The following is a 171041-nucleotide window of genomic DNA, read 5'->3' as shown; positions in this document are numbered from 1 at the left end:
ATCAGAAAATAGAAACAGTCGACCTCAACCTCTGCAGACGATAAGTGACAAAACTGTTCGCGATGTCCTCGCACACCTGTTCGCGATGTCTCCGGTCCAAACACCCCCTTGCGGGGGAGATGCCCGGCAGGGCAGAGGGGGGTGCTGTCCCGCCGACCTCGCTTGTTCACCACCACCAACCTACCTACCGTGGCCCAGCGCTCGCGGCTTTATCGTCCGCTCCGTATCGGCTAAGGGCAGGGACAAATAAATTGCCACCCGGACCGCCGCCAAAAAGATGACAGCCAAGACCAAGCCAAAGCCGCTGTTCCTCGGGATCGACACCGGCGGCACCTATACCGACGCCGTGTTGTGGTCTGAGACGGAAGGCCCGCAAGAGGGGCCGAACAAAGGCAAGGTGCTGGCCAAGGCCAAGGCGCTGACCACCAGGCATGATCTTGCCGTGGGTATTTCCGCCGCCGTCGACGCGGTGCTGCAGAAAGCGGGAACCGATCCGGCTGATATCAAGCTGGTGTCGATGTCGACGACGCTTGCCACCAACGCGCTTGTCGAGGGCCAGGGCGGCCGCGTCGCGCTGGTGATGATCGGCTTTTCCGAGGGCGACCTCGCCCGCGACGGGTTGAAGGCCGCGCTCGGCACCGATCCGGTGGTTTTTTGTCCGGGCGGCCACGACGTGCATGGCAATGCCGCCAAGCTCGATCTGTCCGGGCTGGAGGCGGCGCTGCCGGAACTCGGCGCCTCTGTGTCCGGCTTTGCCGTCTGCGCCTATTTCGCCACCCGCAATCCGGCGCACGAGATCGCCGCCCGCGAGCTGATCCGCGAAAAGACAGGCCTGCCGGTCACATCGAGCCATGAGCTGTCGGCCAAGCTCGGCGGCCCGCGCCGGGCGCTGACCACTTTGCTCAACGCCAGGCTGATCTCGATGATCGACCGGCTGGTGGCGGCAACCGAAGGTTTTCTCGAGGCGCGCAACATCGCAGCACCGCTGATGGTGGTGCGCGGCGACGGTGCGCTGGTTTCGGCCGCCTTTGCCCGCCAGCGGCCGATCGAGACCATCCTGTCCGGCCCGGCCGCCAGCCTGGTCGGCGCCCGCCACATGACCGGGCTCGACAACGCCATGGTGTCCGACATCGGCGGCACCACCACCGACGTCGCCGTGCTCGACGGCGGCCGTCCCAGGCTCGATCCGGAAGGCGCCACCGTCGGCGGCTTCCGCACCATGGTCGAGGCCGTCGCCATGCGCACCTTCGGCCTCGGCGGCGATTCTGAAGTGGCGCTGGAAGATGGCGCGCTCAACCCGAAGATCCTGCTCGGGCCGCGCCGCCTGGTGCCGCTGGCGCTGGCCGGCATGGCGCATGGCGCGGCGGTGACCTCAGAGCTGGAGCGCCAGCTGCGGGCACCCAATCCCGGCCGCATGGACGGCCGTTTCGCGGTGCGCACCGGCGTGCCCGACCGGCTCGCCGCCGGCCTGACCGGCGCCGAAGCCAGGCTTTACGAGGCCATCGGTGCCGTGCCGCTCGCCGTCGACAGGCTTTTGACCTCGAACGCGCAGAACGCGACGCTGAACCGGCTGGTGTCGCGCGGGCTGGTGCATGTCGCCGGCTTCACCCCATCGGACGCCGCCCATGTGCTCGGCAAGCAGGCGAACTGGGATCCCATCGCCGCGCGCCTCGGCGCAGAACTGTTCGCTCGCAAGCGTGACGGCCGTGGCCAGTTCATCGCCGCTTCACCGGAAGCGATTTCGGAACGGGTGCTGGTGACGCTGACGCGCTGGTCGGCCGAATATATCCTCGAGACCGCCTTTGCCGAGGATGGGCTCGATGGCGCATCGACGGTGGCGCACGCCCTGGTGCAGCGCGCGGTCGATGCGCATCCCGGCATCGCCCGGCTGAGCGTGGCGCTCGATCGCCCGGTCATCGGCCTCGGCGCCTCGGCGCCGCTGCACTATGCCGGCTTGGCCGACCTGATCGGCAATGACTGCGTGGTGCCCAGGGATACCGATGTCGCCAACGCGCTCGGCGCCGTCGTCGGCCAGGTCAGGGTATCGGCCGAGGCGCGGGTCAGCCAGCCCATGGAAGGGCTGTTTCGTCTCGCCTCGGGCGAGACCGTGCGCGATTTCCTCGACGAGGCGACGGCGATCGCGGCAGCCGAGGCCGATGTCCGGGCCATCGTCGCGGAGCGTGCCAGGGATGCCGGCACCGACAGCGCCGAGATCGACGTCGCCACCGAATTCCGGGTCTCGACCGTCGAAGCCCAGCGCATGTTCATCGAGGCGCATGTCGTGGCCGTGGCCTCGGGAAGGCCGCGCATTGCGGTTTGAGCGGGGCGGCGAAATACGCCACCTTCACCCTAAGCTGAATTGACCCGGCAAACCTGACATGCCAAAGGCCCGCAAAGCCTTTCATCTGGAGTAGCCTGATGACCGACCGCATCGAGATCGCCGGATTGCGGATTGCCCGCGAGCTGCATGAGTTCGTGGCCAGGGAAGCGCTGCCGGGCACGGAGATCGAAGCGGACGCCTTCTGGAACGGTTTTTCGGCCATCATCCATGATTTGGCGCCGAAGAACCGGGCGCTGCTGGCAGCGCGTGACGCCATCCAGGAACAGGTAGATGGCTGGTATCGCGATCACGGCGCGCCGGTCGACGTGGAGGCCTACAAGGGCTTCCTGAAAGAGATCGGCTATATCGTTCTGGAGGGCCCGCCCTTCAGCGTGTCGACCGACAATGTCGACCCCGAAATCGCTGATGTTGCCGGACCGCAGCTGGTCGTGCCGGTGATGAATGCGCGCTATGCGCTCAACGCCGCCAATGCGCGCTGGGGTTCGCTCTACGATGCGCTCTACGGCACCGATGCCATCCCCGAAACGGATGGCGCCGAAAAGGGCAAAGCCTTCAATCCGGCGCGCGGCGCCAAGGTCGTTGCCTGGACGAAGACCTTCCTCGACGAGGCTGCCCCGCTCACCTCGGGCAAATGGGCCGGGGTCAACGGTCTGTCATTGGCGCAAGGCGCCCTGCGGCTAAGCGCCGGCGCCGGCTCGACGACGCTGGCCGACCCCAGGCAATTCGTCGGCTATCGTGGCGATGCCGCCAATCCCGATACCGTGCTGCTTGTGCGCAACGGCCTGCACATCGAGATCGTGATCGACCGCAACAACCAGATCGGCCGCACCGATCCGGCTGGCATCGCCGATGTCATCCTGGAATCGGCGCTGACCACCATCCAGGACTGCGAGGATTCGGTCGCGGCGGTGGATGCGCCAGACAAGGTCGTCGTCTACCGCAACTGGCTCGGCCTGATGAAGGGCGATCTGACGGAAGAGATCACCAAGGGCGGCAAGAGTTTTGTCCGCAAACTCAACCCTGACCGCTCCTACACCGCGCCCGCCGGCGGCACGCTGACCGTGCCCGGCCGCTCGCTGATGCTGGTCAGGAATGTCGGCCACCTCATGACCAATCCGGCGATACTGGATCGCGACGGCAACGAGGTTCCGGAAGGCATCATGGATGCGGCGATGACGGCGCTGATCGCGCTGCACGATGTAGGGCCGAACGGCCGCCGCGCCAATTCCCGCGCCGGCTCGATGTATGTCGTGAAACCCAAGATGCATGGGCCGGAGGAGGTCGCTTTCGCCGTCGAGATATTCGACCGCGTCGAGGCCCTGCTCGGCATGACTGAGAATACCATCAAGATGGGCATCATGGACGAGGAGCGGCGCACCACCGTCAACCTCAAGGAGGCGATCCGCGCCGCAAAAGAGCGTGTCGTGTTCATCAACACCGGCTTCCTCGACCGCACCGGCGACGAGATCCATACCTCGATGGAAGCCGGCCCGATGATCCGCAAGGGCGACATGAAGCAGGCCGCCTGGATTTCCGCCTACGAGGCGTGGAATGTCGACACCGGGCTGGAATGCGGCTTGGCCGGCCACGCCCAGATCGGCAAGGGCATGTGGGCGATGCCGGATTTGATGGCGGCAATGCTGGAACAGAAGATCGCCCACCCCAAGGCGGGCGCCAACACCGCCTGGGTGCCGTCGCCGACGGCGGCGACGCTGCATGCCACGCACTACCACAAGGTCGATGTCCATGCCGTGCAGGCCGCACTCAAGAACCGGCCCAAGGCAAAGCTCGACGACATCCTGTCGGTGCCGGTCGCGGTGCGGCCGAACTGGTCGCCTGAAGACATCCAGAAGGAACTCGACAACAACGCGCAGGGCATTCTTGGCTATGTCGTGCGCTGGATCGACCAAGGCGTCGGCTGCTCGAAAGTGCCTGACATCAACGATGTCGGCCTGATGGAAGACCGCGCCACGCTGCGTATTTCCTCACAGCATATCGCCAATTGGCTGCACCACGGCGTGTGCAGCGAGGACCAGGTGATGGCGACGATGAAGCGCATGGCTGACATCGTCGACCGCCAGAACGAGGGCGACCCGCTTTACCAGCCGATGGCGGCCGACTTTGACAAGTCGATAGCCTTCCTCGCCGCCTGCGACCTGGTCTTCAAGGGCCGCGTCCAGCCCAACGGCTACACCGAGCCGGTGCTGCACGCGCGGCGGCTGGAACTGAAGGCGCAGCAGGGCTGAGCAGGCACAAACGGCGGATCGGTGGCGTGATTGCCGCCAACGGTCTTGATCGCCGCGTTTCTCTCAACCGGCGGTTCTGTCGTGTATGGGCGGCGAGTTTTCGGCCTGGCTCCCTCCGGAGGTGAGGCGTCAGGAAGCTGTATGGTCCAGGAGCCGGATGGTGGGATCTCGGCGGTGTTCGGAGTTGACCCGATCGACCCCTTCCACCGTAATCGCGATCGTCCCGTTTTCCACTCTTGCTATCCAGCCCTTCGCTTTCAGATACCAGAGATGAAACTCGAGATGCTCTCGCGGACAGCCTGACAAGCGTTCGAGCTCCACATCTCCGATCCCGGGATTGCTGACGTCGTGCCGGCGCTTCGCATAAAGCAGCGACAGCAGCCTGGCCTGGATCACGACATCCCGCTCGACGCCCTTGGTGCTGCTGGCTTCCTCGGTCAGCTCGCGGCGAAGGCCGGCATGGTCCTTGTACGCGATGTCGTATTGAGCGCGTTTGACCGGATCCTTGAGCGTGTTGTGGGCTTCCACGATTTCACTGAAGCGGGCTTCATCGCCGGTTTCGCGATTGTCGGGATGATAGCGCATCGCAAAATAGCGAAAAATGCGCTCCAGCGTTTCCGAGTTGGCGTTCGGGCTAACTTCCAAAACTTCGTAGTAGTCAATGAACATAGCGGGCTCCCCGACCGCAACCATATTCGCATTGTCTAAATAAGGAATGTCCAATGCAGAGACCAAGACTTTGGTCCGATGCAGGTGACGTCCACGCCTCCGGAAGAGGGAGAAATGGCCGGCGCCCGCTCGGTTGGGGGCCGTTGGGTGGTGAGGACGCCGGCCAAGCGGACAATCAGGACCGCCGCACCGTGGAGATGATCGATTCGCGGAGGCGGTGTTATGGCGTGATCGCGGAAGGCAATGTGGCGAGGCCGGCTTGTCGGCGGACCTACGCCGCCTGCGCCATCCGCTCCGAGCTCATGCGGTAGGAGATCGCCTCGGCCAGATGGATTCGGCCGACGGTTTCGCTGGCGTCGAGATCGGCCAGTGTGCGCGCCACTTTCAGCACCCGGTGGTAGGCGCGGGCGGAAAAGGCGAGCTTCTCGCTGGCGTCCTTGAGCAGCGACAGGCCGGTGGCGTCAGGCATGGCGATTTCCTCGATGATCGACGGTGAGCAATGCGCGTTGGTGGTGGCGCGGGTGGCGCCGAGCCGCTCGAAGCGTTCGCGCTGGATGGTGCGGGCGCGTGCCACGCGCATCGCCACATCGGCACTCTTCTCCGCCCGGTCGGGCCGGATCAAGTCGCTGGCCGAGACCGCCGGCACTTCGATCCTGAGATCGATGCGGTCGAGCAGCGGGCCCGAAATGCGCGCCTGATAGTCGGTGCGGCAACGCTCGCCGCGCAGGCAGCGATAGCCTGGCTCGCCGGCCATGCCGCAGCGGCATGGGTTCATCGCCGCCACCAATTGGATACGCGCCGGATAGGTGACGCGATGGTTGGCCCGCGCGATCATGCAGTCGCCGGTCTCCAGCGGCTGGCGCAGCGCATCGAGCGTCTGCGGCGTGAACTCGGGAAACTCGTCGAGGAACAGCACGCCGTGATGGGCCAGCGACACCTCGCCCGGCCGCGCGCGGATGCCGCCGCCGACCATCGCCGCCATCGAGGCCGAGTGGTGCGGCGCGCGGAACGGCCGCCGGTCGGTCAGCTTGCCTTCGCCGAGTTCCCCCGCCACCGAGGCGATCATCGAGACTTCGAGCAATTCCTTCGGCGCCAGCGGCGGCAGGATCGACGGCAGCCGCTGCGCCAGCATCGATTTGCCCGATCCTGGCGGTCCGATCATAAGCAGATTATGACCACCGGCCGCCGCCACCTCCAGCGCCCGCTTGGCGGTCTCCTGGCCCTTGATGTCGGCGAGGTCGGGCAGATCCAGCGCCGCGGCGTGGATGCCGGCCTCGGGGCGCGACAGCACCTGCGTGCCACGAAAATGATTGGCGACGGCAATCAGGCTGCGCGGCGCCAGAATGTCGAAATCCTTTCCAGCCCAGGCCGCTTCCGGTCCGCAGGCGAACGGGCAGATCAGGCCCTTGCCCTCGGCATTGGCCGCGATCGCCGCCGGCAAGGCGCCGGCGACCGCGGCAATCGTGCCATCGAGCGACAATTCTCCAAGCACGACATAGCCGGCTAGCATGTCGCCCGGGATGGCGCCAAGGGCAGCCATCAGGCCAAGCGCGATCGGCAGGTCGTAGTGACTGCCTTCCTTCGGCAGGTCGGCCGGCGCCAGATTGACAGTCACCTTCTTCGACGGCATCGACAGGCCGGAAGCATGCAGTGCGGCCTGCACCCGCTCGCGGCTTTCGGCCACCGCCTTGTCGCCCAGGCCGACGATGTGCATGTTGACCTTGCCGGGCGCGATCATCACCTGCACGTCGACCGGCACGGCCTCGATGCCCTGGAAAGCGACCGTGCGAACCCGCGCCACCATTTTTTGTACCCCCGGACAGTAGTTCGCCCATGCCCTGGCGATCAGGGTGTGAGCGAAGTCAAAGAAGACAACCACAGATTTCGGAGTTAAGCAAGAACATTACGAGAACATATAGCTTCACCACGGTGAGGAATTCTGCCGGCAAGGAGCGCCGTCCATAAGCTAGGCTTTGATCGGAAGCTTGAGCGCCCGCTCCGTCAAAGGCTCGCTGGCATCAAAGATGACATACCCGAGCATAGATGGCTAGAATTTGTCGAACAGGCGCTCCACCTTGCGGGCGAACATTTCCCTCTGGTCATCAGAGATGTTTTCGACGGAATATCTCGTCAGGTAGAGGTGCCTCACGTTGCGGCCGCACATAGTCTTGAGACCGCGCAGCAGCACCTTCCTTCCCGGGTTTTGCATGTACAGTTCAGTATACCACCACGGCGACCCGCATGTGGTAACAACGCCCATCCGCCGGATGTTCAATAGCGCCGGCTTGATCACGCCACCGTCTGCCGGCAACTCGTAAGCCACCCCCGGTCGCCAAACTCGATCAAAATAACCCTTCAAGATTGCGGGCATGCCTGACCACCATGTCGGAAAGCAGAAAACGCATGCCTCCGCCCATCTCAACGCGTCGATGTAAACCTGCAAGTCGCTGGGTGCCTGGGCAGGGTCAAAGTGGCCATGTCTTTCTTCGGCATGCATCACAGGATCGAACTTCATCTGATGGAGATCGAAATCAACGACCTCGTCACCCCTGGCTTTGAGGGTCTGAACGACCCGTTTGTGGAGCGCCGCCTGGTAACTGTCGGCTAGTGGATGCGCGTAGACGACATTGATTTTCATGGCGCGGGCCTTCAGGCTTCGAATTACACGCACATATTAGCCGTCGCGCAACCAAGTGGAAACAGCAAGGTCAGTGGCGGGGAGGGAAGCCCATCGCCGGTGTCGATCCGCAGCGGGCTTATACAATCGCCTGATCAAATGAGGAACATTACAAGAATATGCAGCCGCGCCGGTCGCGGCTGGGTTGTGGCCGGTTGCAGAAACCGGAACATGGTTAAGACAAAATGAAAACGGCTTACCCGCGCTTGCCCTCGACCGCGTCCCAGAACAGGCTGGCGATGTCGGCGCCGCCGAAGCGCTTGACCTCGCGCACGCCGGTCGGCGAGGTCACGTTGATCTCGGTCATGTAGTCGCCGATGACGTCGATGCCGACCAGGATGAAGCCTCGCTCCTTCAGTGATGGACCGATGCGGGCGCAGATCTCGCGTTCGCGCGCCGTCAGTTCGGTCTTTTCGGCGCGGCCGCCGACATGCATGTTGGAGCGGGAATCGTGTTCGGCCGGCACCCGGTTGATGGCGCCGACCGGCTCGCCGTCGATCAGGATGATGCGCTTGTCGCCCTTGCGCACGTCCTTGAGATAGCGCTGCACGATATAGGGTTCGCGGAACATCTGGCCGAACATTTCCAGCAGCGAGGCAAGGTTGCGGTCGGCCTCCAGCATGTGGAAGATACCGGCGCCGCCATTGCCGTACAGCGGCTTGATGATGATGTCGCCGAACTCCTTGCGGAAGGCGGCAACTTCGAGTGGATCCTTGGTGATCAGCGTGTCCGGCATCAGGTCGGCAAATTCGGTGACGAAGATCTTTTCGGGGCTGTTGCGCACCCAGGCCGGGTCGTTGACCACGAGCGTTTTCGGATGGATGCGCTCCAGGATGTGCGTGGTGGTGATGTAGTTCATGTCGAAGGGTGGATCCTGGCGCAGCAGCACGACATCCATCTCCGACAGATCGGTGCGCACCTTCTCGCCCAGCGAATAGTGGCTGCCCTTCTCGTCGCGCACCTGCATTTCCTCGATGCGGGCAAACACCTTGCCGTCGCGCAACGACAGCCGATCCGGCGTGTAGTGGAACAGCTCATGGCCACGCCGCTGCGCTTCCAGCGACAGCGCGAATGAGGTGTCGCCGGCGATCGACACGGTGGAGATGTGGTCCATCTGGACGGCGATTTTCAGCTTCATGGCGGGTCTCCGGCGGCTCGGATGGACGACTGTCTTGCCTGTACAGGCTCACTGCCCGTCTGCCAATCGCGACATTCCTAGGATTGGCATCCGACACCCGAATGCGCTGCTTTCATCGATCCTTCGAAACAGTCGCGGTTGCCCGTGGAAAATCGATCTCGCGATACGTTTCCTAAAGGGTTTGCTGCCAGTCTGAAAATAAATTCCGACGTCACAAAACAGGGACACCGATGCAAACTTCGTTTGGCACCGGTCAGGCAAACAGGGAGAGCACGGATCTGGCATTCACCGATCCGTTGACCGGGCTTGGCAACCATCGCCGCTTCTTCGACAAGGTCGATCGCCTGATCGCCGACCGTGCCGAGGATCCCGCGCCCTTTACCGTCGGCATTCTCGACCTCGACGGCTTCAAGCCGATCAACGATCTGTTCGGCCACAAGGCCGGCGACGACATCCTGATCCAGGTCGCGATGCGGCTGCGCGCCTCGATGGACGGCCATTCCACGGTCTGCCGCATCGGCGCCGACGAATTCGCCTTTCTCTATCCCCTGGTGTTCAGCGAGGATGCAGCGGCCGAAAAGTCCCGCATGCTGATCGAGATCCTGTCGGCGCCCTACGATGTCGGCGAACGCACCGCCAGGCTTTCGGCCTCGGTCGGCTGCTCGCTGTTCTATTCCGGCGACGAGACCACGGAAATCCTCATCAACAAGGCCGAGACGGCGCTCTATCACGCCAAGCGTTCCGGCCGTGGCCGCGTCGTCGTCTACACCCGTGAGATGGAAGAGGCGGCCAAGCGCGTCACCCGCATCGAACAGGCGCTGCGCCGGGCTGTCTCGGCCGGCGAGGTCGAGCCGCATTTCCAGCCCATCGTCGACCTCAACACGCGCCGCACCATCGGCTTCGAGACGCTGGCGCGCTGGACAGATCGCGACCTCGGCTCGGTGCCGCCGACCGTCTTCATTCCCATCGCCGAGGAGCGCGGCATCATCGGCCCGTTGTCGCAACTGGTGCTGCGCAAGGCGACCGAGGCCGCCAGGAGCTGGCCGAAGGACCTGTTCCTGTCGTTCAACCTGTCGCCATCGCAGCTCGTCGACCAGAACACCGGCCTGCACATACTGGCGATCCTCGACCGCACCGGCTTCGATCCGCGCCGGCTGGAGATCGAGATCACCGAGACCGGCCTGATGAACGACCCGGCCTCTGCGGCGCAGATCGTCGAGGATCTGCGGCGCGTCGGCATCCGCGTCTCGCTCGACGATTTCGGCACCGGCCAGTCCTCGCTCGGCCGTCTGCGCGAATTCCATTTCGACAAGCTCAAGATCGATCGCGCCTTCGTCTCCTCCATTCTCGACGACCGTCCCTCGGAGCACATCATCCGCGCCATTCTCGCAATGTGCGAGGGGCTTGGCATGGACGTCGTCGCCGAAGGCATCGAGCAGGAAGCGCAGGCCGACCGCCTCGTCCAGTTCGGCTGTGCCGGCGGGCAAGGCTATCTGTTCGGCAAGCCCGTCGATGCCGACGCCACGCTCGGCTATCTCCGTGATTCCTTCCGCGGGGCCCTGCGCGCCAAGGCGATCTGACCGGCGATCTCGAAGCGGTTTGCGATCCTGGTGACTTCACCTCGGGTGTCCAGCGCGGCGTATTGTCGTTTTGTCTGACATAAGCCCTGAAATCCGGCGGTTCGCCCTTGCCCGCGCGCCTTGCGTGGCTAGGATGCGCGCCGATCACGCTGGGAGACAGGAACGATGATGCCATCGGCGCATTTTGCCGACCTCGAAGGAGCCTCGGTGCTGATCACCGGCGGCGGCTCCGGAATTGGCGCGGCACTGACCGAGGGGTTTGTGCGCCAGGGCGCCAATGTCGCCTTCATCGACATCGCCGATGGCCCAAGCACGGCTCTTGCCGACCGCATCGAGAAAGAATTCGGCCGCCGGCCGCTCTATCTCAAGACCGATTTGCGCGACGTCGAGGCTCTGCGTGCGTCCGCCGCGAAGGCGGCCGAGGCGCATGGCGATGTCACCGTGCTGGTCAACAATGCGGCCTGGGATGAACGCCACGCCGTCGAGGATGTGACGGTCGAGTTCTGGGACAACAACCAGGCGATCAATCTGCGGCCGCATTTCTTCACTGCGCAGGCGGTGGCGCCGGGCATGAAGCGGGCCGGCGGCGGCTCGATCATTAACTTCACCTCGACATCCTATCTGATCAACCACCCCGACATGCCGTCCTACACGGCCGCCAAGGCCGGCATCCTCGGTCTGACCAAGGGGCTGGCCGGCAAGCTCGGTGTGGACGGCATCCGCGTCAACGCCATTGCGCCCGGCTGGGTGATCACCGAGCGGCAGAAGGAGCTCTGGGTGACCGAACAGGGGCTTGCCGCCCATGTTGCCAAGCAGTGCATCAAGCAGGTGATGCAGCCCGACGACATCGTCGGCACGGTGCTGTTCCTCGCCTCGGACGCCTCGCGCATGCTGACCGCGCAGATGCTGGTCGTCGATGGAGGTTTCCTGTGAACCCAGCCGGCAACGCACCGGCGGTCGCCGCCGTCGACTGGGGCACGACCCGCATGCGGGTCTGGCTGATCGATGGGCAAGGCAAGGTGCTTGCCGAACGCCGTGGCGATGATGGCCTGATCACCGCCCAGCAAAAGGGCTTTTCGACCATCCTCGAAGGGCACCTGGCGGCGATGGGAGCACCAGCGGCGCTGCCCGTCATCATCTGCGGCATGGCCGGATCCCGCCAGGGCTGGCTCGAAGCACCCTATGTCACGGTGCCGACGCCGATCGGTGCCATCCTTGCAGGTGCTGCCAGCGTGCCCGGCCAGAGCCGCGACATCCGCATCGTTCCGGGTCTTGCCCAGCGGCTGACCGATGCGCCCGACGTCATGCGCGGCGAGGAAACCCAGCTTGCCGGCGCCGGCCTGCCGGCCAAGGGGCGCCAGCTGGTCTGCATGCCCGGCACCCATTCGAAATGGGTGCTGGTCGAGGATGGCGCGGTTGCCGGCTTCGGCACCTGGCCGACCGGTGAGCTGTTTTCCGTGCTTGCCGCGCATTCGATCCTGCGCCATTCGCTCGGCGAACATCCGAAGCCCGTCACATCCGACAATCCGTTCTTCCGCCGCTGGTGCGAAACCGCATTGGGTGAGGGCGGCGATGTCACCTCGCGGCTGTTTTCCATCCGCGCCGCCGGCCTGCTGCAGGATTTGAAAGCCGACGATGCCGCCGCCTGCCTGTCCGGCCTACTGATCGGCGGCGAGATCGCCTCCGCCAGCCGCCGGCATGGCGCTGGGACGGAACCCGTGGTGCTGATTGCGTCCGGCGCGCTCGCCGCGCTCTACCAGGCCGCACTTGGTTTTGCCGGGCTTAAGGTCCGGACCGTCGATGCTGATGAGGCGGTGCGTGCCGGTCTCGTCGAGGCGGCGCGCGAGAACGGCATGATCGCCAGAATTGGAGCAGCCCGATGAGCCAGACCGCACCTTTCCCCAAGCTCAAGCGCGGCCTGGTTGCCATCCTTCGCGGGCTCAAGCCCACCGAGGCGATGGCCATGGGCCAGGCGCTGTTCGATGCCGGCATCGAGGCGATCGAAGTGCCGCTGAACTCACCGCAACCGTTCTCGTCGATCGCCCGCATCGTCCAAGTGCTGCCGAAAACGGCGCTGGTCGGCGCCGGCACAGTGCTGACGCCAGCCGATGTCGATGGTCTGCACAAGGCGGGCGGGCGGCTGCTGGTCAGCCCCAACATCGATGCCGAGGTGATGGCGCGCGCCATGCATTACGGCATGGTGACGATGCCCGGCGTGTTCACGCCGACCGAAGCCTTGCTGGCGATCAAGCTCGGCGCCTCGGCCCTGAAATTCTTCCCGGCGAGCGTGCTGGGTGCCGGCGGCATTTCCGCGATGCGCGCCGTGTTGCCGGCGCAAACGCTGGTCGGTGCCGTCGGCGGCGTCTCCGAAAAAGATTTTGCCGGCTACAAGGCGGCCGGCGTTACCGCCTTTGGACTGGGATCCAGCCTGTTCAAGCCGGGCATGAGCGTCGACGAGGTGGCCGCGCGTGCGCATGCTGCCGTGGCGGCCTGGGATGCGGTGTTCGGAGAAGCAGGATGAGCGAAGCGATCGTTACGGTTTTTTCCGATCACGTCTGCCAGCTCGGCGAGGGGCCGAGCTACGATCCCGCCACCGATACGCTCTACTGGTTCGACATCGTCAACGGTCAGCTCCTGGAAAAGCGGCTTTCCGGCGGCGCGACCACCGTCCATGAGCTTGGCCAGATGGCGAGCGCTATCGCCGTCATCGACGACAAGCGCCAGCTTATCGCCGCCGAGACCGGCCTTTATGTCCGCGAGGTCGCGACCGGCAGACTGACGCTGCACACGTCTGTCGAGGCCGACAATCCAGTCACGCGCTCCAACGATTCCCGGGTCCATCCCTGCGGCGCCTTGTGGATGGGCACCATGGGCAAGGGCGAGGAAAAGGGTGCGGGTTCGATCTACTGGTTTTTCAGAGGCGAACTGCGCCGGCTGTTTTCGGACATCACCGTCTCCAATTCGATCTGTTTTACCGAGGATGGCGCAATCGCCTACTACACCGATACCTCGACCGGGCTGCTGATGCGTGTCGCCTGCGACCCGGCGACCGGCCTGCCTGCCGGTGAGCCGAAGCTGTTCGTCGATCACCGCTCGGCCAAGGGTTATATCGACGGGTCCGTGCTCGACCGCGACGGCATCCTGTGGAACGCCGTCTGGGGCGGCAGCGTCATCGAAGCCTACGGACCCGACGGCAAGCTCGTCCGCACGGTCGCCATGCCGGTGACGCAACCGTCCTGCCCGGCCTTTGTCGGCGCCAATGCCGACCGGCTGGCGGTTACCTCCGCCTGGTCGGGCAAGGATGAAAAGCAGCGTCTGCTGGATCTGCAGGGCGGCATGACCTTTGTGCTCGATATTCCCGTCAATGGCCGCTTCGAGCCGCGCGTGCTGATCGCCTGAGCGAACTGGATTCTGCGGTTGGACGGTGCGTTGTCACGCAACCGCCCGCGCCGTGTCGGTTTCACGAGAGCCTGACGGCTTGACCATGCGATGGTAGGCGATCCTACTGCCGGGGATCGTCATCTCATGCCCAGCCGCAAGCCGAAACTGATCCTCGTCCATGAGCCGGAAAAGGCCTGCCTGGACCGTCTGGTCGCCGACGGTCATGCGCCGCAGCGTGCCGGCGAAATCGCGTCCTATCTGGCGCAGTCGACCGACCTCGCCCCCGAATTCGACGTGCTTGGCCGTGCCTGCCAGGCACGCGGCCTGTCGTTCACGCCGGTGGCGCTGGACGAGGCCACCGGCGTGCTCGCCGGCGAGCATCCCAGCACAACGCTGGTCTGGACGCTGACCGACGGCATCGCCTATTTTCGCGGCGGCGCGGCGCCCGCTCTGGCGCGATTGGGCGGTTTCAAGACGATCGGCGCAGATGATGCGCTGTTCGCACTCTGCCAGGACAAGTTCCGCTCCGGCGCCGTGCTCGGCGCACTCGGCCTGCCGGTGCCGCAGGCCGGGCTTGCGCGCGACGGCCAATGGCTGGTCGAGCCGCCGGCCTCGCCCGCCGGCTGGTTCGTCAAGCCCAACCGGCTCGGCGCCAAGATCGGCATCTGGCCGGATTCGCGCTGTTGCGATCTCGCCCACGCTTTGGAACTCAGCCGGCGCGTCTTTTCGGCCTATCGCGACGATGTCGTCGTCCAGCCCTATGTCGCCGGCCGCAACGTGCGCGCCAGTTTCCTCGGCCTGGTGCCAGGCGCCGGGGTCGAAGCGCTTGGCGTGGCTTTTGTCGATTCAGGCGCCGATTTCCAGACCATGGCGGACAGCCTGGCGCTCTACGGCGACACCGGCGAGGCAGCGAAGGCGGAGGGACATTACGCCGAACCGGAGCTCGTTGCGGTTGCCGACAGCCAGCCGGCCGCCGACGCCACGATACGTGCGATCGCCGGGCGGCTGATGAGCGGGCTCGGCCTGCGCGATGTGTTTTCCATCGATCTCAGGGTCGAGGCCGACGACACCGTCCACCTCATCGAGTTCGAGGTTTGCCCCGGCCTGCCCTGCTTCGATTTTCGCGCCTATTGCCGCCAGCAATGGGGCCTCGATCTGGCCGACGCCATGGCCGAAACTGCGGCCAGCCGGCTGACCGGTGTCGACCGATAGCTGTGCGCCTTGTGTCGGCGGGCTAACCAGCAGACGCTACCCGCCAGGCATTCGCTCGGCCGCCTGCAAGGACGGATCCATCTTGTCCCAGGCATGGCCGTGGCTCGTGTAGGTCACCATCTGCGGGCTGAACTGTTCCGGATCGTCGAGGCTGGCCGCGTGGACCGCTATGAATTCCGGCATGGCGACGGATATCAAAAAGACCGGCGTTCCGCAGGTTGGACAGAAGGTGTGGATTTTTTCATTGCCGCTGGCGCCCGCCACGCGCCAGGTGCTCACCTCCCCGGTAATTGCCATATCGGTGCGCTGGCCGAAGGTCAGGTAGGATCCGTGGCCGGTGCCTGAGCGCTTCTGGCAATCGCTGCACTGGCAGTGGTTCTGGAAGATCGGCTCGTCATTGGTTTCGTAACGGATCGCGCCGCATGCGCAGCCGCCGGTATAGCGTTTGGTCATCGTTATTCTCCCGCGGCGATCAGGGCTGATTTCGGCTTGGCGAAAATGTCGATGCCGCTGCCGGTTTCGAGGAAGGATTTCATGCTCGACAGCACCGCCGGCCAGCCCTGGCTGACGCCTTTCGCCATGCCGCTACCGGCTTCGAGTTCGTCATGGCTGACGGTCAGCCGCACCATGGTGTCGTATTCCTCGATGGCGAACGTCACCCGGCTCGTTTTTGACGGATCGTCGGCCTGCGAAGCGTTCGCCCAGGTGATGACGAGGCGGGTCGGCGGCGAAACCTCGACGACATTGCCGACGAGTTCGACGGTCCGTTCGTCATTGGCGCGGATATGCTCCCATTTCGAGCCCGGCGTCCATTCGGAGACGTTCTCGTGACCCCAGTAGCGCTTTGCGACATCGGGCTTGATTATGGCCTCGAACACCTTCTGCGGCGTCGAGCGGATATAGGTCACGTAGACAAAGCTGGTCGTTTCCCTGGTCATTGGTCTTCTCCTTCGAGTTCTTGCTTCAGGTCGTGCAGCAGGCTGAGCCGCTGCCGTTCGAATTTCCGTACCCAGCGCTCGTAGACTTCGTGCAAGGGCACGGGATTGATGAAATGCAGCTTTTCGCGGCCGCGCTTGACCGTGCTCACCAGATTGGCCGCCTCCAGCAGATCGAGGTGCTGGGTGGCGGATTGCCTGGCCATGTCCAGGTTTTCGCAAAGCTGACCGAGCGTCTGCCCGTTCTGCTCGCACAGAAGGTCAAGCAGCCTTCTGCGTGTCGGGTCGCCCAGCGCTTTGAAAACCTTGTCGGCGTCCATCTGCCTCACTCTGTTGTAAGGCATAATATGCAGGTAAATACCTGCATGTCAACCTACAGTTCGCCCCGCATCGCAAGACTGGATGCGGCTATTCGGACTCGGACGTTGATTGCGCGATGGGCCGCCCCGGCCATGTACCTGATGTCGGAGCCCTGCTTAGCGGCGCCAAACTGCGGACGTAAACCTGCAGGATTTCGTCTGAAGTCCTGCTACTAGCGCTGCAGCAGGGATTTGACAGGTGCCTATCGACGGCCGAGATTTCATCGTTCGTTGGTGGACCATCCTAAGCGTTCGAGATTGGCCGAAGCCTCCCAACTTCGTCATCCTAGGGCGAAGCAGGAGCGAAGCTCCGTCGCGGAGACTCTGGGATCCATGCCGCGACCTTGGCCGAAGAATGCAGCGGAGCAGAATTCTACACCGCTGCAACGCTTTGAAGTCGCGGCATGGATCCTCGGGTCTGCGCTGCGTCGCTACGCTCCTTGCTTCGCCCGTGGATGACGAAGGCGCTGGGCGTTTGCGGCAATCGCCAAGGTATGCCGTCCGTCACACCCGCGATTCGTCAAAACTGCTCGAGGCGGATTTTAGGCGCCCTCGACCAGAACGATCTCGCCGTCGGCGACCTTCTGACGGATGGCGACGGCGCGCTGGTATTCCGGCGAATGGTAGCAATCATGCGCGGCGGCGAGCGATTCGAACTCTATGATGACATTGCGTGCCCGGCCGGGGCCTTCGGCCTTTTCATGCTCTCCGCCGCGCGCCAGGAACTTCGCGCCGAAGCGCTCGAAGGCAGGCTTGGCGGCGGCGACGTAGTCCTTGTAGCCTTCCGCGTCGCGCACATCGACACGGGCGATCCAGTATCCCTTGGGCATTTTCTTGGTCTCCGAACTTGTTCTTGGAAATCTCAGGCCGAGCGCATCTCGTCGAGGATGGCTTCGGCCGCTTCCCGTTTGTTGGCCGCAGCAATGATAGGCCTGCCGACGACGAGATGGCTGGCGCCGTTGCGGATCGCCTGGCCCGGCGTCACCACGCGCTTCTGGTCGCCATGATCGCTGCCCGCCGGCCGGATGCCGGGCGTCACCACCGCCATGTCGGGGCCGACGATGCGGCGCACCGCTTCGGCTTCCGCGGCCGAGCAGACGATGCCCCCCATGCCGGCATGCAGCGCCTGTTCCGAGCGCCGCAGCACCAGCGTATGCGGGTCGTACTCATAGCCGACGTCGATCATGTCCTGCTCGTCCATCGAGGTCAGCACGCTGACGGCAAGCAGGCAAAGATTGCTGCCGCGCGCTGCTTCCACCGCCGCCGCCATCGCTTTGGGATAGGCGTGGATGGTCAGCATGGTCATGCCCATCTTGACGATGTTCTCGACGCCCTTGGCCACCGTGTGGTCGATGTCGAGCAGCTTCATGTCGAGGAAAACCTTGGTGCCGCCGCTGGCCAGTTCCCTGGCGAAATCGAGCCCGCCGGCGAAGGCAAGCTGGTAGCCGATCTTGTAGAAGGAGACGACGCCGTCGAGTTCGCGCACCGCCTGCTCGGCCTCCCTCACGGTCGGGACATCGAGGCCGACTATCAGTCTTTCCTGCATGGATCGTGCCTGTATGGATTGTGCCTGCATCGTCGTTGCGATCACGCCTCGATCCGGGTGGACAGCATGCGCGAGGTTTCGATCAGGGTGCGGCATAGGTGCTCCATCGATTTGTGCAGTCTTTCGTCACGGAAGTTTCCATCCTCGTCGAAGGCGCCGCCGCCGTCGGGCACCGAGCATTCCGGCGTCACCACCTCCATCTGGCAGCGCACCAGCACCGCGCGCAGATGGTTGATGCAGCGGATGCCGGCAAAGTGCCCGCTGGAGGACGAACAGAGGCCGGCGACCTTGCCGGCCAGCGGCCTCACCGGCCGGCCGCCATCCCTGCGCACCCGGCTCACCCAGTCGATCGTGTTCTTGAGCAGCGGCGGAATGGAGCCGTTATATTCGGGCGTGGCGATCAGCAGCCCGTCATGGGCGATCACCAGACGGCCAAGTTTCTGGGCGTTTTCAGGAACGCCTTTTTCCTTTTCCAAATCCTCGTCCATGATCGGCAGGGGGTAGTCGGCAAGCGAGATGCGGGTCACCTCGGCGCCCTGCATGGCGAGTTCCTTCTGCGCCACGTCGGCGGTCCTGCCGCTATAGGCGCCGCTGCGAACCGAGCCGGCGAAGACGAGGATTTTCGGGATCACTGCCATTGGCCACCCTTGTTCCCGGACAGGTACAGCCAAGGATCGAGCAAATCAACGCCAACTTCGTCATCCTTGGGCGAAGCAGGAGCGAAGCTCCGTCGTGGAGACCCTGGAATCCATTCCGTGACAGCTATCCAGGAGTGCAGCGGAACAGAATTCTGCGCCGTAGCGGCGCTCGGAAGTCGCGGCATGGATCCTCGGGTCTGCGCTGCGTCGCTGCGCTCCTTGCTCCGCCCGTGGATGACGAAGCGAGGGACGTTCCCGCCATCGCCAAGGTATGCGGTGAGCACTGGCGATCCGCGAACAACCCTGCGCCGAGAAATTAATGCGCTTCGCGGCGGTAGATCCACAGCTGGGTCGGCGGGATGTTGCGGAGGATGAAATCGAAATGCTTGACCGTATAATTGCCACGGCCGGCCGGGATCGGCGACATCGGGCCGTAGGTCAGCTGCACGATCGGCCGTCCGGCCGGGATGCGGTCGAGCAGGCTTTCGATATAGGCAATGCGCTGGGCGACCGGGAAGTTGAGCAGCGGCACGCCGGAAACGACGGAATCGAAGATCATCCCGCTCTTGTCGCCAAGCGTGGCGTTGAGGTTGAAGGCGTCACCCTCGATGACGTTGACGCCGGGATAGAGTCGCCGCAGGTGACGGACGAAATCCGTGGAATACTCGACTGCGTAGAGGTTCTCGGGCCGCACGCCCTGGGCCAGGATGGCGCGGGTGATGACGCCGGTACCGGGACCGACCTCGAGCACCGGCAGGCCGGATTTAGGATTGACGATCGAGGCCATCTTGCGCGCGGTGACCGAACTGGTCGGCACGATCGAACCAACCGCCTTCGGCTTGTCGATCCAGCCCTTGAAGAATTTGAGTTCGTCGTCGAACTTTTCGACAAGCGCCTTCCGCAGTCCAGGGCCACGTGTCATGCAAGCTCTCCTCAGCGCTCCCCGCAAGTTACTTAGCACCTGAGCGGTGCTAGGCAAGGCGCGGCCGGACGCATGTCGTGGATAAGATAATTTTCGTCGCGTCTCAAGGGGTGACGAGATTCAAGGATTTACGCGTTGCAAATCGGCTTAGGCGGGCCAAAGTGCATCAACGTTCGCCGAACGACTCGAAGAAATCCTTCATGCGGGCGAAAAAGCCGCTCGATTGTGGCGAATTGTCCTGCGAGGAGAGCTGTTCGAACTCCTCCAGCAGTTCGCGCTGGCGGCGGGTGAGGTTCTGCGGCGTCTCGACCGCGGTCTGGATGTAGAGGTCGCCGATATTGGGCTGGCGCAGCACAGGCATGCCCTTGCCCTTGAGGCGGAACTGGCGCCCGTTCTGCGTGCCTTCGGTCACCTTGACCTTGGTCTGCGTCCCGTCCAGCGTCGTCACCTCGAAGGAGCCGCCAAGGGCGGCTGTGGTCATCGAGATCGGCACCTTGCAATACAGGTCGGCGCCGTCGCGTTGGAAGAACTCGTGCGGTTTGACCGCCAGGAAAATATAGAGATCGCCCGATGGCCCGCCGCGCAGGCCGGCTTCGCCCTCATTGGCAAGACGGATGCGGGTGCCGTCCTCGATGCCGGCCGGGATGTTGACCGACAGCGAACGCTCCTCGGTGACGCGGCCCTGGCCGGCGCATTTCGGGCACGGATCCTTGATCGTCTGGCCGCGCCCCTGGCATTGCGGGCAGGTCCGCTCGATCGAAAAGAACCCTTGCGTGGCGCGCACCTTGCCGTGGCCGTTGCACATCGAGCAGGTGACAGGCTGGGTGCCGGGCTTGGCGCCGCTGCCCGAACATTCGGAGCAGGAGATCGACGCCGGCACCCGGATCTGCGCGGTCTTGCCGGCAAAAGCCTCTTCCAGGGTGATTTCCATGTTATAACGCAGGTCGGCGCCGCGCTCGCGGCCGCCCGACGAGCGGCGCTGGCGCCCGCCCATCATGTCGCCGAAAATGTCCTCGAAGATATCGGCGAAACCGCCGGCGCCGAAACCTTGCGCGCCGCCATTCATTCCGCCCTGTTCGAAGGCGGCGTGGCCGAAGCGGTCATAGGCCGCGCGCTTCTGCGGGTCCTTCAGCGTCTCGTAGGCTTCGTTGATTTCCTTGAACTTGTGCTCGCAGGAATGATCGCCGGGGTTGCGGTCGGGATGGAACTGCATGGCGAGCTTGCGGAAAGCGCTCTTGAGCTCCTTCTCGTCGGCGCCTTTTTGGACGCCCAGCGTCTCGTAGAAATCAGCTTTCATTTTTTCCCGCTGTCCGGATGCTCAACGTCTTGAAGCATTGTTGCGTCTCTTGCCGGCACTGACGCTTCGATTTAGGTGCGATGGAAGGGCGATGCCAGTGTCGACGCGGCCTTGCCTGCATTTTTTCAGCAAGGCCAGCTGTTTTTCTGCAAGGGGTTGCAAAAAAGCCCGGCCTTCGCCGGGCTTTTCGCTTTATCTTGCCGTCAAACGGTTCAGGCCGACTTCTTCTTGTCGTCGTCCTCGTCGATTTCCTCGAAATCGGCGTCCACAACGTCACTGTCCTTGGCGGCGTCCGCCTTGGCGTCGGCTTCCGCCGCTTCCTTCTGCGAAGCCTCGTACATGGCCTGGCCAAGCTTCATCGAAGCCTCGGCAAGCGCCTGGCTCTTGGCTTCGATGTCGGCCGGGTCGTCGCCTTCGGTCGCGGTCTTAAGCGCCGCGATCGCGTCGGAGATCGCCGTGCGCTCGCCTTCCGAAACCTTGTCGCCATATTCCTTCAGCGACTTCTCCGAGGAATGCAGCAGCGCTTCGGCCTGGTTGCGGGCCTCGACCAGCGCACGCCGCTTCTTGTCGGTCTCGGCATTGGCCTCGGCGTCCTTGACCATCTTCTCGATGTCGGCGTCCGAAAGACCGCCCGATGCCTGGATGCGGATCTGGTGCTCCTTGCCGGTGCCCTTGTCCTTGGCCGAAACGTTGACGATGCCGTTGGCGTCGATATCGAAGGTGACCTCGATCTGCGGCACGCCGCGCGGCGCCGGCGGAATGCCGACCAGGTCGAACTGGCCGAGCGCCTTGTTGTCGGCGGCCATTTCACGCTCACCCTGGAAGACCCGGATGGTCACGGCCGACTGTGAGTCCTCGGCCGTCGAGAACACCTGGCTCTTCTTGGTCGGGATCGTCGTGTTGCGCTCGATCAGGCGGGTGAACACGCCACCCAGCGTCTCGATGCCGAGCGACAGCGGCGTCACGTCGAGCAACAGCACGTCCTTGACGTCGCCCTGCAGCACGCCGGCCTGGATGGCGGCGCCGAGAGCAACGACTTCATCCGGATTGACGCCCTTGTGCGGCTCCTTGCCGAAGAACTGCTTCACGATCTCCTGGATCTTGGGCATGCGGGTCATGCCGCCGACCAGGACGACTTCGTCGATCTCGCCGGCCTTCAGGCCGGCATCCTTGAGCGCCGCCTTGCAAGGGGCAATCGTGCGCTGGACCAGGTCGTCGACCAGCTGCTCGAACTTGGCGCGCGTCAGCTTCAGCGTCAGGTGCTTCGGCCCGGTCGCGTCGGCGGTGATGAAGGGCAGGTTGATCTCGGTCTGGGTGGTCGACGACAGCTCAATCTTGGCCTTTTCAGCCGCCTCCTTGAGGCGCTGCAGGGCAAGCTTGTCGTTCTTCAGGTCGATACCCTGTTCCTTCTTGAACTCGGCCGCCAGGTATTCGACCAGGCGCATGTCGAAATCCTCGCCGCCGAGGAAGGTGTCGCCATTGGTCGACTTGACCTCGAACACGCCGTCGCCGATTTCGAGCACCGAAATATCGAACGTGCCGCCGCCAAGGTCATAGACGGCAATGGTCTTGCCTTCCTTCTTGTCGAGGCCATAGGCAAGCGCTGCCGCGGTCGGCTCGTTGATGATGCGCAGCACTTCGAGGCCGGCGATCTTGCCGGCGTCCTTGGTCGCCTGGCGCTGGGCGTCGTTGAAATAGGCTGGAACGGTGATGACCGCCTTCTCGACCTTTTCGCCGAGATAGGCTTCCGCCGTCTCCTTCATCTTCTGCAGGATCATGGCCGAAATCTGCGAGGGCGACTGCTTCCTGCCGCCGGCCTCGACCCAGGCATCGCCATTGTCGCCCTTGACGATCTTGTAGGGGACAAGCTTCTTGTCCTTCTCCGTCACCGGATCGTCATAGCGGCGGCCGATCAGGCGCTTGACCGCGAAGATGGTGTTTTCAGGATTGGTGACCGCCTGGCGCTTGGCCGGCTGGCCGACCAGACGTTCGTCGTCGCCCGAGATGGCGACGATGGAAGGCGTCGTGCGCGCGCCTTCCGCATTCTCGATTACCTTCGGCTCCTTGCCATCCATGATGGCGATGCAGGAGTTGGTGGTGCCGAGATCGATACCGATTACTTTTGCCATTTTTCTAGTCTCTCCGCTAAGCAGGCTCTCAGGACCCGTACAGGCGTTCCGACGAAAGCCCCTGTTCACAAGAAATCCCGTTCCGGCAACCGGCATTCCGGCGCCGAACGGCTTGGCGCGTATATAAGAACAGGCGGCATCGCGCGCAAGCATTCTGCGCAAGGCTTCCATGAACCTTTCCACCTCCGCCCGCGACTGATCTCCAGGTGCCGCATGGTGCGGCCCGGAAAGGAAGCCCCCATGACCAATAACCCAGAGGCTCTGCGGTCTCCGGGAACAACAGGAGCTCGGCGCGACCAACGCCTTCGGGACGAGGTCGATGCGCTGGGCTTCCCGCTGATTCCGTTGACCCTGCGTAAGAGCAGGCGTATCGTGATTTTGAGGAAAGCAGACAATTCGATCAGGGAAGAACGAGCCGGACCGCCGCGCCTTGCCCTGATTTGCGCGGCCAGACCCGACGTTCTCCCGTCGACTACGGGGGGTAGTGTCATGTCTCGCATCCGCGGCTCGTTCGTGTCGTCTCTTGATGGCGGCTTGCGCCGCGCTGTGCATCCAGGCGGGTTGCTGGCGCTGGCACTCGGCCTGTGGCTGGGCGCCGCCCAGGCGCAGGAAACCCGGATCATCTATCCCGGTTCGATGGCGGTGACCGGGTTTTCCGGCACCGTCATTCCCAATTTCGACCCCCCTGATTCCGAAAAAGGGGGCCTGCCGCCCGGCGTCGATCCGGTCGACGAAACCTTCATCGACACCACGCGCGCCACCTTGCGCGTGTTCGACGTCTCGCATCTGGGCGGCCCGGCCTCCGGGCAACTGGTCAACACCCCGCCGCCCCTCGAGGTGACGGCGGAGCAGATCGGCCAGGTGTTCGGCGTCACCTATGATGACGGCGTGCGCGACGGCGTTCCATCGGGCATTCCCAATCTCTATGCCGGCGCCACCTCGCTGCACGGCATCCGTATCGTCACCCTTGACGCCGATGATGACGGCCGCCCCGAGCGGCAACGCCGCGGCGCGGCCGGCGCCACCTTCATGGACGGCCAGTTCGGCACCGAAAACGGTGGCGGGCCGGGCACCATCTGGAAAATCGACGGCATCACCGGCCAGGTCTCCAAGTTTGCCGACATCGACACCAACAGCGGTCCCGGTATCGGCAATCTCACCTTCGACGCCGCTCATCGCCAGTTCTTCGCTTCCGATCTCGACACCGGCCTGATCCATCGCATCGATGCCACCGGTACGCTGATCGACAGCTTCGACCACGGCGTTGCCGGGCGCCCGGCGCATGGGCTAGCTCCGATCGCCGACGATGGTTCGGTGATGGACATACAGGGTGCGGCTTTCGACAGCGAAGACCCCGACAGCTGGGGCTACACGCAGGACGAGCGCCGCATCTGGGCCGTCTCCTATCATGGCGGCCGGCTTTATTATTCGGTCGGTGAAAAGTCTGAAATCTGGTCGGTGGGCATTGCCCGCAACGGCAGTTTTGCCGGCGACCCGCGTTGGGAACTGACGGTCAAGGCCGACAAGGACTACGCCGTCACCGACATCGCCTTCGACAACAGCGGCTTCATGTACCTGGCCCAGCGCGGCCCGGTCGAGAACCGCTACGATTACAGCCAGTTCGCCGATTCCGGCAAGGGCGAGGTCATCCGCTACTTCAGAGAGAACCCGGACGATCCGGAAACGGAATCGGTCTGGGTCGAAGTGCCGCAGGAATATGCGGTCGGCTTCCCGCAGGGCAACCGGCAGTCGGCCGGCGGTCTCGACCTGCAGTATGGCTATGATTCCGACGGCACTCTCGACACATCGGTCTGCACGCAGACGCTGGTCAACACCGGCGACAAATTGCGCGACAATCCGGCTCTCGCCGAACAGCTCGCCGCCGGCGGGCCGCTCGCCGTGCACGGCGTGCAGATCACGCCGAAAGAGCTGGTCAAGCCGGCCAATGTGCCGCCCTTCGGCTCCTGGTTCGTCGACTTCGACGGCTATTTCGAAGACCCGGCGGTCGAGGGTCATGTCGGCGACGTTGCCGTCTGGCATCCTTGCGAGGGCCGCGCCGGCTATTATGAAGAAATCCCGGGCGGCTACCTGCCCCCCTTCTACCCGCCGGACTTCCCACCGCCCGGCAATCTGCCTCCGTGCATCGATGTCGAGGATATCAGGTATTACTGTACGCCTCGCGGCCTCCAGGCCGATCTCTATCTCCATGACCGTGCCGGCTTCGGCGGCGATTCGATAAAGGCCCAACCTTCGAATGAGACAAAGTCCAGGACGCCAGGCGTCGGGGTGACATCATCCCAGTCGCATGCGCCCGGCCAGCCTTACACGATCGACATTACTGGCCACTATCCGGGCGACAGAGTGGATGTTGGACTTTGCTTCTACAGGAAGTCCGACAAGGACAAGGGTGGCTACTACCCTTGCTGCAAGATGATCTTGCCGCTCCGAACCCCAGCCGTCAGCTGCGAACGTTGAGGAGGGGAAGATGAAAAATCTCGCACTCTCCCCATTCGCAACCAACACTCAAGAAACCATCGTGGAGACGATCATGAAACCCCTGTCATACGCCAGGCGCGGCGCGCGCTGGCTGATGGCGGCCGGTATCGCGGTCGCCATGCTAACCCCGGTGCAAGGCTTTGCGGAAGGCGCTGCCCCGATCACCCCGGAGCTGAAGCTCGATCTCGACAGTTCGCGCGTCATCACTCCGAGGCCCGACCGGGTCGTGCCCTTCTTCACCAAGAAAGGCACTCAACGAGGCTGCGACTACGTCGTCTATTCGCTGAGCTTCGGCCTGCGCGGCGATCCGCAGGGCCTTGCCGACCCGAGCCTTGAGGCCAGGCTGAAGAAGGTCCGGGTCGACTTCAAGGACCAGCTTCCGCACGGCCTTGAGATCGTCAACGTCAATGTGTCCGGCGACGGCACGGATTCATCCGGCGGACCACTGCCGGGCGCGACGATCAGCACCTCGGCGGGTCCCAACGATACCGCTGTTGTTTCAGACTTCCGCATCTCCACTTCCGATCTCGACGGCGCCGGCGCTCCCAACGAGCGCGTCATCAACTTCAAGATCACGGCCAAGATCGATCATGCGGCATTTCCCGCGCCGACGATCGTCGACAACCAGGGGATGATCAAGGTGACCGCCGGACCGGGCACCGGGACCATCATCCCGTCGCAGGATCCGAGCAAGCCCGACGACGGCGATTTCAAGACCGGCGTGAAGACCTCGATCAAGATCGACGTCACCAAGTGCAACCCACCGCCGCCACCTCCCGGCAAGGAATGCTTCAAGGTGGAACGCGGCACGGTCGATTGCGTGCCCGGCGGCGGTGCCTTCATCTACCACATGCCGGTCGGCCCGGAGATGGGCGGCAAATGGGTGCAGGTTTCGACGACCACATCAGGCATCACCATCATCCCCGACACGCAACTGGTGCCGGCGGGCGGCGGTGTGCTCAACTGGAAGATCGTCGGCGCATCGCCCGGCGACGTCATCCACCTCATCGTCACCGGCATCGAAACCTATGCCGGTCCGAAGGAAGGCTGGGGCCTGTGCTGCACGCAGACCATCGACATCGTCATCCCGCGTGACCAGAGGTGCCCGCCCAAGGACAAGGAGCCCGACCTCAAGGTTGAGAAACGCGCCGACGTGACGCGTTGCACGATGGGCGGCGGCTGCGACTTCACCATCAGGGTCACCAATGTCGGCACCAGTGCCTACCACGGCAAGATCGTGCTCGACGAGGTGACGCTGCCGGCCGGCTCGACACTCGATTCAGGGCCCAATCCGCCCTGGGTCTGCGTACCCGGCACCACCCCTATGATTTGCACCCATCCGGTGACCACGCTCAATCCGGGGGCCTCCGTCGACCTCAAGCTCGGCTTCAAGCCGGCCGGAGGCTGGCAAGGCAGCGTCTTGCGCAACTGCGCCACCTATAATTACGGCGCCAGCGACAAGCCACTGTTCGGCAGCCAGTCGAACGACCGCGGCTGTGCCTCGATCCCGGTCTGCCGACGTGGCGACCGTGACCGCGACTGCCGGCCGCCGGTCGAAAAGAAGGTCGACCTGATCCTGAAGAAGCGTGCCCGTATCCCGGTCTGCACGGCCGACGGCATCTGCTACTTCGTGATCGACATCATCAACAACGGCAGCGCCACCTACAATGGACCGCTGACGGTCATCGACAATTATCCCGGCGGCGCGCCAGCCTCCTCGACCTTCGGCCCGAGCCCGCCATGGACCTGCGCACCAACCGGCCCCGGGCTGTTCCGCTGCGACAATGCGGGCATCTCGCTGCCTCCGGGCGGCTCGACGCCGATCGTCGTCAAGGCGGTCATGCCGGCCGGCTACCAGTCGGACACTGTCGAGAATTGCGCGACGGTGAAGCCCATCCCCGGTGAAAACGATCTCACCAACAACAAGGCCTGCGCAAAGGAACGCTTCCGTCATCCCAATGGCGGCAAGCCGACCTTGCGCATCACCAAGGTGTGCAACGGCTCGCTCGCCGGCGCTGCGGTCATCTCTTGCCGCATCACCGTCATCAGCCTTGGCACCGCTGCCCCCACCGGCCCGGTGCGGGTCAACGATGCCGCCACGCTGGTTGCCGGCGGCGCGCCTGTCCAGATCCAAACCGTCACCCCTGACGGTGCGGAATGGGCGTGTGGACCGGTTCCGGCCAACGCGCTGTCGTGCCAGATTCCCGGTGCCGTCATGGTACCTGGAACCAGCCGCCACTTCGACGTGACGGTCTCGGCCAATGGCGCGTTCGAAAACTGCGCGCGCGGCTCCTATGGGCCGGCACCGGGCGACGACGTCGTCTATCCCTTTGGCCAGGCCTGCGCCAAGGGCGGCGGTTCTTCGACCATCCGTGTCGAAAAGACCGGCGACCGTGAATGCAGGCTCGGCCAACCCTGTTCGTTCGAGATCACCATCACCAATGACGGAACGACCCCCTTCTCCGGGCCGGTCCGCATTGGCGATGCGATCGGCGTGGAGGGTCTCGGCAGGCTGGAAGGCGTTGAGATCACGTCGATCGATCCGCCCTTTGGCTGTTCGCCGGAACCGGCAATCTTGCCACTGTCCTGCATTGCCAATTTGTCGCTCGGCGCCGGCGAAAGCCGGGTGCACCATGTCACCGTGGTCATTCCCGACGACGGTCGCCTGGCCAATCTGCAGGGCAATGTCAGCGGCCAGAACTGCGTCGGCGTGCTCTCTCCCGACACACGGGTGCAAGGCGGTGGCGACGTGCTTTCCGACGACCAGGCCAACATCGAGGGCGATCGCGGCAAGGCCTATGCCTGCCATCCCTTCACCATTGGCCAGGAGACGAAGAAGGAATGCTCGCAAGGCTTCGTCATGAACGATGCCGGCCGCTGCGTTTGCCCGGAAGGCACCACCTACCGCAACGGCCAGTGCTCGCCGGGCGGTGGTATCGTGCCGAAGCCGGAACAGCCGAAGCGCTGTGTGCTGCTCGAAGGCCAGATCCGCACCGAGGACGGCCGTTGCGTCTGCCCACGCGGAACCGGGCTCGAGAACGGCAGATGTGTCAGGACCGACAAGCCCGAGCAGTGCACCATCCGTGGCCAGGTCCACAATGCGGATGGCGATTGTGTCTGCCCCAGGGGAACCGAGATCAGGGGCAATGCCTGCCGCCCGATCCAGCCAAAGCCTGAGCAGTGCACGATCCGTGGTCAGGTTCACGACGCCGATGGAGACTGCGTCTGCCCGAGAGGGACCGAGGTGCGCAATGGTGCCTGCCGCCCGATCCGGCCAAAGCCTGAGCAGTGCATCATCCGTGGTCAGATCCACGACGCGGATGGCGATTGTGTCTGCCCAAGGGGTACCGAGGTCAGAAACGGCGCCTGCCGTCCGATCCGGCCAAAGCCTGAGCAGTGCACGATCCGTGGTCAGGTCCACGACGCCAACGGCATTTGTGTCTGCCCGAGGGGTACCGAGGTGCGGGGCAATGCCTGCCGGCGCAAGCAGCCGACGCAGGAGCAATGCGACATACGCGGCCAGGTCCACAACAAGCGCGGCGAGTGTGTCTGCCCGCGTGGGACGCAGGTGATCAACGGCGCATGCCGCAAGCCCAGACAGGAGGTGGAATGCGCACCGGGCTCGCAGATGATCAACGGCCAATGCCAGCCGATCATCAGGCGGCGCTGCCCGGAAGGCACGATCGGGCGCTATCCGAACTGCCGGCCCGTCCGCGGACAACCGTCGCTGGAGCTCAACCCCGGCCTGCTGCTGCAGCAGGTACTGCCACGGAGCAGGCCGCAGGTCGAACAGCGGCAGGATCCGGCTCAAGACAGAATCCTGAAGCTCCAGCAGCAATAACCACTGCTCGACACGAGACCAGAAACCCGCCGGAGCAATTCGGCGGGTTTTTCTTCGTAGCTGTGGGGGCAAGCGGGAATTGGCCGCACGTGATCGGGGATGCTGGCACGTCAGCCTGCGCGGTGCCCGCGCCTGCACCCTCGACAAGTCGGCTGTGGCACATTAGGCAGTCGATAGGGTGGCCGAACGAGAAGGACACTCGGAAAGGCCGCACCCATGAGCAGAAAGACCCTGATTGCACCATCGGTGCTGGCGTCGGATTTTTCCAAACTCGGCGATGAGGTCGAAGCGGTGGCGGCGGCCGGCGCCGACTGGATCCATCTTGATGTTATGGACGGGCATTTCGTGCCCAACATCACCTTTGGCCCGCCGGTGATCAAGGCGATCCGCAACCGCACCAAGGCCTTCTTCGACTGCCATCTGATGATTGCCCCGGCCGACCCCTATCTGGCCGCTTTCGCCGAGGCCGGCTGCGACGGTTTGACCGTCCATGCCGAGGCCGGCCCGCATCTTGACCGCTCGCTGCAGACCATCAGGAACCTTGGCAAGAAGGCCGGTGTGTCGCTCAATCCGGCGACGCCGGAAAGCGTGGTCGAATATGTGCTCGACCGGCTCGACCTGATCCTGATCATGACCGTCAATCCGGGCTTCGGCGGCCAGGCCTTCATCCCGGCGGTTGTCGACAAGGTGAAGCGGGTCAAGGCCCTGATCGGCGGCCGGCCGATCCGCATCGAGATCGACGGCGGTGTTTCAGCCGAAACCGCGCCGCTGGTCACCGCTGCCGGCGCCGACGTGCTGGTGGCGGGCGCCTACATCTTCAAGGGCGGCAGCGTCGAGGCTTATCGCCAGAACATCCAGGCGATCAGGACGGCAGCCGACAACGCAGCCGGCTGACCGGCGGTGTTCCCGCGGTCGGCCCGACATGCCGGCTAAGGTTCTGGTCCCGGGCGGGGCTTGTGAATATCTGATGCGTAACGGCATCGGGCTGAGCGGTTGCCTGATTCGGTCTCAAGGTCCGCCGGCCTATGCCCAAAGCAGACAGTTGATCTCGCGCGCATACAAAAGAACAGAAAGACAGATTCTCCTGCGTGCATACAAAACATGTTAAGTTTCCACAGGTTGTGAAAATGCGCGGAATTACAGCATTGCACTCCGGAATGCCGCATATTCCTTTGTGCTAAAGTACAATAACGTGATCTTCTGCTTGAGCAGGCGAATGCTCGCGCTGTATGGTACAAGTACGAGACGGCGGATGCTTTCAGACTCGAATCGCCCAGGCCAAGTCTTGGGGACAAGGAGTCGCTATGACATACGGAGCTGCCAATCTGAACGACGACGCTGCGGGACCGAAGAGCACGCTTGCCAGTACGGTCTATCAGCAATTGCGGGACGATCTTCTCGGCGGTGTCCTTGAAACCGAGAGCAAACTGCGGGTCGAATGGGTTGTCTCCAAATATGGGGCCGGCGCCTCACCTGTCCGCGAGGCTCTCAATCGCCTCGCCTCGGAAGGACTTCTCGGCCGGCACGACCAGCGCGGCTTCTTCATCATGCCGGTCAGTGCGCCGGAACTCGAAGAGCTGACGCGCACCCGCTGCTGGCTCGAGGAGCGGGCGCTTCGCGAATCCATCGTCCACCGCACCGCCGAATGGGAAGAACAACTCGTGCTGGCGCTGCATCGCCTGGGCCGTGCGTCACGTTTTTCGCCGCAGAACCTCGTCTCGCTCAATCCCGATTGGGAGAGGCTGCATCGCATCTTTCACAGGGTGCTGATTTCGGCCTGCCGGTCGCAATGGCTGGTGGGGTTTTGCGACCAGCTCTCCGATCACGCCTATCGCTACCGGCAAATGGCCAATGATGGCGAAGGCGTCCAGCGCGACGATTTCGGCGAGCATCGCCTGATCGCCGAATGTGCCCTGGACGGCAATGCCGACGGCGCCGTCGAGGCACTGCTCAACCACTACCGGTTGACTGCCGCCATGTGCATGAAACGCTTCGAGCAGGACGACGAAACGAAGGAACTCGCCGGCAAACGCGCTCGGCGATAGCAGTCGTTTCCTGGCGGGTCTCTTGCGCTCGTTTCTTGCGCTCAGCCTGCGTGGAGAGCGGCTGGCGTGAACCGCTGCCGGCGGACTTGACGGCGCGGCCAAGAACCGCGAACTCTCGCCGCCGAGGCATGCCGCGACAGGCGCATGCCCAGCGCCGCCGCACCCAGGGAAGTCTTCATGAGCAATCATCTGTTCGATGCGTTCCGGTCCCGGATGCCGGCGCCAGCGCGCTTGCTGATGGAAACCGATGATGGCCGCTTGCTCACCTATGGCGATATGCTGGCCCGCTCGGCGCAGCTTGCGCATGCGCTACTGCAACTGGATGTCGAACCCGGTGACCGCATTGCCGTGCAGGTCGAGAAGAGCCCGGAAGCGATCATGCTCTATCTCGCCTGCCTGCGAGCCGGCGCCGTCTTCCTGCCGCTCAATACCGCCTACACATTGGCCGAGCTGGAGTATTTCTTCGGCGACGCGGAACCACGCCTGGTCGTCTGCGACCCGGCAAGAGCGGCCGACATCGGCGCGCTGGCGGAAAAGACGGGCGCCGTCACCGTCACGCTCGGCCGCGACGGCCGGGGATCGCTGACCGATCAGGCCTCGCGGCTGCCGACGGATTTTCGTGACGTGGCGCGCGGGCGGGATGACCTTGCGGCAATCCTCTACACGTCGGGAACCACCGGCCGTTCGAAAGGCGCCATGCTCAGCCACGAGAATCTTGCTTCGAACGCGCGCGTGCTGGTCGAGCACTGGCATTTCACTGGAGACGACGTGCTGATCCACGCATTGCCGATCTTCCACACGCACGGCCTGTTCGTCGCCACCAATGTCGTCCTGATGGCCGGCGCCTCGATGCTGTTCGAGCAGAAGTTCGATCCGGCCCGCATCGTCTCGCTGATGCCGCGTGCCACGGCCCTGATGGGCGTGCCGACCTTCTACGTTCGCCTGTTGCAGCAGGATGGGCTGGACCATGAGGCGGCAAAAAACATCCGTGTGTTCATTTCCGGTTCGGCGCCGCTGCTGGCAGAGACGCACAAGGCCTGGCGCGAGCGCACCGGCCACGCGATCCTCGAACGCTACGGCATGACCGAGACCAACATGAACACCTCGAACCCCTATGAGGGCGAGCGGCGCGCCGGTACGGTCGGGTTCCCCTTGCCCGGCGTCACGCTTCGCATCGCCGATCCCGACAGCGGCGCAGCACTTGCGCAGGGTGAGGTCGGCATGATCGAGGTCAAAGGCCCCAACGTCTTCGGCGGCTATTGGCGCATGCCGGAGAAGACCAAGGCGGAATTCCGCGCCGACGGTTTTTTCATCACTGGCGATCTCGGTATGGTCGACGCCGACGGCTACGTCCACATTGTCGGCCGCGGCAAGGACCTGATCATATCGGGCGGCTACAACATCTATCCGAAGGAACTCGAAAGCGAGATCGACGCCCTCGACGGGGTTAGCGAAAGCGCCGTCATCGGCGTTGCCCATCCGGATTTCGGCGAAGGCGTCACCGCCGTCGTCGTGCGGGCGCCGTCATCGCCGATCAACGGTGCCGAAATTCTCGGCGCCATCGCCGGGCGGGTGGCGAAATACAAGCACCCGAAGCGGGTGATCTTCGTCGATGAACTGCCGCGCAACACCATGGGCAAGGTACAGAAGAACCTGCTGCGCGACACCTACAAGGACATATACGCATCATAGTTGCGCTGGGGCAGGGGCGCCTTACTCCTTGCGCGGCCTTTCGGCCCGGCTGCCGGAACCCCACAAGGCGCGCTTCAGCAGGTTGCGCTTGCGTGGGGCGAGATTGATGTCGCTGACAAGCTTGGCGCCGCCCTCGCGCCGTTCGAGGGTGATCTTGCGGCTGTGGAAGGCTTCCAGCTCGGCCCGGTGCGCCACGCTGATGATGGTGACATCAGGCAATTCGCGGATCACCGTCGCCATCATGGTGTCCTGGCTCTTCTCGTCGAGCGCCGAGGTTGCTTCATCCAGCACGACGATATCGGGGCGGTGCAGCAGCAGGCGCGCGAAGGCGAGGCGCTGCTTTTCGCCGCCCGACAGCGTCTGGTCCCATGGCGCTTCTTCCTTGATCCTTTCGGCAAGATAGGCAAGGCCGACCTTGTCGAGGGCGGCCTTGATCTGTTTGATCGTCCACTTGTCCGCCGCCGCGGGATAGGCGACCGCGCGGCGAAGCGTGCCCGAGGGGATGTAGGGGCGTTGCGGCAGCATGAACAGTCGCCTGTCGGCGTGGAAATTGACGCTGCCGCCGCCCCATGGCCACAGGCCAGCAACGGCCCGCACCAGCGTCGACTTGCCCGAGCCGGATTCGCCAGCCACCAGCACGCGCTCACCCGGTTCGATCGCAACCTCGGTTTCCTTGACCACGGAGGTGCCGTCGTCGAGCGTGACGGAGAGTTCGTCGAGGCTGAGCATCGCACCGTCTTCGGTTTTGCCGTGCTGGATGCGTCCGAGCGCGTCGCTCTGCTCCGCACGCTCGAGCCCGTCGAGCGACATCATCAGCGAGGCGATGCGCCGCGCCGAGGCGTTCCAGTCGGCAAGACGCGGGTAGTTGTCGACCAGCCATCCGAACGCGCCTTGCACGATGCCAAAGGCAGACGCTGCCTGCATCACCTCGCCAAGGGTCATCGAGCCTTCGAGGAATTTTGGCGCGCACAGCAGGATCGGCACGACCGGCGCAAACAGGCTCGATCCCTGCGACACCGCCGCCGTGCGCATGTGCTGGCCCGTCAGCAGCGCCCATTGCCTGAGCACATGGCCGAAATTCCTGTCGATGCCGCTGCGCTCCTCCTCCTCGCCGCCCAGCAAGGCGATGCTCTCGCCGTTTTCGCGCACGCGCGTCAGCGTGTAGCGCAATTCGGCTTCCGCCTGGTTCTTCTGCTCGGAGAGCCGGACGAAATGGCGGCCGATGACCACCATCGAGGTCGAGGTGATGGCGGCATAGATCATCGCGGTGATGACTAGGAAGCCGGGAATGGTAATGCTCTCGCTGCCGATCGGCAGGGTGAGCGCGCCGCCGATGGTCCACAGCACGACGATGAAGGTCGAGGCCGACAGGAACGCGTTGAGGACGCCGGCGATGAAATCGACCGGCGACTCGGTGGCGATGCGCAAATCCTCGGTCATGCGGGCCTCGGGGTTCTGGTGGTCGCCGCCGACGAGGTTCAATTGGTAGTAGCGACCGCTTGCCAGCCAGCGCGCAATGACCGCGGTGGTCAGCCAGGAACGCCAGCGGCGCTGGATCGTCATGCGCAGGTAAACCTGCGCGACGACAAGGCTGCCGCTGCAGATCACCAGCGGCACGAATACCGCGCTGAGGAAGTAGACGCTGCGGGCGTTGCGCTGCTCGAGCGCATCGAACATCGAGCGGTTCCAGACATTGATGCCATACTGGAAGCCGATATTGATGCAGATTAGAAGCAAAACCCCGATCGTGAACGGCCAGGCGAGCCGGTCGCCGCGCCGGCTCCAGTAACCGCGCGCGCTGATCCAGAAACGCCGCAGCAGATATTTCTTGCGCGCCTGCTCGGCCTCTTCGAGCGTCAGTTGCGGATCGGGCTCGACAGCCTCCGGTGGCGGTCCCGGCTGGCCGTCGACCTCGGGGGCAGCTTCGGCGGCCGACGGCTTTTTTTCGCGCAACTCCTCGTGGCGTGGCCTCTGGTCACGCGGCGCTTGCTGTCGCGGCTTCAAGGCACCGCGCGGTTTGATGCCGTCGGCCTGTTTCAATTTGGGTTTCGCCTCGGACATACGCTCCGACAACGACCTCAAAATCAAAAGGTTTCATGACGTCAGCCGACTTGAACCTGAAATCAACGCAGTGGCGGAACCGGCCGCAAAAACCTTTTCGCCGCCGATCCAGACGCCCTTCGTGTCGAGATCGTCCGACAGCGCGACCATGTCCGCGGCCGTGCCGTTGGCGAATCGGCCCAGCCGGTGCGACTGGCCGATTGCTTGCGCCGGATAGAGCGAGGCCATGCGCAAGGCCTCGGAAAGCTCGACCCCGACGACGCGGTGGATGAAACGAACGGCCGAGATCATATCGAGATCGGCGCCCGCCAGCGTTCCGTCGGCGAGCCTCAGGCTGCCATCCCTTCGATAGATGGTGCGGCCGTTGAGCGTGAACGACGTCATGTCGGTGCCGATTGTCGCCATGGCGTCGGTGACCAGCACGATTTTGCCGGGACCTTGCTTGGCGCGCAGCGCGATCTTGATCGTGGCCGGATCGACATGGATGCCGTCGGCGATGAGACCGGCCGACAAGCTGCCGATGTCGATGGCCGCGCCGACCAGTCCGGGCTCGCGATTGCCGATCTGGCTCATCGCGTTGAACAGATGGGTGACCATCGAGGCGCCGCCCGCGGCAAAAGCGCTGGCGGTGGCATAGCCGGTATCGGAATGGCCAAGGCTGACGATGATGCCGGCCTTGGCGAGTGCCGCGACGCACGCCGGCTCGACGGATTCCGGGGCAATGGTGGTGAGCAGCACCGGTAGTTTCTGCCGCGCGGCGATCAGCATCGCCTGATCTGCATCCGTCATCGGCCGGATCAGCGCCGGATCATGCGCGCCCTTGCGGGCGACCGACAGATGCGGGCCTTCGAGATGCAGCCCGAGAAACCCAGGCACCTTCTGGCGCGCCGCTGCCTCGCCGGCGGCGACAGCGGCGGCAGTGATGCCGGGCGTGTCGGTGATCAGCGTCGGCAGCAGCGCCGTCGTGCCGAAAGGCGCGTGCGCGCGGCAGATGGTCTCGATCGAAGCGACATCGGGGTGGTCATTGAGCATGACGCCGCCACCGCCATTGACCTGCAGGTCGACGAAGCCCGGCGCCAGCACGCCGCCGCCGGTGTCGACGACGCGGATATCCGAGGCGATGGCGCCGGCGGGCAAAATGGCCTCGACGAGACCGTCGCGCACGACAAGTGCGTGGCCTTCATGCCAGTCGTCCCCATCGAAAATCCGGGCGCCAGTCAGGGCAAAGCGATCGCTCATACTGTCTCCGTCACCTTGCGAAGATTGCGCGGCGTGTCCGGGTCGAGACCGCGATGGCGGGCAAAGGCCTCGACGAACATGTAGAAGGAGACGATCAGCGTCAGCGGATCGGTCAGCGGATGGCCGGTAGCGACATGCGGCAGGCGCACGGCGCGCTGGGCTAGTGCGGAGGTGACGAACACCGGCGCGCCCTTGGCCGCCAGGCTGTCGGCGGCCTCGGCAATGGACGGTTCGGACGCATCGCGCGCGGCCAGCGCCAGCACCGGAAAGTCGGGGCCGATCAGCGCCAGCGGGCCATGCATGACTTCGGCCGCACTATAGGCCTCGGCATGCATGCCGCAGGTTTCCTTGAATTTCAGCGCCGCCTCATTGGCCATCGCCGCCGACGGTCCGCGGCCGAGGATGAACAGCGATTTCTGCTTCTCGATCGTCTCAGACAGCACGCTCATCCAGTCGCAGGCGATCGCCTTGCCGAAATGCTCCGGCAGGCGGGCAAGTGCGGCCAACAGCGCATCGTCACCGGTGGCGTGCGCCATCAGAGCGAGGCCGGCGACGGCCGAATTGATGAAGGTCTTGGTGGCCGCCACGCTGCGCTCGGGGCCGGCCAGGATATCGATCGCATAGTCCGAAGCACGCGCCAGCGGCGAATCGGCGGTGTTGGTGATGGCGACGGTCAGCGCCCCGCCATCCCGCGCGGTTTCGGCCATGGCGACGATGTCGGGGCTCTTGCCCGACTGCGAGATCGCCAGGCAGGCCGAGCCGGCCAGCCTGAGCTTGCGGCCATAGATCGAGGCGATGGACGGTCCGACCGATGCCACGGCCAGTCCAGCGGTCAGCTCGACGGCATATTTCATGAAGGTGGCGGCATGATCGGACGAGCCGCGCGCCACGGTGACGACAAACTGCGGGTCGCGTTCGCGGATGCCACGCCCGGCCTCGGCCAGCACGGTGCCGGAGCCATCGAGCAGGCGGGCGACGGCTTGCGGGATCTCCTCGATCTCGCGCCGCATATGGGTCATTTCTGTCGTCATGGTCGGCCCTCTTCGCTCGGCCCTGTCAGCCGCAGTTCGGCGACGAAATCATAGGCGTCGCCTCGGTAGATGGAGCGGGTGAATTCGATCACCTTGCCGCTCGCCAGATAGGAAATACGTTCGATGTGCAGGCCGGCGATGCCTGGCGGCACTTCGAGCAGGCGCGCGTCGCTGTCGCCGAGATTGGCGGCGGAGATGCGCTGCACCGCCCGCACCGGCCTGTTGCCGGTCAATTCCAGCGCTGCATAGAGCGAGGAGCCTATATCGGCCGGATCGGGCAACACGCTGGCCGACAGCGAGGCGCGTTCGATCGCCAGCGGCGTGTCGTTGGCAATGCGCAGGCGCGCCACGCGCGCCACAAGTTCGCTCGACGAGAGGCCGAGCACCATCATCTCGTCGGGCGAGGGGGCATAGAGGCCGCGGTCGAGCCATGCCGAACGCACCGCCATGCCGCGCCGCGCCATGTCTTCGGTAAACGAGGTCAGCCGCGACAGCGACTGTTCGACACGCTCCATGCGCGGCGCCACGAACGTGCCGGAACCGTGGCGCTGGACCAGGATGCCGCCCTTGACCAGGTCTTGCACCGCCTTGCGCACGGTAACCCGCGAAATGTCGGCCTTGGTGGCGATGTCGCGCTCGGAAGGCAGCGCGTCGCCGGGTCCGATCAGGCCGCGATTGACGGCGTCCTCGATGCTCTTGCGAAGCTGCAGATAGAGCGGCGCGCCGCTTTGCGCCTGATGTTTCAGTGTGGCGAAGATCTGGTCGGCGGCCTCGCTCATCGAGCCACCTCCGCGTGTCCGGCGAAAAGGCGGACCGCCATCTGCACGGCGCCGCCCAGCGCGTCGTCGAGCGGCGGCTTCAGCAGAGCCCGGTAGCGGGCCGACAGGCGCGGCGCGTAGAGCGGCGCCAGCCCGCCGAGCAGGCACAGCGGCGCGTCGTCCGCGAGATCGAGCGCGCCGAGCGAGGCCTCGACGTCGGCGACCACCCTGTCGAGGATCCAGTTGGCGACGCTGTCGCCCTTCTCGGCATGCTCGAACACCTTGGGCGCGAAGCCACCGAAATCGCCGGGCTTGGCATTGGTGGTGAATTCGACCACGTCCTCCGGATTGTTGCGGAAAACCGCCAGCATGCTCTGCGTCAGCGGCGAACCTTCGCGGACGCCGTCATAGGCAAGCAGCGTCTGTTCGAGCAGGTCTCGGCCGATGCGGGCGCCGCTGCCCTGGTCGCCGACCTGGAAGCCCCAGCCGCCGATGGCGCGCGATTTGCCGTTCTTGCGCGCCATATAGGCGGTGCCGGTGCCGAGGATCGCCATGGCGCCGTCACCGGAGCCGACAGCGCCTTCCAGCGCGATCTCGGCGTCGGTCTCGACACGGCTGATGCTGAACGGCAGGATCGCTTCGAGCTGCTGCCGGTAGGTGCCGACATTGGCGCCGGCAAGGCCGAGAATGGCCGGCGTTTGGGGGATCCGCTCGGGATCCTGCCCGGCGGCGATGAACGCCTGCCGTGCGGCCTCGACGATGTTCGAGCGGGCGCCGGTCAGATCGGTGCGGATGTTGGCGGCGCCGCTCTTGGCGCGGCCTATGACGGCACCATCCGCTGTTGCCAGGGCGGCCCTGCAGCTGGTGCCGCCGCCATCGATTCCGAGCACGAAATTCACGTGAATTCTCCTCCGGGCGGATAATACCAATAAAATACCAATAGCCAAGGGTTAATTTCCGTTTCAAAAAGATTAAGGTGTATTTTATTGAAAAACCAAGGCATTTCGTCGGCTCAGCGATTTCCGGCCGGCGAATTCGTTAATGCGTGTGGACAAGTGGTATTTTTTTGGTATTGTTCTGGTATTGGAGGAACCGGGATGGCCGAAACGTGCACCGAAGCGCTTCACCAGAATGCCGAGGGGCTGGATATCCAGGCCCCGGACGCCATCCTTTCCTATCTGGCCGATGCGCAGATCGAAGCCGCCAAGGTGGTGCGCCACGCCATTCCGTCCATCGCCGGGGCGGCCGAAATCATCGCGAGCAGGCTGAAGAGCGGCGGCAAGCTTGCCTACGCGGCGGCCGGCAGCTCCGGCCTGATGGCGCTGGCCGATGCACTGGAGCTTCCGGGCACCTTCGGCATCCATCGTGACCGCATCGCCATCCTGATCGCCGGCGGCGACGACGCTTTCCGCACATTGGCCGGCGGGCCGGAAGACGATACCGAGGAGGCCGCGGCAGCGGTCGCCAAGGCCGGCCTCGGCAAGGGCGACTGCCTGATCGCCATTTCCGCCAGCGGCACGACGCCCTATGCCGTCAAGGCGATCGAGGAAGCCGCCCGTCGGGGCGCCGCCACCATCGGCATCGCCAACAACAGGGACTCTGCGCTGCTGCGCCAGGCACAAACCGCCATCCTGCTCGAAACACCGCCGGAACTGATCGCCGGCTCGACGCGCATGGGCGCCGGCACTGCCCAGAAGATCGCGCTCAACATGCTGTCGACGCTGACCGCCATCCATCTCGGCCATGTGCATGACGGCTACATGGTCAATCTCATCGCCGACAACATCAAGCTGCGCGACCGCGCGGCGCGCATCGTCGCCGCGATCAGCGGGCGCGGCACGGACGAAGCGGCCCGTCTGCTCGAGAAGAGCGGCGGCGCGGTCAAGACCGCCATTCTGCTCGCAGCAGGCGCCGACAGCACTGACGCGGCGCAGAAGATACTGGAAGAGGCCGGCCAGAAGCTGCGGCCGGCCCTTTCCGCTATAGAGGGGAGCAAGGGGCGCACTGCCTCCGTTCTCATCAAAACCGAACCTGAAAAAGGTCAACAGGGAGACTGAGCATGACAACGAAACTACTGACGGCACTGCTTCTGGGCACCAGCATTCTCGGCTCGGCCGGGGTTGCCTATGCCGACGACGTAACGCTCAACATCGAAAGCTGGCGCGGCGACGACCTTGCCATCTGGAAGGACAAGCTGATCCCGGCTTTCGAAGCCAAGAATCCGGGCATCAAGGTGGTGTTCGCGCCGTCGGCTCCGACCGAATATGACGCAGCGCTCGGCGCCAAGCTCGCCGCCGGCTCGGCGGGCGACCTGATCACCTGCCGCCCATTCGACAAGTCGCTCGAGCTGTTCAAGAAGGGCAACCTTGCCGATCTCTCGGCGCTGCCCGGCATGGAGAACTTCTCGCCCGTGGCAAAGTCCGCCTGGCAGACCGACGACGGCAAGGCGAGCTTCTGCGTGCCGATGGCCTCGGTCATCCACGGCTTCATCTACAACAAGGACGCCTTCGAAAAGCTCGGCATCAAGGTGCCGGAGACCCGCGACGAGTTCTTCGCCGCGCTCGAGAAGATCAAGGCCGACGGCACCTACATCCCGATGGCGATGGGCACCAAGGATCTCTGGGAAGCCGCGACCATGGGCTACCAGAACATCGGCCCGAACTACTGGAAGGGCGAGGACGGCCGCGCAGCGCTGATCAAGGGCGATCAGAAGCTGACCGACAAGGACTGGGTCGCGCCGTATGAGGAACTGGCCAAGTGGAAGCCTTATCTGGGTGACGGTTTCGAGGCGCAGACCTATCCGGACAGCCAGAACCTGTTCACGCTCGGCCGCGCCGCCATCTACCCGGCCGGCTCGTGGGAAATCGGCCTGTTCAACACCCAGGCCCAGTTCAAGATGGGCGCCTTCCCGCCGCCGGTCGAAAAGGCCGGCGACACCTGCTACATCTCCGACCATACCGATATCGGCATGGGCCTGAATGCGGCTTCGAAGAACGCCGATGCGGCCAAGACCTTCCTGTCCTGGGTCGCTTCGCCGGATTTCGCCACCATCTATGCCAACGCGCTGCCGGGCTTCTTCAGCCTGAACTCCGCGCCGGTGAAGATGGAAGACCCGCTGGCGCAGGAATTCGTCTCCTGGCGCGGCAAGTGCAAGTCGACGATCCGCTCGACCTACCAGATCCTGTCGCGCGGCACGCCGAACCTCGAGAACGAGACCTGGGTTGAATCGGCCAACGTCATCAACGGCACCGACACCCCGGACGCTGCAGCCAAGAAGCTGCAGACCGGTCTCGACAGCTGGTACAAGCCGGCCAAGTAAGCGCTCAGGCAACGAGATCGGCCGGGCGTATGCCTGGCCGGTCTCGGACTATCCTGGTTTTTCAGATTGCGATTGTCGGCACCGCCTCTCGGCCTTACCCTCGCTGTTGTGGGGAAAGGCTAGCTGACCAGTCGCAGGCCTTTGTTCTTGCCGCATCGGGCAAGAACGGTCGGGCCGTGCATCGAGGCATTATCTAGATCGATACCCTTTGGAACCGAGAGACGGCGGGGACCGAACTCATGGCCGCAGAAACACGACCGAAAAGACCGTTCCGCTGGCACATCGGCATCTTCCTGGCGCCGGCGGTGCTCGTCTACACGGCGATCATGATCCTGCCGCTCGCCGGCACGCTGCAGCTGTCGCTGTTCCGCAACATCGAGCAGCACCAGGTCTTCGTCGGGCTGCAAAACTTCCGCACCCTGTTCGGCGACCCCAACTGGTCGGTGGGTTTCTGGAACGCGCTCAGGAACAACACCTGGTTCTTCATCATCCACATGCTGGTGCAGAACCCGATCGGCGTCATGCTGGCCGCGCTGCTGTCCAGCCCGAGACTGAGATTCGCGGCCTTCTACCGCACGGCGATCTTCGTTCCGACGATCCTGTCCTTCGTCATCGTCGGCTTCGCCTGGAAGCTGATCCTGTCGCCGCTGTGGGGCGTGGCGCCGCATCTGATGGATCTTGTCGGCCTGAAAAGCTTGTTCACGCCGTGGCTGGGCAAGGAGCAATATGCTCTGACGGCGCTTAGCCTGATCTCGGTGTGGCAGTTCGTCGGCATCCCGATGATGCTGATCTACGCAGCCCTGCTGTCGATTCCCGAAGAGGTGATCGAGGCGGCCGAATGCGACGGCATTACCGGCCTGTCGCAGTTCTGGAAGATCAAGCTGCCGCTGATCCTGCCATCGATCGGCATCATCTCGATCCTCACCTTCGTCGGCAATTTCAACGCCTTCGACCTGATCTACACCGCGCAAGGGGCGCTCGCCGGGCCAAACTATTCGACCGACATTCTCGGCACCTTCCTCTATCGCGCCTTCTTCGGTTTCCAGCTGCAGGTCGGCGACCCCAATATGGGCGCGGCGATCGCCACGATGATGTTCCTGATCATCCTCGGCGGCGTCTGCGTCTACCTCTTCCTCGTCCAGACGCGCCTGCGTCGCTACCAGTTCTGAGGGGCGAGATGTCGAGCTTGAACACCCCCCTCTGGCCTGCCGGCCATCTCCCCCGCAAGGGGGGAGATTGGCAGCGTTGGCCTTGCCGGCCATCTTGCTGCGTTGGTGATTGGCGAAAGCAGTCGCGACATCCGATCTCCCCCCTTGCGGGGGAGATGTCCGGCAGGACAGAGGGGGGTGCCTTGGCGCCATTCCTTGGAAGTGTGCGTCAGGAGACCTCCCAATGAGCACCGCCACCCGTTCCGTGCCCCGCACCATCGGCGCCCACGCGATCCTGTTGACCTACACGGCGATCGCGCTGTTTCCGGTGATCCTCGTCATCATGAACTCGTTCAAGTCGCGCGCGGGCATCTTCGGCGCGCCGCTGACGCCGCCGACGCCCAAAACCTTCGACCTGATCGGCTACACGACGGTGATCGGCCAGGGCGACTTCATCCACTATTTCCAGAACAGCCTCGTCGTCACCGTCGCCTCGCTGTTCTTCGTGCTGTTGTTCGGCGCCATGGCGGCGTTCGCGCTGTCGGAATACCGCTTCCGCGGCAACTCGCTGATGGGGCTTTATCTGGCGCTCGGCATTATGATCCCGATCCGGCTGGGCACCGTCGCCATCCTGCAATTGATGGTGGTGAGCGGGCTGGTCAACACGCTGACGGCGCTGGTCCTGGTCTACACCGCGCAGGGCCTGCCGCTTGCCGTCTTCATCCTGTCGGAATTCATGAAGCAGGTCTCGGACGATCTGAAGAATGCCGGCCGCATCGACGGCCTGTCCGAATGCACCATCTTCTTCCGCCTGGTGCTGCCGCTGGTCAGGCCATCGATGGCAACCGTCGCCGTCTTCACCATGATCCCGATCTGGAACGACCTGTGGTTCCCGCTGATCTTGGCGCCATCGGAGGAAACCAAGACGGTGACGCTTGGCGCACAGCTCTTCCTCGGCCAGTTCGTCACCAACTGGAATGCCATCCTGGCCGCACTGTCGCTGGCGATCATGCCGGTGCTGATCCTCTACGTCATCTTCTCGCGGCAGCTGATCCGCGGCATCACGTCGGGAGCCGTCAAGTGAACTCTGAAACACCTCTTCGCGTCGTCGTTGCCGGCCTCGGCAATATGGGCCGCAGCCACGCGCTGGCCTACCATGCCAATCCAGGTTTTCAGATCGCAGCGCTGATCAACCGCTCCGACGTGCCGCTGCCGGACAGGCTGTCGGGTTACGGCATAAGGCGCTCCTTCGATGAAGCCCTGCGTGACGAAAAGCCCGATGTCGCCTGCATCGCCACCTATTCCGACAGCCATGCCGACTATGCGGTGAGGGCGTTCGAGGCCGGTTGCCATGTCTTCGTCGAAAAGCCGCTGGCAACGACGGTGGCCGACGCCAAGCGCGTCGTCGCGGCGGCGAAGGCCAATGGCAGAAAACTGGTGATCGGCTATATCCTGCGCCATCACCCGTCCTGGATCAGGCTGATCGCCGAAGCGCGCAAGCTAAGCGGCCCCTACGTTTTCCGCATGAACCTCAATCAGCAATCCTCGGGCCACACCTGGGAGACGCACAAGCAGTTGATGCAGACGACGTCGCCGATCGTCGACTGCGGCGTGCACTATCTCGACGTCATGCTGCAGATCACCGATGCCAAACCGATCGAGGTGCGTGGCATGGGCGTGCGGCTGACCGAGGAGGTGGCACCCTCGATGTACAATTACGGCCATCTGCAGGTGCTGTTCGATGACGGGTCGGTCGGCTGGTATGAGGCCGGCTGGGGGCCGATGATTTCGGAAACGGCGTTCTTTGTGAAGGACGTCATCTCGCCCAATGGCTGCGTGTCGATCGTCATGAAGGAAGGTGTGAAGTCCGACGACATCGACACCCACACCAAGACCTCCACCATCCGCCTGCACAATGCGGCGACCGGCGCGGACGGCAAGTTTCTCAAAGCCGACGAGATGCTGTCAATGGAGGGCGAACCCGGCCATCAGGACCTCTGCGACCTCGAACAGGCCTTCGTGCTGAAGGCGATCCGCGAGGATCTGGATCTCACCAAACATATGGACGACGCGGTCAAATCGCTCGCCGTCTGCCTTGCCGCAGACGAGAGCGTGCGCAGTGGAAAGGCGGTGCGATTGTGACCGCAGAATTGTCGTCACGGGTTGCATTCGCGCCCACATTCCAATTTGGAGGACTGCCGTGGGCTCGCTGAACATTGAGAACGTGAAGAAGGCCTTCGGGCCGGTCGAGGTGCTGAAGGGCATCAACCTCGAAGTGAACGACGGCGAGTTCGTCGTCTTCGTCGGCCCGTCTGGCTGCGGCAAGTCGACCTTGCTCAGAGTCATTGCCGGACTGGAGGATTCGACCTCGGGCCGCGTCGTCATCGACGGCGCGGACGTCTCGGCCACGCCGCCGGCCAAGCGTGGCATCGCCATGGTGTTCCAGACCTATGCGCTCTACCCGCATCTGACGGTGAAGAACAATATGGGCCTTGGCCTCAAGCAGGCAGGAACGCCGGCGGCCGAAATCGAGCGCCGCACCGGCATCGCGTCATCGATGCTGTCGCTGGAGCCCTATCTCGAAAGACGGCCGGCCGAACTCTCCGGCGGCCAGCGCCAGCGCGTCGCCATCGGCCGCGCCGTGGTGCGCGAGCCAAAGCTTTTTCTCTTCGACGAGCCGCTTTCGAACCTCGATGCGGCACTGCGCGTCAACACGCGGCTGGAGATCGCGCAGCTGCATCGCCGGCTGAAGGCAACGATGATCTACGTCACCCACGACCAGGTCGAGGCGATGACGCTGGCCGACAAGATCGTCGTGCTCAATGCCGGCAGGATTGAGCAGATCGGCGGCCCGATGGAGCTCTACAATTCGCCGGCAAATGAGTTCGTCGCCGGCTTCATCGGCTCACCGAAGATGAATTTCGTCGACGGCGCCCGCCTCGGCGAAACCGCCAAGACCATCGGCGTGCGGCCGGAACATTTGACCGTCGATCCGAAATCCGGCGCCTGGAAGGGAACGGTGGTGCACGCCGAGCACCTCGGCGCCGACACCAATCTGTATCTCGATTGCGAGAAGGCGGGGCTGATTACCGTGCGCATTTTCGGCGTCTATGATGCAGAGCCGGGTGCGACGCTCTATGCGACGCCGGATCCGGCGAAGACATATAGGTTTGGGGCTGATGGGAAGGTGCTGAAGTAGGCGGGCGCAGCCCCCTCACCCAGCCTCCGCTTCGCTCGGCTGACCTCTCCCCGAGGGGAGAGGAGATTGTCAGCGCCGACGCTCACTTCTTCTCCCCAGCGGGGAGAAGGTGGCCGCGAAGCGGCCGGATGAGGGGCAGCGCAACCTCTATACGTCCGCCTTGAACGTCTGCTTCTGCTGGCCCAGCCCTTCGATGCCCAGCTCCACGACATCGCCGGCCTTCAAGAACACCGGCGGCTTCATGCCGAGCCCGACGCCGGGCGGCGTGCCTGTCGAAATAATGTCGCCGGGGTGCAGCGACATGAACTGGCTGAGGTAGGAAACCAGGTATTTGACGCCATAGACCATGGTCTTGGTCGAGCCGTTCTGCATCGTCTTGCCGTTGACGGTCAGCCACATTTTGAGGTTCTGCGGGTCGGCTACCTCGTCCTTGGTCACCAGCCATGGGCCGGTCGGGCCGAACGTGTCGCAGGACTTGCCTTTGGTCCACTGGCCTTGCCGCTCGGCCTGGAAGGCGCGTTCGGAGACGTCGTGGGCAACGCTATAGCCGGCAACATAGTCGAGCGCATCGGCCTCGCTGACATATTTGGCGGTTTTGCCGATGACCACGGCCAGTTCGACTTCCCAGTCGGTTTTCTCCGAGCCGCGCGGGATCAGCACGTCGTCATCCGGCCCGACAATGGCCGAGCTTGCCTTCATGAAAATGATCGGCTCCGGCGGCACGGTGGCGCCGGTCTCGGCGGCGTGGTCGGAATAGTTGAGGCCGATGCAGATGAACTTGCCGGTTCCGGCAACGCAGGCGCCGAGGCGCGGGCTGCCGGAAACCGCCGGTAGCGACTTGGGATCCAGCTTGGCCAGTGCAGCCAGCGATGCCGGGTCGAGCGTCTTGCCGCCGATATCGGTGACGTGAGCGGAGAGATCACGGATCGTTCCATCCGCATCGAGCAGGCCGGGACGTTCGCTTCCCACCTCGCCATAGCGCAGCAGTTTCATCTAAATCCTTCTCCTGATTGCGGCCTCGTGGCCCTTTGCAAACTTTCCGCCAAGGCGATGCTCCTTTAAGGAACCGGCGGACCGTACCCATCGACCTGACTACGGACAAGCGCGATCGCCATACAAGATAGCCGGCGCGCGGGATTTTCAGACTCTTCGATCCCCTGTTAAACGCCGGGAAAGGGCCAGATCGTCCTGCTCGCGTATGATTTCCGCAGTCAGATCGACCAGCCGCCGTCGATATTGTAGGCCTGCCCGGACGTGTAGGTGGCGCCGGCCAGATAGACGGCGAGATCGGCGATTTCCTCCGGCGTGCCGAGCCGGCCCATTGGCTGGCGGGCGATGAAGGCGGCGCGGGCGGCATCGTAGTCGCCTTGCGCGTGCATGCGGTCCTGCAGCGACGGGCTCTCGACCGTGCCGGGGCAAATGGCGTTGCAGCGTATGCCCTTGCCGACATAGTCGGCGGCGATCGCCTTGGTCAGGCCGATGACGGCGGCCTTGGTCAGGCCATAGACGAACCGGTTGGGCACGCCCTTGGTCGAACTGGCCAGCGAGGCCATGTTGATGATCGATCCGTCGCCGCGTTCCAGCATGCCGGGCAGCACGGCCCGGCTGGTGCGGATCATGGCGCGAACATTGAGGTTCAGCGCGAAATCGAGGTCGCCGTCCTTCATCTCAAGGATCGAGCCCGAATGGACAAAACCGGCGCAGTTGAACAGCACGTCGACGACGCCGATCTCGGCGAAGGCGGCGTTGACGGCTTCGTCGTTGAGCACGTCCAGCTTGCGGGTCTTGATCCCCGGCGTCTTGGCGAGCTCCGCCAGCAGTGCCTCGTTGATGTCGGTGGCGTAGACGGTGGCGCCAGCTTTTGCGAAAGCCAGCGCGCTCGCCTTGCCGATGCCTTGCGCCGCTGCCGTGACGACAACGACCTTGCCTGCCAGATCAGCCATACTGTTCTCCTCGTCCGCTAGGGATAGTCCGGGTCTACCCGCGGCTGGCCAAGGCGTCATGTGCCAGTCGCGCATGATCGTGCAGCCTGCCCCGTTGGTCGTTCACTGATAAAGATGTTTTTTCTCCTTAAAGAACATCTGTCCATGCGTCAACCCCGAACACGGTCTCTACAGCGCCGGGGGGAGATCAAAGCGCGCGACGCGCTTTGGCTCTTTGCCTTTATATATGTTGCCCCCAAAACCGCTGCGCACTTTTGGGCGACATACATTAATCGCCGTAAGGCACCCAGACATTCTTGACCTCGACGGCGCGGCGCAGGAAGGCGTCGCCGGCGGCTTCGTCGGATGCCCAGTCGAGGCCGCGGCCATTGCCGCTCCAGACGCGCTTGAGGTTGCCGACGGACTCGGCTTCGGCCTGGGCGCAGGTCTCGGCATCGGCGAACACCCAGAGCCCGTCGACATCGTCATGCTTGGCCAGCACGCCGGCAAGTTCGGCGCTGCGACCGGTGACGATGTTGATGGCGCCTGAGGGAATGTCGGAATATTCGATGACCTGGTAGAGATCGGTCGCCAGCAGCGGGTAGCGCTCGGACGGCACGGCGACCACGGTGTTGCCCATGGCCAGAGCCGGTGCGGCCAGCGATATCAGGCCGAGCAGCGGCGAGCTGTCGGGGGCGACGATGCCGACGACGCCGACCGGTTCATGAAGCGCCAGCGTCACGGCACGCGCCGGTGGCTGGTGCACGCGGCCCTCGAACTTGTCGGCAAGGCCGGCATAGAGGAAGAGGCGCTCTATGGACTGTTCTACTTCTTCCCGCGCGGCCTTGGCGCTGGCGCCGGTCAGCTCGGTGAGGCGGGCGGCAAACTCGGCGGCGCGGCCGGAGAGATTTTCGGCCAGATAGTAAAGCACCTGACTGCGGTTATAGGCGGTCGCCTCGGGCCAGCCCCTACAGGCGCGGGCTGCGGAGACAGCGTCGCGGATATCCTTGCGGCTGCCGAGACCAACCTCACCGGCCAGCTTGCCCTTGGCGGTGGCGACAGCCAGCGAATAATTGCCGTCCGGCCGTACCTGCTTGCCGCCGATGAATAGCTTTGCCGTGCGGTCGATTGCCGAGCCGTCGGCCTGCTCGACTGGCTGTGCGGAGGTCGTCGCCGGCTTGATGATCTGGCCGAGCGGCAGTTTCGCCGCGAGATATTCGAACATGCCCTCGCGCCCGCCTTCGCGACCGAAACCGCTCTCGCGGTAGCCGCCGAAGCCGCAGGCGGCGTCGAACATGTTTGTGCCGTTGACCCAGACCACGCCGGCCTTCAATTGCGGCGCGACGTGCAGGGCAAGGTTGACATTCTCGCTCCACACCGAGGCGGCGAGGCCATAGCGCGTGTTGTTGGCGAGCTCGATCGCTTCCTCGGTATTGCGGAAGGTCATGGTCGCCAGAACAGGGCCGAACACCTCTTCTTGCGCCAATATGTTAGCCGGCGAAACACCTGTGGCGAGCGTCGGCAGATGGTAGTAGCCGGAAGACGGCAGCGCCGCATCCGGCTGCCAGCAGACGGCGCCCTGCCTGGCACCTTCGGCGACCAGGCCCTTGACGCGCTCGAGCTGTGTGGCGTCGACCAGCGGGCCGATATCGGTGTTCTTGTCGAGCGGGCTGCCGACGCGCAGCCGGCTCATCCGCGTCTTGACCTTGGCGATCAGGGCGTCGGCGATGCCTTCCTGGACCAGCAGTCGCGAACCGGCGCAGCATACCTGGCCCTGGTTGAACCAGATACCGTCGACCAGGCCTTCGACGGCGCTGTCGAGATCGGCATCCTCGAAGACGATGAAGGCCGACTTGCCGCCAAGTTCCAGCGACAGTTTCTTGCCCGAGCCGGCGGTGGCTTTCCGGATGATCTTGCCGACTTCGGAAGAACCGGTAAAGGCGATCTTCTGGATGCCGGGATGGTTGACGATGGCCCCGCCGGCCTCAGGACCGCCCTGCACGATGTTGACGACACCTTTCGGCACGCCGGCGCGCTCGCAGATCTCAGCAAACAGGATTGATGTCAGCGGCGTGAACTCGGCCGGCTTCAGCACCACGGTGCAGCCGGCGGCGAGGGCCGGCGCGATCTTCCAGGCCAGCATCAGCAGCGGAAAGTTCCACGGGATGATCTGGCCGACCACGCCGACACCCTTGTGGCCGGGGAAATCCTTGTCCAGCGCCTGCGCCCAACCGGCATGGTGTATGAAATGGCGGATCGCCAGCGGCACGTCGATGTCGCGGCTTTCGCGGATCGGCTTGCCGTTGTCGATGGTCTCAAGCACTGCGAACAGGCGCTGGTGGCGCTGCATGGCGCGGCCGATGGCATAAAGCACCTTGGCGCGCTGATAGCCCGAGGCTGCCGACCACTTCGGCAGCGCCTTGGTGGCCGCCGCAACCGCCGCGTCGATGTCGACGGCATTGGCGTCGGATATCTTGGCCAGCAGCTTGCCGGAAGACGGCTCGCTGGTTTCGAAAGTCTTGCCGCCGGACGCGGCTTTCCAGTCGCCGCCGATGAACAGCGCCTTGCCGAAATCGCGCGCGGCAAGCCATGCATCGGCCTCGTTGCGGGCTTCCGGCGCCGGGCCGTACTCCATGGCATGATAGCGATCGAGGATGTTCATCAGGTGCCTCCTTCACCCTCCCGCCTGGGAGGGTCGATCGGCAAAGCCGATCGGGTGTGGTGCGCTCAAGCCATCGCGTGGCGATGATTGGCCGAATAGTGCCCGGTCAGATGGTGCTCGAGCTGGCGCTCGATATCGGTCAAGAGGCTCGACGCGCCGAAGCGGAACAAGTCTGGCTCCAGCCATGGCCGGCCGAGCTCTTCCTTCATCAGCACCAGCCAGTCGAGCGAGGCCTTGGCCGTGGAAATGCCGCCGGCCGGCTTGAAGCCGATGAGGTAACCGGTTTCCTCGAAATAGGCCCTGATGGCGCGCACCATGGCGAGGCCGACGGGCAGCGTCGCATTGACGCTTTCCTTGCCGGTCGAGGTCTTGATGAAGTCGGCACCTGCCATCATCGCCACCATCGAGGCCAGCATGACATTGCGCAGCGTCGCGAGGTCGCCGGTGCCGAGAATGACCTTCAGATGCGCGTCACCGCAAGCGGCGCGCATCGAGACGATCTCATTGTAAAGCTCCCGCCAGTTGGCGCCGAACACCAGCCCGCGTGGAATGACCACGTCGATCTCGTCGGCGCCGTCGCGGACCGAGGCTTCGATTTCCTGCAGCCGGGTCGACAGGGGTGCCAGACCATGCGGGAAGGCGGTGGAGACGGCGGCGACGTGGATGCCGGTGCCGCGCACGGCGTCGACGGCGGTGGCGACGAAGGGATGGTAGACGCAGACGGCGGCCGGGCGGATGGTTTCACCTGATATGCCGAGGCCCTCGACAATGTCGCGGCGGAACGGGTTGATCGCCTTGGCGCAGAGCCGGCGCACGCGCTCCTCGGTGTCGTTGGAATTCAGCGTCGTCAGATCCATGCAGGAGACGGCCTTTAGCAGCCAGGCGGCCTGGTTGTCGGCCTTGATCGAGCGCCGCTTGGTCAGGCTGGCGACGCGCCGTTCCAGCGCCGAGCGGTTGACGCTGCGCACCGATTCCATGAAGCCGAGATCGAGCTTCATGCCGGGATTGCGCGCAATGCGATGGTCCGGTGGAACGGCTGTGTTGGCGGCGGCACGCGCCGGCAGCGGCGTCACCTTGGACGAGCCGATATCGGCTTCTCGGATTGTGCTGCTCATCTCCTGCCCTTTCATTCAGCGACGTGTGCCGAAGATAGCCCGCGAAGTCGTACTTCACGAGTCCTGCAGACGGTGATAGCCGAAAAAGGCGGCGAAAGCAGCAGTTTTTGACCGCGCGGTCAAAAACGCAGACTTCGAGATGTTAGGTGCGGCTCAGCCGACGAAAGCGCGCTCGACCACGAAGGTCGCCGGGTGGCTCAGCGAACCTTCCTCGAAGCCGAGGCTTTCGGCCAGTTCCTTGACGTCCTTCAGCATATGCATCGAGCCGCAGATCATGATGCGGTCGGTTTCCGGGCTGAGCTTGTCGATGCCGAGATCGCTGTAGAACTTGCCGGAGCCGATCAGCGCGGTGATGCGGCCCATGCGTGCCGACTCTTCGCGGGTCGTCGAATTGTAGAGCGTGACGCGCCCAGTGGTCAGTTCACCGATCAGCGGGTCGCTTTCCAACGCCGCGACCAGCTCCTGGCCGTAGGTGAGTTCCGCATTGTCGCGGCAGGTATGGGTCAGGACCAGCTGATCGAATTTGTCGTAGGTGTCAGGGTCGCGCAGCAGGCTGGCGAAAGGCGCGATGCCGGTGCCGGTCGAGATCATGAACAGCCGCTTGGCCGGGGTCAGCGCGTCGACCACCAGCGTGCCGGTCGACTTCTGGCGCATGATGACGGTGTCGCCGACCTGGATCTTCTGCAGCTCCGAGGTCAGCGGGCCGTCCGGCACCTTGATCGAGAAGAATTCCAGCTCTTCGTCCCAGGCCGGACTTGCCACCGAATAGGCGCGGTACACCGGCTTCTCGGCATTGGGCAGGCCGATCATGACGAACTCGCCGGAGCGGAAGCGCAGCGACTGCGGACGGGTGATGCGGAACGAGAACAGCCGATCGGTATAGTGCTTCACCGAGACGACGGTTTCGGCATAGACGTTGGCCGGAATCGGGAACTGCAGCGGTCGGGCGCCGACGGTGTTGAGAGCGGATGTGGTGTTCATCAAATCCAACCTTCTGGCCCAACCGTGGAGGCGGGCGCCAAACTTTCACCTGCACGCCCGGACCATTCAGATCCCGGCGGGCTGTTCGCACACTGCAAAGCGGCAAGCTCTTGTGTCCGGAATTTATTAGTATACAAACGATATTTGCGTCAAGATGCTCCCTTAAAACAGCTTTCCAAACTGGCGCATATCCGTAGTCCGCGCATTTCGGGTTTCGACGATGGAAGAGAATATTTCGGCGCAAGCGAGCAATTCCCGGGGAAATGTCGTCGCCGGTATCGATGTCGGCGGCACCTTCACCGACCTGCTCCTGATCGACGGAAGCGACGGCGGCCGGGTGTATCTGGCCAAGACGCCGACCACGGTGGACAACCAGGCTTTCGGTGTCGTTTCGGCACTCGGCGCCACCGGATTTGCCATCGATAGCATCGACCTCATCGTGCATGGCACGACCACCACCACCAATGCGGTGCTGGAACGCCGGTTGGCGAAAACCGGCATGATCACCACGCGCGGCTTTCGCGACGTGATCGAGCTGGGCCGGCGCACGCGGCCGCAGGCCTATGGCATGACCGGCAGCTTCGTACCGATCATTCCGCGCAATCTCAGGCTCGAAGTCTCGGAGCGTGTCGAAGCGTCGGGCGCGGTGCGCACGCCGCTCGACGAGGCCGAGATGCGCGACGCCGTGCAGACGCTGATCGCGGCCGGTTGCGAATCCCTCGTCATCCATTTCCTGCATTCCTACGCCAATCCGGCACATGAGCGGCGCGCCGTCGAAATCGCCGCCGAACTCTGGCCGAACGGCTACATCACGGCAGGCCACGCGCTGCTGTCGGAAGCGCGCGAATTCGAACGCGGCGTGACCGCTTCGGTCAACGCCTCCGTGCAGCCGATCCTCGAGCGCTACGTCGAGCGGCTGCGCAAGGAATTGGGCGCGAAAGGCTATGCCCGCGACTTCCTGATCATGAATGGCAATGGCGGCATGATCTCGGCCCGCTTCGTCACACGTGAATCGGCCAAGACGGTTATGTCCGGCCCGGCCTCCGGCGTCATCGCCGCCGCCTATACCGGAAAACGCGCCGGCTTCGAAAACCTCGTCACCTATGACATGGGCGGCACCTCGACCGACGTGGCGCTGATCCGCAATGCCGAGCCGGCAGTCTCGAACGAGATCGAGATCGAATATGCGATGCCGATCCATGTGCCGATGGTGGCGGTGCACACGGTCGGCGCCGGCGGCGGCTCGATCGCCCGCGTCGATGCGGCCGGCCTGATCCAGATCGGTCCGGAAAGTGCCGGCGCCAATCCCGGCCCGATCTGCTACGGACGCGGCGGCCTCGAGCCAACCATTACCGACGCCAATCTGGTGCTCGGCCGGCTGGCGCCGAAGAAGTTGCTGGCGGTCGAAAATCCGGTCACATCAGAACGGGTCACCGGCATTTTCGAAGACAAAATAGGCAAGGCGACCGGCCTGTCCGGCGTCGAGGCGGCGGGCGCGGTGCTGCGGCTCGGCAACATGAAGATGGCCGGCGCGATCCGCATGGTCTCGGTGTCGCGTGGCCACGACCCGCGCGATTTCGCGCTGTTCGCCTTTGGCGGCGCCGGCCCGCTGCACGCAACGGCCCTGGCGCGCGAACTCGGCCTGCCAAAGGTGCTGGTGCCGGCGCGTCCGGGCATCACCAACGCACTCGGCTGCGTCGTCGCCGACCTGCGCCATGATTTCGTCAACACCATCAACCAGCCGGTGGCGGTGCTCGACGAAAAACAGCTTCATACTGTATTGGAACGCCACCGAAACGAAGGTGAAGAGCTGATCGGCAAGGAAGCGGTGAAGCCGGAGACGATCCGCGTTACCCACTCCGCCGACATGCAGTTCGTCGGCCAGACCCACATCATCAACGTGCCGCTGCCGTCCTCATCGGTGACGCGGGCAACACTGCAGCAGCTTTTCGAAAAGGCCTATTTCGCCCGCTTCAAGGTCGAACTGCCGGAAATCCGCGCCAACCTCGTCAATCTCAACACGTCGGTGACCGGCGTGCGTCCGGCGATCGATCTGTCGCGGCTGATCGATCCGGCGGGGCGCGCAACAACGCTGGATGAGGCAAGGCGCGAAATCCGGCCGGTCTGGTATGGCGGGCGTTGGCACGATACGCCGGTATATGCACGCGAAAAACTGCCGCTTGACGCTGAAATCGAAGGGCCGGCGATCCTCGAACAGATGGACGCCACCACCGTGCTCGAGCCCGGCGACCGCGCACGCTGCGACGCCGACGGCAACATCATCATCGACATCGGCGAGGCCTGAGATGCCTGACATTGATATGGCAAAACTCGACGCCATCACCCTTTCGGTCCTCCAGGCGGCCCTGCAACAGGTCTGCGACGAGATGGACCTTACGTTCTCTCGCGCCGCTTTCTCGCCTGTCATCGCCGAAGCCAACGACCGCTCCGACGGCATCTATTCGGCTGTCGATGGTTCGCTGATCGCGCAGGGAAGCCAAGGCCTGCCGGTGTTCGTCGGCGTCATGCAATATTCGACCAGGACGGTGATCGAGATGATCGCCGACGGCCGCTGCCTGGCCCCGGAGCCGGGTGACATCTACATCGTCAACGACCCCTATCTCGGCGGCACCCATCTGATGGATGTACGCTTCGCCATGCCGGTCTACCGGGCCGGAAAAATCTTCTGCTGGCTGTCCAACACCGGCCACTGGCCAGACATTGGCGGCTCGGTGCCGGGTGGTTTTTCGGCCTCCGCGACCGCGGTCGAGCAGGAAGGCCTGCGACTGCCGCCCGTAAAACTGTTCAAGAAGGGCGTGCTCGATCCGGAAATCTACGCCATCATCTGCTCCAACATCCGCGTTGCCGACCAGCGCATCGGCGACATCAGGGCCCAGGCCGCCGCACTGCTGATCGGCCAGGACCGGCTTAACGGAATCCTGGATCGTTACGGTGACGAAACCGTTGTCGAGGCGATCGCCGAACTGCGCCGCCGCGCGGCCGAGCAGATGCGCGCCAACATCTCAGCCATTCCCGACGGCACTTACCATTCCAAGGCGTTTGTCGATTCCGACGGGGTGGTCAACGAGCCGCTGACCATTGCGCTCGCCGTCGAGAAAAAAGGCAATACGCTGACCTTCGATTTCACCGGCTCGTCCAAGCCGTGCGCCGGGCCGATGAACAGCGTGCTGGCGACGACTTTGTCCTCGGTCTATCTCGCCATGCGCCACATTTTCCCCGATGTGCCGATCAGCGCCGGCGCGTTCGAACCGCTTGAAGTCAAGCGGCCGGAAGGCACTTTCCTCGACGCGAAATATCCGCGACCGGTCTCGGGTTGCGCGGCCGAGGTGTCGCAGCGCATCGCCGAGGCGGTGTTCGCGGCGATGGTGCAGGCGCTGCCCGACAAGGTGACGGCGGCGCCCGCCGGTTCCAGTGGCAATTTCGCGCTCGGCGGCAACGACCCGGCGCGCGGCCGCGATTACGTCATGTACCAGATCTCCGGCGGCGGTTACGGCGGAAATTCAGGCCATGACGGGCTGACCAATGGCTGCTCGACCATCGGCATTTCCAAATCGCCGCCGGTCGAGATCATGGAACAGGCATTCCCGGTGCTTTACCGCCACTACGCCTTGCGTGAAGGCTCCGGCGGCGCAGGCAAGCATCGCGGCGGTTTCGGCCTCGCCTATGAGGTTGAAATCCTGCGCGGTGACGCCCGTGCTTCTTTCGTCATGGATCACGGCCGTTTCGGCCCGCAAGGCGCACTCGGCGGCAAGGACGGCGCGGTCAACATGGTGACCGTCTTCCGCAATGGCGAGGAACATGTGCCGCTGCACCTTTCGAAGGAGCAGGACATTGCGCTCAAGGCCGGCGACCGCGTGCGCGTCGGCACGCCGGGCGGCGGCGGCTACGGCGATCCGCTGCAGCGCGATCCGGATCTGGTGCTGCGCGACGTGGCGCTGGGGTACTACACATCAGAGGAAGCCACCGAAAAGTTTGGCGTTGTCCTCTCGGCCGGGGAGTTGGCCATCGACCGGGCGGCGACCAACAAGCAGCGCGCCGGGTAACGCACCACCGATCGCCTGGCCTGGATCGCCCGCCGCGCCGCGATCGCCGCAGCGCATGTCGTTTCCGTCTCCGCCACACGCCCGGAAGACCGTAGACTTCCCGCTTTCAACGGGGAACTCGAACATGCGTCTTTCCGGTCGTTTCGTGCTTGCCGCTTCCGTCGCCCTCACCCTTGCCACGGGCGCCGCCTCCGCCCAGGACAAAAAACTCAGGATCGGTACCGAGGGCGCCTATCCGCCCTTCAATTACGCCAGTGCCGACGGCACGCTGGGTGGCTTCGACATCGACTTGGGGAAGGCGCTGTGCGCCGAGATGAAGGCCGAGTGTGAGTTCAGCGTGCAGGATTTCGATGGTTCCATACCGGCGCTGCAGGCCGGCAAGTTCGACGCCATCATCAACATCACCATCACGCCCGAGCGGGCCGAGAAGGTCGAGTTCACCCACAAATACTACCAGACGCCGCCGGCCATCGCCGTACCGAAGGATTCGACCATATCAGGCACCTCGCCGGACGACCTGAAAGGCAAGGCGCTCGGCGTGCAGACCGCGACCATCCACCAGAAATTCGCCGACCAGAAATATGCTGACTCGACGGTCAAGGCCTATCCGACCGGCGACGACGCCCGCACCGACATGGCCAATGGCCGCCTCGACGCGATGATGGACGGCTCGATCATCTTGACCGAGTGGCTGAAGAAGCCCGACGGCGCCTGCTGCAAGCTGCTCGGCACTCTGACGGCCGATCCGGCCATTCACGGCCCCGGCGTCGGCATCGCGCTGCAGAAGGGCAACAAGGAACTGGCCGACAAGCTCAATGCGGCCATCGACGCGCTGCGCGCCAACGGAAAATACAAGGAAATCAACGACAAATATTTCTCGTTCGACGTCTACGGCGGCTGATCCTGACGCAATCACCTTCGGCAGCGCCGCCTGGCGCTGCCGTTTTTCTTGGATGATGGAGACTTCCTTGGCTGAGCGGCGTTCCCCTTTCTACAGCAGCATCGTCGGGCTGGGCGCGACCATGGGTCGTGTCGGCGGCGATTTCATCTCGGCCAAAACTTATTCCGGCATTGCCGACGAGCACCTGAACACCCGCAAAAACGTCGGCGTGCAGGATCTCAGCACGATGGGCAAGATGGACGTCAAGGGGCCGGACGCCGAGGCGCTGGTCAACCATGTCATCGTCAATAATGCCGCCGCCATGAAGCCGGGCCAGGTCCGCTATTCCACGGTCTGCCGCGACGATGGCGGCATCATGGACGACCTCACCGTGTTTCGGTTGGGCCCGGAGCACTTCATGCTGGTGACCGGCTCGGTCAACCGCCTGAAGATGCTGCCCTGGCTGCATCATCACGCCCAGGGCCGCAAGGCCTATGTCACCGACATCACGGCGGCCATCGCCTTCCCGACCATCCAGGGTCCGCGCTCGCGCGAACTGCTGAAAGCGTTGATTGCGGATGCCGATCTGGATGGACTGAAGCGCTGGTCGTTCACGTCGGGCCATATCAACGGCACGCGGGTGCTGATCTCGCGCACCGGCGTGACCGGCGAACTCGGCTTCGAATTGTTCGTGCCGGCCGACGAGGCGGCCTCGCTCTGGGACGCGCTGATGCGCACCGGCCGTGACTTTGGCCTGAAACCCTATGGCGTGCTGGCGATGTTCACGCTGGGCCTGGAAAAGGCCTACCCGGCGCACGGCATTGACATGGACGAGAGCCGCACCCCGTTCCATGTCGGCCTCGACCGCTGGATCAAGTTCGACAAGGGCGATTTCGTCGGCCGCGAGGCGCTTCTCAAGGTCCGCGACACCGGCCTCGACGAGCAATGGGTCGGACTGATCCTCGACGGCGACAAGCCGGCCGCGACCGATGCCAAGGTTCTGGCCGATGGCGAGGACGCCGGCATCGTCACCTACAGCGACCACGGCTATTCCCTCGGCAAGGTGCTGGCCACCGCGCATCTGCGGCTGCCCTTCACGGCTGTCGGCACCGAATTGAACATTGATATCGGTGGTCAGCCGACGCGTGCGGTCGTGGCGCCGATACCGTTCTTCGATCCGGAAGGGGTGAGGTTGCGAGGTTAACTGACCCCCATCGGGTGTTTCGGCCTTTCCAAGGTATGCGGGCCGTCAACCCGAGCGACCGTCGAAACTTCTGCGGTAGCCGGAACGATCAGCTTTCGCCATCGATCAGCGTCTCCAGCAAATCGAGCAACTGCTCGAGCTTTTCGTGGCCGAAGCGCTGTTCGATGTCGTCATAAATGACGCGGCGCTCGGGCGACAGGGCGTCGATCAAGGCGGAACCGGCGGGCGCAATGGTTAGAACGACGCGGCGGCCGTCGCCTTCGGCCTTGTTGCGGGTGATGAATTTGCGTCCCTTGAGCGCCTTGATGATGCGCGTCAGGCTGGGCGGCAAAACCGAGGCGCGGTCGGCGAGTTCCGTCGCCTCGACCGGGCCGGCTTCGCTCAGCACGCGCAGCACGCGCCATTGCTGTTCGGTCACGTCATGCGCGGCAAGCATCGGGCGAAACCGCGCCATCACCGCTTCGCGGGCATGAAGCAGCGCCATCGGCAGAGAACGACGGGTATTTTCAGGCAGCAAGAAAAGAGCCTCCCACGCTTGCGATCGAAACAGGCCTCCCTCGGCCGAATCCGCCTGCCAGGGCCCGTTCCCGCCATCCCGTATCGTTGCGCCAACCCCGATGCAAGGCTTGACTTCGCGCATGCTGCATGTAATTAACGCGTTAACTACAACAAGGCAATAACCCAGGGAACGAAACGCCGTGCCTCACTTCTCCATCGAGTATTCGGCCAATCTCGATGCCAAGGTCGATATGGGCGAATTGTGCGCTCTGGTGTTGCGCACAGTGCTGGACACCGGGCTGTTCGAAACCGGCGCCGTGCGGGTGCGGGCGTTTCGCGCCGAGGCCTACGCGATGGCCGACAGGCTGCCGGAAAACGCCTTTCTCGACATGTCGTTTCGCATCGGCACCGGCCGCAGCGCCGACGACAAGAAGCGGACTGGCGAGGCTGTCTTCGCGGCGGTGAGCGAATACCTTGGCACGCTGTTCGAGACCCCGCATTTCGCCCTGTCGCTCGAAATCCGGGAAATCGACCCGGTGCTCAGCTGGAAGAGAAACGCAATCCACCCGCGACTGCGCGGCAAGTGACGGAACCCGACATGTCCGACCTGCAAGGCAATCTGAACAAGGCCGAGGCCTATCTGGCCCGCTTCAAGCGCGATGGCGTGTTGAACCAGATCGGCGGCGAGGCGGTGCCGGCGCTCGACGGCACGACGTTCGAAACGCTGTCGCCGGTCAACCTGAAGCCGCTGGCAAGCGTCGCGCGCGGCGGGGCTGCCGACATCGACCGCGCCGCCAGGGCGGCGAAGGCGGCTTTCCCGGCCTGGGCCGCCATGCCTGGCGAGGCACGCAAGAAGCTGCTGCACAGAATCGCCGACGCGATCGAGGCGCGTGCCGAGGAGATCGCCTTCGTCGAATGCATGGATACCGGCCAGGCGCTGAAATTTATGGCCAAGGCGGCGTTGCGGGGTGCCGAGAATTTCCGCTTCTTCGCCGACCGTGCGCCCGAAGCGCGCGACGGCGAGACGCTGCGGACCACGGGCCAGGTCAACCTCACCACGCGGGTGCCAATCGGCCCGGTAGGCATCATCACGCCGTGGAACACGCCGTTCATGCTGTCGACCTGGAAGATCGCGCCAGCGCTGGCGGCTGGCTGCACGGTGGTTCATAAACCGGCTGAATTTTCGCCGCTGACCGCCCGCCTGCTCGTCGAGATCGCCGAGGAGGCCGGCCTGCCGAAGGGTGTCTGGAACCTGGTCAACGGCCTGGGTGAAGATGCCGGCAAGGCGTTGACCGAGCATCCCGACATCAAGGCGATCGGCTTTGTCGGCGAGAGCCGCACCGGCTCGATGATCATGAAACAAGGCGCCGACACGCTGAAGCGCGTGCATTTCGAGCTTGGCGGCAAGAACCCGGTGATCGTCTTTGCCGACGCCGATCTCGAACGCGCCGCCGACGCCGCCGTATTCATGATCTATTCGCTGAATGGCGAACGCTGCACCTCGTCGTCGCGACTGCTGGTCGAAGCCTCGATCTATGAAAGCTTCACCGCCAAAGTCGCGGAGAGGGCGAAGCGCATCGTCGTCGGCCACCCGCTCGATCCGAAAACGGTGGTTGGGCCGCTGATCCATCCGGTGCATGAAAAGAAAGTTTTGTCCTATATCGACATCGGCAAATCGGAGGGTGCGACGCTCGCGGCCGGCGGCGGCAAGGTCGATGGGCCGGGCGGTGGCTGCTATGTCGGCCCGACCCTGTTCACCAACGTCACCAACCGCATGCGCATCGCGCAGGAGGAGATCTTTGGGCCGGTGCTGAGCGCCATTCCGTTCGCCGACGAGACGGAAGCGCTGGCTCTGGCCAACGACACGCAATACGGCCTGACCGGCTATCTCTGGACCTCGGACGTCACCCGAGCGTTTCGCTTCACCGATGCGCTCGATGCCGGCATGATCTGGGTCAATTCCGAGAATGTGCGCCATTTGCCGACACCGTTCGGCGGCGTCAAGAATTCCGGCATCGGCCGCGACGGCGGGGACCATTCCTTCGACTTCTACATGGAGACGAAGAACGTAGCCTTCGCGACGACCGCGCACGCGATCCAGAAACTCGGCGGCTGACCGGAGGAAATCAGATGCCCTTGCCCAAGCCCAATCTCTATCCCGCCTTCAACATCGTGCGCCTCAGCCATGTCGAGCTAGCCGTCACCGACCTCGCCAAATCCCGTGCGTTCTATGTCGATACGCTCGGCCTCCAGGTCACCGACGAGACTTCGGACACCATCTATCTCAGGGCGCTGGAGGAGCGCGGGCACCATTGTATCGTGCTGAAGAAGGGGGCCACGGCCGAAGCCCGCGACCTCGGCTTCAAGGTCTTCTCGGACGAGGATCTCGACAAAGCGGTGCATTTCTTCAAGGGAAAAGGCCTGCCGGTGGAATGGGTCGAGCGACCCTACCAGTCGCGAACCTTCCGCACCCGCGATCCGCACGGCATTCCGCTCGAATTCTACGCTGAGATGGAGCGGCTGCCGCCGATACACCAGAAATACGCGCTGTACAAGGGCGTCAAGCCGCTGCGCATCGACCACTTCAACTGCTTCTCGCCCAATGTCGACGAGTCCGTCGCCTTCTACAACGAGCTCGGCTTCCGGGTGACCGAGTATACCGAGGACGCCAGCAGCGGAAGACTGTGGGCGGCGTGGACGCACCGCAAGGGCGGCGTGCACGACATCGCCTTCACCAACGGCATCGGCCCGCGCCTGCACCACGTCGCCTTCTGGGTGCCGACGCCGCTCAACATCATCGACCTGCTCGATCTGATGGCAACGACGGGCTATTTGCCGAACATCGAACGCGGCCCCGGCCGGCACGGCATTTCCAATGCCTTCTTCCTCTATGTCAGAGACCCGGACAACCACCGCATCGAGATCTACTGTTCGGACTACCAGACGGTCGATCCGGACCTGGAACCGATCAAATGGGACCTCAAGGACCCGCAGCGCCAGACGCTGTGGGGCGCGCCGGCGCCGAAAAGCTGGTTTGAGGAGGGTAGTGTGTTTGCCGGGGCGAAGGCACGCCAGCCGGATCTGACGGCGTCGCCGATCATTGCGCCGTGACGATGGACGAGGAGACCCGGATGACTGGACATGGGCGGCTCGCCACCTTCACCGTCGGCGGCAAGGCGCGCTATGGCGCGATCACGAGCAAGGGCGTCATCGACCTGTCGGCGCGCCACAGACAGTGGCCGACGCTGCGCGAAGTGATCGAGGCCGGCGCCTTGCGGCGGCTGGCGGAAGAGGCCGAGGCCTTCGCCCCGGACTTCCCGCTCGACGCCATCGCCTATGAAATCCCGATCCTATCGCCGGAAAAGATCATCTGCGTTGGCGTCAACTATCCCGACCGCAACGAGGAGTACAAGGACGGCCAGGCGGCGCCCGCGAATCCGTCGCTGTTCATCCGCTTTCACCGCTCCTTCGTCGGCCATGGCGCGCCGCTGGTGCGGCCGCCGGAATCACCGCAACTCGACTATGAGGGCGAAATCGTCATCGTCATCGGCAAGGGCGGGCGCCGCATCGCGGAGGCCGATGCGCTCGGCCACATCGCGGCGCTGTCGCTGTGCAACGAGGGCACCATCCGCGACTGGGTGCGGCACGCCAAGTTCAACGTCACGCAAGGCAAGAATTTCGACCGCAGCGGCTCGATCGGCCCGTGGCTGGTACCGTTCACCGACGAGGCGCAGATCGCCGACATTGCGCTGACCACCCGCGTCAATGGCGAGCTGCGCCAGCAGGACCGCACCAGCCGGATGATCTTCTCGTTTCGCAAGATTATCGCCTATGTCTCGACCTTCACCACACTGGTGCCGGGCGATATCATCGTCACCGGCACGCCGACGGGTGCCGGCGCCCGCTTCGATCCGCCGATCTGGCTGAAGCCCGGCGATGTGATCGAGGTGGAGGCCGATGGCATCGGCGTGCTCAGAAACGGTGTCGTCGACGAGGCAGCGCAATGACCCCGGAGCAAGTGGAAGACGCCGCGGCACGGCTGTTCGAGGCCGAGCGGTCGCGCCGCCAGATCCGTCTGCTCAGCCTCGATTTTCCCGATGCGACGATGGAGGACGCCTACCGCGTGCAAGCGGCGCTGGTGACGCGCAAGATCGATGCCGGGCTGAAGCCGAAGGGCTGGAAGATCGGGCTGACATCGAAGGCAATGCAGTACGCGCTTGCCATCGACACGCCGGATTCGGGCGTGCTGTTCGACGACATGTTCTTCCATGACGGCGCGACGGTGCCGGCCGGCCGCTTCATCCAGCCGCGCGTCGAGGCCGAGATCGCCTTCGTCATGAAGGCGCCGCTGAAAGGCCCCGGCGTGACCATCGCCGACGTGCTCCACGCCACCGACTACATCACCCCGGCGCTGGAAATCCTCGACACGCGCATCGAGCGCGTCAATGCCGAGACGAAGAAGGCACGCACCTTCTTCGACACGATTTCCGACAATGCCGCCAATGCCGGCATTGTCATCGGCGGCCGGCCGCAACGTCCTGATGAGGCCGACATGCGCTGGATCGGCGCCATCGTCTCGCGCAACGCCGAGGTCGAGGAAACCGGGCTCGGCGCCGGCGTGCTCAACCATCCGGCGATGGGCATCGCCTGGCTGGCGGACAGGCTCGCCCGCTACGGCATGTCGATCGCGGCAGGTGAGGTGGTGCTGTCAGGATCGTTCGTGCGCCCGGTCGAGGCGCGTCCCGGCGACACCATCGTCGCCGATTTCGGCAGTTCGGGCACGGTCAGCATCCATTTCGCGAAGGGCTGATGACCCGCCAGTTCTTGTCGATCGGCCTATTCCCCACGCAGATAGGCAATCACCACATCGGCCGCGATGGCCGACATGCGCATGCCGACATCCCTGGTGATGTCGCCTTCGACGCGGCTCTGCACCCAGCCAAGAAAGGCGAAGGCGCGCAAGGCCGAAAACAGCGGCAGCGCGGCGATGTCGCGCGCCGTCAGCTCCCGCTCCTGCCGATAGCCGTCGAGCAGAGCGGCCTCGATCAGCGGATAGATCGCCTCCTCGCGGTTCTGGTACAGCGCGACGGCAAGGTCGTACATGTGCCAGCCATGGCCGCAATCGTCGAAGTCGATGATGCGGGTCGCGCCGTCATGGACGAGCACGTTCTCGCGCACCAGGTCGGCGTGGATGATGCCGAAATTGCGGGCGCTGCGTTCATGCTCCGACAGCGCCTTCACGGCCTTTTCCCGCGCCTGGAAAACCAGCTCGCGGCGAGGGCCGTCGAGGAAGGGGGAGGTCTCGAAGCGACCCCAGTTCGGGTTCGCACCGAAAAAGCCGTCGAAATCCCAGGCATGGCGGGCAAAGCCGGCGGGCGGCGTCCAGGCAGACGTGACATTGTGCATGTGGGCGATGGTTCGGCCGATCGCGGTAAAGACCTGTCTTGCCTGCTCGGGCGTAAAATCCAGCGGCACGCCTCGCGCGCCGACGGCGCGGCCTTCCAGCCAGCTCAAGCAATCGACTTGCCGGGGCTGCGTAGAAGCGGCTGTGCTGACGAGCACGAACAGATCGCCGGCCGGCGTGGCGACCGGCGAGGGTGTGGCGATGCCGGCCGATTGCAGAAAGCCCATCCATTGCAGTTCCGAGCGCAGGGCGGCATCCGTGTGATAGCCAAGCCGATGAATGCGCATGGCGGCCGGCTGGCCTGTTGGCAAGATGACGCGAAACACCGCGTTCTCGCGGAATTTCAGCAGCTCCGGCTCACACTCACGGATACCCCAATGGGCGAGCGCGCGCCTGGCAAGCGCCGTGACATCGGCTGCCGTCTCGGGCTCGGACTGCGCGGAAACAGCGCTCACGCCTTCACTCCGCCGACTTCACCAAGCACTTCGTCAAGCAGCCCGATCAGGACGTCGGCATTGTCGCGTGAAAACGGCATTGGCGGGCGGATCTTCAGCACATTGCCGTGGATACCAGTCTTGCCCATCAGCACGCCGCGATGGCGCATGCGGTTGGCGGCCTGCTCGGCAAGGTCGGGCGCGGGTTCGCGCGTCTCGCGGTCGTGAACCAGCTCGGCGCCGAAGAACAGGCCGGCGCCCCTGACCTCACCGATGCATTCATGGCGATCGGCCAGCGGGCGCAGCAGGCCGAGCGCATAGGCGCCGACGTCGCGCGCATTGGCGATGAGGTTCTCCTGTTCCAGGACATCGAGAACGGCATTCGCCACCGCGCAGGAAACCGGATTGCCGCCAAAGGTGTTGAAGTAGCGGAAAGCGTTGCGAAAGGTCGCCAGGATCTCCTTGGTGGTGACCACGGCGGCGACCGGGTGGCCGTTGCCCATCGGCTTGCCCATGGTGACGATGTCGGGAACGAAGCCGGCGCGCTGGTGGCCCCAGAAATGGCTGCCGGTTCGGCCGAAACCGGGCTGCACCTCGTCGGCGATGACCAGTCCTCCGGCGTCGCGCACCGCGCGCATGGCACCGTCGAAGAAGCCGCTGGGTAGCGTCGGAAAGCCTTCATTGGCGAGCAGCGGGCAGAGGATGATGCCGGACAGGCCGATGCCGTTCTCTTCCAGCGACGCGATGGCTTCGCGCACCGCGTCGCCAAAGGCTTTGCCGTTGGCCATCGCATCCGGATGGCGATAGCTGTCGGGCGCCGGCACCAGCCTGACGTTGCGGGCGCGGCCGCCGACCGGCGGCATGCGGGTGCTGAGCTGCGAAACCGCCGTGGTGTTGCCATGGTAGGTGGCGTCGGTGGCGATGATGCCCATGCGGCCGGTCGCGGCCTGCGCCATGCGCAGCGCGATGTCGTTGGCCTCGCTGCCGGTGCAGGTCAGGATGGCGGTCGACAGGCTGGCATCGAAGGTCGCGGTCAGCCGCTCGACATAGTCGAGGATGGCGGTGTGCAGGTAGCGCGTGTGGGTGTTGAGCAGGCTTGCCTGCCGGCACAAGGCCTCGATCACATGCGGGTGGCAGTGGCCGACATGCGCGACATTGTTGTAGGCGTCCAGATATTTGCGGCCGTCGGCATCGTAGAGCCAGACGCCTTCACCGCGCACCAGGTGCACGGGCTCATCATAGAACAATTGCGATTTCCCCCCGAGCAGGCGGGAACGCCGGCTAACCAGAGCTTCCTGCGATTGAGCCATTTGCATCTCGAAACTCCGTTCCATCCACTAAACCGTCAGACCTTCGACAGGCCTGCATCCAATGCTTCGCCGATTTTCGTCACGTCGGCGGCGGTGATGATGAGCGGCGGCGACAGGATGATGGCGTTGCCGGAGACGCGCAGCATGACACCGGCCTCATAGGCCGCCTCCGAAACCAGGGCCATGGTCTTCTTGTCGGCAGGCTTCTTGGTGGCACGGTCCGAGACCAGTTCCAGCGCCGCCATCAGGCCCTTGTATCTGACATCGCCGACGATCGAGTGTTTCGCCTTCAGCCCCTCCAGCGCGGCCGCGAGTTCGACGCCCCGTGCCGCCGCGTTCTCGTTCAGGCGCAGCCGTTTGGTCTCGGCAAGCGCCGCCAGACCCGCCGCGCAGCCGACCGGGTGGCCGGAATAGGTATAGCCGTGGCCGATGGCGCCGAAGCTGGTTTTGTCGGCCTCGAAGACATCGGCTACCTTGCCGCCGATCAGCGTGGCGCCGAGTGGGAAATAGCCCGAGGTGATCGCCTTGGCGATGGTCATGAAATCCGGCTTCACACCCGACAGCCGCGAGCCCGACCAGGCGCCGGTACGGCCGAAGCCCGTCACCACCTCGTCGGCGATCAGCAGGATTTCATGGCGGTCGCAGATCTCGCGCACCAGCGGCATGAAGCTCTCATGCGGAACGATGACGCCGCCGGCGCCGAGAACCGGCTCCATGATGAAAGCGGCGATGGTGTCGCCGCCCTGGAAGGCGATTTCGTCCTCCAGCGCCTTGGCGCACAGTTTTGCCAGCCGCGCGGGATCGGTCTCGTCGAACGGGTTACGGAAGGTCCAGGGCGCGGGAATGTGGAAGACGCCGGGCAGCAGCGGCTCGTAGTTGCGGCGGAAATTGGCGTTGCCGTTGACCGAGGCGCCGCCGAAATGCGTGCCGTGATAGCCCTTCTTCAAGGCGAGGAATTTTGTCCGGTCGGCCTGGCCGCGGATCTTCCAGTATTGCCGGGCCAACCGCAGCGCTGTTTCGACCGAGTCCGAACCGCCCGAGGTGAAGAAGGTCCGCACCATGCCTTCTAGCTCGAACCATTCGCAGAGTTCGTAGGCGAGTTCGATCGACGGTCCGGTCGAAGTGCCGCGAAAGCCGGAATAATAGGGCAGCGCGCCAAGCTGGTCGGCGATCGCCTTCTTGATCGGGTCGCAGCTGTAGCCGAGATTGACGTTCCACAGGCCGCCGACGGCATCGAGCACGGTGTTGCCGGCGATGTCGGTGACCATCACGCCCTCGCCCTTCATGATCACCTTTGGCGGGTTGGCCCGCATCTCGGCCGGATGCGCCATTGGGTGCCAGATCGGCTTGGCGTTGGTTTCGGTGAGAAAATTGATGTCGCGCATGAAAGGGCTCCGCAAAATCTCAGGCTGCTGAAACGAGGTCGAAATGGCCGAGTGCTTCGGCATAGGATTGGGCCGGGTGAGCAACGTCGAAATGAACCGTGCGCATGCCGGCGGCACAGCCGCCATCGACATTGCGCCGCTGGTCGTCGACGAAGACGCAGGCGCCGGCCGGCAGGCCGAGCGCCTCGGTGACCAAGGCATAGGCGCGCGGATCGGGCTTGAGGATGCCGGTGTAAGTGGCGTCGGTGATCACATCGAAGAAGCCGAGCAACGGCAGCCGCTGGCGGAAGTCGGCGCCGTAGAACAGGTCGAGTTCATTGGACAGGATGGCCAGTCGAAAGCCGGCCGCATGCACCGTGCGAATGGCGCTGTCGGCTTCGGGCCGCACCACCTTTTCCGGCTCCGCGCCACGCGCGCGCCGGACGAAGGTTTCCATCGCCTGCCAGTCCTCGCCGACCAGACGGCCGACCTGATGAGTGCGGGTGCGCCAATAGTCGCGCTCGCTGATCTCGTCGGCCTGCATCGCGCGCCACAGCGGATCGCTGTCAGGATCGAACGGCCCGCGCCATTGCAGCGTTCCAGGCGCAAGGCCGAGCGCCTGTTCGGTCAAAGCATGCGTTTCGAACAGGGTCCGGGTGACGACGCCGCCGAAATCGAGGACAAGCGCCTGGGCGGGAACAGCACTCACGCTGCCACTCCCTTGGCCGGCTTGCCGCGCGGGACGATGCCTTCCTCGACCCAGCGGTCGAAGATCTCGAGCGCCTTGCCGACGAAGTCGTCGCTGTTGATGTGAGCGTCGATCTCGTGGAACTCGACCCCGGCGGGAATAGCCCTGCGCATTTCGTCAGTGAAGGCCGCGAGAGCCTCGGGGTCATAGAGCGGCTCGCCCTGCACGTCCCATTCCTGGATGCCTCCGGTTGGCAGGATGAAGGCGGAGCGGCCTTTCGCGGCACCGAGCTTGGCGGCGATGGTCTTGGCGACCTGGCGGCGATCGTCGGCATCGACGGTGACCGAAGCGATCAGCCTGTTGTGGGCATGAAACGGCCGCGTCGAGAATTTAGCCGGCAAATCCTGCCAGGTCGGCAGATCGACCATGTCGACCGCCCCGGGTGCGGCGATCTGCGGAATGCCGCGAGCGCCGGCATTCTCCAGCCGGTCGGCGCCGGAACTGACGACGGATCCCGCGAGATGATTGGTGATTTCCTGCAGGCTGAAGTCGAAGACCGCGCAGAAATGATCTTGGCCGGCGATCGATTCGAAGGCGCGGCCGCCCATTCCGGTGGTGTGGAAGACCGCAACGTCATAGCCGCGCCGTTCCAGGGCCGGCTTCAGCGTCTTCATGTAGCGCAGGCAGCTGCTGCCGAGCGAGGTCATGCCGATGGTCGGCCCCGGTGCCTGCGCCGACGCGCGAGACGCCAGTACGATTTTAGCCGCGCCGACGACCGCACCGCAGGCCTGCGACAGGACCAGCCTGCAGATGTTGTTGAGGCCGTACAGTCCGCCCGCCCAGAGGATCATCATCAGGTCGGGGGCGACGCGCTCGGGCGGGATGAGATGCGAATAGGCGATGGTCGAGACGACGAATTTCGGCACGCCGAGCGGCAGGCAAAGCGCCACGTCGAGCGCCAGATCGGTTCCCATGGAGCCGCCTATGGCAATGAACGCGTCGATCTCGCCACTTTGATGGAGCTTGCGCACCAGCTGCACGGCGCCGCCGGCCATCAGCGTCATGGCGGTGTTCTCATCACCGCTCGAAACGATCTCGGCGATCGTCACATCTACAGCCCGGGCCACGGCGTGCTTGTCGTGGTCCGGGCTGTAGGGCGGGTCGCCCAGCACGCTGACATCCATCATCACGGCGCTGCCGCCCGACGCCTCGATGCACTGTTTCATGAACAGCAGCTCTTCGGCCTTTGTGTCGCCGGTGCCGATGACCAGGATGCGGGGCGCTGTCTCCGAGGGCATCAGGCCTGCCTCCTCAAGATTTGCAGGTTTTCGCCGTTGAGGCGCATGGAAATCTCCCGTGCCGCCTCCCTCACGGCAAGTCCCCGTTCGGCGATCGCGGCTGCCGTCGTTCTGGCCTTTGGCGCCGCCACCGCGATGGTGCCGAGCGCAAAGCCATCCGCCCCGCGGATTGCCGCCGCGACGCTGATCACACCTTCCTCATAGCCCTGGTCGCAGATCGAATAGCCGCGCTCGCGCGCCTCGCCCGTGGATCTTGAGATTGCGGCCGGCTCGATCAGCGTATGGGCCGTGAAAGCGTCGAGCGAACCCGTCAGGCATGCCTTGACGGTCTCGTCGCGGGCGAAGGCCAGATAGGCGATGCCCGACGCGGTCGAATGCAGGGGCAGCAACTGACCGATGTCGATGTTGACCCGGTTCGCCCATGCCGGATGCTCGACATGGACGGTGACCAGGCTGTCGACGCCGAATTCCGACAAATGCACGGTCTCGGCCGTCGATGCCGCCAAGTCCCGCACCAGCGGAACAGCCGTCTGCAGGAAGGGAAAGCGCGCTTCGCGGATGCGCGCCAGCCGCGACAGGCCGGCGCCGAGGCGATAGTGCCGCGTGCCGATATCCTGCTCGACAAAACCATGGCCGGCCAGCGCAACCAGCAGCCGCCTTGTCGTCGCCTTGTCGAAGCCCGAGCGGCGCGCCAGATCGGACAGGCCGAGCTCGGGCTCGTCGACGCTGAACAGCTCCAGAAGCGAGATCGCTTTTCCGACCGTACTCAAATTTGCCTCCCGGTTCGGGACAATCATTTAACGTGTGAATTAACTTGACAGGCATCGGCATTGTTTGCAAGTCTATATTCAAAATAACAGTTCAAATAATGAACCGACCACCAGAGTGCATGGGACAGGCCATTCGGCCGGCGAGCCTGAGGGTTTGCAAACAGGAGGGATCAATGACAGCAGTTGCAGAACAGGCGCCGGCCAACAGGCTGCGCAAGAACAGTCTTGGCGTCGGCGCCATCACCTTCATGGTGATTTCGGCGGCCGCCCCGCTCACGGCCGTCGCCGGCGGCACGCCGCTCGGCATGCTGATGGGCAATGGCGCCGGCTTTGCCGGCACCTATCTGATCGTGACGCTGCTGCTGCTTTTGTTCGCGGTCGGCTATGTCGCCATGTCACGCCATGTCGGCAATGCCGGCGCCTTCTATGCCTATGCCGCGCGCGGCCTCGGCAGCATGGCCGGCGGCGCCACGGCGCTGATCGCCATCCTGTCCTACAATGCCATGCAGATCGGGGTCATGGGCCTGCTCGGTGCCGCGACATCAGGCCTGTTCGCCGGCTGGGGCATCAATTTGCCCTGGTGGGTGTGGAGCTTCATCGCCATCGCGCTGGTCGCCGTGCTCGGCTATCGGCAGGTCGACCTCTCCGCCAAGATCCTGACGGTGCTGGTGCTGTGCGAATATCTTGTGGTGCTGGTCCTCGACATCGCCATCCTCAAGACCGGCGGCGACAGCGGCCTGTCGGCGGCGCCATTCAGCTGGAGCCAGATCGTCAGCGGCTCGCCGGCCATCGCCATCCTGTTCTGCTTTGCCGCCTTCATCGGTTTCGAGGCGACGACCATCTATGCCGAGGAAGCCCGCGATCCAAAGGTCACCATTCCGCGCGCCACCTATTTTTCGGTCGTGCTGATCGGTGTCTTCTACATGCTCACGGCATGGCTGATGGCGGTCGGCGCCGGTGTCGACAAGCTGCTGCCGACGCTGCAAGGGCTGCAGGATCCGACGACCTTCCTGTTCGGCCTGTCGGATCGTTACGCCGGCACGATGCTGTCGCAGGCGATGAGCATCCTGTTCGTGTCGAGCCTGTTTGCCGGCGTGCTGGCGTTCCACAATGCGGTTGCGCGCTATATCTATGTCTCGGGCCGCGAAAAACTGTTGCCGCAGACGGTCGGCGTGACGCATGCGGTGCACCAGAGCCCGCATGTCGCTTCCATCATCCAGAGCGTGCTCGCCGCGGTCGTCGTCGGCCTCTTCGCCGTGCTCGGCCTCGATCCGGTGCTGGCGCTGTTTTCGTGGCTGACCAATGTCGCGACGCTCGGCGTCATCGTCATGATGGCGGTGGCCTCGCTTGCCGTGGTGATGTTCTTCCGCGCCAATCCATCGACGCAGGAGAACGCGATGAAGACCACCATCCTGCCCGGGCTGACCTTCATCGCCTTCGTCATCATCATCTACTTGATCGTCATCAATTTCGGCAGCCTGTCCGGGGCCGGCGGTTTTCTCGGTGTGTTCCTGCCGGGGCTGGTGCTGATCGCCGCGATCGTCGGCCTGCTGCTGGCCAGCGCGCTGAAGAGCCGCGATCCCATAGCCTTCGAAAACCTCGGCCAGCCGTTGAAAGATTGAGAAAAGCAAAGGGGCGGCGTGCCACGCCGCCCCTTACACCAAGGGGAGTGGCGGATTTGAGCTTTGCCGAAAATATCACCGTCGAGGCATTGGAAGCCGATCCCTACCCGATCTATGCAGAGCTCAGGCGCAGCGCGCCTGTCGCTTTCGTGCCGGCGGTCAATCTGTGGTTCGTCACCCGCTGGAAGGATGTCGAGAGCGTCGCCAAGTCGCCCGACATCTTCTCCGCCGTCGTCGGCTCGTCGCCGGTCGAGCGCTCCTTCGGCAAGCCCACCATCCTGACCACCGATGGCGAGACGCACAAACAGCTGCGACAGGGCGTCGACCCGAAATACCGGCCGCGCACCGTCGCCGCCTATGCCGGCGACCTCGTACGATCGATCGCCGAGCCCTACCTCGACCGGATCGCCGAACAGGGTGCGGCCGAACTAATGGCCGACTATTTCGAGCCGGTGTCGACGCTCAGCCTGGCGCGCTCGCTCGGCCTTGCCGACATCGAGATGCCGACGCTGCGCCGCTGGTTCTACGGCCTTGCCCAGGGCGCCATCAATTTCGAGAACGACCCGAAGCGGCAGGAGATCGCCGACGCGATCAGCGCCGAGGTCGGCGACGCCATCTTGCCGACGCTGGAAAGGCTTGTCCACGCACCGGATGATTCCGCGCTGTCGCATATGCTGCATGACGGCATGCCGGAGGGCACGACGCGGCCAATCGACTTCCTGATGCCGAGCATCAAGGTCATCCTGCTCGGTGGTATGCAGGAGCCCGGACATGGCGCCGGCTCGATCCTCGCCGGCCTGCTGGCCCATCCCGAGCAATTGCGACAGGTGCTCGCCGATCCCGAGACCTTCGTGCCCAAAGCGGTCGACGAGGGCCTGCGCTGGGTGGCGCCGATCGGCACGCAGACGCGGCAGACGACACGGGCGGTCGAGCTTGGCGGCGTGACGATTCCAGCCGGTGCCGCCGTCGCCGCACTCGTCTCCTCAGCAAGCCGCGACGAGAGCCGCTTTGCCGATCCCGACCGCTTCGACATCAACCGCGACGAAGGCAATCATGCCGCCTTCGGCTTCGGCCATCATTTCTGCTCGGGCCGGTTCTTCGCGCGTGAGCAGATGTGCCTTGCGGTAAGACTGCTGCTCCAGCGGTTCCCCGATCTCAGCCTTGTGCAGGGCAAGGAACCGGTGTTTCGCGGCTGGGAATTCCGCGCGCCAACCACATTGCATGTTTCCCTTGGAGTCCGTCACCCATGATCAGTCAGAGTGCCATCGACACGCTGCGCAGGACGGAGATCGGCGCGCGGGGCCTGTTCATCGATGGCGTGCAGATCGAGGCAACAAGCGGCGCAAGCCTGCCGGTGACGTCGCCGATCGACGGCCGACCTTTCGCCAGCATCGCCGACGGCAACGCCGCCGATATCGACCGCGCCGTGAAGTCGGCGCGCAAGGCGTTCGAGAAGGGCTCGTGGTCGCGATCAGCGCCGGCCTTTCGCAAGAAGGTGCTGACGAAATTCGCCGAGCTGGTCGAAAAGCATGCCGACGAGCTCGCCGTGCTCGGCGTGCGCGACAATGGCACCGAGATCGGCATGGCCTACAAGGCCGAACCGCTCTCGGCGGCAGGCACCATCCGCTACTACGCCGAGGCCATCGACAAGGTCTATGGCGAGATCGCGCCGACGGCCGACAATGTTCTGGGACTGATCCACAAGGAGCCGCTCGGCGTCGTCGGCGTCATCGTGCCGTGGAATTTTCCGCTGATGATCGGCGCCTGGAAGATTGCGCCGGCGCTTGCCGCCGGCAATTGCGTGGTGGTCAAGCCGCCGGAAATCGCTTCGCTGACGCTGCTGCGGCTGGCCGAACTGGCAAGCGAGGCCGGACTTCCCGCCGGTGTGCTTAATGTCGTCACCGGCCGTGGTTCGGTTACCGGCGAGGCGCTCGGCCTGCATATGGATGTCGACGCCATCGCCTTCACCGGTTCCGGCCCGGTCGGCCGACGGCTGCTCGAATATTCCGCTCGCTCCAACCTGAAACGCGCCTTCCTCGAACTCGGCGGCAAGTCGCCCAACATCGTCTTTGCCGATGCTCCCGACCTGAAACAGGCGGCGGTCGTCTCGGCCAACGGCATTTTTCGCAATTCCGGCCAGGTCTGCGTCGCCGGCTCGCGCCTGCTCGTCCAGGCGTCGGTCTATGACCGTTTCATGGACGAACTTGTCGCGGCAACGACGCAGCTGAAAGTCGGCGATCCGCTCGATCTCGCCAGCGACATCGGTGCGGTATCGAGCGCCGAACAGCTGGACAAGAACCTCGGTTTCGTCACCAGGGCGACGGAAGAAGGTGCCCGTCTCGTCACCGGCGGCAAGCGGATCCTGACCGAGACCGGCGGCAGCTACATGGCGCCGACGATCTTCGAGAACGTCACGCAAGACATGCAGCTTGCGCGTGAGGAGGTGTTCGGGCCCGTACTCGGCGTCATGCGCTTCGAAACCGAGGAGGAGGCGGTTCGGCTTGCCAATTCGACCGTCTACGGGCTTGCCTCCGCGGTGTGGACCGCCAACCTCTCCACCGCGCATCGCATGGTGCGCGCCATCAATGCCGGCGTCGTCCACGTCAACACCTATGGCGGCGCCGACATCACCGTGCCGCTCGGCGGCGTCAAACAGTCGGGCTTCGGCCGCGACAAGTCGCTGCACGCGCTGGAGAAATATCTGGAACTCAAGACCGCGTGGATCGCGCTTTGAGACCAACCGTGGCGCTGGCCTGCCTCGAATCTGACCTTCCCACGGAGATGCCCAGGATCGCCTTAGATCCGGCGGCGGTCGGCCGAGCGCCGTCTTGTTCTCTCTTCGTTGGAATTTTTGAGAGAATATTCCTGGCTTTGGCGAGAACGGCGAAACGCTTTCTTTGATTAAATCAATAGAATTCCTGACGATGTGATCAAGGCTAGGCAGTCCGCTTGGCCGCATGACTTCACAACCGCAGAGATCAATCATGTCCGACTTCAAAAACACTTTGCCATCTTCCTCAGGGTCAACCATCAACCGGCGCAGCGGCCTGGCTCTGCTGTTCGCATCGGCCGTCGCGGTCGGCAGCCTGATGGCACCGCATGCATCGTTCGCCGAGGACAAGAAGGCGATCAAGGTCGGCATCATCAGCGGCGAGGACGAGGATGTCTGGCGCGTCGTCGTTGCCCAGGCGGCCGAAAAGGGCCTCGCCATCGAGACCGTGGTGTTCAACGACTACACCCAGCCCAACGAGGCGCTGGAGCGCGGCGAAATCGACGCCAACGCCTTCCAGCACCAGCCCTATCTCGACAACCAGATCAAGACTCAAGGCTATCACATCGTGCGTGTCGGCTATACCGGCGTCTGGCCGATCGGCCTCTATTCGAAGAAGTACAAAGCAGTCGCCGACCTGCCCGAGGGCGCGGTCGTCGGCGTGCCGAACGACCCATCCAACGAAGGCCGGGCGCTGCGCGTGCTGCAGAACGAGGGCGTGATCAAGCTGAAAGACGGCACCGGCATTCTGGCCACCACCGCCGACATCGCCGAGAATGCGAAGAAGGTGGTGATCAAGGAACTCGACGCCGGCATCGTCGGCCGCTCGGTCGAGGATCTCGACGCGGCCGTGGTCAACACCGACTGGGCGCTGAAAAGCGGCCTGACGCCGGAAAACCGCATCGCGCAGGAGCCCATCGCCGACAATCCCTACCGCAATTTCATCGCGGTGAAGGCCGGCAACGAGAACGAGGCCTGGGTGAAGACGCTGGTCGCCTCCTATCAGAACGAGGCGGTGAAGGCCGAGTTCGATAAGGTCTACAAGGGCACCGGCCTCAGCGCCTATTGACCCGATCGTCGACCGGAAACCCGGTTCGAGAGCAATAGCGGTCCGCGCTCAGGCGCGGGCCGCGATTGCGTTTTCGGAGAACAGGAACATTCATGAACCAGCATATCACGGCATCCGGAGAAACCGCCGATCCGACGCATGCCCGGCCCGACGCGTCTCAGGACGTCGTGCGCCTCGTCGACCTGAAGCGCCGCTTCGGTGTGACAGCGGCGCTCGACGGCATCTCGCTGACCGTGCGCAAGGGCGAGATCCTCGGCATCATCGGTCGCAGCGGCGCCGGCAAATCGACGTTGATCCGCTGCCTGAACGGGTTGGAACGGCCTGACTCCGGCGAGGTGTTCATCGAAGGCCGCGAGATCAGCCGGCTAGGCGAGCGCGACCTGCAGCCGTTGCGGCGACGCATCGGCATGATCTTCCAGCATTTCAACCTGCTGTCGGCCAAGACCGTCGAGGACAATGTGGCGCTGCCGCTCAAGATCGAGGGGCGCCCGAAAGCCGAGAGGCTGAAGCGCGCCGCCGAACTGCTCGATCTCGTCGGCCTGTCGGAGAAAGCAAAAGCCTATCCGGCGTCGCTGTCGGGTGGCCAGAAGCAGCGCGTCGGCATCGCCAGGGCGCTGGCAGCACGGCCGGCGCTGCTTTTGTCGGATGAAGCCACTTCGGCGCTCGATCCGGAGACGACGCGCTCGATCCTTGCGCTGCTCAGGGATATCAACCGGCAGCTCGGCCTGACCATCCTGCTGATCACCCATGAGATGGAGGTGATCCGCTCGATCGCCGACCGCGTGGCGGTGATCGATGCCGGGCGCATCGTCGAGGAAGGCCCGGTCTGGTCGGTGTTCGCCGACCCGCGCTCGGACATCACCAGAAGCCTGCTCGGCGCCATCCGGCCGCAGCTGCCAGCCGAACTGGCGGCCCGGCTGCTGCCGGGGGCCGGCGCGGAGACGATCCTGCGCGTGGATGTGGCCGGCGAAGCGGCAAGCGGGCCATTGCTGTCCGACCTTGCCACGGCTGTTCCAGGCACCTTCCGCCTCGTCCATGGCGGCATCGACCATATCCAGCAGCAGCCGGTCGGCACGCTGTTCCTTTCGGTTCCCGGCAGCGATGCAAATGATCTCGCTGACATCATCACATTCCTGAAGGCCCGCCAGGCGCGGGTGGAGGTGCTTGGCCATGTCGCCGATCCTGTTTGAACTTCTGCTGCGTTCGATCTGGGAGACGGTGCTGATGACGGCCGCCTCCGGCCTCATCTCGCTGGTCTTCGGCCTGCCGCTCGGCCTGGCCTTGATCGCCACCGAACGCGGCGGGATTGCCGAAAGCCTGTGGGTGAACCGGGCGCTCGGCGCCGTCATCAACGGCTTCCGTTCGATGCCCTTCATCATCCTTCTGGTCGCGCTCATCCCGGTGACGCGGCTGATCGTCGGCACCTCGATCGGCACATGGGCGGCCATCGTGCCGCTGTCGATCGCCGCCACGCCCTACTATGCGCGCATCGCCGAAGTGTCGCTGCGCGAAGTCGATCGCGGGCTGATCGAGGCGGCGCGCGCCATGGGCGGCAACCGCTGGACGATCATCCGAGAGGTGCTGGTGCCCGAAGCCCTGCCCGGCATCGTCGCCGGCTTCACGGTAACGCTGGTGACGTTGATCGGGGCGTCAGCCATGGCCGGCGCCATCGGTGCCGGCGGCCTCGGCGACCTCGCCATCCGCTACGGCTATCAACGATTTGAGACGTCCATCATGATCGCGGTGGTCATCGTGCTGATCATCCTGGTCTGCGGCATCCAGTGGGCGGGGGACCGGCTGGTGGCGAGGCTGGATCGGCGGGGGTGAAAGACTGGCTGATGGCGCGACCGGGGACGGGATAGGCGGAGGCCTTCCCGCCACCAAACCGTCTGACGCCCGGCTTACCCGCCAAAGCTGCCAAGCCGCGTCGGCTGCGTATAGCTGCGGTCGACATAGAGCAGGGCCGAGCCGCCGCTGCCGTGCCGGACATCGATGACGCGGCCGATCATGACATTGTGCGTGCCGACGACATGCACAGTCTCGATCTCGCAGTCGAAGTTGACGATCGCATCCGACAGCGCCGGCGTACCGGAGGTCAGTGTCTGCCAGCGTGCGGCGGAGTAGCGCGCTTCCATGTCCCTGGTCGCGCCGGCGAACTTTCCCGCCAGATGCATGTGGTCATGCGTCAGCACGTTGACGCAGAAGCGCTGGTTGGACAGGAACATGGCGGCCTGCGTCGAGCGCCCGTTCATGCACACCAGCAGCGTCGGCGGCTCGTCGGAGACGCTGCACATGGCGGTGGCGGTGAAGCCGCCGCGCCCTGCCGGGCCATCGGTGGTGACGATGTTGACCGGCGCGCAGACCCTCGCCATGGCGTCGCGGAAATCGGTTTTCGAAATCTGCGTGGCCATCTGGTTTCACTCGGCCGTTGAGACAAGCGGATTGAACCAGGTATCGCCCGTCCAGCCATTCTCGTCATAGTCGGCCATGCAGGTGTCGACGAGCTCTTCCATCGCCTTCAGCCGCCCGCCGCGTTCAGCTCCTTTCAGCACCTGCAGCCGCACCTCTTCCGGCGCGCCGGCATAGTTGAGCTCGTAGAGCGCGTGACGGCCGCCGAACTCGGTGCCGGTCGCGTCCCACAAAAGCTTCATGATCTTGATGCGCTCGATGTGGCCCATGTCGTTGGAGCCCCGCACATATTGCGCCAGATACTTGTCGATCTCGGGGTTGCTGAAGTCGCGCACCGACGACGGCAGGTAGATCAGCCCGGACGCGATCACCCGGCGCACGGTGTCGATGACGCGCGGATAGGCTTCCGACATGAAGGTGCGGTAGGCGAGTGCTGCTTCCAGATTGGGCAGCACCGCGCCATTCGCCCACGGGATCGGGTTGTAGGCCATGGCGTTGGAAAAGCTCCAGAACATGTGCCGCAGCGCGATGACCTCGCCCAGTGCCGCCTGGTTGCCGCGGAAAGCATCGCCGCCCGTGGCGCGCAGCGCCTTAGCCAGTAGGCCGGCGAGGAAATCGAGCTTGACGGCGAAACGCGTGCAGCCCTGGAAGCAGTAGCCATGCATGAAGCCGGACGCCGGGTGGAAGGACAGGATCTTCTGCGCATCGCGCAGCACCAGCACGTCCTCCCAGGGGATGAAGACATTGTCGAGCACCAGGATCGCGTCGTTCTCGTCGAAGCGTGACGACAGCGGATAGTCGAAGGGCGCCGCCACCGTGTTGGCCGTCTGCTCGTAGGAGACGCGGCAGAACATCTTTATCCCCGGCGCATTCATCGGCACGATGAACATCACCGACAGCGACGGATCCTCGGTGACCGTCGCCGATCCCTGCGCCAGGAAGTTATAGTGCGTCAGCGCCGAGGACGTCGCCACCACCTTGGCGCCGGAGACGTAGATGCCGGCATCCGTCTCCTTGGTGATGTGGACGAAGACGTCCTTCACCTGTTCGGCCGGCTTGTGGCGGTCGATCGGCGGGTTGACGATGGCATGGTTCATGAACAGCACGGCTTCCTGGGCACGCCTGTGCCAGGACAGGGCATTGTCCCTGAACGGCCCGTACCAGTCTGCGTTGGCGCCGAGCGTGTTCATCAGCGCCGCCTTGTAGTCGGGCGTGCGGCCCATCCAGCCATAGGACATGCGTGACCACTCGGCGATCGCCGTCTGCTGGGCGGCGAGTTCGCCAGAGGATTTGGCGACGCGGAAATATTTGTGGGTGTAGCCGCCCGAGCCGGTGTCGGTCGGTGAGGTCAGCGTGTCCCGTCGCAGAGGATCATGCAGCGCATCGTAGAGGCGCGCCAGCGACCGCGCCGAATTGCGCATCGACGGGTGCGTGGTGACATCGGCAATGCGTTCGCCATTGATATAAACCTCGCGGCCGTCGCGCAGGCTCTCCAGATACTCGGCCCCGGTGAACGGCCGTGCCTTGTCGGCGCGGAAGTCTTCTGATCGCATGATGGTCCTCCTCTTGAGTCGCAACACTAGCGCCTTGGGCATGCATCGGTTATGGACGGAACGGCAAAACCGATTGGACTTTTTCAGGCGCCATGAGCCAGAATTCCATCCCCGACTTCTTCGTCTATGGCGAGCCGGTGCGGCCGCTCGATGTCGGTTTCCTGCATGTCGAGACGGTGCTTGCGCGCAGCAATATCCATCTTGGTCAGGTTGCGGCGCACAAGCATCCGCAGATGGGCCAGATCACCTACTGGACCAGCGGCTCCGGCACCTACCGTATCGAAGACCGATCCTGGGACTTTTCGGCGCCTGCCGTCAGCTTCGTGCCGAGCGCTGTCGTGCATGGCTTCTCGATCGGACCCGGCACCGATGCCATCGTCGTCTCGGTCGCCGACGGCGCGCTCGCGGCCATCGCCGCTCACAGCCTGCTGCCGCTGGACAGGCCGGTCTTTGCCGACGGTCTGCCACGACACGCAGCGTGGGCGAGACTGGCGGCGGTGCTGGAGATGATCGCCGCCGAATATGCCGAGGCGCAAGCCGGCAATGACAGGGTCCTGCCGGCGCTGATCGCCGTCGCACTCTCCCACCTTGCGCGCCTCAGCCCCGGCGTGACCGCCTCCGCCGCCTCTTCCGATGCTTCGCTGGCGCGGGGCCTGCGTCGGCTCGCCGACGCGCATTTCCGCGACAACTGGCCGGTCGATCGCTACGTCGAGGCGCTGGCCACCACGCCGCATCTTCTCGACAAGGCTGCCCATGCGGTTCTGGGCGCCGGCGTCAAGCGGGTCGTCAGCGAAAGGCGGCTGCTGGAGGCCAAGCGCCTGCTGCTGTTCACCGTACGCACGGTGGAGGACATCGCCTACGAGATCGGCTTCGACGACCCGGCGTATTTTTCACGGTTCTTTCGCGCGCGGGTCGGCGAAGCGCCCGCCGCCTGGCGCCGGAAGCACTTGCAGGGCCATTGATCCTGCGTGAAATGCAGACCCCGTGACGCGCAATCCTCGATGTTGCAGCCACAGCCACTTTTTCGTGAAGCTGAACGGGTTGATCCCTTCGCCTGTCTGCCTAGGTAGAAAGGAGCGGCGGGTGCCACGCAAATCTGACATCGGACCAATCTGACGGTCGGCATGACATTTTCCAGTATTCGAAAGCTAGCCCTTCCTGTCCTGTCCGTCGCCATCCTGTCTTCCTGCGTCGTTCCCGACGATACGTCGCGCGTGGCCAAGGTTGACCCCACCGCGGCGGCGGCTCGCAAGGAGATGGTCGGCCTCAGCGAAGCCGACGTCCGCATGTGCGCGGGGTTTCCGACCGCCACCGCCGACGCTGGCCGATCGAGCCAGATCTGGACCTACAAGCGCGTCGTTCAGCGCGGCAATCTCAGCATCGTCGTCCCAACCATGGCATTGGGCGCGATCCCGGCGGTCGGTGGCTCCGTCAATGTCGCTCCCGGCGGTTATTGCGATACGCAAATTCGCATGGTCGACGGTCGCGTCGCCGAAGTTGCCTACGCCGGCGACAACAATATGCCGAACAGGCGCGACGCGCTTTGTGTCAGCACGGTAGACGCCTGCGTGACCTATGCGCGTCAACACGGTCAGAGGCCAGTGGCAGCGAAACGGCGATGACGGTCACGCAAATATCGTTGAGGGCTTGACTGACCCGCCGGACAGAATACGCTAGCGCAAAATACCGGCTCTGATCGCCGGGCGGCAAGAATGCCTCGTATGCCTCGCCCTCCCGGCGCTGGCTGCGAGGCATTGTCATTTTGGGGATCTGTTTGAAACGGCGTATCGAGATCGGCATCTTATATTCCCGCTCGGGGAGCTATCAGCTCGTCTCCGATGCGTGCCGCATCGGCGCCATGCGCGCCATCGCCGACATCAACGCCGATCGCAGCTCAGGTATCGAACTGGTGCCGGTCGAGCGCGATCCGCAAAGCAATGCCGACCGCTACGCAACGCTGTGCGAGGATATTTTCAGGACCAGCAGCGCGCGCCATGTCGTCGGGTGCGTCACCTCGTGGAGCCGCAAGGAAACCATTCCGGTGCTCGAGAAGGCGGGCGGCATGCTGTGGTACGCCTGCCCCTATGAGGGCTTCGAGGCCAACGAGCACGTCGTCTACATGCACGCCTGCCCCAACCAGCATCTGGTGCCGTTGATGGCGCATGTCGTGCCGCGTTTCGGCGCCAACGGTTTCCTGCTTGGCTCGAACTATATCTGGGGCTGGGAGATGAACCGCGTCGCCCGCGACCTGATCGCCGATGCCGGCGGCAAGGTTCTGGGCGAACGCTATCTGCGCATCGGCGAGACCGACGTGTCGCGTCTGATCGCGGAAATCCGCGCCACGCGGCCGAACTTCATCCTCAACAACCTGATCGGCACCTCGTCCTACGCCTTCCTCGCGGCCTATCGCGACCTAGGTCACGAGGATGCCGCCTTCAGTCCCGAGACTTGTCCCGTCATCTCCTGCAACCTCACCGAAGGTGAGCTGCCGGCGATCGGTGAATCCGGCAAGGGACATCTATCGGTCGGGCCGTACTTCGCGCCGCGGCCGGCCGCCTTCGCCTCGTCTTTCGAGGCCTCCGCCTATGCCTCCGTGCAGGTGATGGCCGACGTGCTCTCCAGCAATCCCGAAGCCGGTCCGGCGGAATTTTCCAGAGCCTTCGCAGAACGCCGCTTCTCCACCCGGCTCGGGCCGATCGCCATCGACGCGCACTCGCAGCACGCCACATTGCCGGTGATCATCGGGCGGATCGCGGACGGCTTCTTCGAGGTCGTCAGCCGCGAAGACGAAGTCGCGCCGGATCCCTATCTGTCGCGCTACGACCCGGCAAAAACATTCGGCCGCCCACGCCTGAGGGTGGTGTCGTGACGAGAGCCCCACGCATCCCCAATCTCGGCGGCGCCAAGGCGTTCATCTTGCATCGCCCGCATCCGACGGTGCAGGCGATCACCAGGCAATTGTCGGCCATCGGCCTGATCACGCTGGACTGCTGGCCGGAACTGCCGCCCGAGGCGCTGGCGGCCGATTTCGTGTTCTTCGACGCCGATCTCGGTTTCGACGAGCAGTTCCCCTGGAAGCCGGGCGAGGCGCCGATGCCGCTGGTGGCGCTGATCGGCTCCGAGGCGCCGGGCCGCATCGAATGGGCGCTGTCGCACAAGGCCGATGCCCAGCTCCTGAAGCCGGTCGGCAATGCCGGCGTCTACAGCGCGCTGCTGATCGCGCGCCAGAGTTTCGAGGCGCGAAAACACCTGGCCAGTGAGATTGCCTCGCTTCGCCAGCGCGTCGCCGAGCGCCAGACCATCGTGCGCGCGGTCACCGCACTGGCGAAAGGCACCGATGACGGCCGCGCCTATGCGCAGCTTCGCTCGCTGGCTATGAGCTGGCAGATCAGCGTCGAGGATGCCGCGCGGCGGATCGTGGCAATGACAAGTGAAGAAGCAACAGGGGAAGAAGGCGGCGATGACCAGTCCCATCGCGCCTGATCTCACCGCGCCAGGGCGCATGCCGGTCAAACCACGCGCCGGCGTCTGGCGCCGGCTGGTCAGGCGCCGTCTCGCACTGCTTGGGCTGATGATCGTCGCCATTGTCGTTGCCGGCGCCGTGCTGGCGCCATGGCTGACTGGCTATGATCCCAACGAGCAGATGTTCGACGGCCTGACCATCGAGGGCTCGCCCTTGCCGCCGGATGCAAAATTCTGGCTGGGCACCGACCTGCTCGGCCGTGACCTGTTGACCCGCATCCTCTACGGCGCCCGCACCTCGCTGATCATCGGCATCGTCGCCAATGGCGTGGCGCTGTTCATCGGCACGCTGGTCGGTGTTGTCGCCGGCTATTTCCGTGGCTGGATCGGCAGCGCGCTGATGCGCTTCACCGATTTGATGATGGCGTTTCCGGCACTGCTGCTCGCCATTTGCCTGGCGGCAGTGTTCGAGCCCAGCCTGTGGATCGTCGCCATGGTCATCGCGCTGGTCAACTGGGTGCAGACCGCGCGCGTCATCTACACCGAGACCTCATCGCTGGCGGAGCGTGAGTTCATCGATGCCGAACGCACCATTGGGGCGAGCGCGCCGCGCATCCTGTTTCGCCACATCCTGCCGCATCTGCTGCCGACCATCATCGTCTGGGGCACGCTCGGTATCTCGACCACGGTGCTGCTCGAGGCGACACTCTCCTTCCTCGGCATCGGCGTGCAGCCGCCGACGGCGTCCTGGGGCAACATCATCTTCGAGAACCAGACCTATTTCCAGGCCGCGCCCTGGCTGGTGTTCTTCCCTGGGGCGGCGATCCTGGCGCTGGCGCTCGCCTTCAACCTGATCGGCGATGCGCTTCGCGACATTCTCGATCCGACGCAGAGGGGCCGGGCATGATCGCCTATCTCGGCCGCCGCCTGGTCCAGTCGCTGCTGATCCTGCTCGGCGTCTCGCTGATCACCTTCGCGCTGCTCTATCTCCTGCCCGCCGATCCGGTGCGCCAGATCGCCGGTCGCAGCGCCACGCCGCAGACGGTCGAGAACATCCGCCAGCAGCTCGGCCTCGACCAGCCCTTCATCGTCCAGTACTGGCGCTATCTCACGAAGCTCATCAGCGGCGATCTCGGCCGCTCCTACATCCAGCGCTCCGAAGTCACCGAGCTGATCGTCTCACGGCTGCCGGCCACTTTGTTGCTGATGGTCGGCGCCATCCTGTGCGAGCTGCTGCTCGGCCTGAGCATGGGGCTGATCGCTGCCGTCAAGCGCGGTACCGCCACCGACCAGACGCTGATGGTCGCCTCCTTCGTCGGCGTCTCGGCACCGCAATTCGTCGTAGGCCTCTTGCTGCTCTACGTCTTTGCCGTGCGGCTGAGCTGGTTCCCGATCGGCGGCTACGGCACCTGGCGGCATCTGGTGCTGCCGTCGCTGACCATGGGCATCCTCGGCGCCGGCTGGTACGCGCGCATGATGCGCTCGTCGATGATCGATGTTCTGCGCCAGGATTATGTCCGCACCGCCCGCGCCAAGGGCCTGGCGCGGCGAGCCATCCTGTTCCGCCATGCACTGCCCAACGCCATCCTGCCGGTCATCGCCATGATCGGCATCGACATCGGCATCTTCATGGGTGGCATTGTCGTCGTCGAAAGCGTGTTCGGCTGGCCTGGCATTGGCCAGCTGGCGTGGCAGGCCATCCAGCGCGTGGACATCCCGATCATCATGGGCGTCACCCTGATCTCGGCCTTCGCCATCGTGCTCGGTAATCTGCTGGCCGACGTCATCGCGCCCTTCATCGACCCCCGCATCAAGCTCAGATGAAAATGAAAACCAGACAGAGAAAGGGAACATAAAAATGAAAAAGTTTCTCGCATCCACGGTAGCGGTATCGGCGCTGGCGCTGATGCTCGGCATGACAAGTGTTCGCGCCGAAGACGCCGTCGACCCGAACGCCAAGCAGGGCGGCGCCATCACCATCACCTACAAGGACGATGTCGCCACGCTCGATCCGGCGATCGGTTATGACTGGCAGAACTGGTCGATGATCAAGAGCCTGTTCGACGGGCTGATGGACTACGAGCCGGGCACCACCAATTTGAAACCCGATCTCGCCGAAAGCTACGAGATCTCGCCCGACGGCAAGACCTTCACCTTCAAGCTGCGCCATGGCGTGAAATTTCACAATGGCCGCGAAATGACCGCCGACGACGTGAAATATTCGCTCGACCGCGTCACCAATCCAAAGACCCAGAGCCCCGGCGCCGGCTTTTTCGGCTCGATCAAGGGCTATGACGATGTCGCCGCCGGCAAGGCCGAGAGCCTCTCCGGCGTCACCGTCGTCGACCCCTACACGGTCAAGTTCGAACTGACCCGCCCCGACGCAACCTTCCTGCATGTCATGGCCATCAACTTCTCGCATGTCGTGCCGAAGGAAGAGGTCGAGAAATACGGCGCCGATTTCGGCAAGCATCCGGTCGGCACCGGCGCCTTCAAGCTCGCCGAGTGGACACTCGGCCAGCGCATCGTCTTCGAGCGCAATGCGGACTATTGGCACAAGGGCCTGCCGCATCTGGACAAGATCACCTTCGAGATCGGCCAGGAGCCGATCGTGGCGCTGTTGCGCCTGCAGAAGGGCTAGATCGACGTGCCCGGCGACGGCATTCCGCCGGCAAAATTCCAGGAGGTGATGGCCGATCCCGAGCAGAAGGCGCGTGTCGTCGAAGGCGGCCAGCTGCACACCGGCTATGTCACCATGAACACCACCATGGCGCCGTTCGACAATGTGAAGGTGCGCCAGGCGGTCAACATGGCGATCAACAAGGCGCGGGTCATCCAGATCATCAACGGCCGCGCCGTGCCGGCCAACCAGCCGCTGCCGCCGTCGATGCCCGGCTACGACAAGGAATACAAGGGCTATCCCTATGACGTCGCCAAGGCCAAGGCGCTGCTTGCCGAAGCCGGCCATCCCGATGGTTTCGAGACGCAATTGTTCGCCATGAACACCGATCCCAACCCGCGCATCGCCCAGGCGATCCAGCAGGACCTGGCGGCCATTGGCATTAAGGCCAGCATCCAGTCGCTGGCGCAGGCCAATGTCATTGCCGCCGGCGGCGACAAGGCCGGCGCACCGATGATCTGGTCCGGCGGCATGGCCTGGATCGCCGATTTCCCGGATCCATCGAACTTCTACGGCCCGATCCTCGGCTGCGCCGGTGCGGTGCCGGGCGGCTGGAACTGGTCGTGGTATTGCAACAAGGATCTCGATGCCAAGGCGACCGAGGCCGACTCGGTGGTCGATCCAGCCAAGGCCGGCGAGCGCGACAAGATGTGGAGCGCCATCTACGACAAGGTGATGGAAGACGCGCCCTGGGCGCCGGTCTTCAACGAGCAGCGCTTCAGCATGAAATCGGCGCGCATGGGCGGCGCCGACAACCTCTATGTCGACCCGGTCCATATCCCGATCAACTACGACAATGTGTACGTAAAAGATGTGCAATAACTGCGACTACACCATCCACGGGCGCCAACATCATTTCGGCTGGGACAATTCGTTTGCCCCGGCCGAGCGGGTGGCGCCTGGCTCGACCATCGAGTTCCAGTGCCTGGATTCCTCCGGCGGCCAGTTGAAGGCCGACAGCACGGTCGCCGACGTCGCCAGGCTCGACTTCGCCACCGTCAATCCGGTGACCGGGCCGATCTTCGTCGAGGGCGCCGAGCCGGGTGACGCGCTGAAGGTGACGATCGAGATGTTCAAACCGTCCGGCTTCGGCTGGACGGCCAACATTCCCGGTTTCGGGCTGCTCGCCGACGACTTCAAGGAGCCGGCGCTGAACATCTGGAAATACGACGCTGCCTCGCTCGAGCCGGCGCTGTTCGGCAAAAATGCGAGGGTGCCGCTGAAACCCTTCGCCGGCACCATCGGCAACGCCCTGGCGGAAAAGGGTCACCACTCGGTGGTCCCGCCAAGACGCGTCGGCGGCAATCTCGACATCCGCGATCTCGCCGCCGGCACCACGCTGTACCTGCCGGTGGAAGTGGCGGGCGCGCTGTTTTCGGTCGGCGACACCCATGCCGCGCAAGGCGACGGCGAGGTCTGCGGCACGGCGATCGAAAGTCCGATGGACGTCGTGCTCAAGCTCGACCTGGTCAAGGATGCCAGGCTGAAGACGCCGCGCTTCACCACGCCAGGCCCGGTGACGCGCCATCTCGACGCCAAGGGCTATGAGGTGACGACGGGAGTTGGGCCGGACCTGATGACGGGTGCAAAGGAGGCGGTTGCCCAGATGGTCGACCTGCTTTCCACCCGCTACAGAATAGACCCCGTCGAGGCCTACATGCTGGCCTCGGTCTGCGGCGATCTCCGCATCAGCGAGATCGTCGACATGCCGAACTGGGTGGTGTCGTTCTACTTCCCGCGCTGCGTGTTTGAATGAGGTTGGGCCGGCGCTGCACCCCCCTCTGTCCTGCCGGACATCTCCCCCGCAAGGGGGGAGATCGGATGTCACGACGGGCTTCGCCACTTTTCCACGGTGACGAATGGACGCCGCGGCAAAGCCGCCAATCTCCCCCCTTGCGGGGGAGATGTCCGGCAGGACAGAGGGGGGTGTGCCGGAGTAAATCCCCCTCCGGGTCACACGCGCAATGATCGCCGCCAGCAAACCCATCCTCCACATCGCCAACCTCTGCGTCAGCGTGCGCGGCGAAGATGGCGAGCGCGAGGTCGTCTCCGACCTGTCGCTGACTTTGGCGCGTGGCGAGACGCTCTGCATTGCCGGTGAATCCGGCTCCGGCAAATCGATGACCGCACTGGCCATCATGCAATTGCTGCCGCAGCCCTCGGCACGCATATCGTCTGGGAAAATCCATCTCGGCGATACAGATCTGACAACTCTGGACGAGCGCCGGATGCGGCGCATCCGCGGCGACCGCATCGCCATGATCTTCCAGGAGCCGATGACCTCGCTCAACCCCGTGCTGTCGATCGGCCGGCAGCTCACCGAATCCATTGAGGCACACACCAGCCTGTCGCAGGGCGAAGTCCGCCGGCGCGCCATCGAGGCTCTGAAAGCTGTGCGCATTTCGGAAGCCGAAAGCCGGCTAAAGCAGTTTCCGCACGAGCTCTCCGGCGGCATGCGCCAGAGGGTGATGATCGCCATGGCGCTGGCGCTCGAGCCGGACGTGCTGATCGCCGACGAGCCGACGACGGCGCTCGACGTCACCGTGCAAGGCGAGGTGCTGGAGCTGCTGCGAGACCTGCAGCGCCAGCACGGCACCAGTGTCATCCTGATCACCCACGACATGGGCGTGGTCGCCGAAATGGCCGACCGCGTCATCATTATGCGGCATGGCCGCATGGTCGAAGAGGGAAAAACCGCTGACATTTTTGCCAGGCCGCAAGCCGACTACACGCGCGAGCTGCTCGCCGCCGTGCCGCGTATCGGTAAGCGCAAGGATCTGGAGCCGGCGCCGGCCCCCTCACCCAGCCTCCGCTCCGCTCGGCTGACCTCTCCCCAAGGGGAGAGGAGTTCTCCGGAGTTCGCGCTGGCCTCTTCTCCCTCACGGGGAGAAGGTGGCCCGGAGGGCCGGATGAGGGGGCGCGACGCTGGAGACTCAAACGCCGTCGCCATGGTCCACGACCTGCATGTCCGCTTCGACCTGCATGGCGGCTTCTTCGGCCGAGTCACCCGCCGCGTTCACGCCGTCGAAGGCGTCAGCTTTTCGATCGCGCCCAACGAGACGCTGGCGCTGGTCGGCGAATCCGGTTGCGGCAAGTCGACCACCGCCAAGGCACTGGCCGGACTGGTGCCGTACAGCGGCGACATCGTCATTGGCGGGCGCAATCTGTCCGGCCTCGGCCGCGACGAGCGCAAGGCGGTACGCCGCGACGTGCAGATGATTTTCCAGGACCCCTACGCCTCGCTCGACCCGCGCATGCGCGTCGGCGACCTCGTCGCCGAGCCGCTGCTGATCCATGGCATCGCCTCGAAGCAAGAGCGCAGCGAGCGTGTGGCCGCGCTGTTCGAGCGCGTCGGCCTGTCGGCTGACCAGATGGAGCTCTATCCGCATGAATTCTCCGGCGGCCAGCGCCAGCGCGTCTGTATTGCACGCGCTCTTGCGCTGCGGCCTAAGCTGATCATCGCCGACGAAAGCGTCTCGGCGCTCGACGTCTCGGTGCAGGCGCGCGTGCTCGATCTGTTGAAGGAATTGCAGCGCGAATTCGGCGTCGCCTATCTCTTCATCTCGCACGACATGGCTGTGGTCGAGAACATCTCCGACCGCGTCGCCGTCATGTATCTCGGCCAGATCGTCGAGATGGGCACGCGCGACCAGGTCTTTTCCAACCCGCGCCACCCCTACACCAGACGCCTCATCGAAGCCGTGCCGGTGCCCGATCCAGCCAAGCGACGAAGCCGCTTCGCCCGCCTCGACCAGGAGATCCCGAGCGCCACCCGCAGGATCGGCGAGGCGCCGTTGAAACTGGCGCTGAGGGATGTCGGCAACGGCCACCTCGTCGCCGCCGAGGGCTGAGGTAAGGATTGCCACAGGTCGCGGCTCACGTGTTTGTGTTTCCATCCAGGGCTCAAGGTGGCGTTCCGCCGCCAAAGCGCATCGCTTCGATCACGAAATCCGGGACGGCCTCTTGCCCTATGTCCGCTTCTTCCTCATGTTCAATACCATTGCCGATGATCGATCGTAGGGGGCGGCCGGATTCATCGTAATGGGAGGAAGTCAACCATGAAGGTAAGCCTTTTCGTTTCCGCAGCGCTTCTCGCCGCATCCGCGATCCCCGCCTCGGCCGCCGAAATTTCCGACGGCAAGGTCAAGATCGGCATCCTCAACGACCAATCGGGCGTCTATGCCGATTTCGGCGGCAAGTGGTCGGTCGAGGCGGCCAAGATGGCGGTCGAGGATTTCGGCGGCAAGGTGCAGGGAGCGCCGATAGAAATCATCAGCGCCGACCACCAGAACAAGCCCGATATCGCCTCCAACATCGCGCGGCAGTGGTACGACACCGAACAGGTCGATGCCATCATGGAATTGACGACCTCTTCGGTGGCGCTCGCCGTCCAGGGGATTTCGAAGGAAAAGAAGAAGATCGATATCGTTACCGGCGCGGCGACCACTGAGCTGACCGGCAAACAATGCTCGCCCTATGGCTTCCACTGGGCCTATGACACACATTCGCAAGCGGTGGGGACCGGCGGCTCTCTCGTGCAGCAGGGCGGCGACAGCTGGTTCTTCGTCACCGTCGACTATGCGTTCGGCTATTCGCTGAAGGATCAGACCACCAAGTTCGTCGAGAGCCATGGCGGCAAGGTGCTGGGCGAGGTGCGTTATCCCCTGGGATCGACCGATTATTCGTCCTTCCTGCTACAGGCGCAATCGTCGGGCGCCAAAGTCATCGGTCTGGCCAATGCCGGCCTCGATACCTCCAACTCGATCAAGCAGGCGGCCGAATTCGGCATCGTGCAGGGCGGTCAGCGTCTTGCCGCACTCCTGTTCACGCTGGCCGAGGTGCATGGGCTTGGCCTTCAAGCGGCGCAGGGCGTTGTGCTGACCGAAGGCTATTATTGGGATCGCGACGACAAGAGCCGCGAATTCGGGCAGCGCTTTTTCAAGCGCACCAACCGCATGCCGAACATGATCCAGGCCTCGACCTATTCGGCGGTGACGCAGTATTTGAAAGCGATCGACAAGGCCGGCACGGACGAGACCGAAGCCGTCGCCAAGCAACTGCATTCGATGCCCGTGGACGACGCCGCCATCACCAACGGCAAAGTGCAGGCGGACGGCAACATGGTCCACGACATGTACCTCTATCAGGTCAAGTCGCCAGCCGAGAGCACCAAGGAGTGGGATTACTACAAATATCTCGCCACCATTCCTGGCAACGAGGCCTTCCTGAGCGAAAAGGAAAGCGGCTGTCCGACGGCCGGCCAGTGATCGGCGCGGCCGATGGCGCCGACTGACCTGAGCGCAAACGAGCCGCCTGTGGTGCTTTCCGCCCGCGGGTTGCGGCGTGACTTTGCCGGCTTCATCGCCGTCAAAAACGTCGATCTCGATGTCCGCCATGGCAACATCCATGCCCTGATCGGACCCAACGGCGCCGGCAAGACGACCGTCTTCAACCTGCTCACCAAGTTCCTGGCGCCAACCAGCGGCAGGATCGAACTGCTTGGCCACGACATCACCCGCACCTCGCCGGCCAAGGTCGCGCGGATGGGCCTGGTGCGCTCGTTCCAAATATCGGCGATTTTTCCGCACCTCAGCGTGCTCGACAATGTGCGCGTCGCGCTGCAGCGGCCTGGTGGTCTTGCCGTTCAATTCTGGCGCTCGCTCGCGGCGCTCGACCGGCTGACGCCGCGCGCCGAGGAACTGCTGCGCTCGGTCGGTCTCGACGACGCCAGGAACAGGCTCGCCGGCGACCTTTCCTATGGCAGGAAACGCGTGCTGGAGATCGCCACGACCCTGGCGCTCGATCCGAAAGTGCTGCTGCTGGACGAGCCGATGGCCGGCATGGGGCATGAGGACGTGGCCACGGTTTCCGACCTTATCCGTTCGGTGGCCAGGGATCGCGCCGTGCTGATGGTCGAGCACAATCTGACTGTGGTGGCCGACCTTTGCGACTGGATAACGGTCATGCAGCGCGGCGAGGTGCTGGCCGCCGGCGACTACGCCACGGTCAGCCGCGACGAGCGCGTCAAGATCGCCTATATGGGCACCGCCGATGACTAGTGCCGCACCTCTGCTTGCCGTCAGCGGCCTCCACGCCTGGTATGGCGAGGGCCATGCGCTGCACGGCGTCGATCTGGAGGTGTTTTCCGGCGAGACGGTCACACTGCTCGGCCGCAACGGCGTCGGCAAGACGACGACGCTGCGCGCCATCATGGGGCTGATCCGCAAGCGGACCGGCCAGATCGCCTTCGACGGCAAGGATCTGATGCGGCTGCCGCTGCACCGCACCGCGCATCAAGGCATCGGCTTCGTGCCGGAGGAGCGCGGCATCTTCGCGACGCTGACCGTCGACGAGAACCTGGTGCTGCCGCCGGTCGTCGCCGAAGGCGGCATGAGCGTCGAGGAGATATTCGATCTCTTCCCCAATCTGAAGGAGCGGCGCAACAGTCCCGGCACGAGGCTGTCGGGCGGCGAACAGCAGATGCTGGCGATCGCGCGCATGTTGAGAACCGGTGTGAAAATGCTGCTTCTCGACGAGCCGACGGAGGGTTTGGCCCCCGTCATCGTGCAGCGCATTGGCGCGTTGCTGGCGACGTTGAAAAAGTGCGGCATGACGATCCTGCTGGTCGAGCAGAACTTCCGCTTCGCCAGTCGTGTCGCCGACCGTTTCTATCTGATGGAGCACGGCAAGGTGGTGGCGGGGTTTCCGGTCGGCGAACTGCCGGACCGCATGACGCTGCTCCACGAAGTCCTGGGTGTATGATGGCGCCATGACGATGATCTTCGGCATCCCCGTTCAGGCTTTCCTCGGCCAGTTGCTGGTCGGCCTGATCAACGGCTCGTTCTACGCCATGCTGAGCCTGGGCCTGGCTGTCATATTCGGCCTGCTGCGAGTCATCAATTTCGCCCATGGCGCCCAATATATGCTCGGCGCCTTCGTCGGGTATCTGCTGCTCACCCATCTCGGCATCGGCTACTGGCCGGCGCTGATCCTTGCACCGCTGATCGTCGGTGTCTTCGGCATCGTGGTCGAGCGCCTGGCGCTGTCGCGGCTGTACGACCTCGACCCGCTCTACGGGCTGCTCTTCACCTTCGGCCTCGCGCTCGTGCTCGAAGGCATCTTCCGCTACTATTACGGCGTCTCGGGAAACCCCTACGCCGTACCGCCGCTGCTTTCGGGAGGCACCAATCTCGGCTTCATGTTCCTGCCCAACTATCGCGGCTGGGTCGTCGTCGCCTCGCTGATCGTCTGCTTCGGAACCTGGGCGCTGATCGAGAAGACCAGGCTCGGTTCCTACCTGCGCGCCGCGACGGAGAATCCCCGCCTCGTCCAGGCTTTCGGCGTCAACGTGCCGTTGCTGCTGACCCTGACCTACGGCCTCGGCTCCGCGCTGGCCGGGCTTGCCGGGATTCTGGCAGCGCCGATCTATCAGGTGAGCCCGCTTATGGGGTCGGATCTCATCATCGTCGTCTTCGCCGTCGTCGTGGTCGGCGGCATGGGATCGATCCTTGGCGCCATCGTCACCGGCTACATGCTTGGCCTTGCCGAAGGCCTGACCAAGGTCTTCTATCCCGAGGCCTCCAACCTCGTGGTCTTCGTCATCATGGCGATTGTGCTTCTGGTCCGGCCGGCCGGCCTGTTCGGAAGGGACGCCTGACATGTCGGAACTGACGCTTCGCGAGACATCGGCCAAAACCTCGGCACGGCTTGAATGGACGCTGGTCGGGCTCGGCATCCTGGCGCTGCTGGTCGCACCCTTCCTGGTCTATCCGATCTTCCTGATGAAGATGCTGTGCTTCGCGCTGTTTGCCTGCGCGTTCAATCTTCTGCTTGGTTACACCGGGCTGCTGTCATTCGGCCACGCAACCTTCTTTGGCGGCGCCGCCTATTTCACCGCGCATGCCGTCAAGGTCTGGGGCTGGCCGCCGGAAGCCGGCATTCTGCTCGGCATGGCGGGTGCGGCCCTGCTCGGCCTCGTCATGGGCTTCTTCGCCATTCGCCGGCAAGGCATCTATTTCGCCATGATCACGCTGGCGCTGTCGCAGATGTTCTTCTTCTTCTGCGTGCAGGCGCCGTTCACGCAAGGCGAGGACGGCATTCAGGGCATACCGCGCGGCATGCTGCTAGGCGTCCTCGACCTGAACGTCTCGCTGAACATGTATTATTTCGTGCTGGCGGTGTTCCTGATCGGCGTCTTCGCCATCTGGCGCATCGTCAATTCGCCGTTCGGCATGATCCTGCGCTCGATCCGCGAGAACGAGAACCGCGCCATTTCGCTGGGCTATTCCGTCGCCAACTACAAGCTGGGCGCCTTCGTCATGTCGGCGGCGCTGGCCGGGCTGGCCGGCTCGCTCAAGGCGATCGTCTTCCAGTTCGCCACGCTCACCGACGTCACCTGGCAGATGTCGGGCGAGGTGATCCTGATGACGCTTCTCGGCGGCATCGGTACGATGGTCGGGCCGATCATCGGCGCCAGCCTTGTCATCGGCCTGGAAAACACGCTTGCCACTTCCGGCTTTCCGGTGACCATCGCCACCGGCCTGATCTTCATGGTGTGCGTGCTGATCTTCCGGCGCGGCATCGTCGGCGAATTTTACGCGCGGATTTTCGGGCGGGCGGGAAAGGACTGATCAGCTGCAGGTTGGTGGGACGCGGTTTGCGCGTGGTGACATGCGTCACCACAATGAGCACCTGTCCGGATTCTTCAGAAAACTATAGACCTCGATCAATCGAGGCGACTGCTTGCGACCTGGGGCAATCGCGACCCCATCGGAACGGGTGAGCACTGCTGTGGACAAATCGTGATGCGCGCATTCTTTCGATTGGTTGCGGTTATGACCGTGGTGTCCGGCGTGACCGGCTGCACCAGCATTTCCTACTACGCGCAATCCATGAAGGGTCATCTGCAGATCATGACCGCACGCCAGGATGTCGGAAAACTGATCGAGGATCCTTCGACGCCGAAGGCGTTGCGCGCCCGAATGGCATCGGCGAGCGCCATACGACAGTTTGCGACAGATGAACTGGCGTTGCCCGACAACAACAGCTACCGCAGCTATGTCGACATTGGTCGGGACTCGGTGACATGGGCTGTCTTCGCCGCGCCGGCATTTTCGCTGACGCCGCGAACATGGTGTTTTCCTGTTTTCGGCTGCGTTCCCTACCGGGGATATTTCTCCAGGAAGTCCGCGACTGAAACCGCCGTCGAACTTCAAGAACAGGGCATGGACGTCTATGTGACGGGCATCACTGCATATTCCACGCTTGGCTGGTCGAGTGACCCGCTGCTAAGCACGATGTTCGGCGAGGATAAAACCTATCTTGCAGGGCTGATTTTCCATGAACTGGCCCACCAGCGCGTCTATGTGCACGACGATTCCGCTTTCAACGAGGCGTTCGCTGTCGCCGTCGAAACAACCGGCGTGAAAAAATGGCTGCGCGCGACTGGCGATACCGCCGCATTGCGCCGTTACGAAGCCGCCCGGGGACGCAAGGCTGAATTTCTTTCGCTGGTGTCGCGGACCCGGGACGAGTTGGCGCAAGTCTATTCCAACTCCGGCACCTCGGAGCAAAAACTGGCCGCGAAGACGGCCGCGATTGAACGGCTGCGGATGCGCTACCGACACATGCGCGACACGCGCTGGGGCCGATACCGAGGATACGATGCCTGGTTCGCGTCCCCGATCAACAATGCAAAGCTCGCCGCGACGTCCGTTTATAGCGATCGGGTGACCGCGTTTCTGCGCCTGTTCGACTTGTGCTCGGGCGACTATGTCAGGTTCTATGCATCGGTCCGGCGGATTGGCGCACTGGACCAAGCTCACCGCGTCGAAGCACTTGCGGCGGCAGATCGCTGTTATTGAGTCAGCTCGTGAGGCGTCCACGGAACAACGTGCAGCCGTCCGTCAGGCGCGACCTGGAGATATCGCGGAATCCAGCCTCGGTCATCCACGCGCGATACTGACCTTCAGTGTACGATTGGCCGTTGCGATAGAGGTTCAGGAAGGTGAGATTGAGAAAGACACCCTCAGGCGGGCCGAGGCGGTCGTCATCGACGACACCCCACCCGGCAATTGCGATCTCGCCGCCACGTGTAAGGCAACGCGCCGCGTTCAGGATCGAACTGCGCGCCTTGTCCGGCGGAAGCACCTGGACGACGGCCTTCAGGATCGCCAGATCGTGCCGACGGACCGATGGCGCGGCGGTTATATCTCCCTCTTCGACAACCACGTCGTAGGCACCGTATTCCGACAGGATAGCTGGCGCGACCGCTGCGACCGTCGGCAGTTCCATCAGCGTCGCCGCAATGTGCGGCCACCGCTCGCGAAGCCCGACCAGTATGGTCCCGGCACCCCCGCCGATGTCGATCACCGAACCGACCGCCGAGAGGTCCATCTCCTGGGCCAGATGTCGGCCGAAAATCACCCCACCCGGTGCGAGCATGCGGCTGAAGGCCGCCGCGGACTCAGGTCCCGCCTCGGAAAAGTCGTGCAGCGCGGCCGGCCGGTTCTGTCGCAGCGACTCTGCGGTCAAAAGGTCGGCTCCCCAGAGCTCGCGCAGCAGCGCATGATCGCCGCCGCGATAGGTCGGCTTGGACGCGTCGAGGAACTCCGACGCTTCGGCTCCGTTGCGAAATTGACCATCCTTGACTTCAAGGAGGCCGATGCTGGCGAGCGCGTAGAGGAGCCGTGACAGACGATCGGGTTCGACTTTGAGGGTGGCCGCGAGGCTGTCGGCAGTCACCGCGCTTTCACTGAGCCGGGTGAAGATGCCAAGGTCCAATCCGGCGCGAAGCGCCAAGGCGGGGGGCACCGCTGCGATCAACTTGTCGATCCGATCAAAATCCACCATGTCACATCCTCTCCGCGATCCAGGATCGGCCTTGAAACAACTCCCATGGATTAGAACTTACAGTCCCGACGTCCGGATGGCGACGGACCGGCCGAGAACTCCCAGTGGCGCGGTTGGGAGAGCGCGCGGTTCTACTGGTCCGAGAACCGCACGCTCACGCCGCGCTGCCGAAAATAAGCCTGCATCAACTTGCGGCCCGAGCGGTTGTTCTGCGCCAGCTTGGTCGGATCGAACACCGCCTGTTTTATCCCCTCTCGCGTCAGCGCCGCCTTAAGCGCCGCGATATGTGTGTCGATGTAGGCATTGTCCGCCCGGAGCGAGGCATAGATGCTCTCGGTCGCCTCGGCCACGGTCAGTTCGCTCATTGGTGTGGTCCTTTGGTTGGTTGGGCGGCGCTTAGCACAGATTCGCGGTCCGCCGATACCGAGACCGTCAGTACACAGCGCCCGTCGCGAAAGCGAACCGTTCCTTATGGAGCTTCGTAGAGTTCCAGCGGCAATCCATCCGGGTCCCTGAAAAAGGTAAACCGTTGGTCTGTGTATGGGTCGATCCGGATTGGCTCGACGGCAACGCCTGCAGCTTCCAGGCGGATAATTACGGGCTCAAGATTAGCCACAGCAAATGCCAGATGTCTCAGGCCTGTAGCCTCTGGGTGGGGCGGCCGCATCGCCGGTGCAGGGAAGGAGAACAATTCCAGTTGGGCCGACCCGATCCGCAGATCCGCCTTCCATGACTGCCGCTCCTCCCGATAAACCTCCCGGATCAGATCGAGGCCGAGGAGTTCGACGTAGAACCGTCGCGACCGGTCATAGTCGGTGCAGATGAGCGCGACGTGGTGAATGGCGTTCAGCATGCTGCTAACTCCAGTCAAGCTGGGATGTGAGGCCAAGGTGCTTCAAGGCCTGGATCGTCGCGCGCCATGGCTCCGATTTGCCCTGTCCTTCCACCTCACCCATAACACCCGCGTTCCACCGCCAGCCGCCGCACCAGCGCCAGCACGGCATCGATGGTCGGGGTCGGCTTGTCCGTTAGCCGGCCAAGTTCCTGCACCGCGCTCACCAGCGCGTCGATTTCCATCGGCCGGCCGCGCTCCAGGTCCTGCAGCATCGAGGTCTTGTGTTCGCCGACATCGCCGGCGCCCTTGATGCGCCGGTCGACCGCTATGGGAAAACGCACGCCGAGGCTTTCGCCGATCGCCTGCGCCTCCAGCATCATGGTGCGGGCGAGCGTGCGGGTGCCTTCGTCGGCGACGATCGCCGCCAGCGTGCTGCCGGTCAGCGCCGAGATCGGATTGAAGGAGAGATTGCCCCACAGCTTCACCCAGATCTCGCTGCGTATGTCGTCGCGCACCGGCACCTGCAGCCCGGCCTTGACCATCTCCTCGGCCAGAAGCGTGACCCGTTCGCTGCGCTCGCCCGAGGGCTCGCCGAGCGAGAAACGCTTGCCCTCGACATGGCGGATGAGGCCCGGCGCATCGACCTCGACCGCGGGATAGACAACCGAGCCGATGATGCGCTGCGGTCCGATCCGCTGCCAGATCGCGCCGCCCGGATCGACCGCGTTCAGCCTGGTGCCTTCGAGCGGACCGCCGACGCCGTGGAAATACCACCAGGGCACGCCGTTCTGCATGGTGACGACGGCGGTGTCTTGCCCGAGTAGCGGGGCGATCTGGTCAAGGGCCGAGGTGAGGGAATGGGCTTTTAGCGCCAGAACCACATAATCCTGGACGCCAAGTTCCTCGGCTTTCGCGGCGGCCCGGACGGGGACGGACGTCTCCTGGCCGTCCTCGATCAGGCGCAGGCCATTTGCCTTGATCGCTTCCAGATGCGCCCCGCGCGCGACGATCGAAAGATCGGTCCGCCCAGTCATGGCAAGCTTGGCCGCGAGATAGCCGCCGATCGCACCGGCGCCGAAGATGGTGATCTTCATCGTCAAAGCCCGAGTTTGGCGGCAAGGCCGATGCGCTGCAATTTGCCGGTCGCGCCCTTGGGGATCTCGTCCAGGATCAGGATCTTGCGCGGCACCTTGAAGTCGGCAAGCCGCGTCGCGGCATAGGTGCGAATGTCGCCCTCGGTGGCACTGATGCCTTCGCGCAGCACAACCGCCGCGGCCACCTCCTCGCCAAGCTTGTCATGCGGCATGGCGAAGGTGACGACCTGCGCCACCGCCGGATGGTCCATCAGCACATCGTCGACCTCGAGCGGCGAGATCTTTTCGCCGCCGCGGTTGATGATCTCCTTGAGCCGTCCGGTAACCCTGAGATAGCCGTCTTCGTCGAGCACGCCCTGGTCGCCGGTGTGGAACCAGTCATGCGCGAAGGCGGTGGCGTTGGCATCCGGGTTCTTCTCGTAGCCAACAGTCACATTGGGCCCGCGAATGACGATCTCGCCGGTCTCGCCGGCATTAAGCAGCCGCCCGTCGGGCGCCATGACAGCCACTTCCGGACCGGCGGAGGCCCCGACGCTGCCCGGCTTGCGCTGGCCCGGCGGCAGCCGGTTCGACGCCATCTGGTGCGCCGCCTCGGTCATCCCGTAGGATTCGATCACCGGGCAGCCGAAGGTCGCTTCCAGCTCAGTCATCACCTGCGCCGGCAGCGATGCCGAGGACGAGCGGATGAAGCGCAGCCGCGCAGCCGCCAGCGCCTCGGTGTTGCGTGCCGCGCGGGGCAGGATCGCCTGATGCATGGTCGGCACCGCCGTGTACCAGGTCGGCCGCGCGTCGCTCAGCCACTGGAAGAAGCGCAGCGCGTTGAAGCCGGGCGTGCAGTAGATGCTGCCGCCCGATGCCAGCGACGACAGCACCGCCGCGATCAGGCCGTGAATGTGGAACAGCGGCATGATGTTGAGGCAGCGGTCATCGGCCGTCAGGCCAAGCGTGCCGCCGATATGGGCAGCCGAGGCTGCGATGTTGGCATGGCTGAGCGGCACCAGTTTTGGCCGCGACGTCGTGCCGGAGGTGTGCAGCAAAAGCGCGATGTCGCCGTCTTGCGCCATGTCGGGTGATGCCGGGGGTCCGATCGCCGCGCCCTCGATCGCAAAACTGCCGGCGGGTGTGGCGGGCTGCACGACAAGCCGCAGCACGCCGATGCCGAGGCGTTCGGCCACCGTCACCGCCGGTCCGGTCTCGCCCTCCGCGACAAGGATCGCCTTGGCGCCGATGTCGGTCAGGTAGAAATCGAGCTCGTCGGCCCGGTAGGCGGGGTTGAGCGGAGCCGTCGAGGCGGCGGCCGCCACGGCGACGAAGGCGGTGGCCATCTCGGGCCCGTTCGGCAGCACGATCGCCACCCTGTCGCCCCGGCCGATGCCGCGCGCATGCAGCTGTTTTGCCGTGTCGGCCATCAGGCTGCGCAATCCGCCATGGCTGAGCGTTGCCCTGTCGGGTGCCAGGATAGCGGGCGCATCGTCGACGCCGGTGGCAAAACGGCGGGAGAGATCTGCGTGGGTTTCGGCTTGGGTCATGATCACCGGCTGGATTTCGAACGACTATTGGCGGGAGCCCGGCTGACGGGCTTACCTCGATACGGATACGCCATTGGACAACGGATTGCGTCAGTAGCCAAGCGCCAAACCATCCTTGCGCGGATCGGAGGCGCCGGTCAGCGTCCCCTTCTCCCAGTCGATCAGCACCACCTGTCCGCCGCCCAGCGGGTGATGCGGTTCGGCGATGCGGTGGCCGCGCCGCCGCAGGCCCTCGATTGCCTCGGCGGGAACGCCACGCTCGGTCTCCACGGTGTCGTCATTGTAAAACACCCTCGGCGCATCCAGCGCCTGCTGCGGGTCCATGCCGAAGTCGATCATGTTGGTCAGCAGATGGACATGTCCGAAGGGCTGGTAGCCGCCGCCCATGACGCCGAACGGCATCACAACGCGGCCGTTCTTCGTCGCCATGCCCGGCATGATCGTGTGCATCGGCCGCTTGCCCGGCGCGATCGCGTTCGGATGCGCAGGCTCAAGGCGGAAGCTGGAACCGCGGTTCTGCAGCACGATACCGGTCTTCGGGCCGACCACGCCGCTGCCGAACGAATAATAGGTCGAGTTGATGAAGGAAACCGCGTTGCGGTCGCGGTCGACGATGGAGATGTAGACCGTGTCGCTGCCGGGCAACTCCACGCGCGGCAGATGCGTCATGGCGCGCTCGCGATCGATCTCGGCGCGCAGCCGATCGGCATAGCCGCTGGACAGGAGCTGCTTCACGGGCACCGGGACATGGTCCTGGTCGCCGACATAACGGTCGCGGTCGCGATAGGCCAGGCGCCCGGCCTCGATCTCCAGATGCAGGCGCTCGGCGCCATTGGGGTCAAGTCCGCCAAGCTCGAAGCCCGACAGCAAATTGAGCATCAAAAGCGCCGTCAGCCCCTGATTGTTCGGCGGCATCTGGTGGATGTCATGGCCGCCATAGGAGGTGCTGACCGGCGCCACATAGTCGCCTCTGGTCGCGGCAAAATCCTCGGCCGTATGAAGTCCGCCCAATTCGTTGAGCCGGCTAACCATATCGTCGGCGACAGCGCCTTCGTAGAAACCGGACCGGCCGTGTTTGGCGATGATGCGCAAGGTCTCCGCCAGTTCCGGCTGCCGGTGGACGTCGCCGGCCTTCGGCGCCTTGCCGCCGGGCAGGAAGATGCGTGCGGCGTGCTCGTCGGCCGACAGATCGGTCTCCGGCTCGGCCCAGTCGAAGGCGACGCGATCATGCACGACATAGCCGTTTTCGGCATAATGGATGGCCGGCGCCAGCGCCTCGGCAAGGCCCTTGCGGCCATGGTCCTCGAGCAGGCGGCTCCAGGCGTCGACGGCGCCCGGCACGGTGACCGCATGCGGTCCCTGCAGCGGGATTCGGTCGAAGCCTTTTTCGAGATACCAGTCGACCGTCGCATTGGCCGGCGCCCGCCCCGAGCCGTTGAAGGCCAGCACATTGCCTTGTCCCGCAGGGCTATAGAGCACGAAGCAGTCGCCGCCGATGCCGGTCGATTGCGGCTCGACCACGCCCTGCACGGCGGCGGCGCAGACGGCGGCATCCATGGCATTGCCGCCGGAGCGCAGCATGTCGATGGCGGCAAGGGTTGCAAGCGGATGCGAGGTCGCGGCAACCGCCTCGGTGGCACGAACCGGCGAGCGGCCTGGAAACTGGAAATCACGCATTCTGTCTGGATATCCCCTGGTCACGTCTGCAAATTGGTCACTTCTGCGAATTCGTCTGGTGAAATCAATGCCGCCGGCCGAAGATCTGCGCAACCGACAACAGCACGACCGAGAGCACGATCAGGCAGGTCGAGATGGCGGCGATCGTCGGGTCGATCTGGTCGCGCAGCGCGTTGAACATGCGGCGTGTCAATGTCGTGGTCTCGCCGCCCGATATGAACAGCGAAACCACCACTTCGTCGAAGGAGGTGATGAAGGCAAACAGCGCGCCCGAGACGATCGAGAAGCGGATCTGCGGCATCGTCACCTGCCAGAAGGCGGCGACACGGCCGGCACCTAAGCTGCGCGCCACCCGCTCCTGATTCATGTCGTAGGAGCGCAACCCCGACAGCACGGTCAGCACCACCAGCGGCAGCGCCTGCACCGTATGTGCGATGACCAGGCCGGTCAGCGTGTTGTTGAGCCCGATGCGCGCATAGAGGAAGAAGGTGCCGATGCCGATCAGGATCACCGGGACGATCAGCGACGCCGTCAGCAACGCGTTGATGGTGCCGTTGAAGCGCAGCGTGCCCCGGTTGATGGCATAGGCAGCCGCGGTGCCGAGCGGTGTCGCCACCAGCACGGTCATAACAGCCACCTTGACCGAGACGATCGTGGCGTCGCGCCATTCCAGTGAGCCGAAATAGGTCTGGTACCAGCGCAGCGACCATTGCTGCGGCGGGAATTGCAGCAGCGTCGAATCCGAAAACGACATGATGACGATAATGATCGACGGCGCGATCAGGAACAGCAGCACGAGGCCGCCGAGGCAATAGAGCCACAGACGTTGCCGATGCGAGATCGGCAGGCCGACATCCTCGCTCATCGTGAACTCCAGACACCTGTGGCGCGCGCGCCGAGCAGCCATTGGAACAGGCCGAGAAGCGCCAGCGTGACCACCAGCAGCACCACGCCCAGTGCTGCACCCGCACCCCAGTTGGAATAGAGGCTGGTGGTCTGTTCCATGCGCATCGCCCACATGATGACCTTGCCGCCGCCCATCAGCGCAGGCGTGACGAAGAAGCCCAGGCACAGCACGAAGACGATGACCACGCCCGAGGCGAGGCCGGGCAGCGAAAGCGGAAAGAAGATCTGCCGGAAGGTAGCGGCCGGGCCGGCACCGAGATTCATGCCGGCGCGCAGGCAGTCGGTGTCGATTGTCTTCATCGAGGCGTAAAGCGGCAGCACCAGGAACGGCAGCAGGATATGCGTCATGCCGATGACGACGCCCGAAAAATTGTTGGCGAGCGACAGCGGCTGGCTGATCACGCCGAGGTCGATCAGCCAGCTGTTGATCAGGCCCTTGCGCTGCAGGATCACCAGCCAGGCATAGGTGCGCACCAGAACCGATGTCCAGAACGGCAGGATGACGAAGATCAGGCAGATCGACGCCGCCCGGCGCGGCAGCTGCGACAGCATGTAAGCCAGGGGATAGCCAAGCAGAACACAGGCGCCGGTGACGATGAAGGCGACCTTGAAGGTGGTGACGAAGGTCTTGATGTAGGAGGCCTGCTCGAAGAAGCGCGCATAATTGGCGGCACTCAGCGCGCCGGCCTCGTCGAACAGCGACAGCCAGAACAGCCAGCCGATGGGCACGATGATGATGGCGAAGACCAGCAACAGGCTTGGCGACAGCAGCGCCAGCAGCCGTAGTGATTCACGCCGGGCGTCGGCGCGAAGTGCCTGCTTGTTGAGCTCCCGGCCTGCGGCGCTGCCAATCTCTTCCATGAGGGCGGTCTGCGCGCTCATCAGTCTGCCGCCACCAGGATCGTGTCCTGCGCATCGAGACCGAATGAGACTGGATGGCCGGGTGCGGGCATTTTCGCCAGCACATCGCTGCGGCAATAGTCGCGCAAAGTCAGCTGCCGGCCGTCGCGCAGCACGGCATAGCAGACGAAGCTGTCGCCCTGATAGATGATGTCGCTGACTTTCGCCTCGAGCACGTTGATGCCGCTTGTCGGTTTGGCGTTTGGCAAGAGCCGCAGCTTTTCCGGCCGCACCACCATCAGGTGCTGGCCTGCCGCCGGCACGGGTGCCGCGGTGTGGATTCTCCGGTCCTCATACCAGACGGAGCCGTTGCGGCACTCGACCGGAATGAAATTCGATTCGCCGATGAAGCCGGCTACAAATTGCGTCCGCGGCGTGGCGTAGAGGGTTTCGGGCTTGTCGAGCTGTTCGATGCGCCCGCCATTCATCACCGCGATGCGGTCCGACATGGTGATGGCTTCGCGCTGGTCATGCGTGACATAGACCGTGGTCATGCCAAGCCGGCGATGCAGGGCGCGCAGTTCGATCTGCATATGCTCGCGCAGGCCCTTGTCCAATGCCGACAGGGGCTCATCCATCAGCACGATGCGCGGTTCGAAGACGATGGCGCGCGCCAGCGCCACGCGCTGGCGCTGGCCGCCGGAGAGCTGGTCGACCCGGCGCTCGCCCAGCCCCTGCAATTTCACCAGATCGAGCGCCTTTTCGACACGCTCGGCCGTCTCGGCGGCGGCAACGCCGCGCTGCTTCAGCGGAAAGGCGATGTTGTGAAAGACGTTCATATGCGGAAACAGCGCGTAGTTCTGAAACACCATGCCGATGTTGCGCTTGTGCGGCGGCGTGGTGATGATCTCGTCGCCGCCGACCCTGATCGAGCCGGCATTGGCCCGCACAAAGCCGGCCAGGATCATCAACAGCGTCGTCTTGCCGGAACCGGAAGGCCCCAGCAGCGTCAGGAATTCACCAGCCTCAACGTCGAGGTTGAGGTCGCGCAGCACAGGCACGCTGCCAAATCGTTTCTCGATCCCGCGCATGCCGATCGGCAACGCGGATGGCGCAATGGACAAGATTTTTCTCTCCCAGGGGCTGAGGCGGCGAAAGCAGGGCGAGGCGTCGCCCTGCCGTGGTTTGGGTTGCGGCCGCAGCCTATTGCTGGATCAGATTGTTGAACTTTTCCGTCGCCTCGACCAGATTGTCGCGCCAGAACTCGGCATCCTGCAACACTTGCTTCTTGACGTTTTCGGGCGCCGAATTGATGTCCTCGATCCTGTCCTGTGGGATCTTGCCGGTCTCGAAAGCCTTCTCGTTGACCGGGCCATTATCGACATAGAGCGGCAGATTGGCCTGCAATTGCGGGCTGACGAACATCGCCAGCGCCTTCATCGCGGCTTCCTTGTTCTTGGAGCCCTTGGGGATGACCATGCAGTCGGCGGTCAGCACGCCCTGGTCGAAGGAGAAGCTGACCGGCGCGCCTTCCTTCTTCAAGGTGCCGGCACGGCCGTTCCAGATGCTCGCCATGTCGACTTCACCGTCCTTCACCAGCTGCATGGCCTGCGCGCCGGAGGTCCACCAGGCGTCGATATGGCCACGGATCTTGTCGACGGATTTCAACGCGCCGTCGATATTGACCGGATAGACCTTGTCGATCGGAATGCCTTCGGCCAGTGCCGCGACGCTCAGCGTTTCGGTCGCCTGGCTGCCGCTCAGCGCGCGCCGTCCCGGAAACTTTTCCGCGTTCCAGAAGTCGGCCCAGGTCTTCGGGCCTTTGTCGCCGAACACGTCGGTCCGGTAGATCAGCACGACGGATGTGTAGGAAATGCCGACCCAGTCGTCGTGGACCAGCTTCGGGTTGATGCCGCTCTTGTCGATGATGCCGTAGTCGAGCTTCTCGAACAGCCCTTCCTTCGAGCCGCGCGCACATTCGTCGGCGCCAAGTTCGGTGATGTCCCACTTCACCGCATTGCCGGTCACCTGCAGCCGGACGTCGTCGAGGCCGTTGGTGGTGTCTTCCTTGATGGTGATGCCGAGCGCGTCGGCGGTAGGCTTGAAAAACGCCTTGGTCTGCGCCTCCTGGTAGGTGCCGCCCCATGAGGCGACGGTGATGGTGTCGCCCGCCATGGCGGGGGCCGCGAGCGAAGCCATGAGGCCCGCCATCGCAACGATACTAACGCTTCTGGTCCTGTTCATTTTTTCGGCTCTCCAACCGGTGTTCCCATTGTTTTTGATTTGGCATGCTATTTTGTATACAATTTTGAGTGTAGCCTAGCGATCGATGTTGTCAACACCGCCGGCTCGATCGAATTCACGGGTTTCGAGCCGGACAAGGTGGCGAGGAACGGCGTCGCCGGGGGCGTGGCAAATTATGCCGACTGCGGCTACAGCTATGCGTGTTCCGGCTGAAAGGCCGGAGAAGTGGGAAGGGAAGCTTGGCCAAGAAAACCAAAAATACGTTGCGTGACTCGGTCTACTCCGCGCTCAAGGCGATGATCGTGACCGGCCAGATTCCGCCGGGCTCGCGCGTCACCGAAAACGACATCGCGGCGAAGCTGACTGTCAGCCGCACCCCGGTGCGCGAGGCCTTCAACCGTCTCGAGCGCGACGGGCTGGTCACCGGCCGGCCGCGCCAGGGCTATGTCGTCACCGAGTTCGACATCAACATGTTCCGCGAGGCCTTCGAGATCCGCGAGCTGCTCGACGGCCACGCGACGGAACTGGCGGCAGCGGCGGCGACGGACCAGGACAAGGCACGGCTGCGCGCCATGCTGGCCGAATGCGAGCGGCTGGCCGCCATTCCGGAGCGCACCAACAGGGAAAAATTCCAGGAGCTTGAGGTCGGCATTGACCTGCACCGCGTCATCGCCGAAATCAGCGGCAATTTGATGCTGCACGGCATGCTGTGCGGCATCCTCGACAAATGCCAGCACTATGTCTGGACCGAGCTGCTCTGGCTGGACGAATGGAAGATCGCCCGCGACGAGCACGCCGAAATCGTCGACGCCATCTGCGCCGGCGATGCTGCCAGAGCCGGCACGCTGGCACGCGCCCATGTGCGGGGCTCGCGCGACAATGTGCTGCGCCTGCTGCAGGCCAAGTCCGACTATCGGAATTTCCTGGCCAAGGCGTCTTGAGCGGGGGTGGTGCCCTGGAGGTCCGCCGACCGACTTGGTGACAAGCGCCGCCGGGGCCTTCAGCCCTTGCGCTCCTGAAGGCGGTTGCCGCCGTCGACCACCAGCAGGGCGCCATTGACATAGCTGGCACCTTCCGAGGCCAGGAACACCACCGCTGCGGCCACCTCATCCGGCCGCCCGGCCCGCGCCGGCGGCGTGTGCAGGGCGGCTTGCCGCTCCATCTCGCTCGACGAACCCGTTTCGATCCAGCCGGGCGCCACGGCATTGACTGTTACGCCGCTTTTCGCCACTTCCAGCGCCAGCGTGCGCGTCAGGCCGACCATGCCGGCCTTGGCGGCGGAATAGGCTGATGTGCCTTCGAAGGATACCAGCGGTCCGGTGACGGACGCCACATTGACGATGCGCCCGTAGCCCGCTTCGACCATCGCCGGCAGAAAGGCCTTCGTGACGAGGAATGCGGTCTTCAGGCTGACGTCGATCCCCTGGTCCCAGTCGGCCTCGGTCATGGCGAGAAACGCCTTGTCGACCGAGGGCGATGCCAGCGAGCCCATGCCGGCATTGTTGACCAGGATACCGACCGCCCCGACATCGGCCCGCAGCCGCGCGACATCGGCAGCGATGGTGAGATCGGCGACCACGGCTTTGGCATCGATGCCTTCGCGGCAAAGCTCGGCGGCGCGATCGAGCACGCGCGTACTGGCTCCCGTGAGGAAGACCGCATGGCCGGCACGGCCGAGCTGCCGGGCAATGGCAAAGCCGATCCCGTCGGCCGCACCGGCCCCGGTGATCAAAGCGCGTTTGATGCTGGTAATAGGTATGGTCAAATCAGGCTCCGCTGGTTTCCGCCTGTCGCGCACAGTCGGACAGTGGCGGCCGCAATCAAAGAACCATAGATCATTGGTTTGGCGCCGAAGAGATTCGAATTTCTCCCATCAGATTCGCAGTCGGTTTCCAGCAAAGGCGCCTGTTTATCCAAAAATTCAAATTGATGAATTAAAACAGAATTTTAATAGAATGCTCGCTGCTTTGCTCTGGCATCAATGGCTGTACAAAAATCACCCAGAATAGCCATCTGTGTTCAAACACGTACAAAATTATGTGCGCGAAAGCGCTTGCGAGCGAACGTATTTGTGTTTGGCATCGACGATGCCCTGACGTGTCGAACGAGACGGTAGCCTGAAACAGGCATGCTGTTTGCAAGCCGGTCCTGTATATGGCAACTTTCGCTAGATCGGCGTGAACGCCCATCGCGAAAAGTGAGCGCCGCCTTGCAAACACCGTTAAATGCCTCTGCTAGTACCGCTGGCGCGCTATTTTCCAGTACGACCTTTGAGGTGCCGGAATTTCAGCGCGAATATTCGTGGGCCCTCGAGGAAGTTTCAGAATTCTGGGCAGATCTGCAAATGAGCCTTGAAGCGGAAACGTACTTTCTGGGCTTGGTCATTCTCACAAATCCGAGCGGGGCGGACGATGGACGAAAACATGTTGTTGATGGGCAGCAGCGGCTGATAACTTTGAGTTTGTTGGCAACTGCCATCTTCCACGAAGCAATGAAGCGCGGACGACAGGCGCTGGCCGACAGGATTCAAGCGGATTTTCTTCGATCCATTGACTATGAGTCCGACGACACCGCTCCTCGCGTCGAACTATCTGATGCGGCTGACGACGCCACTTTCCAAGCGCTTCTGACGAATGGAAATGCACCGGTCGCGACGCTGGGGGATCCCGACTCCGTCTCAAGTCGCATGGTCACCTCCTACAATTTCTTGGCCCGAAAACTCTCCGATGATTTGAAAAGTGATCCGTTCAAGCGGTTAGGCAAGTGGACCGATTTCATAACAAATCGGCTGTATTTCGCGGTGTTCGTCCACCCGGACGCCGCTTCTGCCTATCAGGTGTTCGAGGTCATTAATACGCGTGGCAAAGATCTCACCACCGCGGATTTGCTCAAGAACTATGTCCTAAGTCAGACAATCCCAGCTGGTCGGTCTGATCGCTACACGCAGTGGCGATCTCTATCGAGACAGTTCCCCAACGAAGGCGCGAACAATTTTGTACAGTTTATCAGGCATGTTGTAACGGTTCGAAGCGGTCATGTATTGCCGAAGGACCTGTTTGGTTTCCTCGCCGGACGCTTGCGCTTGCCGGGCCGCACTCCTCCGGTCCCCGACGACCTGATGACAATGCTTGAAGGTGCGTTACCTCGATACCAGCAAATGATCGATCCGACATTAGCTGGGCCCAGCGAGCCTCAGGCTCTGAGTGTGTATTCCGCCTTGAATAGCCTAGGTGTCATTGCTGTTCGCCCGATACTTCTCGCTATGTCCAATGTACCCGATTCAATCGAGGGCATGCGCTACATACTCAAGCTTGTAGTTCGCCGAATAATTGTAGGTAACTTAGGTACGGGGAACGTGGAGCGTCGCCTTGGCGAGGCGGCACGAAATATCCGCGATTCGAACAACTGGCAATCAATTATACATGATCTGAGAGATCTCAATCCAACCAAAGATCAATTTGTAGATCAACTTAGAAAGAGATCTTTCAACAAGCAAGTACTTCAGTTCTTAAGGCGATCAATTGTTCAGGATACTATTGTTCCCGGGAATGAAGGTGTCCTTCATTTCATTTGGACTAGGCAGTCTGATTTTGACGGCATGGATGAGGATGAAGGGTCCTTCTGGGCTTCCACCATCGGAAACTCGTTCTTGTCCACGTTGGATCGCCGCCCCAAGGACGTGACCAACTGGGCTACCTTCAAACAGTACATGCTTTCTACAGGCGTTGTGAATGAATGGGTTGACCGACTACAACAGGTAGGTGAATGGGATGCGGCGGCCGTGGATCAGGTGGGCGCAGAGTTGGCTGACGCCGCCGGTGAGATCTGGTACTAGCCGGGAAGATGGAGTGAGCGCCGACGCCGCCAATTCTAAAGTTCTTGCGCTGCTGAATCGTGAAGTGGCTCTAGAAGCCCTTGACGCGTTGGCGTTTGCGTTGCGGCCAGAGCCATCGACCATCCCGCTCAACGAAACGGCTATCGCGTTTGATGCAAACGTCTTCCTGCGGCTGGGTAGTCACGCGAAGGGCGCTGATATCGTCGACTATCTAAGAACAGGACACGGTGCGCCAGTAATCCTGCCTGGTCAGGTCATCCAAGAGTTTTGGAATAACCAGTTCACGGCGGTAGACTCTCTCGCTGTAGGCATCAAGAAGCGATACGATCAACTCAAAGCCGATGTTGAGAAGGTGGACGGTGCGTTTGGCCCATTCGCGGATCGGTTCAGCGCGCTACTGGACGACTTCCAAGGGAGCTATGGGTACATCTACGACGAGGCAACTGTTCGACGAATGGACGCCTTCTTAGATATGCTAAAGCAGAAGGCGACAGTACCCTTTGCGCCACGGCAACTGTTTTCACACACTGCTCTCCTTCGAAAGAAGACCAAGACGCCTCCCGGTTTTAAGGACGACGGAGATGGTGACTTTTTTGTCTGGGCTGATCTTTTAGTCGGATTGCAGCATGCGCTCGACGCCGGATCTACATTCGGGAGGGTTGTCCTCGTATCGCAAGAGAAGAAGATAGACTGGAACCGGGAAGGCACTGCACACCCAATCCTCGCGGCAGAAATGAAGGCATTGACCGGGGCCACCTTTGAAATCTGGCCAATCGACAGACTCGCCCGTGAAGTTGCACCTTAGATCCAAAGCGCTGGCGGAACGGTTTGAGCCTCTCGGCATAGGTTGTGACGGTTGTCTGTCTTAAGGGCTTTTCGTCCGTCACGACACTTAACGCACGCCTTGAGAAACTCTTCGACCAGAAGCCTCAGTGCCTTGACTGCTTCAGCTCCAACTTATCCAATGTCCGATCCAATGTCCGATCCAACGGAGCGCGTCTGGCGTCGTTCGGCCATCGTCCCTCACGATCTGCACGCGCTCTCACATGTGCTTACGCAGGCAGCAGACTGGTCAAAAGCGAGTGTGCTTCATCGCGTTCGTCAAACTCGCGAAAAATGCGCTTACCGTTCAAATCGAGCCGTCGCCCTGCACCAATTGTTTCTCGCGACGTACCTTCGTGGTCTTTTATGATCTTCGATAGACAGACATTCACGCCTCCCTTGCGTGTCCAGATTATTGGAACAAGCAAGGAGCGAGAGTGTGTTGAAACACAGCGCAACACCGGTGATGCGGTGAGCGCATGGGCCATAGGCCGTTGATTTTGTTCGATAAATTGGCGCGCCCGAAGAGATTCGAACTCCTGACCCCCAGATTCGTAGTCTGGTGCTCTATCCAGCTGAGCTACGGGCGCGCAACAGGCCATGCTTTCCATGACCCCCGCAATCCGATCGTAAACGACCGGTCGCGACGAGACGTGTTCCCTAGCGACTGAATTTCCGAAAAGCAAGTCGATCCGGCAAAAGTTTTGTCACAAGTGCCTTTGTTGACGATGACGGCCCGGATCCCGGCGCTTGAAATGGCTCCGGAGTTGAGCCCGAACTCAATCCTTGAAGGGAAGAGCGCCGATCCCTGAGAAAAGGAGCGCCGGACCCGGAGGCACGGGCATCGGAGCAAAACGCGCCCGAAACATCATGCCGGGCGGCGCAGGCCGTTGCGGGCCTGGTCGAGCCGGACCGGCTGGTCGGGAATGGTGACCGCGAATGTGGTGCGTCCGCCGATGCTCTCGACCAGCTCCACCGTGCCGCCATGGGCGCGGATCAATTCATGCGCGATCGCCAGGCCAAGGCCGGTGCCGCCGCTGCGGGCCGAGCCGCGGAACGCCGCGAACAGGTTTTCCCGCGCCTTCGGCGGCAGGCCGGGGCCGGTGTCGCTGACGGCAATGCGGCTGACGCTGCCCAGGCGCACGGCCGACACCGCCAGGCGGCGCACCAGGGCGTTTTCGCTGTCGGCCGCCATCGCCTGCACGGAATTCCGGCACAGATTGGTGAGCACCCTGAACAACTGGTCGGAATCGGCATCGACCTCGAAGGTCGGCTCGACCGAATTGACGAACTCGATGCCTTGCTCGATGTCGAGCAAGCCTTGCACGTCCTCGACCAGCTGCCGCAGCCGGAGCCGGCGGCGCGCGGGCGGCGGCTCCTGCGTGCGGCCGTAGTGAAGCACGCCTTCGGAATAAGACACGGCGCGGTCGAGTGCGCGCAGCAGTTTCGGCGCGAAGGCCTGCACGGTCGGATCCTTGACCTGGCGCAGGCGGTCCGACATCAGCTGCGCCGAGGCCAGGATGTTGCGCATGTCATGGTTGATCTTGGAGACCGCGAGGCCGAGGTCGGCAAGATGCTTCTGCTCGGAGAGCATTTTTTGCAGCCGCTCCTGCATCTGCGACAGCTCGCGCTCGGCAACGCCGATCTCGTCGGCGCGGGCAGCCGGATGGATGATCCGTCCGGGATCGTCGGGCGCTTCGGAGAAGGACAGCATCGAGCGCGTCATGGTCCGGATCGGCCCGATCATGATCAGGTCGATGGCGGCGTAGACCAGCATGGCGGTGAACAGCGAGATCAGCAGCGAGACGAAGGCGACGTTGCGCGAATAGCGCAGCATCGCATTGCGCAGGCTGTTGTCGGGCATGATCAGTTCGAACTCCTTGTCCGAGTCTCCGACCGGGCCGAAGACGCGCAGCATCCGGTCGCCGCCGAAAAACAGCGTCTCGAGCGCGCCTGTCATGCCCTTGATCATGCCGATCGAAGCGATATCGATGTGTTCGTCGACCTTCGGCGGCATTTCGGCCACCACCAGCAGCCGCGAGACGCCGCCGTCGCGCACCGCGATCGCCTTGGCGCCGATCGCCATCAGCACGTCGTTCTGGGCCGTGCGCGACAGCGAGGTGGATTCACCTTGCACCAGCACGATCGACACCGCCGCCGCCGTGCTCAGCCGCTCCTTCAGCCAGTTCAGCCGGTAGCTGGCGATCCAGGGCAGGAAGATCAGCACTTCGGCCAACAGCACGAAGACGATGGTCAGCAGCAGCAGCTTGGTCGACAGGCCGCGCGACAGCGGAACCGTGCGCACGGTGGCTGGCGCCTCGGTGGGCCCCGCCGTGCCGATCCCTTCCTGTGCCTGTATGGTTTCGCTCATGCGGCTAATGTCTTCACGATCACTTGATCAACGCAGATTAGGCGATTACGGCTTTCTTGCCAATTTCATCCTTGGTCGCAAACATAAACCGGCCTGAACGGAGCCGGATTGCGCCCGACGACTCCGGATTGACTTCCAAAAGCCTTCTTTCTATAAGCCCGCACACGCTCGGGCCATTCGTCCCGGCGCGGTTTCGATCGCGCCAAAGCCGGCCCGGCAAAGCTCCTGTTACACAGTGACAGAATCAAGAAGGGCCGCACCCCGCGGTATTAAAACAAATGAAGCGTACCTACCAACCGTCTAAACTCGTCCGCAAACGTCGGCACGGCTTCCGTGCCCGCATGGCCACCAAGGGTGGTCGCGGCGTCGTCGCAGCTCGCCGCAACCGCGGTCGCAAGCGGCTCAGCGCCTGAACGGAAGACGAGATCGTTGCCCGCAACCGGCAAGCCAGTGGGACCAAATCCCAAGCGGCTTCTGAAGCGCGCGGAATTTCTGGCTGTCCGTCGTGGTGAAAAACGACGCGGGCGGCTTTTTCTCGTTGAAGTCCTCGACCGCGGCGACGGCCTGTCGCCGCGCGTCGGCTACACCGTCACCAAGAAGGTCGGCAATGCGGTTGTCCGCAACCGTGTCCGGCGGCGGCTGCGAGAAGCCGTCCGCACGCATGCTGCAAGTGACATGGCGCCTGGCAATGACTATGTCATCGTCGGGCGCGAAGACGTGCTTACCACTCCGTTCGGCCAGTTGAAGGCCGAACTCTCCCGCCGACTGCGCGGAACACGATAGGCCAAGGGCTTTCGATGGAAAACAACCGGAACTTCTTCATCACCATCGCGCTGTCGGTGCTGATCCTGGCGGTATGGCAATATTTTTACGTGTTGCCGCGCAGCGAAGCGCAGCGCGAGGCAGCCCGCGTCGAACAGCAGCGCGTCGAGGAGCAGAAGAAGGCCGCCGGCACAAATCCCGGTACCGACACCGGAACGCCCGTCGCCCCTGGCGCCATTCCCAACGCACCGGGAACAGACGCCGTGACGCCGGCCGGCCGCGAACAGGCACTCGCCACGACCACCCGCGCCAGGATCGACACGCCGAGCCTCGAGGGTTCAATCAACCTGACCGGCGCCCGTCTCGACGACCTCAAGCTCAAGCACTACACTGAGACGGTCGACAAGAACTCGCCCGAGATCAGCCTGCTCAACCCGGCGGCACTGCCCAATGGCTACTATGCCGAGATCGGCTTCGTCGGCAACGACAAGACCGGCGCGGTGCCTGGTCCCGAGACTGTGTGGGCCGTCGACGGCAATGCGACGCTGACGCCGACGACCCCGGTCACGCTGACCTATTCGAACGACAAGGGCCTGACCTTCAAGCGCACCTTTTCCGTCGACACCAACTACATGTTCACGGTGTCCGACACGGTGCAGAATACGGGCACGGCCGCCGTCTCGCTGTCCAATTACGGCCGTGTCACCCGCTTCGACAAGCCGCTCGTTGCCAGCACCTATGTGCTGCATGAGGGCCTGATCGGCTTCACCGGCACCGAAGGCCTGCAGGAGCACAAATACGCGTCCATCGAGAAGGACAAGCAGTTCACGCCGGGCAAGTCGACCGACGGATGGCTCGGCATCACCGACAAATACTGGGCGGTGACCCTGGTGCCGACGGAGAAGCAGCCGTTCCAGCCGCGCTACGCCTATTTCGAGGACGGCCGCCATCGCTACCAGTCCGATTTCCTCACCGACCCGATCACCGTCGATGCCGGCCAGTCGGCGACGGTGGAGAGCGAAATCTTCGCCGGCGCCAAGGAAGTCGGCAAGATCAACGCCTATGCGGAGGACCGTCATATCAAGCGGTTCGATCTCCTGATCGACTGGGGCTGGTTCCACTTCATCACCAAGCCGATGTTCTGGCTGATCGACACGCTCTACAAGTTCTTCGGCAATTTCGGCCTGGCCATCCTCGCCACCACCGTCATCGTCAAGGCCATCTTCTATCCGCTCGCCAACAAGTCCTACGCGTCGATGGCGAACATGAAGAAGGTGCAGCCGAAAATGCTCGAGATCCGCGAGAAATACGCGGACGACAAGATGAAGCAGCAGCAGGCGATGATGGAGCTGTACAAGACCGAGAAGATCAACCCGCTTGCCGGCTGCTGGCCGGTGGCGCTGCAGATCCCGGTCTTCTTCTCGCTCTACAAGGTGCTCTACATCACCATCGAGATGCGGCACGCGCCGTTCTTCGGCTGGATCCAGGATCTGGCCGCACCCGACCCGACGTCGCTGTTCAACCTGTTCGGCCTGATCCCGGTCACCTTGCCGCACATGCTGATGATCGGCGTCTGGCCGCTGATCATGGGCGTCACCATGTTCCTGCAGATGCGCATGAACCCGACGCCGCCGGACCCGACGCAGGCGGCGATCTTCACCTGGATGCCTGTCATCTTCACCTTCATGATGGCGGGTTTCCCGGCCGGCCTGGTCATCTACTGGGCCTGGAACAACACGCTGTCGATCCTCCAGCAGGGCATCATCATGAAGCGCCAGGGCGCCAAGATCGAGCTGTGGGACAATCTGGTCGCGCTGTTCCGAAAGAAACCATCGCCGGCCGAATAGAAGCGCAGCGCTTTCTCCAGCCTCAAAGCCCCGCTCGCGCGGGGCTTTTTCCGTTTAAGCAACTCCGGGATCACGTTCCCGTGATCGGCGAAACTTGCGCCTCGCCGGGGGCGTGACTGCCTGTGCGTTTCCAAAGGCTATCAATTCCGATCAGCCCTCACCCGGAGGAAGACCACATGCGCTTGCCGTCATTCAGGACCATCGCCTTTTCCGCGCTCATCGCCGGCGTGGCGATTGCCGCGCCCGCCTACGCCAAAAACCCGAATGTCGGCGGCGCGCCGATGTACACCACCAAGAACATCGTCGAGAACGCCGTCAATTCGAAGGACCACACGACGCTGGTCGCCGCCGTCAAGGCCGCCGGCCTGGTCGACACGCTGCAGGGCGCTGGCCCGTTCACAGTCTTTGCCCCGACCAATGCAGCGTTTGCGAAATTGCCCAAGGGCACCGTCGACACGCTGCTGAAGCCGGAGAACAAGGGCAAGCTCACCAAGGTGCTGACCGCGCATGTCGTGGCCGGCAAGATTTCGGGCGCCGAAATGATGAAGAAGGCCAGGGCGATGGGCGGCAAGTACGAGATGAAAACCGTCTCCGGTGACACGCTGACCGCCGAAGTCAAGAAGGGCAAGCTCTACATCATGGATGAGTCAGGCGGCGAGGCGCGAGTGACGATCGCCGACGTCAACCAGTCGAACGGCGTCATCCATGTCGTCAACAAGGTGCTGTTGCCGAAGTAACGGCTTTCGGCAAAGGGGATCAAGGCAGGTCCGTTGGGGCTTTCTCGGCCTGCCGTCCCACCTCATGACGAGGTGCCATGTTTCTTGGGAAGTCGTATCGGCATCGGCCGGGGTCCTGTAGTCCCTCACAGGACCCCGGTTTCTTTTCGGCTGTTGCTTGTCCTGCCGGATGAGCTTCGACCGTCACTCCATCACGGCGCTGTGGTCGATCTTGGCCGGAGTCGCCGGCTTGCGCAGCAACAGAACCAGTGGAATGGCGGCAAGCGACAGGATCATCATCAGCTTGAAGTCGTTCATGTAGCTGATGATGGTCGCCTGCAGCGTCACCACGCCGTCGAGCGCGGCACGCCCGGCGGCGCTGTAAGGGTTCATCGCCTGGAAGATCGCCGGATTGCTGAACGCCTGATTGTAGGGCGTCACATAGGTGGCGATGTTGGCGTGGTTGATCTGCACGTTCTGCGTTAACAGCGCGGTGACCACCGATATGCCGACGCTGGAGCCGATGTTTCGCGACAGATTGTAAAGGCCTGTACCTTCCGCGCGCCGCTCCGGCGCCAGCGTGGCGAAGGTGATGGTGGTCAGCGGCACGAACAGGAAGCCGAGGCCAGCGCCCTGGATGAAGCCGGTGCTGATGATCGTCCATTGCGACACATCAGGGGTCCAGCCGGTCATGTCGTACATCGCCCAGGCGGTGACCAGCAGGCCGGTCAGCAGCAGCCAGCGCGTGTCCACCTTGCCGATCAGCCTGCCGACCAGGAACATGCAAGCCATGGTCCCAAGCCCACGCGGCCCCATGACGATGCCGGCCGTCACCACCGGATAGCCCATCAGCGTCTGCAGATAAGGCGTCATCAGGGCCAGCGAGGCCAGATAGGTGATGCCGATGATGAAGATGAAGATCATGCCGACTGCGAAATTCCTGTCGAGGAACAGCCGCGGGTTCACGAAGGTGTTTTTGGCGGTGAAGGTGTGGACGAGGAAGATGTAGAAGGCCGACGCGCAGATCAGCGCCTCGACGATGATCTCGGACGACGAGAACCAGTTGAGCTGCTCGCCGCGATCAAGGAACATCTGCAGCGCGGCGATGGTTATGCTGAGCATGCCGAAGCCCAGCCAGTCCAGCCTGGCCTTGAGGTCGGTCTTGGTTTCCTGGACGAACATCGACACGCCGGCGAAAGCCAGGGCGCCGATCGGGACGTTGATGTAGAACACCCAGCGCCAGCTGACATTCTCGGTCAGCCAGCCGCCGATGACCGGCCCGAGCACCGGCCCGACCATTACCGAAACGCCGAACAGCGCCATCGCCGAGCCGCGCTCCTCGACGCTGTAGATGTCGAGCAGGATGCTCTGCGCCAGCGGCACCAGGGCCGCGCCGAACAGGCCTTGCAGCAGGCGGAAGCCGACGATCTGCGGCAGCGACTGCGCGAACCCGCACAGCACCGATGCGACGACGAAGCCGGTGATGGATATCAAAAGGATGCGCTTGCGGCCGAAACGATTGGCAAGATAGCCCGAAGGCGGCGTCATGACGGCCGCCGCGACGATGTAGGACGTCAGCACCCAGTTTATCTGGTCGGCGCTCGCCGAAACGCTGCCCTGGATATAGGGCAGCGCCACATTGGCGATGGTCGTGTCCAGCGCCTGCATGATGACGGCGAGGATCACGCAGGCGGTGATGGCGCCGCGATTGGCGACCACGCCACCCATCGCGGACGCGCCGGTCATGACTTTTGTCCGAACCGGCCGAGGAGGTCCGTCACGAAGTCCGGCAGGCCGCGCGCATGGCCGGTATCGATGCCGACCACGACGCTCATCCCGCCGCGCAACGGCGGCTTGCCCTGGAGATCGTCCAACGTCACGCGCATCGGAATGCGTTGCACGACCTTGACCCAGTTGCCGGTGGTGTTCTGCGCCGGAAGCAAGGAGAAGCTCGACGACGACGCCGGGCTGATCGAGGCGACCGTGCCGTGCCATACGGCTCCCGGATAGCTGTCGACGCTGATCGTCGCCGTCTGTCCCGGCCGCACATAGGTCAGTTCGGTTTCCTTCGGCTCCGCCGCGATCCACAAATCGGTTGCCGAAATCAGGCTGAACGCCGGCTGCGAAGCCGGCAGGTATTTGCCGACCTGAAGCGCGTCGACATTGGTGACGATGCCGTCGAACGGCGCCTTGACGATGGAATCGGCAAGATTGCGCTGTGCGTCGTCCACCGCCGACTGGGCCTGGAGATAGAAGGGGTTCTTCTCCACCGGCTGGCTGGCGTCGCCGCCGAGCTGGGCAAGCGTCGCCTGTGCCTGAGCTTGGGCAACGGACACTTTCTGGCGGGCGGCGACGAGGTCGTGCTGGGCGCTGTCGAAGGTCGCCTTGGAGGAGGTGGAGGTCTTGAGCAGATCCTGCTGGCGCTGGAAAGCGGCCTCGTAATAGGGGATGTCGGCCTGCGCCTGCTCGATCAGCGCCTGCGACTGCTGATAACTCGCCTGCAGGGTCAGCACCTGGTTGCGCACCGTGCCGAGCTGCGCCTGGGCGGCGGCAAGAGCGGTTTCGAAAGAGGCCGGCCGCAGCCGGAAAAGCACCTGGTCCTTCTTCACCGCCTCGTTCTCGTGCACGTCGATCTCGGACACAGTGCCGGAGACATCGGTGGAAACGTCGAGCGACTGCGCCTGGATGTAGGCATTGTCGGTCGTCATGACCTGGCCGCCGATGACGTAGTAATAGCCGCCGACGACCAGCGCGACCGGAAGCAGGGCAAACAGGATCGGCCGTGCTCGGCCGCGCTTGGGCTTGACCGGCGCCGGAGGCGCCACCGCAACCCCGGCCTGGCGTGGCTCCTTGGACGGAGCCTCGAGCGCCGCCGGCTCCAGGGCGACCGGTGCTTCGAGCTCGTCATTGTCGATGACGGTGCCGGCTCGCCTTTGCTCGCGTTCGCTGTCCAGTCGGATGACCTGGTCGCGCGCCCGGTCGGCGGCGGATCCGTCTTCTTCGACAGGCTTCTTTGGTGAGGTTGATTCAGCCATGTGTTTTCTCCCGGTCGGCGGCAGGCTGGGTGCAAGCCGCGAGCAGATTGGATTTGATGAGGGATAGGGTTTGCAGCAGATGCAGTTGCGCATCCGCGGAAAGGCCGACGAAGGCCTCGTCACGCGTCTTCTGCCCATTGCTGCGCATGATTTCGATAAGCGGATGGGCTTGCGGCTTCAGGTAAAGCAGCCATGCCAGGCGGTCTGCGGGATTGGGCCGGCGCTCGATGAAGCTGCGTGCCTCCATCCTGTCGAGCAGCCGGGCGAGCGTGATCGGCGTGATCTCGATAAGATCGGCCAGTTTGCTCTGGTGGATGCCTTCATGCAGGCAGAGATAGGCCAGCACCTGCCACTGGGCGCGGGTCAGCCCCGATGCCCGCGACCTCTGCTCGAACCGCTTTCGAAGCAGGCGCGCGACATCGTGCAGCACGAAGCTGATGTTGGGTGACGATGGCATGGGAGGCACTGGAGTTTTTCGGCGCGACTTTTAGTGAGCATGCTTATTATCATCATGCACATAATCCCGCTGGACGCGGTGCGCAAGACGGACTAAGCCCGCCTGGAAAAAATGACGCATGGGCTGCGACGCCACAAAAAGGCTCCGGTAGCAGGCTGTTGCAGCGCAGGGATGAGACGATGAAGTGGCTGAAGATATTGACCGTATCGGCCATCGCGGGATGGCCGGGCATTGCGTTCGCAAAGGACGCCGTCAGCTGCGGTGGCGCCGCCATGCTGGGTGGCGCGCAATTGAACTGCAGCCACGTCGAACCCCAGGCGCCGCCTCAGTTTTGCACCTATAGCTGGGCTCTCCACATGCCGACCGGAGACCAGAAAATCGTCGAAGGCAGCTTCATGCTGCCGCCCGGCGCGGCGAACGTCACCGTCTATCAGGGCAGCGGTTTCGACAGCGCGCTGTCCGATCCGATCGTGATCTGCCGCGGCAGCAAATGAGCAAGACCGTCAAGGAAAGCTCGCTCGTCGCCCGATTGGTGCTATAGGGCGGATCACGCTATTTTGAACGGGCGCATTCGAGTTTCGGATGCGCCTGGCGGCCATTTCTCTGACGGATTTCGACATGGACGGACCCAACCCAGACATCAAGCACCCGATCCCGATGCATACCCGCGTCGGCTTCCTCAAGGGGCTGGTGAACGCGCCGAACATCGAGGTCGGCGACTTCACCTATTATGACGACCCCGACGGTCCGGACAAATTCGCCGAAAAATGCGTCCTGCACCATTATCCGTTCATTGGCGACAAGCTGATCATCGGCAGGTTCTGCGCCATCGCCGAGGGCGCGCGCTTCATCATGAACGGCGCCAACCACGCTATGTCCGGCTTTTCGACCTATCCGTTCAATATTTTCGGCCATGGCTGGGAAAAGGGTTTTGACCCGGCGACCTGGTCTAGGGAAGTGCGCGGCGACACCATTGTCGGCAGCGACGTCTGGATCGGCATGGAGGCGGTGATCTTGCCCGGGGTGGAAATCGGCCACGGCGCCATCGTTGCCGCGAAATCGGTGGTGACACATGACGTGCCGCCCTATGCGATCGTCGCCGGCAACGCGGCCAAGGTGGTAAAGATGCGTTTCGACGACCGGACAATCAGGCGGCTGCTGGCGGTGGCGTGGTGGGACTGGCCGGTGGACAAGGTCAGCCGCAACCTCGATGCTATCCGGGGTGCCAATATTTCTCTTCTGGAGGCAGCAGCTTGAACGCTCTGAACAGCAGCACAATCGGCACCGAACTGTTTACGCGAGGATGGATCTTCATTCGCGGCGTTCCGGCCATGAAGTTCCTGCCGCCGGAAGGGCCGCCGGAAATCGCCTTTGCCGGCCGCTCGAATGTCGGCAAGTCGTCGCTGATCAACGCACTTGTCAACCAGAAGGGGCTGGCGCGCACTTCCAACACGCCGGGGCGCACGCAGGAACTCAACTATTTCGTGCCGGACGGATTTTCGGGTGAGGGCGCCGACCTGCCGCCCTTGGCGCTGGTCGACATGCCCGGCTATGGCTACGCCACCGCGCCGAAGGAGAAAGTCGACGAGTGGACCAAGCTGGTCTTCGACTATCTCAAGGGCCGCGTCACGCTGAAGCGTGTCTATGTGCTGATCGACGCCCGCCACGGCATCAAGGCCAAGGACGATGAAGTGCTGTCGCTGCTCGACAAGGCGGCGGTGTCCTACCAGATCGTCCTGACCAAGACCGACAAGATCAAGACTGCCGGCGTGCCGCGGCTGATCGAGGAGACGCTGGCAAAGATCAAGAAGCGGCCGGCGGCGTTTCCGTTCGTGCTGGCGACGTCTTCGGAAAAAGCCGAGGGCCTTCAGGAATTGCAGGCGGCCATCGTGCTTGCCGCCAATGGCGGCTAAGCATCCACACCTTAGAGCATGGCCTACGGCTTGGCCTCGATAGCAATCGTCTGATGGCCTTCTTCCGCCACAAGCCTTTCGGTGCCGTATGCCCTGAGGAACATGCTGACGCCTGACCTGACGATGTGATCGATCTCGTCCGGGGTCGGGGCTTTCGTGCGGTAGGCGAAGATGCACTGGCGGAACAGACCGGCAAGGCACAGTTCGGTGAACTGATAGGCGGCAAGATCGACATCGTCGATGCGCAGCAGGTCGCGCTCGATGGCGGCATTGAGAAAGGCCGCGACCTTGTCGTGGCCACGCTTGGGACCGCGCTCGTAAAAACGCGCGCCCATGTCGGGTATCCGGTCGGATGCCCCGATCACCGTGCGCTGCGCCTGGATGACCTTGGCCGACGTGATCTTGAGGGCCAGCACCTTGCCGAACTTCACCAGCGTCTCGCGCAGGTTGTCGGCGTTGTCCAGCACGTCATACATGTTCTTGAAGATGGTGCCGCGCTCTTCCTCGATCAGCGCCTCGAACAGCTCTTCCTTGTTGGCGAAGTAGACGTAGATCGTACCCTTGGAGACACCGGCCTCGCGGGTGATGTCGTTCATCGAGGCGGCTTCGAAGCCCTTGTCGATGAAGACACGACGGGCGCCATCGATGATCTGGCTGCGCTTGACCGGATCCTGCCCCGCGGCCGGGCGGCCACGGCGCAAGCTTTCCAACAGGTCGTCGCACGACTCGTTTTCGACATTGGGCGGGGTCTCGGCCATGAAAGTCACACCTCGAAAATAATTCGAACCAAGCGGTTCGATTGCCCTTGATATGGTCCTCTTTACGCGCTATGTCAACGGCCGGATCGAACCGAACGGTTCAGTATCATATTATAACTTTAGAGAGATGTCATGTCCTCGAACGCGCCGACCACAGCCGAAGTCCGTCCCTTCCCCAACGCCAAGGTTGCGCCGGCGACGGAAGCACCGGATATGCCTGTCCAGCCCGTCTCGTCGCCGCCGGCAGAGGCTCCGGCCAAGAAGAAGCGCTCGGTGCGTTCCTTTCTGCTGCCGATCATCGGCGTTGCCTTGCTCGGCGCCGGCGCCTGGTACGGTTACGATTACTGGACAACGGGCCGCTTCATGATCTCGACGGACGACGCCTATGTCCAGGCGGACATGGCGTTCATCTCGCCCAAGATTTCCGGCTATGTCGATCAGGTCAAGGTCAGCGAGAACCAGTCGGTCAAGGCCGGCGATCCGCTGCTGGTCGTCGATGACGGCGATTACAAGATTGCCGTCGCCCAGGCCGAGGCGCAGATCGCCACCTTGAGCAAGACGCTCGACCGTATCGACGCCCAGACCGACGCGGCCCGCGCCTCGCTGCAGCAGGCGCAGGCGCAGAAGGTCGCCGACCAGGCCGCGGCCGACAATGCAGCCAAGGTCGCGGCGCGCGCCTTGCAGCTGCTCAAGACGCATGTCGGCACGCAGGCGCAGCTGGACGACGCCCAAACGGCGGTCCAGCAGGCCGATGCCGCCCTTGTCGGCGCCGACGCACAGATCGCCGCCGCGCAGGCCAATATCGGCGTGCTGCAGGCGCAACGCGCGGAATCGGCGAGCACGCTGGCGTCCCTGCAGCTCAGCCATGACAAGGCGCTGCGCGATCTTTCCTTCACCGTGCTCAAGGCGCCTTATGACGGCATCGTCGGCAACCGCTCGGTCGAACAGGGCGACCTTGTCAGCCCCGGCCAGAAGCTCGCCGTCATCGTGCCGATGGACAAGCTCTACATCGTCGCCAACTTCAAGGAGACGCAGCTTGCCCGGCTGGTGCCCGGCGAGAAGGTCAAGATCTCGGTCGATGCGACCGACGGCCAGGACTTCGAGGGGACCGTCTCGTCGCTGGCGCCGGCTTCGGGTGCCGTGTTCTCGCTGCTGCCGCCCGAAAACGCCACCGGCAACTTCACCAAGGTCGTGCAGCGCGTTCCGGTCCGCATCGATGTGCCCGCCGATGCGCTGAAGAGCGGCAAGCTGCGCGCCGGCCTGAGCGTCGTCGTCGCCGTCGACAGCCGTACCGCCCCATCTGGTTCGGCATCAGCGGCAGCGTCGAACTGAGCGGCCGCCGGGGAGCAATGCCATGGCAACCGCAACCCTGACAGCAGGAGCGCCGCCGGCGAGGCCGGCTGTGCCTGACACCATTTCGACGCGGCGCGTCATCGCCTTCTTGGCGATGGTGTTCGGCATGTTCATGGCCATCCTCGACATCCAGATTGTCTCCGCCTCTCTGTCGGAAATCCAGGCCGGCCTGAGCGCCAGCTCCGACGAAATCCCGTGGGTGCAGACCGCCTATCTGATCGCCGAAGTGGTGATGATCCCGCTGTCGGGCTTCCTCAGCCGGATGCTGTCGACGCGCGTGCTGTTCACGATCTCGGCGGCGGGCTTCACCGCGGCCAGTGCGCTGGCGGCGACCGCCACCAACATCGACCAGATGATTGTCTACCGCGCCGTCCAGGGCTTCATCGGCGGCGGCATGATCCCGAGCGTCTTCGCCGCTGCCTTCACCATCTTCCCGCCCTCGCGCCGCGCCTTCGTCTCGCCGATGATCGGCCTGGTGGCGACGTTGGCGCCGACCATCGGCCCGACTGTCGGCGGCTACATCAGCCATGCCATGTCCTGGCACTGGCTGTTCCTGGTCAATGTCGTGCCCGGCATCCTGGTCACAGCGGCGGCCTGGACGCTGATCGACTTCGACAAACCCAACCTCAAGCTGTTCAGCAAGTTCGACTGGTGGGGCCTCGCCGGCATGGCGGCTCTCCTGGGCTGCATGGAATATGTGCTCGAGGAGGGTCCCAACAATGACTGGATGCAGGATCAGGGCGTCTTCATCTGCGCCATTGTCATGACCATCGGCGCGGTGCAGTTCTTCTGGCGGGCGTTCACCGCCGAGGAGCCGATCGTCGACCTGAAGGCCTTCACCAACATCAACTTCGCCTTCGGCTCGCTGTTCTCCTTCGTCATAGGCATCGGCCTTTACGGCCTGACCTATCTCTACCCGGTGTATCTCGGGCGCATCCGTGGCTACGATTCGATGATGATCGGCGAGGCGCTGTTCGTCAGCGGCCTGGCCATGTTCTTCACCGCGCCGATCTCGGGCATCCTGTCGAATAAGATGGACCCGCGGCTGATGATGATGATCGGCTTCTTCGGCTTCGCCACCGGCACCTGGTGGATGACGCATCTGACCGCCGACTGGGATTTCTATGAGCTGCTCATCCCGCAGATCCTGCGCGGCTGTTCGATGATGCTGTGCATGGTGCCGATCAACAACATCGCGCTCGGCACCTTGCCGCCCGAGCGGCTGAAGAACGCTTCAGGCCTGTTCAACCTCACCCGCAACCTTGGCGGTGCGGTTGGCCTCGCCCTGATCAATACCGTGCTGATCGACCGCAATGCCTTCCACTACGCAAGGCTCTCCGAACATGTGCAATGGGGCAGTGAAGCCGCGCAGACCAAGCTGCAGAACATGACGCTCAATTTCGAGCAAACCCCCGGCCTCGACGCGACAAGTGCCGCGATCTCCAAGCTGTCTGGCATGGTCCAGCAGCAGGCGGCGCTGCTGTCCTTCATGGATGTGTTCTTCATGCTGACGGTGCTGTTTGCGACGCTTGGCATGTTCACCATGCTGATCCGCAAGCCGGCCGCGACGGGCGGAGGTGGCGGCGGCGGCCACTGATACGTGGGCAGCTGTTTCGGGAAGCTCCTCCAGTCCACGCCTGAAAAGCTCTGACCGCGCAAAAAACTCCGGGCCCGCAAGCCCGGAGTTTTTCATATCCAGTTGGAATTTGTCAGGCTGTGGCGGGCTTGAAGGTCAGCGCGACGCCGTTGATGCAGTGGCGCAGGCCGGTCGGCGCCGGACCGTCGTCGAAGACGTGGCCGAGATGGCCGCCGCAGCGGCGGCAATGCGCCTCGGTGCGCGTCATGCCGAGCGAGCGGTCCACGGTCGTGCCGATAGCCTTGGGGATCTCTTGCCAGAAGCTCGGCCAGCCGGTGCCGGAATCGAATTTCGTCTCCGACGAATAGAGCGGCAGGTCGCAGCCGGCACAGGCGAAGATGCCCTTGCGGTGTTCGTTGAGCAGCGGGCTGGTGCCGGGATACTCCGTGCCTTCCTTGCGCAGCACGTTGAAGGCGGCAGGCGACAGGATGGCTTTCCACTCGGCGTCGGTCTTGGTGACTTCGAATTTTTCGGCGGCCTGTGCTGCCTGCGGATCGCCCATGCGCAGCATCGTTGCCGCGATCCCGACGACGCCGATGGCGGCGGCACCGCTCAAAAGAAAGTCGCGACGGTTCATGACCAGTTCCTCCTGATGTCCTTTTGCCAAACTATACCGTCGCGCGGAAATCAAAAGCCGGTGACGGAAGCCCCTCGAACGAACACTCCGCGCCCGCCCACATCCGAATGTGGGAGGCGCGGAGTGCGCGGGTCAATTGCGGATCACAGAGCGGGATCGTGCAATCGACGGAGGGCCCTTGCTGCCAGTTCGCCGGCAGCAAGCCCCTTGTTACATCTTCGGCAAAAGAACCTTGTCGATGACGTGGATGACGCCATTGGACTGTTCGACATCGGCGATCGTCACATTGGCGACATTGCCGTTCTCGTCTGTGACGGTGACCTTGCCGCCGTCAGCCTTGAGCGACAGCTCGCAGCCGCCGGCCGTCTTGACCTTGTGGGTGCCGCCGTCAGCCTTGGCCATCGAGGCCACGTCCGCCCCCATCGCCTTGGCACCGATGACATGGCAGGTGAGGATCTTGGTGAGCTTGTCCTTGTTTTCAGGCTTGAGCAGCGTCTCGACCGTCCCGGCCGGAAGGGCTGCGAAGGCCTCGTTGGTCGGAGCGAACACAGTGAACGGACCGGCGCCCTGTAGCGTCTCGACAAGGCCGGCGGCCTTCACGGCGGCGACCAGCGTGGTGTGGTCCTTCGAGTTCACGGCGTTCTCGACGATGTTCTTGTCGGCAAACATCGCGGCGCCGCCAACCATCGGGTTTTCGGCATAGGCGGCGGTGGCAAGGGCCGAAACGGCGATCGTACCGGCGAGCAAAAGGGTGACGTATCTACGCATGATGTCGAACTCCTCGGGTTTTTCTCTTCCCATTTTTGGGGACGCGAGGAGATACGGGACAAAATCGCCCGAGTTTCAGAAATATCGTGATTTTTTATTTTATCTAACGCGCCCGGCGGATTTCCCAAGCAATCGGTCGCGGTCGACATGCTGTCTATGGGCATGTTCAGTGAGGGATAGACTTATGATAGTCTTTTGTGATTTTTCAGGCGCGCGGAGCCGGTCAGATGCTCTTCAGGTCGCCGGCGGCGACTACCGGTCCGGTCGGCTGTCCGGTCGGCGAACCGCCTGACGGCTCGAGGCTGACGGCAAGCACCGCGCCTTGGGCAAGCTTCTGCTGGGCCGCCGGCGAGATGACAATATGTGCCGTAGCACCGGCCGGAATGACGCCCATCGACACCGGCGGGTTCTTGCCCTCGATCATCCACAGCTCGAAATCCTTGCCGGAAGCACGCTCACCGGAGACATGCGACAGGCCGATTTCGTGATGCGCGGCATCATAGACGGCGAGATATCTAACGTCGCTGCCTTCGGCGGCCAGCGAAGCGACGAGGCGCGCCTGCGGCTGCTCGACCGGGGGGTTGAGGACTGGCACGGCGATGTAAATCGCCAGTGCCGCAGCCGCGGCCGCGGCAAGGCCGCGCCAGAAGGCCAGGCTGGACCACAGGCCGCCGCGCCATTCGGCGGGCGTGGTCACGGCGGCAGCGTTGGCGAACAGGCGGCGGTCGACAGCGGTCTTCACCGAAACCGACGGCTCGACTTCCCGATAGGCGGCGGCAAGCGGTGAGAGACTGACCTCCCAACTCTCGACAAGACGAGCGAAAACCGTATCCGCATCGATGCGGCGGGAGACGATCTGGCGTTCGTCGGCATCGAGCACGCCGAGAACGTATTCGGCGGCGAGCAGGTCGTCGCCTCCACGTTCCGGTCCTGTGTCTTCTGCCAGCGTCATCTTTCCAGACATTCTCTGAGTTTCAACAGGCTGCGGCGCAGCCATGTCCGCATCGTGTTCAGCGGCACGCCATGGCGCTCCGCCAGTTCGGCATAGCTCTCGCCCTTGAGATAGGCCCCCCGTACGGCGGCTGCCCGGTCCTTCTCCAACTCATCGAGACAATGGTGGATACGTTCGGATTCGTCTCCCGCCACCGCCATCGCTTCAGGCCCCGGCGCCGGATCGGCCACGTCGAGCGCGGCATCGATGTCGGCGGCAGGCTTGCGCCGCGCTCGTATGCGATCGATCGCATGGTTGCGCGCGATTGCCACCAGCCAGGAGATCGGGCTTAGATCGGAGACCGCAAAACGATCCGCCTTCGTCCATATCTTGACGAAGACTTCCTGCAGCGCTTCTTCCGCGTCTCCCCGGTCGTTCAAGACACGAAGGCAGACGCCAAAAAGTTTCGCGCTGGTCTGCCGGTAAAGCAGATCGAACGCGGCCCGATCCTTCCTCGAAGTCCGAACGATCAGCTTGGTGATGTCCTGCGGCGTCATTGCAGGCAAGTTAGGCGATTGCGATGTATTTGCAACGGCGGAAATAATCTTGTGCACGCCTAAGCTTTTGTGTGTCGCCAGCCCGGATCCGTCCACCGATTGCCAATGGAATCGCCACTGGCTAGCTTGCCCTCAGTGATGGGGGAGCGCGCATGTCGGTCGAACGGATCCTTTGGGAAGAAGATGCCACGGGCCTCGCCAATCTGGTCCGCAAGGGCGACGTTTCGGCCGTCGAGCTGACCGACGCGGCGATTGCCCGCGCCGAGGCCACCCGTCCCGACATCAATGCCACGGCCGAGCCGCTCTACGATGCCGCCCGCGCCCGCGCCAAGGCCGTCGACCGCACGCTGCCGCTGGCCGGTGTTCCCTTCGCCATCAAGGATCTCGGCATCGCCATCAAGGGCGTGCCGACGCATGGCGGCAGCCGCATTCCGGCATGGCTGGCCGATGTCAATTCGGTGCTGACCGACCGCTATCTCGCTGCCGGGCTTATCCCGATCGTCACCTCGGCATCGCCGGAGCACGGGCTTCGATTGATGACCGAATCCAGGGCCTTTGGCATCACCCGCAATCCGTGGAACACCGGCCATACCAGCGGCGGCTCTTCGGGCGGTTCGGCAGCCTTGGTCGCAGCCGGCGTCGTGCCGGTGGCGCATGCCTCCGATGGCGGCGGCTCGATCCGCGTGCCTGCCGCCTGCACCGGGCTTGTCGGTCTGAAGACGTCGCGCGGCCGCACACCGCTGACGCCGCTGGTGAGCGAAAGCTGGTACGGCATGGTCGTCGACCATGCGCTCACCCGTTCGGTGCGCGATTGCGCGCTGCTGCTCGACCTCACCCACGGCCCCGATCCTCTGTCGCCCTATGCCGCGCCGCCGCCGAAAGGCACGTTCGCGGCCGCTGCCGCGCGCGATCCCGGCAAGCTCAGCCTGGCCGTGTACCGCAAATCGCCGCTTGGCCTGCCGATCTCGGACGAGACGCTCAAGGCGCTCGACAAGGCGGTGGCGCTTGCCCGCGAGGGCGGCCACACGGTCGAAGAGATCGACCTGCCCTTTATCGGCCGCGATTTCTTCGCCGATTTCTGCAGGACGGTTGCCTCCGCCGTTGCCGGCACGATGCGCGCCGAAGCGCTGCGTGTCGGGCGCTCCGTTACCGGCGACATCGAGCGGGCGACGCGCGTGCTCGCCCGCTTCGGCGAACTGGTGTCGGCCGGCGAGACCTATGCCGACCTGCAGCGGCTGCATGCCGCCTCGCGACGCCTGATTTCGGAGACCGTGCAGTACGACGCCGTGCTGATGCCGGTCATTGCCCACCCGCCGCTCGCCTGCGGCGCCATGGATCCGAAAGGCGCCGACGAACTCATCGAGAACCTGCTCGACAAGCTTCGTCTGACGCCTTTGCTGAAGCTGAAGCCGTTCTTCGGGCAGCTGATGGACAAGAGCCTCTGGTTCACCCCTTGGCCGGCGATCCAGAATGTCAGCGGCCAGCCGTCGATCGCGCTGCCGGTCCATGTGACTGACGCCGGCCTGCCGCTCGGCGTCCAGGCGGCCGGCCGTCCGGGCGGCGAGGAGACGCTTTTGTCGCTCGCCGCGCAGATGGAGAAGATCTCGGGTTGGCTGGACCGCAGGGCGCCGCTGATGGTGCCGCCACAATGACGAGGTCGTGAAGCGCTCGAATATGACTGCAAAGCCATTTGCGGGCGACGCCAATTCCCGCTAAGACGCCGCCGTCCTTACCTGATGCATGTCGCCCAAAAGGGTCCAGCGGTTTTGCGACAACGACATGCTTAAAATAAAAAGCCGGGAACCAAGCCGATGACGGAAATAACCGCCACCGCCGAAATGCAGGCAGCCCTGTTGTCGCGGGCGCTGCCCTACATGCAGCGCTACGAGCACAAGACGGTCGTGGTGAAATATGGCGGCCATGCCATGGGCGACATCGAGCTTGGCAAGGCCTTCGCGCGCGACATCGCGCTGCTCAAGCAGTCCGGCGTCAACCCGATCGTCGTCCATGGCGGCGGCCCGCAGATCGGCGCCATGCTGGCCAAGATGGGCATTGAATCGAAGTTCGAGGGCGGCCTGCGCGTCACCGACCAGAAGACGGTCGAGATCGTCGAAATGGTGCTGGCCGGTTCGATCAACAAGGAGATCGTCGCACTGATCAACGCCGAGGGCGAATGGGCGATCGGCCTGTGCGGCAAGGACGGCAACATGGTGTTCGCCGAAAAGGCCCGCAAGACCATGATCGACCCGGACTCCAACATCGAGCGCGTGCTCGATCTCGGCTTCGTCGGCGAGCCGGTCGAGGTCGACCGCACCTTGCTCGATCTTCTGGCGCGCTCCGAGATGATCCCGGTGCTGGCGCCGGTGGCGCCAGGACGCGACGGCCACACCTACAACATCAATGCCGACACCTTCGCCGGCGCCATTGCCGGCGCCTGCCAGGCGACGCGCCTGCTGTTCCTCACCGACGTGCCGGGTGTGCTCGACAAGAACAAGAAGCTGATCGACGAACTGACCGTGGCCGAGGCCAAGGCGCTGATCAAGGACGGCACGGTCTCGGGCGGCATGATCCCCAAGGTCGAGACCTGCATCGAAGCGATCGAACGCGGTGTCGAAGGCGTCGTCATCCTCAACGGCAAGACGCCGCATGCGGTGCTGCTGGAACTGTTCACCGAACACGGCGCCGGCACGTTGATCGTCCCCTGAGCGGCGGCCGATCTGCTGATCGTCCGCCGCCGGTCGTTCAGGCAGATTGGGGAAGGCGCGCGATGACCTTTATCTCGAAATCGAATCCCGCCAGCCAGTTCACGCCAACCGCGGTCCAGTTCGTGTAAGGCGGCTCACCGAATACCTTCTTTCGAACGGCATCGATCGCCTCCCATTGCGCGGCCGGATCGGTGTGGAACGTGGTCACGTCGACGATGTCGTCGAACGTGCCGCCGGCGGCCTTCAGCACCGCCGCGAGATTGTCGAAGGCCAGCTGGACCTGCTTTTCGAAGACCGGCTCGGGCGATCCGTCCTCGCGGCTGCCGACCTGGCCGGAGACGAACAGAAGGTCGCCCGAGCGGATCGCCGCCGAATAGCGGTTGATCTCGTAGAGAGCCTGCCGGCCAGCAGGGAAGATCGCGTCGCGTTTGGTCATAGTTTCACTCCATCTAGACAAGGCAGGTCCGACCTCCCGACGATCGCGACGTGGCGTCGCCGAGAGGGCGAGAGCCGTTCGCAAGGCTTCGGGGTTTTGGATCGCTGCGCTCCACCAATCCGGGGTGATTTTTGACATACGCCCCGCATGCGCGATGTGGGTGCATACGCGACGTATGTCAATATGCATACGCAGCGTATGTTATTTTCAGGATAGTATCGGCTGCGGGCCAAGCTCATTTGCGCGGTCAGGCATTCGACGAATCGCGGTCCCAGGCAGAGTCAGCTTGCGCGCTGGGCGTCGAACGGTCATTGACTCCTCCTCGGCGTCCTGCGGCGCGCCCCAGAATTCAGCCAGCGTCGGGCCGTCTTTCACCCTGACGTCGCGGACCAGAAAACCCCAGACCTCGCGGAACCAGACGCGGCGGCCCATCTGCGTGTACCAGCGCATCGAATGCCGCTGCTCGGGATCCCTGTGGAACAGGATGCGCGCCAGCGCCTTGGGCCGCGATTGCACTGCGAGCTCGATCAGTTTGACGCTGAAGAACAGCATCCAGGGTTTCAGACGCGTCATCTGCAGCACCTGGTGCTTGTAGTCCCACAGGCGCGCGTCCTGCTGGATCACCTTGCGATCCCGCGCAATGCGGAAGAACGGCGTCCAGCGATGCGGCGTCACATAAAGCGCCTGGATCTGGTCGGGGTCGTAGGCGATGAGCTGGCGAAAGCCGCGCCACAGATCGCGAAACCCTTCGTCCTCGAAGCCGGCAACCCAGGTCGCCATCGACAGGATGCCGTGCAGGCGCAACAGCCTTATCGCCTCGCGGTCGGATGAGGTGCTGCCGCCCTTGCGGATCAATTGCAGCGTCTGCTCGTCGGTGTTTTCCATGCCGAGCAGCCAGCGGATGACACCGGCCTTACGACAGAGATGCAGGATGTCGGCATCGCGCACGATGTCGTCGGCGCGGGTCGAACCGACGATCAGCACCGGCACGTTCTCGGCGATAAGGGCGTCGAGGAAGACGCGCCAGGCCTTCTTCGAGACCGTCGGATTCTCGTCGGCGAGATTGATCAGCTCGACGCCGTGCTCGCGGTGCAGCCAGGCGATCTCCCTGGCGAACTTTACGGGATCGCGATGCCGCCAGCGGGTCCAGAAGCCGCGCTGGCCGCAATAGTTGCACAGATGCGGACAGCCGCGCGAAAACTGCATGACCACGGCCCGCTTGCCGCCCCAGTAACTGTACCGCGAGTGCTCAATCAGCTCCCAGCCGACGCGGTAGGCGTCGAGGTCGGCAATGGTCATGGCCGGTTGCGTGGCGAAGGGGCGGCTGAGATCGTCGCGATAGGCGATGCCGGCTACGCTCGCCGCCGGCTGGCGCATTTCCAGCGCCTCGACCAGCGCCACGACGGTCGCCTCGCCCTCGCCGCGCACGATGAAGTCGAATGTATCCGTTGCGGACAGGATGTCGCGCCAATGATAGGTGGGGAAAACGCCGCCATAGATGATGATGGTCGCCGGCTCCCGCTGCTTGATCTGCTCAGCGATCAGCAAGGCGGTCGGATGCGCCGAGGTCGAGCCGGAATGGCCGATCAGGACGAAGTCGGGGTGGTCCTCCAGTGCGTTGCGCACGACGTCATCGAGCGGCATCGGCCCGAACTCGGCGTCGACGAGCCGTACTTCGTGCCCGGCATCGATCAGCGGCCCGCCGATCGCCAGCAGGCCGAGCGGCGGCAAATGATCGTCGGGCACGCGGCTGCCGATGGCGGTGTGCGGCGGATTGATCAGGACGATTTTCATGGCGGACCTCTGGGCGCTTGGTCCGCGCAAGCTGGCCGGCGATGTGGACACGCGCTTGGCCCGTTTCAGCAGTTTGCGTGCAGCTTTTGCTTAAGGGGTGAGGAAAGGAGGCATTCTCACTTCCGGAGATGCCCGAGCGGCACATGGCCCGGCCCCTTGATGTTCTGCAGCACCAACTGCGTGTGGACGTCGCGCACGCCGTCGAGCCGCATCAGCCGGTGCATGACGAAAGCGTTGAGCTCGTCGACCGACGGCACCATGACATGCAGCAGAAAGTCATGGTCGCCAGTCATCGTCCAGCACGACGACACCTCGTCCATGCGCTGCACGGCGGCGATGAAGCTTTCGGGCGAGCCGTCGCTGTGGCTGACCAGGCGCACCTGGATGAACACCTCGACCATCAGGCCGACCGCGCGGCGGCTGATCACCGCGGCAAATCCCTTGATGATGCCGGCCTCCTGCAGCGCCTCGAAGCGCCGCGCGCACGGCGTCGTCGACAGACCGATCTCTTGGGCCAGTTCGGAAACCGGCTTGCGCCCGTCGCGCTGCAGGACATCGAGCATTTTGATCTCGAAATCGTCGAACTGAGGCATTTTCACTCCGACAGAGGGTTTTGTGAGTGGATGTTATCTCGAATATTCCGTTCGAGCCATCATCAAAACCGATTTGCCTCGGCAAATCCGGGTAGCCTTTCGGCACGTCTGTCATTCATGATTTGCGAGGAGAAAACCATGACGACGATGAGCGTTGCCGAATACGCCCGCGACTGCGCGGCGCAAGGATTGCGCGGCGACTACTCGGTCTGCCGTGCCGATTTCACCGTGTCGCAGGGTTACGATTACAGCGAAGAAGAGCAGGCGGTGTGGCGCACGCTGTGCGAGCGCCAGACCAAATTGACGCGCAAGCTCGCCCACCATTCCTATCTCGACGGCGTCGAAAAACTCGGCCTGCTCGACCGTATTCCCGATTTCGACGAGGTCAGCGCCAAGCTGCGCAAACTGACCGGTTGGCAGATCGTCGCGGTGCCGGGGCTCATTCCCGCGGCCCCGTTTTTCGACCATCTCGCCGATCGCCGCTTCCCGGTCACCAACTGGCTGCGGACCAGGCAGGAGCTCGACTACATTGTCGAGCCCGACATGTTCCATGACTTCTTCGGCCACGTGCCGGCGCTGTCGCAACCGGTGTTCGCCGATTTCATGCAGATGTATGGCGAGAAGGCCGGCAACATCATCGCGCTGGGCGGCGACGAGATGATTTCCAGGCTCTACTGGTACACGGCCGAATACGGCTTGATGCAGGAGGCCGGCCAGCCGCTAAAGGCCTTTGGCGCCGGCCTGATGTCGTCGTTTACCGAGCTGCAGTTCGCGGTCGAAGGCAACGACGCCCACCACGTGCCATTCGACCTCGAAACGGTGATGCGCACCGGCTACGAGATCGACAAGTTCCAGCGCGCCTATTTCGTGCTGCCGTCCTTCGACGCCTTGCGCGATGCCTTCCAGACCGCCGATTTCGCGGCGATCGTCGCCCGGCGCAAGGACCAGCCGGCGCTCGACCCGGCGACGTTATAGCGAGCACGTTGCCGCAGAACCGTCAGGCGGTGACCACCTTGCTCAGATGGTCGCCCAGCCGGCAGGCCAGCGCGGTGATCGTCGTCGTCGGGTTGCATTGACCCGACGTGCAGAACACCGAGGAGCCGCCGACATAGAGATTGTCCATGCCGTGCACCTTGCAGTTGGCGTCGACCACGCTCTTGCTGATGTCCGTGCCCATGCGCGTGCCGCCCATATGGTGATGGCCCGCCGTCTCGTCGTTGGTCGGATAATCCTGACCATTGCTGATCCAGTCGGCAATGCGCACGCGGCCGAGATTCTTCTCGATAAGCGTCTTGCCGAACAGTCTGAGCCCTTCGAGCAGGGTGCGGCGCTCCATTTCCGACTTCTTCCAGTGTAGCTCGATGCGCGGCACGCCGGCGTGGTCGACATCGGTCTCCGACAGCTCGATCTGGTTGGATGCCAGCGGCGCCTGTTCCCAGGCGACGTAGAGCTGCGCGGCGCAGCGCAGCCTCTGGCTGAGCTTGGAGGACATCCACTCGGCCATGTCGGGCGCCGTGCAGGCGAGATCGGCGATAAGGCTCTTGACCCCCGGATACGGTGTCTCGATCAATCTGATGCCGAAATTCATGATCTGCAGCCGCTCCATGGCGGCAAGTGTCGGCGAGAAGAAGGCCTCGTTGACGGCATCGACCTCGAACGCGTTGTAGCCGGCCAGGATGGCGTTGCCGCCCTCGAAGGTCGGATGCTCCATCCAGTAGCGGCCAAGCGCCGTCGCATTCGGCACGACGCCGCCGTTCGAACGCTGGTTCGACCACAGAAGCAGCCGCGAATTCTCCAGCCCGCCGGTGCAGACGATGAAATAGTCGGCACTGAATGAGCCGGCATCCTGCCCGTTCGACCACAGTCTGGCGCCAGTCACGCGTTTGCCGTCGCCGGCAAGTTCGGTGGCACAAGTGTTGAGCACCACCGCGATGTTCGTGGCTTTGTCGAGTTCATCGCCGAACTTCTCGGCGAAGCGCACGGCCGGGCTCTTGATCAGCTGCACCCAGCGAATGTCGTCCGAGATCGGCATATCGGGCCGGAGGGCCGGAAGGTCGAGAATGTCGCGCACTTCCGGCAGATAGGGTTCGATGTCGGTGCGGCGGATCGGCCAGCCCGTATCGGGTACCCAGGCTTTCGGCTCGAAATCCTGCTTATCGAGCACGCGGCACCAGCCTGCCCAGTGGTTGGAACTGCCCCCCATGAACCGCAGCCGGGTTATGTCGAGATCGAAATAGAAATCCCCGACCGTGCTGCCCCGGTAGAAATCCTGCGAGTCGTCGCTGAATTCGCGCGGACCGGCTTCCATCACCACCACCGGAATGCCGGCGGCGCCCAGCTTGCGGGCAATGGTGGTACCGGCCGGGCCGGAGCCGAGGATGCAGACCTTCGGGGTGAAGTTCGCGGCGCGATACGCCTGGTAGCTGTCGAAGATCATGCCAGGTCGCTCCGCTTCAGGATCCAGCCATTGACCTCGACGATCTCGTTCGGGTCAGGCTCTGGATCGGCGGCATCGGCATCAGGCAGCCTGCGGAACAAAGACAGGGCAGGCAATGCGATCAACGCCTGCACGAGCGCGCGGCGTGACATTCTTTTGATGATGAAACTCATGGCTGGTCTCTCGGCTGGGCTTCGGCACTGCATGGCGTCCCAGAACGGCAATTCCCGGAACGACACATGCATCACCGTGGAAGCCAGTATCGTGCCAAGTCTGGCCGCAAAGCAGTGAAAACCCGGCTAAGCGGTACAACCGAGTGCAAACAGGGTTAGAGTTTTCTTAACAGGCCGGTTGCGGCAGATCGGATCACGCCGCCTCGGAAATGCCGGTGTCGATGATCGTCAGGTTACGGCCCTGGTGCTTGGCCTGGTAGAGGCGCCGGTCGGCGGCGCGCATCAGCTCCGACACACTGGCTTCCTCGCTGCAGACAGTGCCGCCGATGCTGACCGTGAGCGGGATGGTCCGCTCGTCGACGGGCCGGAAGCGGATCAGCTCGACTTCGCGGCGAATGCGCTCGGCGACGCGCTTGGCCTCCTGCTCGGTGGCGCCGATCAGGAAGGCGCCGAACTCCTCGCCGCCGATGCGGCCGAGCACATCGCCGCTGCGCACGCCGCGCTGGATCGCGCTGGCGATCAAAAGCAGCGCGTCATCGCCGGTCAGGTGGCCAAAATTGTCATTGATGGTCTTGAAGTGGTCGGCGTCGATGATCAGCAGCGCGCCGCGATCGGACTTGCGGCGCGAACCGTCAAGCGCGGCAAAGAAACTTTCCCGGTTGAGCATGCCGGTCATGTCGTCGCGGCTCGCCTTTTCCGCCAGTCGGCGATGCGCGGCGGCGAGCTGGGCATGAGCGCGGGCGAGATCGCGATGCGCGTTTTTCAGCCTGTCGCTTTGCCAGAAAGTGCTTGCGCTGGCGGCCCACGCCAGCACCAGCGGACAGAGGGTGGAGGTCAGCCAGATCGTGCGGTTGACCGGAAATCCCATGGCCGGAACGATGATCAGGGTCAGCAGGAGAGAGGCCGCGACTGAGGCGAAAGCAACGGCGGCGGATCTCAGAATTATGCTGTTCATCGCTTGCTCCCACAAGACTGCCTCTCTGCCAGCAAGCCCTGAAGGCCACCTTTCCCAGATGCCTAAAATTTGAATCGTGAGGCGATTTACGCAACCTCAACGAGCAGAAGTTGTGGATAAAGTCGCTTTCGGAATGCGCGTTTCATGCCATAAGGAGCCTATGACCACGCTCCCTGACCCCGCCCGCTTCGCCCATGTCACCGACTGGGTCTTCGATCTCGACAACACGCTCTATCCGCATCATTCGAATCTGTTCTCGCAGATCGACGTCAAGATGACCGCCTATGTCGGCGAACTGTTGGCATTGCCGCGCGACGATGCGCGCAGGTTGCAGAAGGAACTCTACCGCGAATATGGCACGACGCTGAACGGCCTGATGACACGTCATGGCATCGACCCCGACGATTTCCTCGAGAAGGTCCACGACATCGACTATTCATGGCTGGTGCCCGATCCCGTTCTCGGCACCGCCATCCGCCAGCTTCCGGGCCGCAAGTTCATCTTCACCAATGGCGACCGCAGGCACGCCGAGCGCACCGCGCGCCAACTCGGCATCCTCGACCATTTCGACGACATCTTCGACATCGTCGCCGCCGGGCTCAATCCCAAGCCGGCGCGCCAGACCTACGAGAAGTTCGCCGAACTGCACGCCGTCACCGGCCACAATGCGGTGATGTTCGAAGACCTTGCCCGTAACCTGTCGGTGCCGAAGTCGCTCGGCATGACCACGGTGCTTATCGTGCCGCGCAATTTCGAGCCGACCTTTGCCGAGATCTGGGAGCGCGACCCGGCCAACGAGGATGATGTCGATTTCGTAACCGACGATCTGGCGGGGTTTCTGACGGCGATTGTGGAGGGGGAAGGAAGAGGGGAATTGAAGAATTGAAGAATTGAAGAATGAAGGACGGTCTCCACGGATCAAGTTCCCCAGTTCTTCAATTCACCAGCTCTTCAATTCCCCACTGCCCTACTCCCCCAGCTTGTAGAACCGGCTGATGATCCCCCAGGCTTCGTCGGCGGTGTCGACGAAGTCGATGATGTCCTGATCGCCGGGGCTGATCGTGCCCTGCTCGGCGAGAAAATCGAGATTGATCGCCCGCTTCCAGAAGGATTTGCCGAACAGGATCACCGGCACGCGCTCCATGCGCCCTGTCTGGATCAGGGTCAGCGTCTCGAAGAATTCGTCCATCGTGCCGAAGCCGCCCGGAAACACCGCGACCGCCTTGGCGCGCATGACGAAATGCATCTTGCGGATAGCGAAATAATGGAAGTTGAAGCAGAGCTCCGGCGTCACATAGATGTTCGGCGCCTGCTCGTGCGGCAGGACGATGTTGAGGCCGATCGACGGCGCGCCGACATCGTCGGCGCCGCGGTTTCCCGCTTCCATCACGCCGGGCCCGCCGCCGGTCACCACGACATATTCGCGGTAATAGGAGGTAGCCGACTGTTGCGAGCAGAGGCGGGCGAATTTCCGCGCCTCCTCATAGTATTTGCTGTTCTCCTCGAGGTTCTTCTTCTGCGTCTCGTTCTTGGCCGCCCAGGCCTCGCCGCCGGGTTCCGGCAGGCGCGCGCCGCCGAACAGGATCACCGTCGAACGGATGCCGCGTTCGGCCAGGATCATCTCCGGTTTCAGGAGTTCGAGTTGCAGCCGGACCGCGCGCAACTCGCGCCGCGTCATGAAGTCGGGATCGTTCCAGGCGAGCCGGTAGGTTTCGGCACGCGTCTGCGGCGTGTCCGGCACACTCTTCGACCGCTCCAGATCCTCGTCCGAATGCGGCAGTGGCGTCCAGCCCGCCTTTTCCATAGGTGTCATATGCTCTACCCGTCCAAATTCTTAACTTGCGCCGCCCCATGACGCAGCCGCGATTGACCCTCACCAAGGCTTCACATAAGCAGGTTCCGCAAAAGTGTCCCGCGGTTTTGTGACAAGAACCTGCTACATGCAAAGACGCAAGCATGCGAAGCATGCATGGGGTCCGCGCGACTTTCAAAACAGGTTAAGGCGCAGCCCCTTAACAGCTTGGTAATGGAGCGAATTCATGTCGAAGCCCGATCTGGCGAGCCTCGAAAAGACCATCGAGAAGGCCTTCGAGGAACGCGACGCGATTTCGACGGCGACGCGCGGCGAAACGCGCGATGCCATCCAGTCGGCGCTCGACCTGCTCGACCGCGGCGCCGTCCGCGTCGCCGAACGGCAGGCCGACGGCAAGTGGCATGTCAACCAGTGGCTGAAGAAGGCCGTGCTGTTGTCCTTCCGGCTCAATCCGATGGAGATCATCAAGGGTGGTCCCGGCGAAGCGATGTGGTGGGACAAGGTGCCGTCGAAGTTCGATGGCTGGGGCGCTGTCGATTTCGAAAAGTCGGGCTTTCGGGCCGTGCCGGGGTCGATCGTGCGTCGCTCGGCCTATATCGCACCGGGCGCCGTGCTGATGCCGTCTTTCGTCAATGTCGGCGCCTATGTCGATACAGGCACCATGATCGACACCTGGGTCGGGGTAGGCTCCTGTGCCCAGATCGGCAAGAACGTGCACCTTTCCGGCGGCGTCGGCATCGGCGGCGTGCTGGAGCCGATGCAGGCCGGCCCGACCATCATCGAGGACAATTGTTTTATCGGCGCGCGTTCGGAAGTGGTCGAAGGTTGCATCGTGCGCGAAGGCTCGGTGCTCGGCATGGGCGTCTTCATCGGCCAGTCGACCAAGATCGTCGACCGCGCCACCGGCGAGATCTTCTATGGCGAAGTGCCGCCGAATTCCGTCGTCGTCGCCGGAACGATGCCGGGCAAGTCCTTTCCTAACGGCGAGCCAGGTCCGAGCCTCTACTGCGCCGTCATCGTCAAGCGTGTCGACGCCAAGACCCGCTCCAAGACCTCGATCAACGAATTGCTGCGCGATTGATCTTTGCGCAAAGCGAGCGCACCTTCCGTCGGCGCGACAATCGGTCGCGCTGGTTCAACATGGAGGGGTGACATGGACTGGAAGGATCTGCTCACAAGTTTTGATGGTCGCATAAACCGTGGCAAGTTCTGGGCCGCGATTGGCGTTTTCATCGTCATTGGCATCGTTGCCTTTATTCTCGATGCGATTCTCGGTACACGCATCACCACCGCCAGTGGCGCCCAGATCGGCATCATCGGCATTCTCATCGCTCTGGCCTCGATCTATTTCGCACTCGCAGTCTACGCCAAGCGCTGGCATGATCGCGGCAAGTCGGGCTGGTGGAGCCTGATCATGCTGGTGCCGCTCATCGGCCCGATCTGGTTTCTGGTGGAATGCGGCATTCTCGAAGGCGCCAGGGGCGCCAATCAATATGGACCGGACCCGCTTGCCTGACAGATCAGATCTCACCTGGCTTTTCTTCAAAACCTCGGGCCGCGTCAGTCGCGCGGCCTATTTTCTTGGCGGGTTGCTCGTCGCCATCATCCAGGCCTTCCCGCTCTACCGCTTCACGCTGGTGCCGGAAGGTTCGGCCGAGAGCAACATGTGGTCGTTCATCTTCTTCGTCGCCTTCATCGCCTCGCTGTGGTCGAACATCGCCCTGGCGGTGAAGCGGCTGCACGATTTGGACAAGCCGGGCATTGCCGCGCTGATCCTGTTCGTGCCGGTAGTGTCGATCGTCGCCTTCCTTGTGTTGTGCCTGTTTCCGGGGCAGCCTGGACCCAACCGCTATGGCCGGCGCACCAACGAGCCGGAACAATCCTGAGGGCCGATCGGACATGCGCTACCGCACGCTTGATCCGAAGCTGATCATCGAGACCGCGGAACGGCTGGAGACGCGTGTTGCGGAGCGTTTCCCCAAGGCCGGCCTGCGCGGCGTTGCCGCCGAACTGGTCTCGCTGTCGCGCGATCTGGCACAGGGCGCCAAGGCCCTGGAAGCGCCGATCTGGTGGCTGCGCGGCCTCATCGTCGCCGCTGTCGTTGCCGGCGCATTGATGTTCATCTTCGTCGGCACCGTCCTGCCATTCGACCGCATTTCCAAACCCGGTGATGCCGTCCAGTCGGTGCAAGGCATCGAAGCTTCGCTCAACATGTTCATCCTCGCCATTGTCGGATTTCTCGCCTTGATCCGCTCCGAGGAGCGCATCAAGCGCAAGCAGGTCTTTCGCCAGCTGCATGGCCTGCGCTCGCTGATCCACGTCATCGACATGCATCAGCTGACCAAGGATCCGGCGGCGCTGTCGGCCGATTTCAAGCCGACGTCGCATTCGCCCGCCCGCATCACCAATGCCGCCGACCTGGCCCGTTACCTCGATTATTGCTCCGAAATGCTGTCGATCACGGGCAAGATCGCCGCATTGTTCGCACAGTCGGTCAATGACGACGTGGTCATCGACGGCGTCAACGACATCGAGAACCTGGCGTCAAACCTGTCGCGGAAAATCTGGCAGAAGATCACGTTGATCGACGGCCGGCCGGTGCAACAACCTGCTCCGGCGCCAGGCCCGGCGAGCCAAGCCGCTCCGCTTCCGCCGCGCGCACCAAAGCGGTGATCCGCTGAACCGTCGGCACGGGCGTGCCGGCCTTCCCCGCCAGCTGCAAGATGGCGCCTTGCAAGTCGTCGATCTCCGTCGGCCGGCCGCGCTGAAGATCGTCCCACATCGACGAGCGCGCCTGCGCGTCGATCGCCAGCATGCGCCGCGCCAGCAGCTTGTACAGCCAGTCCGGCAGCCTGAGCACCTTCGGCAGCAGCGCCGGCCGCAGGCCGGCGATCCGCGCCGGCTCGATGCCGGACGCTCTCATCGCTCTCAGTGCCTCGTCGATCTGGCTGGCCAGGATCAGCCGCCAGCGTCGATCGGCCAGTTCGGTTGCGAGCGGCAGACCGGAAAGCGCCACCAGTGCGTTGTTCAAATTCATCAGCAGCTTGCCCCACAGCACAGCCTTCATGTCGCCACGGGTTTCGACCGCAAACCCTTCGACTCCAAGCAGGTCGGCCAAGCCGGCGTCGCCATCCTCGACCATTACCGTGCCGTCGCTGGCGCGGTGAACGCGCAGCGGCAGTTCGCTGTCCGGCGACTGCACCACATTGAACGGCACCATGCCGGCCAGCACCGTACGTCCGGCAAGTTCAGCGCGCAGCCTGTCGGCATTGCCGACACCGTTCTGCAGGCTGATCACCACGGCATCGGGGCGGGCATGGGCCTTGATGAGGTCCGCCATATCCTGGGTGGCGCCGCTCTTGACCGTGACCAGGATCACGTCCGCCGGCGGCAGGGCGACGGCCGGATCGGCGGTGACGACAAGCGCCTCGGGCTTGATCGAGCGATCGCGGCCCTGGAGGTCGCTGACCCGCAATCCGTCCTGACGCAACGCTGCCTCGATGCGCGGCCGCGCCAGCAGAATGACCTCTCGGCCGGCCAGCGCCAGGCAGCCGCCGGCATAGCAGCCGATGCTGCCGGCACCGGCTATGACGATCCGTTTGCCCTTGTCTGCCATCCTGTCGCCCGCGCCGGGTCGCAACTATACGACATGAAAACCATAATATCGGCGGTATCGCCAGCCATGAGGCTGGCCCCTATGTCTGGCCGTGACAGGCCCTGCGCTTTCGACTATCGCTTTTGCCATGACGCTGCCGACCGATCCCGCCGAAAACCTCGCCGCCCTTATCCGTTGCGCTTCGGTGACGCCCGCTGAGGGCGGTGCGCTGACCGCGCTGGAGACGATGCTCAAACCGCTCGGTTTCCTGGTCGATCGGCCGGTGTTTTCCGAAGACGGCACGCCCGATATCGAAAACCTCTATGCAAGGCGTTCCGGCAACGGCCCTCATCTGATGTTCGCCGGCCACACCGATGTGGTGCCGGTCGGCGACGAAGCCGCCTGGACGCATCCGCCCTTCGCCGCCGAGATCGCCAATGGCGAGATGTATGGCCGCGGCGCCGTCGACATGAAGGGTGGCATTGCCTGTTTCATCGCCGCCGTGGCGCGCCATGTCGAGGCCAATGGCGGTCCGAAAGGCTCGGTCTCGCTGCTGATCACCGGCGACGAGGAAGGCCCCGCGATCAACGGCACGGTGAAGCTGCTCGAATGGGCGGCTTCGCGGGGCGAGAAATGGGATGCCTCTGTCGTCGGCGAGCCGACCAATCCGGACGCTCTCGGCGACATGATCAAGATCGGCCGCCGCGGCTCGATGTCCGGCGCCGTCACCGTCAATGGCCGCCAGGGCCATGTCGCCTATCCCCTGCTTGCCGACAATCCGGTGCGCGGGCTGATGAGCCTGGTCGACGCCTTGCTGCATCCGGTTTTCGACAAGGGAACCAGGGATTTCCAGCCGACCAATCTGGAGATCACCTCCATCGATGTAGGCAACCCCGCCACCAATGTCATTGCGGCCAAAGCGACCGCGACCTTCAACATCCGCTTCAACGACACCTGGACGGACGAGACCCTGCAGGCCGAGATCCACAACCGGCTCGACCAGGCGGCCAGGCGCAAGAAGTACCGGCAGGGCAAGAAGACGCCGGTCGACTACGAGCTCGTCTGGCGCGACCGGCCTAGCCATGTCTTTCTGACGCGCGACGACAGGCTTATCGAAACGCTGCGCGGCTCGATCAAGTCGGCGGTCGGCAAGGAGCCGACGCTGTCCACCTCCGGTGGAACGTCCGACGCGCGTTTCATCAAGGACTATTGTCCGGTGGTCGAGTTCGGGCTGGTCGGCAAGACAATGCACATGGTCGACGAGCGCGTCGCCATTGCCGATCTCGAAACGCTGACGCAAATTTACCAGCGCTTCATAGAAGACTGGTTCGGACAGGGCTGAACGGCATGCTTTCGGCGGACGAAACCCAAGCTTCGCTGACGGGCGCCTGGCGATTGATGCTCGGCAAGGTCGACGGTCTGCGCCTGCTCGACCTATCGGCCGACGGCTTCTGGAATTCCTTCTTCGCCATTGTCGTTGCAGCACCGGCGCTGATCGTCGGCTGGGTCGGCATCGCCAACGAAATCGGCGATCCCGACGCCTTCGCGGGGCGCTTCAGCATGCTGGTGCGCCTGGCGACGGTCGACATCGGCTCCTGGGTGCTGCCGCTGGTTGCGCTCGCTTTGATCGCGCCGCGCGCCGGCATCGGCGGCCGCTTCGTCCACTACGTCGTCGCCAGCAACTGGGCTTCGGCCATCACCGCCTGGCTGATGCTGCCCTCGGCGCTGATCCGGCTTTTCCTGTCGTCCGCAAGCCAGGCTGCGAGCCTTGTGTCGCTGTTCCTGTTTGCCCTGTCGATGGTGCTGACCTGGCGCATGACCAACGCCACGATCGGCAGGGGCGCATCGGTCGGCACCGCCGTTTTCGTCGGCATGTTCATCGCCTCGCTGCTGGTGCTGTTCGGCCTGCAGACGCTGCTCGGCATCACCGTGCCGGACGATGTCGGAGTTCAGAGCCTGTCCGGGCTCGTCTCGACTGGATAATCGACACCGGTGAGAAACAGCCCGTCGGGCGGCGCCACCTGGCCGCAGGCGGCGCGGTCGTGCGCCTCGAGCGCCGTTTTCAGGTCGGCCGCGCTCCAGCCGCCGTCGCCGACGCGCTTCAGTGAGCCGACCATCGAACGCACCTGGTTGTGCAGGAACGAGCGCGCCGAAGCCCTGACCTCGACTATGTCGCCCTGTCGGCTCACATCGAGCCGTTCCAGCGTCCTGATCGGGCTGTTGGCCTGGCACTGGGTCGAGCGGAAGGTGGTGAAGTCATGCCGTCCGAGCAGGACTTTCGCCGCTTCGTGCATGGCGCCGGCGTCGAGCCGCTTCGGCACCCACCACACCTTGCCCTTGTCGAGCGCGGCCGGGGCACGGCGGTTTAGGATGCGGTAGAGATAGTGGCGGCCGATGGCCGAGAAGCGGGCGTCGAAGCTGTCGGAAACGACCGTCGCTTTCAAGATGGCGATGCGCGCCCCGGCCGCCTGCAGATGGGCGTTGACGGCATCGCGCACCTTGTCGCCCGGCCACGCCTTGACGAGATCGACATGCGCCACCTGCGCTGTCGCATGCACGCCGGCATCGGTGCGGCCGGCGGCGCGCAGCCTGATCGCTTCGCCGCAGAATTTTTCGATCGCCCGCTCGATCGCCTGTTGCACCGAAGGCTGATCCGCCTGGTGCTGCCAGCCGGCAAACAGGCTGCCATCATATTCGATGTCGAGGCGAAAACGCGGCATTTGCGACTAGAGCTCTCGCCTCGGGCAATTCCAGGAAAAGTGTGAAACGGTTTTCCGTTCGGAATTGCGTTCAAACAAAGAGGTAGAGCAGTTCGCCGTTTCCATGAAACGGTGGACTGTTCTAGGCGGCGAGAGCGGTGAAGGCGGAGGCGTATACCAGCCTGCCGGCGTCAGGCGCGTCGCCCCAAGCCAGCGCCTGCAGCGCTTCGCCCTGGTATTCGCTCTCGAAGTTCTCGGCACGCGTGTGGCTGTAGCCGAAGCGGCTGTAATAGGTGGGATCGCCGAGCACCACGGCCAGCGTTTCGCCGGCATCCTTGAGGCGGATATGCGCCTCGCGGATCAGCGCGCCGCCGATGCCGCTGCCATGGAACGAGGGCTCCACCGCCAGCGGCGCGAGCGCCACGGCGGCGAAGGTCTTGCCGCCATTCTGGACGAACAGCCGCGAAAACAGGATATGGCCGACCACCTGGCCGTCTTCTTCCGCCACCAATTCGGCAACCGCGTCGCCGCCGGTCACCAGCGCGTCGACCAGACCGGCCTCCGCCTGCTGGCCGAAAGCGTGTTCCTCGACGAGGCGGATGGCCTCGCGATCCCGCGGCGTTGCCGCGCGTATCGACATCATGCTCATGAGAATTTCAGTCCTTTTTCGATCTTGGCCCCGCGCAGGAATTCCGACGCGGCAGCGGGCTTTCCGCCCGCCCGTTGAACTTCGACCAGCCTGATCGCGCCTGCCCCGCAGGCGACCGTCAGCCGGTCATCGAGAATTCCTCCCGACTCGCCCAACTCTTCCCAAAGCGACAGGCCTTGCGACAGCGTCGAGCGAAGCAGTTTCAGCCGCTCCCGGCGGCCGCCAATTCCTATCTCCGACCAGGCGCCGGGAAAGGGCGACAGGCCGCGAATATGATTGTGGACCTCACTTGCTGAGCGAGTCCAGTCCACGCGAGTCTCGGATTTATCGATTTTCTTGGCGTAGGTCACCCCCTCCACAGCTTGTGTGGTGAATGTCAGGGTGTTCCCTTCCAACCGCGCCAGCGCTTCCACCATCAAGGCAGCACCGACGCTCATCAACCGATCATGCAAATCGCCGGCTGTCATATCGGGTTCGATGGCGCATTTTTCAATCAGCCCGACCGGGCCGGTGTCCAGCCCCTCTTCCATGCGCATCACCATCATGCCGCTTTCCAGGTCGCCGGCCATGATGGCGCGCTGGATAGGCGCGGCACCGCGCCAGCGCGGCAGAAGCGAGGCATGGCCGTTGATGCAGCCGAGCCGGGTCGCCTCCAGAACCGCCTTCGGCAGCAGCAAGCCATAGGCGACGACCACGGCGACGTCGGCCTGCAAGGCACGGAAGGCGGTCTGCTCGGCCTCTCCTTTGAGCGAAACCGGCGTCCGCACCTCGATGCCCAGCCGCTCCGCCTCGCGCTGCACCGGCGACGGTGTCAGCTCCAGCCCGCGCCGTCCTGCGGCGCGCGGCGGCTGGGTATAGACGGCTGATATCTCATGGCCAGCCTCGGCGATCGCGCGCAAAGTCGGCACCGAAAACTCCGGCGTACCCATGAAGATGACGCGAAGGGGCATTTTTCTTCCGAGACCTTCTCTCTACCTGCGCCGGGAAGTCAGCTCAGGCTTCAAACGGGTTTACCAGCTTCAGGTCAAGTCCGTCGAAGTCTCGAACGTTGCGGGTGGCAAGCGTGGCGTCGTGCACCTGGCAGATCGCAGCTATCATCGCGTCCTTGGTTTCGACAGGTCTGCCAGCGAGTCGTCTTGCCGCGGCAATGCGGCCATAGTGTTCTGCGGGCAGATCCCCAAAAACCAGGATCCGACCCGAAAATTCGCCCCGGATCCTCGAAATGCTTTGGAGAAGTCCATCCCGCCGGATGGCCTCCTGAACGAGGTAGGCTCCGAAATAGAGCTCTGCAAAAACAATGGTGGAGAGGAAAAGGGTCGCAGGCTCTTGGCCATTCAACCAGTTGAGAACGTTTTTGCTCCGTTGCCGCGATAGCACGTCCGATATGACGTTGGTGTCCAGTATAATCATTTCGGTCAACGGAAATCAGGCGGCCCACGATCGGCCTCACTTCGCGACCTCGCTATTTCCTGAATCTCGTCGCTTGTGAAACGATCATCGCCGACGAGCGAATAGAGGCGATCGCCGACTTTTTCGGCGCCAGCAAATTGTGTTGCAAAACCCTTCTGTATCAAGACGACCGCTTCCTCCGAAAGGCTGCGCCTGTTCAGCCGCGCACTTTCCTCGAGACGCCGTTTCAATTCCGGATTGATCCCACGGATCAGCATGTCACCCATAGACACCTCCTACGTGATATCACTGATATCACAGCAAGTCGGTATTTTCAATCGAAGGTTCGTGAAGCTGAACCGCCGAGGCTGATCGGAGGGGCCGTGCTCCGACAGAGCATGCCCTATCCCACCAGCTTGCCCGGCGCTTTGTCCTTGGCGAGCTTCTTGAATTTCTTCACCACCATGTCGCGCTTCAGCTTCGAGATGTGGTCGATGAACAGGACGCCATTGAGGTGGTCGATCTCATGCTGCAGGCAGGTGGCCATCAGGCCCTCGGCCTCCATCTCCTGCAGCTTGCCGTCGCGGTCGAGATACTTGACCCGTACGGCGGCCGGGCGTTCGACCTCGGCGTAATAATCCGGGATCGACAGGCAGCCTTCCTCGTAGACGGAGCGCGCATCGGCGCTCTCCAGGATTTCCGGATTGATGAAGACATGCGGCGCCGGCGTCTCGTCTTCCTTGGCGAGATCGATCACCAGCAATCGCAGCGGCTCGCCGATCTGGATTGCCGCCAAACCGATGCCAGGTGCGTCATACATGGTCGCCAGCATGTCGTCGGCTAATCTGCGCAGGGGCGCGTCGACACGCTCCACCGGTTGGGAAACCTGGCGCAGGATGGGGTCGGGAAGGATGATGAGCGGCTTGATCGGCATGGCGTTCCACGTAAGACCTCCAGCGAAAAGCGTCAACCGGTCGGCATGAGGCTCGTTCACGTTTTGATCTGTGCTATCGCGGCGAATCGTCTATGCTGTCCACATGAATGATTTGAGCACCATCCTTTCGGAGCCTGTCGCCCGGCTTGGCGCCACAACCATCACGCTCGGCCATGCGCTGGCCTTCGGCGCTTTGCTGTTTCTGGCCCTGTTCGTGGCGCTGGTCATTGCGCTGTGGCGGTCGGCGAAGGCGCGCGCCGTGGCGGCTGCGGAAGCCGCCGATCATGCCCGCGATGCCGAGGCGCGGATGGCCGGAATTCTGCAAAGCCAGGCCGAAATGCAGGGTCGCATGGGCGCCATCGCCGAAGTGTTCGGCGCACGGCAGGCGGAGCTGACGCAATCGATCGGCCAGCGCCTGGACGCGATGACCGGCCGGCTCGGCCAGACCATGACCGAGCAGACCAAATCCACGCATGAGAGCCTGGCCAAGTTGCAGGAGCGGCTGGCTATCATCGATGTCGCGCAGGGCAACATCCAGTCGCTCGCCGGCCAGGTCGTGCAGCTGCAGGCGATCCTCTCCAACAAGCAGACGCGCGGTGCTTTCGGCCAGTCGCGCATGGAGGCGATCGTTGCCGACGGCCTGCCGCATGGCGCCTATGAATTCCAGGCGACGCTGTCGAACGGCAGCCGTCCCGACTGCCTGGTGAAGATGCCGAACGGCGCGCCGTCGCTGGCCATCGACGCCAAGTTTCCGCTCGAGGCCTGGAATGCCATCCGCGCCGCCGACGGCGCCGACCTGCAGAAGGCCGCCTCGCAGGCCTTCCGCCGCGACATCGAGATCCATGTCCGCGATATCTCGGAAAAATACCTGATCCAGGGCGAGACGCAGGACACGGCCTTCATGTTCGTGCCGTCGGAATCGGTGTTCGCCGAGATCCACGAGAATTTCGAGGCGATCGTCCACAAGGCGCACCGTGCCCGAATCGTCATCGTCTCGCCGTCGCTGCTGATGCTGTCGATCCAGGTCATCCAGGCGATCCTCAAGGATGCCCGCATGCGCGAACAGGCGCATCTGATCCAGGGCGAGGTCATTCGGCTGATGGAGGATGTCGCGCGTGTCGATGAGCGGGTGCGCAAGCTGCAGGTCCATTTCGGCCAGTCGGCCAAGGACATCGACGACATCCTGGTTTCGACGTCGAAGGTCACCAAGCGCGGCCAGAAGATCGAAGCGCTGGAGTTCGGCGCGCAGCCCGACGGCGATGCCGCCGCGGACGCAGCGTCACGGGCTCCCGCCGCGAAAGTCGATACTGGCGCGCGCGTTGCCGATTCGAAAACCGGGCAGCTCAGGCTGAGGGTCGTCGAAGGCGACGACTGAGCAGCAGCGCCGGATCCGCCCTACTGCTCTTCCTTGGTCGTCATACCCGGGAATTCCGGCAACCAGGGCAGCGCCGAGCGGTGCCAGCTTTGCCGTCTCGGGACCAGCTGTTCACGTTGCCGCGCCGTGCCGACCCGGATGCCATAAACCTTCGGCCCGTCGCCAACCGATGTCGCGTAGAGATGCGAGCCGCACTCGCCGCAAAAGCCCTGCGCGCGCTTGTCGCCGCTCGATCCTGTCTTGATATAGACCTTTGGCGCACCCTTGGTGATCCGGTAGTGGCCTTCCGGCGCGCCCACGGTCACGCGAAAAGCCGTTCCGGTCAGTTGTTGGCAATCGGTGCAGTGGCAGATTCCGGTGTTCTCCGGGTCGACCTCCGCCTCGTAGGTGATGGCGCCACAATGACAGCCGCCGTCTATTCTCATCTTCGTTCCTCCAAAGTCCCTTCAATCTAGCGGGGCAAGGCCGTGAGGCAATGGCGCGCCGCTAGTCCAGGGTCGGATCGGATGCGTTCTCGATCAGCCTGCGCCGCTGCTCCCAGGTGCCTGACGTCTGCGGCTTGACGAACAGCCGCGTGATCTCCGGCATCTCCTTCTTCAGCTGCGCCTCCAGGCGCTCGACGCAAGCTTCGATCTCGGGCGCCGTCAAATGGTCCTCGAACTCGATGCTGAGCCCGGCGACGATCTCTGCCGGCCCCATATGGACGGTCAGCACGCCGTTCGCCCGCTGCACCGCCGGATCCTGCTGGGCGATCGTCAGCACCTGTCTCTGGACCTCGAGCGAGGCCGGCTCGCCGATCAGCAGGCCCTTGCTTTCGCGGGCCAGGAAGATTGCCGTCGCGCCCAGGATCAGCCCAATGCCGATGGAGGCGGCGCCGTCGAGTTCCGGCATCTCCAGAACTTCCGCCGCCAGGATGCCGGCGAACGCGACGATCAGGCCGAGAAGTGCTGCGCTGTCCTCGAACAGCACGGTGTAGACGCTCGGGTCCTTGCTCGACTGCACCGCCCGCAGCCAGCCCTGCTTGCCCTTCTGCTGGCGGAACTCTTTCAGCGCCACCCACCACGAACTGCCTTCGAACAGGAAGGAAAGGCCGAGCACGATGTAGGTCACCTCGGCGTTGGCGACCGGCTCCGGCGCCATCATATGGATCACGCCTTCGTAGAACGACACGCCGGCGCCCAGCGCGAAGACGAGGAGCGCGACGATGAAGCTCCAGAAGTAGAGTTCCCGGCCGTGACCGAGAGGATGCGTCCGGTCGGCCGGGCGGGCGGCACGGTGCATGCCGTAGAGCAGCAGGCCGCCATTGCCGGTATCGACCAGCGAATGCACGCCCTCCGACAGCATCGCCGAACTGCCGGTAAAGGCGGCGGCGGCGAACTTGGTCAGCGCGATGGCGAAATTGCCGGCGAGCGCCGCGTAGATCACCTTTTTTGAGCCGCCGTGCCCGGCCATGGTGCTGTCCCCATTCGATGCACACCCAGTCTAATGGTCAGATGGAAGAAGCTCCACAGCCACCACAACGTGTGAACCGCTGGCTCGTTCAAAAACGGCGGTCGTTAAAGAGGTTTGTCGTTAGAGACTGGTAGGCAGAACGACTACTCGATGATCTCGCTGGTCCACACCTTGAAGCCGGCAAGCGTTCCCGGCCCGAATATATGGGTCAACGGAACGTCGGCGGCGTCGCGGCCGGAGGCGATCAGGATGCGGCCGATGCGCGGTGCATTGTTGCGCGGGTCGAAGACATGCCAGCGGCCGCCGAGATAGACTTCCATCCAGGCGCAGAAATCCATGCTCGCCCATGGTTTCGGCATACCGATGTCGCTGATGTAGCCGGTGCAATAGCGCGTCGGGATGTTGAGTGCCCGGCAGAAGGTGACCGCGAGATGCGCATAGTCGCGGCACACGCCGCTCTGTTCGCGATAGGCTTCCGCGGCGGTGCGTGTCGGCCGAGCATTGCCGTAGTTGAAGACGATGTGATTGTGGACGAAGTCGCAGACCGCCTGCACGCGCGGAATGCCCAGCGGCGTGTTGCCGAACAGCCGCCACGCTTCATCAGCCAGAAGGTCGCTTTCGCAAAAACGGCTGGGCAGCAGAAACAGCAGCGTGTCCGCCGGCAGATCGCGCACCTCGTGCTGCCAGGCCATCAGGTCGCCCATCTCGAAAGTGCCGGGATCGCGGATCACCGCGTCGGTGCCGAAGGTGAAACGCCCGGGCGGCGCAACGAACCGGTTGCACCAGTTGCCGAAACTGTCGCGATAGCTTTCGATCGGCACCGGCGGGTTGGAGATCAGGAAATCCGGCCGCTCGAGATCGGAGGCACGCGAATAGTGGACATTCAGCATTGCGATGAGCGGCGTTTCCTGCGGAAAGTCGAAGCTCATCTCGCAGCCGATGTGAATTCGCATTGTCGTCCTGACGGCCTGCCTGACGATCACCGGGCGGAGGCACGGGTTGATGCTGCAGTGCGAAGACAACCATGGCATGGACCGCCATGGTTTACGAGCAAATTAGAAACCGGTTGAAAGCGAGCCGCTGACGGCGGCAGCAGTCGCTAACCCCTTGCAGTCCGGCGGTTCTCTTGTTTCACTTCGCTTCCCACATCAGGAGGAACGAATCATGGCTAAAGGTGCGATGAAGGCAGGCAAGGAAGCCCGCAAGCCGAAGAAGGACGCCAAGAAGCCCGCCCCGGCTCCGGCCCTGAAGGCGCCGCCGGTGAAGGCGATGAAGCTCAAGGACAAGTAAGTCCGGCCGATTTGCTTCGAAATGGGATTGCGACCGGCAGCGCTGTTGCCGGTCGTTGTTGATCGAGCGCCCGAAATTCCTATATTGGCATGGCGGGGACGACCTCGCGCTTCCCCAAAATCCGGATGGGACGACCCGCCATTGTTTGACTGATCGTCGGACGCCGAAAATCACTTTTCGGTCCGATGCTCTGATGGAGCGTTGTCGATGTCTTGGATTCTTCTCTTTTTTGCCGGCCTGTTCGAGATCGGCTGGGCAATCGGCCTCAAATACACCGATGGCTTCTCGAAGCTCGTGCCCACCGTGCTGACCGTTGCCTCGATGGTCGTCAGCCTAACTCTGCTCGGCCTGGCGCTGAAGGCGCTGCCGGTCGGCACCGCCTATGCGGTGTGGACCGGCATCGGCACCGTCGGTACGGCATTGCTCGGCATCTGGCTGCTTGGCGAGCCGGCCACCGCGATCAGGCTGGCCTGCATCGCGCTCATTGTCTGCGGCATCATGGGGCTGAAGTTCGCCGCCTGACCAATAGCGCTTCTTGTTTTATGCATGTCCTCCTCCCAAAACCGGAACCGCTTTCGGGCGACATGCATGGGACAAACACAATCAGGGCCGCTGCGAGGCGACCCTGATTCTCGAAGCCGATTGCTTCGTAGCCTGGAGGCTAGCGGGCCGAGAAGCCCGGCGGCGTCCTGCCGGTGCGCTGCTTGCGTGCCGCATAACGCGCGTCACGCTTGGCCTTGCGCTCGGCTTCATCGGCCAGAAAACGGGCGATGCGCTCGTTCTCTTCGGATTCCCGAATCTTGGCCTCAGCCTGTGCAGCTTCCTCGGCGGCGATACGTGCCGCTTCGGCTGCTGCCTCGCGCTCGGCCTTCTCGACCGCTTCGCGTGCCAGCTTCTCCTGCTTCAGCCGGGCCTTTTCGGCCTCGCGGATTTCGCGAGCCGCAAGGATAGCCTTGCGTTCAGCCTGCCGCGCCAGCACTGCGGGATCATCCGCCGCCGGCTTTGCCTTGAAGCGCTCGAGGAGCGCCTTCTTTGCCTCGTTTGCGGCGTTGCGCCGCTCGAAAACGTCTTTTTCCCTGTAGATAGCCAAGTCCACTTCCCTGAAGTCAATTCGCGACGCTTACATACGCGCGAAAACCGAGAGTTCAAGCGCCAAAACGGCATGGCAGCCATGAAATTGTCGGCTGTTGCAGCCGGGAGACGCCTTTGGAGCAATTCCAGGAGAAGTGTGAAGCGGTTTTCCCGGGAAAAGCGCGCAGCGCTTTCCCTTGGGAATTGCGACGAAGAGATAGAGTCGAAAACGACATGCACTGTTCACCGTCGCCCCTCTGGCAGCGAGGTTGGCGGATGGCTACGTCTAGCGGCAAATTCCAACATCAGGATGACATTAGATGGAACTCGGTCTCTACACCTTCGCCGACGTCAGCCCGCAGCCGGGCCCCGGCGCAATCGGCCCGCATGAGCGGCTGCGCAACCTGATCGAGGAGGTCGAACTGGCCGACCAGGTCGGCCTCGACGTCTTCGGCCTCGGCGAGCATCACCGGCCCGACTATGCCGCCTCCGCACCGGTCCTGGCCTTGGCCGCGGCGGCCGAGCGTTCGAAGCGCATCAAGCTGACCAGCGCGGTCACCGTTCTGTCCTCCGACGACCCGGTGCGCGTTTTCCAGCAATTCGCCACGCTCGATCTTCTGTCGGGCGGCCGCGCCGAGATCATGGCCGGGCGCGGCTCGTTCATCGAATCCTTCCCGCTGTTCGGTTACAACCTCGAGGATTATGACGAGCTGTTCGCCGAAAAGCTCGATCTGCTGCTTGCCATCCGCGACAGCGTGAAGGTCACCTGGTCGGGCAATCTGCGCGCGCCGATCAACGATCGCGGCGTTTATCCCCGGCCCTTCCAGGACAGGCTGCCGGTCTGGATCGCCATTGGCGGCACGCCGCAGTCTGCCGCCCGCGCTGGCGCGCTCGGCCTGCCGCTGGCGCTCGCCATCATTGGCGGCGAGCCGGCGCGTTTCGCGCCGCTGTTCGATCTCTACCGCGAAGCCGCCAAGCGCGCCGGTAGTGATCTGGCGGGCCTCGCCACCAGCATCAACGTGCACGGCTTCATCGCCGAGACGACCGAGCAGGCGGCCGACGATTTTTACGGCCCGCAGGCGGAGGTGATGAACCGCATCGGCCGCGAGCGCGGCTGGGGTCCGACATCCCAAGCGCATTTCGACCAGTCGCGCGGCCCGAACGGGGCCTTGTTCGTCGGCGGCCCCGAGCAAGTGGCTGAGAAGATCGTCGCCCAGCACAAGATCTTCAAAAACGACCGCTTCCTGCTGCAGATGGCGATCGGCACCATGCCGCATGCCAAGATCATGAAGGCGATCGAACTCTACGGCACCAGGGTGGCGCCAATCGTACGCAAGGAAACAGCCAAGGCTGAGCCGGCACCGACAGCGCCGGTCGCCTGACCCGGAGTCCGGTGCGAGCGGCCTCATTCCGGAAGCCGGCTCATGGAACCTGCGCCCATAACTCTGCGTTCATGCAGGCAATAGCCGATCGCCGAGGGCGCCGGCTCGAGGGTGAGCATGAAAACCGAACCCGCTGCCTTGGCTCACGCCGTCGCCGACGAATCGGATTCGCGCGTTGCGGCCCGCGCCGACACGCATCTGATGCGTTCGCTGCTCGTCGGCATTTTCCTGTTCATGGCCATCTATGCACTCTACTTCGCTCGCGCTTTCTTCATGCCGGTCATTCTGGCTTTCCTGCTGGCGCTGACGCTGACGCCGATCGTTAGGCTCCTGCGCAGGCACGGCATCTCCGAAGTGATTTCGGCGACCCTTCTGGTGCTGGTGTCGATCTGCATCTTTGCCAGCGTAGGCTACCTGCTCAGCGGACCGATCATCGACCTCATCAACAACACCTCTTCGATAGGCCAGCAACTTGCCGAACGGCTGGCACAATTGCGCCGCCCGCTCGAGAAGATCATGCAGATTTCGCATCAGATCGAACAGCTGACCCAGACTTCGCAGGAGCCGGGCATTCAGAGGGTGGCGGTGGCGCAGTCCGGCATCCTGTCGGCGGCCGCCAGCAACATCCTGTCGGCGGGAACAGGCCTGACCATCATCTTCGTGCTGTCGCTGTTCCTGCTCGCCTCCGGCACGATGTTTTATGAAAAGATCATCCAGTCCTTCGCCCGCCTCAGCGAAAAGAAACGGGCGCTGCGCGTCGTCTATGACGTCGAGCGCGAAATCTCGCACTATCTGCTCACCGTCACCATCATCAATGCCGGCCTTGGCACAGTCATCGCTCTCGGTCTGTGGGCGCTTGGCATGCCCAACCCGCTGGTCTGGGGAGCCGCCGCGGCGTTGCTCAACTTCTTGCCCTATGTCGGAGCGCTGATCACCATTGCGCTTGTCACGGTCATGGCGTTGATCAGCTTCGATACCATCTTCTACGCGCTTCTGGCGCCGGCCTTCGTGATCTTGTGCGACATCGTCGAAGGCCAGTTCGTGACGCCGATGGTGGTCGGCCGGCGCCTGGAGATCAACGCCGTGGCGATCTTGATCGCCATCGCCTTCTGGTCATGGCTGTGGGGCTTCGTCGGCGCCCTGATGGCGGTGCCGCTGCTGGTCGTCATCAAGGTATTCTGCGATCATTTCGACGGGCTCAGCCATGTCGGCAATTTTCTCTCCGCGCAGCACGCGGTTGTCGTCGAGGAGGACGACATCGCCGACCCCGAAGCTGTCAAAGGCTGATCAATATTTTTGAATTTGCGGCGCCGCCGGATGCTTCCTACATGCGGTCCTGACACAGGATCCCACCCATGACCGCTCTTTCCGTTCTCGACCTGTCGCCGATCGTCGAAGGCAGCGATGCCTCGCAGTCGCTGGCCAACTCGCTCGATCTTGCCCGCCATGCCGAGCGCCTGGGCTACAAGCGTTTCTGGCTGGCCGAGCATCACAACATGCCGGGTATCGCCAGCGCGGCCACAGCCGTCGTCATTGCCCATGTCGCCGGCGGCACCAAGACCATTCGCGTCGGCGCCGGCGGTATCATGCTGCCCAACCATTCGCCGCTGGTGATTGCCGAGCAGTTCGGCACGCTGGCCGCGTTGCATCCGGGCCGCATCGATCTCGGCATCGGCCGGGCGCCCGGCACCGACATGGGCACCGCCCGTGCCTTGCGCCGCAATCTCGAGGCCGGGGTCGACAATTTCCCTCAGGATGTCGTCGAGCTGATGGGCTATTTCCAGCCGGCCGAGGAGGGCCAGCGCATCCGAGCCGTGCCCGGCGAAGGCCAGGACGTGCCGGTCTGGATCCTTGGCTCCAGCCTCTACGGCGCGCAGCTCGCCGCCATGCTCGGCCTGCCCTACGCCTTCGCTTCGCATTTCGCGCCGGCGGAGCTGGATCACGCGCTGGATGTCTACCGCTCGCGCTTCCAGCCGTCCGAGCAGCTCGACAAGCCGCATGTCATGCTTGGCCTCAATGTCTTCGCCGCGCCCACCGATGCGGAGGCCCGTTTGTTGTTCACCTCGCTGCAACAGGCTTTCGTCAATCTGCGCACCGGTCGGGCCGGCCGGCTGCCGCCACCTGTCGAGAACTATGACCGCGATCTCGATCCGATGGCAAAGACAATGCTCGGCCAGGCATTGTCCTGCGCCGTCGTAGGCTCCCCGGAAACGGTGCGGCAAGGCATCGATGCCTTCGTGCGCCGCACCGGCGCCGACGAACTGATGGTCACCGCGCAGATTTTTGATCATGCGGCGCGGGTGCGATCGTTCGAGATCCTGGCCGAGGCGCACAAATCCTTGTCGCAGGCGGCCTGACAAATCCTGGTACGACTTACGCCGGGGGAAGGCTACGCGCTCACGCTCTGCGCAATCGCGCCGAGCGGACGGCATGAATTGCGGATCATCAGCCGGCCCTTGAGCAAAAGCTTGCGCGGCGGCGCGTCCCTGTTGCCGGCAAGACGGTCGAGAAGCAGATTGGCCGCCTGTTCTCCGATCGCCTGCACCGGCTGGGCCACCGTGGTCAACTGCGGCTGGAACACGTCGGACCATGGAAAGTCGTCGAAGCAGGCGACCGAAATGTCTTCCGGGCAGGACAGGCCGATGTCGCGGATCGCCTTCATGGTGCCGATCACCATCGGGTTGTTGGCCGAGAAGATAGCACTTGGCCGATCATGCGAGGAAAGCATCTGCATGGTTTCGTTATAGCCGTCGATCTCATGGAAATTGCCGAAGCGGATCAGTTCTTCGGCGATCGGCAGGCCGGCGGCGTGAAGCGCCTCGCGATATCCCGCCATGCGGTCATGCATCGGCGAGATGTCCGAGGTGCCGGTGATGTAACCGATGCGCCGGTGGCCGAGATTGATCAGATAGGTGATGGCGTCGAACACCGCGCGCTGGTTGTCCAGCACCACGGCATCGGTGTCGACGCCTTTGCAGATACGATCGAGCAGCACGACCGGCACGTTGGCGTCGTCGACGATCCGCTTGAGGATCGCGCCGTCGCCGACGCGCGCCACGATCAGCCCGTCGACCATGCGGTCGAGCAGCAGCCTGATCTGGTCGTCCTGGGTGTTCAAATCCTCGTCCGTGCAGCACAGCATGACGGCATAGCCGGCCCGGTCGAAGGCCTGCTGGATGACCGAGACGACATCGGTGAAGAACGGGTTGGTGATGTGCGGCACGGTCAGTCCGATGGTGCGGGTCGTGCCCATCTTCAGGCTGCGGGCGATCGCGTTGCGCTTGTAGCCGATATCGCGGATCGCCTGCTCGATGCGCTGGCTAAGCTCCGGGCTGACCGTCGCCGTGCCATTGATCAGCGCCGAAACGGTGGCGACAGAAACACGCGCCGCTTCAGCCACATGAAGCATGGTGGGCGCGGTGGATTTGCGGTGTCTTTTTTTCCCTGACGCTGTCATTTTCGAAACGTTTCGCCACCCCTTGCTGGCCAATACGTACGGAATCCTGTCCTTTTAAGCAAGAATCGAATTGCATCAAACGCCCGGCACCTTATATCGGCTTGACATGATCGAAACGTTTAGATTAGCGTTTGCGGGAAATTGACGACGACGGAAGGGAGGCCGCCATTGTCATGCAAGAGAGCAATTCCCTTTCCCCGCAGCACGATGCGACTGATCGGTCGGACACCGTTCTGAGTGCCGAGCGCATTTCCAAGAGCTTCGGCGGCATCGCCGCGCTTGTCGATGTCAGCTTTGAGCTGCGGCGCGGCGAGGTTCATGCCTTGATGGGCGAGAACGGCGCCGGCAAGTCGACGCTGATGAAAATCCTCTCCGGCGTCTATACCGGCTATGAAGGCACGGTCAGCGTCGATGGCCGCCCCGTCAGCTTCGCCGGAGTGCGCGACGCCGAGGATGCCGGCATCGCCATCATTCATCAGGAGCTCAACCTGGTGCCTGAGCTCAGCGTCGCCGACAACATTTTCCTCGGCCGCGAGAAGCTGATCGCCGGGCTGATCGTCGACCGCAAGGCAAGCAGCCGCGCGGCGGGTGCTTTGTTGCAGCGGCTCGGCATCGAACTCGATCCGCAAGCCCGCGTCGGCGCCTTGCGTGTCGGCGAGCAGCAACTGGTCGAGATCGCCAAGGCGCTGTCGATGTCGGCGCGCATCCTGATCATGGACGAGCCGACCTCGGCGCTGTCGCCGGCCGAATGCCAGCGGCTGTTCCGCATCATCCGCCAGCTTGCCGACAGCGGAGTCGCCATCGTCTACATCTCGCACCGCATCGACGAGGTCATGCATCTGGCCGGCCGCGTCACCGTGTTTCGCGACGGACGCCATGTGCTGACCGAGCCGATGGCCAGGCTCGACGAAGATGCGATCATTTCGGCGATGGTCGGCCGCAACCTGCTTGCTTCCTCCCAGGAAGAGCGCAACACCACTGGCATGACCGTGCTTTCGGTCGAAAACCTGTCGCTGTCGAAGCCCGATGCGCATGGCTGGCGCACCGTGATCGACGGCGTCGGCTTCGATCTTGCCGCTGGAGAAATCCTTGGCATTGGCGGGCTGCTGGGTTCGGGCCGCACCGAGATCCTGGAAGCGATCTTCGGTTCGAGCGATGGCCGCACCGGCGGCGAAATCCGTATCGACGGCCAGCGCATGGATATCCGTTCGCCGCGCGATGCAAGGCGGCTGGGCATCGCGCTGGTGACCGAGGATCGCAAGACGCAAGGGTTGCATCTGCAGGCTTCGATCGCGGACAATGTCGCGCTGCCGCTGGTCGGCTCGCTGGCCCGCTTCGGCATCCGCTCGCTGGCCGGCGAGCAGGGGCTGGCGCGGCAGGCGGTCGAGGCCCTCGGCATCCGCTGCCGGGACATCGATCAGCCCGCCGGTACGTTGTCGGGCGGCAACCAGCAGAAGGTCGTCATCGGCAAGTGGCTGGCAACCAGGCCAAGGGTGCTGCTGCTCGACGAGCCGACGCGCGGCATCGATGTCGGCGCCAAGCGCGAGATCTACGACCTGATCTTCAGGCTGGCGCGCGACGGCCTCGCCATCGCCGTCATCAGCTCCGAACTGCCGGAGCTGCTGCACCTCTCCGACCGCATCCTGGTGATGGCCGATGGCCGCCAGACAGGCATTCTTTCCCGCGACGCGGCCAGTGAGGAGGCCATCATGCGCCTCGCCGCCCCGCGTCGGACCATATCGAGACCAGCCGCATGACTGCCCTGAAACTCCTGTCCCGAACCAAGCTCTATTGGGGCCTGATCGCCATCTTCCTGATCGGCGTGCTCGGCTCGCCGATGAGCTCGAAGGGCAACAACATCTTCCTCTCCTACGGCAATCTGCTCGATGTGCTGCGCCAGGTGTCGACCACCGGCCTGATCGCCACCGGCATGACGGCTGTGATCATCACCGGCGGCATCGATCTCTCCGTCGGCTCGCTGATGGCTATCTGCTCGGTGGTCTGCGCCATGCTGCTGACGGTTCCAGGCGTGACACCAGGCGTCGTGCTGGGCGTGCCGACCGTCGCTTTGGTGGCGCTTTGCCTCGGTTTCGTCGTCACCCGCTTCATTTTCCAGAACCTGGCAAAGTCCCGCGCCGGCGCAGATCTCCTCCGCGAGATCAGGCTGGACGGGATTCGTGGGGTGGTCACGCCCGCCGTCGTCGGCGTGGTCCTGTGCTGCCTGTCGCTGTGGTTTCTGCTGCCGCAGATCGAGCCGAAATTCGGCGTGTTCGGCGTGCTGCTGGTGGCGCCATGCGTCGGCCTGCTGTTCGGCGCGCTCAACGGCTTCATCATCGTTGCCGGGCGCCTGCAGCCCTTCATCGTCACCTTGGCGATGATGGTGACGGCGCTCGGCATCGCCCGGCTGACCGCCGGCCAGAACAATGCCGTGCTGCCGGTCTATACCGGCTCCAACGCGACCGCCGATTTCGAGATCCTGCGCTCGCTGGTGTTCGGCATCATCCCGATGCCGGGCCTGTTCTTCCTCGGCGCCATCCTGATCTATGGCGCGGTGCTGCGCTTCACGCCGTTCGGCCGCTATGTCTACGCCATCGGCGGCAACGAGGAGGCGGCGCGCCTCTCCGGCATCGCCGCCGGCCGCGTCAAGATCGCTACCTATGCTGTCTCCGGGCTGCTCGCCGGCATCGCCGCCGTGCTCTATGTCGCGCAGTACCGGCAAGGCAAGCCGGATGCCGGCGCCGGGCTGGAGCTCGATGCCATAGCCGCCGTGGTCATCGGCGGCACCAGCCTGATGGGCGGCCGCGGCAGTCTCACCGGCACGTTCTGCGGCGTGCTGATCTTCGGCCTGCTCTCCAACATCCTGCAGCTCCACAACATCAATTCGAACCTTCAGCTGGTGCTGAAGGGGATGATCATCATCGGCACCGTGCTCGTGCAGGAGCGCAATGCCGGTGATCTCCTGGCCTATCTGCGCCTGCCCGGCGGGCAATCGGCGCATAAGGAAACGGCCGTGGCAAAGCGGCCGTCGCAAGAGACACCGTCTCTCAATCTCGGAGGAAACAAAAAATGAAACGACGTGACATGCTGAAGCTTGCCGCCGTGACCGCGGCACTGCTGACCACCACCGCGCTTCTGACCACCGGCAATGCCTTCGCCCAGGACAAGAAGTGGAAGATCGGCTTCTCGCAGGTGACGACCATCGAGCCCTGGCGCGCGCAGTTCAACAAGGACATCCTGGCCGAAGCCGCCAAGCATCCCGAGGTCGAACTGATCATCACCGACGGCGAGGACAAGACCGAAAAGCAGGTCGCCGATGTCGAGAACCTGATCCGCCAGGAGGTCGATGCGCTGTTGGTGTCGCCGAAGGAATCTGCCGGCTTGACCGGCGTCGTGCAGCAGGCGATCGACGCCAAGATCCCGGTCTTCGTGCTCGACCGCAATGTCGACACCAAGGACTACACGCAGTTCGTCGGCGGCGACAACGCGCTGATCGGTCGCGCGGCCGGCGAATATGCCGTCGAACTGCTTGGCGGCAAGGGCAAGGCTGCAGGCAACGTCGTCGAGATCTGGGGCGGCATGGGCACCCAGCCGGCGCATGACCGCCACGACGGCTTCCACGAATTCACCGACAAGGAGCCGGGCATCAAATATCTGCTCGACCAGCAGTCGGGCGACTGGAAGCAGGACCAGGCCTATAATCTGATGGCCAACGCGCTGAAGAGCAACGAGAAGATCGATCTCGTTTACGGCCACAACGATCCGATGGCCTATGGCGCCTATCTCGCCGCCAAGGATGTCGGCCGCGAAAAGGACATCAAGTTCATCGGCATCGACGGCCTGCCCAACGAAGGCGTGCAGATGGTCAACAAGGGCGAGCTGACAGCCACCTTCACCTATGTCACTCCCGGCGCCGAAGGCCTGCGCCAGGCGATCAAGTTCCTCAACGGCGAGAAGGTCGAAAAGACCATCACTCTGCCGACCGAGAAGATCACCAAGGAAAACGCTGCCCAGGTGCTGAAGGACAACGGCCTCTGAGCCAAGCTTCCTGCCGGGTGCCTTTTTGGCGCCCGGCGGTCTAAGCCAGCTTCACCAGCAGCTTCATGAAGGTGGCGATCTCCTTGGCGGAGAGCGGCGCCAGCGTCTCCTGGGTGATCTCGCGCGCCAGCGGGATCAGGCGCTCGATCGCATCGCGGCCTGCCGCGGTCAGATTGACCAGAAGCCGTCTTTTGTCGACCTCGTGCTTGGAAAGCTCGACCAGGCCGCGCGCCTTCAGCCGGTCGATGACGCCCTTCACCGTCGCCGCATCCATCGCGATCAGCGTGCCGAGCTGGTTCTGCGAGGTCTCGCCGACGTCACGCAGCTTGGCCAACGCCGCGAATTGCGGCGGCGTCAGGTCGCCGATATGCGCGGCAAAGATCGCGACATGGCGCTGATGCGCCTTGCGCAGGATGAAGCCGACCTGCTCCTGCAGGAGGTAATCCTGGTCGTCCGGCGCCTCGACCTCGACCAGCTTGAGCAGATTGTCCTCGCCGCTCACCGCAAGCCATCCCAGGCTTTGATGTCATCGGCCGCGAGACCACCCATGCGATCGTGGATGCGCGGGCCGCAGGTCATGGCGAGGCAGAACAGGATCTCGTCGGGGCGCGGACCATCGGACATGCCGACTTCCATGGCGTCGAAATGGCTGCGCACATAGGCGGCGTTGATGTGGCCGAGCGGCACGTCGAGCTTCGAACCGAAAGCGCCGACCTTCTTCGCCGATGGCACGATCGCCTTGGCGTCGCCGAGCCGCTCGCGCATGGCGTAGCCGCCGGGCACATGCCACAGCGCGCCGTGTTCCAGCTCACCCGCCGTGCCGACAATGGCGCCCTTGCCGTAGCCGTCGATCTGCTTGACGTCGCCGCCGAGCGCCGCGATCAGCCGGTCGACGAGCAGCAGGCCGAGCGGCTTGAGATCGTCCATGGCGCTCTGCAGCTCCTCGACATAGCGCCCGGCGAACGGGTTTTTCACGAGCGCCATGGCGGCGGCGCGGCGGCGCGGCACCCTGGCCACCGGCCCGCCCTCGTGAAAAATCTCTTCGGTCAGCACCGCGATCTTGCGGATCGGAAACTCAGGCATGGGCAACCTCCTCCCTCGAACTTTTGTTGGGCGCGGCAAGCGCAACCGAGCCACTGATGCGGGCCTCACCGCCAAGAAACAACGCCGATCCGGCAATGAGGCCGCGCCGGCGAAAATCTTCGGCGACGGCAAGGCCATTGTCCAGCGCCTGCGCCACTTCGCCAGGTGCAAGCGTGCCGACGTGTTGGGTCACCAGTAGCGAGCCAAGATCGCTGTCGGGCGACAGTTCATGTGCGGAAATGCGTCTGATGGCGGGATTGCCAGGCAGGTCCACTGCGTTGGCAATGAGGGTCGCCGCCGCATCGGCCTCGGCGCCGGTCCGCGCGAGCACGGTGACGGCGTCGGCAATGCCAAGCGAGAAGGAGCGGCCGCGCCAGCCGCTGGTGGCAACGCCACGAACGCCATCTTCCGCGCGGATCGTGATCCGGTCGGCCATGCCGTTGCCGGTGCCGGCGACCGCCAATCCCATCGACTGTCCCCTGCCGATATGGATTGCGCAGTCGCCACCGTTGTTGACATAGGCGCGATCGAGCTTGCGACCCTCAAGCAATGCGGCGAGCATTTCGTCGGCTACCGATCCCGCGACGGCGGCCATCGGTGTTATGAAGCATTCCGCCAGGGGCATAACAGCTGCCTCCATGCGGCGCGCCGTCGGGCCGGCGAATGTGCGCGGCACCAGGAAAAACGCCGGCAGCCGCAATTCGGGGAGTTCCTCGACCAGCTCCATCAGGATCGTCTGGAACCGCGCTACGGCTTGTTCATAGGCTCGGCGGCATTCATCCGCCTCACCAAAAACCTCGACGATCAGGTCGATCGGCCCGTGGTTGAGATGCAGCCGCCTGCCGTCCTGCAGCCAATGGGCTTGCGGACCTTGCATCACCCGGCCCCGTTCGGGCCGGCACGACGTAGCTGCGCGAGTGGCGGCCATGGATTGTTGGCTTCGGCGCCGGTGCCGCGGCGCGGATTCAGGTACTCACCGCCTTTTGCGACAATGTCCTCGACGCTGCGTATCTCGGCCTCGTAGCCGCCGAGCCTGACATAGTCGTCGCGGCGCAGCGTGAACTCGATCGGGGCCACCAGCGCCGGCGTCGGCACATAGCCGAAGGCGCCTTCCGGCACTCGTGTGACATCGACCATCAGCGTGATGCCGCCGCCCGGCCAAACATAGACCGGCGCGCCGCCGACCGTCACATAGGTCTTCAGGCCCTGAACCGAGCGGGTGAGATTGACCGGGTTTTCGGTGACGCCGGCCCGCAGCGAACCGCCGGCACCGCCGATGAACAGCACCGTGCACAAAGCCGGCTCGCAATTGTCCTCGATCAGGCCGACCGACTTTTGCAGCCGTTCGGGGAAAGGTTTTTGCACCGGTTTCAGCTCGTCATCGAGCTCGTAATAGGCGAACTGCTCGCCGGTGGTCGACACCATCAGCAGCGACAGACCCGGCCGCGCGCCTTTCTTGGCGTTCCACTCGCCGAGGATCGACAGTGGGTCGGAAATGCTGGTGCCGCCCCAGCCGAGACCGGGTTCGGAGACCTTGAAATAGCGGCCCGGCGTCGAACGGCGACCAATGATCTTGATGCCCGTATCCTGCCAGCCCAGAACCTTGCCAGCCTGGTGCTCGGAAACGACGCCGGTGATGTGGTCGTCGACCACCACCACCTCGTCGACCAGGCCGCGCCATTGCGTGGCGAACATGCCTATGGTCGCCGAGCCGCAGCCGACGCGCATGCGGTGTTCCTGCTTGCCGTCGATGACAGGCGCCTTGCCGGCTTCGACTGTTATGGTGGCGCCGCCGTCGATGGCCAGTTCCACCGGCTTGCGGTTGCACAGATTGAGCAGAGCGTCGCAGGTGGCGCGGCCCTCGGCCTTGGAGCCGCCGGTCAGGTGATGCACACCGCCCAGCGACAGCATCTGCGAGCCATATTCTCCCGTCGTGACATGGCCGATCGCTTCGCCTTGCGATCGCACGACAGCCGTTTCGGGTCCGATATGACGGTCGGTGTCGATCTTCACCTTGACGCCGCAATACGAAAAAATGCCTTCGGTGACCACGGTCACGAGATCGACGCCTTCGACTTCCTGGCTGACGATGAACGGGGCCGGCTTGTAGTCGGGATAGGTGGTGCCGGCGCCGATTGCCGTGACGAAGCGGCGGCCGGTGTTGACCAGTTCGCCGTCCCAGGCCTCGCCTTCGGCAATGAACGGCACGATTGCCGCGCCGGTCTCGGCCGCATGGTCGAGGATCGTCAGCGGGTCCATCCGCACGATCCTGCCGCCGACATTGCCGTAGCGGTCGCAGGCGCCCGTGCGCCCATCCGCGATGTAGCACATCACCGGACAGGCATCGCAGCGGATCTTCTCCGCCACCAGCTTCTCGCCGGGATCATGGGTTTCGAAGCGTTCGGCAAGCTCGCTCATCGGCGTGCCTCCTTTTCGCGGATGCCATCTTTTTCGCGGATGCCAGCGCGGATACGCGTCGGCGTCGCCGGTATCTTGGTGACCAGGACGCCGGTGGCGTGGCGGATGGCATTGAGGATTGCCGGTGCCGTCGGGATCAGCACATGCTCGCCCAAACCCTTGGCACCGAAGGGTCCTTCCGGGTCCGGAACTTCAATGAGAATGGTCTCGATCGGCGGCACGTCGCCAATGGTCGGGATGAGATAGTCGTGCAGATTCTCGGTGCGGCCGGGGATGTACTCTTCCATCAGCGCCATGCCGATGCCTTGCGCGATACCGCCTTCGATCTGGCCCTCGGCCAGCAGCGGGTTGATCGCCTTGCCGACATCGTGCGCGGCGGTGATTTTCAGCAGCTTCACCGTGCCGAGCTTGAGGTCGACCTCCAGTTCGGCGATCTGCGCGCCATAGCCGTAAACGGCATAGGGCTTGCCCTGTCCTTTGGCATCGAGCGGCAGTGTCGGCGGATCGTAGGTCTCCTCAGCACGGAAGACGAAGCCTTCGGTATCCACATCCAATGTCGCGAGATCGATGCGGCGCGTGGCTTCGCCTTCGCGGATGACGATCGCGGGGCCGTCGAGTTGCAGGGCTGCGTTTTTGGAAACATTGGCAAATCGCAGGATCTTTTCGCGCAAGGCGCGGCCGGCCTTTTCGGCTGCCTTGCCGGTGACGAAAGTCTGGCGCGAGGCCGAGGTCTTGCCGGCGTCGGGAGTGATGGCTGTGTCGGCGCTCTTCAGTTGGAATTTCTCCAACGGCAGGCCGAGAGCGTCGGCGCAGATCTGGGTGATGACGGTGTTGGAACCCTGGCCGATATCGACGGCGCCCTGGTGCAGGATGACCGCGCCGTCGGCCGCGATGCCGACCCGGATTGTCGACGGGTTGGGCAGCGAGGTGTTGCCGCAGCCATACCAGCAGGACGCGACGCCAACGCCGCGCTTTCTATCCCTGTTGGCACTGTTGAATGCATCCGCATCAGCCGTCGCGCGCACCCAATGCGGCTGCAGCGATTCGAGGCATTCGGCAATGCCGACGCCGGACTCCAGAAGCTGCCCGGTAACCGTTTCGGAACCGTTCCGAAGGCAGTTCCTTAAGCGGAAGTCGAGCCGGTCCATGCCGAGCTTGCCGGCCAGCTCGTCATAGAGCGTCTCCTGCATGATCGTCGCTTGCGGGACGCCGAAGCCGCGGAAGGCACCGGAAATTGGCCCATGCGTGTGAATGGCGCGGCCTTCGGCGCGGTAGTTCGGCGTCGCGTAGGGTCCGGAGGCGTGCACCGGCACGCGGTTGGCCACGGTAGGGCCCCAGCTTGCATAGGCGCCGGTGTTGAAATCGCCCTCAAAGATCATGCCGGTGACGAGGCCATCGGCATCGGTGCCGATAGTCGCTTTCATCTCGGCCGGATGGCGCTTGGTGGTCGACATCATCGATTCGTTGCGGGTGTAGGCGAGTGCCGCCGGCCGCCCCGTCTTCATCGCCACAAGGCCGATCAGCGGCTGCAGCGAAACGTCGAGTTTGGAGCCGAAACCGCCGCCGGTCGCGGTCGGCACGATGCGCACCTTGTCGACGGCTAGGCCGAGCACCTTCGCCGTCTCGTCGCGGTCCATATAAGGCGCCTGGGTGCAGGCGACGACCACCAGCGTGTCGCCGTCCAGATAGGCATAGCCGGCTTCCGGTTCGATATAGGCGTGCTCGACATAGGAGGTGTCGATGGCGCCGGACACGGTGAACGCAGCGCCGGCAAGCGCCGTCTCGGGGTCGCCGCGTTCGACCAGGCCGGAGGTGAGCAGGTTCGCCGGCCGACTTTCATGGATCAGCGCAGCACCCTCAGCCTGCGCCTCAGTGGGTTGCAGAAAATGCGGCAGTTCGCTCCAGCGGATAGGAAAATCCGACAGGTCGAGATCGAGGATCGCCTCGCGCTCGCCGGCGACCAGCGCCACCGCCTCGCCGCGAAGACGAGTAAAACCTACGGCCAGCGCCGGCTGGTCGGCGAATGGGCCGATAGCGCCGAAACAGTTTTTTCCCGGAATGTCGGCGGCGGTGAAGACCCCGGCGATGCCAGGATGCTGTTTCGCCCAGCCGTCGAGGTCGCCGAAGGCGAAACTGGCGTGATAATGCGGCGAGCGGACCACCAGCACGGCCAGCGCATCGGCGGGGAAGGAATCGCCGCCGAATTTCTCAGCCCCGGTGACCTTCGGCACGCCGTCGAGTCGGATCGGCGAGGAGCCGATCGCGTGGCCGGATGGGGGCAAGCGGAAATCCAGGCTTGCTGCCTGCAGCGAGGCATCCATCACTGCGGCAATGATCTTCCGGTAGCCGGTGCAGCGGCACAGAATTCCGCCGAGCGCGTCCTGTACCTCGACCTCGGTGGGGCTCGCCTTCTTCTCCAGCAACGCCGTCGCCGCAACCAACAGGGCGGGCGTGCAGATCCCGCACTGCGCGGCGCCGTAGGCGAGGAAAGAGGCCTGCAACGCCGACAGCCGGCCGTTGGAAAGCCCTTCGACTGTCGTCACCGATGCGCCGGCAGCGGAAGCCGCCGGCATCAGGCAGGCGCAGACGGGATCGCCGTCGACCAGCACCGTACAGGCGCCGCAATCGCCGGCATCGCAGCCGACCTTGGTGCCGGTCAGCCCCAGTTCGTCGCGCAGCACCAGAGACAGCCGGCGCAGCGGCGGCACATTGACCGAGACGGCGGCGCCGTTGACCTCGAAGACGATATCGGCGCGCGCAGCGCCGAAGCCTGGCTGGGCACTGCTCGGATCGGGCAAGGCTTCACGCGCGTCAGGCTGAATTTGGCTCATGCCGCCACCTCTTCGCAAGTCGTCCGGCCCACAGCCGCGAGCACGGCGCGGGCAACAATCTCGCGCACCGCATCGAGCCGGTATTCGGCGCTGCCGCGCACATCGGCGATCGGCGACAGTTCGCTCATCGGCGCGGACAGGACCGCAAAGGCAAGTCCGCCATCCGCCGGCAGCCCGCACAACGCGGCTTCGACGCCGGCCAGCCGCCTGGCCACCACCGAGCAGGAGCCGGCGGCGACCGCCGCTTGCCGGACAAGGCCGTTTTCGACGACCAGACGTGCCGCCACCATGGCAATGGAAATGACGAGATAACGGCGCGCGCCGAGCTTGACGAAAGCCGACATGCCCGTAGCAGCGGGTCTCGGCACGCGGATGGCCGTGACCATCTCACCGGGCAGCAGAGCCGTTCGGCGGTTGCCGAGAATGAAGTCCTGCAGCGGCAGGTGCCGCGTGGCTGCCACCGAGCGCAGCTCGACCTCGGCATCGAGGACGAGCAGGGCAGGCACACCGTCGGCGGCCGGCGACGCGTTGCAGACATTGCCGGCGACCGAGGCGACGTTCTGGATCTGCACCGAGCCGACCTCGCGCGCCGCCTGTTTCAAGGCATCGAAGGCCGGCGGCAAGGGGTGGCGGACGATGTCGGTCCAGGTCGTGCGCGCGCCGATGACGAAATGGTCGCTCGTCTCGGCAATGCCGCGCAGCGAACCCAGGCCGTTAATGTCGAGAACATTGTCGCGGAAGGGTTTGCTGCCCTGTGCCGGATAGAAATCGGTGCCGCCGGCAAGGATGCGCCAGGCGCCCTCGCCAAGCAAAGCGAGCGCTTCGTCGACCGAGGTGGGTTTCGCGTAACGGATCACGCTTTGCCTTCCAGAAAAGGAACTTTCCGAATCCGGTATTTCCGGCGTTCAAGCCGAGAAATTCATTCGTATGCAAATGATATCAAGCCCGCAGGATTTGTCAAAGCCGGAGTTTGCAGCGACCCGGCCGGCACGCATTTGTTATGTCGCGAGAGGTTGACGCCGCCGGCCATCTGGTCAAGTTTCTGCGTCCGGTCTGTTATGTCGCGAGAGGTTGACGCCGCCGGCCATCTGGTCAAGTTTCTGCGTCCGGTCGCGTCAGCGGCATTTTCCACTGGAGCCTGCATACGGAAGAGGAAAGCCCATGGCCGACGAAGCGCTTGTCGTCATCGACCTGCAGAACGATTTTTGTCCGGGCGGCGCGCTGGCGATTGCTGGCGGCGATGAGATCGTGCCGCTGGTCAACGACCTGATCCGGCGAACCGACCATGTCGTGCTGACGCAGGACTGGCATCCCGCCGGTCACTCCAGCTTTGCTTCGAGCCATCCGGGCGCGCATCCCTTCACCATGATCGAGATGCCGTACGGCCAGCAGACGCTGTGGCCGGACCACTGCATCCAGGGCAGCTTGGGCTCCGATTTCCATTCCGGCCTCGCCTGGACCAAGGCCGAACTCGTCATCCGCAAGGGATTCCGGCCTGATATCGACAGCTACTCGGCCTTCTTCGAAAACGATCGCACGACACAGACCGGCCTTGCCGGCTACCTCCGGGAGCGCGGCATCGACACGCTGACCCTGGTCGGGCTGGCGACCGATTTCTGCGTTGCCTTCTCGGCGCTGGACGCCGTTAGCCAGGGCTTTAAAACCATAGTGCGGCTCGATGCCTGCCGCGGCATCGATCTCAACGGCTCGCTCCATGCCATGCTGCAGCGCATGCGCGACGCCGGCGTGACGCTCGAAGACCCTTTGTCGGATTGAACGGATCGTGGGGCAACAGGTAGAGATCCGATGTTTAAAGGCAGGATTGTCGCCTTCGGTGAAGGTCCCCCTCACCCGGATTGCCAGCCGAATTGCGAAGGGCAATTCGGGGCGATCCGACCTCTCCCCTAGGGGAGAGGAGGCTGCCGGCGCCGAAGCTCGTCTCTTCTCCCCAACGGGGAGCAGATGGCCGCGTAGCGGCCGGATGAGGGGGCCTTTTTCATATCCGATTCCCCTGTTGGCTGCATGCGCTGCGATAATTGCCGCTACGCTGTTTCCGGCACAAGCTTTCGCGGCGGAGGAACACGGCCTGCCCGGCGCTTCGAT

158 protein-coding genes, 1 tRNA gene and 1 pseudogene (1 of these 160 running past the window's edge) are annotated in these 171041 nt (G+C 63.7%); 82 read left to right on the top strand and 78 right to left on the bottom strand.

Going from position 1 to position 171041, the window contains the following annotated elements; genetic code table 11:
• Window positions 1-277: 277 nt before the first annotated feature.
• Window positions 278-2320 (top strand): hydantoinase/oxoprolinase N-terminal domain-containing protein, encoded by a 2043-nt coding sequence (locus NKK51_RS13555; RefSeq protein ID WP_352553297.1) that lies wholly within the window; start codon window positions 278-280, stop codon window positions 2318-2320.
• A 98-nt stretch (window positions 2321-2418) separates the two neighbouring features.
• Complete coding sequence (locus tag NKK51_RS13550) at window positions 2419-4587, top strand: malate synthase G (RefSeq protein WP_352553295.1); 2169 nt, start codon at window positions 2419-2421, stop codon at window positions 4585-4587.
• A 129-nt stretch (window positions 4588-4716) separates the two neighbouring features.
• Here NKK51_RS13550 and NKK51_RS13545 read toward each other — a convergent pair whose 3' ends face one another.
• The 4 genes from NKK51_RS13545 to gshB form a co-directional block, all read right to left on the bottom strand.
• The gene (locus tag NKK51_RS13545) at window positions 4717-5256 is read right to left on the bottom strand and encodes a DnaJ domain-containing protein (protein WP_127296986.1); all 540 of its coding nucleotides are present in this window, start codon (window positions 5254-5256) and stop codon (window positions 4717-4719) included.
• 271 nt (window positions 5257-5527) lie between these two features.
• Window positions 5528-7060 carry a YifB family Mg chelatase-like AAA ATPase gene (locus NKK51_RS13540; protein WP_128305159.1) on the bottom strand — a complete coding sequence of 511 codons (1533 nt, stop codon included), beginning with the start codon at window positions 7058-7060 and terminating at the stop codon, window positions 5528-5530.
• Between the two features lie 243 nt (window positions 7061-7303).
• Window positions 7304-7894: an NAD(P)H-dependent oxidoreductase gene (locus NKK51_RS13535; protein WP_128305158.1), complete on the bottom strand. Its 591-nt coding sequence runs from the start codon at window positions 7892-7894 to the stop codon at window positions 7304-7306.
• Window positions 7895-8129: 235 nt separating this feature from the next.
• Complete coding sequence (gene gshB, locus NKK51_RS13530; RefSeq protein ID WP_352553293.1) at window positions 8130-9071, bottom strand: glutathione synthase; 942 nt, start codon at window positions 9069-9071, stop codon at window positions 8130-8132.
• Between the two features lie 230 nt (window positions 9072-9301).
• On the opposite strand from gshB, the gene NKK51_RS13525 reads away from it, so the two are divergent.
• From NKK51_RS13525 to NKK51_RS13500, 6 genes are all read left to right on the top strand, one after another.
• On the top strand, window positions 9302-10651 hold the full coding sequence (locus tag NKK51_RS13525; protein WP_128305156.1) for a putative bifunctional diguanylate cyclase/phosphodiesterase: 1350 nt from the start codon (window positions 9302-9304) through the stop codon (window positions 10649-10651).
• A 165-nt stretch (window positions 10652-10816) separates the two neighbouring features.
• Window positions 10817-11584, top strand: coding sequence for an SDR family NAD(P)-dependent oxidoreductase (locus NKK51_RS13520; protein WP_024502164.1), 768 nt, complete (start codon window positions 10817-10819; stop codon window positions 11582-11584).
• Complete coding sequence (locus tag NKK51_RS13515) at window positions 11581-12534, top strand: 2-dehydro-3-deoxygalactonokinase (RefSeq protein ID WP_352553291.1); 954 nt, start codon at window positions 11581-11583, stop codon at window positions 12532-12534. Before NKK51_RS13520 ends, NKK51_RS13515 begins: the two co-directional genes overlap by 4 nt.
• On the top strand, window positions 12531-13172 hold the full coding sequence (locus tag NKK51_RS13510) for a 2-dehydro-3-deoxy-6-phosphogalactonate aldolase (protein WP_352553289.1): 642 nt from the start codon (window positions 12531-12533) through the stop codon (window positions 13170-13172). The genes NKK51_RS13515 and NKK51_RS13510 overlap by 4 nt, the downstream gene beginning before the upstream one ends.
• Window positions 13169-14050 (top strand): SMP-30/gluconolactonase/LRE family protein, encoded by an 882-nt coding sequence (locus NKK51_RS13505; protein ID WP_352553287.1) that lies wholly within the window; start codon window positions 13169-13171, stop codon window positions 14048-14050. Before NKK51_RS13510 ends, NKK51_RS13505 begins: the two co-directional genes overlap by 4 nt.
• A 126-nt stretch (window positions 14051-14176) precedes the next feature.
• Entirely contained in the window at window positions 14177-15244 is a 1068-nt protein-coding gene (locus tag NKK51_RS13500; protein WP_352553285.1) for a D-alanine--D-alanine ligase family protein, read from the top strand.
• 36 nt (window positions 15245-15280) lie between these two features.
• On the opposite strand, the gene NKK51_RS13495 is transcribed toward NKK51_RS13500, so the two are convergent.
• The 9 genes from NKK51_RS13495 to dnaK all read right to left on the bottom strand — a co-directional run bounded on the left by NKK51_RS13495 (window position 15281) and on the right by dnaK (window position 23070).
• Window positions 15281-15697, bottom strand: a complete 417-nt coding sequence (locus NKK51_RS13495) for a GFA family protein (RefSeq protein ID WP_128305150.1) — start codon at window positions 15695-15697, stop codon at window positions 15281-15283.
• 2 nt (window positions 15698-15699) lie between these two features.
• Entirely contained in the window at window positions 15700-16182 is a 483-nt protein-coding gene (locus tag NKK51_RS13490) for an SRPBCC family protein (protein WP_128305149.1), read from the bottom strand.
• The gene (locus NKK51_RS13485) at window positions 16179-16499 is read right to left on the bottom strand and encodes an ArsR/SmtB family transcription factor (protein ID WP_056592605.1); all 321 of its coding nucleotides are present in this window, start codon (window positions 16497-16499) and stop codon (window positions 16179-16181) included. The genes NKK51_RS13490 and NKK51_RS13485 overlap by 4 nt, the downstream gene beginning before the upstream one ends.
• Window positions 16500-17080: 581 nt before the next feature.
• Entirely contained in the window at window positions 17081-17368 is a 288-nt protein-coding gene (locus NKK51_RS13480; RefSeq protein ID WP_023762651.1) for a DUF1330 domain-containing protein, read from the bottom strand.
• Window positions 17369-17400: 32 nt separating this feature from the next.
• Entirely contained in the window at window positions 17401-18114 is a 714-nt protein-coding gene (gene pyrF / locus NKK51_RS13475) for an orotidine-5'-phosphate decarboxylase (protein ID WP_164893035.1), read from the bottom strand.
• A gap of 11 nt (window positions 18115-18125) precedes the next feature.
• Window positions 18126-18722, bottom strand: coding sequence for an NADPH-dependent FMN reductase (locus tag NKK51_RS13470; RefSeq protein WP_023814188.1), 597 nt, complete (start codon window positions 18720-18722; stop codon window positions 18126-18128).
• A 316-nt stretch (window positions 18723-19038) separates the two neighbouring features.
• Window positions 19039-19644, bottom strand: a complete 606-nt coding sequence (gene pmtA, locus NKK51_RS13465; RefSeq protein WP_128305147.1) for a phospholipid N-methyltransferase PmtA — start codon at window positions 19642-19644, stop codon at window positions 19039-19041.
• A gap of 166 nt (window positions 19645-19810) precedes the next feature.
• The gene (gene dnaJ / locus NKK51_RS13460; protein WP_023810873.1) at window positions 19811-20941 is read right to left on the bottom strand and encodes a molecular chaperone DnaJ; all 1131 of its coding nucleotides are present in this window, start codon (window positions 20939-20941) and stop codon (window positions 19811-19813) included.
• 212 nt (window positions 20942-21153) lie between these two features.
• Window positions 21154-23070, bottom strand: a complete 1917-nt coding sequence (gene dnaK, locus NKK51_RS13455) for a molecular chaperone DnaK (RefSeq protein WP_023810872.1) — start codon at window positions 23068-23070, stop codon at window positions 21154-21156.
• 489 nt (window positions 23071-23559) lie between these two features.
• On the opposite strand from dnaK, the gene NKK51_RS13450 reads away from it, so the two are divergent.
• The 5 genes from NKK51_RS13450 (at window position 23560) to NKK51_RS13430 (ending at window position 33144) form a co-directional block, all read left to right on the top strand.
• Window positions 23560-25545, top strand: a complete 1986-nt coding sequence (locus tag NKK51_RS13450) for a hypothetical protein (protein ID WP_352720945.1) — start codon at window positions 23560-23562, stop codon at window positions 25543-25545.
• A 10-nt stretch (window positions 25546-25555) separates the two neighbouring features.
• Complete coding sequence (locus NKK51_RS13445; protein ID WP_352553282.1) at window positions 25556-29407, top strand: DUF7929 domain-containing protein; 3852 nt, start codon at window positions 25556-25558, stop codon at window positions 29405-29407.
• A 216-nt stretch (window positions 29408-29623) separates the two neighbouring features.
• A complete protein-coding gene (rpe, locus tag NKK51_RS13440) occupies window positions 29624-30301 on the top strand; it encodes a ribulose-phosphate 3-epimerase (protein ID WP_352553280.1) in 678 nt (225 codons plus the stop codon).
• 410 nt (window positions 30302-30711) lie between these two features.
• Entirely contained in the window at window positions 30712-31452 is a 741-nt protein-coding gene (locus tag NKK51_RS13435; RefSeq protein ID WP_128305144.1) for a GntR family transcriptional regulator, read from the top strand.
• A gap of 177 nt (window positions 31453-31629) precedes the next feature.
• A complete protein-coding gene (locus NKK51_RS13430) occupies window positions 31630-33144 on the top strand; it encodes a malonate--CoA ligase (protein ID WP_352553278.1) in 1515 nt (504 codons plus the stop codon).
• 21 nt (window positions 33145-33165) lie between these two features.
• On the opposite strand, the gene NKK51_RS13425 is transcribed toward NKK51_RS13430, so the two are convergent.
• From NKK51_RS13425 to NKK51_RS13405, 5 genes are read right to left on the bottom strand one after another with little or no spacing between them, the layout of a single operon-like run.
• Window positions 33166-35205, bottom strand: coding sequence for an ABC transporter ATP-binding protein/permease (locus NKK51_RS13425; protein ID WP_352553276.1), 2040 nt, complete (start codon window positions 35203-35205; stop codon window positions 33166-33168).
• Between the two features lie 33 nt (window positions 35206-35238).
• On the bottom strand, window positions 35239-36444 hold the full coding sequence (nagA, locus tag NKK51_RS13420; protein WP_352553275.1) for an N-acetylglucosamine-6-phosphate deacetylase: 1206 nt from the start codon (window positions 36442-36444) through the stop codon (window positions 35239-35241).
• Complete coding sequence (locus NKK51_RS13415; RefSeq protein WP_352553274.1) at window positions 36441-37475, bottom strand: SIS domain-containing protein; 1035 nt, start codon at window positions 37473-37475, stop codon at window positions 36441-36443. Before NKK51_RS13415 ends, nagA begins: the two co-directional genes overlap by 4 nt.
• Window positions 37472-38254 carry a GntR family transcriptional regulator gene (locus NKK51_RS13410; protein WP_027040192.1) on the bottom strand — a complete coding sequence of 261 codons (783 nt, stop codon included), beginning with the start codon at window positions 38252-38254 and terminating at the stop codon, window positions 37472-37474. Before NKK51_RS13410 ends, NKK51_RS13415 begins: the two co-directional genes overlap by 4 nt.
• Entirely contained in the window at window positions 38251-39132 is an 882-nt protein-coding gene (locus NKK51_RS13405) for a glucosamine kinase nucleotide-binding domain-containing protein (RefSeq protein ID WP_352553271.1), read from the bottom strand. The genes NKK51_RS13410 and NKK51_RS13405 overlap by 4 nt, the downstream gene beginning before the upstream one ends.
• Before the next feature lie 198 nt (window positions 39133-39330).
• Between NKK51_RS13405 and NKK51_RS13400 the strand changes: the two genes are divergently transcribed.
• From NKK51_RS13400 to NKK51_RS13375, 6 genes are all read left to right on the top strand, one after another.
• Window positions 39331-40290 carry an N-acetylmuramic acid 6-phosphate etherase gene (locus NKK51_RS13400; protein ID WP_352553270.1) on the top strand — a complete coding sequence of 320 codons (960 nt, stop codon included), beginning with the start codon at window positions 39331-39333 and terminating at the stop codon, window positions 40288-40290.
• 2 nt (window positions 40291-40292) lie between these two features.
• On the top strand, window positions 40293-41552 hold the full coding sequence (locus NKK51_RS13395; RefSeq protein ID WP_352553268.1) for an ABC transporter substrate-binding protein: 1260 nt from the start codon (window positions 40293-40295) through the stop codon (window positions 41550-41552).
• A 239-nt stretch (window positions 41553-41791) separates the two neighbouring features.
• Window positions 41792-42721: a carbohydrate ABC transporter permease gene (locus tag NKK51_RS13390; RefSeq protein ID WP_352553266.1), complete on the top strand. Its 930-nt coding sequence runs from the start codon at window positions 41792-41794 to the stop codon at window positions 42719-42721.
• Window positions 42722-42944: 223 nt separating this feature from the next.
• Window positions 42945-43784, top strand: a complete 840-nt coding sequence (locus tag NKK51_RS13385; RefSeq protein ID WP_352553264.1) for a carbohydrate ABC transporter permease — start codon at window positions 42945-42947, stop codon at window positions 43782-43784.
• Window positions 43781-44842, top strand: a complete 1062-nt coding sequence (locus tag NKK51_RS13380) for a Gfo/Idh/MocA family protein (protein ID WP_352553262.1) — start codon at window positions 43781-43783, stop codon at window positions 44840-44842. Before NKK51_RS13385 ends, NKK51_RS13380 begins: the two co-directional genes overlap by 4 nt.
• A 58-nt stretch (window positions 44843-44900) precedes the next feature.
• On the top strand, window positions 44901-45899 hold the full coding sequence (locus NKK51_RS13375) for an ABC transporter ATP-binding protein (protein ID WP_352553260.1): 999 nt from the start codon (window positions 44901-44903) through the stop codon (window positions 45897-45899).
• Window positions 45900-46046: 147 nt separating this feature from the next.
• Here the strand turns inward: NKK51_RS13375 and NKK51_RS13370 are convergent, their stop codons facing one another.
• From NKK51_RS13370 to NKK51_RS13350, 5 genes are all read right to left on the bottom strand, one after another.
• Window positions 46047-46892 (bottom strand): fumarylacetoacetate hydrolase family protein, encoded by an 846-nt coding sequence (locus NKK51_RS13370; RefSeq protein WP_127294714.1) that lies wholly within the window; start codon window positions 46890-46892, stop codon window positions 46047-46049.
• Between the two features lie 218 nt (window positions 46893-47110).
• Window positions 47111-47842, bottom strand: coding sequence for an SDR family oxidoreductase (locus NKK51_RS13365; protein WP_352440647.1), 732 nt, complete (start codon window positions 47840-47842; stop codon window positions 47111-47113).
• A gap of 268 nt (window positions 47843-48110) precedes the next feature.
• Entirely contained in the window at window positions 48111-50483 is a 2373-nt protein-coding gene (locus tag NKK51_RS13360) for an aldehyde dehydrogenase family protein (protein ID WP_352553258.1), read from the bottom strand.
• Window positions 50484-50548: 65 nt separating this feature from the next.
• Window positions 50549-51598, bottom strand: coding sequence for a deoxyribose-phosphate aldolase (gene deoC, locus NKK51_RS13355; RefSeq protein ID WP_352553257.1), 1050 nt, complete (start codon window positions 51596-51598; stop codon window positions 50549-50551).
• A gap of 153 nt (window positions 51599-51751) precedes the next feature.
• Window positions 51752-52579, bottom strand: coding sequence for a ferredoxin--NADP reductase (locus NKK51_RS13350; protein WP_127294708.1), 828 nt, complete (start codon window positions 52577-52579; stop codon window positions 51752-51754).
• Between the two features lie 220 nt (window positions 52580-52799).
• Here NKK51_RS13350 and NKK51_RS13345 point away from each other — a divergent pair, with 220 nt between their 5' ends.
• The 4 genes from NKK51_RS13345 (at window position 52800) to NKK51_RS13330 (ending at window position 58727) form a co-directional block, all read left to right on the top strand.
• A complete protein-coding gene (locus tag NKK51_RS13345) occupies window positions 52800-54884 on the top strand; it encodes a hydantoinase/oxoprolinase family protein (protein WP_352553255.1) in 2085 nt (694 codons plus the stop codon).
• A 16-nt stretch (window positions 54885-54900) separates the two neighbouring features.
• Entirely contained in the window at window positions 54901-56643 is a 1743-nt protein-coding gene (locus tag NKK51_RS13340; RefSeq protein WP_352553308.1) for a hydantoinase B/oxoprolinase family protein, read from the top strand.
• 124 nt (window positions 56644-56767) lie between these two features.
• Window positions 56768-57544, top strand: coding sequence for an ABC transporter substrate-binding protein (locus NKK51_RS13335; RefSeq protein WP_352553253.1), 777 nt, complete (start codon window positions 56768-56770; stop codon window positions 57542-57544).
• Window positions 57545-57596: 52 nt separating this feature from the next.
• Complete coding sequence (locus tag NKK51_RS13330; protein ID WP_352553252.1) at window positions 57597-58727, top strand: aminomethyl transferase family protein; 1131 nt, start codon at window positions 57597-57599, stop codon at window positions 58725-58727.
• Window positions 58728-58815: 88 nt separating this feature from the next.
• On the opposite strand, the gene hpaR is transcribed toward NKK51_RS13330, so the two are convergent.
• Window positions 58816-59211, bottom strand: coding sequence for a homoprotocatechuate degradation operon regulator HpaR (gene hpaR / locus NKK51_RS13325; protein ID WP_352553306.1), 396 nt, complete (start codon window positions 59209-59211; stop codon window positions 58816-58818).
• 214 nt (window positions 59212-59425) lie between these two features.
• Here hpaR and NKK51_RS13320 point away from each other — a divergent pair, with 214 nt between their 5' ends.
• The 5 genes from NKK51_RS13320 to hpaH are packed head-to-tail and all read left to right on the top strand — an operon-like array spanning window position 59426 to window position 64035.
• Entirely contained in the window at window positions 59426-59812 is a 387-nt protein-coding gene (locus NKK51_RS13320) for a 5-carboxymethyl-2-hydroxymuconate Delta-isomerase (RefSeq protein WP_023810846.1), read from the top strand.
• 11 nt (window positions 59813-59823) lie between these two features.
• Window positions 59824-61341: a 5-carboxymethyl-2-hydroxymuconate semialdehyde dehydrogenase gene (gene hpaE, locus NKK51_RS13315; RefSeq protein ID WP_352553250.1), complete on the top strand. Its 1518-nt coding sequence runs from the start codon at window positions 59824-59826 to the stop codon at window positions 61339-61341.
• A 14-nt stretch (window positions 61342-61355) separates the two neighbouring features.
• On the top strand, window positions 61356-62336 hold the full coding sequence (hpaD, locus tag NKK51_RS13310; protein WP_127294698.1) for a 3,4-dihydroxyphenylacetate 2,3-dioxygenase: 981 nt from the start codon (window positions 61356-61358) through the stop codon (window positions 62334-62336).
• Between the two features lie 20 nt (window positions 62337-62356).
• Window positions 62357-63232 (top strand): fumarylacetoacetate hydrolase family protein, encoded by an 876-nt coding sequence (locus NKK51_RS13305; protein WP_352553248.1) that lies wholly within the window; start codon window positions 62357-62359, stop codon window positions 63230-63232.
• Entirely contained in the window at window positions 63229-64035 is an 807-nt protein-coding gene (gene hpaH, locus NKK51_RS13300) for a 2-oxo-hept-4-ene-1,7-dioate hydratase (protein ID WP_352553246.1), read from the top strand. Before NKK51_RS13305 ends, hpaH begins: the two co-directional genes overlap by 4 nt.
• A gap of 26 nt (window positions 64036-64061) precedes the next feature.
• Here the strand turns inward: hpaH and NKK51_RS13295 are convergent, their stop codons facing one another.
• From NKK51_RS13295 to NKK51_RS13270, 6 genes are read right to left on the bottom strand one after another with little or no spacing between them, the layout of a single operon-like run.
• A complete protein-coding gene (locus NKK51_RS13295; RefSeq protein ID WP_352553244.1) occupies window positions 64062-65084 on the bottom strand; it encodes a phosphotransferase enzyme family protein in 1023 nt (340 codons plus the stop codon).
• Window positions 65081-66373, bottom strand: a complete 1293-nt coding sequence (locus tag NKK51_RS13290) for an aminotransferase class III-fold pyridoxal phosphate-dependent enzyme (RefSeq protein ID WP_352553242.1) — start codon at window positions 66371-66373, stop codon at window positions 65081-65083. The genes NKK51_RS13295 and NKK51_RS13290 overlap by 4 nt, the downstream gene beginning before the upstream one ends.
• A gap of 35 nt (window positions 66374-66408) precedes the next feature.
• Window positions 66409-67758, bottom strand: a complete 1350-nt coding sequence (locus tag NKK51_RS13285) for an aminotransferase class III-fold pyridoxal phosphate-dependent enzyme (RefSeq protein WP_352553241.1) — start codon at window positions 67756-67758, stop codon at window positions 66409-66411.
• Between the two features lie 19 nt (window positions 67759-67777).
• Window positions 67778-68446 carry an HAD family hydrolase gene (locus NKK51_RS13280; RefSeq protein WP_352553239.1) on the bottom strand — a complete coding sequence of 223 codons (669 nt, stop codon included), beginning with the start codon at window positions 68444-68446 and terminating at the stop codon, window positions 67778-67780.
• The gene (locus NKK51_RS13275; protein WP_352553237.1) at window positions 68443-69723 is read right to left on the bottom strand and encodes a Tm-1-like ATP-binding domain-containing protein; all 1281 of its coding nucleotides are present in this window, start codon (window positions 69721-69723) and stop codon (window positions 68443-68445) included. Before NKK51_RS13275 ends, NKK51_RS13280 begins: the two co-directional genes overlap by 4 nt.
• Window positions 69723-70493: an IclR family transcriptional regulator gene (locus NKK51_RS13270; protein WP_128305118.1), complete on the bottom strand. Its 771-nt coding sequence runs from the start codon at window positions 70491-70493 to the stop codon at window positions 69723-69725. Before NKK51_RS13270 ends, NKK51_RS13275 begins: the two co-directional genes overlap by 1 nt.
• Window positions 70494-70666: 173 nt before the next feature.
• Between NKK51_RS13270 and NKK51_RS13265 the strand changes: the two genes are divergently transcribed.
• From NKK51_RS13265 to NKK51_RS13240, 6 genes are all read left to right on the top strand, one after another.
• A complete protein-coding gene (locus NKK51_RS13265; protein ID WP_352553235.1) occupies window positions 70667-72115 on the top strand; it encodes an APC family permease in 1449 nt (482 codons plus the stop codon).
• Between the two features lie 56 nt (window positions 72116-72171).
• The gene (locus NKK51_RS13260; protein ID WP_352553233.1) at window positions 72172-73365 is read left to right on the top strand and encodes a cytochrome P450; all 1194 of its coding nucleotides are present in this window, start codon (window positions 72172-72174) and stop codon (window positions 73363-73365) included.
• On the top strand, window positions 73362-74849 hold the full coding sequence (locus tag NKK51_RS13255; protein ID WP_352553232.1) for an aldehyde dehydrogenase: 1488 nt from the start codon (window positions 73362-73364) through the stop codon (window positions 74847-74849). Before NKK51_RS13260 ends, NKK51_RS13255 begins: the two co-directional genes overlap by 4 nt.
• Before the next feature lie 250 nt (window positions 74850-75099).
• On the top strand, window positions 75100-75954 hold the full coding sequence (locus NKK51_RS13250; protein WP_352553230.1) for a MetQ/NlpA family lipoprotein: 855 nt from the start codon (window positions 75100-75102) through the stop codon (window positions 75952-75954).
• Between the two features lie 92 nt (window positions 75955-76046).
• Window positions 76047-77144 carry a methionine ABC transporter ATP-binding protein gene (locus NKK51_RS13245; protein WP_352553228.1) on the top strand — a complete coding sequence of 366 codons (1098 nt, stop codon included), beginning with the start codon at window positions 76047-76049 and terminating at the stop codon, window positions 77142-77144.
• Entirely contained in the window at window positions 77125-77781 is a 657-nt protein-coding gene (locus NKK51_RS13240; protein WP_352553226.1) for a methionine ABC transporter permease, read from the top strand. Before NKK51_RS13245 ends, NKK51_RS13240 begins: the two co-directional genes overlap by 20 nt.
• Window positions 77782-77855: 74 nt before the next feature.
• On the opposite strand, the gene NKK51_RS13235 is transcribed toward NKK51_RS13240, so the two are convergent.
• Entirely contained in the window at window positions 77856-78365 is a 510-nt protein-coding gene (locus NKK51_RS13235) for a flavin reductase (RefSeq protein WP_127294669.1), read from the bottom strand.
• 6 nt (window positions 78366-78371) lie between these two features.
• Window positions 78372-79916 (bottom strand): 4-hydroxyphenylacetate 3-hydroxylase N-terminal domain-containing protein, encoded by a 1545-nt coding sequence (locus tag NKK51_RS13230; protein ID WP_352553224.1) that lies wholly within the window; start codon window positions 79914-79916, stop codon window positions 78372-78374.
• A 92-nt stretch (window positions 79917-80008) separates the two neighbouring features.
• On the opposite strand from NKK51_RS13230, the gene NKK51_RS13225 reads away from it, so the two are divergent.
• From NKK51_RS13225 to NKK51_RS13155, 15 genes and pseudogenes are all read left to right on the top strand, one after another.
• Window positions 80009-80878 carry a helix-turn-helix domain-containing protein gene (locus NKK51_RS13225; protein ID WP_352553222.1) on the top strand — a complete coding sequence of 290 codons (870 nt, stop codon included), beginning with the start codon at window positions 80009-80011 and terminating at the stop codon, window positions 80876-80878.
• A 162-nt stretch (window positions 80879-81040) separates the two neighbouring features.
• On the top strand, window positions 81041-81538 hold the full coding sequence (locus tag NKK51_RS13220; protein WP_352553220.1) for a hypothetical protein: 498 nt from the start codon (window positions 81041-81043) through the stop codon (window positions 81536-81538).
• A 152-nt stretch (window positions 81539-81690) separates the two neighbouring features.
• Complete coding sequence (locus tag NKK51_RS13215) at window positions 81691-82785, top strand: transporter substrate-binding protein (RefSeq protein ID WP_023810824.1); 1095 nt, start codon at window positions 81691-81693, stop codon at window positions 82783-82785.
• Entirely contained in the window at window positions 82782-83399 is a 618-nt protein-coding gene (locus tag NKK51_RS13210; protein WP_023810823.1) for an ANTAR domain-containing response regulator, read from the top strand. The genes NKK51_RS13215 and NKK51_RS13210 overlap by 4 nt, the downstream gene beginning before the upstream one ends.
• A 19-nt stretch (window positions 83400-83418) precedes the next feature.
• Window positions 83419-84285 carry an ABC transporter permease gene (locus tag NKK51_RS13205; RefSeq protein ID WP_196815320.1) on the top strand — a complete coding sequence of 289 codons (867 nt, stop codon included), beginning with the start codon at window positions 83419-83421 and terminating at the stop codon, window positions 84283-84285.
• Window positions 84282-85202, top strand: coding sequence for an ABC transporter permease (locus NKK51_RS13200; protein ID WP_352553218.1), 921 nt, complete (start codon window positions 84282-84284; stop codon window positions 85200-85202). The genes NKK51_RS13205 and NKK51_RS13200 overlap by 4 nt, the downstream gene beginning before the upstream one ends.
• Window positions 85203-85284: 82 nt before the next feature.
• Window positions 85285-86880 (top strand): annotated as a pseudogene (locus tag NKK51_RS13195) (ABC transporter substrate-binding protein).
• The gene (locus NKK51_RS13190; protein ID WP_352553216.1) at window positions 86870-87814 is read left to right on the top strand and encodes an acetamidase/formamidase family protein; all 945 of its coding nucleotides are present in this window, start codon (window positions 86870-86872) and stop codon (window positions 87812-87814) included. Before NKK51_RS13195 ends, NKK51_RS13190 begins: the two are co-directional and overlap by 11 nt.
• Before the next feature lie 208 nt (window positions 87815-88022).
• Complete coding sequence (locus tag NKK51_RS13185; RefSeq protein ID WP_352553214.1) at window positions 88023-89909, top strand: ABC transporter ATP-binding protein; 1887 nt, start codon at window positions 88023-88025, stop codon at window positions 89907-89909.
• A 207-nt stretch (window positions 89910-90116) separates the two neighbouring features.
• Window positions 90117-91325, top strand: coding sequence for an ABC transporter substrate-binding protein (locus NKK51_RS13180; protein ID WP_027040146.1), 1209 nt, complete (start codon window positions 90117-90119; stop codon window positions 91323-91325).
• Window positions 91326-91337: 12 nt separating this feature from the next.
• Complete coding sequence (locus NKK51_RS13175; RefSeq protein ID WP_352553213.1) at window positions 91338-92117, top strand: ABC transporter ATP-binding protein; 780 nt, start codon at window positions 91338-91340, stop codon at window positions 92115-92117.
• On the top strand, window positions 92110-92820 hold the full coding sequence (locus NKK51_RS13170) for an ABC transporter ATP-binding protein (protein ID WP_352553211.1): 711 nt from the start codon (window positions 92110-92112) through the stop codon (window positions 92818-92820). The genes NKK51_RS13175 and NKK51_RS13170 overlap by 8 nt, the downstream gene beginning before the upstream one ends.
• A gap of 7 nt (window positions 92821-92827) precedes the next feature.
• A complete protein-coding gene (locus NKK51_RS13165; protein WP_127294643.1) occupies window positions 92828-93715 on the top strand; it encodes a branched-chain amino acid ABC transporter permease in 888 nt (295 codons plus the stop codon).
• 1 nt (window position 93716) lies between these two features.
• The gene (locus NKK51_RS13160) at window positions 93717-94688 is read left to right on the top strand and encodes a branched-chain amino acid ABC transporter permease (RefSeq protein WP_352553209.1); all 972 of its coding nucleotides are present in this window, start codon (window positions 93717-93719) and stop codon (window positions 94686-94688) included.
• A 174-nt stretch (window positions 94689-94862) separates the two neighbouring features.
• Window positions 94863-95921 carry an aminopeptidase gene (locus NKK51_RS13155; protein WP_352553207.1) on the top strand — a complete coding sequence of 353 codons (1059 nt, stop codon included), beginning with the start codon at window positions 94863-94865 and terminating at the stop codon, window positions 95919-95921.
• A 1-nt stretch (window position 95922) separates the two neighbouring features.
• On the opposite strand, the gene NKK51_RS13150 is transcribed toward NKK51_RS13155, so the two are convergent.
• The 10 genes from NKK51_RS13150 to NKK51_RS13105 all read right to left on the bottom strand — a co-directional run bounded on the left by NKK51_RS13150 (window position 95923) and on the right by NKK51_RS13105 (window position 106034).
• On the bottom strand, window positions 95923-96909 hold the full coding sequence (locus NKK51_RS13150; RefSeq protein WP_352553205.1) for a methyltransferase: 987 nt from the start codon (window positions 96907-96909) through the stop codon (window positions 95923-95925).
• Between the two features lie 131 nt (window positions 96910-97040).
• Complete coding sequence (locus NKK51_RS13145; RefSeq protein ID WP_352553203.1) at window positions 97041-97274, bottom strand: hypothetical protein; 234 nt, start codon at window positions 97272-97274, stop codon at window positions 97041-97043.
• A 104-nt stretch (window positions 97275-97378) separates the two neighbouring features.
• A complete protein-coding gene (gloA2, locus tag NKK51_RS13140) occupies window positions 97379-97762 on the bottom strand; it encodes an SMU1112c/YaeR family gloxylase I-like metalloprotein (protein ID WP_352553201.1) in 384 nt (127 codons plus the stop codon).
• A gap of 95 nt (window positions 97763-97857) precedes the next feature.
• Window positions 97858-98838 (bottom strand): 2-dehydropantoate 2-reductase, encoded by a 981-nt coding sequence (locus NKK51_RS13135; RefSeq protein ID WP_352553200.1) that lies wholly within the window; start codon window positions 98836-98838, stop codon window positions 97858-97860.
• Window positions 98839-98840: 2 nt separating this feature from the next.
• A complete protein-coding gene (locus tag NKK51_RS13130) occupies window positions 98841-100367 on the bottom strand; it encodes an acyl--CoA ligase (RefSeq protein WP_352553198.1) in 1527 nt (508 codons plus the stop codon).
• Between the two features lie 90 nt (window positions 100368-100457).
• Window positions 100458-102044, bottom strand: coding sequence for a gamma-glutamyltransferase (gene ggt / locus NKK51_RS13125; protein ID WP_352553196.1), 1587 nt, complete (start codon window positions 102042-102044; stop codon window positions 100458-100460).
• Window positions 102045-102108: 64 nt separating this feature from the next.
• Window positions 102109-102909 carry an ABC transporter permease gene (locus NKK51_RS13120; protein WP_023810805.1) on the bottom strand — a complete coding sequence of 267 codons (801 nt, stop codon included), beginning with the start codon at window positions 102907-102909 and terminating at the stop codon, window positions 102109-102111.
• Window positions 102906-103832, bottom strand: coding sequence for an ABC transporter permease (locus tag NKK51_RS13115; RefSeq protein WP_352553194.1), 927 nt, complete (start codon window positions 103830-103832; stop codon window positions 102906-102908). The genes NKK51_RS13120 and NKK51_RS13115 overlap by 4 nt, the downstream gene beginning before the upstream one ends.
• Window positions 103832-104914, bottom strand: coding sequence for an ABC transporter ATP-binding protein (locus tag NKK51_RS13110; RefSeq protein WP_352553192.1), 1083 nt, complete (start codon window positions 104912-104914; stop codon window positions 103832-103834). Before NKK51_RS13110 ends, NKK51_RS13115 begins: the two co-directional genes overlap by 1 nt.
• Before the next feature lie 79 nt (window positions 104915-104993).
• Window positions 104994-106034, bottom strand: a complete 1041-nt coding sequence (locus NKK51_RS13105) for an ABC transporter substrate-binding protein (RefSeq protein WP_352553190.1) — start codon at window positions 106032-106034, stop codon at window positions 104994-104996.
• A gap of 239 nt (window positions 106035-106273) precedes the next feature.
• Between NKK51_RS13105 and NKK51_RS13100 the strand changes: the two genes are divergently transcribed.
• Entirely contained in the window at window positions 106274-106975 is a 702-nt protein-coding gene (locus NKK51_RS13100) for a GntR family transcriptional regulator (RefSeq protein ID WP_352553188.1), read from the top strand.
• A 59-nt stretch (window positions 106976-107034) separates the two neighbouring features.
• Here the strand turns inward: NKK51_RS13100 and NKK51_RS13095 are convergent, their stop codons facing one another.
• The gene (locus NKK51_RS13095; RefSeq protein WP_352553186.1) at window positions 107035-107799 is read right to left on the bottom strand and encodes an SDR family NAD(P)-dependent oxidoreductase; all 765 of its coding nucleotides are present in this window, start codon (window positions 107797-107799) and stop codon (window positions 107035-107037) included.
• Between the two features lie 432 nt (window positions 107800-108231).
• Here NKK51_RS13095 and NKK51_RS13090 point away from each other — a divergent pair, with 432 nt between their 5' ends.
• Window positions 108232-109869 carry a DUF262 domain-containing protein gene (locus NKK51_RS13090; protein WP_352553184.1) on the top strand — a complete coding sequence of 546 codons (1638 nt, stop codon included), beginning with the start codon at window positions 108232-108234 and terminating at the stop codon, window positions 109867-109869.
• Between the two features lie 13 nt (window positions 109870-109882).
• Entirely contained in the window at window positions 109883-110674 is a 792-nt protein-coding gene (locus NKK51_RS13085) for a hypothetical protein (protein WP_352553182.1), read from the top strand.
• Window positions 110675-111204: 530 nt separating this feature from the next.
• Here the strand turns inward: NKK51_RS13085 and NKK51_RS13080 are convergent.
• Both NKK51_RS13080 and NKK51_RS13075 read right to left on the bottom strand, forming a co-directional pair.
• Window positions 111205-111281 (bottom strand) — tRNA-Arg (locus tag NKK51_RS13080).
• A gap of 278 nt (window positions 111282-111559) precedes the next feature.
• Window positions 111560-113062: a sensor histidine kinase gene (locus NKK51_RS13075; protein ID WP_352553180.1), complete on the bottom strand. Its 1503-nt coding sequence runs from the start codon at window positions 113060-113062 to the stop codon at window positions 111560-111562.
• 278 nt (window positions 113063-113340) lie between these two features.
• On the opposite strand from NKK51_RS13075, the gene rpmH reads away from it, so the two are divergent.
• From rpmH to NKK51_RS13055, 4 genes are all read left to right on the top strand, one after another.
• Window positions 113341-113475, top strand: a complete 135-nt coding sequence (gene rpmH, locus NKK51_RS13070; RefSeq protein WP_008833937.1) for a 50S ribosomal protein L34 — start codon at window positions 113341-113343, stop codon at window positions 113473-113475.
• 16 nt (window positions 113476-113491) lie between these two features.
• Window positions 113492-113845 carry a ribonuclease P protein component gene (gene rnpA, locus NKK51_RS13065; RefSeq protein ID WP_027040126.1) on the top strand — a complete coding sequence of 118 codons (354 nt, stop codon included), beginning with the start codon at window positions 113492-113494 and terminating at the stop codon, window positions 113843-113845.
• Window positions 113846-113859: 14 nt separating this feature from the next.
• On the top strand, window positions 113860-115671 hold the full coding sequence (gene yidC, locus NKK51_RS13060) for a membrane protein insertase YidC (protein ID WP_023810790.1): 1812 nt from the start codon (window positions 113860-113862) through the stop codon (window positions 115669-115671).
• Window positions 115672-115847: 176 nt separating this feature from the next.
• Window positions 115848-116408, top strand: coding sequence for a fasciclin domain-containing protein (locus NKK51_RS13055; RefSeq protein ID WP_352553178.1), 561 nt, complete (start codon window positions 115848-115850; stop codon window positions 116406-116408).
• A gap of 183 nt (window positions 116409-116591) precedes the next feature.
• On the opposite strand, the gene NKK51_RS13050 is transcribed toward NKK51_RS13055, so the two are convergent.
• Genes NKK51_RS13050 through NKK51_RS13040 form a run of 3 tightly spaced genes read right to left on the bottom strand, consistent with a single transcriptional unit; the run spans window position 116592 to window position 119879 of the window.
• Window positions 116592-118133: a DHA2 family efflux MFS transporter permease subunit gene (locus NKK51_RS13050; protein ID WP_352553176.1), complete on the bottom strand. Its 1542-nt coding sequence runs from the start codon at window positions 118131-118133 to the stop codon at window positions 116592-116594.
• Window positions 118130-119422 (bottom strand): HlyD family secretion protein, encoded by a 1293-nt coding sequence (locus NKK51_RS13045; RefSeq protein ID WP_352553174.1) that lies wholly within the window; start codon window positions 119420-119422, stop codon window positions 118130-118132. Before NKK51_RS13045 ends, NKK51_RS13050 begins: the two co-directional genes overlap by 4 nt.
• Window positions 119415-119879, bottom strand: a complete 465-nt coding sequence (locus tag NKK51_RS13040) for a MarR family winged helix-turn-helix transcriptional regulator (RefSeq protein WP_352553172.1) — start codon at window positions 119877-119879, stop codon at window positions 119415-119417. Before NKK51_RS13040 ends, NKK51_RS13045 begins: the two co-directional genes overlap by 8 nt.
• Window positions 119880-120058: 179 nt before the next feature.
• Here NKK51_RS13040 and NKK51_RS13035 point away from each other — a divergent pair, with 179 nt between their 5' ends.
• The 3 genes from NKK51_RS13035 to yihA all read left to right on the top strand — a co-directional run bounded on the left by NKK51_RS13035 (window position 120059) and on the right by yihA (window position 121792).
• Window positions 120059-120373 (top strand): hypothetical protein, encoded by a 315-nt coding sequence (locus NKK51_RS13035; protein WP_023810786.1) that lies wholly within the window; start codon window positions 120059-120061, stop codon window positions 120371-120373.
• 124 nt (window positions 120374-120497) lie between these two features.
• Window positions 120498-121136, top strand: a complete 639-nt coding sequence (locus tag NKK51_RS13030) for a CatB-related O-acetyltransferase (protein ID WP_023810785.1) — start codon at window positions 120498-120500, stop codon at window positions 121134-121136.
• Window positions 121133-121792: a ribosome biogenesis GTP-binding protein YihA/YsxC gene (yihA, locus tag NKK51_RS13025; protein ID WP_032909086.1), complete on the top strand. Its 660-nt coding sequence runs from the start codon at window positions 121133-121135 to the stop codon at window positions 121790-121792. Before NKK51_RS13030 ends, yihA begins: the two co-directional genes overlap by 4 nt.
• A gap of 23 nt (window positions 121793-121815) precedes the next feature.
• Here yihA and NKK51_RS13020 read toward each other — a convergent pair whose 3' ends face one another.
• Window positions 121816-122550, bottom strand: a complete 735-nt coding sequence (locus tag NKK51_RS13020; protein ID WP_352553170.1) for a TetR/AcrR family transcriptional regulator — start codon at window positions 122548-122550, stop codon at window positions 121816-121818.
• Window positions 122551-122682: 132 nt separating this feature from the next.
• On the opposite strand from NKK51_RS13020, the gene NKK51_RS13015 reads away from it, so the two are divergent.
• Together NKK51_RS13015 and NKK51_RS13010 are read left to right on the top strand one after the other, a co-directional pair.
• The gene (locus NKK51_RS13015; RefSeq protein ID WP_352553168.1) at window positions 122683-123882 is read left to right on the top strand and encodes an HlyD family secretion protein; all 1200 of its coding nucleotides are present in this window, start codon (window positions 122683-122685) and stop codon (window positions 123880-123882) included.
• Window positions 123883-123904: 22 nt separating this feature from the next.
• Window positions 123905-125500: a DHA2 family efflux MFS transporter permease subunit gene (locus NKK51_RS13010; protein ID WP_352553166.1), complete on the top strand. Its 1596-nt coding sequence runs from the start codon at window positions 123905-123907 to the stop codon at window positions 125498-125500.
• Window positions 125501-125612: 112 nt separating this feature from the next.
• On the opposite strand, the gene msrB is transcribed toward NKK51_RS13010, so the two are convergent.
• The 4 genes from msrB to NKK51_RS12990 all read right to left on the bottom strand — a co-directional run bounded on the left by msrB (window position 125613) and on the right by NKK51_RS12990 (window position 128372).
• Window positions 125613-126116, bottom strand: a complete 504-nt coding sequence (gene msrB, locus NKK51_RS13005; protein WP_352553164.1) for a peptide-methionine (R)-S-oxide reductase MsrB — start codon at window positions 126114-126116, stop codon at window positions 125613-125615.
• Between the two features lie 210 nt (window positions 126117-126326).
• Window positions 126327-126884, bottom strand: a complete 558-nt coding sequence (locus NKK51_RS13000; protein WP_352440603.1) for a fasciclin domain-containing protein — start codon at window positions 126882-126884, stop codon at window positions 126327-126329.
• Window positions 126885-127107: 223 nt separating this feature from the next.
• Window positions 127108-127836 carry an anti-sigma factor gene (locus NKK51_RS12995; protein ID WP_352553163.1) on the bottom strand — a complete coding sequence of 243 codons (729 nt, stop codon included), beginning with the start codon at window positions 127834-127836 and terminating at the stop codon, window positions 127108-127110.
• On the bottom strand, window positions 127833-128372 hold the full coding sequence (locus NKK51_RS12990) for a sigma-70 family RNA polymerase sigma factor (protein WP_352553304.1): 540 nt from the start codon (window positions 128370-128372) through the stop codon (window positions 127833-127835). The genes NKK51_RS12995 and NKK51_RS12990 overlap by 4 nt, the downstream gene beginning before the upstream one ends.
• Before the next feature lie 152 nt (window positions 128373-128524).
• On the opposite strand from NKK51_RS12990, the gene NKK51_RS12985 reads away from it, so the two are divergent.
• Both NKK51_RS12985 and argB read left to right on the top strand, forming a co-directional pair.
• On the top strand, window positions 128525-130024 hold the full coding sequence (locus tag NKK51_RS12985) for an amidase (RefSeq protein WP_352553161.1): 1500 nt from the start codon (window positions 128525-128527) through the stop codon (window positions 130022-130024).
• Between the two features lie 159 nt (window positions 130025-130183).
• Window positions 130184-131077 carry an acetylglutamate kinase gene (argB, locus tag NKK51_RS12980; protein WP_013528489.1) on the top strand — a complete coding sequence of 298 codons (894 nt, stop codon included), beginning with the start codon at window positions 130184-130186 and terminating at the stop codon, window positions 131075-131077.
• Window positions 131078-131114: 37 nt separating this feature from the next.
• On the opposite strand, the gene NKK51_RS12975 is transcribed toward argB, so the two are convergent.
• The 3 genes from NKK51_RS12975 to NKK51_RS12965 form a co-directional block, all read right to left on the bottom strand.
• On the bottom strand, window positions 131115-131513 hold the full coding sequence (locus NKK51_RS12975) for a RidA family protein (protein ID WP_352440605.1): 399 nt from the start codon (window positions 131511-131513) through the stop codon (window positions 131115-131117).
• A 207-nt stretch (window positions 131514-131720) separates the two neighbouring features.
• A complete protein-coding gene (bchE, locus tag NKK51_RS12970) occupies window positions 131721-133307 on the bottom strand; it encodes a magnesium-protoporphyrin IX monomethyl ester anaerobic oxidative cyclase (RefSeq protein WP_352553159.1) in 1587 nt (528 codons plus the stop codon).
• A gap of 116 nt (window positions 133308-133423) precedes the next feature.
• Entirely contained in the window at window positions 133424-133900 is a 477-nt protein-coding gene (locus tag NKK51_RS12965; RefSeq protein WP_352553158.1) for an Lrp/AsnC family transcriptional regulator, read from the bottom strand.
• A gap of 138 nt (window positions 133901-134038) precedes the next feature.
• Between NKK51_RS12965 and phhA the strand changes: the two genes are divergently transcribed.
• Window positions 134039-134875, top strand: coding sequence for a phenylalanine 4-monooxygenase (gene phhA, locus NKK51_RS12960; protein WP_352553157.1), 837 nt, complete (start codon window positions 134039-134041; stop codon window positions 134873-134875).
• A gap of 22 nt (window positions 134876-134897) precedes the next feature.
• Here phhA and NKK51_RS12955 read toward each other — a convergent pair whose 3' ends face one another.
• The 3 genes from NKK51_RS12955 to NKK51_RS12945 form a co-directional block, all read right to left on the bottom strand.
• Window positions 134898-136337, bottom strand: a complete 1440-nt coding sequence (locus NKK51_RS12955; RefSeq protein ID WP_352553155.1) for a GMC oxidoreductase — start codon at window positions 136335-136337, stop codon at window positions 134898-134900.
• On the bottom strand, window positions 136334-136510 hold the full coding sequence (locus NKK51_RS12950) for a hypothetical protein (protein WP_352553153.1): 177 nt from the start codon (window positions 136508-136510) through the stop codon (window positions 136334-136336). The genes NKK51_RS12955 and NKK51_RS12950 overlap by 4 nt, the downstream gene beginning before the upstream one ends.
• Before the next feature lie 193 nt (window positions 136511-136703).
• Window positions 136704-137465, bottom strand: coding sequence for a GGDEF domain-containing protein (locus NKK51_RS12945; RefSeq protein WP_127296470.1), 762 nt, complete (start codon window positions 137463-137465; stop codon window positions 136704-136706).
• Window positions 137466-137625: 160 nt separating this feature from the next.
• Between NKK51_RS12945 and NKK51_RS12940 the strand changes: the two genes are divergently transcribed.
• The gene (locus NKK51_RS12940) at window positions 137626-138351 is read left to right on the top strand and encodes a pyrimidine 5'-nucleotidase (protein WP_352553151.1); all 726 of its coding nucleotides are present in this window, start codon (window positions 137626-137628) and stop codon (window positions 138349-138351) included.
• Between the two features lie 81 nt (window positions 138352-138432).
• On the opposite strand, the gene NKK51_RS12935 is transcribed toward NKK51_RS12940, so the two are convergent.
• A complete protein-coding gene (locus NKK51_RS12935; protein ID WP_023810769.1) occupies window positions 138433-139278 on the bottom strand; it encodes an LOG family protein in 846 nt (281 codons plus the stop codon).
• Between the two features lie 226 nt (window positions 139279-139504).
• Here NKK51_RS12935 and dapD point away from each other — a divergent pair, with 226 nt between their 5' ends.
• The 4 genes from dapD (at window position 139505) to NKK51_RS12915 (ending at window position 141951) form a co-directional block, all read left to right on the top strand.
• Window positions 139505-140359 carry a 2,3,4,5-tetrahydropyridine-2,6-dicarboxylate N-succinyltransferase gene (gene dapD, locus NKK51_RS12930; RefSeq protein ID WP_023810768.1) on the top strand — a complete coding sequence of 285 codons (855 nt, stop codon included), beginning with the start codon at window positions 139505-139507 and terminating at the stop codon, window positions 140357-140359.
• Between the two features lie 72 nt (window positions 140360-140431).
• Entirely contained in the window at window positions 140432-140794 is a 363-nt protein-coding gene (locus NKK51_RS12925; RefSeq protein WP_128304182.1) for a DUF805 domain-containing protein, read from the top strand.
• Window positions 140787-141164: a DUF805 domain-containing protein gene (locus NKK51_RS12920; protein ID WP_023810766.1), complete on the top strand. Its 378-nt coding sequence runs from the start codon at window positions 140787-140789 to the stop codon at window positions 141162-141164. Before NKK51_RS12925 ends, NKK51_RS12920 begins: the two co-directional genes overlap by 8 nt.
• Window positions 141165-141177: 13 nt before the next feature.
• On the top strand, window positions 141178-141951 hold the full coding sequence (locus NKK51_RS12915) for a hypothetical protein (protein ID WP_352553150.1): 774 nt from the start codon (window positions 141178-141180) through the stop codon (window positions 141949-141951).
• On the opposite strand, the gene NKK51_RS12910 is transcribed toward NKK51_RS12915, so the two are convergent.
• Window positions 141854-142894, bottom strand: coding sequence for a 2-dehydropantoate 2-reductase (locus NKK51_RS12910; RefSeq protein ID WP_352553148.1), 1041 nt, complete (start codon window positions 142892-142894; stop codon window positions 141854-141856). The two genes, NKK51_RS12915 and NKK51_RS12910, sit on opposite strands and share 98 nt — an antisense overlap.
• Window positions 142895-143021: 127 nt before the next feature.
• Between NKK51_RS12910 and dapE the strand changes: the two genes are divergently transcribed.
• Window positions 143022-144215 carry a succinyl-diaminopimelate desuccinylase gene (dapE, locus tag NKK51_RS12905; RefSeq protein ID WP_352440610.1) on the top strand — a complete coding sequence of 398 codons (1194 nt, stop codon included), beginning with the start codon at window positions 143022-143024 and terminating at the stop codon, window positions 144213-144215.
• 5 nt (window positions 144216-144220) lie between these two features.
• The gene (locus NKK51_RS12900; protein WP_352440611.1) at window positions 144221-144856 is read left to right on the top strand and encodes a transporter; all 636 of its coding nucleotides are present in this window, start codon (window positions 144221-144223) and stop codon (window positions 144854-144856) included.
• Here the strand turns inward: NKK51_RS12900 and truA are convergent.
• The 6 genes from truA to def all read right to left on the bottom strand — a co-directional run bounded on the left by truA (window position 144823) and on the right by def (window position 148544).
• Entirely contained in the window at window positions 144823-145593 is a 771-nt protein-coding gene (truA, locus tag NKK51_RS12895; RefSeq protein ID WP_023810761.1) for a tRNA pseudouridine(38-40) synthase TruA, read from the bottom strand. The genes NKK51_RS12900 and truA overlap by 34 nt on opposite strands.
• A gap of 121 nt (window positions 145594-145714) precedes the next feature.
• Window positions 145715-146221 carry a GNAT family N-acetyltransferase gene (locus tag NKK51_RS12890; protein WP_352553146.1) on the bottom strand — a complete coding sequence of 169 codons (507 nt, stop codon included), beginning with the start codon at window positions 146219-146221 and terminating at the stop codon, window positions 145715-145717.
• Complete coding sequence (gene fmt, locus NKK51_RS12885; protein ID WP_352553144.1) at window positions 146218-147171, bottom strand: methionyl-tRNA formyltransferase; 954 nt, start codon at window positions 147169-147171, stop codon at window positions 146218-146220. The genes NKK51_RS12890 and fmt overlap by 4 nt, the downstream gene beginning before the upstream one ends.
• A 43-nt stretch (window positions 147172-147214) precedes the next feature.
• Window positions 147215-147631: a type II toxin-antitoxin system VapC family toxin gene (locus NKK51_RS12880; RefSeq protein ID WP_023810758.1), complete on the bottom strand. Its 417-nt coding sequence runs from the start codon at window positions 147629-147631 to the stop codon at window positions 147215-147217.
• A gap of 5 nt (window positions 147632-147636) precedes the next feature.
• Window positions 147637-147897 (bottom strand): hypothetical protein, encoded by a 261-nt coding sequence (locus NKK51_RS12875; protein ID WP_023810757.1) that lies wholly within the window; start codon window positions 147895-147897, stop codon window positions 147637-147639.
• A gap of 116 nt (window positions 147898-148013) precedes the next feature.
• Window positions 148014-148544: a peptide deformylase gene (gene def, locus NKK51_RS12870; protein WP_352553302.1), complete on the bottom strand. Its 531-nt coding sequence runs from the start codon at window positions 148542-148544 to the stop codon at window positions 148014-148016.
• Between the two features lie 103 nt (window positions 148545-148647).
• Between def and NKK51_RS12865 the strand changes: the two genes are divergently transcribed.
• Window positions 148648-149919, top strand: a complete 1272-nt coding sequence (locus tag NKK51_RS12865; protein ID WP_023810755.1) for a DNA recombination protein RmuC — start codon at window positions 148648-148650, stop codon at window positions 149917-149919.
• 20 nt (window positions 149920-149939) lie between these two features.
• On the opposite strand, the gene NKK51_RS12860 is transcribed toward NKK51_RS12865, so the two are convergent.
• The 3 genes from NKK51_RS12860 to NKK51_RS12850 form a co-directional block, all read right to left on the bottom strand.
• Complete coding sequence (locus tag NKK51_RS12860) at window positions 149940-150344, bottom strand: GFA family protein (protein WP_127296482.1); 405 nt, start codon at window positions 150342-150344, stop codon at window positions 149940-149942.
• 61 nt (window positions 150345-150405) lie between these two features.
• A complete protein-coding gene (locus NKK51_RS12855) occupies window positions 150406-151371 on the bottom strand; it encodes a cation diffusion facilitator family transporter (RefSeq protein ID WP_352440613.1) in 966 nt (321 codons plus the stop codon).
• 143 nt (window positions 151372-151514) lie between these two features.
• Complete coding sequence (locus NKK51_RS12850) at window positions 151515-152324, bottom strand: transglutaminase-like domain-containing protein (protein ID WP_023810752.1); 810 nt, start codon at window positions 152322-152324, stop codon at window positions 151515-151517.
• Window positions 152325-152535: 211 nt separating this feature from the next.
• On the opposite strand from NKK51_RS12850, the gene NKK51_RS12845 reads away from it, so the two are divergent.
• On the top strand, window positions 152536-152661 hold the full coding sequence (locus NKK51_RS12845; RefSeq protein ID WP_013528464.1) for a hypothetical protein: 126 nt from the start codon (window positions 152536-152538) through the stop codon (window positions 152659-152661).
• A gap of 207 nt (window positions 152662-152868) precedes the next feature.
• Window positions 152869-153183 (top strand): quaternary ammonium compound efflux SMR transporter SugE, encoded by a 315-nt coding sequence (gene sugE / locus NKK51_RS12840; protein WP_013528463.1) that lies wholly within the window; start codon window positions 152869-152871, stop codon window positions 153181-153183.
• Window positions 153184-153322: 139 nt separating this feature from the next.
• Here sugE and NKK51_RS12835 read toward each other — a convergent pair whose 3' ends face one another.
• Window positions 153323-153751 (bottom strand): DUF6481 family protein, encoded by a 429-nt coding sequence (locus tag NKK51_RS12835; protein ID WP_023761392.1) that lies wholly within the window; start codon window positions 153749-153751, stop codon window positions 153323-153325.
• 301 nt (window positions 153752-154052) lie between these two features.
• Here NKK51_RS12835 and NKK51_RS12830 point away from each other — a divergent pair, with 301 nt between their 5' ends.
• From NKK51_RS12830 to NKK51_RS12820, 3 genes are all read left to right on the top strand, one after another.
• A complete protein-coding gene (locus NKK51_RS12830; RefSeq protein WP_352553142.1) occupies window positions 154053-155114 on the top strand; it encodes an LLM class flavin-dependent oxidoreductase in 1062 nt (353 codons plus the stop codon).
• A gap of 117 nt (window positions 155115-155231) precedes the next feature.
• Window positions 155232-156401, top strand: a complete 1170-nt coding sequence (locus tag NKK51_RS12825; protein ID WP_023810749.1) for an AI-2E family transporter — start codon at window positions 155232-155234, stop codon at window positions 156399-156401.
• 68 nt (window positions 156402-156469) lie between these two features.
• Window positions 156470-157471 (top strand): LLM class flavin-dependent oxidoreductase, encoded by a 1002-nt coding sequence (locus NKK51_RS12820; protein ID WP_023810748.1) that lies wholly within the window; start codon window positions 156470-156472, stop codon window positions 157469-157471.
• 32 nt (window positions 157472-157503) lie between these two features.
• On the opposite strand, the gene NKK51_RS12815 is transcribed toward NKK51_RS12820, so the two are convergent.
• Complete coding sequence (locus NKK51_RS12815; RefSeq protein WP_023810747.1) at window positions 157504-158523, bottom strand: LacI family DNA-binding transcriptional regulator; 1020 nt, start codon at window positions 158521-158523, stop codon at window positions 157504-157506.
• Window positions 158524-158744: 221 nt separating this feature from the next.
• On the opposite strand from NKK51_RS12815, the gene NKK51_RS12810 reads away from it, so the two are divergent.
• Genes NKK51_RS12810 through NKK51_RS12800 form a run of 3 tightly spaced genes read left to right on the top strand, consistent with a single transcriptional unit; the run spans window position 158745 to window position 162606 of the window.
• Window positions 158745-160328, top strand: a complete 1584-nt coding sequence (locus NKK51_RS12810; RefSeq protein ID WP_023810746.1) for a sugar ABC transporter ATP-binding protein — start codon at window positions 158745-158747, stop codon at window positions 160326-160328.
• Window positions 160325-161641 (top strand): ABC transporter permease, encoded by a 1317-nt coding sequence (locus NKK51_RS12805; RefSeq protein WP_352553139.1) that lies wholly within the window; start codon window positions 160325-160327, stop codon window positions 161639-161641. Before NKK51_RS12810 ends, NKK51_RS12805 begins: the two co-directional genes overlap by 4 nt.
• Entirely contained in the window at window positions 161638-162606 is a 969-nt protein-coding gene (locus NKK51_RS12800; protein ID WP_127411071.1) for a substrate-binding domain-containing protein, read from the top strand. The genes NKK51_RS12805 and NKK51_RS12800 overlap by 4 nt, the downstream gene beginning before the upstream one ends.
• A 40-nt stretch (window positions 162607-162646) precedes the next feature.
• Here NKK51_RS12800 and NKK51_RS12795 read toward each other — a convergent pair whose 3' ends face one another.
• The 6 genes from NKK51_RS12795 to NKK51_RS12770 are packed head-to-tail and all read right to left on the bottom strand — an operon-like array spanning window position 162647 to window position 169795.
• On the bottom strand, window positions 162647-163108 hold the full coding sequence (locus NKK51_RS12795; protein ID WP_352440585.1) for a MarR family winged helix-turn-helix transcriptional regulator: 462 nt from the start codon (window positions 163106-163108) through the stop codon (window positions 162647-162649).
• Window positions 163105-163689 carry an amino acid synthesis family protein gene (locus NKK51_RS12790; protein ID WP_352440584.1) on the bottom strand — a complete coding sequence of 195 codons (585 nt, stop codon included), beginning with the start codon at window positions 163687-163689 and terminating at the stop codon, window positions 163105-163107. The genes NKK51_RS12795 and NKK51_RS12790 overlap by 4 nt, the downstream gene beginning before the upstream one ends.
• Window positions 163682-164566 (bottom strand): UPF0280 family protein, encoded by an 885-nt coding sequence (locus NKK51_RS12785; protein ID WP_352553137.1) that lies wholly within the window; start codon window positions 164564-164566, stop codon window positions 163682-163684. The genes NKK51_RS12790 and NKK51_RS12785 overlap by 8 nt, the downstream gene beginning before the upstream one ends.
• Window positions 164566-166107, bottom strand: a complete 1542-nt coding sequence (locus tag NKK51_RS12780) for a 6-hydroxynicotinate reductase (RefSeq protein WP_352440582.1) — start codon at window positions 166105-166107, stop codon at window positions 164566-164568. The genes NKK51_RS12785 and NKK51_RS12780 overlap by 1 nt, the downstream gene beginning before the upstream one ends.
• The gene (locus NKK51_RS12775) at window positions 166104-168938 is read right to left on the bottom strand and encodes a molybdopterin-dependent oxidoreductase (protein ID WP_352553135.1); all 2835 of its coding nucleotides are present in this window, start codon (window positions 168936-168938) and stop codon (window positions 166104-166106) included. Before NKK51_RS12775 ends, NKK51_RS12780 begins: the two co-directional genes overlap by 4 nt.
• The gene (locus NKK51_RS12770) at window positions 168935-169795 is read right to left on the bottom strand and encodes an FAD binding domain-containing protein (RefSeq protein ID WP_352553133.1); all 861 of its coding nucleotides are present in this window, start codon (window positions 169793-169795) and stop codon (window positions 168935-168937) included. The genes NKK51_RS12775 and NKK51_RS12770 overlap by 4 nt, the downstream gene beginning before the upstream one ends.
• A gap of 304 nt (window positions 169796-170099) precedes the next feature.
• On the opposite strand from NKK51_RS12770, the gene pncA reads away from it, so the two are divergent.
• Together pncA and NKK51_RS12760 are read left to right on the top strand one after the other, a co-directional pair.
• Window positions 170100-170714: a bifunctional nicotinamidase/pyrazinamidase gene (gene pncA, locus NKK51_RS12765; protein ID WP_023810735.1), complete on the top strand. Its 615-nt coding sequence runs from the start codon at window positions 170100-170102 to the stop codon at window positions 170712-170714.
• A 205-nt stretch (window positions 170715-170919) separates the two neighbouring features.
• Window positions 170920-171041, top strand: partial view of a sodium:proton antiporter gene (locus tag NKK51_RS12760; RefSeq protein ID WP_128304202.1) — the 5' portion only. It continues 1324 nt past the right edge of the window; 122 of the gene's 1446 nt are visible here — the first part of the coding sequence; it begins with the start codon at window positions 170920-170922; its stop codon lies beyond the right edge, outside the window.

The sequence above is a fragment of the Mesorhizobium sp. M0011 genome (genome assembly GCF_040324155.1).
GTDB lineage: Bacteria > Pseudomonadota > Alphaproteobacteria > Rhizobiales > Rhizobiaceae > Mesorhizobium.
The sequence above is the reverse complement of the archived record's forward strand: the minus strand, read 5'-3'. Positions and strand labels throughout refer to the sequence as shown.

Coding starts and splice junctions, on each gene's coding strand:
- NKK51_RS13555 (WP_352553297.1), top strand. CDS start 278: ATGACAGCCAAGACCAAGCCAAAGCCGCTGTTCCTCGGGATCGACACC.
- NKK51_RS13550 (WP_352553295.1), top strand. CDS start 2,419: ATGACCGACCGCATCGAGATCGCCGGATTGCGGATTGCCCGCGAGCTG.
- NKK51_RS13545 (WP_127296986.1), bottom strand. CDS start 5,256: ATGTTCATTGACTACTACGAAGTTTTGGAAGTTAGCCCGAACGCCAAC.
- NKK51_RS13540 (WP_128305159.1), bottom strand. CDS start 7,060: ATGGTGGCGCGGGTTCGCACGGTCGCTTTCCAGGGCATCGAGGCCGTG.
- NKK51_RS13535 (WP_128305158.1), bottom strand. CDS start 7,894: ATGAAAATCAATGTCGTCTACGCGCATCCACTAGCCGACAGTTACCAG.
- gshB (WP_352553293.1), bottom strand. CDS start 9,071: ATGAAGCTGAAAATCGCCGTCCAGATGGACCACATCTCCACCGTGTCG.
- NKK51_RS13525 (WP_128305156.1), top strand. CDS start 9,302: ATGCAAACTTCGTTTGGCACCGGTCAGGCAAACAGGGAGAGCACGGAT.
- NKK51_RS13520 (WP_024502164.1), top strand. CDS start 10,817: ATGATGCCATCGGCGCATTTTGCCGACCTCGAAGGAGCCTCGGTGCTG.
- NKK51_RS13510 (WP_352553289.1), top strand. CDS start 12,531: ATGAGCCAGACCGCACCTTTCCCCAAGCTCAAGCGCGGCCTGGTTGCC.
- NKK51_RS13505 (WP_352553287.1), top strand. CDS start 13,169: ATGAGCGAAGCGATCGTTACGGTTTTTTCCGATCACGTCTGCCAGCTC.
- NKK51_RS13500 (WP_352553285.1), top strand. CDS start 14,177: ATGCCCAGCCGCAAGCCGAAACTGATCCTCGTCCATGAGCCGGAAAAG.
- NKK51_RS13495 (WP_128305150.1), bottom strand. CDS start 15,697: ATGACCAAACGCTATACCGGCGGCTGCGCATGCGGCGCGATCCGTTAC.
- NKK51_RS13490 (WP_128305149.1), bottom strand. CDS start 16,182: ATGACCAGGGAAACGACCAGCTTTGTCTACGTGACCTATATCCGCTCG.
- NKK51_RS13485 (WP_056592605.1), bottom strand. CDS start 16,499: ATGGACGCCGACAAGGTTTTCAAAGCGCTGGGCGACCCGACACGCAGA.
- NKK51_RS13480 (WP_023762651.1), bottom strand. CDS start 17,368: ATGCCCAAGGGATACTGGATCGCCCGTGTCGATGTGCGCGACGCGGAA.
- pyrF (WP_164893035.1), bottom strand. CDS start 18,114: ATGCAGGCACAATCCATACAGGCACGATCCATGCAGGAAAGACTGATA.
- NKK51_RS13470 (WP_023814188.1), bottom strand. CDS start 18,722: ATGGCAGTGATCCCGAAAATCCTCGTCTTCGCCGGCTCGGTTCGCAGC.
- pmtA (WP_128305147.1), bottom strand. CDS start 19,644: ATGACACGTGGCCCTGGACTGCGGAAGGCGCTTGTCGAAAAGTTCGAC.
- dnaJ (WP_023810873.1), bottom strand. CDS start 20,941: ATGAAAGCTGATTTCTACGAGACGCTGGGCGTCCAAAAAGGCGCCGAC.
- dnaK (WP_023810872.1), bottom strand. CDS start 23,070: ATGGCAAAAGTAATCGGTATCGATCTCGGCACCACCAACTCCTGCATC.
- NKK51_RS13450 (WP_352720945.1), top strand. CDS start 23,560: ATGTCTCGCATCCGCGGCTCGTTCGTGTCGTCTCTTGATGGCGGCTTG.
- NKK51_RS13445 (WP_352553282.1), top strand. CDS start 25,556: ATGAAAAATCTCGCACTCTCCCCATTCGCAACCAACACTCAAGAAACC.
- rpe (WP_352553280.1), top strand. CDS start 29,624: ATGAGCAGAAAGACCCTGATTGCACCATCGGTGCTGGCGTCGGATTTT.
- NKK51_RS13435 (WP_128305144.1), top strand. CDS start 30,712: ATGACATACGGAGCTGCCAATCTGAACGACGACGCTGCGGGACCGAAG.
- NKK51_RS13430 (WP_352553278.1), top strand. CDS start 31,630: ATGAGCAATCATCTGTTCGATGCGTTCCGGTCCCGGATGCCGGCGCCA.
- NKK51_RS13425 (WP_352553276.1), bottom strand. CDS start 35,205: ATGTCCGAGGCGAAACCCAAATTGAAACAGGCCGACGGCATCAAACCG.
- nagA (WP_352553275.1), bottom strand. CDS start 36,444: ATGAGCGATCGCTTTGCCCTGACTGGCGCCCGGATTTTCGATGGGGAC.
- NKK51_RS13415 (WP_352553274.1), bottom strand. CDS start 37,475: ATGACGACAGAAATGACCCATATGCGGCGCGAGATCGAGGAGATCCCG.
- NKK51_RS13410 (WP_027040192.1), bottom strand. CDS start 38,254: ATGAGCGAGGCCGCCGACCAGATCTTCGCCACACTGAAACATCAGGCG.
- NKK51_RS13400 (WP_352553270.1), top strand. CDS start 39,331: ATGGCCGAAACGTGCACCGAAGCGCTTCACCAGAATGCCGAGGGGCTG.
- NKK51_RS13395 (WP_352553268.1), top strand. CDS start 40,293: ATGACAACGAAACTACTGACGGCACTGCTTCTGGGCACCAGCATTCTC.
- NKK51_RS13390 (WP_352553266.1), top strand. CDS start 41,792: ATGGCCGCAGAAACACGACCGAAAAGACCGTTCCGCTGGCACATCGGC.
- NKK51_RS13385 (WP_352553264.1), top strand. CDS start 42,945: ATGAGCACCGCCACCCGTTCCGTGCCCCGCACCATCGGCGCCCACGCG.
- NKK51_RS13370 (WP_127294714.1), bottom strand. CDS start 46,892: ATGAAACTGCTGCGCTATGGCGAGGTGGGAAGCGAACGTCCCGGCCTG.
- NKK51_RS13365 (WP_352440647.1), bottom strand. CDS start 47,842: ATGGCTGATCTGGCAGGCAAGGTCGTTGTCGTCACGGCAGCGGCGCAA.
- NKK51_RS13360 (WP_352553258.1), bottom strand. CDS start 50,483: ATGAACATCCTCGATCGCTATCATGCCATGGAGTACGGCCCGGCGCCG.
- deoC (WP_352553257.1), bottom strand. CDS start 51,598: ATGAGCAGCACAATCCGAGAAGCCGATATCGGCTCGTCCAAGGTGACG.
- NKK51_RS13350 (WP_127294708.1), bottom strand. CDS start 52,579: ATGAACACCACATCCGCTCTCAACACCGTCGGCGCCCGACCGCTGCAG.
- NKK51_RS13345 (WP_352553255.1), top strand. CDS start 52,800: ATGGAAGAGAATATTTCGGCGCAAGCGAGCAATTCCCGGGGAAATGTC.
- NKK51_RS13340 (WP_352553308.1), top strand. CDS start 54,901: ATGGCAAAACTCGACGCCATCACCCTTTCGGTCCTCCAGGCGGCCCTG.
- NKK51_RS13335 (WP_352553253.1), top strand. CDS start 56,768: ATGCGTCTTTCCGGTCGTTTCGTGCTTGCCGCTTCCGTCGCCCTCACC.
- NKK51_RS13330 (WP_352553252.1), top strand. CDS start 57,597: ATGATGGAGACTTCCTTGGCTGAGCGGCGTTCCCCTTTCTACAGCAGC.
- hpaR (WP_352553306.1), bottom strand. CDS start 59,211: ATGGCGCTGCTTCATGCCCGCGAAGCGGTGATGGCGCGGTTTCGCCCG.
- hpaE (WP_352553250.1), top strand. CDS start 59,824: ATGTCCGACCTGCAAGGCAATCTGAACAAGGCCGAGGCCTATCTGGCC.
- hpaD (WP_127294698.1), top strand. CDS start 61,356: ATGCCCTTGCCCAAGCCCAATCTCTATCCCGCCTTCAACATCGTGCGC.
- NKK51_RS13305 (WP_352553248.1), top strand. CDS start 62,357: ATGACTGGACATGGGCGGCTCGCCACCTTCACCGTCGGCGGCAAGGCG.
- hpaH (WP_352553246.1), top strand. CDS start 63,229: ATGACCCCGGAGCAAGTGGAAGACGCCGCGGCACGGCTGTTCGAGGCC.
- NKK51_RS13290 (WP_352553242.1), bottom strand. CDS start 66,373: ATGGCTCAATCGCAGGAAGCTCTGGTTAGCCGGCGTTCCCGCCTGCTC.
- NKK51_RS13285 (WP_352553241.1), bottom strand. CDS start 67,758: ATGCGCGACATCAATTTTCTCACCGAAACCAACGCCAAGCCGATCTGG.
- NKK51_RS13275 (WP_352553237.1), bottom strand. CDS start 69,723: ATGCCCTCGGAGACAGCGCCCCGCATCCTGGTCATCGGCACCGGCGAC.
- NKK51_RS13265 (WP_352553235.1), top strand. CDS start 70,667: ATGACAGCAGTTGCAGAACAGGCGCCGGCCAACAGGCTGCGCAAGAAC.
- NKK51_RS13255 (WP_352553232.1), top strand. CDS start 73,362: ATGATCAGTCAGAGTGCCATCGACACGCTGCGCAGGACGGAGATCGGC.
- NKK51_RS13250 (WP_352553230.1), top strand. CDS start 75,100: ATGTCCGACTTCAAAAACACTTTGCCATCTTCCTCAGGGTCAACCATC.
- NKK51_RS13245 (WP_352553228.1), top strand. CDS start 76,047: ATGAACCAGCATATCACGGCATCCGGAGAAACCGCCGATCCGACGCAT.
- NKK51_RS13240 (WP_352553226.1), top strand. CDS start 77,125: ATGTCGCCGATCCTGTTTGAACTTCTGCTGCGTTCGATCTGGGAGACG.
- NKK51_RS13235 (WP_127294669.1), bottom strand. CDS start 78,365: ATGGCCACGCAGATTTCGAAAACCGATTTCCGCGACGCCATGGCGAGG.
- NKK51_RS13230 (WP_352553224.1), bottom strand. CDS start 79,916: ATGCGATCAGAAGACTTCCGCGCCGACAAGGCACGGCCGTTCACCGGG.
- NKK51_RS13225 (WP_352553222.1), top strand. CDS start 80,009: ATGAGCCAGAATTCCATCCCCGACTTCTTCGTCTATGGCGAGCCGGTG.
- NKK51_RS13220 (WP_352553220.1), top strand. CDS start 81,041: ATGACATTTTCCAGTATTCGAAAGCTAGCCCTTCCTGTCCTGTCCGTC.
- NKK51_RS13205 (WP_196815320.1), top strand. CDS start 83,419: ATGCCGGTCAAACCACGCGCCGGCGTCTGGCGCCGGCTGGTCAGGCGC.
- NKK51_RS13200 (WP_352553218.1), top strand. CDS start 84,282: ATGATCGCCTATCTCGGCCGCCGCCTGGTCCAGTCGCTGCTGATCCTG.
- NKK51_RS13190 (WP_352553216.1), top strand. CDS start 86,870: ATGTGCAATAACTGCGACTACACCATCCACGGGCGCCAACATCATTTC.
- NKK51_RS13185 (WP_352553214.1), top strand. CDS start 88,023: ATGATCGCCGCCAGCAAACCCATCCTCCACATCGCCAACCTCTGCGTC.
- NKK51_RS13180 (WP_027040146.1), top strand. CDS start 90,117: ATGAAGGTAAGCCTTTTCGTTTCCGCAGCGCTTCTCGCCGCATCCGCG.
- NKK51_RS13175 (WP_352553213.1), top strand. CDS start 91,338: ATGGCGCCGACTGACCTGAGCGCAAACGAGCCGCCTGTGGTGCTTTCC.
- NKK51_RS13170 (WP_352553211.1), top strand. CDS start 92,110: ATGACTAGTGCCGCACCTCTGCTTGCCGTCAGCGGCCTCCACGCCTGG.
- NKK51_RS13165 (WP_127294643.1), top strand. CDS start 92,828: ATGACGATGATCTTCGGCATCCCCGTTCAGGCTTTCCTCGGCCAGTTG.
- NKK51_RS13160 (WP_352553209.1), top strand. CDS start 93,717: ATGTCGGAACTGACGCTTCGCGAGACATCGGCCAAAACCTCGGCACGG.
- NKK51_RS13155 (WP_352553207.1), top strand. CDS start 94,863: ATGCGCGCATTCTTTCGATTGGTTGCGGTTATGACCGTGGTGTCCGGC.
- NKK51_RS13150 (WP_352553205.1), bottom strand. CDS start 96,909: ATGGTGGATTTTGATCGGATCGACAAGTTGATCGCAGCGGTGCCCCCC.
- NKK51_RS13145 (WP_352553203.1), bottom strand. CDS start 97,274: ATGAGCGAACTGACCGTGGCCGAGGCGACCGAGAGCATCTATGCCTCG.
- gloA2 (WP_352553201.1), bottom strand. CDS start 97,762: ATGCTGAACGCCATTCACCACGTCGCGCTCATCTGCACCGACTATGAC.
- NKK51_RS13135 (WP_352553200.1), bottom strand. CDS start 98,838: ATGAAGATCACCATCTTCGGCGCCGGTGCGATCGGCGGCTATCTCGCG.
- NKK51_RS13130 (WP_352553198.1), bottom strand. CDS start 100,367: ATGACCCAAGCCGAAACCCACGCAGATCTCTCCCGCCGTTTTGCCACC.
- ggt (WP_352553196.1), bottom strand. CDS start 102,044: ATGCGTGATTTCCAGTTTCCAGGCCGCTCGCCGGTTCGTGCCACCGAG.
- NKK51_RS13120 (WP_023810805.1), bottom strand. CDS start 102,909: ATGAGCGAGGATGTCGGCCTGCCGATCTCGCATCGGCAACGTCTGTGG.
- NKK51_RS13115 (WP_352553194.1), bottom strand. CDS start 103,832: ATGAGCGCGCAGACCGCCCTCATGGAAGAGATTGGCAGCGCCGCAGGC.
- NKK51_RS13105 (WP_352553190.1), bottom strand. CDS start 106,034: ATGAACAGGACCAGAAGCGTTAGTATCGTTGCGATGGCGGGCCTCATG.
- NKK51_RS13075 (WP_352553180.1), bottom strand. CDS start 113,062: ATGAGCGAAACCATACAGGCACAGGAAGGGATCGGCACGGCGGGGCCC.
- rpmH (WP_008833937.1), top strand. CDS start 113,341: ATGAAGCGTACCTACCAACCGTCTAAACTCGTCCGCAAACGTCGGCAC.
- yidC (WP_023810790.1), top strand. CDS start 113,860: ATGGAAAACAACCGGAACTTCTTCATCACCATCGCGCTGTCGGTGCTG.
- NKK51_RS13055 (WP_352553178.1), top strand. CDS start 115,848: ATGCGCTTGCCGTCATTCAGGACCATCGCCTTTTCCGCGCTCATCGCC.
- NKK51_RS13050 (WP_352553176.1), bottom strand. CDS start 118,133: ATGACCGGCGCGTCCGCGATGGGTGGCGTGGTCGCCAATCGCGGCGCC.
- NKK51_RS13045 (WP_352553174.1), bottom strand. CDS start 119,422: ATGGCTGAATCAACCTCACCAAAGAAGCCTGTCGAAGAAGACGGATCC.
- NKK51_RS13040 (WP_352553172.1), bottom strand. CDS start 119,879: ATGCCATCGTCACCCAACATCAGCTTCGTGCTGCACGATGTCGCGCGC.
- NKK51_RS13035 (WP_023810786.1), top strand. CDS start 120,059: ATGAAGTGGCTGAAGATATTGACCGTATCGGCCATCGCGGGATGGCCG.
- NKK51_RS13030 (WP_023810785.1), top strand. CDS start 120,498: ATGGACGGACCCAACCCAGACATCAAGCACCCGATCCCGATGCATACC.
- NKK51_RS13020 (WP_352553170.1), bottom strand. CDS start 122,550: ATGGCCGAGACCCCGCCCAATGTCGAAAACGAGTCGTGCGACGACCTG.
- NKK51_RS13015 (WP_352553168.1), top strand. CDS start 122,683: ATGTCCTCGAACGCGCCGACCACAGCCGAAGTCCGTCCCTTCCCCAAC.
- NKK51_RS13010 (WP_352553166.1), top strand. CDS start 123,905: ATGGCAACCGCAACCCTGACAGCAGGAGCGCCGCCGGCGAGGCCGGCT.
- msrB (WP_352553164.1), bottom strand. CDS start 126,116: ATGAACCGTCGCGACTTTCTTTTGAGCGGTGCCGCCGCCATCGGCGTC.
- NKK51_RS13000 (WP_352440603.1), bottom strand. CDS start 126,884: ATGCGTAGATACGTCACCCTTTTGCTCGCCGGTACGATCGCCGTTTCG.
- NKK51_RS12995 (WP_352553163.1), bottom strand. CDS start 127,836: ATGACGCTGGCAGAAGACACAGGACCGGAACGTGGAGGCGACGACCTG.
- NKK51_RS12990 (WP_352553304.1), bottom strand. CDS start 128,372: ATGACGCCGCAGGACATCACCAAGCTGATCGTTCGGACTTCGAGGAAG.
- NKK51_RS12985 (WP_352553161.1), top strand. CDS start 128,525: ATGTCGGTCGAACGGATCCTTTGGGAAGAAGATGCCACGGGCCTCGCC.
- argB (WP_013528489.1), top strand. CDS start 130,184: ATGACGGAAATAACCGCCACCGCCGAAATGCAGGCAGCCCTGTTGTCG.
- NKK51_RS12975 (WP_352440605.1), bottom strand. CDS start 131,513: ATGACCAAACGCGACGCGATCTTCCCTGCTGGCCGGCAGGCTCTCTAC.
- bchE (WP_352553159.1), bottom strand. CDS start 133,307: ATGAAAATCGTCCTGATCAATCCGCCGCACACCGCCATCGGCAGCCGC.
- NKK51_RS12965 (WP_352553158.1), bottom strand. CDS start 133,900: ATGCCTCAGTTCGACGATTTCGAGATCAAAATGCTCGATGTCCTGCAG.
- phhA (WP_352553157.1), top strand. CDS start 134,039: ATGACGACGATGAGCGTTGCCGAATACGCCCGCGACTGCGCGGCGCAA.
- NKK51_RS12955 (WP_352553155.1), bottom strand. CDS start 136,337: ATGATCTTCGACAGCTACCAGGCGTATCGCGCCGCGAACTTCACCCCG.
- NKK51_RS12950 (WP_352553153.1), bottom strand. CDS start 136,510: ATGAGTTTCATCATCAAAAGAATGTCACGCCGCGCGCTCGTGCAGGCG.
- NKK51_RS12945 (WP_127296470.1), bottom strand. CDS start 137,465: ATGAACAGCATAATTCTGAGATCCGCCGCCGTTGCTTTCGCCTCAGTC.
- NKK51_RS12940 (WP_352553151.1), top strand. CDS start 137,626: ATGACCACGCTCCCTGACCCCGCCCGCTTCGCCCATGTCACCGACTGG.
- NKK51_RS12935 (WP_023810769.1), bottom strand. CDS start 139,278: ATGACACCTATGGAAAAGGCGGGCTGGACGCCACTGCCGCATTCGGAC.
- dapD (WP_023810768.1), top strand. CDS start 139,505: ATGTCGAAGCCCGATCTGGCGAGCCTCGAAAAGACCATCGAGAAGGCC.
- NKK51_RS12925 (WP_128304182.1), top strand. CDS start 140,432: ATGGACTGGAAGGATCTGCTCACAAGTTTTGATGGTCGCATAAACCGT.
- NKK51_RS12915 (WP_352553150.1), top strand. CDS start 141,178: ATGCGCTACCGCACGCTTGATCCGAAGCTGATCATCGAGACCGCGGAA.
- NKK51_RS12910 (WP_352553148.1), bottom strand. CDS start 142,894: ATGGCAGACAAGGGCAAACGGATCGTCATAGCCGGTGCCGGCAGCATC.
- dapE (WP_352440610.1), top strand. CDS start 143,022: ATGACGCTGCCGACCGATCCCGCCGAAAACCTCGCCGCCCTTATCCGT.
- NKK51_RS12900 (WP_352440611.1), top strand. CDS start 144,221: ATGCTTTCGGCGGACGAAACCCAAGCTTCGCTGACGGGCGCCTGGCGA.
- truA (WP_023810761.1), bottom strand. CDS start 145,593: ATGCCGCGTTTTCGCCTCGACATCGAATATGATGGCAGCCTGTTTGCC.
- NKK51_RS12890 (WP_352553146.1), bottom strand. CDS start 146,221: ATGAGCATGATGTCGATACGCGCGGCAACGCCGCGGGATCGCGAGGCC.
- fmt (WP_352553144.1), bottom strand. CDS start 147,171: ATGCCCCTTCGCGTCATCTTCATGGGTACGCCGGAGTTTTCGGTGCCG.
- NKK51_RS12880 (WP_023810758.1), bottom strand. CDS start 147,631: ATGATTATACTGGACACCAACGTCATATCGGACGTGCTATCGCGGCAA.
- NKK51_RS12875 (WP_023810757.1), bottom strand. CDS start 147,897: ATGGGTGACATGCTGATCCGTGGGATCAATCCGGAATTGAAACGGCGT.
- def (WP_352553302.1), bottom strand. CDS start 148,544: ATGCCGATCAAGCCGCTCATCATCCTTCCCGACCCCATCCTGCGCCAG.
- NKK51_RS12865 (WP_023810755.1), top strand. CDS start 148,648: ATGAATGATTTGAGCACCATCCTTTCGGAGCCTGTCGCCCGGCTTGGC.
- NKK51_RS12860 (WP_127296482.1), bottom strand. CDS start 150,344: ATGAGAATAGACGGCGGCTGTCATTGTGGCGCCATCACCTACGAGGCG.
- NKK51_RS12855 (WP_352440613.1), bottom strand. CDS start 151,371: ATGGCCGGGCACGGCGGCTCAAAAAAGGTGATCTACGCGGCGCTCGCC.
- NKK51_RS12850 (WP_023810752.1), bottom strand. CDS start 152,324: ATGCGAATTCACATCGGCTGCGAGATGAGCTTCGACTTTCCGCAGGAA.
- NKK51_RS12845 (WP_013528464.1), top strand. CDS start 152,536: ATGGCTAAAGGTGCGATGAAGGCAGGCAAGGAAGCCCGCAAGCCGAAG.
- sugE (WP_013528463.1), top strand. CDS start 152,869: ATGTCTTGGATTCTTCTCTTTTTTGCCGGCCTGTTCGAGATCGGCTGG.
- NKK51_RS12830 (WP_352553142.1), top strand. CDS start 154,053: ATGGAACTCGGTCTCTACACCTTCGCCGACGTCAGCCCGCAGCCGGGC.
- NKK51_RS12825 (WP_023810749.1), top strand. CDS start 155,232: ATGAAAACCGAACCCGCTGCCTTGGCTCACGCCGTCGCCGACGAATCG.
- NKK51_RS12820 (WP_023810748.1), top strand. CDS start 156,470: ATGACCGCTCTTTCCGTTCTCGACCTGTCGCCGATCGTCGAAGGCAGC.
- NKK51_RS12815 (WP_023810747.1), bottom strand. CDS start 158,523: ATGCTTCATGTGGCTGAAGCGGCGCGTGTTTCTGTCGCCACCGTTTCG.
- NKK51_RS12810 (WP_023810746.1), top strand. CDS start 158,745: ATGCAAGAGAGCAATTCCCTTTCCCCGCAGCACGATGCGACTGATCGG.
- NKK51_RS12805 (WP_352553139.1), top strand. CDS start 160,325: ATGACTGCCCTGAAACTCCTGTCCCGAACCAAGCTCTATTGGGGCCTG.
- NKK51_RS12800 (WP_127411071.1), top strand. CDS start 161,638: ATGAAACGACGTGACATGCTGAAGCTTGCCGCCGTGACCGCGGCACTG.
- NKK51_RS12790 (WP_352440584.1), bottom strand. CDS start 163,689: ATGCCTGAGTTTCCGATCCGCAAGATCGCGGTGCTGACCGAAGAGATT.
- NKK51_RS12785 (WP_352553137.1), bottom strand. CDS start 164,566: ATGCAAGGTCCGCAAGCCCATTGGCTGCAGGACGGCAGGCGGCTGCAT.
- NKK51_RS12780 (WP_352440582.1), bottom strand. CDS start 166,107: ATGAGCGAGCTTGCCGAACGCTTCGAAACCCATGATCCCGGCGAGAAG.
- NKK51_RS12775 (WP_352553135.1), bottom strand. CDS start 168,938: ATGAGCCAAATTCAGCCTGACGCGCGTGAAGCCTTGCCCGATCCGAGC.
- pncA (WP_023810735.1), top strand. CDS start 170,100: ATGGCCGACGAAGCGCTTGTCGTCATCGACCTGCAGAACGATTTTTGT.